The following is a 230,686-nucleotide window of genomic DNA, read 5'->3' on the forward strand; positions in this document are numbered from 1 at the left end:
ATAAGGGGGGAAGCTATTGTGCGTATGAAGGAATTAAACATGACTATTGACGTGATTCTAAAGGTTGATACAATGGAATTACCTGAGAATTGTATAATAATTTTGTCACAAAGAAAAGCAAAGGTTGCTGAGCGTCCTGCGTTTGCTGAAACGAAGATTGTGACACATCAAGGATAGGTAAAACGTGTGAAGTGGGATGAGGGTGAGGAATTTTGAGTTTAGATGAAAAAATAGAGTATTTTTGTTTTTGTAAGCATCATTTTTACAAGAGTTTAATAGTTAATTTTATTATTATGATAACAATGCTATATGTGATTTATCGTTTAAATATTAGTATATTAGGATATTTGGTAATCAATACAGTTCAGCTATTTTATTTATTTAAATATTATTATTATGTTCCCTACTTAAGAAAAATTATAATTGAAAAATTTATTGCACTTTTTATTTGTGTTTATATAGCTGCTTTATTCATGAAAGTAAATATTTTAATCGTAATTTCCGGATTTATTTTATTGGTTTTGATTACAATGTACTTTAAATTTTCAGCTAAAAAATGGTGGATGTTTGCTTTGTTTTATTTGTTTTCGATAATGATTAATGCTTTTATTCTGCTATTTGCTATGTTTCCGTTAATCGAAGAACAAGTGATTTCAGAAAAAACGTTCGGTATAGTGATTATTGTAGTCACAATAGTAGCAATTATATTAGTTGTATTTACTGAGAAAAGAAAACATATTTTAAGAGAAATTAAAGTGGGGACGTATTTTTCAATAGCAGTGATTGCAACAATTACTGCAAGTTTATTTTTTATCGAAGAAAAGTCAGCTACGAATTTCTCGGAATTCGTAGCTGAAGATTTAAAAATAGCATTAGAATCAATTAACGATGTGCCTGATGAGTATAAAATAATGATTATCAAAAAAATGATTAATGATTATGAAGAATTAAATGGGAAAATGTTTAATAGTGATTTTATAAATATAATTGATGATCCAAACATTTTAATGTATTTATTTACTGAAAATGCAGCTAATCATGCGAAGGATATAATAAGTTTATTATTTAGTATAATTTTATTTCCTTATCTTGTAATGGGGGTTTGGTGTACATTTTTAATTGAATTTAGGGAGAAAAAAATAGATGAAGAAGATTTAGAAAAAACGCAAAAGTAAAAAATAGTTCTACCAGCTATATAGAGGACAATGAAAGATAACAGCAACATGCTGCCGTCTTTTGTTGTTCTCTCTTTACTCAAAAGTCGAGAATGTTGCCATTGGAAATTTTGAACATTATCAAGAGGTAGAGAAGTTTTTCAAAAAACAACTGTACGTTATACAAATTGACCAAAAAGAACGGTAGTTTATTGTGAAGGCATTTCTTGAGAAAGAGCCTAAAAAGGAGTCCACGAAGATATATGTGGAATTAAAGACAATACATCTTAAAAATTAACATTGCTTTTAGGCGGTCTTGTAAGTGCAATATTGGCTTTTATTATTAAAGGAGGACCGATGAAATATGGAAATTAATTAGGAATTCGATCTACAACATAAACAATTTGGTGTGCCAAAAATAACATTATTACTAGGGCTCGCTAATTAAATAGCGGGCATTTTTAATGTCTATATTACTATTTACAATGACCAAATTACAGCCATTTCCGAAACGATAAGTATTTTAGGATTGCTTGGTATTATTATTGACCCAATCACAAAAATGTGCTTCAGGCAGTGAGCAAGCATTGAATTATAACAAACCAAATAGAGATGTAAAATGACAAGTATTACTACAACATCTCGTGATATATCCAAGCTATTGCCAGTTGTGCAAACAGCCTGTCATTTATTGTTACAGGAGTGTTTTAAAGCAGGTATAAAAACCATTTTCATCACCGAAATATATCGCTCACAGGAACGGCAAAATTACCTTTATGTACAAGGCAGAACTCGATCAGGGCAGATTGTCACTTGGACACTGGCCATTAACCATAAGTCACGATTAGTATGGGGTATTGGTAATTTTCCTCCACAGTCTTTATATATTGTAACAACACTAGTTGAGTATGTGCTATTGCACGAAAGCTTGCAATACGGGCGGAGATTGGATAGCAAACATTGAACCAAATTAAGGGTTACAAATTTGAAGGGAAAGTGATTTTCTGACTAATAGTAAATCCCAGTTGCAATTAATTGTGAAAGGCAATACAAAGCTATTTTAGGCGAGCTGAACTTAATACATAATCAAAAGTGACAATTCTGTGAAAAATATTGTTGAATTTAAGAACGAAACTAAATGACAATGTCAAGTCTTTTAGTTTGAATTTCACTAAAAATGTTGCTTTTATTATATAAAAAAATAAAAAATGCGCCAAATAATGACGGTATAAGTGGCGTGATTTGGCGTACTTTCTAAATAATTAATTTAACACCGCCAAAAAATGGCGTTGTAGGCGTCAGATAGTGGCGTAAACATAATGTTGAATTACTATTTTGAGAAATGGTAGGATGAGTTTAAATCGAGGATTACTAAATTGCTATAGCAACTAGATTAACTATAAGGAAAAGGAGATTTATACAATGAAAAAAACAATTTCATACTTGCTAATAAGTTGTTTATTTTTTGCATTTAATCTAACTCCGGCTTTTGCTAGTAGTAATGAAGATCACACAATTGAAAACATTGTTTTTCAAGAAAGTTCTAGTGTTAATGAAAGGGTAATTAATACCTTAGATGAAAATGGAATAGAATATACTATAGAAGAAAATAATATTATCCTCAAAAATCCTTCTCCTGAATTGGTGGAAGAAGCAAACGGTTTAGTAGAAAAAAGCTTTTTAAATGAAGTAAACTCACAAGAAAATACCATTAATCAAATTTCTCCATTTGCTGCTACGTATCCAACAAATTGGGTACATAATCCACTTTACGACACATATGGTAGTACTACAATTGAAAAAGCTGGTAAAGTAACTGTCGCCGCAGCAGTATCGTATTATTTAATTAACGTTACAAGTATCTACAATAAATTTGTAAGATCTGTAGTAGCAGCAGTTGGAACTTTCTTCTTTGTAAATGGTGGGACAACGGATAAAGTATACTATACTTCAACACATGCTTGGAGAGAGTTAGGCCCTGGTTCATTCAGTCCAACTAATGGGCAATTCTTAGGTGACTATGAAATAATGAGATATGAAAAAATAACAAATGCTGCAGGGGATATTGTCGATAGAAATACACGTTATGCGAAATCGACTGTTATTGAACCGATTTTTTAATAATATTAATAAAGCATAAAAATTAAGTGTTTACTTACTAGTTTTAGAGCTTGGATAAAGGAGGAACAGATGTATAGAGCTTTATTAAGATATATCGCTGCTATTTTTGTTTTGTTAATAAGTTCTTACTTTATTTTTGATGAATCATTTATGAAGGCACTTAAATTTACAATTCTTATGGGTATAATTTTCGTAGTATTTGAATTTCTTGATAAAAACAGAGATAAAAAGAAGGACTAAACATGAATCATTTCCAAAGCCCAGGTACTCAATTAATTTTGAGCCAGGGCTTTTTTATGTTTTTATTTACTGTCTCTCTTACTTTTTACATAAAATTAGAAAATCTTTTAGTGACCAAATGAAGAAAAGTAATGGTAAAACAGTGATGAATAAAAACCCTAAAATGAATGAAATCATAGTGATTTCTTCGCTATCAGTTGCCATAACACCAATTTCACTTCTGGAAATTTCCCCTTAGAATGTTAGACCTATAAAATCTTAACAATGTATTGCTCTATTTCATATATGTAATATTTCCATAAACTAATACTTGATAAAATGCAAAACCTCTATCCGTTACACAAAAAAGTCACCAAAATCACGAAAAAGTCACATTCCCCCCAAAAACCCAAGAAATCAGGCGAAAAGCATGTCTTTGTACATTCACACAAAACCTTGCTATAATAAGGTTTGCGAATACATAGGAAAGAGGGTAAAAGCATGAACGCTTATGATGAATATATGAAGCAGGTTGTGAAGCCGATGCGTGAGGAGCTTGTGGAGGCTGGTTTTACGGAGCTAACGACTGCGGATGCGGTGAATGAATTTATGGCGGAGACGAAGGGAACATCGTTAGTGGTGATTAACTCGGTTTGTGGTTGTGCGGCAGGGCTTGCTCGTCCAGCGGCGCGTGAGGCAATTGCAGCGGTGAAGCCAGATCATCTTGTGACGGTGTTTGCGGGGCAGGATCCAGAGGCGACTGCGGCGATGCGTGGTTATTTTGAGGATGTGCCACCTAGCTCACCATCTATGGCGATTTTAAAGGATGGGGAGTTGGCTTACTTTATCCCACGTGAACAAATTGAGGGATTCCCTGTGGAGCAGATTGTCTCTCATTTAACTGGCGTGTTAGAGCAAACATGCGAGAACTAAAAACGATTGTGACGACAGCGGGCAGACCAGACGATGTATCGATGGCGCTCGCTGCTTTTGCGTGTCAAGAATTAGGTGCTGCGTTTGAGCCACGGAACAAGCGCTCTGTTCGCAAAATTTCGCAGGAGTTGCAGGCACATGTGATGGTCGCTGGGAAGAATCGCTTCGAGTATTATGCCTATGGGGCGCAGGAGCCGTTTTTCTTTCACCCCAATTCTGCGGCGTTTCGATTAAAGCGTGTGGCCCGTGGTGAGGCAGAGCCTTTTTTGGAAGCGGCACAGCTTCAAGTGGGGGATTCGGTGTTGGATTGTACGTTAGGTTTAGCGTCAGATGCCATGTTAGCGGCTTATACAGTGGGTGAAGCAGGTCGTGTTGTGGGACTGGAAGCAAATCCAAATGTAGCGTTTATTGTTAGACAGGGGATGCAAGCCTATGATACATCCGAGCTACCGTTAACTGCCTGTATGCGACACATCGAGGTAATACAGTCTGAGGCTGTTCGCTATTTAAAAACCCTACCAGACAACGCATTTGATGTGGTTTATATGGACCCAATGTTTGAGAAGGTTATAGAAGAGGCCAATAATTTTCAGGCATTACGGCTAGCAGGGGAGCATGTCACATTAACCGATGAATGGGTTTATGAAGCCAAGCGTGTAGCGAAAAAGCGTGTGGTGTTAAAGGCACATTTTCGCTCAGAGTGGTTTGCGACCTATGACTTTCAGCAGCATGAACGGATAACTGCAAAATTTCATTATGGTGTGTTAGAGGTATAGAGGCTTGTTCTTGAGACAAGCCTTTTTTTAGTATATGGTAATAAAAGAGGAGGGTGGAATAATATGGTGAACAATGATAAACGAACTCCCTTTGAGCTAGACTTGCTGGCGAATGCACAGTCGTTGATCTGCACGAAACCTCCTATTCCATGGGCGTATGAAACGAGCATTGCTGCCAATGGTGTTTTGGCTTGCGGTTGGGATCATGAGGAAAACATCGTGCTAATTAGTGGCTCTGGCTATAGTGTCACTGAGCCTATAACAGGTCGTCGTCTTCATCGAGAACGAGACGTGGATGAAACCTACGACAGAATGAGTGATGACCGTTTAACATTTCAATTGCCTCAGGGGACAATATCTATTTTCGGCTTTGAAGCTGGGGATGGGATTCATATGACAGCAGATGGCTGGCAGGTTGAAGTTATTTATCCTTGGTGGCCACGTGCCACAGTAGTACTAGATTATCTTTATACAACTAATTATACTTATTTAAAAAATGCGACAGCTATTGATTTACAGCGATTGGATGGCATGATTAAATGCGGATTTTCGCCATCAGGCAAGCATTTAATAATAATGGGCTCGGGCGGTGCATTGATTTATTCGAGAAAGGGATGAGGTCATGGATGATGAACAGAATGGCTATGTTTCCATATGGGCTGGTAATTTTACAAGCGAAGAACAGTTACATACATATCTTGCCACTGTCTATCAGGGAGAAGATGAAACGGATGAAGCCTTTTCACAAAAGTTAGCAAAGCTTTTTTTACCAGAAAATCAGCACCGTACTTGTGAGGAAGAGTTTAAAGCACTTTATGATGAGTTCTACAATCAATTTGAATACGATTTCGGCTTAACCTTCGACGAGGATTTTTGTGAAGCGTTATTTTACGAAGCAGCTTCAAACCAACTTAAGCAACTGCTTTGTGATGAATTTTCCTATTCGCAGCAATTTAAACATCAAGTGCTAGCCAAAATGAGGAATGAACTACAGAAAGCTTATAATGCAATAATTTTACTATATGACATGAAATATGAGGGTCACATTCAATCTGTAAGCCATGAAGCGTTTCATATCGATTTTGTATGCTCTATTAAATTACAGGAAAGGTGATGAAAGGAGGTTTTGATGATGTTACCAGCAAAAATTCCTCGTTAAGCCCGTGGTCCACCTTGGTTCAATAACAACGATCTTACTTATAAAAGGAGCGATGTAAATGATTGGACCAAGAAAAAAGACAAGTGATGAACGCATGCAGATTGCCCATTCGATTGCGCAACAAGTTCTCGCAAAATATGGAGGAAATGTTCGAGCAATTGGTATTTATGGCTCGTTGGCTAGAAAATCAGATGGTCCGTTTTCTGACATTGAGCTTAAGTGTGTCTGTCATCAATTAGAGCACAGCTATAGCTATGAATGGACAGCAGGAGATTGGAAGGCAGAGGTTAATTTCGATCAAGCAGAAGTGATTATCGAAGAGGCAATAACGGTTCAGGAAGATTGGCCATTAACAAATGGGAAGTTTTTCGATTTACAGCCACTTTATGATCCTTCGGGCTTTTTTTTAGAACTCAAAGACAAAGCGGCCACTGTGGAGAATGCCCGATTTAAGGAAGCAATTTGCAAAACCATTATAGAAGAAATGTATGAATACATGGGGAAATTAAGGAACATAGCGGTTCAGGGTCCCACTACATTTTTGCCGATACTGGCGATGAAAATAGCGATGACAGGTGCCATGATAGTAGGATTACACCATAGGCAGTGCTATACAACATCTGCACAAGTATTACCTGAGGCTTTAGCGATAGATGATCAGCCACATGGGTTAAAAGCATTAGCTGAAATGGTCATGACAGGCAATCTAACGAATCCTCAGCAAATCATAGCTGCCTGTGAAAACTTTTGGCAAACACTTCTCCAATGGACAGCTGAAAAGGGCTATCAGATTAAATGCTCTAAGGAGATTCCTTGGTAATTTTTTATAGACCTTTACATTTGTAGTATAAGGTGCTATAATAGAACACGTGCTATTTTAGGTAGCATATTTCCGTAATCTGGCATTCTGCTTTTTGTTTTTGTAGATACTTATTCACACTGGCGCATGCTTTGGGGCTGCAAGGACGCAAAAGATGGTAGGGTTTGCGTTGCTTAAGTTAGAAGGCACACAGTGGAATTTTACCGCGGTGATGAAACGAATCTGGTTTCAAGATAATATTCCCCAGACGATTGGGTTGAGACTTTTACAATTTACGAGAATGTTACCTATAAATACTAAAGGGGTAGTTTCGCAACAGCGAGGCTGCCCCTTGTCTAATTTTAAGGCCAGTCATGTCCAACCATGACAGGCCTTTTTGGTATACATTACCGTTTACTCTCTTCCATAAATAAGTGATAATAAAAGCATGAATTTTAGTAAAAATCTAAATTCTGCATAAAAAAATCAGAAAAATCAAAAAGGTGAGGGATGTCAATGGGAAATATCGACACACTATCGACGAATGTCGTGACACAATTAGAAGAAATGGCTATACGGCAAGACAATATGGATCAGCTAGTATCACGCTATTGCCAAGAAAGACTGCTTTATCGTCTATCCATATCCTCCTATGAAGATCAATTTTATCTAGATGGGGATCTATTATTATTTGCTTTAACAAATGGATTGGTGAAGCCTTCCAAAGAAGTCACGCTGACTGCGCAAGCAAGCGTTCATCAACATGATATAGTGAAACAGGCCTTTAAAGAAATTTGCTCACTAGCGGATGGCATTGAATGGGATGCACAGCGGATCGAATCGTCTGTATCGAATGACAATATTCAACTAAGCATACCAGCTACATTGGGCAAAATGACTGTATACATAGAAGTTAGGATTACCTTTAAAGAAAACATGCGAATAACACCAAAGACCATTAATTTTCCAAGCTTGCTAGACAATAAGGCTGCGGTGGTTTATACATATCCAACAGAATTCGTACTGGCACAAAAATTTATCGAAATTTACCAGTACCCAGCATTAGAAAAGACTGAAAAAACAATAAATGAAGTACAACAATTGCTACAAACGCAAACTATTGAAGGACGAAGATTGCAGGCGTATATTGTGGACTTATTTGATCGTCATCATTTTACAATCGAGCTAACTTCTACACTCGAGATGACAGGGATTCTGAAACAATTCTTTATCCCTGTTTATGAAGCGATTTTGGCTGAGGACGAATTTTTCAAGCAATGGAACAATCGAGCTTGGCAATGAAGAGAGGGACCCGCAAATCATCTACGGTTTGCGGGTTTTTGCATGGCTATTATTCAGTAATTTATTAGGGGGATACATTTGTATGTCTCATGAATGGTTTCTTCTTTTTATTAAAATGTAGCTAAAGTGTATCTGTTGCACGAATAGATATAGTTGAATCGTATTATGTCATGAAGGAGGTTAGGCGAAAAATATGATAAAGTTTGCTGGCTTAAGTGTGCAAGAAATTGTCCAAACATATAGTGACACCCTCATACGAATTGCTGTGCAACAGACCAAAAATATGGCTGAGGCGGAGGACATTGTGCAGGAGGTTTATATGACACTGATGAGGCAGAACAAGCCCTTTGCTCATGAAGCACATTTAAAGGCTTGGCTCATAAAGGTGACATTTAATAAGTGCAAGGATTATTTTAAATCCTCACGTGTGAAGAAGACGGTACCCATTACAGACGAAATGGCCTTTATTGCAAAAGAGGAGCAGATGGTTCTTACTGAAATTTTTGAGCTTCCTTCAGAAGAGAGAGTCATTGTTTATTTACATTATTACGAGGGCTATACAACGGCAGAAATTGCTGAGTTATTAGAGATCAACGTAAATACAGTAGGCTCAAAGCTCAGAAGGGCACGAATGAAGCTGAAAACGATTCTAGAAGAGGGGAGCAAAGTATGATGAATGCTTATAAGAATGTGATGAAGCAGATTCATGCTTCTGAGGAATTTAAGCGTAAGATGCAGGAAGAGATGATGAAATATGAAAAGAGGTCCTTTATGAAAAAAGTAAGAATTAGTGTTGGAAGCTTAGTAGCCTGTGCAGTGATTGCTGTCCTTGCTATGGTAAATATAAATCATGATACACCAATTGATTTGACGGAGAGAATTGTTGCGGACCATTCAGCTCCTGCGGCAAGTGCGCTAGTAAATATCGAAGGGACCATTACAGAAGTCGGAGAAGATGGGCTGAGCTTTACATTGGATAACGGTATGGAAGTAGTCGTGACAGATAAAACCAAAATAGGAATAGATGGACCGACAGCACCACCTAAGGAGGAACAGCTATTTGAGCCTACTTTTAGAGTAGGTAATTTAATTGGTGGCTATACAGAAGATACCTCATCACACCCAGTTCAGGCTGCTGCCATTTATACAAATTGGAATTTTGAACATCCAATACGATAAAGATTAGATGTTCAAAAATAGAATTTCCTAAGGGAGATTCTTTTTTTTGTATAGCTTCTGGTTAACTATTTATTCCTTTTTATCCTAAAAACGAGATTGAATAATACTATTTATAAAGAAATGATTATTTTTATACAAAAAAGTATTGTCTAAAGAGAATATTGTCACTATAATTTACGTAATAGTCTTACATTTCCGAATTGCGAAAAATAATACGCATTATGGAAAAAATATCATACTAGGGGGATGGGCTATGAAAAGAAATTTAATGGTGTTGCTTACAATTATGGCAGCTTTCACGCTAGTTTTAGCGGGTTGCGGCTCGAAAGACAATACATCATCAGGTGATGGAGATAGTAAAAAAGTTTATAAGGTAGGTACTGAAGCTACATTTGCACCTATCGTATCTCTTGATGATAAAGGGAATATTGTAGGGATTGATGTGGATGTGCTACAAGCAATCGCGGATGAAATGGATTTTGAAGTGAAGTGGGAAAGTATTGGTTGGGAGCCTGTATTCCAAACAATTAAAAATGGTGAAACAGATATTGGTGGTGCAGGGATTACAATTACGGACGAGCGTAAGGAAACATTTGATTTTACTGAGCCGTACTACGAATCTCAATTATTAATCGTGGTGAAAGAAGAATCAAAGATCCAATCATTGGATGAATTAAAAGATAAAAAGATTTCTGTACAAATTAATGCTACTGGTCATATGGCTGCCAAGAAGCTACAGGGTGAATCTAGTCCCAACATTCTTGCTTTCGAAAATCAACCAATTGCTATTCAAGAGATGCTGAATGGCAACGTAGAAGCGGCGATTGGAGATAATTCAGTTGTTTATGAATATATCAAGGCACATCCAAATGACAAAATCAAAGTAATTAAAGATGATTCCTTCGAAAAAGAATACTATGGTTTCATGGTTCAAAAGGGGAACAAAGAGCTTTTAGATAAGTTAAATGAAGGCCTTAAAAAGATTAAAGAAAACGGTAAGTTAAAAGAAATTACAGGTTCAGACTTTTAGTAATAAATAAACCGTAGAAGCTCACCTCAAGGGGAGTTCTACGGTTTATTTTTTAGGTGCTAGTCTTGCGCTTCAGCAACTGTTTTGACCCGTTCTAAAAATTGTACGACTACTTTGTCCGATGCAAACAATAAAAATAATTTGACGAACCATTTTAACGCATTATTTGTTACGGAATAAGTAAAGGAAGTCTCTGTTTCATTTATTTTATTTAATTCATAGTAAGCCGTAATTTCAAACAAATTAGCGAGTACAAAGCCTACTTTCAATATTTTTTTATCAGGTGTATTCGAATATTCCAATGTTTCTACATCATACGTTTCGATACGTTTTCCTTCTTTATATTTTTGGCGATAAATACTGCCAACCCCTTCTTCTGTTACTTTTACAGGCTTGTTTTCAATTACCTGTGGCATAATCTTCTGCATGTCAGCTAAAGAGCCATCAAGTAATTTCCAAACGTTTTCGATGGGGGCATTTATGTTTATAGTCTTTGTCCATGTTTTCATCCAAACACCTCTACTTTCAAAATTACTTATCTATGCTGTAAATTAAACTAATTAATAAATGTAAGTATACTAAATTTTAAATGTAGCGACATGATTATTAACATTTGAAGAGATGAGGGAGAGAAAAACAAAAAAGATTGAAGCCAATGTAGCTCCAATCCTTCTTATTTACATATTCATCCTATTAATGGAAGAGCTATGCGTTAGTTTTCATCTTTTATTTTCCAATCGTTATAAACGATATCTTGAAGTACATTTTTCAGTTGTACAAATTGCTGCTCTGAGATATTAGATTGCTTCATCACTTGGCGGGACACTTCAGGTAGTTTCCTTCTTACATCTACGCCTTCCTTGGTTAAATATATTTTCATTAATCGTTCGTCTTCCTTAGAACGTTCACGACAAATGTAATTCTTTGCCTCTAATTTTTTTAACAACGGTGTTAATGTTCCTGAATCTAAAAATAAACGTTGGCCCAATTCTTTCACCGTTATCTGTTCGTTTTCCTCTAAAGCTAATAAAGTGATATAGCCTGTATAAGTAAGATCGTAAGGCTTCAATAATAATGTATATTGCCGAGTGATTTCTTTTGATGTTGCATACAAAAGAAAGCACAGCTGATTATCTAAATGATTAGGCATAAAAATCCCCTCTTAAAGTCTTCTACTACTATTTATATTAAAAATAAAGTTCCTACTTGTCAAACGCAATTAAATTGTGTACAATTCAATTTGTAAAAATTAGATTGTGCACAATTTAATTAATAACAAAAGATAAGGGGTTTTCAGTTATGAAAGAATTATACGCAACAACAATGATTAATGAAGGTGGCCGTAGTGGCACATCCTATGCAGAAGATCAATCTTTATCGTTAAAAATTGCACCACCAGGCTCCAAATTAGCGGATGTTACAAACCCAGAACAATTATTTGCGGCTGGCTATAGTGCTTGCTTTAATAGTGCATTAGATTTAATCAAACGCCAAAAGAAACTAAAAAATGCATCAACCATTAAAGTAACAGTGAAATTAATGGAGCAAGCTTCTTTTGACTATGTGCTTGCAGTGGAAATCGAAGGGCATATTGAAGGACTAGCAGTGGAGGAAGCACAGGAATTATTAGAGGTCACACATACGGTATGCCCATATTCAAAAGCAACAATGGGCAATATTAATGTAACAATAAAAGCAATTTAAATTGTGAAAAGAGGGAAACTACATGTTATCAACTACACCATTAAAACAAATTATGCAAATGCGTAAATCTGTTCGTAAATACAATTCAGATACTAAAATTCCGCGTGAAACAATCATGCAGCTGTTGCAGGATGCTACTTCAGCACCTTCTTCAAGTAATATGCAGCCATGGCGCTTTCTTGTGATTGATGATAAGGAAATTCAGAAGAATATCAACTTCTTTTCATTTAATCAAGAGCAAATCGAAACAGCCTCTGCCATTATTGCTGTCATTGGTGATATAGAGATGTATGTAAATGCTGAGGAAATCTATGCAAAAAACGTGGAGCTGGGCTATATGCCAGAACCAATTGCCAATAAGCTTGCACAAGATGCGCTGACAATGTATGGTTCAGCACCAACAAAAACATTAGAAAATATCGTACACTTTGATGCTGGCTTAGTATCGATGCAAATCATGCTATTAGCGAAGGAAATGGGCTATGATACCGTTCCGATGGGTGGGTTTGATAAAGCAAAATTCGCGGAATACATGGAATTACCAGCAAATGAAATTCCTATTTTATTATTAGCCATTGGTGAAGCGGCAGCCCCAGCATATGGTTCTTCACGCCTACCAATAGACCGCATTGTTCGTTTTAATAAATAGTTTCAAGCAATGTCCTTGATACACTTGAGGACATTGCTTTTTTAAAGATTTTTTAGGAGGGAATAGGATGTCTTCATTAACTTTTATTTTAAGCTTAGTCGTAGCAGCTGAGCATTTGTATATTATGTATTTAGAAACGTTTGCAACTACTTCTAAAAGAACAGCAAAAACATTTAATCTGTCTGAAGAAGCGTTAGAAAATGCAAATGTTCAAGTTCTTTTCAAAAATCAAGGGGTTTATAATGGTCTGATTGCGATCGCCTTATTGTATGGATTATTTTTGTCACATCAGCAAACTGAAATTGTTACCATTTTTTTAATCTTTGTAATCATTGTCGCTTTGTATGGTAGCTTAACAAGCTCTAAATCGATTCTATTAAAACAAGGTGGACCTGCTATTTTAGCACTTATTAGTTTATTTTTCTAAAGGAATCTCTACAATAATAAAAAGATTGAAGTTAATGTAAACTCAACAACAGACATTATACATTATCTCTGTTCTAATGGAAGTATAGTGGAAGACTTATATAATTGTGAGCAAAGATTTCTTTTTAAGGAAGGGAGATAATTAGCTTACGTCTAATATCCAGATTGTCCAAAACTTTATTAACAGTCAAAAAGATTTATATTGTGTTGATTGTCTCTCTGAAAAATTGGATATTAAACCAAGACAACAAATCAATCAAATTTGTAATAAGTTAAAAAAACAGGTCTTTTATAAAGAGAGGTTAAACAATGTTCTTCTTGCGCCAAAGATAGAATTTAGGTAGAGTTTTTCATAACATCCTAACTTTTTAATAAAGGGGTAAAATAGATGATGCTTAAAAATAGAAAAGTAATAGTAACAGGTGCAGCTTCTGGTATAGGAAAAGAAATTGTTAAACAATGTTTAGATGAAGGTGCTTCGGTACTTGCTTGTGATATTAATGAAGACGCCTTAAGGGAATTAAAACAATCAATGAATGTCCCCTCAGATTTGTATACATATCAACTAGATGTAAGTATTTATGAAGAAGTAGTCAATTTTTTTGGAAATTTGGAAAGAGAACATTGTGATGTAGATAGTTTAGTTAATAATGCAGGGATTTATTTGGGTAAGAATATACTGGATTATCAAACCGAGGAAATTGATAAAGTCATAGATATAAACTTAAAGGGATGTATTTATTTTTCTCAAATGTTCGGGAAATATCTACTTCAGAGCGAACGTAAAGGAGTCATCGTGAATATGTCTTCTGTATCAGGTATGGAAGGCAGTTCAGATGCAATATATGGACTCTCAAAAGCTGCTATATTGGGATTAACTAAAAGCTGTGCAGTGAATTTCTCACCATACATCAGAGTTAATGCCATTGCCCCTACAATGGTAAACACTCCTATGATGGATGCAATACCTATTTGGAAAAAAGAGGAATATTTAAATCATCAGCTCATCGATACACCTGTAATGCCTGAAGATGTGGCTGATACTGTTATTTTCCTCTTGTCAGATAGATCAAAGCATTACACAGGTGCGACATTTGATATTAATAATGGTGGATATCTAAGGTAGTTCAAGAACTTATTCAACTGTTTTGCCAAACTAATTATTTGCTCAGAAATTTGGCGCTTTTCTCAAATAAGGAAAGCGTCTTGCCTCATGGAAATAAAACAAACGGGATGTTGAGTTGTTCATTAGAAGTTGTTCAATGAAAGGAATCGTTACATAATGATTTTTGATTAAGGAGGGGTTAGTTCTGTTGATCAAAATGTAGTTCGCCAGTCGAAGAGGCTTGGTGCTCAAATATTAATGCCATTTTGAAGAATCACTTTCAGAAGTAATTCATATAAATATGTACCCCTAGGTCAATGAAAAAGGTACTTTTGCAATGCAGAGACAAAAGTACCTGAAAACTTCTATATTAGGGTTTTAAAACCACTTTAATGCAACCTTCTTGCTTTGTATCGAATATTTCATAAGCATGTTTTGCTTTTTCAAGGGGGAGGACATGTGTAATGATATCACCGACATTCACTTTTCCTTCAGCCATTAAGTTATAGACATGGGGCATGATATGAACAACTGGAGCTTGTCCAGTACGAATCGCTACATTGCGTTGGAATATATCTCCAAGTGGGAAGGCGTTGTATCGACCGCCGTATACACCGGTAATTTGGATTGTTCCTCCTTTACGTACAGCTTGACTGGCTGTGACAAGGGCTCCCATAGCACCACCTTGAAGTTTTACCCCACTTGCAAGAAATTCTAGAGGCGTCATTTTTCCGCTCATCCCTACGCAATCAATGACAACGTCTGCACCGCCCTTGGTAATCTCTTTCAAGTATTCACCACAATTTTCATGGTCTTCAAAATTAACGATTTCCACTTTATTTGTCTTCTTTGCATGTTTAAGACGATACCCGATGTAGTCAACTGCGATTACTCTTTCTGCTCCTTTCAGCCAAGCAAATTTTTGTGCTAGCAGTCCAACAGGTCCGCAACCAAGAATAATAACAGTATCTCCTTTCTTCACACCAGCATTATCTACACTCCAAAAAGCAGTAGAGGCGGCATCGGCAAGGAGAACAAGACTTTCATCAGGAACTTCTGATTTCTCTGGAATTTTGAAAGGAATAAAATTGCCATAGGGCACTCGCATAAACTCTGCTTGTCCTCCCGGAAAACCGCCCGTTGTGTCTGAATAACCAAAGTAGGCACCCATTTCGCCATTATCGTTTGCATTATCACATTGACTTTCCAGATCATGATTGCAGTACCAGCATTCCCCGCATGCAATATTAAAAGGAATGACAATCCTGTCACCCTTTTTAACCTTCGTCACATCTTTTCCAACTTCTTCTACAATACCCATTGGTTCGTGACCAATGACATAATCTTGTCCAAGATTCGGAATCATACCATGAAGCAAATGCAAGTCTGAGCCGCAAATGGCAGTAGTGGTTAAACGAACAATAATATCATCGGCTTTTTTTATTTTAGGATCTTGTACTTCTTTAACCTCAACATTTTTTACACCTTGAAAAGTGACAGCTTTCATTAAAAAAATCCCTCATTTTCGTTTATTTTTTCGGTGGGGTAGGGAACATTCCTTTTCGATTCATATCTTTAGGGAATAAATCCAACTGGGCAATATTAATCGCATTTTCTGCTGATTTAATATCCAGTTCCTTTTGACCTGCAAGATCATAAGGTTTCAGCCATTCTTTTTTTACCATCAGTTCAGAAATTTCGAAATATAAATCGACCATGACATCCAGCTGAGTTCTCAAGATTTTTTGAAGAGCAGGAGAAGCTGTTTCTGTTAGGGCAATTGAAAGATTACGAATACCCGTTTTGGTTGTAAGTAAAAACTCAAGAGCAATCCCCGAATCAGTTAGTTCAGGCATTCCAACTGAATTTATAGGATCTAAATAGTCTTTCATACAATTGTCCTCCTAATATTCCAATTCCGATTTTGAGTAGAGCTTAACCATAGCAGTGAGTGCTGGGGTAGATAATTTTACATTTTTGTCCAATAACGCTCTTAAATCATCATCAAAGACCACACCTTGACTCAGCTTCGATTTAAGTAAACTAGTTGTCATAAAGTTAATGACCTCATGAAATTCCATGGTTTCATGAAGTGCTAATTTTTTCTCAAACACGTAATTCGCACCTCCATAATTTTCTTTAAAAAGTCTTCCCTGTAGCAAGTCTATTTATGCAAATTCGCATTGGATTAAATCTAAGACTATATTGATAGCTAGAATCTGATTTAAAGTTGAATTTCCTCCATTCTTTTCACTCAACACATTTATTACATTACCTATGTGAAAATCGTAATACCAAAATTCAAGACAAATGTGGGGTGTCAATTGCAAATCATAGGTTAATTTTTTACACAAAAAACGCTTGAAACCTTATGAAAATTGGTTTTAGGCGTTTTTCTCTTTGTCTAAAGAAAATGCGGAAATGCATTGAATAACGTATAAAATTATGTATGAAAAAATATTAATGTTTCCCATATATATATAAAAACCTAAAAGCTGCTATAACAGGCTTTTAGGGCTTTGTAGGGTACATATTACAAAATATAAAAATTAGTCTGTGAAACATTAAATAAATGACAAAAACATTGATTTATCAACGTTTACACGGACTATTACATTAATTAGCCCCACTGCTAGCCCCAGTTCCGCAATTTAAACTTCTACTGAAAACCTCCACTGATTGTTCTTCTAACTCTTTCATTACGTGGCCGTAAATTTCATAAATCATTGCTGGAGTATTTCCTAAGCGCTGAGCAATTGCTTTTACGTTCTGTCCGCTATTTAATAAAATTGTTGCATGGGTATGACGTAAACCATGAAAAGTAATTTTTGGTTCTCCGTCATTGTTTAATATACCAGCTTTTAAAATCGTATCTCTAAACATTTTATGAATGGCAGCACCATGCAATAGGTTATTGAAAGTATTAATAAATACAAATAACTGATTATCTAATTGTTTGCCATGTTTTAATAAAATTTGTTTACACCATACTTGGTATTTTTTTGATTGATCAATGACAAGATCATCCACCAAAATTCTTCGATAACTATTTTTAGTTTTAGGGGTACGCGTACCAATATCATCACGTGTTCGTTCAATTGTAATTATATTATTTTTGAAATCTATATTTTGCCACTGTAAACCACAAATTTCACCTTTGCGCATACCTGTATAGACGGCTATCAACAAAAAAGTATAACCCGTAATATCTTCATACTTTTTTGCTGTGTGGAGAAATATATTTAATTCTTCGATTGTTAAATAGTTGTAGGTTTCTTTTGTTAATTTAAATTTTATAACAACTTTTGTAAAACGATTGCGAATAAGTAATTCTTCTTCGACAGCTGCATTAATAGCAATTTTTAAAATTGAATGAAATAAATAAACTGTACCAGGTTTAAAGATATGCAGTATGCTTGCTAGCAAGAAATCATTACGCCAATGTATTATGCGGTGGAAGCAAATGAAAACGCAATGTCTACGGTGAAAGCTGTCATGGCAGACATCTTTAGCGCAAGTGTGCGAGAGCTTGAACGTCAAACTGGTAATATTCAAGTTCTAGGGGCGTACTTCCGCAAGACCCTACGGCTTCAGACAAAACGTATTTTCCAAGAGGAGCAGCCGTTACGCTATCTCATCGCCAGCTCGTACAAAGATGCAAATTGGGATGTACCCGAGCAGTTTCAATAAGAGCCTTTTCTGAAAAAAGTATTTAGAAAGGGCTATTTTTCATGCAGGCAACCATGTATCTTTACCATGTATATCTTTAAAAAATAGAAGAAAAGAAAATTTGTTGGTAGGACCAGGAGAATATCCAGGAGCCTACCTTTTTTGATGGCATTTCAATCCAATTCGAGCTGTGGAATAGTCGACTTTTGAAAATTAAATTCATTTAGTTATGTGGATGACTTATCTTGAAGATTGCTCATTTCGTGGATAATTGAAGTGATTGTGTGAATAAACCATTCCTTTTCGTCATTTTTAGAGGATAAACCATTTCCAAAAATTAATAAGTCGTCAAGGCCTTGCTATCATTGGCTTTGCGAGCTTAGTGATTGCTCTCTATTAATATATGTATACTATATTGATTACTATGCGCTGTTTTTTCTTTATTATTTTTTCTATTATACTTCCCTCATCGTTGACGATTATGTTGAAGTTGGTTATGTTTTTTTTCTATCAAGGAAAGAATGAAAACCTTTAAGTTATAAATAATGACCACCATTTCTTTTATGAAATTCAAAAATCCTAAACAAAAAAATATAGTTCCACCACGATAGAACAAAGCATAAGATTACTCTGGAAATAAATTTACATGGAAAATGTTTTACATTTAATATAATTGTATGTTAGTATAAAAAATGAAATAAAATACAATATAAGTAAAAAGGAGTAATAAAATGAAAAAAAACTAATTTTTGGATTGTCATCAGTGCTAGCACTAGGATCATTAAGTGGAGTTATGGCACCTACTGCACATGCAAGTGAAAATAGTTCATACGAAGCTACAAAATCGTTCACGTCAGTTGAATTAACAAAAGTTTCTCCAGAAGAATCTTCGACATTTATCTCTGAAGTAACACCGTATGTTCATAAAAATGATCAAGGGTTTTTATATGTTGATAGCAGCATTCCAAATGATACATATATTAAGTATGATGTAGCGCAATTGGAAAAATCTTTTGAAGAAATTAACGCTAAAGTAGAAAATGGAATCGTTACAGTTAACGATGATTTATCTATAACTCCTACTTTCCAAACTTTTGCTAAGAAAAATTTCACTAGTGAGTATTTTTGGTGGGGTGAAAGAGGTATATACACTAACCAACAAGCTGTAGATGCTACTAAAGCAGTAAATAAAGCAGCAATAGATGTGGGATTCATTGGAGCACTAACTGCATGGATTCCTGGTTTTGCTGGTGTTACTGGTTTAACATCTGCATATCTTTTTAAACTTGGGAATGACATGGAGAGCAAAAATAAGGGTAAAGGTCTTATAATAGACGTAACTTGGGCTTTAACATATACTATAGAGTCTAGATAAGACACATTAAAGAGAGGTAAAAATGTATAAATTACTTGATTGGTATCCATTATTTTTTGTTATTTTGTCTGTGGTGTATATCTATGCATGGGAATCTGACAAAATCAAATTTAAAAGAAGTTATATAATTATATATCTTATTTTCACATTACTTTTAATATGGTTAATTAATGTGAAATCCAGTAGAATTTAATAATGAGTTACAATCGCAAAAGTAATGTAACCCCATAATCTAAACGTTATGGGGTTTTTTCTCTTTTATTATCGTTTTAAGTGCTTAAACTTATAATATGGATAATGAACTGGTTCTACATAGTCACAGTGACATTCAAGAACTTATTCATACCACTTTTTACGCTAAAGAGAGTAGGGATGTTTATGTATAAAAAACTTTCTTCAGAGGAAAGAGAGCAACAGCTATCAGCATTAACTATAGAACAACGGAATTTTCTTCAACACGAAATGAAACGTAATAGACGGACAGTATTTGAAAACGTTATGAGAGAGGAAAAAATCACAGCACTCAAGTCCATAGATATAACGCTTCAAGAAGATGAGATGAATGTCGTAGATTGGTTGATATCCGATTACAATGATTTTGGTCCAGGTAATCTAGATGGACGATGCGCCTGTGGTCGACGACTACGATATATGTTTACCGTTGAACATCAAGTAACTCGGACAAAAATTCAATATGGGAAGGATCATTTGAGTGCATTTTTAAATATTGAAGTGAATGAAATAGAAGGCGTTATAAATGAGTTAGATAAAATTGATTATGAACTAGATGAACTTTTATGGAAATTAAATAATAATGTGTACTACCACGAATACTACAATAGAATCCCTGATAAAACAGTAGTTTCTGGAAGTATTAAAAAGCATTTTGAAATGAATATTCCATTTTTAGATAGACAAATCAATAGATTAAATAAATATTTTGAAAAACAAATGGAAGTATTAGAGGAAGAACAACGTAAAATTCAGTGTGAAGTTGACCTTGAAGAGCGCCAGAAAGAAAGAAGACGAATTGAAGAATTACTTCAGGAAAAGAAAAAAATTGAGGCCACTTTAGAGGCTGGAAGAAAGGCTCAACGCGAAATTGAAATCAAAAGACAGCAGCAGGAAAACGAACGTATAGAAAAATTGTCACAAGAAAAAAAGATGATAAAAGACAAACTAATTGATTCAGTAAAAGCACAGCTCGGCTATAATGCTACTTTCGATGAAGTAGCATATTCACTTGTATTGAACGGTCAACATAGCGCGCTAGCAATTAGTCATATTATGGCTAATGATTTTGGCTTTAATAAGCATTTTTCTGTAGGCATCATGCATCGCCCATTCATATATTTTGACGTTTTATTGGTTTTGAAGAAACAAGTGGATAAAGGAAACCTTATTATGGATGAATCATCAAATATAGTGGACTGTATTTTCTATGTGAATCCTTACCGTGAGGAAGATAGAAGTGATGAATCTGAGGAGTTGCAACAACAGACATTGTCTCTGTTTTAATGGAAATGTAGTGGAGGGCTTATATACTTGTGAGCAAAGTTCTCTTTTTAAGGAAGGAAGATATTTAACTTATGTCTAATATACAGATGGTCCAAAACTTTATTAACAGTGAAAATAAATTATTTTGTGATGATTGTCTCTCTGAAAAGTTGGATATTAAACCAAGACAACAAGTCAATCAAATTTGTAATATGTTAAAAAAACAAGGGATTTTAAAAAGAGAGGTTAAACAATGTTCTTCTTGCTCCAAAGATAAACTTATCAACAAACTGGAGGGGTTTTAAATGAATGATCAATTCTCTTTGTATTTGGAAAAACTCCCTCTCTCTAAAAGAGTAGTAAAAGATTATATTTCTAGTTGTAGAAAAGTTGAAAAGTATGAAGGAGATTTGGATATACATTTCAAACATGATAAAGGGCAAAGCTTAATTCGCAAGTTAACCTATACAAAAGATGATGAACAGAAATGTCGTGAACCACTACATTCAATACCATTTGAAGGTACAAAGGGTTACAAAACTATTTATGATGGAACGTCCAGTTTACGAAGTGCTGTTAAAACTTACTTTGAATTTAAAATGAGGTAGATGGAACATTTAAAACAAAGATTGAGCATTTATAATAAAGTTTGATAAAAAATCCTACATAGCAACACAGGATTTTACTTAAAACTATTTATTAGCGTCATGACTTTATTTCTCTAATTGCCTTTTAATTGAGTAAATAGTATTTTTAGAAAGACCTGTTTCTCTGTGAATATTCACTACTGATTCATTTTGTTTTAATACACAACGTTATAAATAAGACGGTCCTGTTAACAACGTAAAAATTACATTTTACCTCAACATTTATGCTGAAAAAGAGCAGCTTCCATTCGTATGCACAATAGATGAACTAATGAACTAGAAAGTTGAATTAGCCGTCATCTTAAAGAGTGGATTATAATAACAAAAGAGGGGACTTGAATGAGAAAGATTTCTATAGCAAAGATACTTTTTTTCCCGATAATAGTAGCATTAGTTACCACATTAAGTATCGTGTTTATCGAGAGCGTATTCCAATCGGATATAATGCCTCCTTCGACGGCTGAGAAAATACTGCTTTCTGTACTGCTCTATTTAGGAATCTATTTATTTACTATTATCTTTGTAGTCCCTATTGAAATTTATTTAACTAATAGAATGAAAAACAAAATACTTTCTTTTGTTCTAATAAATATTATCGGTTTAATTTTGGTGGGTTGCATTGATATTTGGTTCTTTACTCTTGGTGGTTTCATGTCTATATATTTGATTTTCCCATTGTTCTCAATTTTAACGTTAATATGATTCAATTCTGATGCGAAATAAAATATATAGAGAAAGATGACTGAAGGTTGGTTATCATTTCAATCAATATTCAACACTCGGGCGCAATTTTGTAACAAAGATTCAGCGCTCTTTGCCATTAAAGAGCCAGATAGTTGAATAACATTCTTTTATGAAATGTCCCCAAATGCAAGCATGTAAACATTTTAACCAGCGACAAGCAGTATTAAATTAGTGTTTTTTGCTGTTTTATTAGAAAATAATGCTCTGGAAAATTGTTTTAAAGAGGATTGTTCGATTCACTTGTTCTGAATGGCAGTAACATATAATTAGAATCTCAATAAAATAGGACGCTTTGGGGGACTTTTATTTTTCATTAACTGGATAATTAAAAAAATATTTAATGAAAAAGTTACATGTAGTAACCTTAAAGGGAAAAAGGTTTGTTGTATTAAGTAACAGTAAAATTGTATAATATACAATAAATTCCTTTGAAAAATAATAAAACACCAGTCAAAAGTGATGCTTCTTTAAAGAGGATTTTTAAGGATGACACCTAAAGATTGAATAAAAAATTTAGGAGGAGTAGAAATATGCAAAAGGTTGTTGCGGGAATTAATTATTGGATAAAAAGATTACCAGAAGAGTACAACTCTATGTCTGAAAAAGAAATTTCTAATCGTTCATTATCTAATAAGTGGTCTAAAAAAGAGATTCTAGGACATCTTTGTGACTCTGCGATAAATAATATTGAAAGATTTATTAAAATTCAATATGAAGAACCAGTGTATGTTATTCAATCGTATGATCAAAACCATTGGGTAATGATTCATAATTATCAAGATCGACCACTTGATGAAATAGTAAATCTTTTTCAAACATTAAATAAGCAAGTTGTTAATATTGTTAAGAATATTCCTTGCGAAAAGCTTTCCAACCTTTGCGACATAGGAAATAATCAGCATAAGACACTAGAATGGCTTATACAAGATTATCTTGAACATATGGAGCACCATATTCACAAACAAATCTTAGAAAAATAGATCATATGGGCAGAATTAAACATCTTTATTGTAACTAATCATTTAGGGAAGAAGTATACATAAATAAACTTAATAACATTCCCAAATGAAAGTTTGGAAACGGACTTCAAGGCCAAGAATGTTGTTAAATCAACGTTCTTGGCTTTTGGTATGAACATTATTTATGCGTTGTTTTATGCACTTTTGGTTAAAGTTAGTCATGGCAAAGGTCTTGAAGTATTTGAAGTAATGTTGCACCATCTTCTTTGATGAATATAATAGAGTATAAAATTGAAGTCTTATCGTTTGTAGATCCGCATAAATCTGACTAGCCTTCTTATTGTACTAACGGAGTGCTAGATAACAATCTTCAACAATCGGGCGCTTTTCTTGAAGATCATTGAGTTGCTTAGGCAGCTCTTTTTTTCTTTACTCAAATAACGGAGCAGTTTAGTTCAACAATTGAGGCAGATTGTTATAAAGATTAGCATAAAAACCCCTTATTTTATGAATAATAACTATTCGAGGGGTGATGAATCATGAATTATTTAAGAGTTATTATTTACTTGTGTTTTTTAGGAATATTGATACACTCTCAAATATCATTTGCTGAAACAGATGAGGAAGTACCCTTTTTAATTAACAATGGTAAATGTCCGAACTCGCAAAGCTTGAGACATATCAGTTCAGATAAAGGTCTTATAAATGCATTAAATACAATTATTCCTGAGGTTTATAAAGAAGATAATTATAAAGGTTGGAAAATAGAAACCATAGCACATCTTTCAAAAGCACCACATCCGGAAGCTTATTATGCAATGGCGAAACATTATTGCGGGGAGGAAATAACTAACAATTCTTGGTTTGTGGAAGTGCTGTTTCCGAAGTATTTACCGGCATATGACGCATCACACAGACAAATTTTTGTGACCAAAAATAAACAAGGCCAATGGTTTGCTTGGTTTAGATTTCATTAACCTTTTCACAAACGGACGCAAATGTTGAATAAACTTCACTTTTCTTCTTCAACAAAACCAGCTAATAGAAGGTTAATCGTTATTCAATTAAAGGGCGCTTTTCTGAAATAGGAAAGCGTCTTTCTATGGCCATTTAATTGAATAACACTTCTAAATTAAAAATAAGATTTTATGTTAAGCTTGATGTGAGTTGTGAAACAATGTACTTAAGCTAACGGAGCAGTTTAGTTGAAGAAGTGGAAGATTATTTTAAGCAGGTATACCAAAGTGGAATTTTAAATTTCATCTCTATATTGAATGAATTTTTGATAAAAAATGTGCAGTAAAGATATTTCCTAGAAACTCAGTCATTGAAAAATCCCCAGTTTTATACTGGGGAACTAATTATTTGACGGTTTAATCAGGCTTAATAAATACTTATTATTTTTTCTGGATGATCTACATGTAATGGCGGGGGTACTAGGCGCCAAGCTGTTGCGGATTAAATTGAAGAAAAGCTGCAGCTGTCAACTAGCGCCGCAGCTAAGTGCGTGCGATACACTCAATATTAATATGTGCAATTTAAGGTTATCTATACATAAAAAAGCCGCAGCGAGGGAAGTAGCTGAAGCATAGATATTAACTGAACAATATGAGGGAATTAATAAATATGGTAATCCTCTACCTATTACGAATAACCAAGAATTTGTGAAGAATCATACTTTAACTAACGGAGAGCGATTGCCCGATAAATAGTGGTTGATGATCTCTACGAAATAGTGTTAAGAATCCCCAACACTCATCTTTGTAATTCTTAATTAGTATAGGTTTCGGGAAAGTTATGCAGTTAATCAATAACATGAAGAAAACGGCAACCAGCTCAAAAGAGTTTGGTTTTTTGTCTAAACCTATATAGCCTTTCTCACATTTTTATTTCCGTATAATTTCTGTTGCTTTATAAATTAAATATAGTATTTTCCGTCTTTTCCCGTATTCACATGAAATGAAACTTAATCAGTGGGGCATTCTTCATCACCCATTGATTATTTAAGGAACTTTGGTGCGCGGGATAAAAAGACACTTTACTTAAATTTATGAGTTACCATTTTTTCGAGCATCCGCTTCATCTAAAATCTCTTCTCGAAAACCACTCATACTTTCTTCCCTACGTGCATTTTTTTGCTTAAGTGCCTTTCGCTCGTTTTCATCAACGTAAGCCATCATTTCTTCTGCAGCTTCCATATTTTCCTTAGTATTTTTCATCATATCTTGAAGCTTTTCAACATTATCTGATCGATCATCTGGCTTTGGGGTATTTTTCTCCATTTTACTTCCTCCTTCTTTTTAATAAAGTCACAAGATTTATCGTCCCCGATTTAACTAAAAATATTCAGTGCAATAAGTGGAATTTTCTTCAAAAACAAATCTTTGTAAGTAATAGGTCCTCACGTTAAGTTGTAAAGAATATAATTCACGATAAATGGATATAATCAGCATGAATAAACGGAAAAAAATTATGACTAGATAAAAAGAAAATGAGGCGGTAGTGACATGTCTATGGAATGGTTTAACAGAGTAACTGGTGAGCTTCAAGATCATTTGAAATCGATTTGCGAAGAATATGACCAAATCGGTCATATGAATATCAATCGAGGTTCAAAACATCCCCGAATTGAATTTTTTATCTCGACAGAAGATGACGACAGGGTTTACTTTTGCACCCTCCTCTTTGATCCGTATAATGAAGAATTTTACTTAGAAAGCTTTGATATGACGCTTCAACAACCTACAAGAATTATTTTGGATGATATTACTGATGTGATTGAAGCTGTTCATGAAAGTTTTCATGAATTTATTGACGAAGATAGTGAAGTCTTTTATGTAGATGATGAAGAAGAATATGAAGTTCTAGATGATGAAATTACTCTTGAAGAAATTGATGTGGAATGGGAAACTCCGGAAGTCCCGGCTTATCAAATTGAAGATAATCTTGAAGTAACCTATCAGTTTGGGGTAGATAGAGCTAATGGAGATGGCGTTCTGCGAAGAGTCAATCGGATCTGGACAGAAGACGGGGAACTCTTCGAAGATGAAAGTACCTTGTCATTTAAAAAAGAAGAGGCAAGTACCATTATCGCCATGATTGCGAGCCATATGGATACTATGACTGGGTATGAAGAAATTATAAACGAATAGGAATAACTGGGCAAAAAGTTGCCCGGTCCTTTTTTGTCTATTTGACTTCAGAGCTTCATCGTTTAAAGACTTAAGGAAAATAGGTCAACAAGGGAAATTGGACAGCTCTTGGACAAGACAATAATATATATCTTTACTCACCGAATGAAGAAGTAAATAATTTTGAAACTACACATTTTATCACTTATCTGAAGTTGAGATAGTTATTGGAAACATAGACATGAAAGAACGTAATGATCTTTCATTTTCTGTGGTGTAGTGTTGATTTTACGCGACATGTGGTGCTTTCCTGGAATAAGGAAAGTGCTTTTTTCATTAAAGGGCCATTTAGTTGTATAAGAGTATTTGACATATATTATGGAGCTTATGCATATTGAATGGTTGATATACTCGAGTCCTATTCCATCATGGTACTATGATGGAATGGCTTTGGTAATTAATGTTTGATTTGATCGATAATGTCGAATAAAGCTTCGTTGAATAGCTCCTTCTGATCAAGCATCGTCGCATGTCCAGCATTTGGTATAGAGTAAAATTGTTTCATTGCGCCTTGAGTTGATCAAAGTATGTGTGAGCGAGAGAATAAGGAGTTTGCCAGTCATCCTCGCCATGGATATAGAATACTGGAACTTGATAGTCTGAAGTTACCATGTTCAGATCATAGTACTTAAACAAAAATTCCAAAATAGAACGCTGTTTTATTTCTAGTACATCGCTCATTAACATGTATTTAATATCTTTGAACGAATAATTTATTTCGCATTATAATTCTAAAGAAGATTGCCCTAATGGTCTTTTTTTATTTTTCCACACTCCTGAAGATAGTCCTGTTTCAGTTAAAGACATTATTTTATCTGGCAGAATTCAATATAATCATCCTGAAGGTATTACTGATGAATATACAAAGAAAGTATTCGATAATCTAGCTTATAATTTTGATAGTGATGTAGATGATGAAACTGAAAAAATGTTCAAATTAGAAGAGGGGAATTCTTGCCTATAATATTATAAAATTACTTAATTGGACAACTTATAAGGGACAGTTTGAAAAGGACATGATTTTACTATTTGATCCAAATTATGAATCAATTAAAAGAACAATCCTTGATGATAGAACATATGAATTAAGCGAACGTAAACGTCTTTTGTCATATTTAAGGTCATTTTCAGCTTTAAAAAATAATATGAAAATTGAAAGTACGCAAGAGGTAATAGAAAAACATGATTCTATCGGAGTAAAAGCTGAAATGGCAATAAAGGAAATTAAAGGTATATTAGTAAATGGAAATAATAAATCTAGTAAAGAACTATTGTATATTTGTGAAGCAAATGATGTGAAAATATATAATTATAATTAATCTTTTAATTCTCAATTATCGGGCGCGGTTGTTGAACAACATAGGAAGAAAAAAATAATCAATCTTTTTTATAAAAATCAATCTTAGTATTACATAATAAGACTCCATTTTGAACAATCTTTTTTCAAAATGGAGCCTCTTTTATTTATAGAAAAATGGTGAGATCAATGAATACCCAGATTATAAGGAACAATTCGTAAAAGGAATCTGCGAGAAAAGGAAATAAAATCCTTATTAAGGATAACGGTATGCTTTACTTTAACCAATAGACAAATCACGTCTTGTTATTCAGCATCTGGCACAATTCTTGTACAAAGAAATTTTTATTGTTTAGTTATTATAATCAAAAGTGGTTCGATTACTTGAAACAAATTGTGCAATAAAAAAATTACCCTTCAACACCTTAAGAGTATTTATTTATATTTAGTAAGCCAGTCAATTAATTGATCATAGTTACTTGAGAACATAACATTGTCTTTGGTATTAGATTGTTTAAGGTGAATTAGAATATCTCCTTCTTCTAATAAAAAAGCGACTGCAATTGTGTTCTCTAATATTTTATTAGTGAAAAATTTGTCTTTCCACAATTTTTGTACAGAAAAATGTTCTGGAGTATAACCTTTACGATTAACTAACAACTTATACTTTTTTTCTTGCCTAATAAATGAATAGCATGTTTTCTCAAATGAATTAAACCAGTTGTTTACATCAGCAAGGTTTATGAAACCAGTCAAATTCGTAATAATAATATCTTCAGAAATGGATGTACTTATATTTTTAACTGTCAATTAAACAACAACTCCTCTTACAATTATTATAAGATAAATAATGGAAATTGGTATTAATTTTAATGTTGCACAGTTGGAATAATGTATTCCAATCGGGCACTGTTCTGAAACAAGGAGAGCGACGTTATTCATGAAGAGGGCCATATTCATGAATAACTAATTAGATTATATACCAAAGATATTGTGAACAAATGTACTTAAACCAACGAGGCAGGATAGTAGTATTCATTATAAAAACAAAAAAGCCCACTATTTGAAGTGGGCTGAATTAAGATCCAACAATAAAGCTTAATAGACTACTCAAGGTGTTAATCGATTGATGTCTCGTGGAAAAGCACTTGCCTCCCGAACGTTTGTTAATCCAAGGAGTTTGGCTGTTAAACGTTCTAGTCCAATAGCAAAACCTCCATGCGGTGGAACACCATATTTAAATGTGTTTAAATAATTTTGGAAGTTTTCCTCGTTAAGTCCTTTTTCTCTGAATGATGCTACAAGCATTTCATATTCATGAATTCGTTGGCCTCCAGATGTGATTTCTAGACCTTTAAATAAGAGGTCAAATGACTTGGTTAATCCGTTTTCCGCAGGCATTGTATACATGGGTCTATTTTCTTTCGGGTACTCTGTAATAAAGACAAACTCACTCCCCGTCGTATCTTTTATATATTTTGCAATCAGTTTTTCTCCTTCGGTATTTAGGTCACCATCTGGCATTTCTTTTTTAAAACGATTCTTTAAAATTTCTCTTGCTTCATGTAATTTTAGTTTTGGAATATCAGTAATAGTTGGAATCTCAATATTCAAAAGCTTTAACTCGTTTTCATTTTTTTCTTTTACTTTCTCAAACATAAATTTTATAATTTGAGTTTCTAGCTCCATTAATTCCTCATACTCTTCAATAAAAGCCATTTCAAGATCCAGAGAGATATATTCATTTAAATGTCTTGATGAGTTGTGCTCTTCTGCACGGAAAACAGGTCCAATTTCAAATACATACTCAAGACCTGAAGCTACCATCATTTGTTTATAAAATTGAGGAGATTGTGCAAGGAATGCGTCTTTCCCAAAATAATTTAAATTAAAAACATTGGCGCCGCCCTCCGCACCTTGAGAAACAATTTTTGGTGTAAAAATTCTGATAAAATCCATATTTATTAGATATTCACGAAATGCTTCTTCAAGAGTTGCTTTTATTTTAAAAATTGAAGCGATTTTTTCATGACGGAGTGATAATACTCGATGATTTAAAAGGTTCTCAAGTCCTGTGTTTACTTCTTTTTTATTTACCTCAAAAGGTAGTAAATCATTTTTGTTTATCACTTTCACTGATTTTATTAGCAGTTCAACGCCAAGTACTGTGTTATTTGTTGAAACGACTTCTCCGATAGCTTCGATAACACTTTCTGTTTCTATAATGACGCCAGCAAGTTTTCCTTCTAAAACACATTGCAGTTCACCAGTTCGCTCTCTTAGTACTATAAAACTGATATTTCCAAGATGTCTTATTTTTTTTACCCAACCTTGGACTTTTACCATTTCTCCCACTTTATTAATACACTCTTTGGTAAGTGTACGTTTTAGATTTGTATCCATGATTTTTCCTCCTATATTTTTTAACTTTTTTCTTTTATCATCATCGTCATCATCCACGGACACTCACCTCCTTTAAATATAAAAAGCTCCCGCCCCTGACAATTTGTCAGGGACGAGAGCCTATCTCGCGGTACCACCCTAATTGCTGCATTCACAGCCAACTCAAAGCTTTTTAACGGTTGCAAACCGTCTATCCTTACTTTTTTCAGGATAACACTCACAGGTGTCTTTCAATCATTATTTAACACAATCTTTTCAGCTACCGATTGCTCTCTTTCGTTAAAGGGAATGACATACTTTGTCTGTTCTTCGTTTTTTTAATAATTAAAAGTCATTATACCCTTACTTTTTTTCATTTTCAATAAAATTGTTAAATTTTACTACTAGTTTTTATGTTTTTGAATTTAAAAGATTTTGCAATAGAATTTGTTTTAGTAAACGTATTCCAGCTTCTCGAAAGAGGTCTAAAGATGGACATTATACAAAATTCGATTACTAAATTTGAAATTTTGCTTACAATATTAGCTCCAACAAGCCCCAACATAGTCCCAAAACGAGCCCCAACTGTGTGCATTATTTTGCGTTACTATGCAATGTAAAGGAAAAATGAAAAACCCCAAAAGACTGCATATAACAGGCTTTTAGGGCTTTGTAGGGTACATATTAAAAAATAAAAAAATTAGTCCGTGAAACATAAAGATGATAAGTAACCTAACATTAATAAAAGACCAATACCCATTGCGATGCTCATGCTTTGTACCTCCTTTAAAAAAACGACACATTATTCATAAATATTGTACAATGAATTATAGAAATATGAAACCTTTTAATGGCGAGAACGTATATAATAATAGGAGAATTACCAATTTGTACATAAAGAGTAGGTGACAATAAATGAAAACGTGGGTTAAGAAAAGTATAGTCATCATGGTTGCGTTTTTAACATTTGGTTTAATAACGCCTACACATGAGATTTGGGAAGCATTTGATCAAAATCCTTCGAACCGTGCATCCATCGGCCCTTCATCAGGGACAAGCACTGCTTTAGCTGCTGAAAATGATGATAGCAGTGACGAGCAGCTACAGATACAAGAGGAAGCGATTGATTATAATGCCTTACTTGTGGATGCGGCTAGAGAACAATCGTACATAAAATTTGGCACAAAAATTGGTCCAAAAATTAGCAATGAATTCGACAGCATCATCTTCCCGAAAATGGAGGAAGCCATCGCAATGACAGTGGCTAATCTTGATGATCAAACTGCTGCATCTTTAACCATCTCTGAAAGACCAAGTGGTAATTACGGTGAGAAAATTTTCAATGTCATCAATAATGAAACAGGCACAGATTTAATTCGTTTCCATGTGCGTACAGAAAAAAGACCGCAGGAAGGCTACTACTACAACTTCCATTATCACAGTGTCGAGGACAACTTCATGGCTCACAACAACCTTGGCGATATCTATTGGGAAAAAAACACACCACCTAAGTGGTTGTCATAATAAGTACGAAACACTCGTTTACATGACGAGTGTTTTTTTGTGAATATCTCAGCGTTTGTAAAATGTCATTGAGTTATAACTTTTAATTTTTCAGAGTGGGGGAGGTAGGGGAAAGCATGTACCCCAAATTCTTCATTTTTTGATTCCCTTAGATTTATCAAATGAATTTAAGGTGATGATTTCATCCATGAGATTAGATGCGTGTACCTCATCTTTTTCAAATGAATGTGCATAAACTTTATAAATTGTCTCGGGAGTATCACGAACTAAAGTAGCAACTGTGATGATAGGACGTATGTGCAAGTGCGCGAGATTGCTGAATTGCTAGGACTTAAGCTCATTTATAACAACGAGAGCAAAACTACAAAATTATATGAAGTAAAATAACAAAAATAAAGACCCACACAGCTTAATTTGCTGTATGGGTCTTTGCTGTTTATTTTTGTTATAAATTGCATTTTTACATTTTCGTTTAAAATTTGACCATCTTTAGAAATAATATCTTTTATATATATAGCGTATAATACAATACCGAACTCAATCCTTACAAGCCTTTAAAATAAAAATAAAGTGTCAAACTATTGATTTAAAGTTTTGTCACCAACAGTCTTTACCAAACTTATTGGCGAAATTAAAGCCTTCAAAATTCAATTCGGGGTTGTGGGTTATTGCTAGTAAGATGAGCATCAAACATATCAATTATTTCTAGGAACCTGTCAGCTTCCCTAAAAACATGATCTGCTAAAAGTGGATGAATGATACTCTTTATTTTACATTGTTCAATTAAATCACGTGCTGTCTTCTTAAAGTCTCTAAGAGATGAAACTGATACACGATTTTGATCCAGAAATTGATCTAAAAGGGGGACTGTTTGTGATTGTGGTCTCATTGATTCTAAATCCCGAGCTTGATACAATAATTGATCAAAATCATTACTAAAATTACGTGCTATATCAACCAACTTTCTTTCGGATGGATCCAGCAAATGACCAATAAATTTAGCGTGGTCTGCCATAATCCTTAAGAAAAATACATTTTCTTTAATAATAGCGTCTGGAAGTGCGTTCAATCGACCTTCATTTAATTCAAGTAATCGTTTTCTAAAATAATTAGCTTCCCTACTTACATGATCAACTAACAGAGGAAAATTATTTGCTCCTGGCATTTTACAAGTCAAAATTAGACCTAGGACTTTTCGTTTAAACATATAGATACTGGTTGCAGCTAGTTGAACTTCTGAATTAAAATTTCTAATTTGTTCTGGATCAGTTTGAGTGGTGTATAGATGTGCAGTTTGTTCAATTTGTTCGAATAATTTATAAAATTGATTAGCTTCTTGAATTAGTTGAGTATCTTCTGCTCTAAATCCTAATCTTAGAAATAGCGAATGTTCTTTCATAATTCGAGACCAAAAAAGAATTTCATTTAACGATCGCTCAACAAACATTTGAGATGTAACACCAGTATCAGCATGTAAAAAGGATTCATCTCCCCTTATTTCAATAACCCCCCTGTAAATAATACATTCATTTTATTCTTATTATCTATGCCATTTAAATATACATGGAATAAATTTCATTGATTTTATGATAAACGTATCAATATTGGTAGGTGATATCAGTAATAAATAGAAACAATGTGAGGTACCCCAAAAGAATAATTAAAAATATACATTAATATCAAAGCATGAAATACTGTGAATACTTGATACTAAAGCAATCGAACAATTAAAAACTATACGATTCAAACCCATTTGAACTCGGGAAAAAAACACACCACCTAAGTGGTTGTCATAAAAGACTTGAAACACTCGTTTACATGGCGAGTGTTTTTTTGTGAATATCTCAGCGTTTGTAAAATGTCATTGAGTTATAACTTTTAATTTTTCAGAGTGGGGGAGGTAGGGGAAAGCATGTACCCTAAAAAGTACCCCAAATTTTTAATTTTTTGATTTTCTTAGATTTATCAATTGAATTGGAGCGATAGCTGATATCAATAGCTACATTGAGCACTCTCGATTGAAGGTGCTTTCCTTCAATTTGAACAGGACTTGTGTTTATGATTGATTACCCGATATGCAAGTCCCTTTGTTATGCTTTCACAGCCTCTCCCGTAACTCCACATAGGGCTTTATAGCACATTTAGAGAACCATATAAAAGAAAGGTGACTTTTAAAGTCACCTTTTCACTTATAGATAGCAATTTATTTATTGAATATTTGCTCATAACGGTGGAAGAATGCCACTGCGTGCGCTCTTGTTAGTGAATCATTCGGTTTAAACTCTGCATCCGTTTTAGTAGTTGTTAAATCGAAGTCACGTAGAAACTGGATGGCCTCTTTCTGAGATACTGTTTTTCCATAATGCATAGATGCTAGGATACGAGCAAAATTACCACGTGTGATGTCTTTGACTGCATATACCTGTTTAGACGCTGATATACCACCAAGCGTTGGTAGAGCGTACTTACTTGCTAGTTGATAGTTTACATCTGCACTCCATGAAGAACTAGGTTTTGTTGAAGCTAATTCATCAGACTTAAAGTAACGGAAAAGTACAGATAACATCTGATTTTCTGTTAAATTCGTGTTTGGTTTCAGTAAGTTTTCGTATTTCTTTGTTGCAGGGTTGTATACGTTTGGATAACCGCTGATAAGTCCTTTGTTTACTGCCCATTGAAAATCCTCTGCCCAGTACTGGTCTGCCTTGTAATCAGCGAACTTTGATACATCTATACTACCTACTGGAGTTGTAGGTGTTGAAGCTGAGTAGTTTAAATAACTTGATGCTACATATCCCTCTGTCCCGTCATTTCTTTTCACAGGATACCAAACAAAATGGTTTTTCTTCGTTGATACTGCTTCATATTCAAAAGGGCCCGTAATAGTAACAATTTCGCCTTTACGTAAAGTACCCATAGAAGGACTATCCGTAGTAGGTTTTGTCCTAACTGTTACATTAGTTGTTGCATTAACTTTTTGATTTGTTTTAAAAAAGTACTTTGATTTTGTTAATGGTAAATCAAAATCATAGTTCATCACTGAAAATTTAATATTTTCCCTGCTGTTAGAGTCATATTGAAAATGTTCGCGTGTAAAAGGCAGCTCTGTTAAGTCTATTAATTCTAATCTCTCAATAATTCGGAGAATTTTTTCTTGATAGGCATTTGCATTTCTTTCCCCAGTTGCTTGGACAAATGGACTATTTACTGGCTTAGTACCGTTATAAGCCATGATAGCGAAGTACCAATGTTCCAATATATCTCTTTTCCCACCGTTGATGCTAGGCAAATCCTTCCGCTTAAACATATCATCTAGAGTCTCCACACCAGCTCGAATATTATAGACAATATCGTTTTTTAGTCTATCTTGATTGTAGCCTGCTTGATTGGTAATTTGCATAATGCCAATTCCATTATCAGCTGTCACAATCGCTTTACCATTCATATCGAAATGACGCCAATTTCCACTTTCACCTTCCGCTATTGCCTTCACAATTTCAGGAGGAACATTATAACTCAGTGCTGTTTCGGTTAACAAACAGTTCATTGTGGAATAATCAGGGTTGACCTTCGATGCCGAATCATACTTACATGTATTTGCAATATCATTAGCTAATACATTTTTATCTATATTTATAGTTAGAGAGAGGGCACCAATGACAATACCACTAATCAATGGTTTCAATATCTTTTTCATATCTGGTTATTACACTTCCTTTCATATTTTCCAAAGTTAAAAGATTCAGATATATGTTATCATAAACCCAATATTTGGGATAGGGGTAATATTCAATGTTTCTTTCATTTAACAGGGTAGAGTGATAAATGATAGCCCTAACATATATTGATTTGGTGAAAGGGTTGTGAGTTCATTGAAACAAGCCCAAGCCAAATCTATATCTACGCCGCATCTGCGGAAGATGTATTTGCTCTGAGAACCGACCTGAGAGCAGTCCATGTAACCAAGTAGTACGTCTATCTAATACTCGATTCGTCTGAGGGCTGTTCTGAGAAGGTAGACAAGAGAACAAGCACACCAACTAATGATGTGCTTCCTCATTCTCATCATAACTTTTTTATAAGCTTACACTTCTCTACACCAACATTTGTAAACATGTTACACTATAGCGAACAACGGATTGTTCAGTTATTTAACTAACAGATGCTTTAGTAAATGAAGAAAAGGTTCTACATATTAGTCATATCTAATGTGTAGAACCCTTTAACTTTCTATCTTTATTGAAATTAGGTCTTGATAAATCGAATTATTGGATAAATATAAGCACTTTAAAATCACAGATGCAGTTATCTTAGGTTAAAAGAAAACCCGTTTACTATGCTGGTGGGCAAACAATTAAGTAACGATAAGTATCAACCACTCGCAAATGTAGAATTTGGATTCAAGCCAGAGGAAAAAACTGCATTCAGGGAAATAAAATGAATTTAAGTTAAGTTCCCCAAAGGAATATTAAAAAATATACAAAAATATTATAATCTAAAAAGCACGATAAGCTATGAATACTTGATATTAAAGTAATCTAATAAATAAAAACTAAAAGATACCAACCCACTTAGACTCTGGGAAAAAAACACACCACCTAAGTGGTTGTCATAATAAGTATGAAACACTCGTTTACATGATGAGTGTTTTTTTCGAAAATAAAATACATACTGAGAGAGACAAGGGAAAGTATGTACTCCGAATAACTTAGATATCTAGGATTGCATTGTCATTGAAGGTATTTAAAATCAACCTACTTAACAGGAAATAATTATAGCCCCATCCTAAAATGCCTTCTGCCAGTATTTCAAAAGGCAAGGAAAATGAAGAAATCAGTCGCTTGATGGAGGAATGTGGGGTTGAATTTGTCTTTTCTTGCGCTTACCCGGGAAATTTTTTTATTTCCTAAACTTACATTTGAACATTTTGTTAAAGGGAAATAGGGGGAATTAACATATGAAAGTACGACTCAAATTGATATCAAACTACTATAAGAAAAATAGCTACCTGTTAAGGCAGCCATTTATTATTCCGCAACATTGCCCATAGCAATAGAAATTCGATTCCAACTGTTAATTTGATTAATCAAGATAACCAAATCGACATAAGCCTTTTCATCAAAATGCTTGCGAACACGCTCATATAATTCATTAGGAACGCGTTTTTCTGGAATAAGCGTAATATGTTCCGTTAATTCTAATGCTACTTTTTCAGCATCTGAATAAAAAGTACATTCTCTCCAAGCGCTAATGCAGTATAAACGCTGTTCAGTCTCTCCCATTTTCTTCGCATCAGCAGTGTGCATGTTGATGCAATAGGCACAGCCATTAATTTGAGAAGCTCTAATTTTAATGAGCTCACGAAGCTTTCTCTCAATACTACTTTTTTTAGTGTATTTTTCCATTTCCGTCATTATCTTCATAGCATCTGGTGCAATTTCATAATAATTCATACGTTGTCTCATTGTGAATCCCTCCATTATTTATAAGCTAATTCAACTGATAATTGATCCGCTTGATAAAGTGCATTTTGCAAGACATCATCTGTATTCAATAAGGCTGTTCCTTGGACACGAAGAATATTAACATCTTCTATTCCAAGAAAGGCAAACATTGATTTAAGGTATTTGTAAGAATACTCCACTTCGGTATACCAATCGCCATTTGTATAAATTGAACCACTTGCCTGTATGATGATCATGCTCCTTCCATCATTTAATAAGCCCACGGAACCATTTTCCGTATATTTGAATGTTTCTCGCGCAATTAGAATGTTATCCATATAATCCTTTAGCTTTGAAGGAATATTAAAATTATGCAAAGGCATTACAATTAGATATTTATTAGCACTTTTAAATTGAACTAAAATTTCATTCATGCGTTCCAAAACTTCATTTTCTTCGTGTGTTAAAGGATCTCCATTTCGTGAATGTTCCCAGCCACTTAAAACAATTTTATCTATCATCGGAACAACGTCTTCATATAGATTAATTTGCTCAATTACTTCATCATCCTGTTTATTTTCTTTGTATGTCCCTAGAAAATGATCTAATACTTGAAGGCTCAAAGATGTCTTTGATTCCACTTCAGGGTGTGCATTTATCACAAGTAGTTTACGCATAAAAATCCTCCAGTTAAATAAAGGTGTTGCTAATCGTCGATTGATTTAATCGTTGATTAATTTTGTCTACAATATACGCTTTTCATTTTCGTTTGTCAAACTGATTCATTTATGTATAGCTAAAATGTGTTACTATCATGGTAAGCAAAATGTTTTAAGAGGGTGGAATAATGAAATATAGTGTGATGGTTGAATATGCCCTACACAGTCTTGTTTATTTAATTGATGTACCAAAAAATGAAAGTATAGGAATAAAGGATTTATCAGAATTTCAAGGATTATCGGAGACCTATCTTTCAAAAGTTTTAGGGAAATTGTCCAAGGAAGGCATTGTTAGCTCGGTATCTGGTGTAAAAGGGGGTTATCGACTCAATAGAAAACCTGAAGATATTACATTTTGGGATGTTGTACGAGCTGTTGAAGGTGAAGATCCGATATTTCAGTGTAAGAATATTAAAGCGAATTTTGCTTATCAAAATAAAAAACAAAAGTGTGAGTCTTGTTCAAGTCAATCGAACTGTACGATCAATAGTGTCATGCTAGAAGCGGAAGAACACATGCGAAATTATTTAAGAAGCAAAACGATAGCGTGGTTAGAAGAAGAATTACTGCGGACTCTACCAAAGGAGCAAATAGAAGAAGCAAAAAATTTTTTTGAAAAAACAAATTGATAACTTGAATCGAATCATTTTGGATGTATGTAAATTCGGTTTACCTGAATGAAAATCTAAAGCGAGAATTTTATGCTGAAGGAATTAACCAAAATTGTGAGAAACAAAAAACCGGCAAGGATGCCGGCTGCGGATGTTGAATGAAAGCTAATTTGAATTATTTTCGTTAGCAAATTTACCAGAAGCAAATTTTTTGTTTGCTTCAGCTTGTTGAATTTGTTGTCTGATTTGGTTAACATCAGTTTCATTCCCAAATTCAACGTTCGTTGACTTCATTGCGTTCATAGAACCAGAAGCCTGTTGCTTTTTAGCTTCAGCTTGTTGAATTTGTTGTCTGATTTGATTAACATCAGTCTCGTTCCCGAATTCAACATTCATTGAATTCATTGCGTTTGGAGCTGCATTAGGAATTTTTGAGTTGAAATTTTGGTTGTTGTTATTATTCGCCATTAAATATCACCTCCTGAAAAGTAGTGTGTGCAGAAGGTTTTTTACTATCCATACATTTTAGAAAAAACTAACCGATTTGGACTGGCACTACCGAGTGAGGACCTCTAGTATCAAATTTGCATAGTTTAAGAAATCTAGTTTTCCTAGTATAATTGTTGTAAGTTCGTTATTGTGTTTAGAGATTGGAGAAATGTATGAAAGATCGTAAACAAATCGTTATCGAATCAACATTACAATTATTTACTGAAAAGGGATATCAGCATACATCGGTTCAGGATATTTTAGATAAGGCAAATATTTCGAAAGGTACATTTTATAATTATTTTTCATCTAAAAACGAATGCCTGAAAGCCGTATTAGAGCAAAATCGTCAAGAGCGAAATGTTTTAAAAGAGGAAATTTTAGTTGGTAAGAAAAAAGATGATGTAGACGTTTTAATTGAACAATTAATCGCCACATTAAAAATTAAAGAAAAATATAATTTAATGCCTTTATTTCGAGAAATCTCCTTTTTGCATGATGAAGAGCTGCAAGAAATTCTTGCGGAACATCGCTTTCATGAAATCACCTGGTTAAAAAACAGATTCTATGATATTTATGGAGAAGAAGGAAAGCACTATTATTATGAGTGTGCGGTCGTCTTTTTTGGCACCTTCCAATATTTATCTTTTTATTGGAATTTGGCTACTAATATGACTATAGATCTAAAAAAAGTGGTTACTCGGTCATTGAAATATGTAGAAAGTTTTCTGCCAGAAATGATTAAGAGTGGAGAAATTCTATTAGAGCCACAGGAAATGTTTTTATTAGAAAAGGATTTAGCCTATAAGTCCATTACTAGTAAAGAAATACAGGAGAAATTAGAGAAATTTTGTAAAAAAATCTCGACAATCGAACTTCCACAAAAATCACTCGAACTCTCTAGCTTGCTTTTGGATGAAATGAAGAGAGAAACACCCCGCATGAGTGTTTTAGAGATCATGCTACAGCCGTTTCGTGCTTCTTTCGCTGAAACGATTTATAAATATGAAGCTGAAGAAATTGCCAACCTTTTCTGGCTCTTTATGAAGATGCAAAACAGCAAGGCATAAATGAATGATTGAATAACTAGACCAGCTTTTTAGCATAAAGTTGGTTTTTTCTTTTTTAGTGAGGGCATTAAGTTTTTTCATTCTTCTGTCAGTGAATATTTGATACTTGGTGGAATCGTGTCATTTTTCATAAAGCGGAAATAATAAAAGTATACATTTTCCACCAATTAAAATTTGATCTATAATTCCTGCTTCTGCTTGATTCATGGTGAAACCCGTATTAAGAAACAACAAGTAAGCTCACCATAGACGACTATACATTCTCGGTTTAAGTGAATTACTAATTCAGGAAGTGTTATAATAATTTTACAGATCGTGGAGGTGGAGAGAGCTTGTGAAGGAAATAAGAGAACTATGGATGATTACATTTAAAATATTTTTAGAATTAATAAGAATTATTATCCTTTTTTCCATTATTGGATGCGTGATGTGGGGAGGCGCCAGGCTTATGTATACCTCTTTTGATATAAATGTTGATGGTTCTTACGCTGGGTGGCTGGGGGGAATCGCCATATATAGTTTATTGTTTGTCCTCTATCGTAATAAACTGCAGTTTTCGGGATTTTATAATGGTCCATATCGCCAAAAATTATCCCCTACAACCACTACCATTTTTATTACGATTTCCGTTTTTTTATTAATACTGCCACTTTTTTTGCGTCCTCATTTTTAATATAGTTTCATTTGATACATCAAAAAGAATGAAAAGAGGTTTACTACTGTGAAAGAATGGAAGGATAGGGCAGAAGTATCTTTTGTCACGGATATTTCCCGATTCGATTACCTGAACCAGCAAATTCAAGAAGTGGCTGAAAAATTCAGTTTCAATCATCAGCAACTTGCGAAAATATTTGATTTACCAATGACTGAGCTGGATGGTTTATTGAATAACAAGGCCAGTATCACGACTGAGCAGCTAGATAAGATCGAACGAAAAATAGCTATGTTATGTGCTGGCTTTGAAGGCCTTGATGCAAGGGAAAGAGCCGCATTGCTTTTGAATGACCTCATTAAGGATTACATGTTTTCAACGGCTAGTGTCGCGAAAATGATTCATGTAGAGGAAAAGGACTTAATCGATTTTAGACAAGAGATATCGATCGATAAGAACGTAGAATTGAAAATTTGCGTGAATCGTATCATGCTTCATTTTGTATTACATGACTAATGACAAGCCCTGGTATTTTGGACTAAATCATTCACGAAGGATGAATAAAAATTCTTCTCTTCTTCGCTGACATTCTTCATCACTTCCACGATTTCCTTCATACATAGTAATGATGAGAACCACACACATTAACCTCAAAAAGTATGGGGGTTCCAAAATGAAAAGTGCCAATAAAGTGTATGTGCTTTTATTTATCGTAGTTTTCTCATTTTCTTCAACCGTATATGCAGAAGAACATAAGGAAGGTATTCTTGTATACCATGTGAAATATGATTATGAAGCTATAAGTAAATTTTTGGGCATGACAGTGCAGGAATACGACCAAGAGTGGAGGAAAGGTCTTTCGATTGCAGAGATGGCGGAGAAAAAAGGAACTGCTAGAAGAGATGTAGAAGGCTATTTTTATCAATTTCATTATGAAGAAATGCAAAAATGGCGAAAAAAGGGTGTCATGTCGGAGAAACACTATTTCCATCTTGTGTACGGATTAGCCGATGAAATAGAGGAATTTATTGATCGTAATCCCAACCGATAACATTTCTCTATACCCTAAGAGTTGTTCTTTTAAAGTTTAAAGGCAGAAATGTTGTTTGCACAACATTTCTGCCTTCGTTCATTTATTTTTGTGTAATACGCTCGAAAAACTCCAGTGTTCTGTTCATATCCGTAACATGTTCATTGCATGTTTGACTATCTGCACAAATGTAATTACTGTGGTTGGTAAACGTGCCAACCACCTGTCCTTTAATGGACGTAGTAAATAAGCCTACATCTGAATGGCGATTACAGATTGCGCAAATGCCGCGAACCGTGTTATTGGCAAATATCCCTTTGATCCCTTTTAGCTGCCCATTTTGCTCAAGGACAACATACTTTCGATGTGTGCCAGCATCATCCCAAGCAAGATAACAAATTTGCTGAAAATCGAGTGCTTCTAGATTTGGTAGCTTGAGCTTCTTTTCCTTTTTAAATAAGGCTTTAAGCGTACTAGCGGTCACCGGCTTGAACGGGATGACATATGGTTTTAATTGCTCTAAAAATGCATCCCCTTGTGCACGATCTGTGACAGCAAAAAGCTGGTCAATCAGCTCTGTTTCTGCTGCTGATAATGCTAATTTTGTCGTTACCTCCGTATCAACAAGGCCACGTACTGCTAGGATAACGTTTTTATCCTTTGTTGTTGTCAGTGCATGTAAAATTTTATTTAATTGCTGTTCTAATAAATGATAGTTGGCAACCGTTAAAAACGGCTGAATTGTTTGTTGTTCCATTTGAAATCTCTCCTGTTTATTAGGCTATTTGATTACTTTTTGGCCTAAAGAGATCATTCAATTTCTGTTAGTTTATAACTTAATCTTGACCTCTTTGACCTAAAGAAGTCGTTCTAGAGCATGCATTACAAGTGAATGCGATCATTTAGATCCCTCCTTTAAAGCAAACGTTGATTTATATGGGTTTACATGAGGTTTTATAATAGGTTGAATTAAATAGGCAACCAATTTACATTAATTTGTTATAAATTATAAGTGTCTATAGATATAGTAACATGTGATTGCCCTAATTGCTCTTGAATTGTTTTGAAATTACTCCCTTTACATTGGCATAAGAGGCAAAGGTTCATGCAAATTTATTAGACGAAATTGTTTGTCTATAATCAACATTTCCATCTTCATTATATGTAGGACACTATTTATTTTTCTTTTGTTAGGCTAATTTTTGTAATTTTGATGTATAAGAATTAGGATTGTTTAATTAATTTTAATGAACTAATTATATTTCTACCATAAAAAAGAATAAAGTAAATTAGTGTAACATTTATAAAGAAATAAAGTATATTAAAATTAATTTGAGTAATGCCATTTTTAGTAAATAGAGCAATTGCGGATGATAACTCATTCTCACCGATGTAACTTATAAAGGGGAATGGGGCTCCAAATTTGTTAGAACCAAAAGATGCAAAGAAAATGGACATTAAGCTCATTATAATGCTAATCCATAACAACGCCTTTTTGTTTGTACCTTGCATTAAGTCATCTCCTTTTATATTTTAACTACCCAATATTATTATACCGTAAAAAGTTGAATATGGTAATATTTTGGGGATTTATAATAAAATATTATCCAGAATGTTTATTGTAGTTTTTTAACATATTGATTATAACAGCTTATGAAAATTTGAAAATTGATAAAGCACTGTTTATTTTCTGAATTGTTGGAAAGGTAATAAATTGGTATAATGGACTGAATTGGTTAATGAAGGGGGATTTATGATGAAACAGATGACTGAACGTAAATTAATGAATGCTTGGAGAATTTATACATTGTAGGAGGCACTATGCTATTAAATAAAGAAGGTTTTGATTTATGGGCCGATGGATACGACCAAACGGTACAACACAGTGAGGAAAAGTATCAATACCCATTTGCAGGCTATAAAGAGATTTTAAATAAAATTTTCAATGAAGTGATGGCTGTTCCGGCTTCCACTGTTTTAGATATTGGCTTTGGAACAGGGGTATTAACGGCAAAGCTTTATGAACAGGGGCATTCGATTTATGGCTTTGATTTTTCTGCGAACATGATTGCCATTGCCAAGGAAAAAATGCCAGAGGCTCACTTAATGGAGTGGGATTTAATGAATGGCTTGCCACAGGAGCTATTACAGCAGCCCTATGATGCGATTATTAGTACGTATGCGCTCCATCATTTTACAGATGAGCAAAAGGCTTTGTATATCACACAATTATTACAGCACCTATCACCAACAGGGAAAATTTTAATTGGCGATGTAGCTTTCCAGACAAGAGAGCAGCTGGAGCAATGTCGTCAAGATAGCGAGGGATACTGGGATGAGGATGAATTTTACTTTGTCCATGAGGAGCTAAAGGTTGCCTTACAGGAAATTTGTGAGTTAACATTTTACCCACTATCGCATTGTGGTGGAGTCTTTGTGATTAGTCGGAAGAATATAAATGCTGATTAGTGACCCCTTATATGGGGAGTTCGAGATAGATGGTTTGTTAGAGGAATTGATTGTAAGTAAGCCAGTTCAACGCTTAAAGGAAATTCATCAGGCTGGGGCAGGCTTTCTAGTAAATAGCAGGTGGACTATTTCAAGATTTGAGCATTCTGTAGGTGTCATGCTGCTTATTAGACAGCTTGGCGGTTCATTGCAGGAGCAGGTGGCAGGCTTATTACATGATGTGTCCCATACCGCTTTTTCCCATGTGGTGGATGTGGTCCTTGAAAATGAGGCGGAAGATTATCATGAAGCAATATTCATGGATGTTATCAAACAGTCTTCGATACCTGCAATTCTTGAAAAATATGGCTACGAAGTAGAGAACATACTAGATACATCCAGATGGTCGTTACTTGAACAACCTGCTCCAGCATTGTGTGCAGATCGTATCGATTATACATTAAGAGATATGTATTTTTATGGAAATTTAGCACTGGAAGATATCCGAAAATTTTTACAGGACTTATTCGTTTGTCAGGGGAAACTGTGTGTTAAAACGATTGAGCGTGCAGAATGGTTTGTAAAAATTTATTATCAGGAAGTGTTAGATTTTTTCTTGCACCCTTTAAATATCTATGCGACAAGTTCGTTAGCGAATGTATTAAAGCTGTCACTAGCAAAACAAATTCTAACGCTTGAAGATTTCCTAAAGACTGATCATGAGGTAATGCAGCAGATGAAGACTTCACATGATCAAGACGTTCTTGCTCTTTTACAACAATTACATGAAAATGTAGAGGTAAGAGAAGAACAAGAGAATTATGATATTCATTTTCGCAATAAAGTGCGACTCATCGATCCAGCTATCTATCATCAACAGCAACTATGGAAGGCGAGCGAGGTATCTAACCATGTCAAAGCAATGAATGTCTCTGCTTTGGAAAGGTTTGAGCAGGGTGTTTATGTGAAAATAATCAATGAGGAGCTGTCATAGGGCAGCTCCTTTTCTTTAGGCAAACATGGATAAAATATATTTGCCAGAAAGCATAAATAGGGCATAGACAGCGAGCGCGCTCATAACAGAGATGCTTGGTTTAAACCAGCTTGTTAGGAGAAACGTAAGCACAGTAAATAATAGCATGCCTCCAAATACCGTGTTTTGAAGAACAGTATGAAATGTATCTTCTTTCATATTTTTCATTTGCATGCCCATATTAATGAGCGTCAATATCGGTAAGGCCGTAATAATACCTGATAAAAATAAATACTTAGATTGGCTAAGTAGTAGCGCTAGCACCATGATTGTGCCACCTACTAAAAAATAGAGAAAGTATAACATGGGATGCCCTCAATTAAATTCAGAATAGAGTAATAATACTGTAGAACGTAAGTGTTCACAAGTACCCATTGATACTATTTAGCAAGAAGCGCAGAAAGATAGATGTTTATGAAAAATAGATAGAATTTTTGGGAGGGGGTGAGTAGTAATGTCCATTCTATCCTTTATGCTTTTATATGTAGTAGGCATACCAATCTCTACGCTGCTGCATGAAATTGGGCATGCATTGGGTGTTATAGTATGTTCAAAGGAACGAGCCCATGTTTATTTAGGTGCAAAAAATCTTCCTGAAAACTTGCGTATAGGTCGTATACATTTCCATATTCGATGGGGATTGTTTGGCTTCTGTACCCCACAAAAAGGGAGTAGCTTAACGCGCAAGCAGTCGCTAGGATTTATAGCGGGTGGTCCTATCATGACTTTAGCAGTATTACTTTTTGCCAGCTATCTAGCCTGTTATTTTGCTGCTCCTTTTTTATTTAAATACTTTTCAATTTCTTGCAACAGCAGTCCCGCTAATTTATCCAAAATGGTATAAGCCCTATGCAGGTTTACCCTCAGATGGCTATCAGATGCTAAGCTTACTGAAGAAAAATATCTGAAAATAAAAACTTTAACGAGGTCGCTTTTAATATATCGTTGTATACGATATAATCGTTTTGGACGATATATTAAAGGAGTTATTACAATGATTAAAGATATAAATGATTATTTTACAACGATATTCTATCATCTACATACAACCCATGAAGATGTTATTTCCCATCAAAGTGTGCGTATTTTGCAAATGATACAAAAGGAAGAGGAAGTGACGGTGCGTGATATAGCAGGGTTACTAAATATTTCTCCTAATACGGCATCAGAGCATGTGAAAAAGCTAGAGCGCCATAGCTGGGTGATGAAGGAGCGAGCAAGTGACGATCAGCGTAAGGTCATGTTGCATTTAACAGAAGAGGGGCAACAAGTGCTGAAGAAAAACTCGGAGCTAGATGATGATAAGCTACAGCATGCCCTTAATCAGCTAACTGAGCAGGAGCAGCAAGCCATTCTACAGGCGTTTCGACGTCTAAGTGAGGTGGCAAAATAATGTATACATTCTTTAAAATTTTGAGTTCAGCAGCTATCATTGGAGTTGTGACGGAGGTTGCACGACGATTTCCTACCTATGGAGGAATTATTGCTGCGTTGCCATTGGTGAGTATTTTAAGCATTATTTGGCTGACAGTGCAAAGTGAGTCGAGTGAGCATATTCAACGCTTTACGGTAGGCGTTATCGTTGGCTTGCCTGCAACGATGTGCATGCTATTTGTGATTTACATGGCGATGAAATCCTCCGTACATATTGTACTAGCTATTGGACTTGGTGTGCTATCCTGGGCTGTATTTTTAGGCATACAAAAAGCGATTGCAGGGGTTTTTCATATTTCCATTTAAGAAGGAGTTTATAAAATGACGATTATTGCCATACATCAACTACCAAAACGAACTGTAAGCGAATTTTTTCAGGAACATTGGGGTACGACAGAGATGGTCATTTCCAGTGGCATTTATGATTGTAGTGAATTAGCGGGCTTTGCTTTTATGAATGAGCAACAAATGATGATCGGTTTAATCACCTATATCGTGCGGGAAGAGGACTGTGAAATCATTTCGTTAGATAGTACGGTTGAGGGGAAAGGTATTGGTTCTGCTCTTGTGAAAGCGGTAGAACAAGCAGCAATGGAGCAGGGCTGTACAAGCATATCACTTATTACAACAAACGATAATTTATATGCATTGAAATTCTATCAAAAACGAGGCTATTGTTTAATAGAAATACTGCGTAATGCAGTGGAAAAAGCAAGAGCCTATAAGCCTTCTATCCCACTCATTGGTAATGATGGTATTCCAATACGAGATGAAATACGTTTACAAAAACAACTTGACTGTCAATAAGTCAGGTTGTTTTTGTTATACTAGTTGGGAGGAAAGAGAGGGAAAGTATGAAAAAAATACTATTTATTTTAGTACTGAGTGTGCTTGTGGTCGGAGCAATCTTTATGATTTATCTCAAGAGCAATCCACCACTTGTTATTCAAAGCTATAGCAGCAAACAAGGCAATGAAGCAATCAAAATCATCGCACTTGAAAATACAGGGCTGCGTGAAATTAAGCTAAAGCAAATACTGGTGAATGATCTGCGTCCTGATAACGCGAAGCTAGTAATAAGTAAGTCAGAACCTTTTGAGGCGGAAACAAAGCTAGAGGGAAATGATCAACTATCTTTTCATAAATTAGCACAGCGAACGATCGTACCTCAAAGATACATAAATCAACAAGCTATTGGCGAGCAGCCACAGCATTATGCAGTACAAGTTCTAGCATCTAACAACCAGAAAGTAACGATACACTATGAATACTTAAAAATACCTTTTACGCTTACAGTTGAGCTTCAAGCCAACAAATAATCACTTTTTGTCTTATCCTTTATGCCTGTGTCAATTTCTAAGATTGTTTGGTGAAAAGCTCCTATCCCTCCTAGAACATGGTAATATTGTATTAACAGCAATTGTGATACTAGGAGGGACCTAATGGCATTTATCATCTTGGGTATAGTACTATTTATCTGTGTTATCACTGTGGCATTAGTGTTTATGAAAAAGCTTTTAAAAAATGATATTATGCTTGAAGTGACAGCCACTTGTGAAGGAAAAAATGAAGACAATCAAGCGATTATGAAGATATATTTTAGGTATTCCATTGGACGTCTTGCCAGAAGGAAACGAGAAATGATAGGCAGTATTGAATGGTCTGAAGGTTGGATGCCTGTCAGCTATAATTTAAAAGAACATGGCGTGTATGATGAAGAACGACTTCTGTATGCAACGAATGAGCAAACGTATTCCACCTTTGAAATCAACGCGACAAATGCGCTTGACGAGCAAGGACGTGGAGAGGGCTACGTGGTCCTTGTATTAGAAAAGCCAAATACCTCTCATATGTCCCGAGCGGGTGTTATTCTCGCTGTGACAGCCAATATGGTTACATATCAATTATCAGACTCGACTAGCTGGCACAATGATATGCTAGCGAACTAGCTATCCAATGTATTGGATAGCTTTTTTGGTATTTACAAGTAAAAATAGGCTGTTTATGGAACCAATTGCGGAAAATAACGTATAGAAAGAAGAAGGACTTGCAGGAGGAAGGAGGATATAGATGTCCGAACAACATAGCAAATACAATGATTCAAGGCTTGTCACAATAGATGAGCAAATATGTGCACTTTTGCAGCAACGAAAAGAGCAAGCTGCTCTTACTCCAGGCTTGCCTTCGGATGATGCCATTTCGAAATGGGCACAGCAATATGGTTTCGATGATACTTTTTTAGCGTTGTTCTTCCAGTTGATTAAATCAGAAAAATACTATACTTCAAAGGTAGAACCTTCAGGCTTCCGTCACTATATCCCTGTATTGAAAACGGTAGCAAAGGGAGAGCGTTTGTATACGGTTTCTTATGTTCGTCAATATGACAATGCAAGTGTAGTGCAATTATTAATCGATTGGGATGAGCAGCAAGAACCTCAGCTAACGATTCAGCAAAAATTAGAACGAAAACATTTTGGTCTATACATTGATGCGTCCTATGAATGCCGAAGTAAAGGTACAGGTGGCTCAAATGGACATGAAAGCAGTACGTATGTGGTGACACCACCCTTGCCAGATGATTTAAGTGGACTTCATTTTGTTTTTACAGAATACGAGGATGCCTTTGAAGAAAAGCCGACAGGGTGGGCTATCACCATACAAGGTTAGGGGGATATTTAATGAAAAAATGGATGTTTCCACTTGCCCTCATCATCCTATTGACAGCTTGTCAAAGTCCCAAGCAGGAGATACATTATATCGCCAAAAGTGAGCATTGGAAAGCCATCTATCATAGTAATGGTGAGGTGGGCTTACGCTTATTTTATCTGGGAGATGATGATGATTTGGGGCCTTTAGAAATTACAATTGAGGGGACAAAAGAATCCCAAAATTTAAGTGATGTTCAGTTAAATAAAGATGGCTATTATTCCTTCACAAAAAAAGAAAGTGAGAAAATCTTTAAACGAGAAACAAAGCCAATGATCCATGTAGAATGGCAATCTGAAGATGAGACCTTAGAAGTGAAAAATCATTAGGGGTTAATAATAAAATGCGAATTGAACAGCGCGAAGATATAGTGATTATTGATGGGCTAGAAATCAGCGGTACGATTCAAAAAAATCAACAATGCCCGAGTTGTCAAAATTCCATCATCTATGATGACACGTTTGATAGTTATTTTTGTGCGATGTGTAATGAGTGGCAAGAGGAGGCATGTGATGACCCGCATTGTCACTATTGTGTTCAACGTCCAGAACGCCCATTGCAAGTCCATCGCTAAATTTTTTTCTTTTTTAGTGTTTGACAAAGAATTCACTATTCGTTATAGTAATTAACAATTTCATACAAAATGAAATGGGCAATGATAAGGACAAGAGATGCGATTAACCATTTATAGAGAGGGGGGCCTTGGCTGCAAGCTTCCTAATGTCGTATTCCCATCTTACTACCTTGGAGCCGTGCTTGGAAACTTGCACCGTTTTTTTTGCGGCGTTACAGCAAAATCAATGAGCCACTAGCCTATAAACTAGTGGGAATTTGGGTGGAACCACGGGTAATCAACACATACTCGTCCCTTCTTAGGGGCGGATATGTGTTTTTTTTATCTACACAATTATGCCAAGGTGTAATTGATTTTATTACTAAAAGGAGTAGAGAAACATGTCAAATCAACGTATTCACATTCAATTTCCAGATGGTCAACAACAAGCATTTACTAAAGGTGTGACACTAACCGATATTGCACAAGCGATTCGTCCAGAGCTTCGTAAAAAGGCAGTCGCAGGGAGTGTTAACGGAACCATCATTGATTTGACGCGCCCGATTATGGAAGATGCACAAATTACATTGTACGATGCAAGCTCAAAGGAAGGGATCGAGGTCATTCGCCATTCTACGGCCCATTTATTAGCGCAGGCAATTAAACGACTTTATCCACATGCACAATTTGGAGTAGGACCAGTCATTGAAAATGGCTTTTATTATGATATAGATATTGCTGATACACTGACACCGAGTGATTTACAGCAAATTGAAAAGAAAATGAAACAAATTGTACAGGAAAATATCCCGATTCATAGACGCGAGGTTTCACGTGAAGAAGCAAAGCAATTATTCGCCCATGATGCGTTAAAGCTAGAGCTGTTGGAGGCAATTCCTGTAGATGAGCTAGTTACGATTTATGAGCAGGGAGATTTTTATGATTTATGTCGTGGTCCACATGTCCCGTCTACAGGCAAATTACAGCATTTTAAATTAATGCATGTGTCAGGCGCTTACTGGCGAGGCGATAGTAAGAATCAAATGCTTCAGCGTATTTATGGCGTTGCCTTTGCTACAAAAGAGGAACTGCGCGATCATTTTATCTTCTTGGAGGAAGCAGAAAAGCGAAATCATCGCAAGCTAGGTAAAGAGCTATCGTTATTTATGTTTTCAGAGGAAGCACCTGGTATGCCCTTCTATTTAGCCAATGGTCAAATTTTACGCAATGAACTGGAATCGTATTTGCGACATTTACAAGCAAAATATGACTATAGGGAAGTACGAACACCGCTGATGATGAACCAACGCTTATGGGAGCAGTCAGGTCACTGGGATCATTATAAGGACAATATGTATTTCACACAGGTGGATGACCAAAGCTTTGCCTTAAAGCCGATGAACTGTCCTGGGCATATGCTGATTTTCAAAAATGCCTTACATTCCTATCGGGATTTACCTATACGTATGGCAGAATTTGGGCAAGTGCACCGACATGAATTTAGTGGCGCCTTGAATGGTCTGTTACGTGTACGAACTTTTTGTCAGGATGATGCCCATATTTTTGCAACACCACAGCAAATTGAGGATGAAATTGCACTGGCCTTAAAGATTATAGATGAAGTGTACAACGTCTTTGGATTTGCGTATACGATTGAATTATCGACACGACCAGATGATTATATGGGTGATTTGGCACTGTGGGATCAAGCAGAAGCAGCACTTGAAAATGTCCTAAACAATTTAGGTATTGCCTATACAATTAATGCAGGGGACGGGGCTTTCTATGGACCGAAAATTGACATCCATATTAAAGATGCGATTCAGCGCAGTCATCAATGTGCAACGGTTCAACTTGATTTCCAGCTACCAGAGAAATTTGATTTAACGTATATTAATGAGCACAATGAAAGGGTGAGACCTGTTGTCATCCATCGTGCAGTGTTTGGCTCAATTGATCGCTTCTTAGGTATTTTAATCGAGCATTTTGGCGGAGCATTCCCAACTTGGCTGGCACCACAGCAAGTCCAAGTGATTGGAGTAGCTGAGGCACATCAAGGCTATGCCAAGCAAGTTGTTGAAGCTTTACAACAGGCAGACATCCGTGTGCAATTAGATGACCGTCAAGAAAAGCTCGGCAAAAAGATACGAGAAGCCCAATTGCAAAAAATACCATATATTGTGGTTATCGGTGATCGTGAGGTTGCCAACCGAACTGTAGCTGTTCGCAGACATGGTCAGCAAAATTCCACTGATAAGTCACTACAGCAATTAATAGAAGAAGTCACAACAGCCATTCAACAAAAAAGTTTAGCTTAATTTAAGTAAAGAAAGCTTGCGATGAATGTTCGTCATTCATCGCAAGCTTTTTAATTGTTAAGAAATTTTTACTTCTATTTTTTTGAAATGACTACTAGAATCTACATGGTGTGCATACAATGAATTAAAGGTGCTTGGAACTTTCTTGAAAAAGCGAATGTCCCAGTATTACTTCTTGTGTTTCAGCGTCGATGACAAGAAATTTGCGATAGGATTCATCGGTATTGTGCTGAAAGGATGCTAAAAAATAAACTTGTCGATTGGGATGAATAAAAGTATGTTGAGAGAGGTCTATTGTTTCCTGTTTACCATCTGTTTGTAAATAAAAACGTTTTGTCGCATTTGCTACATCTTTAAAAGCCATCTTTTGACGAATATTCAATGAAGCATTGGTATATTCCTCATAAATCGCACGATTAAGCTGCTGATAAAATGTGTCCTCATCACGAAACGATTGAAATTGGTTGTTTGGGTATTGATATAGTGTATTTATTTCAGTTGGTGTGCAAAGTGTGGGTGATGTATGGTCTACTGAATGTTGAGGTGGCAATAATATTTTGGAAACAACCATAAAAGTTAAGATGAATACGTGCATCATTCAACCTCCAAATGTTTTCTTATCAAAAACATCGCCTACTTTTTCATTCTCTATACATTCTGAGAAATGGCTAGGTGAATGCATGTATCATCCCCGATAAAACCAGCCAATAAAACATGGCCTGGCTTTATCATATCTATACTTTCTTCTATTATATGCCTCGTTATGATTAGGAAGCTTGTGCTTGTTTTAAATATCTATTAAGTAAGACATCCAATTCTTGACTGTAATCTACTACAATAGGGTGGGTGAAACCAAGATCCTTTGCTTTTTTATACATAATTCTTCGTTTGATCTCAATTTCCGCCTTCAAGAATTGTTTAAGTAATAAGTTAACCAAGATATTTTCCTCCTAATTTTTTATCCATATTCTTGAAATAAATTTTTATGACCTCGATTCAACTTTTTCATTGTATATCACTTATATTAAAAAAAATGTCACATTGTGTATCGTTTCTTAAATTCGTAATTTAGTCATAGATAGGGTACTTCATCCTATTTAGCTCGATTGAAAATTTTTATGTATTATAGATAAATAATACTGTTAATTTCCCTTTTTATATAATTTAATACATGACTTAAAACCCTATTCATGTGCTGGATAGGGTTATTCACGTTCTTTGTTTTAGAAAATATTAAAGGGAAAATAGAGAAGTCTTAAGTCTTTTATACTAAGAAAAAAGTTGTGATTAGAGATTGAATTTTCCGATAATTAAGCGTGGAATTCATATCTTGTCACATTTTAGCAAATTCCCTTTTTTGTTGTTTAGAAATGGGGACATTTCATTGTCTATGGTGAAATGTTGAGAATTTTTGAAATTAATGGAATAATGGATGGTAGATGAGGTGATGCAGCGCATGATGAAAAAACTGGTTTCCATCATTGCTTTTTTAAGTTTACTAACGGCATGTGAAAGGGAGAAGCCCTTCCAGGAACCGACCATTGTGTATGACATGGATACGACATCGACATCCACATCCACTGAATTTAGCTATGTAGCTGATTTATCTTTGGAAAAAAGAGAGGCCTATCAAGCATTTTTAAACGATGGAGAAATTCGTCATTTGCAGACCTTTTCGCCAGAGGAAATGCTGCTAATTATGTTTGATTTAGTGGAGGAACCTCGTATGGATGCATTGTATGCGATTACTTACAGCAATGATGCATTCCCCACAAAAGAATTGTTTGAGCAATACTATACCGATTCACTTGCAGGTGATTTGCTTGTTACCTATTTCATGTATAGATTTTATGATCGAATAGTGATTAATGAATCGAGCAGCCCTGATTTACAGGTCGTTCAACTGGAAATTTCCGTTGGGAGTCAGCGCTACATAAAAACATACGCTCTGCAACAGCAAGAGGGGATTTGGAAGGTTCATTTAGCTAAAGATCAAAGAGGAGAAACAGATGACTGAAATTTATTTTGTTAGACACGCACATGCTCATTATTCAGAGGATGAATATCATCGTCCACTATCTGCTCAGGGACAAAGGGATGCAGAGTGTGTCACAAATCTTTTGAAGCATCATCGAATCGATGCAGTTTATGCTAGTCCTTATCGTAGAGCCATTCAAACAGTGGAGGGGATTGCACAGGCTCGTCTTTTACCCGTTCAAACGATAGATGCTTTAAAAGAAAGACAACTTGCTACTGGGAAGCTGGAGGATTTTCATGCAGCAGTTCAACGGGTGTGGCAGGAGCCAAGCTTTGCATGGGCAGGTGGGGAGTCCAATCAACAGGCAATGGCTCGCGCTATTCCAAGTTTGCGAAACATCCTTCTCACGCATCCACAGGAGTCTTTCGTTATCGGTACACATGGCAATATCATGGCATTGATGATGCAATATTTTGATGCCCAGTACGATTATGCATTTTGGCAAACGTTAAGTATGCCAGATATCTATCGATTAGCCTTTCAAGGGCTATCCTTACAGGAAGTAACACGCGTGTGGCAAGAGGACTGAACAAAAAAAGAGATACTACAGCAATCATAGTATCTCTCTTGTGCTATTCTGTTAATTCCTCTCCCAATCGGAGCGTAAGAGGCCAAATAAAACTACGTCATGGAATGTACCGAAGCGGAAAATTTCTTGGCGTAAAATACCTTCTTTTGTGAAGCCACATTTTTCATAGGAGCGAATAGCTGCTGGATTAAAGCTAAAAACCTGAAGCTTGATTTTCTGAACAGCTATATATTGGAAGATAAAATCAATAAGCGTTTTCATTGCATCCGTGCCATAGCCCTTGCCGTGCCACTCTTTCCCAATTGAAATGCCCACTGAGCAAGTGCTATTTTGCCAATTCACTGCATAAACGCCACAGGAGCCTATTAACTGTTGTGACGCTTTTTCATAGATACCGAAAAAGTATTCCTCCTTCTTTCCGCTGATACTGTTAAAGAAAGCGGTGTGATCCTCTACAGTTTGTGGAAAGGGAATCTCATCATTAGCAAGTAGCAAAGAGGTGATTTCGCTTTCGATTGCTATAAAAGCCTCTAGGTCAGCAGTAGTCATTTGTTGTAAAGTGATCGATTGACCTGTTAAAAATGTTTTCAAATAATGTTCCATTATTGTATTCTCCCTTATATAAGGGCTGCAAGTAGCGTTACAACCCTACGATTGTTGGTAATATTTTCACGTCTACTGCATCTTTCACACTCATAAATCCACCCCTTTTTTTGTGCATACTTCCATAGTAGCATGAGGGACTAAGAGAATGGAAGAAATTATGTTAAAATATGTCATAGTTAAAGAGAGAGAGGGATTAAGATGCGCACAACATATTTTGCGAATTTATTACAATACTTACCACAAGAAGAGCAGCAACAATTACAACAGGCTTTTGGTGCTTCAGAGACACAAATTCAGGCCTTGTTAGAAGTATTTCCGAACTGCCCACAAGCTTTGGTGGAGCTATTACAGGATGTCAATGGTACATATTATTGTCAGCATGGGCAAGAAACGATCTGTGTTTTAGTGCTAGGCTCTGATTTAGGGGATTATCCGTATTATTTAAAATCGGTGGAGCAAATCGTGAAAGATTATCATGACAAGCGTGAAACAATTTATGAGCGCTATCAGGAATTTTTAGCGTATGTGGAAGTAGATGAAAAGATTAATATGCATGTCCCGTTAAATGAACGGCTCTGCTTTGCAGATTGTATGAATAATGGGGGCACATCAAGCCTATATATTGATTTTACGCCAAATGAAGCGGGACAAGTTGGCCAGGTGGTTCGTTATGTCCATGATCCTGATAGCTTTGAGGTGATTGCAGCTTCGTTTGAGGATTATTTACAGCAACTTATAGAGGGAGACTATGAATTCACCGCTATTTACGAGGAGGAATTCGAGTGACTATGCAGCTCATGTTCTATGAGGACAAAGCAAAAAATTTAGTAGAACAATATACCCTAACAGAAGAGCAGCTACGCTATACAAAGTCTCCAAAAGAAAGCATTGCACTTGCTAAGCAGGATAATAGTCGGCATGCCATTTTAGCAATGGACGGTAACAAGCTAGTCACGTTCTTTGTCTTACATGAAAAAGAGGGGGTGACGCCTTACTCCTCCAACGAACAGGCGCTATTAATCCGTTCCTTTTCCACTGATTTTTATGAGCAGGGCAAAGGCTATGCCAAGACAGCACTCCAATTATTGCCTGACTTTGTTCGCAAGCATTTCCCATCCATCAATGAGCTGGTGCTCGGGGTCAATGTACCAAATAGAGCTGCTCAAGAACTTTATAAGCGATGTGGCTTTGTCGATGAAGGCAGACAGGCGATGGGACTTCGAAATGAGCTAAAGGTGATGAGCTACTATATGAAGGAGGTTGAAAATTGAGCCATCATATAATTGAAGCAAGAATGGAGCATTTACAAGCACTTTGTACAATCGATCAAGAAGTAATTGGAGATTCATCCAGAGCGGAAGAAATTCAGCAAGCTATCAAAGAGAAACGCTGTTTGCTATACCAATCCGCCGATACCATTGGGGGGTTTTTGCTATTTAGCAATGACTTTTTTGGCTATAGCTTTATTTCCTTAGTCATTGTCAAGCCGTCCGAGCGCAGAAAGGGGATCGCATCTGCCTTAATGACCGCTTATATCCAAATGGCTAAAACAGCAAAGGTTTTCTCCTCTACAAATCAGTCCAATAGGCGTATGCACCAGCTTTTTCATAACCTAGGCTTTGTCAAAAGCGGTTTTATCGACAACTTGGATGAGGGAGACCCGGAAATTATTTATATGAAACAAGCCTCACCACAAACATAGGGTGAGGCTTTCGTTTATTTTTTTGCTTTGATGAATAAAAAGGATGGTCTGCGTAGCTCCTTTTCAATAGAAGGAAGCTGTTGAATGGCTGCTGTGCTTGGAATTGGTTCTACGATTTTATCAATGGTTAACCCATGGGTAATCAATGTATTGACCAGTGTCGCTATAGTGCGATGATATTTGACAACACCATCCACCAACCATGTTTGCTTACGCAAGCCTTCTTCCTGGTAATGATCCACAGCATAGTGCAGACGTTGATGATTGTCATCATATACCCAATTATCATCTGTTGTATGACGAGCTGTAGCAATAGGATGCTCTACAGAGAAAATAAATACACCGTTAGGACGTAGCATGTGAGCAATTTGACCAATGACCGCATCGAAATCTTTGACATAATGAAGAGATAGGGAGCTGGTTATACAATCAAAGCTAGCCGAAGGAGCTTCATAATCCTCTATTGCCTGTAGCTGATAGTCAATTTGTGAGTGGGCATGCTCCTGTTTAGCGACGGACAGCATATTGCTCGAAACATCTAATGCGGTTACGTGCTTGGCTTGATGGTCGATACAATACTTGGCGAAATCCCCCATACCACAGCCAATATCGAGTACCTGTAAATTTGTCAACGGTGGAAGTAAAGCCTTCATCGTGGGCTGCTCCAAAAGACGGTTATAATTAGATGCTTTTTGTCTCAATGTCTTGTATTGATGAAAAAATATCGGATTATCATAAATATTTTGTTTCATTAAAGCCTCCAGTTTATGAAACATAACGTTATGTTATTTGTGCGCATCATTATTGTCCCATGTAGATAGAAAAAGAAATAGACTTTTATTACAATTTTTTGTAAGATGTAGATAGAGGCATACCATTTTTTGATACAGTTATCTTCCATTTAATGGGATATTTTATCGTTCCCTCTACATAATGATTGATCCTACCAAGCACATCCCCATTTCCATGTCATAAAAATGTAACAATTTGAAAAAATAAAAATATTTAAAGGGAAAACATGGCACTTCTTACACGCTATAACGTTCTTACTATTTGGAAGCATATTCCGAAAAAGAGACGTTGGAGGGATTCTATTGAATCAAGAAAGTTTATTATCCATTAGTAGCAATGCCTTATTTATTGCCTTTATTCTACTACTCATTGCTATTGTGCCATTAGGGCTAGCAGTCAAATCAAAGAGAAAAACATTCGGTAAGCTAGGACTATTGCTCACTTATATAGCCTTTGCCCTACAGCTCGTGTACTTTGTTGTAAGATGGGTGGCGGTTGACCATGCACCTGTCAGTAATATGTATGAATTTATGACGTTCTTTGGCATCATGCTTACAGGAAGTTACTTAATTATCCATTTCTTATATAAGCAAATCGTGGTTGGCTTATTCACGATTCCTGTATCCTTAATCATCCTTGGTTATGGAAGCGTTTTCGCGAAGGAAGTATCGCCGCTTGTTCCATCATTACAAAGTCACTGGTTAACAATTCATGTCATGACTGTGGCCTTTTCTAGTGCCATTTTATCTGTATCCTTTGCTACAGGTTTAATTTACTTATTAAGAACGCTGGATGTTTCCAAAAAAACTATCAGTACATACGGGCTTGAGTTTGTGTTGTATTGTTTGGTGGTTGTCATTGGCTTTATTGGCGTATCGACGTTTTTCAGCCTTGCCACAGAAGAGGTGCAGGTACAATTCGATAATGCACAGGGACAGCAAGAAAAAGCCACTTACTCCATGATGCCCCTGATTGTCAGTAAAGGAGCCGTCACCGAGAAGGGTGAAGCAATCGGTGGTGTCGAAATCACAAATAAAATAGATGCCAAGAAATTAAACTCGATTGTCTGGGCATTTATCGTGGGTACTATTTTATATGGTGTCATTCGATTCATCACAAGAAAATCAGTGAGTGCCTTATTAAAGCCATGGACAAGCCGCGTACAGCCACAATTAATGGATGAGATTTCCTATCGCGCAGTTGTTATCGGCTTCCCATTATTTGCATTAGGTGGCCTGCTATTCGCCATGATTTGGGCGCAAATTGCCTGGAGTCGCTATTGGGGCTGGGACCCGAAAGAGGTGTGGGCATTAATTACCTTTTTATTCTACGCAGCCTTCCTCCATTTTCGCTTATCCAAAGGCTGGGAAGGAGAAAAAACAGCCTGGTTGGCCATCATCGGCTTCGGCATTATTGTGTTCAACCAAGTATTTGTCAATCTAGTCATTGCCGGCTTACATTCTTATGCCTAGTTAGAGGTAGGGGGTCTTGACTCCTAAGTAATCCTGACTGAGTGAGGAGGAGCCCGCTCTAAAGTGAGGAGAGAGCGCTCAAGCTAGTCAGGTAATCGCTCCAAAGTGAAAAGAAAGCGCTCAAACTAGTTAGGTAACTGCTCCAACTAGTGAGAGAACCTCTTAGCTTTGGCCATCCTTTTCTTCTTATTAAAATATTCAACCGAAAAAAGCATTACGAAATGCATGTAGCACTTCGTAATGCTTTTTATTAATTATTTTTTGCGAAGTAGTCTAGCGTTGCTTGACCTAAAACGTTGGCGGCAATTCGTAATGAGCGCTCGTCGATATCGAATTTCGGATGATGGTGTGGATAGACTTCCTCCCAATCAGGGTTTTTTGCCCCTGTGAAGAAAAACGCACCGGGGATTTCCTCTAAGAAATAGGCAAAGTCCTCACCGCCCATATTGGGATCAACTATTTCAACAGTCTCAACATCTGCAATTTTCTCTGCGGACGCCATTATATGCTCAGTCTCTGCATCATGGTTCACAACTGGCGGATAGCCTCGCACATATTCATACTTGTAATCGGCTTTTGTTAAATAACAAGTTGCCTTTAAAAGCTCTTCGATTTCATGCTCTAACAAACTACGCTCCTCCTCGTGGAAAGTGCGCACCGTACCCTTCATGTACACTTGATCAGCAATGACGTTGAATGGATTTAATGCCTCAATATGGCCAATTGATACTACTGCTGGACGTAATGGGTTGATGCGACGTGCCACAAGCTGCTGTAAATTTGTAATAAACTGAGCTGCAAGGACAATGGAGTCCTTGGTGTCACTTGGGTTTGAACCATGGCCGCCCTTGCCTTTTATCGTTATATAAATACCATCTGCTGCAGCCATTAATGGTCCTTTAGCTGTTTGCACTTTGCCAAGATCAGTGGGTGCCCATAAATGTGTCCCAAAAATAACATCTACACCTTCTAAGCAGCCATCTCTAATCATCGAAATAGCTCCACCTGGCGCAAGTTCCTCAGCATGCTGATGAATAAAGACGATTGTTCCTTCTAAATCATCCTTCATTTGATTAAACGCCTTCGCTAAGATTAAGAGGGAAGCTGTGTGTCCATCATGGCCACAAGCATGCATACGCCCTTTAATTTTCGATTGGAAAGGTAAGCCGGTTTCTTCCGTAATGGCTAAAGCATCAAAGTCTGCTCGTAACGCTACTGTTTTCCCTGGTTTTCCACCAACTAGCTTTGCCACAACTCCATTGCCACCTACACCTTCACGAACCTCATGACCTAATGCACGATGAAAGGCAGCAATGGTTTTTGGCGTTTCAACTTCCTCAAAGGAAAGCTCAGGATTTTCATGGAAATGACGACGAAGCTGTATTGTCTCTTCTTCATAATGTTTTAATAAATCTGCTAACTGTTGTTGTAATGTTGTCATTCTCTAACACTCCTTATTTTAAGTAAATATAATCTCCAGGGCCAAGCGGTAAACCTAGTAGGAACCAAATGGCGAAGAGGATAATCCAACCGATTGCGAAAAACACCGAGAACGGCAATAAAGAAGAGATAAGCGTGCCTATACCGATATTTTTATCATAGCGCTTTGCAAATGATAGTAAAATCGCGAAATACGGTAACATAGGGGTAATTGGATTTGTAATCGAATCCCCTACACGATAGGCCATCTGGGTAACCGCTGGGGAATAGCCTAAGTATAAGAACATTGGTACGAAAATTGGTGCAAGTAAAGCCCATTTTGCAGAAGCACTGGCGATTAATAGGTTGACAAAGGCACAAATTAAAACAAATCCTATCATCATTGGTAAACCTGTAAAATTCAATGCTTGTAAAAGCTCTGCACCTTTAATGGCTAAAATAGAACCAATATTGCTCCAGTTGAAAAAGGCAATCATTTGTGAAGCGGCAAATGCTAATACAATAAATGGTGCCATATCTGCAATGGATTTAAAAATTTTCTCTGCAACTTCCTTATCGTTTTTAACCTCCTTCGCTGCTATCCCATAGGCAAGCCCAGGTAATAGGAAGAAGAATAACATGATAGGTACAATGCCTGCCATGAAAGGTGAGTTTAAAAAGCCACCTGTGGCAGGATCTCGTAAAAGACCGTTCGACGGTATGACTGTAAAAGCAATGACTAAAATATAAACTAGCGTTACGATTCCAGCCCACTTTAATCCTCTCTTCTCTAAAGCTGTCAATGGCTCTAGCTTTTCAATTTCACCGTGAAAAGAACCAAAGCGAGGCTCTGTAAACTTCTTTGCAACCCATGTACCAATAATGACTAATAAAAACGTCGAAGCAATTAAGAAATAGTAGTTCATCGTTGCACGACCAGTGTACGCGGGGTCTGCTATTTGTGCTGCTGATTCTGTAATCCCTAATAATAATACATCTAGAGAGCTAATTAATATGTTCGCACTGAAGCCTCCAGCTACAGCTGCATATGTAATAATTAAGCCTGCTAATGGATTTCGACCAATACTCATAAAAATCATGGCTGCAATTGGTGGTAAAATGATAAATGCCGCGTCAGCCGCTAAGTTACCAACTAAACCTGTAAAAATGATAAAAGGTACAATTAATTTTGTAGGTGCTGACATCACAATTTTCTTCATGACAGCTGAAATTAAGCCTGTTTGCTCAGCTAAACCAATACCAATCATTGTCACGATTACTAGCCCTAATGGAGCGAAGCCTGTAAATGTTGAAACCATCTGCGTTAAAATTAAGATAAGTCCTTCTTGACTTAGCAGATTTTTTACTTGAATGACATCTTCGGTCCCAGGTTGAACTGCTGAAATACCGAGCATGGATAAAACCCATGATAAAACTAGTACTACACCTGCTAGAATAATAAATAACGTGATAGGGTCCGGTAGCTTATTACCTGCACGCTCGATTTTATCTAACATATTGTCAATCCAAGATTTTTTCTTAATTGTTTGTGAATTCCCTTGCATAAATTTCATCTCCTTTTATACTTTATTAGACTTAACCTTTAAGAATCCAATGTCTCTATTTTAAGACATTGAAAATCTATGTCCTTTATACAAAGAAACCATATTTTCTGACTATTTTCAATATTTATTTTTTATTAAGGAGCTATATGTATGTATAAAATTAATGTTTTTACCGCAAAACGCTCACTTTCATGGGTTCAACAGCTTGAAAAAATTAAACCCTCTTTTTGTGAATTTCATTACTATGCTTATACTGATTTTGAACATTTGAATGAGCTTTTAGAAAAGTATTTGGAAGGGGGAGATGGAGCGCTTTTTAGCGGACAAATTCCATATTTTTATGCTCAAACGCATTTTCAAGAAGCAACGGTACCCATGCATTATTTTGATATTTCAGAGCGTGATTTTTACCGTACCGTTACGGAGCTTTTTTATGAGAAAAAGATTGCTATGAATCGCATTGCCATCGACTTTTGCTATGAGGAAAACGGCTATTTGGGCATTCATGAATGGTCGATAGGAAAAAAACCTTATCTTTTTAGCCAAACGATGAGCGAGTACGCAAGTAGCGATATTGTCGATAAAGCTGCTGAATGGCATCTACAATTGCATAAGGAAAACAAGGTTGATTTGAGCTTTACCCGCATTGCAGAAATACGGGAGCGCTTAGCTGATCAAAATATACCATTTATCGCTTTTTACCCGTCTCAATATGCCATGCAATTAACATTAGATCATTTTCTCAATCAACTGCGAATTCGACAGCTTAACCAAAATAAAGTAGTGGTAGTGCATATTTTAATTCCGATCGATAAATCGAATATAGAAGACCTAGAATATCGGCAAATTGCCTTATATAAAACTATATTAGATTTCAAACAACTGTATGCTAGCTCATTTATCGTACATCGTGAGGCATCGTTTATTGCAATTATCACGACGTATAAGCAATTTTTAAGTACAACGAATCGTTATTCACATTGTCATTTAGTTGATTTTTTAAATGAGAAGCTATCGTTTCCTGTCAGAATAGGGTGGGGAATTGGTGACTCTCTAATTGAAAGTCAGGAGTTTGCTAAAAAAGCCGCAACCCTCTGCTCTTCAAAGGAAACACAGGGATACATTATTGAAAATTCAAGAGAAATCGGGCCTTTACTATATGGAACGATGCTACAGTTTGACGATGAAAAACAACAGCATCTAAAAAATTTAAGTACGACATATGATATTCCCTTATTACAATTACAAAAAATAGAAGCGATGCTGGAAAAACTAACGACAACGATCGTCAGTGGAGAACTGCTCAGTACACATCTTGGCATTACGGTACGCTCTGCAAACCGTATTTTAAAGCAGCTCCATGAGAAAAATTTAGCACACGAATTACCAAGCAACACGTCCACCACGCGTGGACGCCCAAAAAAGTATTATCAAATTCATTTATATTAGTCAGGATGGAATGGTTCATACGGTGGGGCTACCTGTGCAAGTTGATAGGATGAATAAATCCTGACACAGGAAAAAGAGACATCCATTTACGAATGTCTCTTTTTATATGCACGTCTATGTTAAGTGAAGATTATAGTTTCACTACATTCGTTGCTTGAGGTCCACGGCTGCCTTCTTCTACGCCGAATTCAACTTTTTGGCCCTCTTCTAAAGTTTTGAAGCCATCAGATTGGATAGCTGAGAAATGTACGAATACATCATTGCCACCTTCAACTGCGATGAAGCCAAAACCTTTTTCTGCGTTAAACCATTTTACTGTACCTTGTGTCATGTAAACACCCTCCCAAAAAAATTCAACAATCAATTGCTTCTATCACATATAAAAAACGTATTCAAAAGCTCGTATTACTTTTGAATACGTGTTTTTAATCATAGCAATGAAGTAATGTAATTATTACCCTTATTATAGTACAGAATTGTTTGTATATCCAGTAAATTCCGTTTTTAGTAAGGAAAAATTTACATTTGTAATCTAATAGTAAAGAAACGCTATTTCCTCATTATTTAATCCATGCTTTTTCCTTCGCAACAATGACAGCCTCTGCCCGCGATTCTACATTCAGCTTGACGAATAGCTTCGATAAATAGTTCTCCACCGTGCGCTGGGTGACACCAATTGCAGAGGCGATGGCTTTATTTGTACAACCTTGGGCAACGAGCTGTAGTATTTCCTGTTCCTTATCGCTCAGTAGAACCTCCTGCTGCACATTCGGCAGGTTGGTGCGTTGCTGTACAAAGTCTAAGAAATCGGCTGCCAGTAAAATCTCACCTCTTATGGCTGCTTGAATGGTTTGGATCACTTGCTCCTTTGTCGCTAGCTTTGATAATAGACCGTCAATTTTTTTCTCAATCAATAGCTCATAATAATCGGAAAGTTCGTAGCCTGTGTAAAGAATAATCAATGCATCTGCTTGTTTTTTCTTAATCATCTCTGATAGTTGAATGCCGTTGATTGGCTTCATATTGATATCAATGAGAAACAACTGAAAGGTAGCTGTATCCATTCTTGATAAAACGGCTGCGCAATCCTGTTCTGTTTCGATTTGAACATTGGCTAAATCCTGCAACAATGTTTTCGTACCATCTAAAACGACAGGATGGTCATCTATAATAAGTATGTTCATCATATGAATCCCCGTCCTCTTGTATTTGTATATAAATATGCATGCCCTCGTTAAGGCTCGATTGAATGGTAATGTCACCATTAAAAGCACGGACACGTTCGCGAATGCCATTAATGCCCATTGATGCAGAGGACTGTATTAAATCGTCAATGTCGCAGCCTATACCATTATCATCGTATCGAAGGATAAAGCCTTGAGGGATTGCTTGTAATTGAAGCGAAACCTCTGTTGCTTCGGCATGCTTGATTGCATTATTTAACAGCTCCTGAACAAGACGATAGACTACGAGATGCAGGGTGACATCCTGAAATTCTACACGATCAATTTGGGCGCTTAATAAAAAATCAGCCCTTATTTTTACCTTTTGAATGAGTTTTTTTAATGCCATTTGTAAACCAAAGGTATCCAATAGTGGGGGACTTAAGTTCTCGCAATATTCTCGTAAGTCCTTCGTTGCATTCAATAGCTGCTCGCGTATAGCTAGCACGGTCTCCTTCTGAATAGTAGGGGAGCCAGCTAGGACATCAAGCTCTCTGGCTAAATGAAGCTGCTCCTGCAAAATGGTATCATGTAATTCCTGTGCTAAAATACTCTTTTCCTTCTCAATAATATTCCATAGCAATTTATCGAGCCAAGGAAGCGGTGTATCACTGGTATTTTTTATATGCTGAATTTCACGCACTAAATCCTCAATTTGCTGTAAGTTATTGATAAACATGGACACATACAGTGCAAGCAATTCTAACCAAAGTAGCTCTTCCTTTTGCAGAGCATGGCGTATTTCTAACATAATCTTTTCCTCACCAGCATCATGTAACAGTAATTGCGGATAGTAGCTTACATGCTGTGGAGAATCGTCTGTTATTGTCCGAATATGAAACGCTGTGGTTCCAAGCTTCTCGGTGATTTCATATTTAAAACGATCCAATAATTCTTGTTGGTTTTTTGCTTTGCCCATACGCTGAACGGCTGCATATAAATTATGTACATAATTTCCAGTAGAAGAGAAGATAATTTTTCGATACTTAAAATCAATGCGTTCTTTTATATAAAAGCTTGCAATGATCACCATAAAGACAAGTAAAAAAATACTTGTGACATGGACGATGGATAGCTCCCCCATAAATAACAGGGCAATCCCTGCTGTCAACAGAAGCGCACTGAAAAAGGCTAGCGTTGAATAATAGCGTAATCGTGATAATTGGTATTCAATATCAAATAATCGTTCGTTCACCTGAATGAACAGAAAAGAGAACGGAATAAATAATAAAAACAATGCGGCGATTTCAGCGTGTAATATCGGCTTATGTCCTAATATTTCAGGTGTAACGAAGAATAATAAAAAGGGTAAAAACGGCACGATAAAGGCAAGCGCAATTAAACGAATTTTGGCCAATTTAGTACGTAAATAACTCGTTACTAAAATAAAAATTGCATAGACTACCAGGACAGCAAATAAACTTAGGTTCAATATAGGTGTGAACTCACGTAATGATGGCTCAATTTCCTCCATTAGATAAAAGCCAGGGATGAACAGTATTACTAAGTACAGCCATTTGCTGTGAGGGTAGGTCCACTTAATTTGTAGGTATTTGAAAAAGTGTTGTAAAAAGTGAATAAAGAGAACCATGCATAAAATAATACAGCTACTAATGACAAACATCCCAATCATATTTCCTCTAGCTGATGCGCCAGTACTGATATAGGCGGTCGAACAAGTTAATAAAAATAGGATCAATAAAAACGTTGAAAGATTATTTTGATTGCGTCGCCAAACATAAAGTGCGACACCAAAAGCTAGGAAAAAATAAAAGATAGGGAACAAAATTTGCAAATATAATTCTTCTGGCATGTCTCGATGTTTGACAGCAATGGTTTGAATACTCTTATCAGCCTTTTGGATCGTTAATGCATTGGCGCTTCTAACGATCATTTGCTGTTGAACGTAGCGATTCTCCATGGCTGGCTGCCCATCGATAGCCACAATAATATCCCCTTTTTCAATATTTTTTTGCTCTGCCCATAGAGGGTAATAGCTATCCACAAAAACAGGCTGACCTTTTGTCGTATCGAGAGTGAGACTCACAAAGGGTGTTTTGATGGTAATACCTAACACATAAATACCGAGTATTAAGTATGTAAGAAAAATACAATAAGTACATTTTTTCATTGTTAAACCTCTAATTTGCTTATGATCATAATCTCCTATATATTATCGCTAATTATTGATAAATTTGGAATACCGAAATAACGAGTTTCGGAAAACCACTATTGTTTTTTCGGAATAACGAAATAGTGTTTTCGGACATGGCTATGATAGGGTAAATTTAATCATTAGTGACGAATAGGGGGACTTCTGCGTGAAAAAAGGCAATTTAACACTTTTACTTTTTTTTCTCATCGCTATGATCACCATTCCATTGACCACGAAGGCCAAAACGGTGAATCAGGATAAAGTCGAGGTAGAAATTGGTCTCATAGGTAGTGATCATCATTTTGTCTATAAGATTCCGAAGCATTTACATAAGGATATGCCCTATACAGAAATGAAAAATGGCATTCAAGCTTCCTTAGCTAATCATTGGAAAATTGGTGAGACTCGTTATGAGGCCAATAAATCCGATGTTGCCTATACCTTTTATATTCAGGATTTATTTCAAGAAAAGCAGGATGGTCAGCTAAAAGTAGCCATTCCCTATCGTCATCTAGTAGGGATGTTTGGCGAGCAAGATCCTATTCAATTGCGTATTTTAGCAAGTAAATTATCCAAGTGGACTGTCAATACAAAGGATTGGACAGCGCTTGGCTTTATGGAGCCCTTTACTTTTTTAAGTGAACGTGAATATGTCTATGAGGGAGCAGTCCAAGAGTTATTAAACCAAAGAGTGGGCCATTTTGATGGCACCATTCAAAAAAGTCAGTTGCTGTTATACAGTGTCATTTATTTTTGCTTTATGGCTATCCAACTGCTTGCTTGTCTTATTTTATCCAGACGGTTAAAAAGGAAAATCATTAAAAACCCAGACAATATGCATCAGTTCCGTAAACTCAATTACCTGTATCAATTGGTGCCGATTTTGATCATTGTCGCACAAATCGTGTTCCTTGTATTATCGGGTCTGATTACAGCATTTGGATTATACTTTAGTCCTGGCATTGATTTATTAGTGATTGTTGGACCTGTTTTATTAAATATCATCCTGCTGCCCACTTTTTTCGTCACAACAGAGAGTGAAATTTCAAGGGAGCTCAACAATAATTCGTTGTGAAATGGTATAATGATCAACAGCAAACTTGAAGGAGCTGTTGAAGAAAAATGACGCATCCAGAATTCGCGTACTTAAATTTACTACAACATATATTAGAAAATGGCACAAAGAAAGAAGATCGAACGGGGACAGGTACATACAGTGTCTTTGGGTATCAAATGCGTTTTGATTTAAGCAAAGGTTTTCCTCTTCTAACGACAAAGCGTGTGCCCTTTAAGCTTGTAGCAAGTGAATTATTATGGTTCATTAAAGGAGATACCAATATCCGTTACCTATTGCAGCATAATAACCACATCTGGGATGAATGGGCATTTAAAAAATGGGTGGAATCTGATGAGTATAAAGGTCCTGATATGACAGATTTTGGTCGACGCTGTTTAGTAGACGAGTCATTTAACACATTGTATCAAAAAGAACTTGCCTCATTTTGTGAACGTGTCTTAACAGATGATGACTTTGCACAGCAATATGGAGATCTCGGAAATGTCTATGGCAAACAATGGCGCCATTGGACAACCTCTGATGGCGATAGCCTTGATCAGCTACAGGATGTCATTCATCAGATTAAGCATCAACCTGATTCACGCCGTATCATTGTCAATGCATGGAATCCTGAGGATGTCATTAATGCGGGCGCAAAGGGCAGTAAAGCTGCATTACCACCGTGCCATGTGATGTTCCAATTTTATGTAGCAAATGGTAAATTAAGCTGCCAGTTAATGCAAAGAAGCCTTGATACATTATTAGGCTGTCCATTCAATATTGCGTCTTACGCCTTATTAACACATTTGATTGCACATGAGTGTGGCCTAGAGGTTGGCGAATTTATTCATAGCATTGGGGATGCACATATTTATGCAAACCATGTGGAGCAAGTGAAAGAGCAGCTATCACGTGAGCCAAGAAACCTACCAACATTGCACATCAATCCAAATAAAGCATCCATCTTTGATATAGAGCTTGAGGATTTATCGATTGAAGGATATGATCCACATCCTGCGATTAAAGCACCAATTGCCGTATAATGCTAACAGCAGCCATTTGGGTTGCTGTTTTTTTCAAACTAAGATCTAGGTCTAACTATTTGTTTTACGAAATAGGCAAGTAGTTGGATGACTGGATGAAAAGAAATTAATTATAGTTATTATGGTATAATTAGCATTATTTGGTATAATGGGAATAGTCCATTATATTGTAGGGGTGATAGTTGTGAAAAATACAATGGTACTTCTAGTAGATGAATATGATCGACAGCAAAGCGAGCCAGAACAAAGCATGGGTTCTGTGCAACATGCATATTCTTGTAACAAGATCGAATTGTCGCAGCAGCAAATTCAAGAAATGATGCAAATCATCGAAGAGATTCGTTTGAAAGGTTATAAAGATACACTATAAATGTAAGCGCCTCCTAAGCTATAATGGCTATGGAGGTGTTTTTTTATGAACGTTATTTTTATCGATTCTTATTCTGGGGAAGAGCTGCTACATATGGTGTCACAAGATGTAGCAGGCATTTTGGCAGCAGCGCAAGGAGAAAGTGTGACATTTCCTGTAGGTCACTTTAAATATGAATTTCATAATTTAGATTTTTATGAGGACAACGGTCAAATACGACAGGAATTAGTCATTTACGTAAAAAAAATATAAGCGATACATTAGCAACAGCATAACGGGGAACAATATATACAGGTGACAGGGCTTGACTTTTTTCTGCACCTGTAACTATAATAGTTACAACAGGTGGTGATACATATGGTGAACAGTCGATTTTCGGTGGCGATCCATATTCTTTCGCTCATTGCTACAACCTCTGATAAAAGTCTCCTTACGTCCGATTTTATAGCTGGAAGTGTGAATACCAATCCAGTAGTCGTAAGAAGAATGATTGGTGTGCTAAAAAAAGCAGGCTTACTTTCTTCTCATTCTGGCATGGCTGGCTATGAGCTATTAGTAGAGCCAAAGGATTTAACACTGCTAGCGATTTATCAGGCAATTGATGGGCCAGAGCAGCTATTTGCCATTCATGATGAGCCCAATCCAGCGTGTGCAGTAGGTCAAAAAATCAAGCATACATTAGAGGGTGTCTATACATCTGTGTGGCTGGCAATGGAAGAGCAATTACAAGCACAGACGCTACAGGATGTGCTAGATCAGCTTCGTACTTAGACGGAGATGGTCTTCTTGTATCTAACCTGTAACTAAAATGGTTACAACTAAACCTTAGGAGGAATAAATCATGAAAATTGCCGTAATTGGTGCAACAGGAAAAGCTGGACAAAAAATAGTAGAGGAAGCGGTACAACGTGGTCATGAGGTCACAGCCATCGTTCGTTCAGCAGCAAAAATGACAGCTGCTATTCCAGTAATTGAAAAAGATGTGTTTGATGTGACGCAAGATGATGTAAAAGGCTTCGATGTCGTTGTCAATGCATTCGGTGCTCCAGCTGGACAAGAAGATTTACATGTCAAAGCGGGTCGTCATTTGATCTCGATTTTCCAAGGTATTCCTACAAAATTAGTGGTTGTAGGGGGAGCGGGCAGCCTATTTGTGGACCCAGAGAAAAAAGTGCGTGTGATGGATACACCAGATTTCCCAGCCATGTATTTAGCAACAGCGCAAAATCAAGGACAAAACCTACAGGATTTACAACAATCATCCATTACTTGGACATTTATTAGTCCATCTGCATTTTTCGATCCAGAAGGACCACGTACAGGTCACTATACCGCAGGAGTCGACCACTTATTAGTAAATGACGCGGGGGAAAGCTATGTCAGCTATGCCGATTACGCAGTGGCTGTCGTCGATGAATTAGAAAACCCACAGCACGTTAATAGCCGTTTCACAGTAACGTCAAATAAATAATAAAATGCAACCGAGCGTAGGAAATGCGCTCGGTTTTTTGTGATTTTTTTGCTTTTTTGAAGGATTTTTTTCGTTTACAGAAAAATGACTGTTTACAATACGACTTTTATTAGCTACTATCAAGTGTGAGTATTACATAAAAGGAGACGACAATAATGTCAACACAACGAATAGAAAAAGATTTTTTAGGTGAGCGCGTATTACCAGCAGAGGCGTATTACGGAATTCAAACACTACGTGCTACGGAAAACTTCCCAATTACAGGCTACACAATTCACTCATCACTTATTAAAGCAATGGGGATTGTGAAGAAGGCAGCTGCATTAAGTAATATGGAAGTACACCTATTATCAAAAGAAATTGGTGAGGCAATTGTCGAAGCAGCGCAAGAAGTGATTGATGGCAAATGGGATGCTGAATTTATTGTAGACCCAATTCAAGGTGGTGCAGGTACATCCATCAATATGAATGCCAATGAGGTCATCGCTAACCGTGCCCTAGAAATTTTAGGGAAAGAAAAAGGTGACTATCACACAGTAAGCCCAAACAGTCATGTCAATATGTCACAATCAACAAATGATGCTTTCCCAACAGCTATTCATATCGCTGTGTTAAATTTAATAGATGAATTATTAGTAACGATGGATTATATGCAATCCGTTTTCCATCAAAAAGCAGAGCAATTTGCTCATGTCATTAAAATGGGACGTACGCATTTACAGGATGCCGTGCCAATCCGCTTAGGACAAGAGTTTGAAGCTTATTGCCGCGTGATCAACCGTGACATCGTACGCATTCGTCAAACTCGTCCGAATTTATATGATGTGAACATGGGTGCAACGGCTGTTGGAACAGGCTTAAATGCCTTCCCAGACTACATTAAATCTGTTGATGAGCATCTTGCTGAAATTTCTGGTTTACCATTAAAAGGTGCAACGCATTTAGTGGATGCAACACAAAATACAGATGCCTACACAGAAGTATCAGGCGCTTTAAAAATCTGTATGATTAATATGTCTAAAATTGCTAATGACTTGCGTTTAATGGCTTCTGGTCCTCGCGCAGGCTTAGGAGAAATCCTGTTACCAGCTCGTCAACCAGGTTCTTCAATTATGCCAGGTAAAGTTAACCCAGTTATGCCTGAGGTGCTGAATCAAGTAGCCTTCCAAGTAATTGGGAATGACCATACAATTTCTCTAGCATCGGAAGCTGGTCAATTAGAATTAAACGTAATGGAGCCTGTATTAGTGTTCAACCTAATCCAATCGATTAGCATTATGAATAATGTATTCCGTGCGTTTACAGAAAACTGCTTAAAAGATATTGAAGCAAATGAAGAGCGCATGAAAGAATATGTAGAAAAAAGTGTAGGCGTGCTAACAGCAGTTAACCCTCACATCGGTTATGAAGTAGCTGCTCGTCTAGCACGTGAAGCTATTTTAACAGGTCGTTCAATTCGTGAGCTTTGCATTGAAGAAGGCGTCCTCACAAAAGAACAATTAGACTTGATTTTAGATCCATATGAAATGACACACCCAGGTATTGCGGGTTCTAGTATCATGAAATTAAAATAAAACGAGCAATGATGGACTGTAGACATGCCCTAAAAGGCTGTCTATAGTCTTTTTTTGTAGACCTTTTCTCATATAAAATAGAGCGTATCCTTATGTATTTTAGGATTATTCAACTATAATAATGGTATGGAAGACATATTTTAGTTGGGGGAATTTGTAATGAGTTTACGAAAAAAGAGTTTACTTGGCTTTTCCGTTTTAAATGTTTTAATGATCGTTATTTTATTTATCGATTTAGCCAATGTAACGACATTAGATTGGTTTTCTACCGTGTTAACGATTGTAGGCATCGCTATTACACTATCTTACACAGTGTATGTCCACTACAAAGTGATACAGCCTATCAAACAAATCACAGAGGCTGCACAAGGAATTACGGCAGGTCAATTAGATACCGTTGTCATTGAGGTTCGTGATAATGGTGAAATTTCTCAACTAGCACAATCCTTTTTAGAGATGCAGGAACAATTACGAACAATGACACAAAAAATTGCGCACAGCTCTACAGATTTATCGGCAAGCATCGAGGAATTATCTGCGAGTACGAATGAAATTACGCTTGCTGTGGAAGAAGTAGATCAACAAATGGAGAAGACGTCAGAGGGCTTGAAGCAAGCAGCACAATCGGCTAATGATAGTGCTAAATCTATGCAAGAAACCGTTGATGGCATTGAGCGAATTACAGTAGCCACACAAGATGTGTTTGTGCATGCGAAAGATGCTAGCGAGATAGCAGGAAATGGTGCAAATATTTTACATGTGGCAAAAGAGCAAATGCAATTTATTTCCTCTTCAACAGAAAAAACAAGTGGATTGATGCAGCAATTATCCCTTAAAATGTCAGATATTAAATCAATGACAGATATGATTACTACCATTACAGATCAAACAAATCTACTAGCATTAAATGCGGCCATAGAAGCAGCACGCGCTGGGGAGCATGGTAAAGGCTTCGCCGTTGTAGCTGAAGAAGTGCGTCAATTAGCAGAACAATCAAAGCACTCTGCTACGCAAATTGTGGATTTAGTTGTAGGAATAGAAAGTGATACAAAACAAGTAGCCTCATCAGTAGAAGATGATTTGAAAAATGTTCAACAAGGAGTGTATGTCATTGACGAAGCGACAAAATCATTTGGCACAATTTCACAGCATGTTAGTCAGATGACAAGTCAGCTAGAGGATATTTCGACGACAGCTGAGCAGCTTTCAAGTAGCGCCAATGAAGTGGCATCCACTGTGACAACCATCGCAGCTGGCATGGGCAAGCTATCGAATTATACAGAAGCTGTTTTACATTCAATGGATGAGCAAACAGCCTCAATGCAAGCAGTTAATCATGTCACACAGGATTTAAGTGTCCAAGCGGATAACTTACAAAAGTTAACTAACCAGTTTCAGGTTTAGGCAATGAAAAGGTATGTTGCTAGGTTTTTAAGCCCTAAATAAGCCTTTTCATCAATACTACGAAAAGCCGCACAATGGCACTAATTGACCATAAAAACACTTTCCTAGAATACATGGAAAGTGTTTTTATGGTCGAACCAGCGCAATTAGTTTCCCAGTGAACTCCTCAGATAGTGTGTAGATCGTATGCGTATCCTAGACATGCATCAAACTACTGTTTTGACCTTTATCACCTAACCAAAGATGCTAGCCATATTTGTTTCCTGCCTTGTCCACTATTTGTACATTATGTTCTGGTGAAGCCATATTGACGGTACCCTCGTTTTTGACAGCTGTTGCAATGGCTTGTTGGAATAGTGTAAGTAATTCTTCATCCTGATATTTTTTACTAAAATCACGGTTTATCTTGCCAAATTCAGCACGATTAGAAATGCTGACCTTAGCTAAATCATCATCTGGTTTTTCATTACATCCTAGTAAAACAACGGCTAGTAGAGACACTAAAGCAACTATCATTATTCGCAACCACTCACCCCCTCAATAGGCAAAATAATACCACCATTTCCTGTCGTAGCCCTCACTTCTTTGTAATACATTAAATAAACGAGAGTGAAAGGGGACAGATAGTGGGCTTATTTGATGGATTGATCGGCAATGCAAGCGAGGTGAATTTAGAAAAACTCCAGGAGGAGGTCCATAATTTATTAATTCCAAACGAGACAGTCAAGAACGCCTATAAAATTATTAGAGACACGTTTATTTTTACCAATAAACGATTGATCCTCATTGATAAGCAAGGAGTGACTGGCAAGAAAACAGAGTATCATTCCATTCCCTATAAAAATATCGTTCATTTTTCAGTCGAAACAGCTGGAACATTTGATTTAGATGCAGAGCTTAAAATATGGGTGTCTGGCAGTCCATTACCAATTCAAAAAAACTTCAATAAGGCGACAAATATTTATAAGGTGCAAAGCGTCTTAGCACAGTATGTTTTGGGGACGTAATGAATGTGCTAATAGTACATGTGCACAACCAAAAGCCCGCAGATTTGCGAGGCTTTTCTGTCGTGCCAGGAAGGGGTCGGTGTAACGGATTTTAAATCAGCTTCATGATTACGGTAAGCTCGAAAATACTGTCAAGTGTAAATAAGATTGGCGAAGTCTTATTCAAATACAATCATTTCTCCGACTTCTTTAAACCCGAAGCGTTTATAAATATTTTTTCCATCCTCTGCTGCCTGTAAGACTACGGGCTTTTGCTTATCGATTGTTTGACTGAGTAGGAATTGAAACATCTCACTGCCATAACCCTTGCCCCTATACGCATCTTTTGTCATCACATCATAAATCCCATAGCTATGTTTACTGTCGATTAATAATCCCGTAGCGATAGGTACTTCCTTTATACAACCAATAAACATGCGAGCATTTGATGCTAGTTTTTCCTGTGAGAATTGATGAAAGTAAATTTCTAATGCATCTCTTTCTGCTGTTTCTCCAAATAAACTTAGAAAAACTTCCTTATATTGTAGAAGCTTTTCCTTGTTACTTACTTCTGTGATGGTAAGATAATTGGAAATTCGTGGACCTGTGTGAAGTGTATGGTCAAGCTTCATCATCATATTTCGTTCAGCTTCCTGTAAATTGCAGTCTTTTATCAGCTGTAGCCAATCATCGCTTAGATAGTTGGCATCCACCCACGTGCTGAAGGGAAGTTTATTCACAATGAAATGATTAATCCTTTGTTTAAGATGATTTTCCTTATGAATTATAGGCGATTTCGCTACTAACAAATTAAATGTATCAGTTGGAATATTCGTATTGGCTATGACAAAATGAGCTTCCTCTATAATTTGTCCAGAAACGGCTCGAGTAAATAGTTTCATTTTTTCCTCTAAATTACTCGTTACTACTTGTTGACTTGTTTTCATATTTTTCATCCTTCCCCTATTAGAAGTTCACTATCTTTCATTATAAAGTCAATGAAAGATAAAAAATACGCAGTTCACCTTTTTTACATCCCGCTATAACTTTATTAGTAGTTTGGAAAATATTGTGATATTTGACTTTAGAAAAACACTACTTTACAATTGATTTTAGTAATCTAATAGGAATGTGCTTATACTCATTCCTATGACAACTGAATAGCGTGTAGTAATAGGTGTAAATTGCGTGCAATTTGCTTAAAAGGGAAGTCGGTGCGAATCCGACACTGTCCCGCAACTGTAAATGTGAGCGACTTTTCAGTATCCACTGTCTTTGGACGGGAAGGAGAAAAGAAGCGATGATCATGAGTCAGGATACCTGCCTGTTACGAGTACACACCATAAACCTACGAGGAATAGGAGGTGGCATGTTGACAAAACAGAATGCTCTGTTCGTCACAGTACGTCAAACGCCCATAGTAAATGAAAGGGTTCACAATCGAACTCGTTCACACATACTTAGGGTTTGTTTGGCATTGTGTGATGAAAGAAGATAAAATGAAGGATTTCCTCAAAAGTAGGGAGTCCTTTTTGTTTTGAAAATATGTACGCAAAGGGGATGCACGTATGACAAATATTCATGTAACGACAATGTTGGAAACGCCTTATGAAGATCTGAACATTTGTAAGCAACCACGCACAGAAGTTGCCAAGAAAGCGAAAACAAGAATGGTGGTCGAGTCTCTGATCGATCAATTATTAGCAACGAAGCTGATTCGTAATGATCGCTTCTTTGAGCAAATCTTATATAATAAAGAAATTATTTGGATACAAAATGGGGATGTGGACGGTCATCTTTTAGCGAAAGCAGCCATAGCAGATGAACTAAAAACAAAGACGAATAGTTTTATGATGTACATGCCGACCAATCCGATTGTCTATGAGGTCAACGGAGAAGCGTATCACTTAATTACGCGCATTGATTCTACACGCGCAAAGCCCAACCTCGACCGTCTATCATTGGAGCCAAAGCCTGTTTTAAGTGCCGCTCGTGTCAATGACTTATTATGCTCGATTGTCATGCGCTTTTACGAAACATATTTATATGATTTAGCATCTCATCATGACAAACTCATTGCATTTGTGCAGCAGGAATATGCCCAATTTATTGAAGCGGTGCAAGCGTTAAATGATTATCATTTCAACTGGCATCCACGTGGCAACGGTCACAAGCTTTTACTGCAATTAATTGATCATCTACAACTATTAAAAAGTCAACCTGGTAAGGTACTAATTGATTTTACGAACAAGCATGACTATGTAATAGTTGAACCCGCATATTTGTTGGACAATCCAACAAAGAAAGCTGTCGGTGCACTATAAAAACAAGCCCTCCATTTTTTGGAGGGCTTGTAATATCTTGTGGCAGGGTAGAGATATATTGATGCCCAAGCAAGAAATACCCGCGCTAGAGCGATGGATACCCGTGGAAGCCGAGGAAATACCCGAAGCGAGCAGTCTCATCATCCTACAGGCAATGCATGGCTGCCTGTGCTTCTTGCCATGGAACCGAATATCCTTTGCCCTTTGCACAAAAGATACTAGAGGAACTATACTCAGGATCGGCATTTTTATCGTAGCCAATCTGTGCAATCACATCCTCTGTATTATGGCACACATCATAGCCATCAAATTGGAGTGTGAGTGCACCTTTCCCATTTGTATAGGCGGCAAAGGTTGTGCTGTAGCTCATTAAAGTGGCAACAGGTGCACGACCTGTTATGATAACATCCGTTTCGGATAAAATCGGGTCATCGAACGTGCCAGCTGCTTGCTGAATATCAGTCATCATACGACCGATAAAGTCGTTTGAAGCTTTCATTTTAAAGCGATAATAGGGTTCAAGTAGAACATTTTGTGCCTGCTCCAGCCCCTGACGCAGGGCACGGAAACTGGCTTCACGGAAATCTCCCCCCGATGTATGTTCATTGTGCCCGCGACCTGTTAGAAGTGTAAAATGAATATCTGTTACAGGGAAGCCTGTTAGTAGCCCATGATGGTCACGCTCAAACAGATGCTTTTCAACAAGGCGCTGATTGCCTACAGATAAATGATCGGCATGACAGGCATTGGTGAAGGTATTACCTGTTCCACGTGGATTTGGCTCCATTAATAAATGAACTTCTGCATAATGCTTGAGGGGCTCGAAATGACCATAGCCCGTTACGGTCGTCGCAATGGTTTCCATGTATAAAATTTGCGGCTCACCAAAGGAGACAGCTAATGAAAAACGCGTCATTAATACCTCTGTCAGGACCTCCAATTGAATGGCACCCATAATATGCACATGGATTTCCTGAAATTTTTCCTGCCAGACCACACGCAAGGACGGTTCTTCTGCTTCGAGTAAACGGAAAATCTGTAGCACTTCCTTGATATGCTGATCACCCTCATATTGAACCTTTGCCTGTAAGGTTGGGACAAGCTCATAGGGCTGTGATAGCATCGTTGTACCGATTCGATCCCCAATGTTTGCCTGGCTCAGTCCTTTGACAGCGAAAATTTCTCCTGCCTCTACCTGTTGAACGGTCTCAAAGCGACTGCCGTTATAAAGGCGAATTTCGGTCACTTTTTCTGTTACTTCGTCAAATGAAAATTCATCTCGTACATGCAACGAGCCCTTGGTTGCCTTCATAAAGGTTAAACGCTGGTGCCCATCATGACGAATCTTAAAAACCTCGCCCTCAAACGGGGCATCCTTGTCAAAATGGGAAGCCGTTAACAGCGGGAGCTGGTCAAGAAATTCCTGAATGCCCTCATCCTTTAAGGCCGAGCCAGCAAAGCAAGGGAAGGCACCTTCATTTTTAATCATTTCCTTTAATTGAGCAAGACACTGTTCATGCTCCAATGACTCATTTAGAAAGGCATCAAGCAATTTTTCGTCGCGCTCCGCCAGCCATTCCATAATATTATTTGATACATAGTCTGCTCGCAGTGGCTCATCGATGAATAATACATACTGAGAGCAATCTTTGCGAAGCTGGCTGATGACAGCCTCCATATTGGCACCCTCACGATCCATTTTATTGATAAAGAAGAAGGTAGGGACATGGTATTGACGTAAAAGTTGCCACACTGTTTCTGTATGGCCCTGTATCCCTTCGACAGCGCTAATGATAATAATGGCATAATCCATCACACGAATAGCACGCTCCATCTCAGGGGAGAAATCGACATGCCCTGGCGTATCAATCAATGTGTATGTATCATCGCCAATATTCATGCGCCCTTGCTCGGCAAATATCGTAATGCCTCGTCTGCGCTCTAGCTCATGATGATCAAGAAAGGTATCCTGATGATCAACACGCCCCCGTGCTTGAATACAATTTGTATGAAAAAGCACTTGCTCAGAGAAGGTCGTTTTTCCTGCATCCACGTGCGCAAGTACACCGATCGTTTTGTACATAAGAAATCCTCGTTTCTATAGAATGCTATCTTTTTATTGTAACAGAATACTAGCTTCTATATTTCTTGTAAAATAGTTCGTCTTTATGTCAAAATAGTGCTAATATAATGATGATTATACTTTTAGTGTCATACTACTGATTGCGCGATAAATTTTCTTCTGCTAGTCTATCAATAGTATTGACCATTATAGAACGTATTGGTGCAAATGGCATTTGTCATTTGCTTAAAAGGGAAATCGGTGCAATTCCGATGCTGTCCCGCAACTGTAAATGGGGAGTCTATACAGCATGCCACTGTAGTGAAACTATGGGAAGGCGTATAGATGATGAACCTAAGCCAGGATACCTGCCAGTATGTATTTTTTGACTAAGAACCACGAGGATGGGGATAGTGATGAAGGTAATGATACCGTTATTTCACTATGCTACTCTCTTGGCGACAAGAGGGTTTTTTTATGCCCTTCCAACTACCTTAGTAGTAAAGAAGTCTCTGATTTCTTTCTATATTTTAACAGCAAAGGAGAAAAGGACATGAAGAAATGGAAAAGTATATGGCTGATGATGATCATTGCCTTGGTCGCTGTTTTAGGGGCTTGTAACGCAAAGGACAAAACGGAATCAGTTGCACAAGGTGAAAAGGTTGAGCCATCTGAGGCGGCAGCAGAAGTAACCATTAAAAATAATGACACAACTCAAACATATACGGAAGCACCAACAAAAGCGATTAGCTTAAATCAACATGTGACAGAAATTATGTTAGCACTTGGTTTAGAGGATTCTATGGTAGGGACAGCTTACTTAGATGATAAAATCTATGAACCACTGCAAGAGGCATACGATAAGGTCCCTGTTCTTTCCGATCAATACCCAACGAAGGAGCAAGTCATCGATGCCGAGGCAGATTTCCTATATGCTGGCTGGAAAAGTGGCTTTGGCGAAAAGGGTGTAGGCACACAAGAAGAGCTTGAAGAATTAGGCATCCATACGTATTTACATACGGCTTCCAACATGACAAAGCCAACAATAGAGGATATTTTCACTGATATTCGCAATATCGCGAAGATTTTCCGTATTGAGGATCGTGGCGAAGCTTTAATTGAGCAAATGACGAAAGATGTAGAGGCAGTACAAGCTAAATTACCAAAAGATAGCGAAAAATTACGTGTTCTTGTGTTTGATAGCGGTGAAAAGGATGTATTTACAGCTGGTCAAAACTTTATGAATGAACTTGTGACAATCGCGGGTGGACAAAATATCTTTGGTGATGTGGAATCAGGCTGGACAACTGTGTCGAAGGAAGATGCAGTAGACCGCAACCCAGAGGTAGTTGTCGTGATTGATTACGGTGAAACAACGGCAGACCAAAAGATCCAATTCTTAAAAAATGATCCAGCCTTAAAGGAGATGGAAGCGGTCAAAAATGAGCGCTTTGTCATCCTGCCACTTTCAGCAGCGTCTGAAGGGGTTCGTGCGGCAGAGGCCATTGAAATTTTAGCAAAGGGCTTCTATCCTGAAAACTTTTAATCCATTCGAGCTAGCGTTTTTGCTAGCTCCTTTTTTATAAGGAGCGATAAAAATGAACGCATTTCAAAAAAATGTACCAGATCAAACATTTGAAACACTGAACCGTCATGGTGAGTTTACCCGTCTAGCCGTTAGCCCTGGCATTATTAATAAGCATTATACTCCTGCACAATTCCAAAAAATAGCCGAAATTGCTGGCGAAAAGGGGGCGATAAAATATTCTGCTTCCTATAGTATACTCGTATCCATACCAACGTGCGATGCCACGGAAGCGGTGCAAGCCTTACAGGAAGCAGGTCTTTATGTTGCTCCCTCTGGTTCAATCATAGCCATGAAGGCCTGCGATTTTTGTGATGGGGAGAAAATGGAGGCTGCTCCGATAACCGAACAGCTCTATCATGCCATAGAGGGGATGAAGGTACCTGCAAGAGTGCGTGTCAATATTAATGGCTGTGCATCAGCTTGCTACAATGCAGTCTATGATGATATTGGACTCGTTTACCAACAAGAAAGCTTTGATGTCTATTTAGGGGCAATACCAATGGGAGCAAAGGCACAGGCTGGCACGTTATTCGCTAAGAGGGTAGACGTCACACAAATTGAAGATTTTTTACTGCACCTGATAAACCTTTATAAGGAGCATGCTCGCCCAAATGAGCCCTTTTATAAATTTTATCGCAGAACAAAGTCAGCAGAATATTGGGAACTAGTAAAAAATTCAATTAAATAGAGGAATATTACTTAGGGTGTCGAAGTATTGTAGTAAGGCACAGAAAATTACAATACAAAGGAGCAAGAACATGACATCGAAACAAGGGATTCAACCAGAAGATCTTTATCACTTAAAATCAGTAGCAGATCCACAGCTTTCACCAGATGGGACAGAGGTAGTTTATGTAGAGACTCGTATGGACGAGAAGAAAAATGACTATATATCGAATTTGTTTTACATAAACTTGAAGAACAAAACACCACAGCAATGGACATTTGGTGAAGATAGAACGAGTTCCCCTGTTTGGTCACCAGATGGCAGTCAAATTGCATTTTTGTCAACGAGAACAGGTAAGTCGCAAATTTATGTTCTTTCGAAAGCAGGTGGAGAGGCAAAACAGGTGACACATTGTAAAAATGGAGCGACCTCCCCTGTCTGGTCACCATGTGGCAAGAAAATTGCTTTTTCAGTCGTGCTAGGGAAAGATGAAACCATCCTAGATAAAGCGGAGGATGAGAAGAAAAAGGATAAAGAACTAAAGCCACTAGAAATCGAGAAAATGAAACACAAATCGGATGCTGGTGGATTTATTGATATGGAGCAGTTTACCCATATTGCCATTGTCAATGTGGCATCAGGAGAGCTAGAACAAGTGACAGAAGGCAAAGAGTACTGCCATCTGGGTACTTGGTCGCCAGATGGCAAATACCTTATGTACTTAGCAGATAAAGCGGAGGATTTAGATTTCTCATTTAATGTGGATATCTATTTATTGGAGTTAGAATCTAAGCAGAGTCACAAGCTAACAGAAGGTTCGGGTGCTTATTACCAAACAGCTTGGTCTCCGAATAGTCGCTATCTTTCTTTTGTAGGTGGAGAACGTGAATTTGAAAATGCCACACAAGCAAAGCTTTGGATTTATGACATGGAGCAAAAACTACTAAACTGTGTAACAAGTGAATTTGATGCGCCTGTTGGTGATTATGTCATCGGTGATTTCCTGCAAGGTGTAGCATCACCACGTGTGCAATGGATGAATGATAATCATAGCTTCTACTTCCAAGTCACAGATCACGGCAATGCGGCGATTTATTACGGAAATGTAGATGGCGAAATTTACCCAGCTATCCATGATGATCAATATGTCTATGGCTTCTCACTTGATGCGCAAAATGATCAGGCTATTGCGGCTATTAGCACAACGACCAATCCAGGCGATCTGTTTTATGTGAACCTAAAAACAGGTGACAAAGAACAGTTGACGTCCATTAATGAAGATTTTTTAAAAACCAAAACATTAGCTGTTCCCGAGAGTATCGAATTTGAAGGTGCAGAAGGCTGGAAGGTCAATGGCTGGATTATGAGGCCAGTTGGCTATGAAGCAGGGAAGAAATATCCTCTCATTCTTGAAATCCATGGTGGTCCGCATGCAATGTATGGTAATACCTACTTTAATGAATTCCAAATCCTTGCTGCACAAGGCTTTGCAGTGCTTTATACTAATCCGCGTGGTAGTCATGGCTATGGCCAAAAATTTGTGGATGCAGTACGGGGCGATTATGGTGGTAATGATTATGCGGACTTAATGGCAGCGGTAGACTACGCTCTGGAGCACTATGATTTTATTGATCAAGATCGTCTAGGTGTAACTGGTGGAAGCTACGGTGGTTTTATGACCAACTGGATTGTGGGCCATACAAATCGCTTTAAAGCAGCTGTGACGCAGCGCTCCATTTCGAACTGGATTAGCTTTGCTGGTGTCAGTGATATCGGCTATTACTTTACAGACTGGCAAATTCAAGCAGGACTCGATGATATAGAGAAGCTATGGCATCATTCGCCACTGAAGTATGTAGACAAAGTGGAGACACCATTATTGATTTTACATGGTGAAAAAGACTATCGTTGTCCAATTGAGCAGGCAGAGCAATTGTTTATCGCCTTAAAATATCGTAAAAAACAAACAAAATTCGTGCGTTTCCCTGAGGCGAATCATGAACTTTCAAGAAGTGGAAAGCCTACATTACGAATTAATCGACTTGAATATATCCGTGATTGGTTTGTGAAATATCTATAATCGGGTGGCCTAAGAAGATGTTCTCTTCTTAGGCTACTTTTAATAGAAGGGCTCTGTTTGATTGTTTATAACGTTTCAATCTATTGGAATCTTTATTGTAGAGATACCGAACCTCCTTAGGTAGAATCAACTTTTCCTTACATAAAAAGAATCACACCTTGGTGTGATTCTCAATTGGTTAGTCGATTTTCTGGATGAACACGACCTTCAGATAATTAAATTCAGGGTATTCACGTGGTACACGGAAATCCTTCGGTAAACCGTATTCCTCGACAATTTTATAGCGTGTACGAGTCTCTTTAAATGCTTGGTCAATAAAGCCTTTGAACTTTTTCATGCCAAAGCTGGCATTATTTGTGGAAGCCACAATGATGCCGTTTTTAGCGGTAATGGCAATCGTGTCCTTTAGTAATTTAGGGTAGTCCTTTGCCGTTGAAAAGGTCATTTGCTTCGTACGTGCAAAGCTAGGTGGGTCTAATACGACAAGGTCAAACTGTAAAGCATGGCGTTGTGCATATTTAAAATAATGGAAGACATCCATGACTTTTATATCCTGTGCCTCATAATCAATATGATTGACACTAAATTGCTCAATCGTTTTGGCTAGACTGCGCTTTGCCACATCTACACTCGTTGTCTTGATGGCTCCTCCTAGAGCGGCAGCCACAGAAAATGCTCCTGTATAGGAAAACGTATTCAGCATGTCTGTGTTGTTGGCATAACGCTCTCGAATAGCCAATCGTACCTCACGTTGATCGAGGAAAATCCCTGTCATGGCGCCATCGTTTAAATGCACCGCATAGGTCATACCATTTTCCTTCACCATGATAGGAAATTCTCCTGGCGTGCCCATTACAAAATCATCTTGCTCGATATATTGTCCTTTGCTATCAAAGCGTTTTTTTTCATAAATCGCTTGGTAGTCTACTGTCTCAGCAAGCGCATCATACACGACTTCTTTAAATGAATAAATGCCCTCACTATACCAGCTTACCATGTAGTAGCTGTTAAAAAAATCAATCGTAAGACCGCCGATGCCATCTCCTTCACCATTAAACACACGAAAGGCTGTTGTGTTTTCATTGCTAAAAAATGCAGCACGATTGTCGATGGCTTTTTTGAATTTTTTTATAAAAAAAGCTTTATCAATTGTTTCATTCGTATCGGTCGTTAGCACCCAGCCAATCCCTTTGTTTTGGATGCCGTAGTAACCTGTTCCAATAAAACGGTTATGATGATCAATGAGCCTGAGGAGTGTTCCTTGCTCAGTAGGTAAACGTCGTGCATCAACCGCATCCTTTGAAATAAGTGGGAAGCCTTTTTTTAATTGATCAGAAAAGGGCTGTTGTATTTGTAGAGCTATTGTTTGTGTCATAGTGTCATCCTTTAAAAAACGTTTTGCTCTATTATCGCACTGTTTGCGCGGGATAGCCAAACTTATTTCAGGAATTGCGCAATTTTTGTAACGGTTTCAATCGTTGCTTCTTCAAAATAATTCATTTTACTGAAATAACTATGGATTAAACCTGGCATTGTAATATGTTCCACTACCACACCAGCAGCCTTTAACTTTTGTGCATAGCTTAGACCCTCATCAAAGAGAACATCTGCCTCTGCAGCTATAATGAATGTTTTCGGCATGTTACGGACTTCCTCTAGCTGAAGAGGGGACACAAGTGGATTTGTGAAGTTTGCTTCCTCTGTATAGTGATGAGAGAACCACTGCATGGCTTGTGTATCTAAGCCGTAATCTTCACCATATGCCAGATAAGATACTGTTGAAAAATCGACATTTGTGACAGGATAGATGAGTGTTTGAGCGTGTAACGATGGTCCCTCTAGTGCAGTAGCTAAGTATGCAACCACAGTAGCCAAATTTCCGCCAGCACTGTCCCCAGCAACTGATAATCGACTTGCATCGCCACCTAAGGCTTCCATATGATTGTGCACCCATACTAAGCTATCGTAGGCATCATGTAAGGGTGTTGGGAAAGGATATTCAGGTGCTAAGCGGTAATCCACTGATACCACAATCGCCTGTGCCTGGTCTGCTAATAACTGGCAGCCTGCATCGACAGATTCTAGATTGCCATAGACCCAGCCTCCACCATGATAATAAACAATAACAGGTAATGTTTTACCGAGAACAGGCGTATAAAGCCGAACTGTAATTTGTTCGCCATCTCGCACTGTAATTTTGTGATCCTCAATGGATGCTAGCTTCGGTTTGTGTGCAGATTGCCATTGTGTAACCGTACGCATGGCTCTCGCTTCCTGCGGTGAAACTTTGTAATAAGGTGTACCAGTACGCTGAGCTTCTAGATATTGAACAGCTTCTTTTCTTAAAGTTATCATCTTCATCATTCCTTTATTGAGAGGTTTGTTATTCCTATTATAAACTATTCATATAATTTTACTAGGATTTAGGTGTAACAAATGTTTATTTATTTAAAAATAGGTGAAATAAGCGCATTATGTTTATAATAAAAGGGACGAAAGTATTTGGAGGGACAGTATGATTTCTTTAATTGTGGCACATGATGACAATCACGTCATCGGATATAACAATGGGATGCCTTGGCATTTACCTGGGGATCTGCAGTATTTTAAACAAAAAACAATGGGCAAGCCTATGATTATGGGACGTAAAACATTTGAATCCATCGGTCGACCACTTCCAGGGCGACGCAACATCGTCATTACACGTGACGAAAACTATCAGGCAGAAGGCATTGAAATTGTGACTAGCTTGGAAGGTGCTTTAGCGCTAGCTGGAGATGTACCTGAGGTGATGATTATTGGCGGCGAGCAAATTTTCCGTTTAGTGATGGAGATGGCTGATCGCTTGTATATCACAAAAATTAATCATGCCTTTCAGGGAGACACCTATTTCCCGAGCTATGAGCATGATTTTGTTCAAGTCTCTTCAGAGGAGCCTGAAACAGCACCAGAAGGTTATACATTCCAATATCAAATTTTTGAACGTAAATAAACGAAAAAGCAATCGCTCCCTTTACAATGAGCGATTGCTTTTATTATAGATAAAAATAAACACACGCATACATGGAGGCACAGCCAGCTAGCACAAAGAGATGCCAGATTGCATGGTTAAAGGGCAGAGAGCGCCATGCATAAAAGATGGCTCCAATCGTATAGAATAGCCCACCTGCTAGCAGTAAAGCAAAGCCATGTAAACCTAAATACAGATAAACGGGCTTAATGGCAAATATAATTAACCAGCCCATGCCAATATAAAAAATTAATGAAAGTACTTCAAAGCGATTAATAAAGAAACATTTAAACAATACACCAAGCACAGCCAATGACCAAATAATACATAGTAGCGTCAATCCAAGGGAACCACCAACGGCAATTAATAAAAACGGCGTATAGGTGCCGGCAATTAAAATATAAATGGACGAATGGTCCAAAATAGCGAAAAAGTGTTTATATTTTTCTGGCATACTGTGTAGTAATGTAGACATTAAAAACAGAATGATGACAGACGCACCGAAAATGCTGAAGGTTGTAATATGTAGGGCATTTCCTGTTTGTACGGCTGCTAACAGTAGAACAACCAGTGCTGGAATACTAGCAATGAAACCAATACCGTGTGTTATGGCATTCCACAGCTCTTCCCTCCATGATTTATAGTCAAATGAATCAACCATTTGAAACACTCCTTTCGTTCATACATTTACTATACCCCAATAATTTATAGATGAACATTTACATTTGTCATATAGTTCATATCAAAAATGTCATAAGCCTGTCATATTCTTTGAGGGGCATTGATAGACAAGAGGTAGGTGAAAACGCTATAGTATCCAAGGTAGCGTTTACATGCTAGCTAGGACAGAGCTTTGCCTAATGACAAATGTCATGTTTACATAATGATTCATTAGTCTATATAATAAATTTTAATGAAGTAAAAGGATGTGTCGAAGTGAGACGAATTCATATAGTAACGGACTCAACTTGTGATTTAACAAAAGAAGAAGTAGCACAACATGGCATACATATCGTGCCTTTAACGATTCAAATTGATGGTCAAACATATACAGATGGAGTGGACTTAGAGCCACAATCTTTTTTAGGCTTAATGAAAAATGCAAAAAATTTACCGAAAAGTTCACAACCAGCACCAGGTAAATTTAAGGAATTATATGATGAGCTCGGTAAAGATGGCGATCAAATTATCTCCATCCATATGACTGGTGGTATGAGTGGAACAGTAGAATCAGCTCGTCAAGCAGCTCAAATGACAGATGCCGATGTGACAGTCATTGACTCACGCTTTATCGCGATTGGTTTAGCTATCCAACTACGAGAGGCCATCCGCATGCGAGATGAAGGCGCCACTGTGGAGGACATCGTGACACGTTTAGAAAAGGTACGAGACAATACACATTTATACGTTATTGTAGACACGCTCGAAAACTTAATCAAAGGCGGTAGAATTGGTAAAGGCACAGGCTTTATCGGTTCCCTCCTAAACATCAAAGTCATTGCCAACCTTGAAGGTGGCGTATACAATCCTGTGTCAAAGGTACGTAGTCATAAACAAGTAGTCAATTTTTTATTTAAACAATTCCAAGCAGATACAGCTGGAAAAACAGTTAAGGCAGTCGGCATTTCCCATGCAGATGGCCTCGTAACGATGGGCAACCCATTAAAAGCGCTAATCGAAGAAACTGGCTTTAACGATGTTGAAATTGCCTTTACATCTCCAATCATCTCGACACACACAGGTCCAGGAGCAATTGGTTTTATTTATTTTGCAGAATAACAGGAAGGAGCTACTACATAAGTAAATGTAGTGGCTTTTTTATTATACGTGGATCTCCTAGCAGGATGAGCGGATTATTCAAAGATGAGCAGTTTTTGTTTAGCTGTGATCAGTTTTCAACTAACTATGAGCTTGAGCGGCTTCAATTAAATAGTAATCGTGTTGAACAGTAGCTTCAATCAAACAGTGATGACGTTGCCACCAAAAATAAATCAGACATCCTACTAATTATCATCCCTTCTGCATAAAGGCACACTGTATAAACACACATTTTTCCATACATACACCTGAGGAAATTTGGCAAGCACACAAAATTATGGAGAACTAAGGGGAAGTCACTTTTCATTGCGGCATGAACTATTCTATAATAGAAGTAATAGAAAGGGATGGAAGGTGGTCAAATGGACATTTGGCGATTTATGTTGTCATGTTTGACCGTCTTTGTACTAAGTGGTTGTGCAATATCAATCGATGAACCGAATCCGCAAGCAGAACCTGAAGGTGAGCAAGCAGGAACGGAGCAAGATATACCGCAGGATGAGCAACAAACAGAAGATGAGGAAAAAACATCTAAGAATATGTTGACGCAAATTTTTGAACATTTTTTTGAGCCATCAGCAGAGGATTTATCGCAAATTGATGAAGAACAAGCAAAGCAACTACATTACTTGGCACTGGGAGATTCGTTGACAGATGGTGTCGGTGATGAGTATAGTCAAGACGGTTATGTTGGAAGATTAGCAGATTCATTGCTCGCATGGCCTTCGATTTCGGATGTAGAGGTTGATAATCGGGGCAAACGTGGCAGACGCAGCGATCAGCTACTAAAATTAGTGAAAAAAGGGCATTATGATGAGGAGCTGCAAGAAGCACAGCTAATTTCCTTAACAATGGGTGGCAATGATGTCATGAAGGTCGTCAGGCAGGATTTATTTAACCTGAAACGTGATGCTTTTGATAAGGAATTACTGGCATACAAGGAACGTTACAGCAAAATCGTAGAAGGCATTCGTGCTAAAAATCCGACAGTGCCCTTATTACTCATTGGTTTTTACAATCCGTTTTCGATTGTAACCAATGAGGCGAATGAATTTGATACGATTATCACAGAATGGAATAATGTGATAGAGGAAGTAGCCAGCAAGGATTCCAATGCTTGTTACGTATCAGTAGAAGATTTGTTTGATTCAAATGAAGAGCTCGTCTATCATACAGACTTTTTCCACCCGAATGCAAAGGGGTATGAAAAAATGACAGAGCGTATACTAGCAGCAATGGAGCAGTGTGGTATGGAAAAAAAGATTAACAAGGCAATAGGCTTCGAGGAGTGACAAAATGAATAAATGGAAAGTCGCGTTTTTCGCCTTAGCGGGCACAGTGCTTTTTGCAATCCTCCTCGTCGTTTTTTTAGCAACTAGACCAGTGGATGGCGTCCATGTTGCGAAGAGTTCAGCAGGTGAAAGTGAAAGCAAAGGAAATGTACTCGTGGTGCAAACCACAACAAAGGAATTAGAATCGATCTCAAAAAAATACCTAAAGGATGCAGCGAAAGGCTCACCTTTACCACTTGATTTCACAATTGGGGATGATATTCAACTACGTAGCACACTGACGGTATTCTATACGGAAATCCCCATTTCCATGAATTTTGATCCTATTGTGGATGACAAGGGGAATATTATTTTAAAACAGACAGGCATGAATGTAGGGTTATTAAACATTCCACCAGAAACGACAATGAAAATCATGCGCGATTCGGTGGAATTTCCCTCATGGATTACCGTGAATCCGAATAAAGCAGAAATATATATTGATTTATCGCGCATTAACATTGCCTCTGGTTCACGTGTACGTGCTAAAGAGTTGGACTTACCAAAGGATAAAATCTTATTGGAAATTATTGTTCCTGGTGAATAAGGAGTGAAATAAATGACAAAGCAATATGCAACATTTGCGGGAGGCTGTTTTTGGTGTATGGTCAAGCCCTTTGACGAAACACCTGGGATTGATTCCGTAATCTCAGGCTATACAGGTGGACATGTTGTAAATCCTACCTATGAACAGGTTTGCTCGGAAACAACAGGGCATGTGGAAGCTGTACAAATCACATTTGATGATGAGTTATATAGCTACGAGCAGCTACTTGCGATTTATTGGACTTTAATTGACCCAACAGATGCAGGGGGTCAATTTTACGACCGTGGAGAATCCTACACAACGGCCATTTTTTATCATAACGAAGAACAGCGTGAGCTAGCTGAACGTTCAAAGTCAGATTTACAAGCGTCTGGCAAGTTTGATAAACCAATTATGGTAAAAATTTTACCAGCCACTACGTTTTATCCGGCTGAGGATTATCATCAACAGTATTATAAGAAAAATCCAATGCACTATGAGCGCTATTCGATTGGATCAGGTCGTCGAGCGTTTCAGGAGCAACACTGGGGGAACAAACATGAATAAGGAACAACGTTTAAAAGAACTAACAGAGATGCAATACTATGTCACACAGGAAAATGGCACAGAGCCACCATTCCGTAATGAGTTTGATGACCATTTTGCAGAAGGTATCTACGTAGACATTGTGTCTGGCAAGCCTTTATTCAGCTCACTCGATAAATACAACTCAGGCTGTGGCTGGCCAGCCTTCACAAAGCCGATTGAAAAAGAACAGGTAACCGAGCATTTCGATACATCTCACGGTATGCGTCGTGTGGAGGTACGCAGCAAAGAAGCGGATTCGCATCTAGGACATGTCTTCCCAGACGGCCCAAGTGAGCAAGGTGGCTTACGCTACTGCATTAACTCAGCAGCGCTTCGATTTATCGCAAAAGAAGATTTAGAAAAAGAAGGCTATGGCGAATACCTAGCACTATTTAAATAGTAAAAACCTAGCAAGGTAGCTCCTTGCTAGGTTTTTTTATGGTCATGAGAAACAGCAGATTAGAAGGATAGAAATCTAAAAGTGGAGGATAAACCTGAAAAAGTAGCGGATAGATTGCTGAAAGTGAGGGATAGCCCAGCAAATTAGGGGGATAGCCTTCAAATAATTGGATAGAAATCTAAAAGTGGAGGATAAACCTGAAAAAGTAGCGGATAGCATGCTCAAAGTGAGGGATAGCCCTGCAAATTAGAAGGATAGCCCCGCAAAGTTAAGGGAGAACCAATAAAAAATTGATTCTCCCTCTCTCTTTCAGTTCGCTTAAACTTTAAACTCGCTCACGAGGTTGCGTAGGCTATCTGCTTGTTGGGCAAGCTCAGTGGCTGCGGCGTTGATTTCCTGCATAGAGGCGGAGCCTTGTGTGGCTGCTGCCGCAGATGTCACGGTATTGGCCGCGGATTGTTCTGCGTAGGCATTGACATGAATGAAGTCACTTGCCACCGCATTACTATTTTCAAGCGTTGTCGCAATTTTATCCACCATGGCCGCGATGATTGACGTTGTTTCTTCGGTATGCGATAAAATGTTGGCTAAGGATTGATTTGTTTCGTTTGTTACTTCAACGCCTCGGATGACCGTTGTCACACCCTCGTGATTTTGAGCAATGATGGATGTGACCTCATCTTGGATAGATGTGACAATCGATGTCACCTCTTTCGCTGCACTTTGGGATTGCTCTGCCAGTTTGCGAACCTCATCTGCTACGACAGCAAAGCCTCGTCCATGCTCACCAGCCCTTGCCGCTTCAATCGCCGCATTTAAAGCGAGGAGATTCGTTTGCTCAGAAATGGCCGTGATCGTACCAATAATAGAGGTAATATCCGCAGATTTACGACCTAACGCCTCCACAGTAGATGTTGTAGAAGCCATTGTTTCTTCAATGGATTGCATGACGAGTGATGATTGCTCCACAGAGCGGCTACCTTCATCGGCTGCTTGCTGCATGGCGATAGAGGCACGATGGACAGCACTCGCTTGCTCATTTAATTGATGCATTGAATGCTCTAAGTCGCTCATTTTTTGCTGCGCACTATTCATACTGGAAATCGTATTGTCACTATCACTCGCAATATCTGCTGTCGCATCCGCAATATCCTGAATTGTACGCGCATTTTCATCTGCTAAGGACATTAGCTCCTGACTGCTGCTTGATACATGATCCGCCAACTCACTTACGCGTCGAATTAAGTTAGAAATCGACTCAATTAACGTATTTGTCGAGGCTGCAATAATCGAAAATTCATCACGATTACGCACATTTACACGTCTTGTCAAATCGCCTCCTGCTTGCGCAATATCAAGGATAGAGTCATTAATCGCCTGTGTATTACGTTTTAATGATTTAAATAGCATAAAGCCAAAAATTACAATCGCTAAAAAGCCAACGATTGAAACGAGAAAGAATGTAGTGATAGAAATATTTACCTGCTGGTTAAGCTTGTCTAATTTTGTTTTATTGGAATCGTCCATGACAGTATTAATGGTCTCAATGTTTTGATCGATATGTGTTTTCATTGTTTCCCCAGTAGCACCCATCATCAGTTTACGAGCCTGCTCAAGACCGAGCTCATCACGCATTGTCATGACTTTATCTGAATAATCAAGGTAATTTTTATAATATTGCTCGATTGCCTGCATATGACCGAGTTCCACTTGGCGATCTTGAAATTGATCTTTCAAAGCGGCTAGCTTTTTATTAATGGTATCTATTTTTAAATGATAAGAAGTAGAATAAATGCCGTTACCCGTAATTAAATAAGATTGCTCTAAATTGGTCAGTCTAGCAATCTCATAGGCAAGTTGATTCACCGTTAGTTGCTCCTGCACATTTTTCTTTGTGAAATCTTCCATTTGGTGCTGCAAGTTTTGTATATTGACATAGGACAATATACCCATAATACCGTTAATTACAATAAGAAGTGCAAACATAATAAGCACTTTACCCCGAATTAAATGGTAAAAACGTTGTCGTTTTTCTTTAATAGGAGGGGGATTTTTCCCAGTTTCCCCTTGTGTAGAAGCTTTCCTCTTCTTAAAAAAGCTAAAAGTAAAGAGAGACGGGCGTTTTTTCGCTGTACCATGGGTTTTTTTAGTCTTTTTCATCGCCATCACCTTCCTATTTTTTAGATAATCGATTTCAATTTTATCTTATTTTGCTAGATTTTTCTATCTTTATTTCTAAAAATTAAAATTTTTCAGATAAAATAACTATGACAAAAGTCAGGATCGACCATGAAAATAGTTCTAAAATCATAAGTGGGTAAAATATAGTAGTAGTGGAATTTATGACGAATGCTATTTTTTTTGATACACTAGCGAAAAGCCAATGCATAAAAAGGGGAATTTGTTCGATGAAGAAAAGTTTTTATTTATATGTCCTAACCTATCGAGGTGGCGATTGGTCTGACCCTAAAGTACGCTTTGCAGAGGAAGTGTTTCATGAGCATAATTTTCCAAAGCAGAGCACAGACTTTAATGAGTTGTCCGACTATATAGAAACCTATGCAACGGAAAACCTAACAATCCAGACCTTTGATACTTTGTGGACACTTTATGAGGAACAAGCATAATTGTACGAAAACTATAAATAATTTTGTAGTTGCTAGACGTCTAGCATTGCGTAAATGACAGAAACACAGTATTATTTATAGTGATAACTGACAGAAAAGAGGGATTGCAGTATGAGTATTCATATTAATGCAAAAAAAGGTGAAATCGCTGACACAATTTTACTTCCAGGAGATCCATTACGTGCAAAATACATTGCGGAAACATTTTTAGAAGATGTAATTTGCTACAACGAAGTACGTAATATGTTCGGATACACTGGTACGTATAAAGGGAAACGTATTTCTGTACAAGGAACTGGTATGGGTGTGCCATCTATTTCAATCTACGCAACAGAATTAATGCAAGAATATGATGTTCAAAAATTAATCCGTGTAGGTACTTGTGGTGCAATTCAAAAAGATGTAAAAGTACGTGACGTGATTTTAGCACAAGGAGCAACATCTGATACACGTATGAACCAAATTATCTGGGGCGGTGCTATCGATTTCGCACCAATCGCTGACTTTGATCTTTTATTAAAAGCATACAATGCAGGTAAAGATGCAGGTCTTAACTTACAAGTAGGGAATATCTTCACAGCAGATTTATTCTACTCAGATGAGCACCAAAACGAAAAATTAGCTCAATACGGCGTACTAGCGGTAGAAATGGAATCAGCAGCTCTTTACACATTAGCGGCAAAATTCGGCCGTAAAGCACTTGCTGTTCTAACAGTAAGTGACCATATCATCACTGGTGAAGTAACGACAGCTGAAGAACGTCAAACAACATTCAATGACATGATCGTGGTCGCTTTAGACGCAGCAATTCAAGACTAAGCTAACTGTAGCCATAATTAACTTTATAAAGAATGCAGGCAACCGACAAAAAACAGCCCATTTTCTAAGATGGGGTGGAAGTAGTCGGTTGCTTTTTTTGGTGTAATTATAGACAGATTGTTCCAGTTTTGATACCAGTCGGCCCGTTAAATCCTGGGATTGTGGCAATTACCATGTTTGTTGCTATGTCGATGACAGACACCGTATTGTCTATTTGATTTGTTACATAGGCAAAAGTACCATCTGGCAAGATGGTTACTTGGTCTGGAGATGCACCTACAGGAATAGTTGCAATCACCGTATTGGTGGCTGTATTGATGACAGATACGGTATTATTGCCTTTATTCACAATGTAAACAAGCGTTCCATCAGGGGTAATCGCTGTTCCTACAGGTCCTGTACCAACAGGAATGGTAGCCACTACTGTATTGGTAGTGGTATTAATAACCGATACCGAATTGCTATTTTCATTTGTCACATAAGCAAATTGCCCGCTTGGAGTCAAAACAATGGATCTAGGACGAATTCCCACAGGGATTGTAGCAATCACCGTATTGGTTGCAGTATTAATAACAGATACTGAATTGGAATTCTCGTTGGCAACATAAGCAAACGCACTATTTGGCGTAAAGGCAATACCTTGAGGTTGTAGCCCTACTGGAATAGTGCTGTTACGGTATTGGTGGCTGTATTAATGACCGATATAGTGTTCGATCCGTGATTGGACACGTAAGCAAGTGTTCCATTTGGTGAAATGGCGACACCAAGGGGGTCAATGCCTACAGGAATGGTAGCGATTGGCAAGTTTGTGGCAGTGCTAAAAACCGTTACATTATCCGAGAAGAACGCTGGAACATAGCCAAAAGCGCCATTAGGTGTAATCGCTACTTCTAGCGGAGCAGATCCTACTGGAATGGTAGCGACGATTGTGTTTGTTGCGGTATCGATCACAGAAACTCTATTATCAGGCGTTGCGAGCTGCCCAGCATCTGTCACATAGACGAGATAATGACAACTTGGTGGTATGGGTAAAAATGGCGGCTTACATTTACAACGACAACAAGGACAACAACAGCGACAATGACAATTTGGATTTGACGTAAACTTAAATTTTTTCAAATATTTATGTTCTTTCCCCACACAGGACATCCTTTCAGTCATATATGGCTACTTTATGCGTAAAGAGCTAGGCTTGTTGTACTTTTACCATTTTTACTTGTTATTGGAACAGTTCTAAACTTCTGAGTACGATTCTTCTAAAAAATGCAGTATGTTGAAACTAAAAAGCATAGGAGACACATGAAGATGTTTAGCTTGATTAAAAATGATATAAGATTCATTGAAATTGAATATGATCTTCGAAAACATTTCCTGATTTGACGATAAAAATCAATTTTATTACATTAGCTTTTCAATAGCTTCTTCGTTATCTTTTCATTCGTACACTAACTCTTTTAACCTTTTCCACCAATTGTAATTTCTAAGCTTTGCCCCATAATGTTCATAAAAATAACGTGTTTTATTCTATAGCTAAGACTTCGACAAATATAGTTTGGTAGTTCTTTTGATGAAAGCAATGAAAGATTTCCTTCAGCAATTGTTTTCCTATCCCTTTTCTGTGATAGTTTTCTAAAAGATAGAGCGTTTCTACATACTTGGAATGGGGAAGGGTTTGAGTCTCTTTTACTTGCAGATGTGAAGCCAATAATGTCGTCTAATTCATTTTCAGCTACTAGTACATACTTCGTTTTGTCGGCAATTTCTTGTGTCCATAATTGCGTTTTTGTTCGTAGGATAATTTACTTAAATATTTTGCTGGCACAATATGCTTATAGGTTGTTCACCAACTATTAACATGTACTTTTCCAATACCTTTCGCATCTTTATAGTTGCCTTTCTAATGATCAAATTTATCACCTTCTATTAAATCTTTATAAACAGAATGATAACATGTTCTATAGTTTATTTACTTAATAAGGTAAAATATGAAATGTATAGGTTTCTAGAGGGGGATGTTTTTGAAAAATAAGTATATGTGTACGATAAAAATTAATTTAGAGGGTGGTGATATTCAATTTGATGTGTCAAATGATGAACAACTATTTAGTTTTAGATCTGGTTTAGCCTTTATAGCCATCCCACAATTTTTCTCTACGCTCACCAGTTTTTATCAAGGTAATACAAATGAAGTAAAAATAGATTGTCACGGAAACTATGATTACTATATTTTTTCCAGCGATGGTGAATACATATTAATTGAACATAAAAGTCATTATCCTATCGAAAGAATATTTAATGATCAATTTTCTCTTAAGGGGTATATGGAGGCTATAGATCAAGGCTTCAAGAAATATTTGGAGCAGTTAGAGAATGAAGGCATCTTCCCATTGGAAAATCATGCATTTGCTGATCCTTTAGGAGAAGATGTTTTAAATGCTTTCTATAACTTTTCTTCATTATTAAAAGCTTGAATAGCAATGAAAAAAATAAAGTATGACCGCTTCAAAATAGAAGCTCTCTTTTACAGATAGATTTCAGCAGCCGATTCTTAACAAGACAAGGAGGAGGGTGAACCTTGAAAAAAATAGGTTTACTAATAGTAGCTCTTTTCGTAGTAAGTGGGGTCTTTATTGATAGCAATAAATTATTATATCCTCCTTTGCCAATCGATTCCCTTACACCAAAGGAAGCTATACAAAAATTAAATGCATCCCCCTTTGATTTAGTGGCGCTCTCCAATGATAAGAAGGCAACTTGGTACCTCGCAGCCATTTCAGCTAGGGGCATACAGAAGGTGGACGAGGACATTCAGCAAATGATGGCTAATGAAGGATGGGCATTTCTTGAAAAAGAGGGGAGCGGGTTATTTTTCGAAAAAAATGGGGAACGTTCTATTGTGACAACAGAAATGTGGACGAAGCAGTATGTGCTTGTTCAAATTCAGAAATGAGGTGCTCTATGGAAGTCTGGGATCTCTATGATAAAAATCGCCAAAAAACAAATAAGCGTCATGTACGTGGGACAGCATTAGCAGCTGAAGATTACCATATCGTTGTGCACATATGGATTCGCAATAACAAGGGAGAATTCCTTTTAACAAAAAGACATCCCAATAAACATTACCCTCATTTATGGGAATGTCCAGGAGGCTCTATAGTAACGGGTGAAAGCAGTTTGGACGGGGCTATTCGTGAGGTGGAAGAGGAAATAGGGATATCATTATTGAAGACTAATGGACAATTAGTAAAGAGTGAACGACGTGATTGTTTCAATGATTTTTATGACGTTTGGTTATTTGAGCAAAGCTTTGAAATTAGTGATACCAAACTTCAGGAGGAGGAAGTGACAGCAGTTCAATGGGTCACAAAGCTAGAGCTTGAAAAGATGCTTCACGCGAATAACGTAGTACCGACACTTCGCTACTTTACGTCCATTTTTAACGATAAGACTACGCCTTGTTAGTGTTATGTCAGCATAATTCTGATTCTGTAGGTTAACCTATACCTAAATAGGTTAGAGGAGCGGTAAAATGTGACTAAGCGTATTCTTATTGGACTAGCTTTATTTACGTATGTTTCCACTTTTAATTTGGTTTTTGCAATGGACAGTGATTTGCCACAACCTCTTGAAGAATTTCTTCCTGAAATCGGCTATAAAACAGTAGAAATAGCCGTAAAAGAGTTCGAACACCACTATAATAAAGAGCTGAAGCTACCCCTACGAGTACCGCCAATCAGCTTTACGCATCACTTTGGAAGGTTTAGTGATTTAGAAGGAGAAATGAATGATCAGCTGGAGGTGGTAATGATCAGTGATCAATTGCCACAAAATCATTTCAAAATCAAGGTTCGACCAGTTCAGCATAAAATGTCATTTGAAAAATATAAAACAGATGTATTTAAGTTGAAAAATGGCAGTGAGGCAGCCTATATTGAAAATCCACGAATTGGTTTTCATTTACTTGTATTTGAAAGAGACAATTGGCAATATGTCTTTAGTATTGATCGAGATGTGGCAGATCAAGTAACGGCTGAAGTCCTGATTGATATTGCTAATTCAATTGATTATCCAAAGCAAAAGTATTAGCCCCTCTAATTTTTATTCTTACCTTTCAGCTCTTCTCGTAATTTCTTTAGTTCCTCCGTTTGCTCCAAAATAGAATTGTTAACTCGTCTAATCGAATCATATAAAGCAAAAATCCCGGCAAAAATAAGAATGATAACTAATAATTCCATTGTGCACCTACTTTCTATTTATACAATGATTGTAACAGGAATTTCCAAATGTTCGAAGAATTAGTTAGGTGGAGGTGCTTGTCATGCAGAGATATGTTTATCATGTGGTTCCAAGGGAAATGGTGGGTCTTGAGCTTATGCCATTAAATAGGTTAGGGGCATTATTTCCACATTTATATGAACGATATTCGAAAAAATATTTTGATCATCCAGAGAGATCGAAATTATTCATGAAAGAAATTCCTCACTTAAATTGCTTGTGGAATGATGTTGTTCATTTCCTACCAATCCATCCTAGTCATCTATATAAGGCTTTAACAGAGCTTGGTATTGCAACGAGAGAAAGCCTAATGTTTTATCAAATTCCAATCCAAAAACTAGCGGCTAATCGTAATGCGATGTACCTGTATTCCAAGGAACACTATAAAGGGCCAGCAGGGGCAATTGCTGCAGAGGATATAAAACTACTGTCGTTACCTGATTATAGAGAACTAGAACAGCTACCTTCAGCAACAGTAGACTATTTCCAAACGGAGAAAGAAAAAGGGAAGAACTTTGGGCTTTTTGCGTATATTCCGCATCTCTTCAGCTTAGGCAATGTCTCCCTCTTTAATAAGAACCGTGGGAAGAAAAAAAGGATTAGACTGTACACTTATATCTGCTCGTGTTGGTGTTTGGTAGGGTGTATGCAAAAAACTAGAGATCGATCCGTCTGGTTCCCATAAAGCGAGTGCTACATTTTGAACTTCTTCAATTTTTTCTTTTCTTAACTCTGATAAAAGTAAATCAACAGATATTCTAGCCTTTTGTAAGTTGGCGCTAATAATTTGCCCATTTTTAATCAGGGGAATCGGCGGGGAGTCTATCAAATGACGAAAGGCAACCCATTTTAGGCTCAAAAAAACACCGATGAGGTAGAGCGCAACTAAAACGGCCATGGTAATCATGGAACCCTTCATTCCTAAACCTTCATCAGATAAGGGATGTGCGATAATATTCCCAAGTGTGATAGCCATTGCAAAATCCAGCATTCTTAACTGAGAAATAGAGCGCTGTCCCATAATTTTTGTTGCGAAAAGTAGGAAGAAAAAAGCGACAATGGCTCGGAGAATCCATTGAATAGCATTAAGTGATTCTTGACTATGAAAAAATTCCACAGCGACACATCCTCTTTTTTCTTATTGTTTCCTTCCGTTACATGATTATGCGGATCTTCAGGAGTGAAACGAAATAGACTTGTAAAAATATGTTCAAAACGTTATTGTTAAAATAAAAAAGCTATTATTTAGTAATTTTAAGAAAATCAGGAGAATATCTATGCAAACAAAATTACAAAATATTCTTATCGACATACAAGAGAAGGTTAATTTTTCAGGAACGGTGCTAGTGGAAAATCAGGAGAAGGTTGCCTTAGTCAGCCAAAGTTTTGGCTATGCGAATCGCTCAGAACAAATCGACAATCATGCCAAAACTCGTTTTGGCATTGCCTCTGGCTGTAAAATTTTTACTGCAGTCGCTATTTGTCAGCTTATTGAAAAAGGGAAGCTAGCATTTGATACGAAATTATGCGATTGTCTGCCTCAACTATTTAAGCACTTCGATGAGCAAGTAACCATCGCTCATCTGCTAACACATACGTCAGGAATACCCGATTATTTTGATGAGGAAGAAATGGAGAATTTTGAAGCGTTATGGGTTGAAAATCCGATGTACCAGCTTCGAACATTGCGAGATTTCTTACCATTATTTCAGAATCGTCCAATGAAGTATAAAGTTGGTGAGCGATTTCACTATAATAATGCAGGATATATTGTATTAGGGTTAATTGTAGAGCATGCAACTGGTATGGATTTTTCCGCTTACATTCAACAACATCTTTTCGATCGGGTGAATATGACGGAATCAGGCTATTTTTCGTTAGATTCTTTGCCAGCTAATACAGCATTAGGGTACATAGACAACCCAGATGGAACTTGGAAAACAAATATCTATTCTTTACCTGTAAAAGGGGGTTCTGATGGGGGAGCATTCGTAACAGGGAAGGATATGGCAAAGTTCTGGAGTGCACTTATGAATTTCGAACTTTTAAATGAAGAGTTAACGAATCAACTGTTAATGCCTCATGTCGAACTGAATGAAAATGATTGTTATGGCTATGGTGTATGGATTAAGAAGAATAGTGAACAAGCAATACTGAAATACCATGTGATGGGGTATGATCCTGGCGTGTGCTTCCATTCAGCCTATTATCCTGCTTCTTCCATCAAAGTTGTCGTATGTTCCAATAAATCTAAGGGCGCTCTTGATATGATGAAAGGAATAGAGGCTATCCTATAAAAGAATAAGGCTTGTCTGTGAAAAAGATTACAGGCAAGCCTATTGCTAGTTATTAAGTAATGCCACCATGTATATTACAATAATACTCAATCTCAATAATATGAGGTGAGGATACTCCATTATATGAATAGTAGCCACCGATTGCAATATTGTAAGCACTGCCTTGATCTTTAATGGAAGGGTCATACCCCGTTTGCGTCCAGTAGCCTTTACCCTGTTCAATTTTAGAAGACAAGGAATGCATAACCGAAAATAACTGTCTTCCACCAGGAATGTCCATGCTTAGTTGGGTGTCAAATGAACCATCCACTCGAATCATTGTTCGATGTGCCCCCATATGTAATTCAACGAATTTCGGTACTTTAACTGGAGAAAAAACTTCCTTATTATCGACCACGACATAAGAAGTGTCTATTCTACCTTTTAACATGTCTTCAAAATCTTTCAATTCAAGCCAATAATTTGCTGAGAATGATGTGATGGGATCTAGCTTAAAGCCTGTCCCATACTCTTCATTTAGTTTATTGACAATTGCCGAATATTCTTTATAGTAGTATTCTTTCTGCGCTAGCGTTAAAACTAATGGAACAGGTACCCTGACAGATTCCGTTGTGATTATTTGTTCATCTACTGATGTAGATAGTGTTGAGGCTGCTTTGTCATTCTTTTCACAGCCTGTCAGGAAGATGGCTCCTACTAAAATGCTTGTCACCAAATATCTTTTCAACACCTTCACCTCCCAAAAATGAATAAAATCTATTATACCATACATAAATGTGAATAATTTCATTTATTTGGTAAAATAATAGTTTCGTAGTATATTGTAGAGAGAACGACGATTAAGCAAGTGTAAGGGGCGGTATAGTGGCAATTTTAAAAGATGATTCGAGTCAGCCGAGTTGTGAGGTAGAGTTAGATATTTTAATGGTGAATGAGGAAAGTGTAAAGTTTCGTATTGAATTTCGCTTTGGGCCAGCTTTCCCAGCGATAAATACTGAGATTTCCTGTTTAAAAAGAGATTTCCTTCAATTATTAGAAGACATAACACAATTGGAGCTTGCTTATTTAAGTATGCTGGAGCCGCATGATCCTGGCCTATGCATCTATCATATCCCTCATTATGGCGAATATTTTTTTCCTGGATACGGTCTCTTTCAAATTCCTGAAGAGGAGAGGGAGGAAGCAGAGCAACGTTATAAATTAATGTTTGTACTAGATGCTTATGAAAAGAATCATTATGGTGCAAGAGAATGTGGGCCTGCATTATGTATTATTGTGACGATGGAACAAATTCGCGTGTTCATTACCACTTTGCGAGAACAAGTAAAGATATTCTAAAGGAAAAGGTGATACAACGGTCATTTATCCTCTTCTAAAACGATGCTAGAGGATACGTTGAGACGATCACATACATATCAATTTGTTTTTTTGTTTCATCGCTAGGTAATTGCTCATTCATCCCTAATTGTTCAAATGAAAATGTTTCCTGAATTTGAGTTGTTTCTTTTTCTAGTTCAAGAGTGATTGCTGCCGTCATATTTAGTATATCTAATTGGCTTGCAGGGCGCTTGAATTTTTTCTGTCTAGATCAAATAGCATCGATTTCTTTAGGTGTAAGATCTCGTTCAGAAATATTTTTTCCTCCTCTCCAATTCATTGTTTGTCAAAATGTAATGTAACAAGTATGAAATTTATAAAGTATTTTTGTTGAAATTTAGTATAAGCTTTTGTACATGTAGGTGTAATAGTCACCATTAAGGAGCAGTATACTTCTGTTTTCTTCTCTTCTTTTGCTTATAGGTAAGATAAGAAGTTTTTAAGGAGGCATAACTTCCAATTGCTGCATAGCCATAAAACCAGCCCATGAATAGTCCTGCAAGAAGATTATGTCGGTGGCTGATGAAAATAGAAATGAATAAGCCGACAACTAGTGCAATGGTTGGAACCCAAAAAGGCTTTATATGACACATTTTCTTAATGAGTTGGGTAATCATCATAACTACAGGGACTGCAACGACGGCATCCCAAAAATTTGTATGTATGAGTGGAAAGTGTTCCATTCAAGTTCACCTCTCATTGACTATTTTGAACTTATTGTGAACATATAGGGAAGTTTTATACAGTAGTGTAGTGTGCAATCATTGGGGATTTGTAGAGAGAGTGTATAGATAGCTCTGGTAGACTTACTCTGTCGGGATGCACAAGCAAACTAACACGCACAAAAAGGGCAGGGCAACTAGCCTTGTCCTTTTAACAAAGTGGCATCAAATGGAAATAGAGATTGCAATAGCTAGTTGACAAATGTAAAATTTGATTAATAAATCTACAATAAAAGAGGTATATGATGTTTCCAATTTTACATACTGAACGATTAGTGTTAAGGGAATTGACGAGTTCTGATGGACAAGCTCTTCTTGCGTGCTTTTCGAATCCTGAAGTTTTGCGCCATTATGGACAACAACCTTTAACCAGCTTAGTTCAAGTGCAGCAAATCATTCACAATTTTGCCAACAATTTTGCCGAAAAACGTGGTATTAAATGGGGCATTGCATTAAAGGAACAAGAAGGAATTATTGGTACAATCGGCTTTCAAGAGTGGTCAATAGAGCATCGAAGAGCGGAAATCAGCTATGCCCTTTTTCCTGAATATTGGGGAAATGGCTATGCTCAGGAAGCTGTTAAACGAGCTATTTTCTATGGTTTTGAAGAAATGGATTTAGTTCGTATTGGAGCCATTGTATTTAAAGAAAATGAAGCTTCCAATCTACTATTGCAAAAAATAGGCTTCGAACAAGAAGGATTATTAAAAAAATATATGCATCAACATAATGTACCCCATGATACTTATATATACTCACTTATAAAATAATCGGGAGACCAGATTCCTATGAGGACATCTGGTCATTTTTTTATTGTTTCTGTAAAAGTTTTTCGACCTGGATTGATTTTGGCTACATCCACATCAATTTTACTAATTGAATCCTCTGATAATGGAATTTTTCCATCTTTCTCAAGCTTTTTCCAAGCCTTGACGTTATCGCGGTAGAGATATTCTGACAATCGATAGATATCCACATCTAATTTTAGACCTTCTTTATAGGTTTCCTGGATTTCCTTTTTCACTTCTTTTACAATAAGCTCTTTCAGCTCCTGTTCGGTTACTTTTCCTTTAAAACCATTAATGGTCGCATTGATTCTCAATTTGACTTCAAATGTAACAGCCTCTTGTTTGACAAGTGGTTCCACATTGACATGTATTTTCTCAATACTGACCGTTAGTTCTTCCTGGTCACTTGTGTTTAATTGAAAGGTAATCTCCCCACGATTTGTATAGTTATGCATCCATTGACTTCCGCGAGCCGCAGTGTCTTGCACGAACCCCTTAAAGCCATCTTTCGATAGGACACCAACCCCTGAAAAATAGGTTTCCTCAACTTGCTCCTCATCTGTTTCCCAATCGTCTTTAATGGACACATAAGGAATTGTTACTTCATAACTTGGCTCATTTAAGCCAATGACAACATCTCTTAAGTCTTTTGGTTCGATAAATGTTTCTTGTTCTGTTGGGTTGATTGGGTTACTTAATTTTGATGAGGATAACGAATTTCTTAAGATAGGTGTGACAAGCAGTATGTCTTCAACTGGGTTTTTTGTACAATACACCCAGATTTGATACCTAGTATCACGAAAGCGTATGAATGTATCGATGACAGGAATAATGTGTTCATTTTCCATAGCCTGCTCTGAAAAAATCATATATCGCATATGCCCCCAAAAAATTTCTTGATCCGAGGAGCGATATAATTTGTAAATTGCCTCTTCTATTGTTTTACCAGTGGCACGTCCTACTTCTGCAGGCGCCACCGTTGCGCTAGGTTGTATAGATTTCGCGACATCAGCGAAATTAATCACTTGTAAATAGACAATATACTCGTCGTTTTCGTAGTCTACACCTACTGCATTTATATAGTACATTCTTTGCGGCTCCGTAATATCCCAGCATCCTGCGAGTAATGTCGTCAATCCGATGATCAATAAAAATTTGAAATAAGTTTTCATGGTTTCTCCACTCGAATTGCTCTTCAGTTGTATTTTATAGTGTTAGCTTAGACAAAAGATGGCTTTTTTATAAAGTGCTAGCTGAGGAAATAAGATTTGGAAAATTATATCCAATGAAACAATTTTCAGGTATGATGAGGCAAGGAGGGGAGAACGGTGACTAGTATTTCATATTGGCTAATTAATACATTTACGAATGAGCTATATAAAGGGAATCCTGCAGCAATATGTCTATTAGATGAAGAAGTTTCTGAGGAGACCATGCAAAAAATTGCACAGGAGATACCTGTCCCGACAACAGCCTTTATTGAAAAAAAACAGGTTGAATTTACACTGAAATGGTTTACGCCAAATAGGCAAATACCCATTTGTGGTCACGGCACCCTTGCTAGTGCCTTTGTCCTTTGGCAGCAAGGAATTGTGCCAAAGGAGCACACAATTACATTTCATACAGCAAGTGGTCCTTTACATGCCAAGTGGCAACATGAACGAGTGGAAATCGCCATCAAAACGTATCCAATTGCTGAAATGGAATGTCCTTCAGCATTGGAGGACTGGTTAGGATGTAAGCCCATCTTTGTAGGGAGGACCGAATTGGATTATATCGTAGAAGTAGGCAATGAAGACCTAATTGTACAGTTTGAACCTGACTTTTCTGCGATGAAGCAGTTTCCTGTTCGAGGTATATGTCTAACTAGTCAATCGAAGGAAGAAGACATCGATATCGTATCTCGCTTTTTTTCTCCAGCACAAGGCATTGATGAGGATCAGGTAAATGGATCAAGTCATGGCGCACTAGGCCCTTATTGGTGTGAGAAATTATCGAAACAACAGCTTGTCAGCAAGCAGCTTTCTAAACGTGGAGGTGTAATCTATGTGACCCCTCATCACAACAAGGTATTGATCGCAGGCGCAGCAGTTACAGTATTGCAAGGAGAATTAAACATCTAGATACGGTTTAGAAGGAGATTTGTATTCAAAGTATACAGTTCGTTTTCTATATTTCGCCTTATTTTGGTAACTGCTAAAAAGCGAGAAAAAAATTTGAAATTTGTTGTAACCTTTTTCAATGTTAAACGACTACTCTATTAGTAGAATACAAAAGAACTAAAGCAAGTAGTAACATTCACTTTTCACAAAATGACCAGGGCTCAATTTTGAGTGCCTGGTTATTTTGTTGCCATAACAAAAAGAGGGCACGCACATATGGCATGCCCTCTTCGATTTTATTCGCTCAGCATAGCTTTTAATGTTCGTTTTTGCCAGCCGAGCTTGAAGTATGCATATTGCATAATGAAGTGGACGCAGAAGGTGATTGGATAGGCTAACCAAACGCCATTTAGTTCTAGTGACGTATGGTGAGATAATAGGAACGCTAATGGTACCTGCACAACCCAAATCGTAATGACTAAGAAGATAGTTGGCCATAATACGACACCAGTGGCACGCATTGTAGCAGAAACAGTTTGTGTGTGTCCAAAAATTAAATAGCTCCAAAAGGCGATATATAAATAATTCTTGGCAATAAGTACAGTCTCATGTGAATCGATAAAGAAAGCCAAAATAGGCTCTGCAAACAGATACATAATGAGTATGATCGCGCCACCTAGAAGATAATTAATGCGCACACCCATTTGTCGGATTTTTTTAATCATCTCTGTAGAATTAGCCCCTAACGCCTGTGCTACAAAGACAGATGTTGCAATGGCAATACTCATTGCTGGGACTTGTGCATAGCTAGCTACCTGATTGACAACGCCATAAGCGGCAGTAGCATCCGAACCATAGCCATTCACAAAGCCAATAACGGCAATTTCAGCTACTGAAATGGCAACCATGCTAATACTGGATGGAATGGCTAGCTTTAATAAGGACGTTAAAATATCTTTCTTTAATTTAAAATGCTGTAAGATTGTTTTATCAAAACGTAGTAAATGCTTTGTTTTATGCAAATAGGCTAACAACAGCATCATTGTCACCAGGTTTGATAACACGGAAGCATAGGCAGCCCCATTTAAGCCGAACGCAGGCAACCCCAACCATCCGAATACTAAAGGGGGGAGGAAGGCGATATTTAACACAACACTAATTACTAAAAATAGAAATGGTGTTTTGGAATCACCGACTCCTCGCATAAAGGTTGTATACACCAAATACCAGAACATAATCGGTAACGTGAAGAAAAGTATTTTGGCATAACTAATACTCATGTCTAAAATATTCGCAGGTGTCTGCATAAAACGTAAAATCCATTCGATGAAAAAGCCACCAAAAATCGCGACAGCAATGGATAAAATAGTTGTAAAGGCGAGTGTTACACCAACAACCTCTTTCATTTTGGCATGATTACCAGCCCCAAATGTTTGCCCGACTAAAATAGAGCTTCCTGAACCAATGCCAATTGCAAAGGCCATTAAAAAGAAGAAAAATGGAAAAAATGCCGAAATGGCTGCTAGGGCATCGACCCCTAAATTGCGTCCGACGATAAACATAGCAAAAACTTGGCCAACAGATTGCAGCACATTCGCTAGCATCACGGGAATTAAGAAATTTAAAAAAGCTTTGCGTAGCTGTTGATCATCCTGTAACATTTGTTCGTTCATCATTAAGTTCCTCTTGAGTTTTAATAACCCATTTCTTTTAAGATTCTTGAAAGTGTGCGTAGGCGTTCACCAATTAGCTCACCATCATTATTAAGTGCTTGCTGAAAAAGCTGAATATCCTCTTTAATCTGTTCATTTTCTGTGCAAACTTCCACTGTCATGGCATCTCCCTGTAAGCCTACACGATTAATTACAGGGTTTTCTTCATCATATAAATGCTCATGACGATAAGCCTCCTTAAAATAAAGTTCCGTTTCACATACTAAAATAGCGAGATCAAGCACGCGGTGTAGGGGAAGTTCTTCTGATTGGCGAGACCACTTGCCACCTGTATGCCGCCAAACCTTCGCAGAAATATCAACCTTTCCTCGATCATTCCATTGTGCCAGACCAAGGGAAAGCCCTTGTGCATCTGTTTGATAAGCAGTGCGCCCATCAATATTGGCATAATTTTCTGCCACGATGACAGGTTTATGTTTTAAATGTGTTGGAATTTTCATGTATCTGTACTCCCTATCATTTCGAATTTAGTAATTTAGTAAATTACTGCTTTAGTAAATTTAGCATTAAACGCTTCTATAAGTCAATCGAAAAGAGCAAAGTTAGAACCCTTTCTTTTAAGACCAGCTAAGAGGGGCTTAAAAGAAAGGGATTCATTACAATAAACGTTCAAAATCTGCCGTGGTTTTTACAAAATAGTAAGTTATAATTTATAGAAGTATGATTGATTGGAGAGAAATAGGATGGAAACAGCTAAATATCACCGAATGGTTTATACACGTATATGTGAAAATTTACAAAAATGGGATAATAGTGACTTTGTTAGAGAAGACGAGCTCTATTCATTTTTACATACGTTAAAAGGCACCGCTGGATCAATCGGTTTACATGAATTAACGTCGATTGCTCGTGAAAAGCTAGAGCTTTTGAATGAAGACAGTAACAAGCAATGGACCCAATCAGAATGGAAAAAGTTTCTTGCTCCATTTATTGAAAGCGTCCATTTTTATAAAGAAAATGATTCAATGACACAACATATGGAACATCCTACAACCATCATTAAAAATCCAGCAAAACAAGATTTTATTCTGATAATAGATGATGATGTTGTATTTATTTCCTATTTAAAAAATGTTTTAGAGAAAAAGGGCTACTCTGTCATTGCAGCTCATAATGGTAAACGAGGATTAGCGTTAATTTATGAATTGCAACCATCCATCGTATTTCTAGATATCATGCTTCCAGATTCTAATGGCTTTTCTATTTTAGACAATATTAAAAAGACGAAAAAAGAGCTCATGTTTGTGACAGTGATTAGTAGTAATGATTGTAAAGAAAATCGTATTCGCACATTGGAGATGGGTGCTATGGATTTTATGGCAAAGCCCATTGATGAAGAGCTATTAATCGCTTATGTTTCCAATCGCTTAGCCTATAAAAGAGAATTAGAACAGGCTATCGTCATTGACGAATTAACCCAAATTTATAATCGTAAATTTATGGAATCGCAAATGAAGCTTTTCATTAAACACCATCAGCAACACAAAGAACATTTTTCAATTGCGATGATCGATTTAGATTATTTTAAAAAAGTAAATGATACATATGGTCACCTAGTGGGGGATGAGGTGCTTAAGGGTTTCGCTTCATTGGTGAAGGAGCTAAAAGGAGCTGAAGAAATTGCTTGTCGCTATGGTGGAGAAGAATTTGTAATTTTAATGCCTCGTACAACTAAAAAAGAGGCATTTATTTTTATTGAAAAACTTCGTACCTCCATGGAGAAAAAAACATTTACTGCAAATGGAACTAGCTTCCATGTTACATTTTCGAGTGGAATTGCGGTAGCCACTTCTACCAATTTACATCCTAAAAAGATGCTAGAAGAGGCAGATCAAGCACTTTATACGGCCAAGCAATTAGGGAGAAATCAAACGATCATCTTTGATAACGTAGCTGCTGTGGAGAAAAGAAAGGTGAAAATTAAGATCGTTGTCATTGATGATGTGTATATTATTCGTGATCTGATTACCAATCATTTTAAGCATTTGGAGGAAAATGACGATTATAGGATTGAAACATTATCATTTCCTGATGGCATTAGTTTTCTGGAATCCAATTGGTATGACCCTGCATGCAAATACATTATCTTATTAGATTGGATATTGCCGCAAATGGACGGCATCGAGGTGCTGAGTAAGATAAGAGAGCAACATGCATCAAGTAATGTAATCGTCTCCATGCTAACTTCACGTGTGGGGGAAGAATACGTCATGAAGGCTTTCATTAATGGGGCGGATGATTATATTGTGAAGCCGTTTAATGTGGCTGAAGTATCGGAACGTATTGTTCGTTTAATTCATCAAATGTTTCTTTAATGGGAAAGGGAGAAAAAGACAGGATGGCTAGAATTTTAGTAGTAGATGATGAAGAAATATTACGCATGTTAATACGTGAAACATTAGAAGATTTAGAATTTGATATTGATGAGGCAGAGGATGGCGAAGAAGCCCTAAAAAAAATGATGGAAAGCTCCTATGATTTAATGATACTCGACTATATGATGCCGAATTTAACAGGAATTGAGGTGATCGAGCTTCTCCCACAAGAGATTAAAATGTCGATGCCTATTCTCATGCTGACAGCAAAATCACAGGAAAGTGATCGTCAAAAGGTATTTGATTTAGGGGCAGATTACTTTATGTCCAAACCGTTTAGTCCCATTAAGCTAATGAACCTGGTGGAGGACATCTTAAATGATTAAGTCAACACCCTTGCTGAATAAAAGTATACGCAACCAATTCTTTAAAATGCTGCTTTTTCTAGTTGTTAGCTTTTTAATCATCATTGCTGCTTTTCTTGTCGTAGTCAATGCAAGTCAAAATGCCTTACAGCAGAAGAGAGAGCAAATGTATGAAAAATCAATGCTTGTGGATGAATTGGAAGAAAATTTTAATGGCATATTTTTTCGAGCAAGGGGCTACTATGCCTTTCAAAATGAGCAGGAATTAAAGTTATTGTATGAAAATTTGGAGAATTTCGAAGTTCTATTACAGCAGTTTTCGCAACTGGATTTAACAGAAGAAGAACGAGGGCTCTATAATGAGCTAGTTGATTTTCATTATAATTATAAAACAGTTACTCTCCCAAAAGGGTTAAGCTTTGCGAAGATGGGGGATTATGAGGCTTTGCGAGAGCTTTCGAATAGTGGCGCAAATGACCTTGTCAATAAATTTATTGCCTATACAAAATCCTATAAGAAAAAAACAGACCACTCCTTAAACCAAATTTTTAGCAAGACAGTGGAGCAGGGGCAATTATTTACTTTTATTTCGCTCATGATTAGCGGTCTCATTTTACTATTTGTTGGGGTCATTTTACGAAGAGTGCTGAATAATATGATTCGACCAATTGAACAATTAACACTTGCGACAAACGCTTTGGCGTCAGGGAAATCCATTGATTTAGGTAATCTTGTACAAAAGGAGGATGAGTTAGGCATTCTAGCGAACTCATTTCTTAAAATGATACTCTCCATTCAGGATAAGGAAGAGGTACTGACCACTCAAAATGAGGAGCTTTTAGCGCAGCAGGACGAGCTTCAAGAAAATCAACTACAATTACAAAATTCATTAAATTATTTAGAAAAGTATAATCAATTAAATCATGTACTAACCTTTACGTTAAATAAACAGAAACTAATCGATAATCTCCATAATTATTTAAACGACATTTATCAATATGATACGAGTGTGCTGTATTGGATGGAGGGCAATGTTTATGCGACAAAAGGTTTATCACACCAATCTGCTGCAGCCCTAGTTGAAAATTTTGACATGGATAAACAAGCACGATTAAAGCAGGAAAAATCCTTTGTTATTACACGTCAATTGACAGCAAATGAAAAAGGAATTGCACAAGAGTCTTATTATGCCTATGACTTGTATTCTTCCGTGTTTAATTCTAAACGAGAGCTAGTCGCTATTTTAATGGCGACACGAGAGGGGCATCCCCATAATGATCGGGATATAGATAGTTTAAACGGACTATTAAATCGTGTGTCCATCGCATTTGAACGTATTCTTATGTATGAAGAGGTAGAAAAATCGAGGACGTTAAATCAAACGATTATTGATAATGTCAACGAAGGAATCCAATTAGTTTCTGCTACAGGCAATACCGTTCTTATCAATAGAGCGCTGTGTGGTATTGTCAACCTCCTTAACTTGACAACAGAAACAAGTATCCCTAAAAAGGATTGGCTACAGCATTTTCAAAAATGTAGTGCCCAACCTGATGAATTAATTGAATTTTTAGAGGCATCTATTATGGAGAGCTTTGAGGAGACACGAAAATGCCGCTATTGTATGACGGCTGAACATGAAATCTTTGTCGAGGTGTATGCAACTTGTCTTTTTGATGGACAGGAAAAAGTAGGCACAATTTTTGTGCATCGTGATATTACAAGAGAATATGAAGTAGATCAAATGAAATCCGAATTAGTGAGTACGGTAAGTCATGAACTGCGAACGCCTTTATCGAGCGTACTTGGCTTTACAGAGCTTCTGTTAACGAAAAATATAAAACCCGAACGACAAAATAAATATATCGATACAATTCATAGAGAGGCGGTACGACTAACCAATCTTATAAATGACTTCTTAGATTTACAGCGAATGGAGTCAGGCAAGCAGCAATATAACATGGAGACACTACAATTAAATGAAATAGCCTTTGAAATTGTCAATCGCTTCCGACATGAGCAAAAGCATAATGTCCATCTAATTGATAAGGCAAGAGAGGTCTATGTTAATGCAGATCAAGATAGACTCGTCCAATTATTTATTAATTTAATAGGAAATGCGATTAAATTTTCTCCACAAGGTGGGGATGTGGAGATTTTGTTAGAAAACAAAAATAATAGCATCCAAGTGAGTATAAAAGATGAGGGCATTGGCATATCTAAACAGGATATTGCTCAGTTGTTCCAAAAATTCAAACGAATCGATAATAGTTTAAGACGTAAAATAGGAGGAACTGGACTGGGTCTTTCCATTTGTAGAGAAATCATCTTAAAGCATGAGGGAGAAATATGGATAGAGTCAGAAGAGGGACAAGGTACTACTGTGTACTTTACTTTACCACTTGCAAATAACACTATCACCTTCGATGAAGAGGATGTAATGGGGGATAGCAATGGCTTAAACATTATGCTTGTTGAGGATGACTTAAGCTTAGCTCTACTGTTGTCTGAAGAGCTAAAAAGCAATGGCTTTACCGTGATTCATCATCATGACCCAAAAAAAGCTTTTGAAGATACACTCAATACGCCTTTACTTGGTATTGTGATTGACATAATGCTGGGCGAAGAAATGAGCGGCTGGGATTTAGTCCGTGCACTAAGAGAAAGAGAGCATACAAAAGAGATACCGATTATTATATCCTCAGCATTAGATGAGGTAAAAGAAATGGTGGACCAATTTCAAATTAAAAAATACTTAACCAAACCATATCCGCCTGAAGAAATATCAAAACTGTTTGTGAAATAATAGGATAGCTTGATTCATTGTCCGTAGCATTATATTGTAAGGAAAATGTGAGCAGTAGCTTAAATTCATAAAAACTTTAATAGGTGAAGCCAAAGTGTTTGTCGCAAGTTGCTCCTTACAAGCAGGCATTAAAGGCGAACAACTTAAAACAAGAAAAATAAGTTTCGTGAATTTTTCTTCAAAAATGTGTAACCTTTGCCAAGCTGGCACGACTACTGTACTAGTAGAATACAAAACACTAAAGCAAACTAGTAGGTTTCACTTTTCACAAAAAGACCAGGGCTCAAATTTTTTGAGAACACCTGGTCTTTTTGCGTGCTGGCAACAAAGTGGAAGTAATGCTAAAATAAGATAAATACTTTAGAATTTTCATGAAATTTAATCAAAATCACGCATAGAAATTTGAAAAAAATGAAATCCCCCATCGTTTTTTCAACTAGGCGTAAAAAGGAGTTCAGACATGCAGGTTCGTCCAATTTAAAAATCTCCCAAGAAAAAATAAAATCTTAATTTTGGGGGATAAAACGTGTTTAAAAACCGATCTTTTTCACTTTTATTGACAGGTCAATCTTTAGCGGATATTGGTGACTATATAGTAAGCGTGATTAGTATAATTTATCGTTTCACCAACTCGGCGATTGCTACTTCCTTCGTACCGTTTATTATTACTACTTGTATGTTGATTTCCAGTTTGCTAACACCTCTTATTACGACAAAAGTGTCGTTGAATCAATTGCTAACTATTTCTCAAGGCTTTAAAACCGCTGTCATTTTGGGCCTTGCCTTGTATGTACAATGGGTAGGCGACCAGCCGATGATTGGCTTTGTGTTTTTATTGATTGCGATGGTTGCGTTTTTGGATGGTTGTGCCAATCCTATTCGTCAATCCTTGCTGCCTCATTATGTGGAAGAAAAGGATTTATTGCGAGCAAATAGTATTGCAGAAACGGTTATCCAATCCATTCAGGTGGGTTCTTGGTTTGTTGGCAGTTCCTTGCTGCTTCTCTTTACACCATCACAGCTTATATGGGGCGTTGTCGTCCTTTTTTTCATGGCAACATTGCTTTTAAAGCTTTTACCAGATGTGGCACGTATGGAACGTCTAGAAAAAAAGAAATTGGTGTTATTTATGCAAGGGTGGCAATCCATCCATCAAACACCTGTACTAAAGGTAGCTGCACGAATGGATTTACTGGAATCAATGGCAGGTGCAGTGTGGGTCGCAGCGATTTTACTTGTTTTTGTAGAAGAAGCATTGCAGGCTTCTTCTCAATGGTGGGGTTATCTCAACGGCATTTTTTTTATTGGCATGATTATAGGGAGTATGATTTGTTTAAAATGGACCAAATTTATTGAGCGTAAGAAAGCTATGTTCATAAGTGGAGGTGCGCTGTTGTCCGCTATTTTTACATTATTCTTTGCGGTTAGTATCACACCATTGATGGCTTTACTCTGTTCTTTGCTGATTGGCTTATGTGGGCAATTAAAAAACATTCCACAGCAAACCATCATTCAAACAAGTGTCTCAAAGGAGAAATTACCAACGGTGTATACATCGTTGAATGTCATTGTGACAGGGGTATTCGGCCTTTCATCTTTAATGATGGGCATGTTGTCAGAATGGTATGGGATACGAGTTGTTTTTTTCCTTTCAGCTAGTATGCTACTTCTCGTAAGTGTGATTGCCTATAAAAATAAAACATCTTTCACGTAAGAAAGAGTAGCCCTTACTTTTAGAGTAGGGGCTATTTTTTATAAAAAGTTCATATTCTGTTAGTTGATAGTATGGTAAAATATACAAATATTTGTATATTTTAAAAGGAGAGTTAGTATGAATCGTAAAAAAACAAGTTTCATTATCTCTGCACTTATCATAGCAATCTTTATTGGTGTGGCATTAAAAAATGTTTTTTTCCAAGCATCTCTTACACCATCAATGACTGTTTTGGAGGATGGCACCAAACAAATTAATTATGAAACTGCTTTAACAAAGCTAGATCAATCCTCCACAACGTTTGAAGCATATAAGGGCAAAATAGTAGTAGTGAATTTTTGGGCGTCCTGGTGTGGACCTTGTCAACAGGAAGCACCTGAACTAGAGGCATTCTATCAACAAAAATCAAAGGATGTCGAGCTGCTAGCCATCAATGCCACAGCCTATGATAGCTATAAGAAGGCGGCAGCATTTAAGGATACCTATGATTTATCATTTCCTATCTTCCTAGACGAAGAGGGAGTACTACAGAAAACGTTTGAAGTGGTGAATTATCCTAGTACCTTTATCTTTGATAAAGAAGGAAAATTACAGCACAGCGTGAAAGGCGAACTCACTCAACAACAATTAATACAATTGATTGATGATCTCTAAGAACAGAATAAGTCTTATAGACAATATATTTAGAAAAATGAAACTTTTTCTAAAAAGATGCGTAGAAGTAGCTAAAGAAAAAGGAAGGGGCTCCTTTAATGCCACGGAAACACATGATTATTATCATCATTGCATGGATTGTAGAAATATCGTTGACGTACTGGGTTGCTACAATATTCTCTGTGAGATTTATCGAAGTGATGTTTTTCACGGGCATTGCCTTTACCTTAGGAACGTTTTACTTTTCGAGTAGCGGTGGAGCGATGTCAAGGCTTTATACATCCCAAGTGAGTGCACAAACAGGGATTATTCATGAGCGAGAACGGTTCAAGGTTAAACTTGGACCCGTATTTATAGCGTCACTGATATTTTTCCTTATTGGATTGGTATTCTTTATTTTACTTGTAACAGGCATTATTCCACCACAAAAGGTGTGAAAGTTATTGGCTTCCACCTGCAAAAAATCAAGATGGCTAGGTGCTCATTTTGATTTTTTTGCGTTGTATAGAATTTGTAGAGTGCTATATTATAAAATAGGCTTCGATAATTGTATTTTTACAATTATAAAGGGAATAAAAAGGTAACTATTATACTATAATTACCCTTTGTTATTAGTAATTTGTCATGCAAAATATGTATATCTATGGAGGTATACAATATGTTAAAGGAGCTATCAAACCGCAGTGCCCCAAAATCGAAACCAACAAAATAGAGAGAAGAGTAGACCCCAAGAACCTGACGTTCAGTATAATGCTATGCTAGAAATTCAAACAATGGAAAGTAGCATAAAAAGATACATAACAGTGCATGGTGATCACTTGAATGCAGCTGAATATCATTCTTTACTGCAAATGATTAAGAGTTTAGAGGAATTGAAAACAGCGATTAAAGGGGTCTCATTAGATTAGGCACATTCTTTATTGGATAATCTGACAATCCGGTTTGTCAGATCATCCTAGGAATTAATCCACCGGTAATAAGTAAAAGTGAGGTTTTGACCATTCATTTCAAATGATTCTCCGCTTCTATCCAATGGTTTAAAACCGTTTTTTTCTAATACTTTTTGAGAGGCTATATTGTTCGTTGTTGTTTGTGCCTCAATGATGAGCATGCCTTGCTGGCGCATAAGGTCTAATACTAATTCTAAGGCTGTATGGGCAACCCCTTTCCCACTAAATTCTTTTCCTACTCTATAACCGATATGGCCTAATCGTTGATCCTTATCAATATCGATTACATTGATTCTTCCTATAATTTCTTCAAGTTCATTTTTTATTAGATAGAAATAGGATAGCTGTTGAGCTTGTTCCTCTAAAAGCATGTCATTTTTTCTTATGAAATTTGGTAATTCGTAATAGTCATCCCCTCGACTTGGGACTGTTTTTTCAAAATAGGCCCTATTTTTAACCTCAAATGCATATAAGTTTTCAAAATCACCCTGTGTTAATGTTTCTAATCGAATTTTCATGGCATCTCCAATCAATTTTGGTTTTTCTTTCATTATACCTGTAGTCTAGGGTTAATCTCACCCAGTTTATGGATTGTTCAGATGATTTTGTAGATGTGTGGATAGACATGAGTACTGGTTTGCTTTTTCAGCCATCCACTAAAAAAGGACCGTCATTAAAAAGACCCACTTCCTGTCGGGTTTAGTGAATTAAATAGTGAGCGGACAAGTAAATTAGTAGAGGCATTGAGATTTTTTAAGAGAGTCCTGTAATTTTCAAAATGTGGAAGCACTTGTTCCACTAGAAAATGAACTTAGGTTGGTTCAAGTCTACCTCTATATACAGTAGGAGCGTTTTGGCAAGCGTATTCAGGTTGTATGGCAACTAGAGTCGGAGACAACTGTCCTCATCCCATCACTGACTAACCAGCCATTAATTGAAAATCCATTAAAGCATGGAATTTTAAAGCTTCATCCAGCAGTAATCAATATCCATATAAGATTGCAACACCATTATGGGCAAGGTTTACGTATGACAAGCAATCTTCACGAAGGAACGGTGTTTCATTTGTGGTAGTAACAAAAAAACATCTACTTCATTAGATGCATTGCCTCTCGATGAGTTTTAAGAGGGGGAATGCATCTTTTATTATTTGCAAGTTTGAAAAATAGAAATTTAGAGCACAGCCTGAGGCGTCTTCGTTTTAAAATGTGTGAATAAGTAGCATCCCAAAATCACGATGATTCCCCCAATGCCTTGCAGCCAGCTTAGCTGTTCACCGATAAATAAAAAGGCGAGCAATGCTGTAAAAATAGGATTAAAGTTTAGAAAAATACCAGAGGTTGTGGCACCTAATTGTTGAACGCCAATATTCCAAAATACCATACAAACTACTGTAGAGATGACCCCTGTATAAAGTAGCGAAAGGATGAAAGAGGAGTCGATTTCGGAGAAGGTAAAATCCGTAATCGTGAATGGGACTAGGATGAGCACCCCAAACAAACCTGCATACAATGTCGCCATTAACGGAGAGGTTGTTTGCATAGCCCACTTACTACATACAGAATAAAGTCCCCATACGCAAACGGCTGCCACCATCCATAAATCTCCTGTATTCAATTGGAAGTGCCATAACAGCTGCCAATCTCCTTTCGAAAGGACAAGAAAAACACCAATTAAAGAGAGTACCATCGCCAGAAGTTGCAAGCCATTTATTTTTTCTTTCAGAAAGGCGAAAGAAAAAAGGGCGATGGACATGGTATTCATTGTAGAAATAAGGCCAGCATTCGTGGATGTTGTTCGTTCCAACGCTAAAAATTGAAATATATTAAACAAGGCAACACCTGTAATGCCCATCAGGCATAATGGCACAAGAGCGGCTTTAGCAGGAACCAATCTCTTTTCTTTCCACCAAACTAACGGTAGCAGGACCATCACTGCGATCAGCCATCTGACCAACGTTAAGGTCATTGGAGAGGCATGAGCCACTAGCGTCTTAGCCACAACAAAATTGCCTCCCCATAGTAAGCTCGTGACAAGCATTAAGCCCATATAAAATTTAACCACAGTATAGGTACACTCCTTTTGCTTTTATGTATAATAAGAATCATAGCACTATTAGTGATTTATCAGTATAATATTTTGTATAATTGAATAAAATCAAAATAATCGAAAGTTATTTAATGAATATCAAAATAATATTTTGAAATCGCGCTAAAAACTTCCTTGTCTATAAATAATCAAAAGAGGAGAAAACAATGGAGGATATAAAAAATAAAGGATTAGATAATGTCGATCTGCAAATCTTAGCGATTTTGCAGCGAGAGGTTCACATTAGCAATGCGGAATTAGCTAGACGGGTGAATCTGTCCCCACCAGCAACCCATACAAGGGTGAAACGTCTAGAAAATGAAGGCTATATTGATCAACAAGTCGCAATTTTAAATCAGGAGAAACTAGGGTTTGATTTATTGTGCTATATATTTATGAGCACAAATATTCATCAGGAGAAGGAAATAGAGGAGTTAGAAAACAGCTTGAAAACAATGACCGAAATTTTGGAATGTCATTGCTTAACAGGTGCCTATGATTATTTGTTAAAGGTCGTAATTCGAGACCGCCAAGACTTAAATCAATTTATTCGAAAATTAAATAAGCTTGGCGTTTCTAGAATTCAAACGAATTTATCCTTACGAGAAATTAAATATTCTACAGTGTTACCGATCGAAGAAAAACAGCAAGTCTGAGTAAGCTAACTCAGGCTTGCTGTTTTTTTACTCATGATAGGTAAGCAGCCGCTTTAAACGAGTAGAAAGTCATCCTAAAAAGTTAGTTACCACTCTAAATGAGTAAAGCCCCGCTCCTAAAGATTCACCCTGTTCAAATAAGGAGACCACACGTACAAAAATCATACAACCCACAAGTTGCTTATAGTTGACATGCAACCATAGAGTTGCCTATAATCAAGCTATGAATTGGGATAAAGACGCTGTTTTTAAAGCACTAGGGGACTCGACTCGGAGACTTATATTAGATGAACTGGCTGAGTGTGATGAGATGACGTTGTATGAATTGACGGTGCGTCTTCTAATGAAACATGAACTTTCCATTTCGAGGCAGGGGATTGCTAAGCATCTGTCTGTCTTGGAGAGTGCTGGACTCGTCCTATCACAGCGGAAGGGAAAATATCGAGTCATTCTTTTCAATAAGGAACCACTTAAAGATTTACTGAAAGGATGGGTAGAGTAAAGTTTACGTGTGAAGGATGCTTCTTAAACGACTTAAAAGGAGGAAAAGCAATTGAATATTATTGTCAACAGTATCTTTGTACAAGATCAGGAAAAGGCACTGGCATTTTATACGGAAAAGCTAGGGTTTGTAAAAAAGGAGGATGTCCCAGTAGGAAAACATAGATGGCTAACGCTTGTGTCGCCTGATGATTTAGAGGGCACTGAGCTATTACTTGAGCCAGATGAGCATCCTGCAGCAAAGGACTATCAAAGGAGGATTTTCGCTGAAGGCATTCCAGCAACAATGTTTGGAGTTACTGATTTAGAAAAGGAGTATAGCCGTTTACTGGAGAAAGGCGTTGAATTTACACTTAAGCCGACAAAAGCGGGAGAAGTCACAATAGCAGTTTTTAATGATACATGTGGCAACCTTATTCAGATTATACAAAAATAGTGTAGAAAAGCGTGTTTGATAAAAAATATCAAAACACGCTTTTCTCATTACTCAGCCATTACCCAACCTTTATCATCGTTCAAAACGTTTAGATTTTCTTTTGGCTGCGCATTTACGGTCTGTTCTTTGGCTTCTGCTTCCTCGCTGGGCGGAGCTTCTTCCGACGAACAAGCAGATAAAAGGAATAGTAGCGCTATACTTAATGATAGGAATTTCTGCATGAGGCAAACCTCCATCAATCAATCGTTGATATGAATATTTTGCACATCTTTTTACAGAATATGTTGTGTATAGCTGCCATTAAAAATTTTTTTAAGCGACTGTATTACTAATTATTTTGCTAAAGCCATTATTATATGCACTATTAATCAGCTGCTGTATTGACTTCACTGCTTGCTCAGAGAAAATATACCAGTTATCGCCATCGAAATCATGGAGTAAATACTCAGGATAGCCTTGTAATAATTCCTCTGGGAAAGGTTGATTTAATGTATAGATATCATATTGTCGAACACTGTTTTGATCATGGCTCATAAAATCAAATTGACCAAGCTTGTAATAAGACCCAGGAGTTTCTAGATTGAGGTGCCAATAATAATCTTTCGGAGCCTCTACTTTGTCGCCTTTCTTTTCTTGGAAAATTTTGAAAAGTGCTTGGTGATAGGCATTGCCTTTGATGTCCTGAATGACACCACCCATTGTCATATGGTATTCATAGCGTAGTACCTTGATTTTTTCATCTTCAATTAGCAATGGTTCAGTCGTAATATTCACTGTGCCATCATTATAATGCACTTGGCTGCCGAATGTTTCAGCAATAAAGCGAATTGGTACATAGGTGCGATTGTTTTTCATGTATGGTTGTACATCCAATTGCTCTTTTTGACCATTTTTAATGACTGTTCGGTTATTAAGATTCAATTTAATGGTTGTTTGATCCATTGAAAGGGTGATTTGTGAATCCTGCCAATGAACTTGCGCACCAAGATTTTCACTGATCACTCGTAATGGCACCATTGTTCGATTGTTTTTTTGCTCGGGTGCTGTATCAGATTTTACCACAACATCGTCGATTTTGATTTGTGTCGTTGCGGCATCAGCAGGTGTTGCTACAAATAATGTAGATGTTAAAAATAGCCCTGTAAAAAATTTTTTCATGGTATATAACCTCCTTATACTTTAACACTTACCACCATCGGAAATTTTACCATAATATTCTTATGTATATAATAAAAACTTTACTATTTTTTCTTTTGGCTGGAAAAGGTTGTGTATCATCATCAATATTTTGGACTTGATTTCGCAGTGTGTCATTTAGATTAAAACCATCGTGTTGCTAGATATCAAAGTAAAGAAGTTGAAATAAAATAACACAAAATCACCACCGCTATTAGCAACTTTTTGACAGTGTATAATCTGTATTTGTTCTCGAATACTAATGCTGAAAGGAGGTTTTTTAAATGAAGTTTTTGACATGGGGCATTGTTGGTGCAGCATTATTTGCTGTGATGAAAGGCTACGGAAAATCGAATCAAGGACAAAAGGATAGCTTTCAACAAACAACGACGCCTGTACAATTAGTCGCCAATGCAAATCCGCTGACAGCCAATACACCGAAACAATAAAACAAAAGCTTATAGATTATAGGGATCTATAAGCTTGCTATATTTTTATATAAATAACTATTATTGGCATATAGATGGTGAGAAGAACTCTATTTTACAAACGATCACGACGATGGCTTGGAAGAAATTTTGTAATTATTTTTACGGACTGTACATAGGTATTCACAGGCCAAATTGTAGGCTTGTCCACCGTTAGCAATGCAACCATTTAAAGTAGCGGCTTTGGCAACAGTCTTTAAGAAATAATAAGACCTATGTCGCAAGGGAGCCTCATCGAATTGACAAATTTGGATCAGCCTTCATGTCATATAAGGATTTTCAGGGACAAGGGAATAGAAGCAGACGCAAAAAAGCTTGGTCTAACACATATTTACACGGATGCTAGTCTTACAGCGGGACCATTTTTTGAACGGAAAGGATACCAAAAAACAAATGCATATCGTTAACGAACGTGATGAAAAGGACGGGTGAAAAGCATGAGTTATGTAAAGATTTTTGTTCTATTAAAACAAGAACAACAGACCCAGTATCAAACTAGGTCTGTTGCTTCGTTTAGGCATCGATAAATGGTTAAAATCGCTTGTAAATGCATACCTTCATGAAAGATGGTGCGTAACAGTACTTGTTCAATGGTTTGCATACCCATATCAATAGGAGGGAATTCCTCTGACAATCGATGACCGTACTGTTCCTTTAATTGTTCAGGCTGCTGAGCTAAATACTTCTTTAATTCCTCAAAGGATGGCGTTTCGTCGTCAAAATGCTTTGGCGATGTACCAAAGCCAAACCATTTCTTGAGAGCTTCTAAATCTGCATCCTTTTCTTTTGTTAATGCCTCTATCCATAAATATTGATCGAGATAAACATGACCCATATTCCAGCGAATATTATTATGAAATCCAGCTGGGATGATGTTCGCTTTTTCTTCTGATACATGCTCGAGTAAGTGAAGCAGCTCGCCACGATAATTGGCTAGCTGCTGAAATAAATTTTCTTGACGTTGATTCAAATGTAACCCTCCTTTTTAATATTATTGGCTATTAAAACTCCATTTTCCTGCAAAAAAAGAAGAACACTTTTTGTGTTCTCCAATTTATCTACTTTGTGTCTGTAATGCTAAACGGACACCGAGACCGATATAAACGAAGCCAACTGTCTTTTCGAGCCAGCGTGAGCTACCGCTTGTTTTTGTAAAGATTTTTTCGCCAATGAAGCTTGTAATTACTGCGAGTAGGATTGTATATAAAGCACTCATCACGACAAATGTTATACCGAGTGTTAGCAATTGGGTTGTGACAGATTGCTCGTTATGCTGAACAAATTGCGGTAGGAAGGCTAGGAAAAACAGTGCCGTCTTTGGATTGAGGATTTCTGCTAAAAAGCCTTGACGGAATGAAGTACTAGCAGGACTTTGTTCGACAGTCGGTTGCTCAATTTTCTTTGGCTTTGTGAGGAGCATCTGAATGCCTAAGTAAACAAGGTATGCCACACCAATATATTTCACCACTTCAAAGGCAGTGGCTGATTTCATTAAAATAGCAGAGAGACCTAAAACAGCCGCTAATGTATGAACCAAGTCACCAAGACCGATACCTAAAGCTGTATAAATACCATTCTTTTTTCCGCTTTTTAATGTTTGTGTAATGGTAATAATTACTGCAGGACCTGGAATTAAAAATAATAAAAGAACTATTGCGATAAAAGATAACATGCGAAACCATCCTATTCTAATAAACTAATCATTCTAGGGTGAATGCATGGAATATTATATTCTAGCTATTGTGTGGCTGTCGATAAAGAAATATTGAAAAAATAATGAAAAATAATTCAGAAAACTAATGAATAATACTTATTAAATTTTATTACCTAGTACTAATATTTAGTGTTAGAATAAGATTATAAAAAATACGTTGGAGGAATTCATATGTTAACAAGTCAACAATTACAAGCTATTTTGCCACACCGATATCCATTTCTTTTGGTAGACCGTATTGTGGAGTTAGAAGAGGGCAAGCGCGCAATGGGGTTGAAAAATGTAACGATTAATGAAGAGTTTTTTAAAGGTCATTTTCCACAGTATCCTGTGATGCCAGGTGTGCTAATTGTTGAAGCATTAGCACAGGTTAGTGCAGTGATTATGCTGACAAAGGCTGGGAATGAGGGAAGATTAGGTTTATTGGCAGGAATCGATCATTGTCGCTTTAAAAAGCAAGTAAAGCCTGGTGATCAGCTACATCTAGAAGTGGAGATTACGCGTGTGAAGGGCGCTGTTGGGAAAGGCAGAGGGATTGCAATGGTAGATGGAGAAATAGTTTGCGAGACGGATCTTGTTTTCGCTTTTGGATCTTAGAAAATGGAGGCTCTCGGTTGAATTACACATTTATGCTTTATATCGCCGTTTGTATCATGCAAATAGCGCTATTAGCGAATATTACGATTGCTAAAGGCGCTTGGAATGGGGTGACAATGTGGCTTTGTACGGTAGTTTTTGTTTTCGCAACAGCTATATTTGGATTAAGTAGAAAGCGGCAAAAAGACACTCAAAAATAAACGACTTTGCTTCAATTCGTACTACACGGCTCTCTTTCCTTCATATAGTAAATGGAGTGAAAGTTTTAATATGAGAGGGTGAGGAGGTTTGAGGGTCGCTTTTATAGAACATAAAGAAGAACAGCTACAGCCAGAGCAAGCGTTGGCGCACGATTTCTGTGATCAATTTGTGCAAAAGATGCATAAAAATATATTGCATAAAAAGCTTGATGAGGATGTGTATCAGTCCTATTTTGTTATCCTTCAGCAACAATATACAAGGCAAGAGCTGCGGTTTATTGTCCATCTGTTAAAGGTACAGGCAAATGAGATAATACGCATGAAGCCCATGTTTATTACCATGAGTGGTGTTATTTTATCCATGTTTACATTGCTTGCTACAACCATGAATAGCAAGCTCATGATCGGCATGTCGCTTGTCCAAATCGTTGCATTAGCCGTCTTGAGTTTTAATGTCGCCATTATATGGATTTCCTTTAAAATTGAAATCGAACATAAGCGGGTGCAGGCAGTGATTGCATTATTAGATTATTACGTAACAATTGTTTCAGAAGGGAGTGACCTTCGTGCAAAAGACAGTTGAACAATTACATTATTGGCTTATAAAAGTACCAGAAGTATTTCGTGTGATGACAGAAGCGGAAATAACACAACGACCTGCTCCAAAAAAATGGTCCAAAAAAGAAGTAATCGGTCATTTATGTGATTCGGCTATTGTCAATCTTGAACGATTTCTTCAAATTCAGAATGAAGCTTCACCCTATGTAGTGACTACATACGACCAAGTACAATGGGTCGCGTTACAGGGCTATCAGGAATTACCAATAGAAGATATTTTAATGTTGTGGACAAGCATCAACAAAAAAATCATGTATGTACTGGACCACCTTGATGAAGAGACATTAGCCCAGCCATGTGTGATGAATCAACAACAAAGGACATTGGGATGGTTGATAGAGGAGTATATGCAACATCTGGCACATCATATCCACCATCAAATTTTAATGAATGAATGCGAAACATAAGCATTTTTTTAGGAAATCCTCAAATAATAAAGTACGAAAATAATTATTTGGGGACGTGAAAATGTGAAAAAGTTTTTATTGCTTTTACTACCACTTAGTCTAATCACGGTGTCGCTTTTTTATGTAAAAGTGAGTTCTTCTGAAAATAAAGGAAGAAAGTATTATGAGGAAGCAGGTCAAATTCTTTGGGAAATTCAGACAGATGAAAAAATCATTGCCTTAACATTTGATGATGGGCCACATCGCAAATATACAGCGAATATCCTTGATGTATTGGAAAAATATAATGCAAAAGCAACCTTTTTTATTGTCGGTCAAAATGCAGAAAAAAATCCTGAGCTGATTACAAGAATGTACGAAGAAGGACATGAATTGGCCAATCATACCTATACACACCCTTTAAGAACAAATGTTACCAATTTAATGAAAGAGATACAGCAAACAGATGAAGTGATTGCAGGGATTACAGGCTATCAGCCAACATTATTTAGACCAGTTGAAGGACAATATACCGATGCGATGATTGATGCAATTTCAAAAAAAGGCTATAAGGTTGTTATGTGGTCTTGGCATTTAGATACGCTTGACTGGAAAAGCCCAGGTGTTCATCGCATCGTGAATACCGTTTTAAAAGGTGTGAAAGCAGGCAATATTGTCCTATTTCATGACGGTGGGGGAAATCGAGCACAAACGGTTCAGGCAATGGAACAAATCATACCTGAGCTTGAAAAACAGGGCTATCAGTTTGTGACGGTTTCTGAATTATTGGAAATCCAAAGGACACATAAGAAAATGGAAAAAAAACAGTAGTGTTGAAGCTGAAACGTTCTTCAACACTTTTCTTTATGTAAAGGTTATTTAAACATTTTTTTGATGTGTTTAAGCTCAGCAATTAAATAATCAATTTGTTTCTGCATATTATCTATTTTAACTGTTTGATGCCCATTTCCATTGCCATTATTCGTTTGAGAAGAATCATTGTTCGCGTTTTGGAGCGCTTCTAATGCGAGTCCCGCTGCAATGGTTTGTAAACCATCCCCTAATGTTGAAATGGCTGTGCCAATATAGGATAGCTTAGCCGCATAAATTTCTATGGATTCATTGCCTTGGCTCGGTTTATTATTTCTCCCCATTGTTTTTCCTCCTTACATTTGTCATTACTTGCATCATATGCGACAACAAGTGAAAAGGCGATTCCGATGATCGTTGAATGATTCACTAAAGATGGTAAAATTAGTACAATCAACGGATGGGGGGACTAGCATTGACACAACATATAGAGCTGATTGAAATGAATAGTGAGCTGTTAGAGGGGAAGGGCAGCTTTTGTTTACGAAGCAAGAAAAAAACAGAGGGCTATCAGAACAAAAACAAATGGCTTAATCAACAATTTGAAAAGGGCTTACATTACATACAAGTACTTGAAAATCAAAAACAAGTAGGTTTTATAGAATATACAGACGCGGAATACTCTTCAAGAGTTGTACATGCAGATGGCTATGTGGTGATTCATTGTTTATGGGTAAGTGCAGTGGGTAAGGGCTATGGTACACAATTACTGAAGAGGTGCTTAAAGGATGCCAAGGAACGTGGGAAAAAGGGAGTGGTGGTCATTACAAATGACCAAACTTCCTGGACGCCAAGCAAGGATTTATTTTTACAGCACCAGTTTCAGCATATGGCAACAGCACTCAATGATTTTGAATTATGGGTCTTTCCATTTCATGAAAGCGTTGAACGGCCATACTTTCCTGATAATTGGCAGGAACGATTAACGAGATTTCCTCATTTAACGATTTTACGTTCCTTTCAATGTCCATATGTAGACGTCGCCACGGAAAATATTCAATTAGCTGCCGAAAAATTAGGATTGCAGCCAGTGCTGGTGGATCTTCAAACGAGAGAAGAGCTGATGGAGAAATCACCGACACCATATGGTATTTTTTCAGTGGTTTATAAAGGACAATTGATTGCCTTTCATCGATTAACCGTGCATTCCGTATATAAAAAACTGCAAAAACTCATGAATAATTCCTGATAGGATGCAACTTTTTTGGACACTGGCACGTTATATTCTTATAGCATTTCTATGATTCTTTGAGTTTTTTGTTGACTGCTACTAGGAAATGAGTAAAATTAAAAGGCAGTACCATAATATGCCTAAACTTAGTAGTATGATGGCTGAATAGGTGCTGGAATGCTAGTTAGAATGAAGCATGATCGGACAAGGTCTGTCATGAAATTTTGACAGTCTTTTTCTTTTCGTCTTCTGGATAACCTGTTAAGATGGTAGTAGTGTGACAACAAGTTAGTGTAAATGAGAGTGGTGACAATCAAGATGGATGAACAGAAAAAAGAAAGTACAGAACAGCAGCAGGAGCCGACTCCAGCTGAAATAAAGCCGGCAGGACAATTTATACAACTGAAACCGTTTAAATTTATCATGCTAATGTTCTTTACAATTCTTATTACGGCAGGTTTAACAATATTTGCGTTAACCTTTGGTGATAAGAAAGTAGTAGAAGTGAAAGTTCCGATTGAACGAGAGGAATTTACAAAATTATATGAAGCATTTGATTTACTGAAAAATAACTATTACCAAGATATTGACGATGAAAAAGTGGTCGATGGTGCGATCAATGGTATGTTTGATGCATTAGGCGATCCTTATTCCGATTTCATGGTAAAGGAAGAAGCGGATCAATTTAATTCTGGCTTATCTTCAAGCTTCCAAGGAATTGGTGCAGAAATCCAAGAACGTAATGGTTATATTACAGTTGTGTCACCTATCAAAAATTCTCCTGCTGAAAAGGCAGGCTTATTACCAAAAGATATTATCTTAACAGTTGATGGGAAAAGTATTCAGGGCTTAAGTGCAACAGAGGCAGTTGCACTGATTCGTGGCGAAAAAGGAACACCCGTAAAATTAACGGTAAAACGTGGCGAAAATACGGAACCTATTCAAATGACGATTGTTCGTGATGACATCCCAGTCGAAACCGTTTATGGTGAAATGCTGGATGGCAATATTGCCCATATTCAAGTTACATCATTTAGTGAACAAACTGCCCAAGAGCTTGAAAAAATCCTTACTGAGTATGAAGGCAAAGGAATGAAGGGCATTGTATTAGATTTACGTCAAAATCCTGGTGGCTACCTAAAGGCTGCAGTCGATATCTCTAATTTCTTTGTACCAGAAGGAAAGGCGATTGTGCAGGTACAAGAAAAAGATGCGGAGCCTCAAATTACAAATGCCATTGCAGGTAAAAAATATAACCTACCGATTACGGTACTAGTTGATAGTGGCAGTGCTTCAGCCTCTGAGATTTTGGCAGGAGCATTAAAAGAGTCAGTTGGTGCTAAAGTTGTTGGTGAAACATCATTCGGTAAAGGAACTGTCCAAAATGTTACACCATTAAAAGACGGCTCTAATTTGAAATTTACGACAGGTAAATGGTTAACACCGAATGGCAACTGGATTAATGAAAAAGGAATTGAGCCTGATGTCAAAGTTGCGTATCCATCCTATGCCTCTTTACCATACTTGAATGCCTCTTTAGAAATGAAGACAGGCCTACAATCTGACTCTGTGAAAGCAGCAGAGGAGATGCTTCAGGTGCTAGGGTATGAGCCTGGTGAAGTAGATGGGATCTTTGATGACAATACCGCACAGGCAGTAGAAAAACTACAAGCAGCGAACAACCTTGAAGAAACAGGCATTCTAACAGGTAATACAACGTATGCTTTAATGGATGCGTTACGTGCAAAAATGAAAGCCGATGATCCTCAGTTACTAAAAGCGAAAGAGCTTCTTGTAGGAACAGCCGAAAAAACAGAGGAAACAACAAACTAACAATGTAGCTGTCGCAACAGTTGTCTTTCACGGCATCTGCGACAGCTTTTTTTATGGGAGGAACTAATATGAAAGATGTGTACCTATTTAGTGGCTTTTTAGGGAGTGGCAAAACATCCATGCTGACAGATGTCATTCGCCAGCTAAAAGAAAAGAAATTAAAGCCTGCTGTTATTATGAATGAGCTCGGGAAGCTGCCATTTGACTCGCAGGCAGTGGAAAAGGATATCCCGCTAAAGGAGATGCTAGAGGGCTGTATTTGCTGTTCGGGTGCTGAAAAAACAGAGGCACAAATTCAATCTCTTCTATTAGATAGTGATTTTGATGTGCTCATTATCGAGACAACAGGTGCAGCACATCCTGTAGAAGCTTTGGATGCCGTTTTTTCACCGCTTTTTGCAGATCAGCTCAATGTGAAAGGCATTATCACGGTGGCAGATTCTAAGCTCTGGCTACACCGTGATACATTAACACCACAAGTGCGCTCTTTATTTCTGGAGCAAATTCGCCATGCACATCTATTGTTAGCAAATAAAACAGACTTATTAACAGAGGCAGAGCAAGGTCAGGTCGTCTATGAACTGCAGGGCTTGAACCCTCATGCCTTTATATTGCAAACGACAAATGGACGCGTACCACTCAGCTTATTAGAGGGGCTGAAGGCAACAACACAGGTCGATAAAGCAGATATAGTTAAAGCGCCAATAGCCTCAATGCAGCTGGGCTCTCGCTTAGTAGATTTTACAGATCAGGAATTTACACAGGAGCAGTTTGAAGATTGGGTGCGTGCATTACCTGAAACGATTTATCGTATGAAAGGCTATGTACCAATTAAGGGCATCAAAAACCCAATGTTGTTCCAATATGCTTATGGAATGGTGCAATGGCTCCCAGAATATCTGAAAATGCCAGCAAAACTTGTTATTATTGGAGAGAATGTTAGTGCTTTACCTGTTATTGGGATTAATTGAAGAATAAAGCAACCAGTGAATTTCTGCACGTGAACAACCTGTGTAGCTTTACACAGGTTGTTTTATTTTTATGTAAATGAAATGTAACGCTCTTGTAACACAATTGTAATATTAGGCTAACATGAGGCTACGACACTAGCCATCTCTAGGGTGATGCAAAGAAAGTAATGAAGAAAGGCGATTAAAAAATGAGTGTATAAAACATACATTTTTTATTCATATCAGCTGTTTATTTTCTAAAATATTTACGAGTTTAGGAGGGGTGTCAACCCTCTTTCAAACGTAAGTATTTCATAGATTGGTGAAACCTGCTAAAAAATAACGCGAAAAAAACGTGATTTTTCGCGCATTTTCTTCTTCGTTGGCGTAGTTAGCAGATGTTGGTAAGATTTTAATGAAAATCATCCCTTACGATTAGTGGCAGAGAAGGAGGAATTGCAAACATGAAAAAAACACTAACTGCAATTTGTGCAACATTTCTTTTAGCAGCTCCAATTCAAATAGCTTCTGCTGCTGCAAATACAACAGAGGGGAATTCCGTACAGCAATCAACAAACTGTAATGTTTATTATTATAAATGGTCAAACAATAATCATAAGTGGTCGATTAAACTTCCACAGGCATCTACACCATCTAATGAGACGCCAACAACAAATAATACAACACCAACAAAGCCAAATAATAATCAATCATCACAAAATGAAAAGCCAGCAACACCACCAACTACTTCAACACCATCAACAACAACTTCAGATGTGGACGCATTTGAACAAGAAGTAGTAAAATTAACAAACGCTGAGCGTACAAAAGCTGGTTTATCACCACTTCAAACAGATGCGAAATTAATGGCTGCAGCTCGTGAAAAATCACAAGATATGCAAACAAATAAATATTTCTCACATACGAGCCCAACATTTGGTTCACCATTTGATCGTATGAAAGCTTTAGGTATCGCTTATAAAGCTGCAGGTGAAAATATTGCCCAAGGTCAACGTTCACCACAAGAAGTAGTACAAGCGTGGATGGACTCACCAGGACACCGTGCGAACATTTTAAACGGTAAATTTACACACATCGGTGTAGGTTATGTGAAATCAGGTAACTACTGGACACAACAATTTATCCAAAAATAATCATTTATTAATAGAAAGATGCTCTATAAGTCTATAAAGGCTTAGAGAGCATCTTTTTTTATTGAATTAATGGTAAAATTTGATGAGAAAGGGAGGATAGAATTGAAACAATATAGCATAGCAATGGCGATTTTCTCATTAGCCGTGTCGTTTTTAATAGGAAGCTGGCTCATCGCCACTAGTTTAAAAGAGCAGCCAAAGGAATCCGTGCAACACCAGCTATTGTCACAGCAAGAGGCAGCTGATTATTTAGGAATCAGTGTAGTGGAAGTGCTAAAATTAACAGAAGTGCCAGACGGATCTAATAGTTACATAAGCGAAATCCCTCATGTAAAGGTAGGGGACAAAGTCTATTATCCAAAGCAAGCCATTGATCGCTGGCTATTGGATATGGAATTAATCGTAGTACCTTAAGAAAAACATATGAACTATTTCTTTGGATAGGGGCATCACCTAATAAAAAAGAGCGCTTCTCCAGCGAAAAACGGTCGATGAAACTTTTCTTTCTCTTTTATAAATAGAAGTTTTTAAACTGTATTTTGGGGGAATTGATAAATAAGTAGTGGGTAAAAAGTAGGGAGAGGTGAGATGGATGAAAAAGCCGAATCTATTAAAGCAGTTTTTTACAAAAGAAGAAAGACCGCATACGGTTGCGCTGACAACAGCTCAAGACCATCGTTTATTTTCATATGCCATGTCCTTTGCCAAGTATCACCCCGATATGATGATTGTGTTTTCGGCAGATGGCGAAATTATTTACGTCAATCAAGAAGCACTCTATGAGCTATTACAATATCGACCTAGTCATGCAGAAGATTTCAAGAAAATTCTGACTGATGTAGATTATAAACGATTAAAAAGAGCGTTCAATCGAACATTACGAGGAAAGTCGGTCAAGATTGATATTGAAAGACTACAGCATCAAGGACAAAACCTAAGCCTCGTACTGACGTTTATACCAATCAAAAATGACGACAATCAGGCGGAGGGGCTCTATTTAATCATTGAAGATATGTCCACGTATTCAGCCATGAAGCATCAGTTAATGCTACATGAGAAGCATTTAAATTACGCCCAGCATATTGCGGCAGTTGGGAGCTGGGAGTACTTTATTCAGCATGACAAACTGTTTTGCTCAGATAACTTTTATCATATTTTTGGCTTTGCACGTTCAGATAACGATGGTATTGATCACGTTTTCCAGTTCATTCATCCAGATGATTATGAAAGGACATATGATGCATTTAATCATGCTCGAAAAGGGACTAATTTTGACAGTGATTTCCGAATTTATCACGGTAAAACCAATGAACTGCGTTTTCTACAGGCAGCCGCCGAAGTCATATGGAAGGATGACAAGCCCTTTAAGATGATTGGGGTTGTCAAAGACGAAACGGCTTTCAAACTACTTGAGAAAACACTAAATGATACATTAGCCAACTATCATTCTATCTTTGACAATTTAGATGCAGGGATTTGGATGCGAGATTCCATTCGAGGCAATATGCTGTTCGCCTCTAAAGGGTTGGAAGGAATTCTTGGTATTCCATTAGCTAAGCTTTATGATGACTCAGAAGTATGGATTAATATGATTCATCCTGCACATCGTGAGGAGGTATTAGCGTATACTGATCATCTCGCTTCAGGCAAAAGCTATCAAGTGATTTATCGTATCCGAACGGGGGAGAATCAGACAAAGTGGTTGCTGGAGCAAATTGTGCCGAGACTAGATCAGCAAGGGGAGGTCAACCATATTTTCGGCTTAGTAACTGATATTACAAAGGAGATTGAACGAGAAAAGAAGCTTAATTATTTAGTGTATTATGATGAATTGACAGGTTTACCAAATCGCTTGAGCTTACATGATAAAGTTGATACCTTATGCTTAGCTGGCGAACCCTTCGCACTATTATATATTTCGATTAACCGCTTTCATATCTTAAATAATGCGCTAGGTACGAAAATCGGTGATGAGCTTCTGCGCACGGTGACCAACTACTTTTCAACACTAACAGATGATCACAGTTACATGGCACGTTTAGACAATCAGCATTTTATCATTGTCATTAAAAAATATGTGAGCAAGCAACATATTTACGCGCTGGCTAGCCGTGTACTGAAAACCTTTGATACACCTTTTTCGATAAAAGACTATCACTTGCACCTATCTGCTAGCATTGGTATTGCTTTTTATCCAGAGGAGGGCTTAACGAGAAACATTTTATTAGAAAATGCATATTCAGCTTTATGCTATGCGAAACAGCAGGGAAGGAATCGTTTTCATATTTATGCCTTTACAGAGGATATTACTTCCTATAAGCAGTATGTGTTAGACCGAGATATGCGACAAGCCATGTTAAATGAGGAATTCGAATTATATTTCCAACCAATGGTGGAGCCGCAAAAGGGGGTTATCAACGGTGCAGAAGCGTTAATTCGTTGGCATCATAAAGAATGGGGCCTTGTGTCACCTGGTGAATTTATTCCATTAGCGGAAGAAAACCATATGATTCATATCATTACAGATTGGGTGATTAAAAAAGCATGTGCGTTGTTACAGCACTGGAAGCAGCAAGGGCATGTGCTGCGAACAATTAGTATTAAGATATCGCCAATCCGTCTGATGAAAAAGGGCTTTATTCAGTTTGTCCAAGAGCAATTACAGGTAAATTCGATTGACGCGCATTATATACAGTTCGAGATTAGCGAAAGTACCATCTTAAAAAATAGTACAAGTGTGATGACCGTTCTCAAAGAATTACAAGACATCGGTGTTAAAATTGCTATTGGTGATTTTGGAACAGGCTACTCTTCCTTAGAATCATTGCGAACATTCCAACCAACGACACTCCATATCTATGAAGCGTTTATCCATGAAATTCGTCATGATCGTCCGATTGAAAATGGACTCATTTCAGCAACGATTTATTTAGCCAAAATGCTTGGTATTCAGGTTGTGGCAAAAGGAGTTGAAAGTTACGAGCAATTTATCTTTTTAAAGCAGCAAGAATGTGATTATTTGCAAGGTAGTATTTATACGAAGGCTGTTCCCGCGAAAGCCTTTGAAAAAATGCTGGCACAAGGCATTTTAACACCACAAAAAGCCATTGTTCATAAAAAACCTGTGGTGGAACGACGCAAATATTATCGTTTTCAATTCCCGGCCTATGTGAAGGGCTTCATGACAATTATCGAAATGAATGAGCAAAAAATTAATATCGGTCATACCCCGATCATCATTGAAAATATTAGCTTAGGCGGCATGAAGATTCGCTCTTCTTTGAAGCTACCCGTTAATCAAACGATGAAATTTAAATTTAGCTTTATTTTAATGAATCAATCATTTAACCTAGAGGGTACTTTTAGATGGACCTTAGAAGAAAAATACCAAATCTATTCTTATGGTGTTGCCTTTAATTTGACGCAGGAGGATGAAGGAAAATTAGCCCCGATCATCAATCGAATGACCGCCTTGCATAATCACCATGAAAAAATAGAGGGAACGCCCTTTATGTATGAGGATATTGAAGCTTATTTTAAAAAATAGCTGATCATGAAGATGCCCAAATGTTCTAGAGGGCATCTTTTTTTCATGGCGTGGAATCACACGAACTAAGCGTTTGAAATACACGAAAAATGCTTATACTCTCCAGTAGAGGAGGCGTTTTATGGATAAAGTGGAGTATATGATGAAAAGCCTACAAAAAGCATTCTACCATTCCTCGGATTTGACCGTCAGACAAATAGATTGGCATGAAGGGGACACGGCTATTTTATGCTTTTACGCTTCTCTTGTTGATGCGAAGGAAGTCCAAAAAATACTGGATACCATTTATGCACGTTTAGATACAGAAAAACCTTTTTGGAGTGAAACCCTACTTACAACACTCGATAATTTTGCGCTACCGCAAGCGATTGAACGGGTTTGCCAAGGTGAAACGCTCGTGATTTTGCCTGATACGGGAAAAATGCTGACGTTAGCGATTACCAATGAAGTTCGTCGTAACCTTGAGGAGCCAAACAATGAACATATTCTGCGAGGCTCCCATGAGGGTCTTGTGGAGCGGGCGGATACCAATTTAACATTGATACGAAAGCGAGTGAATAATCCCGCTCTTGTGGTCAAATCTTTTACAATTGGACAACAAACTAACACTAAAGCTTATTATCTCTATATGGATGGGGTTATACAGCCTGAAACCTTACAAGAGATGGAAAAGCGGATTGCAGACATTAAAATCGACTATTTTTATAGTATTGGCCAGTTAAGTGATGCACTAGAGGATTCCGTGTTATCGCCATTTCCACAATTGTTAAATACAGAGCATCCAGATCGTGTGGTAGCCCACTTAGTGGAGGGTAAAGTTGTGGTCATGACCAATATTTCGCCGTCTGCCTTGATTGGCCCTGTAACATTTTTCTCTTTCTATCAAACACCTGATGACTATAATAGTCGGGTAGTGGTTGGCTCTTTTTATAAAATAGTGCGTTTACTGTCGTTTGTAACGGCGGTTTTTTTACCAGCATTTTATATTGCTGTGATTAGCTTTCACTTTAAGGTATTACCCTTAGAATTAAGTAATCAAGTAAAAAATGATGTTAATGATATACCTTATCGACCGTTAATTGAAGCACTGATACTTGAGATTATTATGGAGCTCATTCGAGAATCAAGTATTCGTTTACCACAATCAGTAGGGCAAACGATTGGGATCGTAGGGGGGTTAGTGATAGGAGATGCTATTGTAAGTGCGGGACTCGTGTCGAACTTAATGGTCATTGTTGTCGCCTTAACGGCCATTTCAAGCTATGTTGTCCCGTCCGTTGAATTGAATAGCACGATTCGCATGATCCGTTTTCCGTTTATGCTACTTGCCTCATTATTTGGGTTTTTAGGCATTGTGGTAGGAGTTGTCATCCTATTAATTCATTTAATTAGTTTAACGTCATTGAAACAGCCGTATTTTTCACCTATCGTACCATTTCAACCGAAAGCTGTTTATAAAATTTTTTTACGCTGGCCATTTATTAGACCGACAGTCCAAGTTACTTCCTTTCAACCACCGAAGGATGAAAAGGGAAAAAATGAGGATACACCATGAATTTTTCTCTATCAAAGGCACAATTTTTTTTACTACTCTTTATCATTCAGACAGGTGTTGTCTACATTGCCTTTCAAACACCGTTAATCATATACAGTCAACATAGTGCATGGTATGTCTTCTTCCTTGCTAGCATCTTCCATTACGGCTTGCTGTTATTTTTTGAACGTTATTATCAATTTTTCTTTTTAAATGGGTTCTTTCGCTGGGTCTATCTGATCTATTGGTTATTAATAACAGCTGTATTAATTGCCTATATGGGGTATGTTCTAGCCTCATGGGTCTTGCCCCGAACACCTGAATGGATTGTTGTCATGATGATTGTAGGGCTATCTTTGTATGCCAATTTAGTTAGACCAGAAACCATCATCAATATTGGTGTCATGCTAATTCCTATTATTTTCCTCTTTGTTATTTTTTTAATGCTGGCTATTCCAGATTTAACGTGGAGTAATCTTTTTCCCGTTGAGTGGAACAATACTAGGCAAATCATGGCGGGCATGATTCATAGCATGTATGCCTTTTTTGGGATTGAAATGTACCTCCTTTATCGTCCATTTCTCAAACAGGATTTACAGGTGAAGGGAAAGCCCTTATTGATTTATCAACTCGTCATTTTTATCTTTTATTTTATTTCGGTTGTCTTTACACAAATGTTCTTTGCTTTGGAGGAGGTTCAACTAATACCAGAGCCTATTATGTATATTTTAAAATCACAGGAAGTGAATTTTGTAAAACGGCTGGATATTTTTTTCATCTATATTTGGCTTTCTTGGTCCATTGTTACGGTCATGATCTACGGTTTGTCCTTTCGTGTGCTTTATTTGTCAAAAAAACGGAAGCATCCGAAACGAAGTATTGTTTTTTTTCATCTTCTCTTAGCCATCCTGCCGCTATTTGTCATGCAATTTCAGCGCATTGAGTTTATCAAAAATTCTATACACTACGTACTCATTGTGTTTACGATTCTACTACCAATGATGATAATTTGTTGGAATAAATGGAGGGGAAAACGTGTATCGTAAAGGGATTATGCTCCTCTTGTCTATGTTACTTTTAGCTGGCTGTTGGGATGAACGACTTTATAAAAACGCTTCCGTTGTGACGCTCGTTGGGGTGGACGGATATATAGGGGCATACAAGGGATATTATGCCTATCCGAATACAGCAGCTCAGCAAAATGAAGTAATTGAAGCGGACGGCATTTCACCAAGAGATGTACGGAATCAAGCCAATTTAAAAGTAGAACAAACACTTGATTTATCTGAACTATCGACCATCCTTGTATCGGACCAAACGGTAAGAGAGCCTCTTTATGATATTTTGGATATTTATTTTCGTGATCCCCAAAACCCGATTTCGATAAAAATTGCTGTAACAGAAGGGGATGTCAAGCCGTTTATAGAGCTAACAAAGGATTTAGCAGGGGGGGCAGGAGGCTATTATGAACGTTTTATGGAAAGCACAGAGGAAAATACAATTTTTCCGAAATTAGATTTACAGACGGTTGGCTCCATGCTATTTGAACAGACAATTGATATAGCACTACCGTATATTCAGTTAAGTGAGGATAAAAAGCATGCTGTTGCGGCAGGTGTCGCTTTGTTCTCAGGTCAAACGTTTACGGGTACAATATTAACACCAAAACAATCTCTCACGATGCTTCTCTTAATGAATCAACCTAGCAAACAAGCGCGGATGAGCTATATGTGGAAGCATGATGGAAAATCGATGCCAATCACGGCTGATGTTATTCATATCAAGCGTCAATGGACGGTGAATGAGGAATTAAAAAGAATAGACATGGATTATCTCATAGAGGTAGAAATTGAGGAATTTGCACATGACCATTTATATAAAGACCCCGTTTTCAAGGAGGTTCAGCAGTTGATTCAAGATCATGTGCAGGGAGAGTTTGAGGAGGTTTTGCGGATTCTTCAAGGTCAGCAATCGGATACGTTGGGGATTGGTCGATATATTCGTGCTTATCACCCCAAAATGTTTCAGAAGGATTGGCCTGCTGTCTATGCATCCTTACAGCTAGTGCCGTCTGTTCAAGTGAAAATCATTCGTACAGGTGTTTTACGCTAAAAAAATCGCCTTTCTCAAGTTAGAGAAAAGCGATTTTTTGTTGTTAAACAGTGACTCTTTTTTGAACAACCAATAGACGGATTAAAAGAGTAATTGCGCCCATTGTTAAACCTGCCACAAGGCCAATCCAATAGCCAAATGGGCCGAAATCCGTATGTGTGGCAAGGGTATACCCAACTGGCAAGCCAATCACCCAATAAGATATAATGGCCATGATAAACGTGATCATAACATCTTTATAGCCTCTCAATGCGCCTTGTACTGGTGCTTGTATCGCATCAGATAGCTGGAAAATGGCTGCGTAGACTAAAAATTGTACAGCATACTCAAGTACCATCTGATCTGTCGTATACATATGTGCTACAGGTTCACGTAAAATAAACAAGATGCAAGCTGATATAAAGCTAAATAAAATGGCTGTGCCGACACATAAATAACTATACATACGAGCATCTCGCATGCGACCAGCGCCGATCTCAAAACCTACTAATATTGTGACACCCATAGAAATACTGAGCGGAACCATGTATAACAGAGAAGTGAAATTGATGGCAATCTGATGGGCTGCGATGATTTCTGTGCTAAAATTACTCATCATCATGGTCACAGCAGAAAAAATACTTGTTTCTGCAAATAGGGAAATACCGATCGGTACCCCAATCAATAAAATTTCCTTCCATCGAAGCCATTCAAGCTTAGGCCAATCATGAAACAGACGGAATCGTTCGAACGGTACTCGTTTAGCGATGATCCATACTGTAATCATGAATATTAGCCAGTACGTTATTGCTGTCGCTACACCAGCTCCGACGCCGCCAAGCTCAGGCGCACCAAATTTGCCGAAAATAAAGATATAGTTCAGCACAATATTAATGGGTGTTGTCATTAAGGTAATGATCATCGTGACCCGTGTCTGACCAAGGGCGTCAATAAAGCAACGCATAACAAAAAATAAGAAAAGTGGCAAAAGACCCGCACACATCGCATAGATGTAGCCTTTTGCAATGCTATGTACAGCAGACTCTAAGTTCATCTTACTAAGTATCCAATCAATGCCAAAGAAGAGTCCTGTAAAAATAAGGATCGCCAGCAATATGGCGACATAAATGCCTTGCTGGACTGCCTTTTTTGCATCCATCTCTTTTTTCGCTCCCACAAGCTGTGAGACAATTGGCGTAATAGCTAGGAGTATACCTGAAAGTCCAGTATAAATCGGCATCCATATAGAGGAACCAATCGAAACACCTGCTAAATCAACCGTCCCGTAACGACTGGACATTAAAATATCAAAAAATGAAATAAGATAAATAGCTACCTGTGTCACTAAAATAGGGACAATCATTTTTAAGAGTAGCACGTATTTTTCCTTAATTGTGGATGTTTGATACATATTTTCTACTTCCTTCATGAACATAATGAACAAGTATAGCATATGTAAAGAGAGAAAAGCTGAAATTTTCATGCTTCATCTATATCTTTTCGTCAGCATATAGTAAAATAGAACACTGTAAACAAAAAGTAGTGCTAACTACAATGGTTTTTAAGGAATAGGAGAATTTGTGTGAAACAACAAACAATCATTTTAACCGGTGGTGGGACAGCTGGCCATGTATCGTTAAATCAGGCGATACTCCCGTCTTTACTAGAACTTGGTTATGATGTCCACTATATTGGCTCAGAGCAAGGTATTGAAAAAGAATTAATTGGCGAGGCGTTCCCCGATGTTCCGTTTTATGGCATTGCGAGTGGTAAATTGCGTCGTTATTTCTCCATGAAAAATTTTACAGATCCATTTAAAGTGCTTGCTGGAATGATGCAGGCTTTTCGTATTATTAAAAAAGTGAAGCCACAGGTTGTCTTTTCAAAGGGAGGGTTTGTCTCTGTACCCGTTGTGATGGCAGCGAAATTAGCAGGTGTGCCAGTCGTCATCCATGAATCTGATGTAACACCTGGTCTTGCCAATAAAATTGCCTTACCTTTTGCTTCACATGTATTCACAATTTTTGAAGAAACTCTGAAGCATTTACCTCAAGAGAAGGCTACTTGCACAGGCTCCATTATTCGTCCTGAGTTATTTGAGGGAGAAAGAGCAAGGGGGCTAGCTTTCTGCGGCTTTTCTACTTTAAAGCCTGTTTTACTTGTTATGGGAGGGAGTTTAGGCTCTGTTGTCTTAAATGAGGCACTACGTAAAAACTTACCAGAGCTCCTCAAGCAATTTCACATCATTCATTTATGTGGGAAGGGGAATTATGATGAAGCACTGGAGGCAATGCCAGGCTACAAGCAATTTGAGTATGTGACAACAGAGTTACCTGATTTATTGCATGCTGCAGACTTTATTGTGTCACGAGCAGGCTCTAACTCCATTTTTGAATTTTTAGCGCTTCACAAGCCGATGCTATTAGTACCTCTCTCAGCGCAAAAAAGCCGTGGAGATCAAATTTTAAATGCCAACTTGTTTAAAAAACAAGGTTACGCAGAAGTGTTACAGGAAGACGAGTTGACAAAGGAATCTTTTATGAAGTCTGTTCATACACTAACAGAGCGTAAAGTGGAAATGGTGGAGACAATGGCAAAAACGCAAAAACCAAAAACACCAGATGAAATGGCGTCATTAATTTTACGGTACAAGAAATAAGTGCTATTTGAAAAAAGAAAAGAAGCTATGAGGTAGGTCGAAATGACAAAACCTTATAGCTTCTCTTTTATATATTTACACACTACATTGCTTGCTCTTCGCCTTCTTGCATTTGATGTGCCGTTGTTAGGTAGAATAAATCTTTTGGAATTTTAAATAAATTAAATTGTGCCTCACCGCTATTAACCTGCGCTAATAATGTTGGATGACTTTCATTGGCACTCACCACATAGGGAAGCTTTAAAGCAGCACGCTGTGATTTTAAATTTTCAACACGTATACGGAGAAAGACCGTATGAAAATTATAGTCAAAAAATAACTCGTTCAAAAATAACATTTTTGCTTTTTGATTATAACCTTTACCTTGGTAAGGGAGTCCAATCCACGTTCCTAGAAAGCCTGCACCGTCCTCCACATCGTGAATACTAATGGTGCCGATTGGTTGACCCCAATCATCAGTTATGGTCCTCGAGATAGCGAGTCCTCTCGCTTCCTCTTCAATCAGTTGTTTTGTCATAAACCAATATTCATCAGCGGATGTGGCTTTTTGACGGACAAAAGGGAATACAGAAGGGTGTGATAATAGCTCATAAAGCTCTGTACATTCATGCAGGTCTCGATGTTTAAGCATACGAAACGCCTCCTTTACTAGGGTAGTTAAAACAATTCCGTTGAAGCATAAAGAAGAAAACTAAAATTCGTACTGGAATTAAAACCCAAAGAACTAGACGTTATAACTATGATATTCCATAATCTCCCGCTGTCTTACTGATTTCGACCATACCGAAAAAAGGCTAGTTTTTTAAATATAATATAACATATAAACTGCTTGATGCAATCATTTTGCTCGTAAAAAAACAAAATTTGAGTTTAATAGTCAGTAAATTCTGATAAATGAAATGTGATTATCCATAATATTGTTGTTTTTTAGCATTAAGACTATCCTATCAATTTTAACTAATATTAATCATATATCTACATCTTTAGTAGGATTGTTGGCTTGTTATAATAGGTAATATATCAAATATTATCCTTAAAAGGATATAATTTTTACGATTCTAGAAAGGTAATTTTTTATTTTTATGTTATAATAGTAGTATTATTTTTAATCTAACAACACATACATACGAACATTTCTATCATGATGGCAATGGCTTTTCTGGAGGTGACAGCATGGAGTATATTTTAAGCGAAGATTTCTTTAACTCATTATTTATTGGCAAGGATTTTGTTTTTCTCGTGAAAAAAGTAGGGGACGATTATCAATATATTCGCTTAAATCAAGCAGCTCAGGATCTGTTATCGAATGAGGCGATTGGCAAAATGATTTCGACCGTTACCTCAAAGCGTAATTTTTTGATCATTCAGAAAAATTACCATGAGGCCATTAGAGAACATAAACAGGTTGACTATGTAGATTATGCATATGTTCAGTCGGAGGTTCGTAAATATGAAACATCCGTCAGACCGTTGAAATATGAGAACGAAGACTATATTTTAGCCATCACGAAGGAAATACTTTATGACCGCAGTATTGAAGATAAATTTTTATTTATGCGGTCCATGTTTGACCATGCCTTTTTCTCAACAGTCATTTTATCGGCTGAAGGAATGATATACGAAGTGAATTCAAGCTTTATGGAAGATTTTCAATTAGATAATGAAACCGTCAAACAGAAAATGTTTGTGGATTTACCGATTATTCCAAAGGAAGAAGTTGAACAAATAAAAATTTGTTTGCAGAAAGCTGCAAGAGGGGAAAACGTTGGCGAGAAGTTTATTAAATTGCATACATTGGACCAGCAGGAACGCATGTATTTACTGTCACTATCACCAGTGATGCAGGATGATAACTCCTTTGCCATATTTCTTATCATGCAAGATTTTACACAATTTACTTTACAAAAAGCAGAATTACGCTCGAAGTCTCACGGGCTAGAAGTATTTAAATCTGCATTAAATTCAGCTACAGCCATTGCTGTATTAGATCATAATTGTAACATTACCGAAGTGAGTGAGATGTTTTTACAGGCTTCTGGCTACACGGCGGAGGAGTTAATCGGTCAGCCCTACGCATTGATCGAACCACGATTCCGTGGGCAAGACCTTTTTCAAATAATTGAAGATAAGCTGGACACGATGGGAATGTGGCGTGGAGAACTTTGCTATCGAACGAAATATCATGCCGATTACTGGGTAGAAACTACCATCGTTCCATTAAAAGATGAGTTTGGTCAAATCGAACAAATTTTAACCATTAACTATGATATTACGGATAAGAAAAGAATGTTCACAGAATTAAAAAATATTGAACGTACTTTCAGACTCATTACAGAAAATACAAATGATTTAATTGTGATTACAAATGAGGATGGCATCATTATTTATGCTTCCCCGTCCTATGGTATTTATTTAGGTTATGAAAATGTAGAGCTACAAGGACAGTTTTACAGTGACATTATTGATCGAGAAAGTAAAGGCGAATGGCAAACATTCTTGAATAATTATACAGGGCAAACAGATTCACAGTTTGAGCTTTTACTGAAGGCGAAAGATGGAACACCGATATGGACAGAAGGAAATGTCACGGTTGTGCACGACCCTGAACGTGAAAAAGTTTCTCAAATTATGATGGTGTCTCGTGAAATTACACATCGCAAAGAAAGGGAAAATGATTTGCTGTATTTAGCCTATCACGACGCTTTAACACAGCTACCTAATCGGCGTTTTTTAGAAAAGGAGTTTCCTAAAATCCTAGCAGAAGCAAATGAAAATCAAACCTGTGTGGCGATGCTCTATATAGATGGTGATGATTTTAAAGAAGTAAATGATCGTTTTGGCCATGAGACGGGCGATGCGTTTATTCAGCGATTTGGCAGTTCCTTGAACAAAACAGTTCGAAGCCATGATATGGTTATTCGAATAGGTGGCGATGAATTTATTGTCATCTTAACTGGCTTAACAAGAGATCAGGAAAAAAGACATCATCAAATTATGCATATTATTCGACGTATTCGCGATGAATTAGCAGAAGGCTGGATGATAGAGGATCATCTTTTTACACCAACTGCTTCAATTGGCATTGCCTATTACCCAGACCATGCTCGAACATTGGATGAGCTAATGGATTTAGCTGACCAAGCATTATATAAATCAAAAGAGTCGGGGAAAAACAACCTCTCCATTTCAGATATACACTAAAAAGTCTGTCCACAAGGTTTTCCTTGTGAGACAGGCTTTTTATTTGATGTTATGCTATAACAGTATAGGGATAAAAATCCTACATCGTTATTTTGGAATAGAAGGTGATATGATGCCTAAGAAGATATTGTTGGTAGAAGATGAAAAGCATATCGCTCGCTTTGTCGAACTTGAATTACAACACGAAGGCTATGAAGTAAAAACTGCCTTTGATGGTCGAGAAGGTTTGGCTTTGGCAACATCGGAAAATTTTGATGTACTTTTACTGGATGTGATGTTACCAAGTATTAATGGGATTGAGATTTGCCGTCGTATCCGGACACAATCACAAGTACCGATCATTTTATTAACGGCACGAGATGCTGTGATGGATCGTGTAGCAGGACTCGATGCAGGGGCTGATGACTATATCGTCAAACCTTTTGCGATAGAAGAGCTGCTGGCTAGGATACGGACGATTTTACGTCGTGTCACGCCAGAGCAGACAAGCAGTGAATCTTTATGCCTACGGGATATTGAAATAGATGTAGCTGCCTATGAAGTTTTCGTTCAGGGGAATAAACTTGATCTAACAAAGACAGAATATGACTTATTGAAACTATTAATTGAGCACAAAAATAGAGTATGTACACGAGAGCATATTTTAACATCCGTTTGGGGCTATGATACGGATATCGAGACCAACGTGGTAGATGTTTATATCAGACATTTACGTACAAAACTCCCTGGGGCGATGAATGATTATATTGAAACCGTTCGCGGTGTTGGGTATGTGATGCGAGAATGAATAAGTTAAGAAATTATTTACGTCAGCAGTCCCTGCAAAAAAAATGGATGCTGACCTCAAGCAGTGTCATCTTTATTAGCTTTACGATAATTTGTGTAGTCGTCTATCTTTCTCTGCATACATGGTTATTAAATGATGAGGAGAGTAAGGTCAATCGGACAAGTAAGGATATCATCTCATTTTTAGAGTCCCAAGGTCCTACAATTACCATTCAGCAAATTCAGCAAAATACAGGCTTGCTCAAATCGATTGCGGATCGTGATGAGACGGTCCGAATATTTAATGCTGATGGGGTGGATATTTTACGAATCAATGATACCTCTGCTGCTGCACCACTTAATTCGTTGCAAGAAATTTTTGAGATGACCATTGATAAGCAGGATGTGCTGGTCATTAATGAACCGATTCGGATGGGCTTTTTCCAAGGCTATATTCAGGTGATTCATCCGTTAACTAGTTTTCAATCTCTCATGCATTATCTTTTGACAGCCATGCTGATTGCAGGGTTAGGAGCCTTAGTGTTATCTGGCTCTATTGGCTATTATCTAGCGAACTATTTAATGAAGCCACTACACGAATTGCGTGCATCCATGAAAACTGTGATGGATCAAGGATTTAAGGAGCCTATACAGCTAACCTATACATCACATGACGAAATTGGTGATTTACTGAAGATGTATAATGCCATGATGAACGAGCTGCAAATCTCATTTACCCAGCAGCAGCAATTTGTCGCCGATGCTTCTCATGAGCTGCGTACACCGATTCAAGCAATTGAAGGGCATCTTTCTCTTTTAAAAAGATGGGGCAAACATGATCCTGCCATATTAGAGGAATCCATTGATACCTCCTTAACAGAAATTGCTCGTATGCGCAAAATGATTGAGGAATTATTAGAACTTGCACGGCGTGAGGAAAAAGATGAAACAAGTGAGGCTAATGCATTAGTGGTCATCGAAGCAGTGATGGATGAGGTAAAGCTTGTTCATCCACAAGCGCGAATATCGCTGTCGAAACATGGTGAAATTGGTCCGTTATTTATCACCGAAAATGCACTAAGTCAAATCGTTCGTAATATAATAGAGAATGCCATTCGTTATTGTGAAAAAATTCCTGAGATACAAATTTCTATTTCTGTTGCTGGAAATTATGCATGTTTAGAAATTACTGATAATGGTATAGGAATAGCACAAGACAATATTCCGTTTATCTTTGATCGTTTTTATCGAGTGGATGAAGCAAGAAATCGCCAAATTGGTGGAACAGGCTTAGGGCTTAGTATTTCGAAGATGTTACTTGAAAAATACAATGCCACAGTAGAAGTCAAGAGTGAGGTTAATATTGGAACCGTTTTCTCGCTGAAAATCCCGCTAAAATATTAAGAAAAATACACGCTTTATTTCATTATTCTATCCTTTGCGAAAAAAATTGCTTAATTTGCTAAAAAGAGTTGTATTTTTTGTGAAGAGTAGTAAGATTGAGATGGAAAAAACGTTCTTTAAAATATGGAAAAGTAGTGAGAAACATTCTTTTAAAGAACGGCTAAATATTATATAATTAATTGCAATTTAATTAATGGAACTGCCGAAAGGCAAAATTTGGAGGTCATTTTTCATGTCGAACAACGTTACAACTGTAAGTTCTCCATGGTCAGCTTTCTCTGGTCCTAACCTAGGATATGTGATGGAGCAATACGACTTATTCTTACAGTCTCCTGAAGAAGTAGAACCGGAGTTAGTTTCTTTATTCCAACAATTTGGTGCACCAGTAGTAGTAGAAGGTGAAGTAGCTGTAGCTAGTCATACAGCAGCGGCTCCTGCTGGCGATTACAAAAAAGTGTTAGCCGCTGTAAAACTAGCAGATGCAATTCGTTCACGCGGTCATTTAGCAGCAGATATCTATCCTCTGAAAAACCGTGAACTACAAACAGCTCAAATTGAAGAAAGCGCGTTCAACTTAAGCGCTGCAGATTTAGCTGAAATTCCTGCAGCAATCTTCTTCAAAGATGTGCCAGCAAACGTGAAAAATGGTAAGGATGCAATCGACTATTTAAAAGCTATTTATACAGATAAAGTAGCATTTGAATATGGTCACGTAGTAGCTACTGAAGAACGTGATTGGATTCAAGCGCAAATCGAATCAGGCTCATTCAAACAAGCATTATCTGCGGATGAGAAGAAAGCCTTGTTAGATCGTTTAACTCGCGTTGAAAATTTCGAGAAATTTATTCATAAAACTTTTGTAGGACAAAAGCGTTTCTCTGGTGAGGGCTTAGATACGCAAATCGTTCTATTTGATGAAATTATTAAAACGGCAGAAGCAAAAAATGTGGAAAACGTACGTATTGGTATGGCACACCGTGGTCGCTTAAACGTTTTAACACACATTTTAAATAAACCTTATGACATGATGTTCTCTGATTTTGCACATGTTTCCAATGATTTATTTATGCCAGAGCATGGCCGCCTTGAAATTACAAAAGGTTGGACAGGTGATGTGAAATACCACATGGGTGCTTCTTACAACCGTGAATCCGGTATGAATGTGAAATTGGCTTACAACCCATCTCACTTAGAAGTGGGCAATCCAGTAGTACTTGGTGCTACTCGTGCAACACAAGATGATACATCTAAACCAGGGCAACCTATTTTTGACCGTACAAAGGGCTTAGGCATTCTTGTACACGGTGATGCTGCATTCCCAGGTCAAGGGATTGTAACAGAAGTGTTAAACTTCGCTAAAACAGAAGGCTTTACAACAGGTGGAACAATCCATATTATCGCAAACAATATGATTGGATTCACAACAGAACATTATGATTCTCGTTCTTCTGTGTATTCTTCTGACCCTGCAAAAGGCTATGAAGTACCAGTAATCCATGTTAACGCAGATAGCCCAGAGGCAGTAGTGCAAGTTGGACGTTTTGCGGCAAACTACCGTCAAACATTTGGCAAAGACATTATTGTGGACTTAGTAGGTTACCGTCGCCATGGTCATAATGAAACAGATGACCCAACAGTGACAAACCCAGAAACATACAAATTAGTGTCTAAACATGAAACAGTGCGTGCATTATATGGTGCACAATTAGTGGCAGAAGGTCTTGTAACTGCTGATGATGTAGCTGCACTAGATACAGCTATCTATGCAGAAATGCAAGCAGCCTATGACCACGTCAAAGAAATGGCAGAAAAAGATGATCATCATCATTTAGAAATGCCAGAAGAATTAAAAGTAGAGTTCCCACAAATTGATACAGCAGTAGGTGCGGAACGTTTAGAAAAAATCAATGAAGAACTTTTAGTGTTTGAAGAAAACTTCGAACCACAGAAAAAGCTTGGTAAAATCTTAGAAAAACGCCGTGATGCTTATGCGTCTGCAAAAGTTGACTGGGGTCATGCTGAAACTTTAGCGTATGCAACGATTATTCAAGATGGCACACCAGTACGCTTTACAGGTCAAGATGCACAACGTGGTACATTCTCTCAACGTCACTTAGTACTGCATGATAAAAACAATGGCAATGTCTTCACACCACTACACCATATTTCTGGTGCGAACGCATCCTTTACAGTACACAACTCTCCGCTGACTGAAGCTGGGGTGGTAGGCTTTGAGTATGGTTACAACCTAGAAAATAGCCATGTACTAACAGTATGGGAAGCACAATTCGGTGACTTTGCGAATATGGCACAAGTGATGTTTGATAACTTTATTTCAGGGGCACGCTCAAAATGGGGTCAAAAATCTGGTCTAGTTATCCTTTTACCTCATGGTTATGAAGGTCAAGGTCCAGAGCACTCTTCAAGCCGTATGGAACGCTATTTACAAATGTCAGCTGAAAATAACTGGTTTGTAGCGAACTGTTCAAATGCAGGAAACTACTACCACTTATTACGCCGTCAAGCAGCATTATTAGGTACAGAAGGGGTACGTCCACTTGTAGTCGTATCACCAAAATCATTATTACGTCACCCATTAGCTGCGGCGAATGCTGAGCAATTAGCAAATGGTTCATTCCAAGAAGTGATTGAACAACCAGGCTTAGGGGCTAAACCAGAAGCTGTAGAGCGTATCGTTTTAGGTACAGGTAAAGTGATGATTGACTTAGCAGAGCGCGTGAAAGACGGCGAAGGCTTCGATCACCTACACATTATTCGTGTAGAACAACTTTACCCATTCCCAAAAGAGCAAGTAGCTGGTATCATTGCTAAGTATCCTAATGCAAAAGAGATTGTTTGGGTACAAGAAGAACCTAAAAACCAAGGCTCATGGAATTATGCATTAGAAACATTATATGAACTTTCAGAAGGTAAAAAACTTCGCTATGTAGGCCGTCCTGCAATGAGCTCAACTTCTGAAGGGGATGCAGATTCTCATAAAGCAGCACAAGCAGCTCTTATTGAAGATGCGGTTGCTGAGCCAGTAAAGGTTAAATAACATATATCAATTTTTGAAACCGGGCTACTTGCCCTTAAGCAGTAGCCCTTCTATGTGCGTCATGCACGTTAATCAAAGGAGGAAATGAAAGTGGCTGAAATTAAAGTCCCTGAATTAGCAGAATCGATTACAGAAGGTAGTATCGCACAGTGGGTAAAAAAAGTGGGCGATCGCGTTGAAAAAGGTGAATTCATCGTTGAACTTGAAACAGATAAAGTAAACGCTGAGATCATTTCTGAAGAAGCAGGTGTATTAACACAAATTTTAGCTGAAGAAGGCGATACTGTACTAGTTGGTCAAGTTATCGCAGTAGTAGAAGCAGGCGAAGGCGCAGCAGCAGCTCCAGCAGCGGCAGCACCAACTGAGGCAGCACCTGCACCAGCAGCGCCACAAGCAGCACCTGCACCAGTTGCAGCAGCTCCAGTAGTAGAAGAAACTTCTGGTGAGCGTGTAGTTGCATCTCCAGCAGCACGTCGTCTTGCACGTGAAAAAGGTATTGACCTTGCAGCGGTATCTCCAGTAGATCCACAAGGACGTGTACGTGTACAAGATGTAGCAGCTCATGGTACAGCACCAGCTGTAGCACCAGCAGCAGCACCTACATCCGTAGCAACTTCAGGTGGCCCAGTAGTATTCACACCAGCAGCTAATTCTGACCGTGTAACAATTGAAAAAATGAGCCGTCGTCGCCAAACAATTGCAAAACGTTTATTAGAAGTTAAACAATCAACAGCAATGTTAACAACATTCAACGAAATTGACATGACAAACATCATGGCACTTCGTAAACGTAAACAAGAAGAGTTTGTAAAAGCAAACGACATCAAACTTGGTTTCATGTCATTCTTCACTAAAGCTGTTGTTGCAGCACTGAAAAAATACCCATACGTAAACGCTCAAATCTCTGGCGATGAAATTCATTTAAATAACTTCTTTGATATCGGTATTGCTGTATCGACTGAAGAAGGTTTAGTCGTACCAGTTGTACGCGATGCAAATAGCAAAAACTTTGCAGAAATCGAAAAAGATATTGCTAACTTAGCGACAAAAGCTCGTGATAAAAAATTAGGCTTAAATGACATGGCTGGTGGATCATTCACAATCACAAATGGTGGTGTATTCGGTTCATTAATGTCAACACCAATTATGAACGGTACGCAAGCTGGTATTTTAGGTATGCACTCAATTGTAAACCGTCCAGTTGCAGTAAATGGTGAAGTTCAAATCCGTCCAATGATGTATGTAGCACTTTCATACGATCACCGTATCATCGATGGTAAAGATTCTGTAGGATTCTTAAAAACAGTTAAAGAATTAATCGAAAATCCTGAAGATTTATTATTAAATTCATAATCCCATTAAACCCTGCGAACAATGTTCAGCAGGGTTTTTTGTATGACGAAAGGTACTGACCGATTCTATGCTTGAAAGAGTGCGAATGTTACATCGTTTAGAGGAGCAAAGAAAGAAAAAACGAAACTTTTCTCACATATAGAACATACTCTATAATAAATTTTTGTTGTAATTTTCAGAAATATCAACAAAAGTTCAACGATTTAAAGTGGAAGCAGAACGCACAATATCCTAATATTGTCATTAGTCAGAAAAATGTTAAAATCGTCTTGACGAACATATTAGTTTTATAGTAGTATCTAAATATCAATTAAATAAACAAACCTCACGAATTGTTACCAGTGAGGTAGAGGCGCGGTATTTATTAGTTCATTGTTGAGTAAAAGCAAGCGAAGACGCAATGAAGAAGGAAATATCGCCGAAGTATAAAAGGAGCTCGTACTTTTATACTGGGTCTGCAGTGAATAAGTGCAGGACTGTCCTAGTAAATGGATTTCCAGATTTACTAGGTTGTGCTATCTCGGAAACATGGAAATTATAGTGAGGATTTGGGCAACTGTCATAAAAGGTAAGACCTAAGTTCAGTAAACTTAGGTCTTTTTTAGTACAGTTGTCTTATTTTTTTACAGAAAAGGGGAGTTTTTCATGAAAAGAAAATGGTTGTTAGTAATGATCTCTATCATGACGGCAATTGTGCTAGCTGCATGTGGCACAAGTGACAAAAAAGAGGGCGGTTCAAGTGATGCTGGAACTGACAAAGAAGAAGGCGGCGGTGAATTCCGAATTGGAATGGAGGCTGGCTACCCACCGTTCAACTGGACACAGCAAGACGATGCAAATGGCGCAGTGAAAATTGCGGATAATGCAGAGTACGCTGGTGGCTATGATGTACAAATGGCAAAGAAAATTGCCGAAGGTCTAGGCAAAGAGTTAGTCATTGTTAAAATGGAGTGGGACGGTTTAGTTCCAGCGCTACAATCAAACAAAATTGATGCAATTATTGCAGGTATGTCACCAACAGAAGAACGTAAGAAAACAATTGATTTTACAGAAAACTATTATACTTCGGATTTTGTTATGGTTATTAAAAAAGGTAGCAAATATGAAGGCGCAAAATCGATTCAAGACTTCTCAGGTGCTAAAATTACATCACAATTAAATACATCAAACTACACAGTTATCGATCAAATTAAAGGCGTAGAAAAGCAAACAGCAATGGAGAGCTTCCCAGCAATGCGTGTGGCGTTAGAAGCAGGTAAAATTGATGGCTATGTAGCTGAACGTCCAGAGGGCATTTCCGCTTCTGCTGCCAACGATAAATTCACATATGTAGCATTTGAAGAAGGCTTTGATACAGACCTATCAAATACTTCAATTGCTGTAGGCTTACGTAAAGATGATGCAAATCGTGAAAAAATCAATGAAATCCTAAAAGGCATTTCAGAAGATGATCGTCAAGCGATTATGGAAGAAGCTATTTCTCAACAACCCGCAGCACAATAATGACATGGCACGGACTAGCAATTAGTCCGTGCATGATCATTTCATCATTATCAAAATGAGAACCTCTCTACATAATGATAATGTCCTAGCGTGACAAATCATAGAATGGTAGAAAGAGCTAGGACACAAAAGAAATAAGCGAGCAAGATGACATTGTTAGGAGGAACATCATGAGTCTTGAATGGATACTTTCAATTATTGAAAACAACTGGCAAATGTTTTTACGAGGTGCGTATTATACGTTACTGATTTCGAGTATTAGTACAATTATTGGTGCATTTATCGGATTTTTCATCGGAATTATGCATACGATTCCAGTTCGTAAAAAAGGTGTGAAATTTTATAGCTTAAAGCTCATTAATTTTATACTAACATGCTATGTTGAATTTTTCCGTGGTACACCAATGATTGTACAAGCTATGGTTGTCTACTACGGATTAGATATCGCATTCGGTATCGATATGCACTTTATTACAGCAGGTATTTTAGTCGTTTCCCTCAATACTGGGGCATATATGGCAGAAATTGTTCGTGGCGGTATTGTATCCATTGATAATGGTCAATACGAGGCAGCATCAGCAATTGGCATGAATCACTTCCAAATTATGCTTCATGTTGTCTTACCACAAGTAGCGCGTAATGTTTTACCAGCGACAGGTAACCAATTAATCATGAATATTAAAGATACAGCCGTATTAAATGTCATTGGAGTAACGGAATTATTCTTCCAAACAAAATCAATTTCGGGTAACAACTTCCGTTATTTCGAATCATTCTTCGTTGCATGTGTTCTTTATTTCATCATGACATTTACCGCATCTCGCATCCTTCTGTATGTTGAAAAACGTCTAGATGGTCCTGATGCCTATCAAAAAGAACAAAAAGAAGCCGTATAGGGGGACGCACAAATGGCAGTCATTAAAATCGAGCATTTAAGTAAATCATTTGGACGTAACCAAGTGTTAAAAGATGTGAATTTCCAAGTGGAAAAAGGGGAGGTAGTTTGTTTAATTGGCTCCTCTGGCTCTGGTAAATCCACATTGCTTCGTTGCATAAATTTATTAGAAACGCCAAGTGGCGGTCAAATTATTTATAAAGGGGAAGACATCCTAGATGAAAAGCACAATATTCAAGAATATCGCACACATTTAGGCATGGTGTTCCAGCAGTTCAATTTATTTAACAACCACAATGTCATAAGTAATTGCACAGTGGGCCAAATCAAAGTGTTAAAACGTTCGAAAAAAGAAGCAGAAGAAACGGCGCTTAAATACTTGAAAATCGTTGGCATGGATCAATATGTGAATGCCAAGCCCCGTCAACTCTCAGGCGGACAAAAGCAGCGTGTGGCCATCGCTCGTGCCTTATCAATGAATCCTGATGTAATGCTATTCGATGAGCCAACATCCGCATTAGACCCAGAAATGGTGGGTGAGGTATTAAAGGTAATGCGTCAGCTAGCAAACGAGGGCAATACGATGCTCATCGTGACACATGAGATGGAATTTGCCAAAGAAGTAGCAGATCGTGTTGTCTTTATGGATAAAGGTGTAATTGTGGAAGAAGGCCCTCCAGCACAAGTATTAGTCAATCCACAACATGAACGTACGAAGGAATTTTTAAAGCGTACATTAAAATAAGCACAAAAAAGTGAGTCCAACCTGTTGGACTCACTTATTTTCTAGAATTCCATTCTGCATAAAGTACAAAGCAGATTGCGAATGCTACAGCAATGATAAAAAACCATTGCGGTACACCACCAAAACTCATCATAACACCTCAAATATTCATTTTTTTTGGATAGAATAGGTATAGTATTTCTTTTTTCTCCACAAAAGACCAAAAATATTATAAAATAAGCAATAGACATTAGCTTTTGCTAGTAAAGAGAGGTAGAGAGAATATGTTACATTTAAAATGGAAAGATGCGCCAACATTACGAACGGTTACTTGCAAACATACAAATGCATCGAAATACTTAGTATCAAACGTATTAACAGTAGGAAAAGAGTATGAAGTGAAAAATGAAACAGAAGAGTTCGTTTTTATCATCGACAACACAGGTAATGTCGGTGGCTACTATAAAGATTATTTTGAATAAAAACAAACAGGGTGGTTCAGAACATTTGCTGAGCCACCCATTTTTTTGTTAATCTCGCTGATAGCTGCTAGCACCCGCCACATCCTGTAGCTGTTGTTTCTCTTGTTCAGTTGCGGTATGCAGGGCAAAGACATCTTTAATTGCTGTTTGCAGCTCTTGCTGTGTTTCTTTAAACTTCGAAACTTGCTGTTCAAACGTGGGACTTGAGAAGCGATCATGAGCCCTTGATAATCGCTCCTCTAAACGTGCATAATGATGATCCATATGCATCGATAGCATCATCGCCAGTTGGTTTTTCCAGAGCGGAATCAAGGTAACGATAGAAAACTCAATTTTTTCAGCTAATGTTTGATTGGCCTGCTGAATCATACGAATTTGAGGAGCTGTTTGCAGAGCGACTTGCTGTGATACTTGTAAATCATAAATACGTTGATCGAGTCTTTCGATTTGAGCAGCAAAGTCATTTAATTGCTGGATCGCAAGTGGCTGTTTGGTAGCTTGGACACTCGTTATTTGTGCAGGTAGCTCTACCTCAATGGCTTGCTGCTTTTTCATTTGTCCTGCGGCAATCGCCGTTGCCAATTCCTCAAAAAATCCTCGATTATGGGCATAAAGCGCCTCTAAGTTTTCAACATCTTTTATCAGCTGAAGCTGTGCACGTTCTAGCTGAACGCCAATGCGCTCCACCTGTATACTAATACGTTCAAATTCTGTGAGTGTTTGCTTCACATTAGGCTCGGTTTTGCCAAAGATTTTTTTGAAAAAGGTTTGCTTTTTTGGTTCCAAAGCAGTCGGATCTACTCGATCTAACGTCTGCATTAAAGAATCCAGCATTTGACCAATTTTAGTGACATCCTTTTGCTTTACTTGAGCAAGCATGCGGTCGGCAAATTGAGACAGAGCTCGCTGTGAATCTTGCCCAAGGGACAGCAATGATTCAAAATCAGTCAAATCGATTTGACTGGCATACAGTAATGCACGACTTTGTGCAAGAGGCGATAGCGTTTCATAAGTCGCCATCGCCTCGTTTTGCGGAGTTGTTTCTAAATAGGATTGGACTAGTGGAGAAAGCCCTGGTATGGTATTTAGTTGAAATGCGTGTTCGTTTGCTGTCATTTATCATCGCCTCGCCAGTCCAATTGTTCTCTACGTCTAAGATTGGAACGATTTGCGAATTCAATCTCCATTTGCAGATGATCGATATCATTTGCAAGCGCATCCTTCAAATCAATTTGAATTGTGTCATTCAAATCAGTTAGGGTTTCACGTGTTTTGGATAAAGTTAATTGAATTTCCTTATCCTTCACTGGCTGCTTGGAAAGCATTGTATATTTATCCGTTAATTCTACAGCAGAAGGTAAGTGTGCATAGAAAAATGGTTCCACATTATAAAATTTACGTGGGTCTGTCTTGACGATTTTGACGATATTTTTGGAGATACGCGTCATTTCAAGTAGTTGTTTAAACGCTGAAACAGAACGTACACGTAAATAGTTTTGACTCAATGTTTGAATATGCTTATTAGCTGTTAATACTTGTGTTTCAATGTGTTTGAATTCTTCTTTTGTGATGCCTGCTATTTGCATGACTTTCTTTTTTTGTCTATGTTTCAGCAACGCTGTACTCGTCGCATAGGAACCCGCAAACAGTAAACCACCAAGGAAGAATCCAGGATTTGCCGCAATTGCTGCGATAGAAACAGTTGTGAGCGAAATAAGAAAGCTGGCACTATGTCTAGAGAAAAACTGTCCGACACTAAGCATTGTTTCATCCTCCTTGCTTTTCAATATGTCTATCTTCTTATACGAAATAATCGACATAAAGTTTCATTGAAAATTAATCCCTTACATAAATTTTACTGCTATTTGTGAACTTTCTCAATGATAATACATAGAATAAGTGAGTTGTTTCGATGAATAAGTCGGTTTTGTTATCCTAAGGAGCCATTCTGACATCGAAATGAGCGATTTTTTGCATCTCGATTACTGAATAGAGGAGCGTAATTTGATTCAAGAGCGGCTTCTGCCTCAAAGCGAGCTGTTAAGTGAGATCCATGAGCGGCTCCAACTCGAAAAGGAGCGGTTTATTCTCTAAGAAGAGCATCTTCATCCAAAATGAATGAGTCTTGTATGAAACTTTTTCCAAATGAATTCGTAACTGATACAAAGGGGGATATAGGATGACGAAAATTTTTCTGGTGTCTATTACAAAAAATATGGATGAACCAGTAAGTGAACAGAAAGTGAAAGAAAAAGTCTTTGAGAAAAAATCAAAATTAAAAGCCTATTTAAACAAAGAAGGCTATATGAAGGAATCTAAAAATCAATATGTGAAAATCACTGATGAATCGATATTAGTTGCTGCCATTCAAAAAATAAAAATCAAAAAATGATGATAGGTCATGTTCTTAAGAGCATGACTTTTTTGATTTCAATAACTAGGAGAGGAGGCATCATTCAAAGAACCCATAGCCCAGTGTCAGCTCTCTAGAAAAACGGCTTCCAATTTGAATCTTTTTCGTCTTTTTCGTTTGGTTTTCTTACAAACGCAATACATCGTTCTTCGCATGCACCCAATCTAATATACAAATTGCACATATCTGGTAAGTATTTAGTAGTTTTTCATGCATTATATCCGCAATAAGGACAAGTAAATTGTATTACTTCCTATGTGACAATAAAACGCCGTGTTAGTTTAAAATTTGTTGAACCCAACAACACTACAAAAAAGCCAGACATTAAACAATGTCTGACTCCATACGTATATAGCCTTTTAAATCATCGTATAATTCTAAAGAAAATGAATTGGAATTGGCTTGGGGACTAACGCCTTTTTGGACAAAGAGGAGAAATTCATTGAGTGCCTTTTCTGAGCCCTCCACTTCCACTTCAATTTGCTCTGCGTCATTCAATCGACAGTATCCTTTTAACCCTAATTCAATAGCTTTTTGCTTGATGAAGAATCGGTAGCCTGTGCCATAGACATCACCAAAAAATTTTATACTTGCTCGTTTGTTCAAGGGAATACCTCCTACTTAATAGAGGAGAGGGGCGAACCTCTCCTTTTATTGCATGACACGTTCTTTTTCTAAATAGGCAATTAAGTTATTAATGTGATAAAGTACATGCTTAGATGCCTCATCGACTTCTTTTAGATGAATATCAGCTTGTTCGATATGACCCGCTTTATGGGCTTCAGCCGCAAGCTTCGCTGATTCATGGACGCGTAAATGATAGCCATCTAATTCATGATAGTCCTGTAAATGACCGAAACGTTCGACTGTACGAGGCGCAGTGTACCATTTGCCAAGTCGACAGTCTCTATGAGAAGAAACATCGCTTGGATCAACGTTTTCTAGGCCAAGGAACATGTTATAAATGCGCCATTTCCATAAAATATGATCCGCCTTCGATAATTGTAGTAGGGCAATAGATGAAAGCTGTACATTATTGTTAGCAATAAGATCATTACGGAAACGGTTAATTTCTTTCCCTAATAAATGAATATCGCTGGATGTATTATGACTATAATCACGAATATCTTCCTGCAAGCTTGAAATTTCGATCATTCTTGCTGAAACTTCATCAATCGCGGCTGCTTGTTCCTGGGAAATGGCAGCCGTATTTGTCACATCTAAATTAATACCCTCAATCGCTTGAACAATGGCATTTAATAATGGTAACGAATCTTTTGCTTCAACGGTTGCTTCTTTAATAATAGCTGTCGTATCTGTAATCGAGTTAGAAACATCATTCGAATAACTCTTTAAATGATGAACATTTGCGGATACTTCACTTAGCGCAGCTACCGTGTTTTCAGCAAGCTTTCGTACTTCCTGTGCAACGACCGCAAAGCCTTTCCCATGTTCACCTGCACGCGCTGCTTCAATGGAGGCATTAAGTGCGAGTAGATTCGTTTGATCGGCGATTTGATTGATTAATGTGACAACCTGTTCAATATCATTTACCCTTTTTTGTAATTCTGAAAATGAGTCAACAATGGATGTAAAGGTCTCCTCTGTTTTAAAAATCTCCGATAGGGCATGCTCAATAGCGTTTTTACCTTTTGTAGCATGGTCAACAGATTCAGTTGTTTTCTCTGATATATGAGAAGACATGCGTGCAACCTCATTGATAGAAGCTGCAATCTGTTCTGTGGCAGCAGTAGAGGATTGAATCTCTTCATTTTGCTTATCTAGGCTAAAAACTAAATCTTTCATGTACATAATTTTGGCATTGACATCCATTAAAGAAGATACTTCTCCTACCACATTTTCAATAATGCGTTCTGTTAACACTTCCACTAATAATTCTTGATCGACATTGACAGCGGATTGGAATGATTTCATATATTGAAATGCTTTATTTGGCTTGATACCAAAATTGTATAAAATATATGTAGTAATATAGAAGGCAAATTGGTTGAAGACAACAATTAATTTACCAGGCTCGTATTGATGCTTGCGGAATAGATTGAAAAATTTGACAGTTTCATCTACATAATGATCATCACGAGTTGCTAAGAAAAACTGTGTTAAGTATTGATTAATATTTTCTTCACTAATGATTAATTGAGAGGTAGGGGATATCTCGCTTAAATAATGATGAAAAATGGCATTCATGGAAGGGGTAATGTCTTTGAGCTTTTGATAGAGTGCCTTTAAGTGCTCCTCATCTTGTGAAGTGAAATGATTGAATGCCAGTGTTTGGTAAAATCGGCCTGTTGCATGTAAATCTGTACCACGTTTGAGTAGTTCTTCTAGCTCTGCTTTAGGTCGAATACTTGAAAACATAAAAATACCTCCAAAAAGTATGTATAATAAGGTAATAATAGCATAATTCAGGTGGTTTTAATAGACATTTCAGTTGTGTTTGCTAAAATGAAACTATCTTATGACAGCAAGGAATGGGCAAATATGTATACAATTATTTACATGAAAGCGGACTATGAGCCTTGGTGGAAATTTGAAGGCTGGGAAGCTTATATTCAAACTGAAGATACATTTGACACGAAGGAGCTCTTTGAACGTGCATTACAACAAAAATTAGCGCAATTTCGTTCCTCTTACGATAATGAGGCAACGAAAGAGGAGCAGTATTGGGCTTTTTGGTCTGAGGATGAGAGCTTTTACTGTGAGGCTTGCGATGATGATGCACAAGTATATCATGGAATAATTGCGTGTAAAATAGAAGAGAAGTAAAAAAATTTTGAAAAAAAGTAAAAAAGATTTTTTCTTTATTTGACAAAATTATGGATGGCAGTTATACTTAACTTAACAATTTAATTGCTTCACCGGAAACATGAATTCACATATTACAAAAAGTGATCGCGTTAGTTCGGTACTCTTTGTAATATGTGAATTTTTTTCAATCGCTGAAGAAATTACATATTGTTCACTTTTATTTTTTGGAGGTTTTCTTAAATGAAACAAGGTACAGTAAAATGGTTTAACTCAGAAAAAGGTTTTGGATTCATCGAAGTTGAAGGTGAAAACGACGTATTCGTACACTTCTCAGCTATCCAAGGCGAAGGTTTTAAAACTCTTGACGAAGGTCAAAAAGTGGAATTCGAAGTTGTAGATGGCAACCGCGGACCACAAGCTGCTAACGTAACTAAACTTTAATTCTCAGTAATTAAAATTACTTCGTTAAACCCAAGACATCCTATGCAAATAGGATGTCTTTTTTGTATCATTTGCAAGTTTAAGGATTACAAATCCTATTTTAGGTTAAATATATAGTAGTGGCGGATAGCCATGCAAAAGTAAAGGATAGCGCTATAAAAGTAGCGGATAGCTATGTGAAACTGAAGGATAGCTGCACAAAAGTAGCGGATAACCCCATAAAATGGAGGGTAGCCCCGCCAAAATAGCGCATCGCTGTAAAGAAGGAGGCAGATGAATGTGAATAATGAAGAAAAATTGCCTGAAGAACAGGAGCAACAGGATTTTTATCAGAAACTACGTACAAAATTAGTAGCTTTCCTTGGGTCGAAAAAGGGAAAAAGTAACAAGTTTACTCCGTATTTAATGTTTGTGCCTGATTTATTTCATTTGTTAATTAAAACAGTAACCGATGCGGGTGTAGATAAAAAGAGTCGTGCATTAATTGGGGCATCCATTGCGTATTTTGTATTACCAATGGATTTAATGCCAGAAGGACTGTTAGGCTTTGGTGGCTATTTAGATGATGTTGTACTAGCAACTTTTGTGGTAAATACCATTATTAATAAGTTGGGTCCAGATGTAGTGGAAAAGCATTGGACAGGGGATGACAAGCTTTTACATGTGCTACAAAAGGTTGCAGAAGTGAGTGATGAGTTTGTCAGTAAAATTCCTGTAAAATCGCCAATTGCTCAGTTCGTCAAGCAAGAAAGTAAAGATAAATAATAATATTATGTAAACCTAAGACACCTTATAAAAAATGAACCTGCTTATTACAGGTTCATTTTTTATTGCTCAACTAATAAATTTCGGAGTTGTTGTACAGGTACAAATAGGCCAACATTTCCAATGGGCTCATATTTCATCGTGGCAAAGATAACCCCAATGACCTCACCATGTTGATCGATTACAGGGCTACCACTATTGCCCCGATAAACAGGAGCTTTTAGCATCCTAACTGGCTCCTGCCAATCTTCTAATTGAATGGCTTCTAGCAATGTTCCTTCATTAGCGATGCCGGTGAAAGCAAGTGGATTTCCAATAAAATAGACATGTTCATTAACAGTGTAAGGTGGATCTTCTGCAAGAGGTAGATAGGGAAGTTGCTCAGCTTGCACCTGTACAAAGGCTAAATCTACGGCTGGATAGCTCTCGATTAATGTTGCTTCCATCAGTCCCTCATCAGGAAAGACAACTGATAATGTTGTGGCATGTTCGACAACATGGGCGTTGGTGACAATCAGACCATCTGGTGAGATGGCAAAACCAGTGCCTTTACTGGAGCCTGTTGAAATTTCAACGACTGCCTTTTTATAGGTTTGTATATCTTCTTGTGCAGAGAGCCGCGTTGAAACCTTGATAAATTCAAGCGCAGGTATGGAGTAGATTTGAAAAATGAGGGCAAATGTATTGAAAAACAGCACTAGTGCCATACCCCACACGATCCAGCGTACAAGAGGCTTTTGTTTTTTTGGCTTTTTTCCATAAATGCGTTCTTCTCGCGCCTGTGCTAATGCTTTTTGCTGTTCCTCGAGTACAAGTTCAATAAATTCTTCTTCCGTTAATTCATCTTGCTTTGGTGTTGCATTATGTATATCACTCATTGATTGGCCTCCTTTGCTAAAAAACAGACGCCCAAGCAGGACGCCTGTTTTCTTTCAATTATTCTATTTTTTGCAAGGTTGATGTCACAACAAATGGCTCATCTTGCTCTGTTTCCATCGTATCCTCTTTGCGAATTAGACCAATGTCCTTTGCAAAATATTTGGTTGTGGTCATTTGATCTTCAGAGCGACTTAGCTGGATGACATCTTGATAGACCGTTGTACCAGTATCAACAGTAGCGGTCGTTGATTCAATGGTCCAACCTTGAAAGCTTGTCCCGACTTGTAAAGGCTTTTGAAGTACGGTTTCCAGTACAGGATAAGATGCTGCCTCAGCTGCACTTGGCATGCTTGGATTACTGTCAACAGGTTCTCGATAGACAAGATCAATACTTGTATCCGTTATGCGGTAGATTTTTAATAGTGTCACACCACCATTATCCTCTATTTGTACGATATGCTGTGTATCGAGGTAGGTAGTTTTTAGTGTGAAGCTAGCAAATTCATTTCCTTCCCCTTGAAAAGAAGCAACAGATCCATCAGGTGGAAAATAGGAGAGAAGTGACGTTTGATCTTGTTCCACTGCTTGCTTGTCTTCCATAGATAGTGTTGGAGCTGGCACAGGCTCTTCCTGAACTTCTTCACGACAGCCAGCCAGTAAAAATACTACAGAAAGTACTAGAACAGGGTATCTCATGGGCACACTCCTTCGCTATTTTCTTTCATTATACGTGAACGAGGAGTGTTATACGAATAATATGAGATTATATAAATAATATTATTATGTAAACTATTAAATGAAAACTTGTAACAGCATGGAAAATTATCTATGATAGAAATGAAGTGAAAAAATGGGGGGCAAAGACATGTATAGACATGTAGATGATTTCTTACAAGAATGGTCAAATGCATCAAACGGGACACTACAGGTATTACAGGCTTTAACAGATGACAAGCTTCAGCAAAGCATTGTAGAGGGTCACAGTACACTTGGTTGGTTAGGCTGGCATTTAGTTGGAGCAGCAGGATATTTTAGCTATCTAGCAGGGTTAAAAGTACCAATGATTCGTCAAGAAGATCCTGTGCCAACGACTGCGGCTGAGATCGTGACAGCCTATGAAAGCGTAGCAAATGGTATTAAAGAGGAAGTGGCTAAGCTTTCGAATGAAGAGTTACTAGAGGTAGTAACAGGCTTTAAAGCGCCGATGCCAAAAGGGGCTTTATTACGTGTATTAATTGACCATCAAACACATCATCGTGGACAAATGACGGTCCTACTACGTCAAGCAGGTTTACCAGTACCTGGCGTGATGGGACCAACAAAGGAAATGCAATAATTACGCGAGCAGCAGATAAATCGTTTATCTGCTGCATTTTTTAGATTGACACTTACCTACTAGTAAGTTAGTATAAAGCCATGACAAATAGAAAAATGCAAATTATAGAATTAACATTGAAGAATATTCAGGAAAAAGGATTCACATCATTTAGTTATGAGCATTTAGCAAAGGAGCTTGGCGTCACGAAAGCTAGTATTCACTATCATTTCGAGAAGAAGGGAGACTTAGGGATTGCTGTTTGCGAAAGAATTCAACAAGGATTAGAGAGAACTTTTACATTGATGAAGGAGTCCACTTTGCCAGCTGAGGAAAAGCCATTTGCCTTTATTATGCAGCGAATAAAATTTCTAGAGCAAGACGGCATTTGCCCTATATCAGCTTTACAGGCGGATTATCAAGAATTACCGCAACCAATGCAAGAAAAGCTTCAGCAGCTTAGTCAAATGGAAATCGATGTCTTTGTTGAGCTATTGAAAGATGCTAAACAACAGGGCGCACTCCAAGCTACTAATGATTTGGAGGCTCTAGCTGTATTACTTATTTCAAGTACGAAAGGGGCATTACAATATAAACGTGTTGTAGGAGAAGCGTTCTTTCAAAAGATGCTGGAGCAATTAAAGGAACTGTTAAAGTAAGACATGAAACGAGAAGGAGCGATGTGCATGGTACGAAGAGTCGTTGTTACTGGATATGGTGTTGTTTCCCCGTTAGGTAATTCGGTATCAGCCTTATGGGAGAATATTAAGGCAGGAGAATCAGGGATTCAAAAAATTCAAGGGGAGGCATTTAGCGGCATTAATACGCAAATTGCTGGGACGAGTACGGATTTCGATGCAACGCTGTATATGGATAAAAAAGAAATCAGTAAATATGATCTATTTGTGCAATATGCTGTTGCCGCTGCCCAGCAAGCTCTGACACAAGCCAATTTAAATATGGAACAGGTAGATAAGGAGCGTTTAGGCGTTTACATTGGCTCTGGCATTGGGGGCATTGAAACGATTTTAGAAAATCATCAAGCGATGCTCAATCAAGGGCCTAGGAAGGTGTCACCATTTATGGTGCCGATGATGATTAGCAATATGGCTGCAGGAATACTAGCAATCAAAACGGGCTTTAAAGGACCAAGCTTTTCACCTGTTTCTGCCTGTGCGACAGGAAACCAGGCGATTGGAGAAGCTTTCTTAGCGATTCGACATGGCTATGCGGATGGCATTTTAGCAGGCGGAGCGGAGGCACCGATCAATCCACTTAGCTTTGCAGGATTCTCCCGCATGAAAGCCATGTCCACTAGGAATGAAGAGCCAACAAAGGCCAGTCGACCATTCGATAGCAAGCGGGATGGCTTTGTCATGTCTGAAGGAGCTGGCATCGTATTCCTAGAGGAGTATGAACACGCCAAACAAAGGGGTGCTACGATTCTGGGTGAGATTGTTGGCTATGGTGTGACAACAGATGCTTATCATATTACAGCTCCTGATTTTACGGGTGCTGCCAATGCCATGAAGCTGGCATTAAAAATGGGTGCTATCGATGGGGCAGCTATCGATTATATCAACGCACACGGCACAAGTACTCCAGAGGGAGATAAATCTGAAACAAAGGCTATTAAACACGTTTTTGGTGACCATGCCTATCAACTAAAGGTTAGCTCCACAAAATCGATGACAGGACATCTATTTGGCGCGGCCGGTGGAATTGAAGCCATTATTACATTGAAAAGTATAATGGAGGGCATTATTCCACCAACCATCAATTATGAAACACCAGATCCCGAATGTGATTTAAACTATGTTCCTAATGAGGCACTTCATCAAGACGTTAACTTTGCGCTATCGAATGGGTTTGGCTTTGGTGGTCATAATGCTGTGCTAGCATTTAAAAAATTTGAGGAATAAGGCATTAGCTTAGCTAAAAAGAGTGGTATGAATTTAATTGTTCATACCATTTTTTATGTTTGTTTTATCAACTTGAAAAGAGAAGAGGGAACTTAAGCTATTGCAAGTCAATAAGTTTTCCTTATGAGAAATAGCTAGAAATTCGTATTATAACTTATAGTTAGAGTATGGTAAATTCAAAGGAAAAGGGGGATAAATGATGCGAATCTTTGATGCACACTTTCATATCATTGACTTTAATTTTCCGATTATCGAAAATCAAGGTTATACGCCACCAAGCTATGTAGTAGAGGATTATCAAAAGGACACAGTGAGTCTCCAGATAGCGGGAGGCGCCATTGTATCAGGATCTTTTCAAGGATTTGACCAAGCCTATCTTTTAAAAGCATTGAAACAACTTGGTCCCACGTTTTGTGGGGTAACGCAATTACCTAATACGGTCACGGATGATGAAATTGTACATTTACATAACAATGGGGTACGGGCATTACGCTTTAATAGTAGACGAGGTGGCTCAGAGGATTTATCACAGCTAGAAACCTTTGCACGACGGGTTTATGATTTGGTGGGCTGGCATAGTGAATTATATATCGATGCGAAGGAAATACCGGAGATAGCCTCGACAATTGAAGCATTACCAGCCATCTCCATCGATCATTTAGGGTTGTCGGAAGAAGGGCTGCCACATTTATTAAAGCTTGTTGATAAGGGAGTACGTGTCAAGGCGACTGGCTTTGGTCGTGTGGAGCTGGATGTGAAGCATGCTTTACAAGCGATTTATAATGCTAATCCAGATGCCCTCATGTTTGGAACAGATTGCCCGTCTACAAGAGCTAAACGACCTTTTAATTATGGGGATGTGGAATTGATTCAACAGCTATTTGATCAACAGGCTGCTGATAAAATCCTCTACAAGAATGCGCTGCAATGGTATTTTCAGCGTTGAATATAAAAAAGAATCCATGTTGGCATGAAAATGGATTCTTTTTTAATTATGACGGTACTAAGCATTTCGATAGTTGGCAAACATTATTTCATTATAATACTGATCTAATTGAGGCATACCCAGCTCTTTTGCGATCATTAGCTCAGCCTCTCGGTCATATGCTACTCTAATAAATTGGATGGCATTGTTTGACTGTGTTCCATCTAGAATGGCATAGGAAGCAGAAGTTAGGTCAAGTGAATTACCAACACTCCCTACATTACAAAGAATTCCTTGTTTATATGTATGTAAAAAAGTTGTATGGATATCGCCATAGAACACAATATCAGGATGTTTCTTGTAATGGCTTGAATTGGTTACTGCCGTATTCTCAAACATAGATAAACGCTTTTCAAGTGGATGATTTGGTAGGATACGTTCAAATTCACTTCTTGGAGACGCATGGAAAAATCTTATGAGCTGTTCATTTAATTCAAGATCAATATGGAAGGGTAATGACCCGAGATATTGATAGTCTTTTGCTGTTAATCGATCTTTAAACTATTGGAGAAAATCATTGTCAGTAGGGGATTGAATAAATACGTCCCAATTGCCTCGTACGACTTGTTCACAATTCTGTTGGATAAGTTCTATACAGGCAGATCCTTGAGGGCCCTTGCCGATTAAATCACCTAAACAAAAAATTCTGTCAATCTTTCTTAAGCGAATGTCTTTTAATACGGCCTCTAATGCCGTTTTATTCCCATGAATATCTGATATAATTGCAATTTTCTTCACGAAGATTACCCCCTCATTAATGCTATACTATATAGTTCAATAAAAATCCTTTTAATCCTTTAAAAACCATATAAACACAAAAGACAAAAAAATCCTCTACCCACTATGGGTAGAGGATTTTTGTAAAGCTTAGCTTAAGCCTTGGCTATCTTTCCACTCTAGGAATTCATCATATGTTAACTGCTTATCTAAAATAGAGCCGTCTTCACGGATTTCGATGACACGGTTAGCAATTGTTTGGATGAACTGATGGTCATGTGATGTGAAAATCATTGCGCCTTTGAAACGAATTAAGCCTTCGTTCAATGCTTGAATTGATTCAAGGTCAAGGTGGTTCGTAGGTTCATCTAATAAAATAACATTTGCTGTCGCAAGCATCATTTTCGATAGCATACAACGTACCTTTTCGCCCCCAGAAAGAACAGCAGGGGATTTCTTCACTTCTTCACCAGAGAACAGCATACGTCCTAGGAAACCACGAAGGAAGCTTTCTGTTTCATCGTCTGGAGAATATTGACGTAACCATTCTACTAATGTTTTTTCAGAACCTTCGAAGTACTTGTCATGATCGTTTTCGAAGTAGCTTTGAGATGTCGTTACACCCCATTTAAATGTGCCAGCATCCGCTTCTTTTTCTTCCATTAAAATATCAAGAAGTGCTGTTTTCGCCATTGGGCTACCAAGTAAAACAATTTTATCTTCTTTGTTCATCGAGAAGCGCATGTCCTTGAATAGCGTTTCGCCTTCATGACTTGCTGTTAGACCGTCTACTGTTAGGACATCGTTACCAATTTCACGCCCGATTTGGAAGTTGATGAATGGATATTTACGGCTTGATGGCTTAATATCATCAAGCTCAATTTTATCAAGCATTTTTTTACGAGATGTTGCTTGCTTCGATTTAGAAGCATTGGCAGAGAAACGTGCGATAAACGCTTGTAATTCTTTAATTTTCTCTTCTTTTTTCGCATTTTGGTCTTGTGCCATTTTTTGCGCTAATTGAGAAGATTCATACCAGAAATCATAGTTCCCTACATATAATTGGATTTTAGAGAAGTCCAAATCCGCAATATGTGTACATACTTTATTTAAGAAGTGACGGTCATGGGATACAACAATAACTGTATTCTCAAAGTTAATCAGGAACTCTTCCAGCCACTGAATTGCCTTTAAGTCAAGGTGGTTGGTAGGCTCATCGAGTAATAGTACATCAGGCTGACCAAACAGTGCCTGTGCCAGTAATACTTTAACTTTGTCAGAACCTTCAAGATCGCCCATTAGCATGTAATGAAGATCATCGGAGATACCTAAACCGTTTAATAGTGTAGCCGCTTCTGAATCAGCTTCCCAACCGTTTAGCTCTGCAAATTCACCTTCTAACTCTGCAGCACGCATGCCATCCTCATCTGAGAAATCTTCCTTTGCATAGATAGCGTCTTTTTCTGTTTTCACGTCATATAGGCGTTTATTCCCCATAATAACTGTGTCGAGCACTGTATGCTCATCGTATTCGAAGTGGTTTTGTTTCAGGACAGATAAACGTTCGTCCTTACCCATCGATACATTTCCTTCCTGCGCTTCAATTTCACCAGAAAGGATTTTTAAAAATGTTGATTTACCAGCACCATTTGCCCCAATTAAACCGTAGCAATTGCCTGGTGTGAATTTTATATTTACGTCTTCAAATAGTTTACGATCGCCATAGCGAAGACCTACATTACTAACTTGAATCATGCAAGTTCCTCCTTTTTTCACAATGGCTCTAGTATAGCATGAAATATGTTCCATAGTCTATAAACATTATTAAATCAAGGTTTGGCGTTCTTTCCACATTTTTTGTTAAACATAAACTGAATAAAGATACAATAAAAAATTTAAATTTGGTGTAACTTTCTTTGAGAGTGAGGCGTCTATTGTAGTGTGATTAACTATTTTTGAAAAAGAATAGAAAAATGACATCATTTACCACGGGGATTTTAGTTGCTTATTCACAAAGGTTTCGTCTAAAATGATTCTGACTGTTTATATATCAAGTAAATCATCACTGGTGCCCACAAGCCCATCCCCGTTTTGAATGCCAGCTATTCGTGGCTCTTTCATTTATACTAGATAGATGTTGCTAAAGTTAGACTAAAAACATCACAATCCTCATAAATGATTTCATTCATTTATCTTGATGATAATTTCATATAAGAATGCTGTAAGCTAAAGAATTATTCGTTTGTGGTAATGATATGCTATGCCTGCGTTCAACTAGGACATTCAGCCCTTGTGGCGGGAATGATGATTAAATAAACACATCGATGGAAATTTTAACAATTGGAGGTATATTATGGGTAAGGGCTTATTATGGACAGCCACTTGTGTAATAGTAGTTTTAGTTGGGTTTGGTAGCTACTATTTTATTAAAGAAATAACAAACTCTATGGCATACAATAAATTAGTAGATGAGTATAAAAAGCCAGAACCAATTGAACATATAGAGGAAGAATATGATGTTATTGTCATCGGTGGTGAGCCAGAGGGAGTGGCTGCGGCTGTGGCTGCTGCTCGAAATGGTGCGAAAACATTGCTGGTCGAAAAACGACAAGAGTTAGGTGGATTATTTACATATGGTATGCTGAATTTCCTCGACATTCCTCGTGATGGCCATAACAACTCGATTAGTGAGGGAATATTTAAGGAATGGCATGAGCTTGTTAGAGGGAATGACGCTTTTGGCATTGTAGGTGCTAAGGCAGCCTTTAAAAAGCTAATCGATGAAGAGCCCAACTTAACGTTATCCGTGCAAACCGAGGTTGTGAAAGCAAATGTCAAACAACAACAATTAACGTCTGTGGAATTAAAAAATGAGTACGGTACATATGTTGTGACGGGGAAATCATTCATAGATGCTACACAGGATGCTGATTTTGCAGCCTTGTCGGGCGTTCCTTTCTTTGTGGGCGGAGAAGATATTGGCATAAAGGATAAGCGTATGGCTGTGACTTTAATGCTACATTTAAAAAATGTCAATTGGGATGAAGTCAAAAAAGCGGCTAATTCCGGTGTATTTGGCGGTGCTAATTTAAATCATACGGTGATGTGGGGCTTTACAAAGCTACATGATGAATACAAGCCATTACAAGAGGGTACAAGATTACGAGGGTTAAACTTAGCTCGTGTAGATGATGAATATTTCATCAATGCCTTACAGATTTTTGGTATTGATGGTTTGAATGAATCCTCAAAACAAGCGGCGATTGTCGCTGGGAAGAAAGAAACGTTACACATTCTAAAATATTTACAAACAAACTTCCCAGGGTTTGAAAAAGCTGAAATTGTCAGCTATCCAGAAGAGCTCTATGTCCGAGAAACGAGACATATTTGGGCAGAGTATCAATTACCAATGGCAGACCTGTGGAAAAATAGTGATCAGTGGGATAGTATTGGCATTGCCTCTTATCCAGTCGATGTGCAAGCGCAAACGCCTCATGATTACGGCTATGTGATCGCTTCACCCAAGCAATATGCTATTCCTTTCCGGTCGTTAGTACCGAAGGATATTGATGGCTTATTGGTTGTCGGACGCTCTGCTGGTTATTCCTCACTTGCAGCTGGTAGTGCACGTATTGTTCCAACAGGGATGGTGACAGGTGAAGCGGCTGGGACTGCGGCTGCTCTTGCACAGAAGCACGATGTAACCTTTAGAGACATGAGTAAGGATAAACCATTAATCGCTACATTACGAAAGCAATTGGCTAAGCAAGGTGCCTATGTTGATTCATTTTCAATTGAGTATCCATATCAAGGAGAATGGTATGATGAAGCCATTCAAACCCTCATTAATTATGGCCTTGTTGTGGGCGGCTATGATAATGACCTAAAAGTAGACAGTAAGGCGACGAAAATAAAGTTTGCTAAAATGTTAAAAGAGAGCATGCTACGTGCTGGTGGAGAAAGTGCAGCAGGAGTGAAGGACCAGCTCGAAATTGTCATCAATAAAGTTTATAATCAAGGCGATGAAGCTATTGAGCGAGATGAGTTAGCTCAATATTTGGCTGACGTCCTCATCGGTGAATCCAATGCGACTAGCTGGGATACATTAGTAGAAAAAGGAATTGTCACGGAGAAAGTAGCGAAGAAAGTCTCTGATAATAAGAAATTAAAATTAAAAGAGATGTATGCGATTATGGCTGATGTGATTCATTATGTAGAAAAAAAACGTTCCTCCTTGTGAGGAGCGTTTTTTGCTGAAACGGCAACGTAAAAAAGGGTTGACGACAATTAGAAAGTCCTGTAATATATGTCAAAATCATAAAAAAATTCGATGAAAAAGAGAGTAATTGATGGAATGACTGGCTAGCGAGTTAGGGATGGTGGGAGCCTAATGCAGGAACCATGAATGAAGCGCACTTTGGAGAAGATTCTCGAACAAATAGTAGAGAATAGCGGGGCGTCACCTCGTTAACAACGGAAAGTGGTCATGTGACATGGCAACTAGAGTGGTACCACGGGATTATCATGCTCTCGTCTCTAATTATAGAGGCGAGGGCTTTTTTATTTGAACAGGAGGAGGAGCAAAATGAATCAACAAATCGCCGACAGTATAGCAGTCACATTAAAGCAGCAAATAATAGGAGAGGACATATTGTCATTATTAGAAAAACCCAAAAGCTTGGAGCTAGGGGACGTAGCCTTTCCATGCTTTACTCTAGCAAAAGTGTGGAAAAAATCACCGCAGAGTATCGCGGCACATATAGCAAGTCAATTAAATCATGACAGTATCGAGCGTGTGCAAGCTGTTGGTGGCTATGTCAATATTTTTCTTGATCAACAAAAGGTGACGCAACAGGTGTTACACAAGATTCTGCGCGACAAGCAACAATATGGTACTACGCCAACAAAGATGGGAACGGTCGTCTTGGATTTTTCCTCTCCTAATATCGCCAAGCCTTTCTCGATGGGACATTTACGTTCAACGGTCATCGGCAATGCCTTAGCAAATATTGCAGAAAAAAATGGCTATCAAGCCATTCGTATCAATCATTTAGGGGACTGGGGTACACAATTTGGCAAGCTTATTGTTGCTTATCAGCTTTGGGGTGATAAACAAGCTATTTCAGCGTCACCAATAGAGGAGTTATTAAAGATTTATGTGAAGTTTCATGAAGAGGCCGAGCAAGACCCAACGCTCAATGAACAGGCTCGTGCCGCCTTTAAAGCATTGGAGGACGGTAATGAAGAGGCACAGGCATTATGGCAATGGTTCCGAGATGTGTCATTCATAGAATTTCAAACAATATATGAGCTATTAGGCATTCATTTTGATGCCTTTATAGGTGAAGCCTTTTACAATGACAAAATGCCGTCCGTTGTAACAGAATTAAAAGAAAAAGGGCTCCTTGTGGAATCAGAAGGTGCGTATGTTGTGGAGATGGAGGAGATGCCTCCATGTTTAATAACGAAAACGGATGGAGCCACGCTTTATGCGACGCGTGATTTAGCAGCAGCCCTGTATCGCCAACAGCACTACCAGCCCCAAAAGATGTTCTACGTTGTTGGCAATGAGCAGTCCCTCCACTTTAAACAATTTTTTCAGGTCATCGAAAAAATGGGCTATCCTTGGGCAAAGAATCTGCAACATGTGTCATTCGGCATGATGCTGAAGGATGGCAAAAAAATGTCGACTCGTAAAGGTAAAGTGGTGTTATTAGCTGATGTACTAGCAGAAGCTATAACGACGGCACAGCGTAATATGGAGCAGAAAAACCCTTCTCTACCTAACAAAGAGCAAGTCGCAAAGCAAGTGGGGGTTGGAGCGGTAATTTTTAATGATTTAAAATCCCATCGTCTCAACGATATTGAATTTTCAATCGAGCAAATGATGAATTTTGAAGGCGAAACAGGGCCATATGTACAGTATACATATGCACGTATTTGCTCTATTTTAGATAAAAAGAAAGCTCCGACTCAAGATATGCTCTTCAAATCTTTAGGAGAGCAGGCTTGGCCGATTATTTTATTACTAGAACAGTTTCCTAAAACGGTAGCTATGGCTTTTGAGCAGGCTGATCCGTCCCAAATAGCGAAATATGCCTTACAACTGGCATGTTTATTTAATAAATATTATGCACAGTACAAAATATTAGTAGAAGATGAACAGCAAGCATCCCGTCTTGCATTATGTCAGAGTGTTGCTATTGTTTTAAAAGAGTCATTAGCCTTATTAGGTATTGAATCACCTGAAAATATGTAAGAAGCCTTAGCCATGTAAAGGTAAACTGTCCAATCATTGACCAACCATCGAAAACATGATAAAAGGATAGAGGAATCCATGCAAGCTTTTCATAAATGAAGGCTGCGTAATAACAGAGGGGATCAAACAATTGGTTAAAAAACATTGGACATTATCACTCACCTTCGTGGTCATTAGTATATTTTTTGTCGCTCTTAATATGAGGCCAGCTGTCACGGGAATAGGACCGCTTTTTAATGTCCTCATGACATCCTTACATGTCTCGAATACAAGCATGAGCTTTCTCACAGCTATCCCCGTTTTTTGTATGGGATTATTCGCACCTTTGGCTGTCCCGCTTCAGCGAAAAATGGGCACGAAATCAGCTATCACCCTTTTAGTGGCCATCCTTGTCGTCGCGAATGGGCTACGCTTTTTCCAAGCAAGCTATCTCTTGCTCATCGTGACAAGCTTTGCGGCAGGCTTAGCGATTGCAATGATTGGTCCTATCCTAAATGCTTATATTAAGAAAAAGTTTCCAGAACGTTTTACGACAGTAGTCGGTATCTATTCATTCGGTATAGGCGTAGGGGCTACTTTAAGTGCAGCCTTAACCGTGACTTTTTATCAGAGTTTCAGTAATAGCTGGACAATCGCCCTTGGTATGTGGTCAATCCTTGCTATAGTTGCTCTCGTTATCTGGCTAGCGGCAATTCCATCCGAACACAACGAGCAGCTCCAACAAGTAACTACGTCAGAAGAAGTCCGTAATCCGTGGACATCTAGACGTGCCTGGGTAATTTTACTGTACTTTGGTTTACAAACATCACTCTTTTTCTCAATCATGTCATGGCTTACGCCGCTATTGCAGGATAAAGGCCTGTCATTAGAGGCATCCAGTGCTATGCTAACAATTATGTCTATTGTACAAATGATAGGGAATATGGCGGTACCAATTCTCATGGAAAAATGGCCAAGTCGAATGGCCTGGCTACTAGTGTTTAGCTTTGTCGGCGTGATTGGATTTATGCTACTCTGGCTGACAGCGGGTATTTACCTATGGCTGGCTGTTTTATTAATTGGCATTGTGCTAAGCGGGCTATTTCCAATCGGACTATTGCTGCCTCTTGATGAAGCCAAAAATGATCAGGAGGCCACCAGTTGGTCATCTATGGTGCTGGCAGGTGGCTTTATGGTAAGTGCCATTATCCCCATTCTAATAGGCATTTGCTATGACCTAACGGGCAACCATACATGGACGTATCTGATCTTTGTATTATTAATGCTCGGCATTCTAGTAACGACTGGACTATTAAGAAAAAAATGATTGTAAGAGACATGTGTCAGGTTGCACATGTCTTTTTATGTGAAAATTATTTTGAGGGTATAATATCCTTCCATCCTCACAGCAAATTTTGTCTTCCATCAATATTAATGGGTAGAAAGAAATGACTTTAGGGAAGTTGCTGCATTTTTCTAATATTGATTATCCAATAATAATATTATGTAAACTTGAAACATTACTAGTCCTTGATTATGATAGAGAAGAGAGAATGTAGAATAGAAAGTTTTGGTGAAGGTATGTATAAAAAAGTGCTCATTTTAGGAGCGGCAGCTATTCTTGTAGCAGGCTGTGACAGTCAAATAGGGACAGGATGGTTTCAAAATAAAAAGGCAGAGGTGGAAACAGAGGGAGCTGTGACGAAGCAACAGGAAAAAATTGTCCCAGAGGTCAAAGTGATTGGAGAGTATGGTGTTGGAGCAGGCATTATTATCAGGCAGCAGGATGATCAACTGTATATTTTAACGAATGGCGCACTAGTGGCTTCCAAACCAACTGCCCTTGTTCAATTTGGTCAGGACAAGCTGGTAGCAGCGACTATTCATGTCATGTCAACAGCCTATAATATGGCCCTGCTACGAGTAACCTATCAAGCGGATGTGCAAGTGCCTAATTTATATGAAGGTGAGCTAAATCAACTGGCTGTTTATGTGAATGGCTTACCCTATACAATTCAAAAATACCAAGATAAAGTAGCGGCTTATTATATAAAAGCGGAACAATCGATACCACTAGGAAGCCCTGTCATGGAGGCTGAAAACGGAGCCATTGTCGGGTTATATTTTAATCGACAACAGCAAGGAGCGTCGCAGCCATACATATTGCCTATAAAGGAATTCCAAGCATCCATCGATGAATGGATTGAGGAGGGCATGACAGCCAGTGTACGACTTTCCCAATCGAAAAACTTATACCCCTATATTGAACAAGGGGATAAAGAAGCTGTACAGCAAGCAATCGAACAATATGGAGAAAATATATTTGCGTATAATACCGATGAAATTATGCTATTTTTAGATACGTTTCACAAGTATTTAAAGGGGGCTGTGACAACCCAGGATGCAAGTGTTTTGAAACCGATTGTCGGGACAGAGGCTATACAGGAAACCTTGGCTAGTATGGTTGCCTATTATGCTTCCAAGCAAGCCAAAATTCATTTCTCAGACACGGATATTCAGGCAATTCGTGTAGAGGGACAGCGTCTTATCGTACAGGCTAAAACGGAATATATCCTGACGAATGCTGCTGGACAGGAGGCACTTGCCTACTCCGACATGTTGTATGAGTTAGAAAAAAATGAACAGGGCGAGTACAAGCTACTTGGTCTCACAAACAAGGAGTGAATTTTGCATGGAGCAAGCTAGACAAATGCTACAGCATCATTTTGGCTATGATACCTTTCGGCAAGGACAAGCCCAGATTATTGAACAAACATTACGAGGGCAGTCAAGTCTTTGTGTCATGCCAACAGGTGGAGGGAAATCCATTTGCTATCAAATTCCAGCGCTAATGCTTGAGGGGTTAACCATCGTGATTTCACCACTGATTTCACTGATGCAAGATCAGGTGGAGGCTTTACGTACAGCAAATATTCCAGCAGCCTATATTAATAGTACGCTGACGGCACAGGAAGTGGATGAAACCATGCAGCTTGCTAGTGCGGGTTATTTAAAGCTCCTCTATATTGCACCTGAACGACTGGAAAGTACTACGTTTCTTCAAGCATTGTCGTATTTATCTGTCCCATTACTTGCGATTGACGAGGCTCATTGTATATCGCAATGGGGGCATGATTTTAGACCAAGCTATCGTTCGATCCACAAGCTTTTTACGCTATGGCCCCAAAAGCCCACTGTTTTAGCGCTGACAGCTACTGCAACGCCAACGGTTTGTGATGATATTCGTCAATTGTTAGCGATTGATGAGCAGGCAACGGTCATGACAGGCTTTTCACGTGAGAATTTGGCACTTTCGGTGTTAATTGGTGAAAATAAAGAACGCTATGTAAAAAATTATGTTCAACAAAATAAACAGGAAGTGGGCATCATTTATGCAGCTACTCGAAAAGCTGTGGATGCCATTTATGATGTGCTGAGTCGCTCTGGTGAAGACGTTGCGAAATATCATGCAGGTCTATCAGAGAATTTAAGAATGGCTGAGCAGGAGCGGTTTTTAAAAGATGAGGCACGTATCATGGTGGCAACGAATGCTTTTGGTATGGGTATTGATAAAAGTAATGTGCGCTTTGTGTTGCATTATCAAATGCCTCGTAATATCGAGAGCTATTACCAGGAAGCGGGCCGTGCTGGTCGAGATGGTCTGCCAAGTGCTTGTATTTTATTGTATGCTTCAGGGGACGTTCAAACACAGCGTTTTCTTATCGAACAGTCACAGGATGAGGCTCGTATTACACAGGAGCTAGCTAAACTACAAACAATGGTCGATTATTGCCATACTGAGGGCTGCCTACAGAATGCGATTTTAGCGTATTTTGGAGAAGTTGAGGAGGAGCCATGTGGGCGTTGTAGTAACTGTATTGACGGGCGAGCAGTGACAGATGTGACAGAGGATGCGCAAAAGGTGCTGGCCTGTGTTGTGCGTATGGGACAAAAATTCGGGAAGACCATGGTGGCACAGGTGCTAATTGGCTCTAAAAATCAAAAGATCGCTGAATTTGGCTTTGCCCGTTTATCGACCTATGGCATTTTAAAAGGACAATATACCTCAAAGGATGTCTCCAACTTTATCGAATTTTTAATTGCAGAGGGCTTGCTGGCCGTGAAGCACGGTACATTCCCTACAATTTATGTATCTGCTGAAGGCAAGGAAGTGCTGCTTGGCAATCGACAGGTCATGCGTAAGGAAGCTGTTACAGTGAAGAAGCTGGTGGATAATGATCCATTATTTGAACACTTACGGGTATTACGCAAAGAGATTGCCGACGAGGAAAAGGTCCCACCATTTGTTGTATTTTCTGATAAAACGTTACGTGAATTATGTGATAAGAGACCAACTGTATTGGAGGATTTACGACAGGTGAGTGGTATAGGCGAAGTAAAATTTGAGAAGTATGGTCAACGCTTCTTTGACGCACTACAATCGTTTTTAGAAGCCTCTGTTTAATAAAATTGTTGCTATTGTATAAAAGAGAGGTGTCCCACAAGCTGGAGACACCTCTTTTATATTATTTTTCCCAATGCTTTGCAATGAACGTATCACGCCCAGAAATGGCACGGTCTTGCTGATAGTGTGCTGTCTCTTTTTTATAATAATCCTGGTGATAATCCTCTGCTGGATAAAAGCGTTCAGCATCGCGAATTTTGGTTACAATAGGTTTATCAAAGCGTCCGCTATTGGCAAGCTTTTCTTTCGATGCCTCTGCGATTTGCTTTTGCTCATCTGTATAGGTAAAGATTGCTGTAGTATAGGATTCACCACGGTCATGGAACTGTCCATACGCATCCGTCGGGTCAATTTGCATCCAATAAATATCAAGGAGCTGCTCATAACTAAAAATAGTAGGGTCGAATTCGATTTCGACTACTTCTAAATGACCTGACGTTCCTTTTTTGACATCTTCATAGGTTGGGTTTTCTAAGTGGCCACCCATATAGCCTGAAGTGACTTTATGTATACCGTCCCACTCGACAAATGGCTTGACCATACACCAAAAACAGCCGCCAGCAAATGTCGCTTTTTCTATCATTTGAATCATCCTTTCTTTTGTGAAAATATTATAGCATTGTTTTACGCCAAACTGTGCAAATGGGTGTAAAATAACGTTTAGATAGAAAAACATGGAATAGATCCTTTTTATAATGAAACTTTCTAGCTAATCAATCGTTACATTAACTATATCAAAATAGAGGAGTTAGTTGTTATGGAAGAGCAAGATTATACGAGACGCTCCCAACGTCCTAAAAAGCGTCGATTACGTAAAGGGAGAGCATTTTTTACACTATTACTATTGTGTATTATTGTGATTGTGGGCTATTCTGTCATGCAATATCGCAGCGGACTTGAATTAGCCAACGACACCAAAGTTGCACAGGAGGATTTTACGGGTGATAGCATCAAAGGGGATATCGAAAACTATTTGATTTTAGGGGTCGATACACGTGGAGAGGAAAAATCACGGACTGATACAATGATGGTATTATCCTGGAATAAAGCAAACAACGACATTAAACTCGTATCCTTTATGCGCGATATTTACGCGGATATTCCAGGCTATCAATCCTATAAGCTTAATACAGCTTACTACCTAGACGGTGTTCAGCTATTAAAGGATACATTAACAAATATGTTTGGCCTACCGATTCATCATTATGCACTAATTGATTTTAAAAACTTTGAATCCTTAGTGGATATTTTAGCGCCAAATGGTGTGGAAATGGATGTTGAAAAGGACATGTCTGAAAATATTGGGGTAGAGTTAAAGCAAGGTGTTCATCGTTTAAATGGACAGGAGTTACTAGGTTATGCGCGTTTCCGTCATGATGCAGAAGGAGATTTTGGGCGTGTTGCACGTCAGCAAAAAGTGATTGAGGCATTAAAAACAGAGTTATTAACGCCTACGAATATGTTGCATTTACCAAAATTTGTTGGTGCTGCACAGGGCTATATCACAACAGATTATTCATCTACTGAGGAAATGCAGCAAGTACTTAAATTGCTATCAAAGGGCAAGGTAAACATTGAGAAAGCAACCATCCCTATCGAGGGTAGCTATCAATTCCAAAACTTTAGCCATGCGGGCGATTCTATTGTCATCGATGTGGAGCAAAACAAAGCCTTTTTAAGTGATTTTTTAGGTATTTCACTAGAGTGATGTTTCGCAAAAACCAGCATTATCCTGTAATATAAAGGGAGAGCATTTGGATTGGGGTGGATATATGGAAAAAGAGAGACCAAAAGAGCGTTCAAGCCTGTTAGCAACCAAGTTTATTCGTTTTTTAGGTGGTAGAAACCTATTATTTACACTGGTAATTTTATTACTGGTGGCATGTGTTATTTTTATGTTTAATCAAGTTTCCTTTATCTTTACCCCGCTACAAGTTTTATTTGAAGTAGTCATTTTACCAGGGGTACTAGCCGTCATTGGTTACTATTTATTACGCCCATTGCTGGCGATTCTAGTACGATGGCGCATTCCAAGAATATGGGGTATTTTAATCCTCTATATTGCGGTCATTGGTGTCATTACGTTACTTGTGGTGCTAGTCTATCCGTTTTTACGCGATCAGTTCACGAATTTAGCACAGGAATTCCCAGAGTACTTCATGGCATTTACACAAAACATTGTAGAATTCCTAAATCATTCACGTTTTAATGAGTACTTAGATAAAATTAGTTTTAATTTTGATGAAGTTTTGAATAACTTCACAACGGATATGGTAAAAACAGTGAAGGATATGGCGACCAATGTAGCACAGGGTGTGGCATCTGGTATTACCGGCTTCCTTTCAACGTTAACAGGTATTGTGCTATCACTTGTAACGGTGCCATTCATCCTGTTTTATTTACTAAAAGAGGGCGAAAAATTACCGAAATTTATGCTGAAAGTGTGCCCACCACGTATGCGTAAAGAGGTAACTGACATTTTCCATGACATGGACAAGCAAATTAGTTCGTACATACAGGGACAGATTTTAGTATCCATGTGTATTGGGGCAATGGTAACGATTGGCTTCTTAATTATTGGCATGAAGTATGCTTTATTGCTCGGCTTCCTTGCCATGATTACAAGTGTGGTGCCCTATTTAGGACCCGTTATTGCGATCACACCAGCAGTCATTATCGCTCTTGTTACATCACCATTGATGCTGATTAAGCTGGCAATTGTATGGACAATCGTTCAGTTAATCGAAGGAAAGTTCATTTCACCGCAAATTATGGGGAAATCACTCAGTATTCACCCGATTACGATTATCTTTGTACTATTAACGGCAGGCTCGTTATTTGGTGTCCCAGGCGTTATTTTAGGGATTCCGGGCTATGCAATCTTTAAGGTACTTGTCACGCATTTATTCAAGCTCTTTAAGCAGCGCTATAATCGCTACGAAGATGACGTTCATCAAAAATATGATATCTAATAAACGACCAGCTACTGCTAGCAACGCAGTAGCTGGTTTTTGCTGTAGAAAACGGCATTATGCTATTCTAGTAGTAGAGTCAAAGCAAGGGGGAAAAGGAAATGGCATACATACCGATTAATTTTCAAGAGAAACTGGCTAAATTTCAAGAGCATTGGTCTCCAAAGGTCATTGCTGAAATGAATGATTATCAATTCAAACTCGTCAAAGTTCAGGGGGATTTTGTTTGGCATAAGCATGAGGATACGGATGAGGTATTTATCGTCCTTGAGGGGCAATTAATCATCGAATTCCGAGATGGCCAGGTAAGCTTGCGTGCAGGAGAGATGTTTGTTGTCCCACGCAATGTGGAACATAAACCCTTTGCAGCTTCGGAGTGTAAAATTCTCCTTGTAGAGCCAATGGGTGTCGTGAATACAGGTGAGGAGCAATCAGAGCTTACCGCTGAAAATGATGTGTGGATTTAACCATCATAGAAAAACCCTTCCAACAAAATGTTAGAAGGGTTTTTACATTGACTAATTATTGCTTTGCTAATAATTGTACTTTTGCTAAGCGATCCACGGCTTCTTGCAGAAGTTCCTTTGGTTGAACTAATGCTAAACGTAAATAGCCTTGTCCAGCTGTACCAAATACGGTTCCTGGAACTGTGACAACGCCTACTTGTTCAATCAATTGAAAGGCTAATTCTGTGCAATCGATAGCATAGGGATATTTAGCCCATACGAACATTCCACCATCAGAGGGAGCTGCTTCCCAGCCTAAAGCTTGTAAGCCATTCATCAGCGTTTTATGGCGCTCTGAGAAAGTGGCACGTAAGCTTTCCGTAATTTCCTCAGCGTTATCCAATGCTACGACAGCCGCATCCTGAATAGGCTCGAAAATACCGAAATCTAAATTTGATTTTAATTGCTTAATAACAGCGATCATTTCTGCATTTCCTGCGATATAGGCAATACGTGTTCCAGCAAGGCTAAAGCTTTTAGAGAGGGAGTTAATCTCCATACCGACCTCTTTTGCTCCTGGTGCAGCTAGGAAGCTAATAGGGCCATCTCCCGTAAAATAGAACTCTGAATAGGCAGCATCATGGAGGACGATGATATTATACTTTTTAGCAAAGGCGATGACTTTTTCAAAGTATGCTAATGACGGCATCGCTGGTACAGGATTTCCTGGTAAGTTTAAAATCAATAACTTTGCTTTCTGTGCAATTTCTTCTGGTACAGCGTCTAAATCAGGTAAATAATCGTTGTCGGCTGTTTGAGGCATGTAATAAGGTGTTGCGCCAGCTAAGTGAATCCCTGCGTCATACGCTACATAAGCTGGGTTTGTGGATAAGACGATGTCTCCTGGATCACAAAAGGCAATTGGTAAATGCACTAAGCCTTCTTGCGAACCAATTGTTTGAATAATTTCTGTCGCGGGATCTAGATCAACATTACTACGACGCTTATAGTAGCGACTCACCGCGTCATAAAAACGCTGTGTGCCAGTCAGTGTATAGCCATAAGACTCGGCTAAACCTGCACGATAGGAAAGATGCTCACGTATTTTGGCATGTGGAGGAAGATCAGGGCTGCCTAAGCTTAAGTCAATTAAGGTCATGCCCTTTGCTTGCTGCTCTCGTGCAAAATTTTTCAAATCTCCGAAAATTGCTGGTGTAAATAATGACATTTTTTTAGATGGTACGATTTTCAAAACTAGTACACTCCTTGTAGTTGTATAACAGAATAGTAGTTCACATTTTATCATACTGAAGCGCAGAAAGGGACAGATATTCTGAAAAAAGAAAATATTTATATAATGGAGAGGATGTGTGCATAGACTAGCGAAAAAAGATTTTCTACCTTTGGGAGAAGCTACTATAAATTCCTTCAAAGAGGAAAGTGTATTATACTGAGTATAAAGCTTTTCAGGTGGGGTGAGTCTTATGAGAACAGAGCAAGAAATGTATGATTTAATCCTAGCCACTGCACAACAGGACACTAGAATTCGTGCTGTTTACCTAAATGGCTCAAGAGCAAATCCGAAAGTACCAAGGGATATGTTTCAGGATTTTGATGTTGTGTATGTCGTAACAGATATAGCCTCTTTCTTACAAGATGATAAATGGATTCAAGTATTTGGTGAGCAGCTGATGGTGCAGGAGCCTGATCGATTGGATAAGGGGCTTGGCTTGGACAAAGACTTTTCTTATAGCTATACATATTTAATGTTATTAAAGGATGGGCATCGCATTGACCTTCGCTTATTATCGACACAAGCTATGCTGGATGAATATGGACAAGACAAGCTGACAGTCCCTTTACTCGATAAGGATCAGCTTTTGCCATCTATCTCTCCATCTTCAGATTGTGGCTATCATATTAGTCCACCGACTGTGGGGCAATTTGCCAGCTGTACCAATGATTTTTGGTGGTGCTTACAAAATATAGCCAAGGGCATTTGGCGAGACGAACTCCCATATGCCAAGCAAATGTTTGAGGAAACGACAAGGCAGTCCTTACATCAAATGCTTAATTGGTGGATTGGTCAGCATCATCATTTTCAGATATCTACAGGCAAAATGGGAAAGTATTTAAAAAACTATGTGCCAGCTAATTATTGGGCATTGTACGTAAAAACCTATGCCGACGCTGATTATGCTAACATGTGGAATGCCCTGTTTGCGGCATGTACACTCTTTCGAAGCATCGCAAAGGAGGTTGCCCATCACTTCCAGTTCTCGTACCCTCACGAGGATGATGCTCGTATGTCAGCCTATTTGAAGCATGTACGTACATTACCACCAGATGCGAAAACGATTTTGTAAGGGGGAAGAGGGCATTGAAGGTTTATTCATTAAGTGGACCAAGCGGCACAGGCAAAAGTACAAGTGCGCTGGCCTTTGCCCATAAATTAGGGGTGGAGGCCATTGTTGATGATGGATTACTCATTGTGAATGGCGTCAGAGTGGCAGGTCTTTCTGCTAAATTCGAAAAGAATACAATTACTGCTGTACGACGTGCCATTTTTACAGATCCAGCTCATCGTGAGGCTGTCCAAAAGGCGCTAGCTCATCATCAGGTACAATCTATTTTACTGATAGGTACATCGACTAAAATGACGAATAGTATTGCCAAGCAGCTAGAGCTGGGTCCGATTGAACACTATTATAATGTAGAAGATGTCCGTTCATTGAAAGAAATTCAAAAAGCACGCTTTATCCGTCAAACACAGGGCAAGCATGTTATGCCGATTCCATATAGACAAGTGGAGCAAAATTTCTTTAAACGATTGGTGCAAAAGGGCATGGAGATTTTTTCTTCGAAACGAGAAAAAATCGGGGAAACGACGATTGTACGTCCTGATTTTCAGCGGGAATATATAGAAATCAGCAAGCATGTTTATGTACAGCTACTGACATACTGCTGTAGCCAACAGGCAATTGTACAAAAGGTCGAGCAAGCACAATTTGTGCTAGGGGATCAGGTTCAAGCTATCCTCACTATTCAAGTAAAGCTGCCGATCGATTATCCATTAGCAGCGCGTTTAGTGGAATTACAACAAGCTGTGCAACAAGATTTTTATCTACATTTTGGCTATGAATTAGATGCTATTCATGTACATGTAAAAACGGCTTTGCAAAAGAAAAAAGCGTAAAAAACAGGTACTCCGCTCGCACGTTGGCGTTAAGAGTACCTGTTTTTTATTTAGGCTGGCGAGTGAACTGTGGCTGGCGTTTTTCCACAAAGGCACGACAACCCTCTGCGAAATCACTGCCTACAAATGGTGAAGAGCCTTGCCATAAGGTCGGCGCACTATCGAGACATTCTTGAACAGATTGCTTCACGGCAAGTAAGGATTCAGGCGACATTCCTGCAACCAGCTTACCCATTCGAATCATGTATTTATTTAAATCTTTTTCAGCTACTAGGTAGTTAAGCATTCCAAGCTTGAAGGCTTCCTCTGCTTTAAACATTCGTCCTGTAAAGACTAAATCCTTGGTTGTGGCAGGGCCAACAAGCTGAACTAAACGCTGTGCAAATTTGTTATTTAAGGTGATTCCTAATTTACCGACAGGAATGCCGAGCTTGGCCTTTTCAGAGCCAATGCGGATATCGCAGGCTAAGGCTAATTCCAAGCCAGCGCCCATCGCAGGCCCATTGATGACGCCAATCGTTGGAATCAGGAGGCGCTCAATGGTAGAAATGGTTTTTTCCATATGTACAAAGGCTTCTTCAGCTTGTTCAAGAGAAATGGCATTGAACTCTTTAATATCGGAGCCCGCTGTAAAGTTTTGGCCAGAGCCTCGTAAAATTAGTACTTTATTTTTCGGATTATCTAATACTTGTAGGGCAATTTTGGCTAATTGATCCCACATGTTTGCGGTTAATGCATTTTTTGCTTGTGGTCGATGAATCGTAATAATCGCTAGTCCAGCTGTTTCTTGATAAATAATTTTTGCATCTTCTGCTTCCAGTCGAGTCGTTTTTACTTGCATATCGGAAAGCCTCCTACATGTTAGTGTCTATCTTTATTATATAACACAATTAACCATAAACACGAAATGATACGAATTTTCACATAAAATTGCATTGTTATACAAGAATGTAGGGAATAGTAAGCAATTATTGTACTACAACAGGGGAGCGGAATTTACTATTGTAAGAAAGCAAAAATTATGAGAAACTACTTTAGGAACATATGTTTCTTTATTACGTAAAGGGCATTTGAATGGTAGAAGCGGGTTCCTGTTATAGAAATACAGATTATCCGACATTACAATATGATAAAATGCAGTTGAACCTACGCACCCAAAATATAGTAAAATATAAATAACTCACGCAAAGTAGACAAGGAGGGACGATTTGATTACACTCAGGGACGCATGGAATAGCTACTATTTATTGCTACAATCTTTGAAAAAAAGTCCTGCCACAAAAAAACAATACAATATGGATGGACAGCAATTTTTAACTTTCGCCCATAAGCAAAACTACTTGTATGTAGATCATCAATTGAAAAATTTATTACAGCTCTACTGCGACTATTTAAAGGAAACCTACAGTAATATCAATACTTTTAACCATAAAATAGCGACATTACGAGGCTTTGTAGACTTTATTTTTTTACGAGAATGGGTGGAGCCTTTTGATTATCAGCATCTTTTACAGCCGAAAAAAAGACAAAAAGAGACACTGCAAGCACTGACAAATAAGCAGATCATGCAAATTGCAAACGTATGGCCCACCTATTTTCAATATGCTAAAACAAAGGAGCATGCATGGCTGGCAAGACGCAATGGCTGTATCGTTCAAGTGTTGATGGAAACAGGTTGTAAGCCTGCCGAGCTCGTTCGCATGAAATGGACACACTTTAATGAAGAAAAAGCGACTCTTTTTATAGCCAACCGAAATGGACGTCGAGAAATAAAGTGTTCACCGATCCTCATGGACATGCTCGCACAGTATAAAAAAGAGACGACCAATTTACATGAGCAAGAGGTAGGGGAATGGGTTTGGGTAAGCGAGGCAAGTTTAGCGAAGCCGATTACTACGAAAACAGTTGAACGCATTTTTCAAACGATGTCACAAGATATAGGGAAGAATGTAAGAGCCACTGACTTGCGTTATACTGTGATGCAACGGGCGTTTCAACAGGAAAAAACGCTGGAGCACATTCAACAAGAAATGGGCTATGTACGGAAATGGGTGCTAACAGAAAGACAGCAGCGCCTAGAATAAAAGCGTGCAGTAATCGCGATTTATCACCATTACTGCACGCCTTTTATAAATGATTCAATGCTTTGACATTTACTTTGACTGTTAAATCATGCTTGCCTCCTGTATATACCCCTTCCACAGGGCTAATGTCACTATAATCGCGTCCAATACATAAAATAATATGGTTTTCTAATACTTCCACATTATTTGTGGGATCAAGACCGATCCAGCCAATACCTGGAATCATGACTTCTACCCAGGCATGTGTAGCGATATCTCCGATGAGGGCTGAGTTTTCATCGACATATAGATAGCCACTGACATAGCGAGCTGGTATTCCTTTCGCCCGTAAAACAGCAAGCATGACATGGGTGAAATCCTGACAAACACCCCGTTTTAATGCAAATGCCTCACTTGCTATTGTAGTTACATCGGTCGCTGTCGGGTCATACTCAAAGCTAGAATATAAATACTGCATTAAATTAAGCGAAAAGAGCACAGGATTTTCAGCATGACCGATCGCATGATAAACTTCCTCTAGCTGCTGCTCTGTCATAAATGTAAAATGTGTTGCTTTTAAATACGGTAAATAATGCTCATAGAATAGCTGTGAGTGAAAGATGGTCTGCATTTCGGGCGAATATTGAATACGATGAATAAATGGTGCACGCTGAATACTTACAATTGAAGATGTATGAATTTCTAGTATTTGATGTTGCTCTGGTATATAAAAGGAACCAACAGTATTGCCCCAAATATCCGTATGCTCACGGGTTAGGGAGGATGGCGTTATGGCAATTCGATAAGATAATAATCGCTGACGCTCATCGCTACGCGGCTTTAAACGAATAGTATTCAAGCTTTGATCGACTTCAGACTCATATTGAAAAATATTTGTATGCTGAATTTCAAATTTCATCGTGTCCGCTTCCTTCTGCTTACTGACTTGCCTGTTGAAAGGGAGCTGTGGTGAATTCCTTTCAAGGTTGTACGCTGGGTTCATATAAATGATAGATTGTCGAAAAGGCATCACTAAAAGCTATACATTGAGACAATCTTTCCTCCATCATTTTTAGGGTTTCCTCAATAGTCATTTGCCAAAAATCGATATGATCGATTGCAAGAACAAGGTTACTAATATCCGACTGAAGCGTTAAAAATCGTGGGGATAAAGAATCAAGTTCAATAGCCGTTATGGCTTCTTCTATTTTCTTTACACAGAACATCACAGAACATGGGAAATGCGCATCTTGGACTAAATACCGAATGATCGTTAGTAAATTGGTCTGGCGATGCTTCCGCATGAAAGATTCTCTTGCTGCGGAAAGATCCAATAAAAAGGTACCATCATCCTCTAACAGTGACGTACCTGTTCGCTTCTGTTGTTCTACGATTATCACGATCATCCGAATGGTTTTTTCTGCTCGTTCAAGCCATTTGCCGACCTGCATAAAATAGAAGGGAAGATCGCGATCCATCGAGCCCTCAATTAACCCTGTCTCCATCCATAAAGTCTTTCGTACATCCTGTAAAAAATCTTGAAGGGCAATGAGTGGAATCGGTCGTTCTCTTTTTAGTATGGACTGTTGCTTTGTTAAATAAAAGGAATTTTGAATTTCCCAAAGTTCCGTTGGCATACTATCACGTGTAACTCGTGCATTTTCCCGAATAGCACGCAATGTGGCATGAAGGGCATTGCCATTTTTCTCAGAAAACAGAAGATAATCAATCAAAGGGTTAACACGAATCGTTGTGTAATTTGCTAAATACTCCTCCTTAGAGGCACAAATATTTAAAACAGCCTCCCAATGATCAATATAATCATGTTCTTGCCCAGATTGCTCCAACATATTCAACAGCTGTACCTGTAATATATGTGCATTTGTTTGTGTACGTTCACTATAACGTGCCATCCAGTACAACGCGTCGGCTACTCGACTTAGCATGCTGCAATTCCTCCTTTAAAATCCACGTATCCTTTGCACCGCCCCCTTGAGAGGAATTCACCACAAGAGACCCTTCTTGTAGTGCCACTCTGGATAAACCACCAGGCAACACATAGCATTCCTCACCTTTCATGACATAGACACGTAAATCAACATGGCAAGGATAAAATCGCCCATTCTGGAAGGCAGGTGCTCTGGACAATTTAATCGTTGGTTGGGCAATGTATTGATAGGGCTGTTCAACAATTTTTTGCTTAAATAAAGCAATCTCTTCCTTACTCGCATGTGGACCAATTAACATGTCATAGCCACCAGAGGCTCCTACATTTTTAATAACGAGCTCGTGTATATGCTCTAGCACCCATTCACGCTGACTGTCATCTCCTAGATGATAGGTTTTCACATTCGGTAGAATAGGTTCTTCCTGTAAATAATAGCGAATCATCTCAGGCACATAGGCATACATTGCTTTATCATCTGCCACTCCATTCCCAACGGCATTCAAGATGGATACATGACCTGCTTGATAAGCAGTCATCAAATGTGGAACACCTAATAAAGAATCCTCACGAAAGACAGTAGGATCTAGAAAGTCATCATCAATCCGCCGATAAATAATATCGATTTGCTGTAGGCCATAAATGGTTTTCATATAGACCTTCAAATCTTGTACAACTAAATCACGGCCCTCGACGAGCTGGATGTTTAAATGCTGGGCTAAAAAAACATGATCGTAATACGCAGAATTGTACATGCCTGCTGTCAGAAGTACTGCTTTAGGCTCTCTTTCTGCTTGCATGGAAGGTGGACGATGAGCAAGAAGTGCTTTTTTCATATAAGCCATTTGTTTATCAAGAGGTCGAATCGTATGCTTGGAGAAAAATTCAGGGTATACTTCCTTCATCACATCCCGATTTTCAAAGACATAGGAAATGCCGGAAGGGTTGCGTAAATTATCTTCGAGTACATGATAATCACCTTTTTCATCCCGAATTAAATCAATCCCTGCTAAAAATATATGATTCGCAATTGGTACTTGAAGTCCTCTCATGGTTGGTTTGAAATAAGGATTATTTTCAACAAGCTGCCTCGGAATAAGACCGTCCTGAAAGATCTTTTGCTGTCCATAAACATCCTGTAAAAATTTGTTGAGTGCCTCCACGCGCTGCTTGACACCTGCTTCAATCATGGCCCATTTGGTTTGAGGAATAATAATTGGGACACAATCAAAAGGCATGGTACGTTCTGTTCCATCTTGTGCACCATATACCGTAAAAGTAATTCCTTGTCTGAGAAAGCTCGCCTGCGCTTGTCGGTATTTTTCTTCAAGTTGCTCCCGCGAAAAAAAGGTTAGCTTATGATGAAAAGATCGATAATGAGGCTTTGGCTTATTGCCATCAAACATTTCATCGAAAAACAGACTAGAATCATATAAATTCATCATATGGAACGCCTCCGAATTCAAGTAGTAGTGAAAACATGTTACACTGTGAATAAATACATAAAAGGAGCTAACAACCATGACCATCATTAATTTAATGCAAGCATATGAATTAGATAAACTATCCAAATTAAATTTATCAGACGAGGAAATTTTACGAGCTTTGCGTTCGGGGGATGTATCAGCTTGGCAAGAACAAGTGCCAAACTATGAATTTAGCGAGACAATGGCTCTATATCAGGAAGGGGAACAACAGTTCTTAAATGCATACCATGGCCATTATCGAATCAAGTATGTAACATTACCAGGCATCCAACGTTTATTGCAGCTACGCTTTCAATTAGAAGAAGGGAAGGATTACCAACTATTAGAAACGGGTATCCAGCATTTAACGTGTGATGAGGAAACAGTCACAAGACTTCAGCAAATGTTATCGACAAACTGGTCACTAACAAAACAAGAGAATGGGAATTATTCAGTTTTTGTAAAATAATTCCATGCGTGTTGTGAGACGAATCGACATGGACAGTTACCCATCTATTGTTTTTTCGAAGCGTCTCACACAGCAAATAAAGTCTACTAGATTTTAATATTCATTTACCGAGAACTTTATGCCTAAAATCCTATAACTGTCACAAAATAGTTGTAACAAAAATCCTCTTTTTAAAAAGGGTTTTTTTATTACCTTCGAACAGAACATTTGTTCTAACGTGCGAAAAAGGGCATTTTTTTTCAATAAAGTTCCCAAATTTATATTTGGGAACGTTTTTTCATGGTAAAATAGAGCAAATAGAGGTGATGAGCATGCAAAAAACAAAACAACCAAAATTTATGAAGGATTTTCTTGTCTATTTAACAACCATCAAAGGAAAGTCTCAGCGCACAAGAAAAGAATATGAATATGACCTGACCTTATTTTTCCGCTTCCACAAAGCTGTCCAGGAGGATTTGGATATAGAGAATTTATCCGCCATTGATATTGGCACTATTACAATAGAAGAAATACGCGAAATGACATTAGAGGATCTTTATTTATTCATGGAATATTGCGAAGTACAGCGAGGCAATTCAGCTGCTGCACGAGCACGAAAAGTGGCCACATTAAAATCCTTTTTTAAATATTTAAAAGGCAAACGTCGACTTATCGAGGAAAATCCTGCAGATGAATTAGAGACACCAAAGATAGGCAGAAAACGACCCATTTATATGAACCTACAAGAAGCTACACAATTTATAGATGGGATTAAAAGCAATCAGGCATCCCCGAGAAATTATTGCATGATGATGTTTTTCTTAAATTTAGGAATACGTGTCACCGAGCTATGTCAGCTTAATAAGACATCCATTCAAGGACGTTATTTAACCGTAATTGGGAAGGGCAACAAAGAGCGCACAGTCTATTTAAATGATAGCTGTATGCAGGCACTTGCTGACTATGAAAACAGTGGGAAGACACCCTATAAAGGCGAAGGCGAGGAGCCCCTATTTGTGTCTCAGAAGGGAACACGCTTTACACGTCAAACCGTTGCCAAAATCGTTAAACGCATTAATCAGCAGTCAGGTCTTCAAAAAGAACGACTTACACCACACAAGCTACGCCATACATCCGCAACGATGATGTATAAAGCAGGGGCAGATATCCGTAGTTTGCAGCACATTTTAGGGCATTCTAGCGTCGCAACCACGCAAATTTATACACATATTGAAGATGAGCAGCTACAGCATGTGTTAGAGAATAATCCATTTAATATTGTTCGTGAAAGATGATTTTCCCCTCTCCATATCGAATATATAGTAGAAGACCTAATGAAAGGGGAGCCAAGGATGTCAAACGTCAAAGAACATCTCGATACCACAAGAACACAATTGCTTCAGGAAATTCACTTATTGGACGATACAACCTTTAATAAGAAACCAGATGCACAAAGCTGGAGTGTGGCACAAATCTGTCATCATCTCGTATTAGTAGAGGAAGCAACAAAGAAAGCCATTACATGGGGATTAAAGGCAGAGGAACAGTCAACACCCGCTCGAAAAAATGTTCAGCTCATCTTAGATCGATCAAGAAAGTTCCAAGCACCGCCTATAGTAGAGCCAGCAGAAGAGCCTTTCACTGTTCAAGCGATGCTGGATTTACTAGCTACAACAAGAAAGAACCTCCTCGCCTTTTTGCAAACAATCGAGGAACCTGAAGCATTAGCTAAGCGCGCTGTGAAGCACCCAGCCTTAGGAGAATTACCACTCGACCAATGGATTGAAATCGTCTATATGCACGAGCAGCGTCATATCAAGCAATTACAAGAAATCGTTAGAGAATAACATGAATGAAAGGAATTTGGCCACAGGAGAGGAGCTAAATTCCTTTTATTGTTATTCAATTTTTCTGTTATAATCTCTTGACGTGCTACACAATCTGTTATATATTAAATAAAAATAATAACAACTGTTATAAAACAGATTTAGTTAGAGGAGGAAATTTAAATGTCAAAGTATCGTGATGGTTATGAATTTTATTGTGAAATGTGTGAGCGCTATGGATTGGAGCCAATTTCTTTCCGTTACTATGTATTACAATTATCACAGCAACAACTTTCGGCTTACAATATGCAAGCAAAACAATTAGGAATTTAAAAGGAGTGATTATGACGGAAGCCGCCGTGAATATTTTATGAAAAGCCCAGCCATACTAAATAAAATGGTCTGGGCTTTCGTGATTTCAGCAAGAAATTTCAGATAATTCATTGACAACTACAGTAGACTGTTATATATTTTTAAACAAATAATACTTCTGTTATATAACAAAAAAATAGACGTAAAATAGGGAATGTGAAAGGAAGTTATGAGGATGACAGATTATCGAGAAGGCTATGAATTTTATCGTCAAGTATGTGAGGAGCATGGGCTAGAGCCTATTAATTTTCACTATTACATTTCAAGTTTATCCCAAGAGCAATTAGATGCCTACAACATGCAGGCGAAATCAATAGGGGGTTCAATAGAATATGAGGTCTCTTAACATATAAAATGCCTTACTTCCTATGTGGGACAGTAAGGCATTTTACTTTAACAAAAATTTTACAAGACACTCAAACATATTATATAAAACTTTTATATTTTGTATTAAAAAGATAAATAGCCTAAATAAACTATTTAATATAGTTCAAAAGTATTGAATAACTATATATTTAGACAATTACAAGGAGGTTATATCCACTAATTTTTGTCTATTTTATTAAAAACTATCAAATGTAGCTTTGAATGTTTTTGAGATTTGGGTTGAATTAACTGCTTTTCTAAGACTATAATATAATTACATAAAAAAGGGCGATATACCACAACTTTATACCTCGCTGTAAGATAAAGCAAAAGTACCAAACCCTTCATATTTTAATGAATGGAGAATGAAAATGATGAATATCACGCCTAGTAGTGTTAATCAAATGAACTACAGTCTAAAAGAATTACAAGATATCTTTTCCGCCATGAATAGTTCCATCATTGTAGCGATTACAGATCGTACCGGAAAAATTACTTTTGTTAATGATCATTTTTGTAAAATTTCGAAGTATACGCGTGAAGAATTAGTTGGTCAAGATCACCGTTTACTAAATTCAGGCTTTCATCCCAAATCTTTCTTTAGAGAGATGTGGAAAACAATCGGTAATGGCGATATGTGGAATGGCGAGGTGTGCAATCGTGCAAAGGATGGCAGTTTATATTGGGTGAAAACAACGATTTTTCCGTTCCTAGATGAACGAGGAAAGCCTTATCAATATATTGCCATTCGCGTAGATATTACAGCGCAAAAGGACATTAAAAAAATTACTCATATTGCCTATCACGATGAACTAACAGGGCTACCAAATCGTCGCAAATTAGAACAGCGTTTAGAAAATGAATTTCATCAATCTCGACGTACAGGAGAGAAGTTTGCGTTATTTTTCATTGATGTGAATCGTTTCAAACACATTAACGACGGACTTGGTCATATTATTGGCGATATGTTTTTAGTGGAAATGTCCAATCGTCTGCGCAATATTGATCATACTTCGAATTCTTTTTATCGCCACAATAGCGATGAATTTGTCATGATTCTAAATGATGTCAATCGCATTGATGAAATGGCTAAGGAAATTATTGGCGTCTTCAATGAAAGCTTTATTGTCGATACCTATGAATTTTATGCGAGTATTAGTATCGGCATCAGTGTATTCCCAGATCATGCAAACTCTGTGGAAGAATTATTGAAAAATGCGGATATTGCTATGTATGCTGCAAAATCTACACGAGGTAATCAATATCGACTATATCGTGATAATATGGACGAGGCCAATGATAAATGGCTTTTGCTGGAAACGAAATTACATCAAGCATTAAAGCAAGATCGTCTAGAATTACATTATCAGCCTAAGATCGACTTAAAAACGGATTCTGTTATTGGTATGGAGGCATTGCTACGCTGGTATGACCCTGAATTAGGTCATATTCCGCCAGATCGTTTTATTCCATTTGCAGAGGATTGTGGATTGATTAATGATATTGGTGTATGGGTTTTACGTAAAGCCTGTGCTCAAGCTCGTCAGTGGAATGAATTACATGATTTATCATTGCGGGTAGCTGTAAATATTTCACCAATTCATATTAGTACAGGTGGCTTTGTAGATATGGTGCGTAGTGTCATTGCAGAAACAGGCATTGACCCTAATTTATTAGAAATTGAAATTACCGAGATGAGTATGCTTGATTATACGGAAGATTTAATTGATACTATCAAGCAATTACGAGAACTAGGTATAACTATTTCATTAGATGATTTCGGGACAGGCTATTCATCGTTAAATTATTTAAAAAAATTCCCAGTGGATGTACTTAAAATTGATCGTGCCTTTGTCCGTGATATCGTACCTGAGAAGTCTGGAATCGCTATGATTTCAGCCATGATTTCATTAGCACATGCCTTAAATCTCCAAGTAGTAGCTGAAGGTGTAGAGGAGGAAGCTGAATTAAATGTTCTGCGTGAGCATGGATGTGAGTATGTGCAGGGCTATTATTTTAGTAAGCCTTTATCTGTAGAAGATTTTACGAATCTCATTGTTAATACTGTCACAAATAAATCCAGTTATTAATTGCTATTCCTGAATGATTTTGCTAAAGTGGGATAAAGTAAAACTGTTAACATGATAAACCATTTGATGATGTGGCCAAGTAAGTAAGAATTGTGAAACAGAAAATATAGCACCTGCTGAGAGCTATATCACCGCTTCTTGACTGAACACCTACCACGGAGATGTTATGCAAACATAACCGAGTCGTTTTCGTTACCAAACGTGAGAGGGCTTTATATTCAACATAAAGCTAAATCAAGGTGGTACCACGTCATTCCAGCACAAAGACGTCCTTATTCAGAGGACAGCTTTGTGCTTTTTTCTTGCTTCAGCTAAATCTTCATACGGGTTGAACAAGTATTCATTTAACAAAATTGGAGGAGAACACATGTCAAGACAACTAGAAGATTTTTCGAAATGGTATATCGAGACCATCCAAAAAGCCGATTTAATGGATTATACACCTGTTCGAGGCTGTATCGCCTTTAAGCCAGACGGCTATGAAATTTGGGAGCATATTCAGGAGGAAATGGATCGTCGCTTTAAAGAGACAGGACATCGTAATGCCTATTTCCCAATGCTTATCCCTGAATCCTTCTTTCAAAAGGAAAAGGATCATATCGAAGGATTCTCACCTGAGCTTCCTTGGGTAACCGAGGCAGCAGGGGAACAATTAGAAGAACGGCTAGCCCTTCGTCCAACATCTGAGACGATGATTGGTCATCTTTACTCTAATTGGATTAAAAGCTACCGTGACCTACCAGTGCTAATCAACCAATGGGCAAATGTCTTCCGTTGGGAAAAGAAAACACTACCTTTTATCCGGACATCAGAATTTTTATGGCAAGAAGGGCATACAGCGCACGTGGATGAAGCAGATGCTCGGCAGGAAACAATGCAAATGCTAGACATTTATAAAGAAGTAGTAGAACAGGTGCTAGCAATTCCTGTCTATGATGGACAAAAAACACCTTCTGAACGTTTCGCAGGGGCTGTCGATACGTACTCTATTGAGGCAATGATGAAAAATGGCAAGGCTGTGCAAGCAGGAACATCCCATTATTTAGGAACAAAATTTGCTGAAGCCTTTAATATCAAGTATTTAAATAAAGCGAACCAGCACGAATACGTACACACAACATCTTGGGGTACATCTACACGCTTAATTGGTTCAGTTATTATGGTGCATGGTGATGAACAGGGACTTGTTTTACCTCCACGCATCGCACCAACGCAAGTTGTTTTAATTCCAGTAGGACCATGGAAAAAGAACCCTCAAATCATGGAGCATTTAGATGAGATTTTTGCAGCCTTAAAAGCGAAGGGTATTCGAGTACGTTTGGATGATTCAGACCAATCGCCAGGCTATAAGTTCAATGAATGGGAGCTAAAGGGCGTGCCTGTGCGTGTTGAATTAGGGCCACGTGACCTAGAAAACAAGCAAGCTTTACTGAAAGCGCGTGATGAAGAAGAAAAACGAACTGTTGATTTAGCTACAATCATCACAGCTATTGAAGAAGAATTAACAACCATGCAAACGCGCTTATTAGAAAAAGCTCGTCAATTCCGTGAAGCAAATGCTCACACAACAATTGACACACTTCCACAATTACAACAGCACATTGACACAGCAAAAGACAATGGCACAATCCCAGGCTGGGTGCTTGCTGGCTGGTGTGGCGAGGATGCATGTGAGGAAAAAGTGAAGGAAGAAACAAAATACACATCTCGCAATATTCCATTCAATCCACCAACAACGAAAACCACATGTATTGGCTGTGGAAATGAAGCAAAACATACAGTTTGGTTTGCACAAGCTTATTAATTAACAAAGCATGAACAGAACGCCCGAACAATTATGAAGCACACTAGGTTGTTTTATAATTTAGTTCGGGCTTTTGATGTTCTGCTAAAAAGACTTTATTTCCATTTAGATAGTCAAAATTCTCACTCTTGTTTCTCCATGGCTCCTCCAGATAACCTCCAAATAGGCATTGATCCAACGAGCTGTCTTAATCACTCATAATGGTGTTCCACCTTAGCATCTATCGCCAAGTTCTCATCATGATTGTGATAAAATGAAGGGACGTTCTGAAAAATCCTAAAGAAATGGGGATATGAATGACAGTATTACAAGAAGTATTTGATCACTACCTAAATATCAAGTTTAATCGGGGATTACCAGCTCTTCAAATGAAGGACTTCGAATATGTTTTATTAGAAGATACTAGCGCAGAGCTCTTTTTTATTGATCACGAACAGGGGACATTTTTAGAATGGGCAGAGGCATTTCAACCACAAAATCCACATTATGTTCAAAAGCCAGACTGGCAGCCTATGCTTACATCTTGTTTCAAGCAGCTAGATGTTTATGATGAGCAAGTTTGCTATTATTTGCTCTACACAATAAATGCAACGACTAGAATAATTCCACGGAACCCGTATAACAAAATGAATGATTTTATGAAAAACTATTGCTTCTTTCAACTTGCTCAATTAGAGCATGTCACGATACTCAACAAAGAGCAGAAACAACAGTTAAAGGACTTTTTATTCTTTTTCTATCTGTATAGCCATCCAGTGAACGAGGAAACACTTTATGCTTTTTCGTTCAAAGAAGGAACTTTAATTCATGTTAAAACGAATATTAATATGGAGCAATATTTTTCTCATTATCATGATTATATTTGTCAGCATAAGCATGACAGAACATTATTAACAACCCATGAGATAAATGCTTGCAAGAAGCTGACAATCGAACTTTTGAGAAGCATCGAAGGAAAATCAAAAAGACTCGTTATGCCTTTTGAAGATGGCATAGAGTACCTACATCTAATTAATAATGTAGATGATTTTTTACATATGTTTAATCAAAATAATAAGGCATTCTATCAATTGCTTCATAGCTTTTTATTCGATCATCAATCGAATCCTTATCGTGAGCATTGCTTTAGTATCCTATTACAGAATTATGTCACTTATATTTTGACTTTTCACTTTGATGACCTTATTCAGTTAATAGCGTATTTCCATGACTTACCATCAATAGGTAGGATGATTATCAATAAAATTTTTGTCGATACCATCTTTATGCAAAAGATATTGAAAGAGGCCAATATTAACATTAATAATTATCCAACGATCATAGAGTTTTTTGACGAGGATGCTAGAAGCATATATCTTGATGCACAGTAAAAGGAGACAAGGAAATGACCAACACAACAGGCTGGAAACAGAATGCACAAAATCGCACATTTATTGCTTCATTTAGTGGTGGCAAGGATAGTGTTTTAGCTTTATATAAAGCATCACAGGTGGGCCAAGCAATCGGGCTCATAGTGATGCTAGAGGAAGAAGGGAAACGTTCAAGGTCCCACGGGATGCCACCTGCGCTTATCCAGGCACAAGCTGACTCTATTGGGCTGCCAGTCTATACTGCTGCAGCAAGCTGGGCGGATTATGAAGAAGTATTTGTAGGTTTATTAGTAAAGGCAAAGCAGCAGGGAGCTGAAGTATTAGTAACAGGAGACTTAGATATGCCTGCACATGGCTGCTGGCACGATAAAGTCACTAAAAAGGTAGGTTTAAAGCTAGGCATGCCATTGTGGGAGATGAACCATCGTGAGGCTGTCGATGAATTTATTCACTTAGGATTTATTACAATGATTGTCACGGTCAACCTATCCTTGGGCATGACGGAGGACGATTTAGGGCGAGTGCTTACCCCTGAATATGTAAAGGAGCTTGAAGCCCGTAGCATTGACCCATGCGGAGAAGGCGGCGAATTCCATACGACCGTCATTGATGGCCCTCTATTCAAGCAGTCAATTGTGGTGCGTAAAGGTTCCGTTATAAGAGATGGAGACTACGCCTTTTTACCCTTAGAGCTAGCATAAATTCACATCAGAAAACCTTTATATTGTTATATGTCTCCATAACAACTGAAGTTAACAAATGAATAATTACCCGAAAGTACATAGGCTCCTCCTCTGTACTTTTTTGTATTTCAGCTAGTTTTTCCTTGTAGGTATAGAACTCCTGTCAATTTGACCAAAATAGTATTTGACTGGACACTATTTGGTGTCATATAATTAAGACACCAATCAGTGTCCTATTAGAAAGGGTGGTGGTTTTGAATAACAATCATCAAGAGCGTGACGTTTATGTAGCCATTGCTGACCCAACAAGACGAAAGTTGATCCGTTTATTGGCAGAGGTAGATGAGTTACCGCTTCACGAATTAACCGCTCAATTTGATATGGGGCGTACTGCTGTCTCGAAACATTTAGCCATTCTAAAAGATGCAGGCCTTGTTCTTGCACGCAAGGAAGGTAGAGAGACGAGATATCGATTGAATGCAGCTCCATTGAAGGAAATACAAGATTGGGTATCGTTTTATGAAGGTTTTTGGAAAGAAAGAATCGCGAAATTACATCTATTATTGGAGGAAAAAAAATGAAACCAGATGTATCATTAGATTTTAAATTTACAAGTTCCATCGAACAAGTATGGCATGCTTTAACAGACTCAGATACACTAGCAAAATGGATCTGGAACAATGACTTCCAACCAATTGTAGGACATAAATTCCAATTCCGTGCTGAACCAAATGAATGGTGGGACGGTATTGTAGACTGTGAGGTACTGGAAGTGGAAGAGCCTCATAAATTATCTTATACTTGGACAAGTGCTGGTGAAACAACAACAGTTACATGGACATTAACACAGGTAGCAGATGGTACGACTCAGCTTCATCTTGATCAAGGTGGCTTCAGCGAAGAAACAAAGGCACGTCAAGGTGCAATCGAGGGAGCAAAATATGCTTGGACAAATATGAGTGCACAGCTTGAAAAAGTATTAGCGTAGAATAAATTAAATAACAGCAAGAAGAGCGCAATTCCGTAGCAAGAATTGTGTTCTTTCATGTTCAGTCTCATCTTTTAATTTTCTTAAATGGAAGGATAACTAAATGAAAATTAATGAACTTATTGCCAATAATATTAACCGTCTAGATGTCGTTTTATCCGACGATCAATCTTTAGCCATAGCAGGTTTGTCTGGCTCAGGGAAGACGACATTTTGTCAAACGATTGGAGAAGAATCCAAAAAACGTCTTGTTTCTTTATTGCCAAAGGCTGAATATCAATATTTGTTTCCAAACATTATGGAAACAAACTTCAGTGCCATCAAAATGGAGGACATGCCCCTTGTACTTTTTCTAGGAAAATCCTCAATCTCTAGCAATCCACGTTCCACAATTGGTACACATACAGGTGTTTTTAAAGAAATTCGTAATCGATTGGCAGATGAGTTTCAGCTATCGCCAGAGATGTTTTCCTTTAACAATGCGTTAGGTTGGTGTCCTGCATGTAAGGGGCGAGGCACGACAAAAAATGTAGAATGTAAAAAATGTTTGGGTAAGCGCTATAGTCCAGAAGTGGAGCAGTATAAAATCACTTTATGGAATGAACTCTATAGTATTTCTGATATTCATCATTTAAGTATAGAGGCCATCTATTCCTTATCAAAGGAATTAAATATCAGTGAAGAAAAACAGCATATTCTGCATAATATTATGCAAATGAATATTGGCTACTTAACCTTAAATCGTATTATGGGGACTTTATCAGGTGGAGAATTAACAAGGCTGTACTTAGCAGAATTCATGGCAAAAAGCGAAAACACCGTGATTATTGTTGATGAAATTTCTGTGGGTCTGGACCATAACACCTTACTAAAAATTTTAGAGCAAATACAACAGTTAGGCGCTAAAAACCAAATTTGGTTGATTGATCATTCTGATACTGTGTTAGACACGGCAGACGAGCATCTATTCTTTGGACCAGGAAGTGGAAAATACGGAGGAAAAATCGTTGAAGAATCTCCACGACCAAAGCCTATCTATTGGGAACGAAATCCAGCAGCACCAACATCCTATTATCAATTCCGCGATTTATATTGCCGTAATATCCAAATGGATGCAATAGACATTCCACAAAATCGACTTGTTACCTTTACAGGAGAGTCTGGTTGTGGGAAATCAACGCTTGTTAATGAGTGTATTGCTAAAGATTTTATCAAACGCTATCCCAAGGACAAACTTGTGATGGTTGGGCAAGATCGTAACCAATCCATTACGAGTCGTTCCACTGTCGCGACATTCCTTGACATTAAAAAGAAACTAACAAAATATAGTGAGGACATTGATGATATTTTCCAGCGCTCGATTGAAGATATAATCAACGAACTACCTAATGAGGATATCGCACATAAACGCTTAAGCTTATTGATTAAGCTTGGACTAGGCTACTTAACGCTTGAGAGAAAAACGCAATCTCTATCGACTGGTGAATTCCAATGTGTGCATCTAGTTTCAGAGTTATTTGCCAACGCTCGTAATCCCCATACATTATTTATTTTTGATGAGCCTTCTAAAGGGCTATCTCAGAACATTTTAAACCAATTCATCGATAGTGTCAGGGACATCCTAGAGGATGAATCTATCTCCATCATCATGATTGAGCATAATGCCTATATGCTGGAAAGCTCTGATTTTGTTGTTGACTTTGGCAAAAGACAGCAGGAGCCTGTAACACATCTAAATGTAGTTAGCCATGAAGATTATTTTAATCAGGATAATCATTCAAGGGGTTCGTCTCCATTACAAATCACATCTACGCTCGCATTAAGGAATGGCATTCAATACTTAGAAGACAATCATATTAGCTATTTCAAAAATGCGGAAAATATATATAAGGGTGGTATCTTAAAAAGCTTATCTTCCATGGCTCGTCTGATTTACGGTGAATATGAATCAAACAAAATTGCCCCAGTTGTTGCCATTGATTTGGAAAGACATTTATATAGCCAATATAGCTTCCTGTATGAAATAGGTGGTCTAATCAATCATATTGTGGCCGCTCATCCAACAAATAAGGATACGAGAAGCTTCGATTTTTATAGCCAAGAAAATCATTGTCCTAGCTGCTCTGGTCGATTGGAAATTGAAAAATTCGATTTTGATCTTGTGGTACAAGACAAAAACGTGCCATTTTGGGACGGCCTACTACATCCCGATATAATGGAGGTTTTAAAATACTATCAACATTCTAAATTAGAATTTCTCTTTGAGCAGATTAAAATAGAGCTGGGTCAGGACATTAGTAAAAGCTATCATGATATGACTGAGGAAGAAAAGCATACATTTTTATATGGTTATTGGGACAAATCCTTTTATGATAAGGCAACGAAATCCTCGAAGAAGTGGGAGGGCTTTAATTTTATCATTGGTCGTTATATCGTGATTTCAAAATCCATTATTAAAGAGCAAATGAAGGAAACAAGAGAAATGGTGCCATGCCCAATTTGCCATGGGACTGTGCTCAACCACCAAAAGAAATTACGATTTGGGGACACAGATATTCGTGACGTAATTCGCCAGCCGCTTGATGAAGTCATCAACATTGTAGGCAACTTACCACAACTAGAAAAAATCAAAGCCATCGTGGGCGGAGACATGTCACTGCTACAGGATGTTTCCTTATTGCCAAGGGAAACACAGGTATCCCTAAAAATGCTGGAATTAGAGCTAGCAAGCTTTGTCGGCTATGAAATCGTACTACAAAATGCTTTTCCTTTTTGGGCCAAAATCAAAGATAATCTAGAGCGCATCAGCCATAAAAATCAAGTGACCATCTGTGATTTTGCCAATATACAGGAGACAAGAGAAACCATCATCGATCAATATTTTACGAATGGTAAATATAAAAAACTAACATATGTATATGAAGCATTTGGCTACAAGAAAATCGTAACCCAAATCAATAAAGTCAAAGCCAGTCATTCCTGTCCATTCTGTAAAGGGAAAAAGGTGCTCTCTGAAGATGGACTGCATGATGGAGTCCATAAATTAACCGTGCCCTGTGTAAGCTGTGGCGCAAGTGGCATTAATGAGGAGGGACGCCAGCAAATCGTTGATGGCATTGATGTGGAAACATGGCTAACTGGTACTGTAAGCGATGTTGTTACAGAGGGCTCCCATCTTGAGGCCGTTGCCAATATTCCTATTTTTAATCGTATACGCGAATTGAATAAGCAGGAAATGATGGCAGTCTATCAGTTCCTCCAATCAAATCACTAAATCATCAAACCCATGTGCTTCGGCATATGGGTTTCTTTCGTTGGACTAGAATTACTCTCTAATTTTTCCACAAAAATTCATAATTCGTGTCATCTTTGATTACTATAAAGATAACAGTAATGGTAGTAAAAGGGAGGACATGGTTTGGTAAAAAAAGTGCTGTTATTCGGGGATATTGGCATTGATGATACGGTGGCATTGATCTATGCACGGCTTAATCAAGAAATAGAAATTGTGGGACTCGTTGCAGATTATGGCAATGTATCGCGAGAGGATGCGGTATCCAATATTTATTATGTCATGAAATTGTTCGACTTCCCTCAAGGTATTCCTGTGATCTTAGGAGCAGAAGTACCCTTAACAGGAGAGCAGCCGACCTATTACCCAGAAATTCATGGTGAACGAGGTCTTGGACCCATCATCCCAAATGATGATCACGAATTAAAAATTGAGAACTTTTTTGAAATCGTCAACATTATTGAAAGGTATAAGCATGATGAGCTAATTATTGTTAATATTGGGCGATTAACCTCACTAGCCACGATGCTTATCCTTTATAAAGAGCTTATGAAAAATATCAAGGAATTTTATATTATGGGTGGAGCATTTTGGGTGCCAGGTAATGTAACGACAGTGGCTGAAGCGAATTTCCATGGTGATCCCTTTGCCGTTAATATTGTGCTTACCTATGCAACGAATGTGACAATCATCCCTTTAAATGCGACACAAAAGGCCATTGTCACACCTGGGATGGTGGACTATATTGACTCCTTTGGCAAAACAAAAATTCTAAAGCCCTTAATGGAATACTATACACGTTTTTATAAAGAACGGGACCCCTCACTTCTAGGAAGTCCCGTGCATGATGCGTTAACACTAATGGCAGTCATTTATCCTGACATGTTTATTTATGAGTCCTATCCTGTAACCGTTGTCGACAAGTTAGAAGGACCTGCAAGGGGGCAAAGTATTGCCGAGACAAGACCTTATGAAAATAATAATGGCGAAAAAAAGCATCGTATTGCTTTTGATATTCATTATGAACATTTTTTCCAAAACTTTTTATCGGTTATGACAGGGCAACCATTTCACTAGTTATTCAAAAACACCATCTCGGAGGATCACAAATTTAACATTGACATTCACTTTCATATCTTTATACATTTTATGCCATTTTTCTTTTGTCAGCTTTGAATGTCTCACAGAACTTCTATATTTCTCACCAAAGCCAAAAATGTCTGATTCGACTTCCTGACTATGCGCGATCACTCTTTTAATTTCCTTTGTTAGTTTCTTCTCGATTGCGCCCTGGAGTATTTCTACATTCTTCGGGTCGCCTAAATTGATATCGGGATAAACCTCTAAAACTCTTGACCGAATGTTGATGTTTAGATCAAACTCTGGTGTATCGGCATTCACTAACTTCATCTTTCTATTTGAATGGATGGCATCAAAGGCCACGGTTATTTTTTCAGCAGATTTTTGAAGTACATTAGATGGAATATCCTCTTTGTCCAAGATCGTTTCAAACAATCCAACTTTAAAGGTGTCTCGAACAATTTTTACGTAAAAACTATCGTTTGCTGGCAGGGAACCCACCATTTTGCTCCCTTTAAAAAGAGCTACACCACTTAATTCAACAAACTCACCATCTCTTTTTATAATCGGCATGGCTATATCTTTTCCAAATGAATAGTAATCATGTGCGATTTGATGAAGCGTAGCCGAAATCATATATTCCTGTCTTACATTTTGTTCGATTAAACGAAATATATGTTGACCAATATCCTCGATATCTTGATACTCGTAGCTCAATAATGAGGATGTTTTACCCTCTACAACAGCCATATAGATACTATTACTAACACTAGCGTTTTCTAAGTTTGTATCTATATAATAATGCAAACTTTCTTTCGCTAAATCGTCACCAAACAAAACAACCCTCATTTGACCGACCATAACTTTTTTCGAAAGTCTACGATTCGCTTCCATACGATTACCTTTACTTGTTTCATTTTCGGTCGTTAGAACTTCTACATTACTTTGAAATTCTGGATTTACTTCACGAATAACTGCTGTCGTTGCAATTTTTTCTTCAGTTCCTTTATCGTAACCGACCAATGTGGTTAATCCTACTTTATCTAAAATATTTGTCTGCGCACATCCATATAAAAAAATAAATGATACAAAAACAATAAAATAGCATTTAAGTTTGTTCATCTTTTTTCACCTTCTTTGACGTGAAGTTCTTTTTCAGCACGGCAAGCATCCATAGCAAAATAGGGTAAACAAAGATTACGTAAAATGCCACATGCCCAAAAATCGTATTAATCGTATTAATCTGAGTACGTGTTTGTACGACTAATGTTCCGATAAATACAAAGAAAGAAAATAACCAAACAAACTTTGATCCGGTTATATTGACTAAACGAATAGCCCCTCGGTAAGCAGCCCATAAATAAAGACACATATTTGGCAAAATGATTAGCATCCAATAACAAACGGCGATAAATTCAAAGCGCTCAATAAAAGGAAAGCTAATAAAACTAAATAATGTTAATGTGGCCCATATCGTTTTTAATAATTTACCTTCACTATAATAGGTAATTGACACCAGCATGACGGATATATAGATAAAGGTTGTAAACAGCAAACCTAAATGAACATATTTTTGAACTTTTTGCTTTTCTTTTACAAAGGGATAAATAACGTTTAAGATTTCAAAACCAATAATAGTGAAAGTCATTGAAAAGGTACCTTTTAAAATCGAACGAAAATCATTTTCCATAATCGGTAATAAACTTTCTGCTACTGAAAACTTCAAAGGAAAGGCCAACATAGGAAAAATCCATAAGGAAAGTATAATACTAAAAAAAGCCAGACCTACAATAACGCGGAGCCCTCCAGTAAAGGTATAAATAACGACTATGAGTAAAGTTGCTGACAGAAACCATGTCCCTATTCCAGGAAACAACCACACTTGGATTACTTCAATATAATTTCGTAAAACTGAAAAGAATGCTACAAAGCAATACAATACATACATGGCATTAAATAAATTGCCTATCCATTTTCCAAAGATATCCTGTTGGATGCCATAAAGATCATTGGAGCTATAGATCTCTAATGTTTTAATCATAAAAAATGTGACGATATGAGAGGCAATCCCTGCTAATAAAACTGAAATCCAGGCGTCTTGTCTTGCATCTTGATAAACAATTCGTTGAAATCCCTGTATACCAACCCCAACTTGTGCGCCGTGTATGACAAAAAACAGTAAATAAGCGCTGATCATATCTTTAGGGCTAAGTTGTATAGGTTTTGTCATTTACTTCACCTTCATTTCAACTTTTTTCCGGTTTTACAGGTTGAGGTTCAAATTTATTTTCGTCTTTTGGTCTAGTTAAAGCAGGTCTTTTCGCTGTTAAAGGTACAGGCATTCTGATGATGCTATCTCGGATTTCTTTCATTCTAGGTGGATAGAATGGAGACATATAAGGAGCACCCAAACTTGTCTGACGTATAAGATGGATAAGAATAAAACAGAACGCCAACATGATTCCATAAAAACCCCAGAATCCTGCTAGTATAATAATTGGGAAGCGAATAAGTCGAATAACGTTCCCCATCATATAACTAGGTGACGTGAAAGAAGCCAGAGCACTTAAAGCAATAATGATCAGCAATATATTACTTGTAATACCTGCTTGTACGGCTGCAGTACCAATTACAATACCGCCAACGATACCAATTGTTTGGCCGATTTTCGTTGGCAATCTTGCTCCTGCTTCTCTTAGCAACTCAATAATAAATTCAAGCAGCAATGCCTCAAATATCGGTGGGAAAGGTACTAACGCCCTTGATTCACTTAAAGGTACTAAAAAGGCTTGTGGTATGACTTCATAATGAAAGGTTACAGCTGCTACATAAAATGGTGTTAAATAGACGGATATAAAGAACGCTGCTAGACGTAATAACCTAAGAAAAGTGGCAATTTGCCATCTTAAGTTTTGATCTTCCTGACTTTGGAAAAACTCTGTAAACGCTTGAGGGCAAACTATAGCCATGGAGCTGCCATCCACAAGAACACCCACTTTGCCATCTAAAAGAGCATCACATAATCTATCAGGCCTTTCAGTCATAAGCATTTGAGGGAAGACTGACAAAGAGTTATCATCAATCATTTCAGCCAAAACTGCGCTATCTAGTAATTGATCAACATCAAGATCTGATAATCGTTGACGCAATGTATTAACCATTTGATCGGAGGCAATACCACTCATATATAAAATGGAAACTGACGTATTCGTCCGCCTGCCAATTTTGAGCTTTTCATTACAAAGTTCTGGACTCACTATGTAGCGACGAATTAAGGAAATATTCGTTGAAAGACTCTCGTTAAAACCAACTTGTGTACCAATAACTTGTGATTCATTTTCAGGCGCTGATAATGCTCTAGATTCTCTTGTTGCAATATCGACTAAAAGAACTTTAGTGTAGCCATCTACATGAATCACAACAGATCCATTTACCATTGATTCTACTGTTTCCCTCAGTAGACTGGACTCATTGACTTCTGGTACAGAAAGGGAAATTTCAATATCTTCGGGTGTTTCTTTTGGATTATTTTGTAAATTAGCGATAATATCATGATTTAATGTTTGATCATCGACTAAATTATCAATATAAATAACAGTAAGGTTTGGTGGAAGAGATTTAATGATTAAATCGGCTGGATGATTCGTTGCATTTTTAATCGATTGAATAAAATGATCTGTGGCATGTGCAACTCTCACAAGATTTTCTTTAGGCGCCTCTTGAATTGGTTGTTGTTGTTTTTGTTGTTTGTTGAAAGGTAGTTTAAATTTCATAGTAAATGGTAGGCTCCCTTCATTGCTAACTTCGTTTATAGAATAGGCTTTAAAGGGGTATTCTATACTTATTTCATTTATTTTCATCATGTAGACATATCTAACAAATAACGGTAATATAATAGTAATCTTAAAAACAGAAGGGAGATTAGCTTTTTTATGCTAAAACTAATTATCGCAAATTAAATTCAATGAATTTAATAAAGGGGTTATTCTATAATTTTTTTAAAAATTATAGGGTCTATTTAGTAATGCCCTTTTGCGATAAAAGAGAAGCATAATGATGTCTAATCCACAGTTATATTTTATATAACAAAGGACTCTATGAGCTTGTTCTCATAGGGTCTTTTTCTGTTTTTAGGAGGTGATGATTCCCACAAAAATTAGCGATTGAAACATAAAATAGGAGGGAATAGACGTGGAAAAATATGAATTAGTTAGTGATTATCGTCACAATGAAAAATTAAAGGCAAGTTTTAATGATTTAGCAATGAAAACATTTGGTTTGGATTTTCGAGCTTGGTATAACAAAGGCTATTGGAATGACCAATATATTCCTTACTCATTTGTACAAGCAGGAAAAGTGATTGCTAATGCTTCTATTTATAAGATGTCGATTCGCGTAAATGGTGAGCGATTAAAGGGAATTCAGATTGGTACAGTGATGACGGATGAACATTATCGTCATCAAGGCTTGGCAAAGCAGTTGATGCTGCATCTCATGAAAGAGTACGAAGGTGCCTGTGATTTCATGTATCTCTTTGCCAATGAAACAGTACTAGATTTTTATCCGAAGTTTGGCTTTACGCGAATCCATGAAAGTGAATACAGCTTAGATCTTACCACAAGACCTATTCAACCAAAGCAGACCAGCTTCCAACAGCTGACAATTGAGCAGGATCTAGCACTTCTTGAAGAGTATGCAAAAAATCGTTATATCCATTCTAGTATGATTGCTGTTGAGGAAAATGAAAGTTTATTAATGTTTTATTTTACGTTAGTTTTCCCTCATGCTATTTACTATTTAGAAGAATTTGACACAATAGTATTAATGGAGGAGGAAGAAGGGGTATTAAATATTTATGATATCATCTCTTTACAGGCAACCAATGCAGAGACTGTATTAGCAAGCATTATTAAGAATACAACAAAAAAAGTAGTATTCTATTTTACACCTGACTTTACAATCGAAGGCTTGATAGCCACCATCACCACAAATGATGACGATGCCTTATTTATTCTCTCGCAAAAGCCCTTCTGTCAAGGGCACTTTATGTTTCCTTTAACATCCCATTGCTAGGTTGGGTTTCCGAAGGCTGTCTCGGAGCGTTGTGAATTAAAGAATGAGCGCGCTTTTGGATAAAATATGTGCGACTTCAGTCACCTTGTCCTTTACCAAAACAGACTTTTTTAATTGACACTATAAATATTGGGCAATTCTCTATAGAATGGTATATATAAAGTAATTTTACTAGGAGGAAATAATGTATACAGTTGGAGTCATTGGCCCTAATTCATCTGTAGAGCGCATCATTCAATTAGGCAAAGAATACGAAATGACTATGAATTTCGTAGCATTTCCCTATCATGATTTTCATGAAACCGTAAATATCGTAAAGGATAATCATCACGCTGTTGATGCATGGTTTTTTTCTGGCCAAATTTCATATATGGTTGCGAAAAATACGTTACAATCAGGTGAAAACTTAGTTTATATTCAACATACTGAATCCGGCATTTATAAATGTCTATTGCATATGGGCTTTTATCAGGGAGAATTTCTGAACAAGGTAAGCATTGATGAAATCACGACTTCACACTTGGAGCAAGCCGTCAAACAGCTAGATTTTGCGCCTAAAGAAATCTATGTGAAAACCTTTGATGTAAATACCAGTACAAAAGAATTAATGGATTTTCATATCGACTTATGGAATCAACAAAAAACAGCAGGTGCTTTGACTTGCTTTGAAGCTGTTTATCGCGGGCTGAAAGAGGCAGGTGTCCCTGCTTATCACATTTCCACTACAGATATGGAAATTCGCCAAACATTACGAATACTGGAAGAAAAACTTAGAGCCTTCTATTTTAAGGATACACAGATTGGTGTGCAAATTATCGAAATCGAACATTTTGATAAAATCTCTGAAAAAGCGAAGAGCTCCTATCACTTACAGTATTTGGAATTAAAATTAAAGGAAACGTTATTGCGATTTTGTGAGCAACTAGATGGCTCCTTGTTAGAAAAAGGAAATGGTCGCTATATCATTTTTAGTTCGAGAGGAGCCATTGAACGTAAAATCAAGGATTTACAGGATACCATCTATCAGCTATCACATGAATCCCATACAACAGTCACTGTCGGAATTGGCTATGGGGTAACCGTTCATTCTGCGGAAATCAATGCACAGCGAGCCATCCAGCTCTCCAAGGAGAAATCGGAGCAACCAATCGTGATTGTCCAAGAAAATGGAACGATTACTGAATCGGCTGGTGAAGAAGATGAAGTGAGCTTTTCATACCGTATTAATGATGACATTTTATTAGAGAAATTAAAAAAAGCAAAAATTAGTTTAAAAAATTACAGTAAATTATACACGCTTATTAAAAAAATGAATTGGCAGGAATTCACCATTAAAGATTTAGCAGCACATCTCTATTGGGATGAAAGTAATGCTAGACGCATTTTAGCCAGTTTATGTGAGGTTGATCTCGTCGAATACACAGGGAAAGACGCACAAATATCCAGAGGACGACCAAGTAAAATTTATCGTTTGAAATAACCATCTAAGTGAGATGGTTATTTTTTTTTGTAAAAAAGTGTTGAAAAATTCAAACGATTAAAATAAAATCATTTTAAGGTAAACACCTTTTAATAACCTTTAATTAATGGTACATGAAAAATGTGTGCAATGTTTCATCATCTAGAAAGGAGCACAATCTATATTAGTCACTTACACTACATTGCACTGCAGAGTAAAATATGTAAATTTTTTCTGTCAAAACGTCATTTTATTGAAGCGTCCAAATTAAAAGGGTCATACCAATATTCTCTTTTCAGAGAGGGGAACATTCATGAGTCAAGAACAATATTTGAAAAAGAAAATGGGGTTTTGGTCACTTACAACATTATCTCTAGGGGGAATAATAGGATCTAGTTGGCTCTTTGGACCATGGGTAGCTGCTAAATTAGCAGGCCCGGCAGCCATACTTTCTTGGATTATTGGTGCGTTTGTTATCACACTCATAGCGCTTGTTTATGCTGAATTAGGAAGAGTAAAACCTGAAACAGGAGGCCTAGCAAGATATCCGCTTTATTCTCACGGAAAAATGCTTGCTACCGTTACTAGTTATTCAATCTGGTTTGGCTATTGTGCTACAGCTCCCGTAGAATCATCAGGTGTTATTCAATATGCCAATCAGTTTTGGCCAGGGTTATATGATGTAGGAAAAGAACAACTGACAACATCAGGTATTCTTGCAGCGATGGTTTTAATGATATTCTTTGTTGTTTTCAATTATTTTGGGGTGAAATTATTCGCAGTCACGAACAATATCATTACAACAATTAAGTTTATAGTCCCTGTACTAACAATCATTGCATTTTTTATGACAGGCTTTCATCCAGAGAATTTTTCAAGCCAAGGATTTGCACCAAATGGCTATAGCGCTGGTTTAAGTGCCATTTTAACAACCGGAATATTTTTTGCTTATACTGGGTTTGGCAACGTCATCATGATGAGTGGGGAAGTCGTCAACCCTAGAAGAAATATTCCACTTGCCCTCATTACATCATTAGGTGTTGCGGCAGTATTATATGTGTTACTTCAAATTACATTTATCGGCGCAGTTCCAACAGAAATGTTAGCGAATGGTTGGAGTGGCATTAAATTTGATTCACCATTTGCTAATTTAGCAATGATGGCTAATATGGTTTGGCTATCTTGGATTATTACAGCTGATGCGATGGTTTCGCCAACAGGTTCAGCTCTTACTTATACAGCTGGTACGTCAAGACATGTATTTGGTATGGCGAAAAGTGGATTCCTACCATCTTATTTTGGAACAATTAATAAAAAATTCGGTGTTCCAACACGTGCACTTGCACTCAATTTCCTAGTAGGATTATTATTTTTATTCCCACTGAAAAGCTGGACAGCTATCGTTGCGATTGTAGGAGCTATCGGTATTTTTAAATATGCTTCAGCATGTGTAACGGTTATGGTTTTCCGTAGAGTAGGTCTGACAAAAAATAATGGGCTACCTGGTATGCAATTCATTGCACCAATGGCATTCGTTTTTGCCACACTGCTTATTTATTGGACAAATTGGAGTAAGGTACAGCTAGCCATTACTGGATTAATAATAGGTATTGTTTGTTATTTAGTAATTTTCTTTATTCAAAAACACCAATCAGTTGAATTTTTTGGTGGTATCTACATTATTATTTATATTTTAATGCTTGTATTGATGTCTTTCTTAGGGAATTTCGGTGGGAAAGGTATCATTCCTGACCCTTATATGTCCGTAATTGTCGCTATATTTGGCTTAGCCTTTTACTATTTTGCTGTTTACAATGGTGTCTGGTATATGCGTAAAAGAGGAAATATTGAGGAATTACAGGAAAGCATTTCTGAAATATCATAACGTTTAATAGATTGATTGAAGGAGAATGAATGATGAAGCTTTGGGGCGGTCGCTTTAGAAAAGAAGAAAACAAATTAATGGAAGATTTCAATAGTTCATTAAAGGTGGATCAAAGACTTTACAAAGAAGATATTAAAGGCAGTATTGCCCATGTCCATATGCTAGTACAATGCAATTTATTGACTGAGAGGGAAGGACAAGATATTGAGAATGCACTTCTTTCCATTTTAGAGGATATTGATAATGGCACATTACAAATTGAAGGAAATTATGAAGATATTCATAGTTTCGTAGAGTCGAATTTGACTCAACGGATCGGTGACACAGGGAAAAAACTTCATACAGCGAGAAGTCGTAATGACCAAGTAGCAACAGATATTAGACTTTATGCAAAAAACAAGGCGTTTGAGGTGATTGCCTCAATTGAAGCGTTACAACAGAGCTTAGAACAAAAAGCAAAAGACAATAACGTTATGATGCCAGGATACACACATCTTCAACGTGCGCAGGTTGTAACGTTTCAACATCATTTGATGGCTTATTATCATATGTTAAACCGCGATAAAAAAAGAATTGTGAAAGCGATAGAAATTATGAACGAAAGCCCGCTTGGATGTGGAGCATTAGCAGGAACTACTCATGCGATTAACCGTGAGATGACAGCTATTGAGCTAGGCTTCTCTAAGCCTGTAGATAATTTCTTAGATGGAGTAAGTGATCGCGACTATTTATTAGAGTTAATGTCAGATTTTTCAATCATTATGATGCATTTAAGTAGATTAAGTGAAGAGCTCATTTTGTGGAGTAGTCAAGAGTTTAGATTTATTACGATTGATGATGCCTATTCTACTGGCAGCAGTATTATGCCACAGAAGAAAAACCCTGATGCCGCTGAGCTGATACGAGGCAAAACAGGACGAGTATATGGTTCACTGACTTCACTCTTAACAACAATGAAGGGCTTACCACTTGCTTACAATAAAGATATGCAAGAAGATAAGGAGCCATTTTTCGATGCATTGGACACCGTATTATCTTGTCTACAAATTATGTCAAAAATGATTGCTACGATGAAGGTGAACAGTGAAAACATGAAAAAAGCAGTCAAAGGAGGTTTTCTGAATGCAACAGAGGTCGCTGATTATTTAGTGAGCAAAGGCGTTGCGTTCAGAGATGCACACAGCATCGTGGGTTCCATCGTTATTTATTGTGAAGATCATGACAAAGCCATTGAAGATTTAACAATGGATGAATTGAAAGAATTAAGTTCGTTCATCGATGACGATATCTATGACTATATTGACTATCAAAATATTTTAAATAAGGGGATTAAAGTAGGTTTATTATTATAATGAAGCAGGGAAAACGACTTTGTTGAAATGCATGACGGGCTTCTAGGGTGGAAAAAAGGTAAGGCATTCATTGAGGATGTGCCACTTAAGCAATGGAAACGAATCGGTTATGTCCCACAAGCTCATAAAAGGTAGCAGAAATTGAAGACAAACACATTGTTCAATTATAAAAATGTGTTTGTCTTTTTATCTATTTTTCTATTTTTAAATTAAAATTCAAAAAATCTACAGTCTGAGGTTGAGAAATTAACTGTTCACACCATATCTTCTACATTTAAATATTTTGTTTCACAGTAATAGCCTTTGCCGCCAACATAAACTTTTTCTATTTCATTCTTGCTATTGGTTGCTAATTTCACTAATATTTCGGAAGGAGAGTGTAAAGAATAACCTTGTTCAAATACATAGACTTCTTTTTGCAAGTGGTGCTGTTCATAAAGGTAGCAAGCTAATGCACCGTTAGAAGTTCCAGTTGCTGCTTCTTCATTAATATCGTATAGTGGAGCAAAATTTCTACATATTATTCGATTGTCATTATACGTATACAGATGCGTCCCGACAACATGATAATACTCGCTGATTTCTTTTATTTTTTCAAAATTAGGTTGCAGTGCATGTAATTGTGTTTCGCTTGTTATCGGAATTAAAATATCTTTTAAGCCCGTGGAAACAATTTGAATTGGGTATTTATTATCTATATCTTTAATGTCAAAACAGTCGATAAACTCGTTTGGAGATATAACATCATAGAATATCGGTTTGTTTTGTTCCATGAAAATGATGTCATCTTTTATCGTAATAGTAAGAACACCGCTGTTTGTTTCAATCGTATAGCGATCTTTGAAAAGTTTATTTAAATGCATCAGTATCGTGAAAGCGCCAATTGTGGCATGTCCACATAAATCTACTTCTTCCTTAGGTGTAAAATACTCAAATTTATAATCAGCCATTTCAGATGCTGATATAAATGCGGTTTCCGCATAGCCCAATTCTTTGGCTATTGCCATTTTTTGAGTAGTGGTCAATGTATTCTCATTAAATACCACTCCTGCTTTATTCCCACCTTGATGATCCTTGCTAAATGCACTTGCAACATAAACAGATATTTTCATAAAACATCTTCCTTCCTCATTTATAGTGAATTGTAGCATAAAAAGAACTACGCAAAAATGTTGTTGGGTAAATTTGCTAAAAAGCAAGAGACAAACTATTTTAGCATCTGACATCTTCAAAAATAGAATGTCTACTGTTTGAAACACGGTTTAAAGACGCCTTACTTCATCTACTAGGAAGAACGCGAATAGTAGCTGATTCCGTCTTTGTTTTAACCTTTAACGTCAGACCCATGATAATGATGATGATAAATAATAAAGTGAAAAGGGCAACGTCAAATGTATTCGTCATATCTTTGATGACACCAACAAGCATAGGAATGATACCACTAATGATATAGCCACCGAATTGAATCATCGCTGTCCATTCACTTGCCTCTTTTGGTGTAGTCGTAGCATCTAAAGGTAAAATCATTGCTAACGGGAATAAACCACCAGCACCGATCCCTGTCAACGTCGCACAGAAAATTGGCGAGATGCCGCCCATAATTAACATCAAAATGCCAATAAAGGAGCTTGAAGCGCAAAGTAGCATCCAAGGCTTTCTCTTGAAACTATTATTTATTAAGATGGGGATGATAAAGCTACAAATCATTTGCATGACAGAAAAAATAGTGACCGTTGTTGCGGCGTAGGCGTCACTATATCCCATATCCTGTACTTTTGGAGCGAGCCATGTCGCGAGGGAATAATAAACGCCAGATTGTAAACCGAACATGACCATAAGGAGCCAAACATATCGGTTTCCCCAAGGTAGTCGACTTTTTTGACCTGTAGATTTCTCTGATGACTCTTGAGAATGCTTGGATTTTTTGATAATTGGAATCCAAACAATAATACCCATAAAAGCAAATACCGACCATATTGCTAAAGCTGCGTTCCATGATTGATGAAAAGCATGCATAGCAGGCACAACTAACCCAGCACTTAATGACGCTCCAATTCCCATACCCGCAGAATATACACCGATCATCGTAGAAGAATATTTAGGAAATTCCTTTTTGATATAGCCTGAAATCAGTGGACCTGTAATAGCAATACCTATCCCACTAAGAATAGCTGTTACTAATAAAAATAAAGGAAAAGTTGCCACTAACCGTAAAGCTGTTGATACACCAATTAATAAAACGGATAGCCCAATCGTCCATTCGATACCCCATCGTTCACTTAGCTTGCCAGCCAATGGTGCAAAAATCCCCATACAAAATACGGGAAGTGCTGTTAATAAACTTACAACAACACTTGTCATCTGCAAATCCATTTGAATATTTTTCAATACCGGCGAGATAGATGTGATCGAAGCTCGTAAATTCATAGATAGTATAAACAAAGAAAAAACGCTCCAAATAATCGGAAAGTTTTTTGATTTCGCCATTACTGAAAACACCTCTTTTAGTTATTATTTGATATACTATAGTTAACTTTTAAATTTAAAAATAAACTATAATTAATCGACTTGTATACTATAATATACTATTTATACAAAGTCAATGGGTGGGGTGCGCAGAATGCAGGAGGAAAATATCGACTTATCTGGACAAGTTGGAGGAAATTTACGGGAAATTCGAAAAAGCAAAAGGATGAGTTTAGAGGAGCTGGCGAATGTCAGCAATGTTAGTAAATTGACGTTAGGGAAAATTGAACGAGGGGAAACGAATCCGACTGTCAATATTCTTTGGAAAATTTGTAGAGGGCTTAATATTCCGCTTGTCGCTTTACTATCTTTTGAAGAAAATATAGAGGTTCATCGTTTTGGCTCAGACTACCAATTCGCAGGTCATAATAACGACTGGTTTGTCGATCCATTATTCAAAACAAATGGGACTGAGTGGTTTAGAGGTCGTCTTGAACCGAATAGTGAATACAGCGAGTGTCACCTAGCAGGTTCCGAGGAAATTGTGCTTGTATTAAATGGGCAATTGGAGCTAAAGGTCGGAGAGAAAACCCATCAGCTAAACCAATGGGATGTCATTAAATTCAAGGGTGAAGAACTTCACACGTATATCAATCACTCGGATGAAAAAGTACATTTAATGCTGTCATTAACATATACAACCCCATGATTGTTCAACAATAATCAAGCAGAAGATGATCCTATTTTGGGGAGCAAAAAAATAATTCTGATTATCGATTTCATCATTGTTTATTATTTTCATGAATATCAATAAAAGCTTGTAAAGGATGTGCTACACGCCAATCATTTAAACGAGGAAATCGATAAAATTGGCGTTATAAAAATAAACATTGATAAAGGCAATCCTATATTTATCCCATTCAATCAATCTCAACTATGATTACTTGATATCATAATGAATGAAAGTGTGGACTCTTACTTTGATGGTGAAAATTTCAAAGAATTGTTGTTTATCCTCATTGTCTTTTGACTATATATCATGCGTTTCCATACAAAAATCGTCCTTACTAAGTTAAGTAAGGACGATTTTTTTCTATTTAGATATAACCCCAAATCATACATAATAATGTTCCGAAAATGGTCACGAGCGCAATAATTAAGCCATAATAAATATTGGTATAGATGGCTGGTTTATCATTTGTTTCACCAGCATGCATAAAGACAACTAACTGCAAGCCTGCCTGAATAAATGCTGTGACTAATAAAATAGTCATGGTAATCGGAAAAGATAGATTGAAAAAATATACACATGCCGCAATGATCGTAAGGATTATGGACACACCAAACCCCATGACTTGTTTCATCGGGAATAAATCACTCATGTTACACCATTCCTTTCAAGTAAATGAAGCTGAAAATAAAAATCCAGACCACATCTAAAAAGTGCCAGTATAAAGAGAAGATAAACGATTTATTGGCTGTTTCTGGTGTTAAACCACGTTGGATGAGCTGATAGACGATGAACATTCCCCAAAATACCCCAAAGGTAACGTGTGCACCATGTGTTCCTAATGTTGTTAAAAGGGCAGCCGTAAAGGCACTCGTCTGTAAGCTCGCACCAACATGAATATAGTGCATAAACTCGTAAACTTCAAAACCAATAAATACGACACCGAGTACTAATGTCAAAACATAAAACCATATCATTGCTTTCGTATAGCCCTTACGCATAGCATGTATACCTAAGCCAATGGTAAAGCTACTTGTTAAAAGAATAAACGTTTCAAATAAAACAGGTGTAATTTCAAAAATCTCCGCTCCTGTTGGACCATTCCCAGTACGGTCTACTAAAACAAAATAACCTGCGAATAATGTGCCGAAAAGCATAATTTCAGCACCAATAAACACCCAGAAGCCTAATATATTCAATTGATTTTGCTGAGTACTATATTCTAAAGGAAGTGATTGATCGATTTTCATAATTGACTACCTCGCAATTTCGATTCCGTTGCTTTCACTTTTTCGACAGGTACATAGTGTCCTGGATCTTTTTCCAATGAACGGTGAGCCATGCAGATAAAAATACCAATGGTTGTGAGAATTGTTGGTATCCACATACCAAAAACAAAGGAGAAGCCCCATGCAAAGAAAATACAGCCTAATAAGAAAGGTACACCGCTATTATTCGGCATATGAATCTTTTCATATGGCTCTGGGAACAGTTCATGCTGATGATATTTTGCATCCCATAACGCTTCTGTTGAAATCACGTGTGGAACCTTGGCAAAGTTATAATAAGGCACAGGGCTTGGTGTAGCCCACTCTAATGTGCGAGCGTCCCATGGATCCGACCCAACATTCCTTGGTGAATAACGAATACTGTAAATAACATTGTAAACAATTAAGATAAAACCAATTGTTAAGCCAATTGCACCGATAAACGAAATCATATTCCACAGCCCAAAACCAGTAGAGGCAGAATAAGTGTACATACGGCGTGCTTGTCCATCTAAGCCAGAGACAAACATTGGCATAAAGGCTAGCAGCGTACTGACGGCAATAATCCAAGCCGTCCACTTGCCGATTTTTTCATTCAACATAAAGCCAAACATTTTTGGCCAATAGTAATGTAAGCCAGCTAGCATAGCAAAGACAACACCAGGAATAATCACCATATGGAAGTGGGCAACCAAGAACATTGTGTTATGGTATTGATAGTCAGCGGCTGACATGCCAAGCATTACACCCGTTACGCCACCTATTGTAAAGGTAGGAATAAATAACATGGAGTAAAGCATTGGCGTTGTAAAAACAATTTTTCCTTTCCAAAGGGTGAATAACCAGTTAAAAATTTTAACCCCAGTTGGGACGGCAATAGCCATCGTTGTAATCGAGAAAATACTATTTGTTAAAGCACCTTGTCCCATCGTAAAGAAATGATGTGTCCATACTAAAAACGAAAGGAAGGAAATGATTACCATGGAGCCGACCATTGATTTATAGCCATAGAGATTGCGTCCTGAAAAAGTAGAAATAATCTCACTGTAGATCCCAAACGCAGGTAAAATCAGGATATAAACCTCAGGATGCCCCCAGACCCAGAAAAAGTTTGCCCACAGCATATCCATACCACCATCGGATGTTGTGAAAAAATTAGTAGCAAATAGTCGGTCAAAAGTTCCCATCGTTAAAGCTACCGTTAAAACTGGAAAAGCAAAAACGATAATCACGTTTGCTACTAATGAAGACCACGTAAACATCGGCATTTTCATAAGTGTCATGCCTGGTGCTCTCATTTTAAGTATCGTCACAATCATATTAATACCAGTAATTAATGTGCCAAGACCTGAAATCTGTAAGGCGAATAAATAATAGTTTGTTCCTACAGATTGACTAAATTCATTATTTGCTAGAGGGAAATAATTCGTCCAGCCAGCATCAGGGGAGCCACCTATAACAAAGGATATATTTAGTAGCATGGCCCCCATGAAAAATAACCAAAAGCTTAGTGCATTCAATCGCGGGAAAGCAACGTCTCTTGCACCGATTTGTAAGGGCACAATATAATTCATAAAGGCCATAATAAAAGGCATGGCCATAAAAATAATCATGACTGTTCCATGTGTTGTGAAGATTTCATTATAATGCTGCGCATCAAGTAATGTATTGTCAGGTACAGCCATTTGGGCGCGCATCATAATCGCATCTGCTCCACCACGAAAAAGCATCAGAAGGGCAGAAATTAAATACATAATACCAATACGTTTATGATCAACGGTTGTTAACCATTCACGCCAAAGGTAGCCCCATTTTTTAAAGTAGGTTAAGCCAACTATAATTGCTATCACCGTCAGTCCAATCGCAACCATCGATGCATAGATAGCTGGGCTTGGATGGGGTATTGCAAATCGTTCGAAGTACTCCATATGACTATGTCTCCTTTTAATTAATGATCGTTTTGTTGAGAAGCATGATCTTTAATGTGTGATGTGCCATGCTGATGTCCACCATTCTCACCCTCAGGGGCTGGCAGGAATGTTAAATGTGTACCAGTGTAGGTTGATTGGCCAACGTGTCCTGGTTCTAGCAACGTATTAAATTTTTCTTCTGTTAATGGTTCAGCTGTTGCTTTTACTTCCTTCACCCAATCATCAAACTCATCCTGAGTCACTGCTGTTACGTTAAACGTATTTTCAGCGAACCCTTTACCATTAAAGTTTGCATTTCTCCCCATATACTCCCCAGGTAGATCCGCAGCCAGATGCAATGTATTCACCATATCGGCCATTGCATATTTTTGACCACCCAGTTGAGGAATCCAGAAACTTGTAATTGGTCCGTAAGAATAAAGTTTAAATTCGATAGGACGCTCTGCAGGAATATACAAATAATTCACCGTTTCAATATCTTCCTCTGGATAGCTAAAATGCCATTTCCAGTTCGATGTTGAAGCATAAATGATTAACGGCTCTTCCTGTTTGTATTTCTCTGGTGTAGATTCCACCTTATAGTTACTTTCAACAGAAATAAAGGATAGGTACGCTACAATTAAAACGGGTATACCTACACAAATGATTTCCACCTTTGTACTCCCTTTAATGTGGGGAGGCTTATAGTCAGGGCTTTGCTTAGATGCACGAAATTTCACTAACATATAAGCTAACAACACAAAAACAATGAGTACGATAAAGGACATAATCCCTATCGAAAGCATAATATCTTTGGCTTGCACTTGAGCTTGAGGTCCTTTTGGATCTAATACTAACAATGGGTCACAGCCTGTTAGCATAGTGACAATAGTGGAAAGACCAATTAATCTGAGCCAACTTTTTTTCATAAACAAACCCCTTTAACTGTTTCATTGAAGTGCTATAGGCTACTACGGGTTTGTATGGAATTCGATTCACAATTGATTTTTATAATAGGGGGACTTCTTTTGAAAGACAAGGCGTTTTCCAAGATAACACAGAATGTTCTCAAACAAGAAAAATAATTTCAGTATAATTTTATAGAGGGAAATGCGCATCAAATAAGGGCTTTTATCAATTAAAATGGATTGAAATTGAAAGTGGATGGTGAAAGTAATAAGGAAATGGATGGTTAGTTTCAAATATTGTTATAGTATGATTGTCTTTTTAGCTTATTTACTAGAGCTAAGAAAGGATAAGGCATAACTGAGGTGAGTAAACATGGATTGGAAACCTGATCGAACAGTAAAAAAAGCGATTTATAAGCAGCTCGCAGAATACATTGAAAAGGGGATTGCAGATGGGACATTCCCGCCCGATAAGCCCTTACCATCTGAGCGCTATTTAGCAAACGCTTTGAGTGTAAACAGAAGTACGGTAGTTAATGCATACGATGAATTGGAAGCAATGGGGCTGATTGAACGAAATCGTGGAAGTGGCACAACCATTAGCAAAGACATCTGGGGCATTACGAGGAAACGAATTCCTAGCTGGAATCGCTATATTGAGGCAGGTTCCTTTTTACCGAACCTTCCTGTTACCCAAAAAATTAGAAAAGAGGCTATTGAACATAAATTAATTAATCTAGCTACTGGCGAATTATCAGAGGATCTTTTTCCCAAAAGCGCCTTGAGAGAAATTACCGCAACGCGTTCATTTATCGGTAGCCTTGGGTATGACCATCCTTTAGGGAGTGACATATTACGGACAACACTTTCACGGCATATTAAAAAAAGCAGAGGAATTGAGACAAAGCCTTCCTCCATACTGATTACTTCAGGAGCACAGCAAGCCCTACATTTGATTGTCCAATGCCTGTTAAAGCCTGGAGATGCAGTCGCCATAGAAGATCCTTCTTACAACTTTAATCTGCCTATATTTAAAACAGCAGGCTTACAAATCCATTATCTTCCTGTCAATAAGGATGGCATTAACCCGGATGATTTGCAAGTATTATATAAAAAACATCGAATTAAAATGATTTTTCTAAATCCTGATTTTCATAATCCTACGGGATCTTCCTTAGATTTAAAGAAAAGAGAAGCTATTCTAGACATATCCTCTAAACTAGGTATACCAGTAGTAGAAGATGACCCCTATAGCCTAACAGCTTTTTCGGGGGATAAAATGCCTACGCTTAAATCGCTCGATAAGAACGGGAATGTTTTATATATTAGCTCTTTGTCCAAAATTGTAGCCTCAGGCTTACGAATAGGATGGATTGTTGGTCCTACATCTGTAATCGAACGACTATCCGATGCCAAGCAACAAATTGACTTTGGGCATTCTAGTTTCACGCAATGGATTGCCAATGATTTTTTAGAATCCCCTAATTTTAATTTGCATATTAAGCATTTAGTGAAGGAATTAGAAACACGACGAGATACCATTGTACAGAGCCTCGATATGTATTTAAAGGACGAAGTGACGTTTTCCATTCCTCAAGGTGGGATACATTTATGGTGTCATGTTCTCAAGGAATATAACGAAACGCAATTACTTGAGGAATCCATTAAGCGAGGCGTCATTTATGTTCCTGGATCTACGATGGGCTCCCAAAAGGGTTTTGTACGCTTCACTTATGCGAGGGAGGATGTTCATTCAATCAATGAGGGGATTAAAAGGTTTGCACAAGCTCTAAATAGCTTCTAGTAATTTTGTAAATTATAGCCAAGTGGATGGCTGAGAAAGTGCTTAAGTGGATGGTTTAAATTCGCTAGAAAGTATTTAAGATAGAGTCATGGATAACAACTATCCATCAAGGCTAACTACTATCATGGCAGTGTGGATGGATTCACAATTATTCACACAAGTAATGAAATTTTTTATGATCTGGAAGGTGATAGGACAAACCTGTTAGTAGCAAGAGAAAGATATCAGTGAAGAGGTAGTTCACTTGATTCGCTATAAAAATAGGCAAACACTTTAATCAAGAGATTTAAAAAATTCACAACAAGTATCGTTGGTTTTCTCAGTTTTACCTGTTCAAACAGTCTCAATCGTTAGCTTTAGGCTGCTGATGAGAAAACATCAAGGCAGTCACACCTTATTATATTTTAATTCCCACAAAGGTATAGTGGGGAAATAGGCACCCCTTCTATACGGACACTTAAATCTTAGTTAAAAAAACACCATCCAGCCACTTAGTCTCGATATTCAATCGATGCTAGGTGGCTGCTTTTTTTCATTAAAAGTAGTTGAGTAGTGCAAGAAGACAATTTGGTGGAGCTATCATTAGTGTTTTGCATAATCGCCGCTACACTTACAAGAAGTCGCCACTACATTATGAATTAACACTAGGGAAGGATTATTTAAAAAATAACGCCAACAAAAAAAGTCGCATTCCTGTAGTTCAGGGATCGACTTTTTGGGAAAAAATTTATGAGAAATACATTGAAATATGTATAGTCTTATGATAAATTTATAGAGATAGACACTGTATAATTATTATACCGCAAATTATCCCTATTTTAATTATACAATACAATCTATTGTGTCGTCAACAATTTTAATTTTAATTTTTTTGAGGGGTGGTTGTGATGAAATCAGCAGGGGCAAAACAGCAGATTGGGGGAACAAACACACGAAGAAGCTCCATTGTTTGAGACAATCAAATGGCTTCCTAAACATGTGAATGAAATTGAAAAAGATAAAGAAAGTAGGACTGATACTATATGTCAGAGAAAACCATTTCAGTTGAGACAAAAGCGCCTTATGGCATGATTGCCATTTTATTTATCGGGGCCTTTGTTGCTATTTTAAATGAGACCTTACTCAACATTGCACTACCAGCCATTATGGACGAATTCGATGTGAAAGCCACTGCAGTACAATGGCTTTCAACAGGCTATATGCTAATTAACGGTATTTTAATTCCTGCCAGCGCATTCTTCATTCAACGATTTACAGATAAAAAATTATTTATTACAGCGATGGCTCTGTTTACATTAGGTACATTTCTAGCTAGTATTGCACCTGCATTTGGTGTGTTATTAGCAGCACGTATGATCCAAGCTGCAGGCTCAGCAATCATGATGCCTTTATTAATGAATGTGATGCTAACTGCATTTCCAGTTGAAAAGCGAGGAGCTGCAATGGGGATGTTCGGTCTTGTCATGATTACAGCTCCAGCGATCGGGCCGACGCTTTCTGGTTGGATAATCGAGCATTATAGCTGGAGAATGTTATTTGATCTTGTGCTACCAATTGCCATTTTAACTTTAATCTTTGCAGCCTTTAAATTAAAGGATGTGACGCCACAACGTGCCATTAAGCTCGATGTGATTTCTCTTATTCTATCAAGCATTGGATTTGGCGGCTTGCTTTATGGCTTTAGTTCCGCAGGTGAAAAAGGATGGGATCATATCCTTGTATATGGAACAATTATTATTGGGACAATTGCTTTAATTACGTTTACCCTTCGTCAGCTACGAATGGATGAGCCCATGCTTGAGTTTCGGATTTTCAAATATCCAATGTTTGCCTTATCCTCAGCCATCTCCATCGTTATTTCGGTGGCGATGTTCTCGGCTATGATTTTAATGCCTATTTACGTACAAACCATTCGTGGTATTTCCCCAATGGATTCAGGTCTACTCATGCTGCCTGGTGCCATAGTGATGGGAATTATGTCTCCGATTACAGGGAAGCTCTTTGATAAATACGGGGCAAGAAGCTTGGCTGTATTTGGCTTGATCATTACCATTGTTACGACATATTACTTCAGTAAAATTAGCATGGATACAGCTTATTCTACATTGGTGCTGCTGTATACATTACGTATGTTTGGGATGTCTATGGTAATGATGCCCGTGATGACAAATGGTTTAAATCAGCTACCAGCACACAATAATCCACACGGTACAGCTATGAACAACACATTACAACAGGTTTCTGGTGCGATTGGTTCTGCGGTGCTGATTACGATTATGAACAATAAAACAACTGCCAAGGCAGAGGAATTGGCTGCAGGTGCGATGAACAATATGAGTGCCAATGCAGCACAGGCTACGACACAGTCTGCCAGCGAAGTAAAACAGCAAATCTTAAACGAAGCCATGCTGCATGGCATCAATTATACGTTCTTCCTTTCCACATTGATTGCGGCCATCGCACTCATACTGGCCTTCTTTATAAAGCGAGTTAAGCCTAACTATGATAATCACACAGGTGGGGAAGTTGCTGGAAAACAGGTAGAGGAATAATAGTAGACGGGTGTTGCTTCAGTTTAGCAACGCCCGTTTTTTCTTAAGAAATTTTATATAGAGGTGGGGAAACCTAGTAAGAATAAAAAAAGGCATTCCATCCATAGATGAAATACCTTTTCTAGTAGTTATTGAGCTAATCGTTGGATAAAGGCTTCTAATTGGACCAATGTGACATTGTCGTTCACTCCGAATGTGCCGTCACCTTTACCTACGGTTACTTTATTCGAAGCAAGGATCCCTACATAATTATTTGCCCAATGTGAGCTTGGAACATCAATAAATTGTTCAGCTGTCCCTTGCTGTGTTAAATGAAATGCTTCCACTAAGACTTTAGATAGTTGTCCACGTGTCATTGGAGAACCAGGATTGAACTTTCCATTATCATCACCCGTAAAAACGCCAATTTTTTTAAGTGCCTCTGCAGCACCTGCATATTTAGACGATGGCTTAATATCTGGGAAACTTGAATTCGTATTACTCGTATCTAAATGTAATTTATTAGCTAATCGAAGAGCTACCTCTCCACGCGATGCATATATGCTAAAGTCAATTTCCGCATCTTTTACTTCTCCATAATCTGAGAAGTTGGCAATACGTTTTGCCCCTACATAACGTGAACCCCAATAGTATGGGTCATTCACTGTATCTACCTTAACCCCAGAACTTGTAGTAGCTGAGATAAAATTATTGTCACCTATGTATATACCAACGTGTGAAACACCGCTTCCAGATGTATTAAAAAATACGAGATCACCCGTTTTTAAATTGTCTTTTGCGATCGAAGTACCTTGTTGGTATTGAGCTTTAGATGTACGCTCTAATGAAATGCCTAGCTTAGAAAAAACTAACTGTGTATATGCTGAGCAATCCACACCTGTCTTAATATCCGTTCCTCCATATTTATAAGGAGCTCCTATATATGCTTTGGCTGTATTTGTTATATCTGCTATTGTTGCCGCTTTCGCATCATGAATACCCATACCTGTAAAAAACATAAACGATGCGAAAATGGGTAGTAACCATTTTTTCTTCAAATCAATCTTACTCCTCTCAAAAAGCTTTCGCCTTTGAACTAAAGTAAGAATAGCATGAAATAGGGCAGAGTTATTTTTCAATAATATTACCAATTACCCCTAATCACCAAAATTGAAACCTTAATTTTAATTGTGTAAAACTTTTGCAATAATAATGGGCAATTTTACTAAAAATATATGAAATTAATGGATTTATAGGGACATAAGGGTTAATTTAAACGTTTTATCCAATCGAAAAATCGTTATTGTAATAGTGGCTTTCCAACATAACGGTTATTTAAACATTATTATTTATGTGTGATACTCACGTTATGACAATAAGGATAGTGGTAGAAAATTCTGCTTTTATGTAGTTCCCGTAACTGCAAAGTCGTATTTTGTTAGATAGAAAAAGTTAGCCTTAATTTATGTTTTTGAGCAATGGATACGTTAAACTATAATAAAATAAGTAGGTTCAACATGAAGAAATACAGCTGAGAGCTAATGAAATAATAAGGAAACATAAATCGAATGAATACTAAAGGAGAAGGAGGCACTCCATTGCAGCAAATTTTTAATGAATTAATAAAACAGGACATCAAGCCATTTCTAATCAAGCTAGGCTTTAAAAAGAAAGGATTGAATTTCTATCGAACAACCGAAAACCTTATCTATCTGATCAATTTCCAAAAATCTTCTGGTAATACAGCCAACACTATGATGTTTTATGTGAACTGTGGGATATATGCAGCAGAGATAGCACAGCTACAATCAAGAGAAATGGTGACAGCACCCAAAGAAGCAGAATGTCACTTCCGAGCAAGGATTAACTCCATTGTCGAAAATGCACCTGATCGATTTTCCATCACAGCCACTACAAATTTGGACGAACTAACAAAAATATTGCTGCTGGGGTTAGAGGAGGTTCATAATTTCTATGAAACGATGACTTCTGCAAGATCCATTGTTGATTATTATATAGCAGGGCCATTTTTGCACTTGGGCGAAGAAAGTTTTCATTTGTTATTACAAGCCAATGATGTAACAACAGCAAAGCTCTATTATAATGCATTGCAGAAGAAGCATGGAACCGAGCAGAGGTGGTCCATTTTTCAAAATAAATACCAAGCCATTTTCAATCAATACGGTGTGGAATTTGGGGAAAATTAGTCATCAAAACCAGAGCTCATTCTTGAACGAGAATCTGGTTTTATATTTTAGGAGTTGTTCAGTATATTATCTAGTATTCTTCCAGTTATCGGCATAAAAAAATGGAGGATATAGCCACCTAAGCAAACTGTTAATAATGTACCGACACCGATAGGGCCATTAAAAATGATAGCTAACATTAAAAATAAAATATAAATAAGGGTTCTTGAGAAGAAAACCGTTTTTCTTGTTAATTCTTTGATGATCAAAGTAAGTCGATCTACAGGAATTGGTGCAAAATTTGTTTGTAAATAAGTTGCCGTTCCTAAACCAACCACAACTAATCCAATGGTAAAACAGACAGCTTGGCTAAACCAAAGATCTGGGGATACTATATCATGTAATAAAAATAACCACATATCAATCCCTATGCCAGTGATCAATGCAGTAACCAAACCTAAAATTTCAGGTCTTTGTCTAGCTAATAGGGAATTACTACCTATTAATAGGAGAGCTAAGATGATTTCCCAACTACCTACAGTTAGCCCCACATTTTTAGATAATCCTACTAGAAGCGCATCGAAAGGTGATGTGCCGAGTTTAGATTGAATCGTGAGCGAAATACCTAGCGTTAAAATTAAAATGCCCACTACATAAAAGACATATTTCAACTAAAAGACCTCCTCCTACTATTTTTATTGCAAATACAACAAAATTGCGTTAAATTGACTATATACTCTTTTTATTGCATTTGCAATATAAAATCCAGAAAGAGTTTACAACAAAGGAGTGGAATCAATGTCAGTTAAATTAGAGAAGTGTGAGCACGCAGATTTAAAACAGCTTCAAGCAATAAGTATTGAAACATTTAATGATACATTTAAAGACCAGAACTCCCCTGAAAATATGAAGGCTTATTTAGAGCGTGCCTTTCATAAGCAACAGCTAGAGAAGGAATTGGCCAATTTGGATTCAGCATTCTATTTTATCTATTATGAGGAAGAAATAGCTGGTTATTTAAAAGTAAATGTCAACGAAGCACAATCCGAACTAATGGGGGATGAGTCATTAGAGGTGGAGAGAATTTATGTTCGACATCAATATCAAGGAAAAGGGCTTGGCAAATACCTTATGAATAAAGCAATAGAGGAGGCTGTGGCTCAAAACAAAAAAAGCATTTGGCTAGGGGTTTGGGAGAAAAATGACAGTGCCATCGGTTTCTATCAGAAAATAGGCTTTGTCCAAACAGGCGCCCATTCATTTTATATGGGTGATGAAGAACAAATTGATCTTATCATGACGAAAACACTTGCCTAAATTTTATGGCAGAAACGTTGATTCACAACATTTCTGCCTGCTATTTTAATGGCTTCTATTTTTCTTCATCGCCTCAGCTAACGCCTCAGCATGTGGATTTTCCTCTTTATAAAGTTCCTTTATTATGTTGGCGTAATCACTAGCATTTCGATTTTGACTTAATTTATAGGCTGCCTGCACTTCTTCCACCTTTATTTTAAACCCTTTTATTCCTTTCATTTCTTGCTGCAAAAGCTCAGGAGATAGTTTATCCCACAACACAGGATTTTCACGGAATGACTCATATTTTTCAAGTAAGCTAGTCAAATCTTGTTCTAAAGCTATTCCTTCAATCAGACTTGCCTTTCCATATACATGGACAGCTTGATAATTCCAGGTTGGTACATTTTCATGCTCATACCACGAAGAAGAGATATAGGCATGTGGACCATTAAATATCACGAGAATGTCTTGTACTTCCTCAAAGGTCTTCCATAAAGGGTTACCATAGGCTAAGTGACCTGTCAGATAATAGTCATCCTCCATTTTTTTCAGCAACACGGGTATATGGGCTGCAAAAGGCTTACCTTTTCGAATTGAAACGATTGTTGCAAAGGAATTATGTTGAATAAATTCTTTGATTTCTTCTAAATCCGATACTTTGTAATACTTAGGAACATACATGGAAACCTCTCCTTATACATAAATTCATCGTGAGTTTTTCGAATAAACAAATAATTGCGTAGGCACGTCTTTACATTTTCTACTCAACAATGTAGATTTTATTATAATCAATCACTGGCACCTCATAAAAGTGCCAACAACGCTATTTCTAAAGGAGCCAAGAATCATGCTCGAAATGACACCAAACCTGAATAATGAGGAACCACTTTACCTTCAATTATATAACTATATAAAAGCAGAAATTCAAAATGGAAAGATAAGGGCTCAAAGCAAATTGCCGTCTCAGCGTAGTCTAGCTAAACATTTACAGATTAGTCGCAACACTGTAGATGCAGCTTATCAGCAGCTCCTTGCAGAGGGCTATGTGATAAGTAAAGAGCGAGATGGACTATATGTGGTTGATCTTGAAAAAGGTTATTTTCAAGGAGGCCCTCATCATTTTGAACCACAATTAGCGACTCAGCAGAAACAAGAACGACCAGCAATTAAGTACGATTTTAATTATGGAGATATTAATTTAAAAGATTTTCCCTTTAAAATATGGCGTAAATTATCAATGCAGAGCCTTGATGAAGAACAGGCTCAGCTCCTTTTATATGGAGATCCACAGGGAGAGCTGGAAT

General features: G+C 37.6%; 233 protein-coding genes, 2 pseudogenes, 3 riboswitches and 2 other annotated features (1 of these 240 cut by a window edge). Of the genes and pseudogenes, 157 read left to right on the forward strand and 78 right to left on the reverse strand.

Going from position 1 to position 230,686, the window contains the following annotated elements; translation table 11 throughout:
• Nucleotides 1–24 precede the first annotated feature (24 nt).
• The 13 genes from MKY76_RS10605 (at nt 25) to MKY76_RS10665 (ending at nt 10,672) form a co-directional block, all read left to right on the forward strand.
• Complete coding sequence (locus tag MKY76_RS10605; RefSeq protein WP_342557900.1) at nt 25–177, forward strand: XtrA/YqaO family protein; 153 nt, start codon at nt 25–27, stop codon at nt 175–177.
• 35 nt (nt 178–212) lie between these two features.
• Nucleotides 213–1,175, forward strand: coding sequence for a hypothetical protein (locus MKY76_RS10610; protein WP_342557801.1), 963 nt, complete (start codon nt 213–215; stop codon nt 1,173–1,175).
• A gap of 598 nt (nt 1,176–1,773) precedes the next feature.
• Nucleotides 1,774–2,118, forward strand: coding sequence for a hypothetical protein (locus MKY76_RS10615; RefSeq protein ID WP_342557802.1), 345 nt, complete (start codon nt 1,774–1,776; stop codon nt 2,116–2,118).
• Nucleotides 2,119–2,576: 458 nt separating this feature from the next.
• Nucleotides 2,577–3,275 carry a hypothetical protein gene (locus MKY76_RS10620; protein ID WP_237900622.1) on the forward strand — a complete coding sequence of 233 codons (699 nt, stop codon included), beginning with the start codon at nt 2,577–2,579 and terminating at the stop codon, nt 3,273–3,275.
• Between the two features lie 720 nt (nt 3,276–3,995).
• On the forward strand, nt 3,996–4,427 hold the full coding sequence (locus MKY76_RS10625) for a BrxA/BrxB family bacilliredoxin (protein ID WP_004228455.1): 432 nt from the start codon (nt 3,996–3,998) through the stop codon (nt 4,425–4,427).
• On the forward strand, nt 4,415–5,203 hold the full coding sequence (locus MKY76_RS10630; protein ID WP_342557803.1) for a class I SAM-dependent methyltransferase: 789 nt from the start codon (nt 4,415–4,417) through the stop codon (nt 5,201–5,203). The genes MKY76_RS10625 and MKY76_RS10630 overlap by 13 nt, the downstream gene beginning before the upstream one ends.
• 63 nt (nt 5,204–5,266) lie before the next feature.
• Entirely contained in the window at nt 5,267–5,821 is a 555-nt protein-coding gene (locus tag MKY76_RS10635) for a hypothetical protein (RefSeq protein ID WP_342557804.1), read from the forward strand.
• A gap of 4 nt (nt 5,822–5,825) precedes the next feature.
• A complete protein-coding gene (locus tag MKY76_RS10640; RefSeq protein ID WP_342557805.1) occupies nt 5,826–6,317 on the forward strand; it encodes an immunity 22 family protein in 492 nt (163 codons plus the stop codon).
• A gap of 103 nt (nt 6,318–6,420) precedes the next feature.
• Nucleotides 6,421–7,182 (forward strand): ANT(4')-I family aminoglycoside nucleotidyltransferase, encoded by a 762-nt coding sequence (locus MKY76_RS10645; protein WP_279494800.1) that lies wholly within the window; start codon nt 6,421–6,423, stop codon nt 7,180–7,182.
• 495 nt (nt 7,183–7,677) lie between these two features.
• Entirely contained in the window at nt 7,678–8,463 is a 786-nt protein-coding gene (locus MKY76_RS10650) for a nucleotidyl transferase AbiEii/AbiGii toxin family protein (protein ID WP_342557806.1), read from the forward strand.
• 193 nt (nt 8,464–8,656) lie between these two features.
• Complete coding sequence (locus MKY76_RS10655) at nt 8,657–9,136, forward strand: RNA polymerase sigma factor (RefSeq protein ID WP_048394585.1); 480 nt, start codon at nt 8,657–8,659, stop codon at nt 9,134–9,136.
• Nucleotides 9,133–9,642 carry a hypothetical protein gene (locus MKY76_RS10660; protein WP_281216522.1) on the forward strand — a complete coding sequence of 170 codons (510 nt, stop codon included), beginning with the start codon at nt 9,133–9,135 and terminating at the stop codon, nt 9,640–9,642. Before MKY76_RS10655 ends, MKY76_RS10660 begins: the two co-directional genes overlap by 4 nt.
• A 253-nt stretch (nt 9,643–9,895) precedes the next feature.
• Nucleotides 9,896–10,672, forward strand: a complete 777-nt coding sequence (locus MKY76_RS10665) for a basic amino acid ABC transporter substrate-binding protein (protein WP_342557807.1) — start codon at nt 9,896–9,898, stop codon at nt 10,670–10,672.
• Nucleotides 10,673–10,731: 59 nt separating this feature from the next.
• On the opposite strand, the gene MKY76_RS10670 is transcribed toward MKY76_RS10665, so the two are convergent.
• Together MKY76_RS10670 and MKY76_RS10675 are read right to left on the reverse strand one after the other, a co-directional pair.
• Entirely contained in the window at nt 10,732–11,181 is a 450-nt protein-coding gene (locus MKY76_RS10670; RefSeq protein ID WP_048394580.1) for an SRPBCC family protein, read from the reverse strand.
• Nucleotides 11,182–11,384: 203 nt separating this feature from the next.
• Nucleotides 11,385–11,828: a MarR family transcriptional regulator gene (locus tag MKY76_RS10675; RefSeq protein ID WP_227744892.1), complete on the reverse strand. Its 444-nt coding sequence runs from the start codon at nt 11,826–11,828 to the stop codon at nt 11,385–11,387.
• A gap of 143 nt (nt 11,829–11,971) precedes the next feature.
• On the opposite strand from MKY76_RS10675, the gene MKY76_RS10680 reads away from it, so the two are divergent.
• The 4 genes from MKY76_RS10680 to MKY76_RS10695 all read left to right on the forward strand — a co-directional run bounded on the left by MKY76_RS10680 (nt 11,972) and on the right by MKY76_RS10695 (nt 14,577).
• Nucleotides 11,972–12,376 (forward strand): Ohr family peroxiredoxin, encoded by a 405-nt coding sequence (locus MKY76_RS10680; RefSeq protein ID WP_319840306.1) that lies wholly within the window; start codon nt 11,972–11,974, stop codon nt 12,374–12,376.
• Between the two features lie 22 nt (nt 12,377–12,398).
• Nucleotides 12,399–13,025, forward strand: coding sequence for a nitroreductase family protein (locus MKY76_RS10685; RefSeq protein WP_342557808.1), 627 nt, complete (start codon nt 12,399–12,401; stop codon nt 13,023–13,025).
• A 67-nt stretch (nt 13,026–13,092) separates the two neighbouring features.
• The gene (locus tag MKY76_RS10690; protein ID WP_342557809.1) at nt 13,093–13,452 is read left to right on the forward strand and encodes a DUF1304 domain-containing protein; all 360 of its coding nucleotides are present in this window, start codon (nt 13,093–13,095) and stop codon (nt 13,450–13,452) included.
• Between the two features lie 390 nt (nt 13,453–13,842).
• Complete coding sequence (locus MKY76_RS10695; protein WP_342557901.1) at nt 13,843–14,577, forward strand: SDR family oxidoreductase; 735 nt, start codon at nt 13,843–13,845, stop codon at nt 14,575–14,577.
• A gap of 349 nt (nt 14,578–14,926) precedes the next feature.
• Here MKY76_RS10695 and MKY76_RS10700 read toward each other — a convergent pair whose 3' ends face one another.
• From MKY76_RS10700 to MKY76_RS10715, 4 genes are all read right to left on the reverse strand, one after another.
• Nucleotides 14,927–16,063 (reverse strand): zinc-dependent alcohol dehydrogenase, encoded by a 1,137-nt coding sequence (locus MKY76_RS10700; RefSeq protein WP_305193917.1) that lies wholly within the window; start codon nt 16,061–16,063, stop codon nt 14,927–14,929.
• A gap of 22 nt (nt 16,064–16,085) precedes the next feature.
• Nucleotides 16,086–16,448, reverse strand: a complete 363-nt coding sequence (locus tag MKY76_RS10705; protein WP_342557810.1) for a spore coat protein — start codon at nt 16,446–16,448, stop codon at nt 16,086–16,088.
• A gap of 12 nt (nt 16,449–16,460) precedes the next feature.
• Complete coding sequence (locus MKY76_RS10710) at nt 16,461–16,670, reverse strand: hypothetical protein (RefSeq protein WP_016993944.1); 210 nt, start codon at nt 16,668–16,670, stop codon at nt 16,461–16,463.
• A gap of 502 nt (nt 16,671–17,172) precedes the next feature.
• Nucleotides 17,173–17,982, reverse strand: a complete 810-nt coding sequence (locus MKY76_RS10715; RefSeq protein ID WP_342557811.1) for a site-specific integrase — start codon at nt 17,980–17,982, stop codon at nt 17,173–17,175.
• Between the two features lie 15 nt (nt 17,983–17,997).
• Here MKY76_RS10715 and MKY76_RS10720 point away from each other — a divergent pair, with 15 nt between their 5' ends.
• The 7 genes from MKY76_RS10720 (at nt 17,998) to MKY76_RS10750 (ending at nt 24,424) form a co-directional block, all read left to right on the forward strand.
• Nucleotides 17,998–18,246 carry a hypothetical protein gene (locus MKY76_RS10720; protein ID WP_054549297.1) on the forward strand — a complete coding sequence of 83 codons (249 nt, stop codon included), beginning with the start codon at nt 17,998–18,000 and terminating at the stop codon, nt 18,244–18,246.
• Between the two features lie 772 nt (nt 18,247–19,018).
• Entirely contained in the window at nt 19,019–19,600 is a 582-nt protein-coding gene (locus tag MKY76_RS10725; protein WP_342557812.1) for a hypothetical protein, read from the forward strand.
• Between the two features lie 378 nt (nt 19,601–19,978).
• The gene (locus MKY76_RS10730; protein ID WP_342557813.1) at nt 19,979–21,118 is read left to right on the forward strand and encodes a hypothetical protein; all 1,140 of its coding nucleotides are present in this window, start codon (nt 19,979–19,981) and stop codon (nt 21,116–21,118) included.
• A 71-nt stretch (nt 21,119–21,189) separates the two neighbouring features.
• On the forward strand, nt 21,190–21,402 hold the full coding sequence (locus MKY76_RS10735; RefSeq protein WP_054549294.1) for a hypothetical protein: 213 nt from the start codon (nt 21,190–21,192) through the stop codon (nt 21,400–21,402).
• Complete coding sequence (locus MKY76_RS10740) at nt 21,403–21,705, forward strand: hypothetical protein (RefSeq protein ID WP_342557814.1); 303 nt, start codon at nt 21,403–21,405, stop codon at nt 21,703–21,705.
• Nucleotides 21,706–23,018: 1,313 nt separating this feature from the next.
• Nucleotides 23,019–23,468 (forward strand): DinB family protein, encoded by a 450-nt coding sequence (locus tag MKY76_RS10745; RefSeq protein ID WP_328011608.1) that lies wholly within the window; start codon nt 23,019–23,021, stop codon nt 23,466–23,468.
• Nucleotides 23,469–23,986: 518 nt separating this feature from the next.
• Complete coding sequence (locus MKY76_RS10750; RefSeq protein WP_342557815.1) at nt 23,987–24,424, forward strand: hypothetical protein; 438 nt, start codon at nt 23,987–23,989, stop codon at nt 24,422–24,424.
• Between the two features lie 1,071 nt (nt 24,425–25,495).
• On the opposite strand, the gene tlp is transcribed toward MKY76_RS10750, so the two are convergent.
• On the reverse strand, nt 25,496–25,729 hold the full coding sequence (gene tlp / locus MKY76_RS10755) for a small acid-soluble spore protein Tlp (RefSeq protein WP_342557816.1): 234 nt from the start codon (nt 25,727–25,729) through the stop codon (nt 25,496–25,498).
• A gap of 225 nt (nt 25,730–25,954) precedes the next feature.
• Here tlp and MKY76_RS10760 point away from each other — a divergent pair, with 225 nt between their 5' ends.
• Nucleotides 25,955–26,599, forward strand: a complete 645-nt coding sequence (locus tag MKY76_RS10760) for a hypothetical protein (RefSeq protein WP_048394563.1) — start codon at nt 25,955–25,957, stop codon at nt 26,597–26,599.
• Nucleotides 26,600–27,035: 436 nt separating this feature from the next.
• On the opposite strand, the gene MKY76_RS10765 is transcribed toward MKY76_RS10760, so the two are convergent.
• A complete protein-coding gene (locus tag MKY76_RS10765; protein ID WP_196333035.1) occupies nt 27,036–27,143 on the reverse strand; it encodes an alpha/beta hydrolase in 108 nt (35 codons plus the stop codon).
• 511 nt (nt 27,144–27,654) lie between these two features.
• Here MKY76_RS10765 and MKY76_RS10770 point away from each other — a divergent pair.
• Complete coding sequence (locus MKY76_RS10770) at nt 27,655–27,957, forward strand: hypothetical protein (protein ID WP_342557817.1); 303 nt, start codon at nt 27,655–27,657, stop codon at nt 27,955–27,957.
• 413 nt (nt 27,958–28,370) lie between these two features.
• On the opposite strand, the gene MKY76_RS10775 is transcribed toward MKY76_RS10770, so the two are convergent.
• The gene (locus tag MKY76_RS10775; protein WP_342557818.1) at nt 28,371–28,745 is read right to left on the reverse strand and encodes an STAS/SEC14 domain-containing protein; all 375 of its coding nucleotides are present in this window, start codon (nt 28,743–28,745) and stop codon (nt 28,371–28,373) included.
• 300 nt (nt 28,746–29,045) lie between these two features.
• On the reverse strand, nt 29,046–30,338 hold the full coding sequence (gene aspS, locus MKY76_RS10780) for an aspartate--tRNA(Asn) ligase (protein WP_342557902.1): 1,293 nt from the start codon (nt 30,336–30,338) through the stop codon (nt 29,046–29,048).
• A gap of 105 nt (nt 30,339–30,443) precedes the next feature.
• Nucleotides 30,444–30,657, reverse strand: a binding site (T-box leader).
• Between the two features lie 575 nt (nt 30,658–31,232).
• On the opposite strand from aspS, the gene MKY76_RS10785 reads away from it, so the two are divergent.
• The gene (locus tag MKY76_RS10785) at nt 31,233–31,841 is read left to right on the forward strand and encodes a YpjP family protein (RefSeq protein ID WP_342557819.1); all 609 of its coding nucleotides are present in this window, start codon (nt 31,233–31,235) and stop codon (nt 31,839–31,841) included.
• A gap of 640 nt (nt 31,842–32,481) precedes the next feature.
• Here MKY76_RS10785 and MKY76_RS10790 read toward each other — a convergent pair.
• The 4 genes from MKY76_RS10790 to MKY76_RS10805 form a co-directional block, all read right to left on the reverse strand.
• Nucleotides 32,482–33,339 (reverse strand): DUF2935 domain-containing protein, encoded by an 858-nt coding sequence (locus MKY76_RS10790; RefSeq protein WP_328016960.1) that lies wholly within the window; start codon nt 33,337–33,339, stop codon nt 32,482–32,484.
• Between the two features lie 705 nt (nt 33,340–34,044).
• The gene (locus MKY76_RS10795; RefSeq protein ID WP_342557820.1) at nt 34,045–35,538 is read right to left on the reverse strand and encodes an SH3 domain-containing protein; all 1,494 of its coding nucleotides are present in this window, start codon (nt 35,536–35,538) and stop codon (nt 34,045–34,047) included.
• 1,330 nt (nt 35,539–36,868) lie between these two features.
• Nucleotides 36,869–37,306, reverse strand: a complete 438-nt coding sequence (locus MKY76_RS10800; RefSeq protein ID WP_342557821.1) for a carboxymuconolactone decarboxylase family protein — start codon at nt 37,304–37,306, stop codon at nt 36,869–36,871.
• 14 nt (nt 37,307–37,320) lie between these two features.
• Nucleotides 37,321–37,962 (reverse strand): NAD(P)H-dependent oxidoreductase, encoded by a 642-nt coding sequence (locus tag MKY76_RS10805; protein ID WP_342557822.1) that lies wholly within the window; start codon nt 37,960–37,962, stop codon nt 37,321–37,323.
• Nucleotides 37,963–38,132: 170 nt separating this feature from the next.
• Between MKY76_RS10805 and MKY76_RS10810 the strand changes: the two genes are divergently transcribed.
• Entirely contained in the window at nt 38,133–38,633 is a 501-nt protein-coding gene (locus MKY76_RS10810; RefSeq protein ID WP_342557823.1) for an Rrf2 family transcriptional regulator, read from the forward strand.
• 147 nt (nt 38,634–38,780) lie between these two features.
• On the opposite strand, the gene MKY76_RS10815 is transcribed toward MKY76_RS10810, so the two are convergent.
• Nucleotides 38,781–39,083: a gamma-type small acid-soluble spore protein gene (locus MKY76_RS10815; RefSeq protein WP_342557824.1), complete on the reverse strand. Its 303-nt coding sequence runs from the start codon at nt 39,081–39,083 to the stop codon at nt 38,781–38,783.
• A gap of 194 nt (nt 39,084–39,277) precedes the next feature.
• Between MKY76_RS10815 and MKY76_RS10820 the strand changes: the two genes are divergently transcribed.
• The 4 genes from MKY76_RS10820 to MKY76_RS10835 all read left to right on the forward strand — a co-directional run bounded on the left by MKY76_RS10820 (nt 39,278) and on the right by MKY76_RS10835 (nt 41,877).
• Complete coding sequence (locus MKY76_RS10820) at nt 39,278–40,174, forward strand: TetR/AcrR family transcriptional regulator (protein WP_342557825.1); 897 nt, start codon at nt 39,278–39,280, stop codon at nt 40,172–40,174.
• Between the two features lie 334 nt (nt 40,175–40,508).
• Nucleotides 40,509–40,847: a hypothetical protein gene (locus tag MKY76_RS10825; RefSeq protein WP_342557826.1), complete on the forward strand. Its 339-nt coding sequence runs from the start codon at nt 40,509–40,511 to the stop codon at nt 40,845–40,847.
• A 48-nt stretch (nt 40,848–40,895) separates the two neighbouring features.
• Entirely contained in the window at nt 40,896–41,342 is a 447-nt protein-coding gene (locus tag MKY76_RS10830) for an HTH domain-containing protein (protein WP_342557827.1), read from the forward strand.
• 157 nt (nt 41,343–41,499) lie between these two features.
• On the forward strand, nt 41,500–41,877 hold the full coding sequence (locus tag MKY76_RS10835; protein ID WP_342557828.1) for a hypothetical protein: 378 nt from the start codon (nt 41,500–41,502) through the stop codon (nt 41,875–41,877).
• An 82-nt stretch (nt 41,878–41,959) separates the two neighbouring features.
• On the opposite strand, the gene MKY76_RS10840 is transcribed toward MKY76_RS10835, so the two are convergent.
• A complete protein-coding gene (locus MKY76_RS10840) occupies nt 41,960–42,613 on the reverse strand; it encodes a FusB/FusC family EF-G-binding protein (protein ID WP_103118033.1) in 654 nt (217 codons plus the stop codon).
• A gap of 1,064 nt (nt 42,614–43,677) precedes the next feature.
• Here MKY76_RS10840 and MKY76_RS10845 point away from each other — a divergent pair.
• Together MKY76_RS10845 and MKY76_RS10850 are read left to right on the forward strand one after the other, a co-directional pair.
• Entirely contained in the window at nt 43,678–44,325 is a 648-nt protein-coding gene (locus tag MKY76_RS10845) for a class I SAM-dependent methyltransferase (protein ID WP_103118038.1), read from the forward strand.
• Nucleotides 44,315–45,298, forward strand: a complete 984-nt coding sequence (locus MKY76_RS10850; RefSeq protein ID WP_342557829.1) for an HD domain-containing protein — start codon at nt 44,315–44,317, stop codon at nt 45,296–45,298. The genes MKY76_RS10845 and MKY76_RS10850 overlap by 11 nt, the downstream gene beginning before the upstream one ends.
• A gap of 15 nt (nt 45,299–45,313) precedes the next feature.
• Here the strand turns inward: MKY76_RS10850 and MKY76_RS10855 are convergent, their stop codons facing one another.
• The gene (locus MKY76_RS10855; RefSeq protein WP_342557830.1) at nt 45,314–45,643 is read right to left on the reverse strand and encodes a hypothetical protein; all 330 of its coding nucleotides are present in this window, start codon (nt 45,641–45,643) and stop codon (nt 45,314–45,316) included.
• Nucleotides 45,644–45,791: 148 nt separating this feature from the next.
• Here MKY76_RS10855 and MKY76_RS10860 point away from each other — a divergent pair, with 148 nt between their 5' ends.
• The 10 genes from MKY76_RS10860 to thrS all read left to right on the forward strand — a co-directional run bounded on the left by MKY76_RS10860 (nt 45,792) and on the right by thrS (nt 52,348).
• Nucleotides 45,792–46,181, forward strand: coding sequence for a hypothetical protein (locus tag MKY76_RS10860; protein WP_257961070.1), 390 nt, complete (start codon nt 45,792–45,794; stop codon nt 46,179–46,181).
• A gap of 150 nt (nt 46,182–46,331) precedes the next feature.
• On the forward strand, nt 46,332–46,730 hold the full coding sequence (locus tag MKY76_RS10865; protein ID WP_257961069.1) for a MarR family transcriptional regulator: 399 nt from the start codon (nt 46,332–46,334) through the stop codon (nt 46,728–46,730).
• On the forward strand, nt 46,730–47,077 hold the full coding sequence (locus MKY76_RS10870; protein WP_016993931.1) for a DUF3147 family protein: 348 nt from the start codon (nt 46,730–46,732) through the stop codon (nt 47,075–47,077). The genes MKY76_RS10865 and MKY76_RS10870 overlap by 1 nt, the downstream gene beginning before the upstream one ends.
• A 15-nt stretch (nt 47,078–47,092) precedes the next feature.
• Nucleotides 47,093–47,578 carry a GNAT family N-acetyltransferase gene (locus MKY76_RS10875; protein WP_257961068.1) on the forward strand — a complete coding sequence of 162 codons (486 nt, stop codon included), beginning with the start codon at nt 47,093–47,095 and terminating at the stop codon, nt 47,576–47,578.
• 47 nt (nt 47,579–47,625) lie between these two features.
• A complete protein-coding gene (locus tag MKY76_RS10880; protein WP_257961067.1) occupies nt 47,626–48,090 on the forward strand; it encodes a hypothetical protein in 465 nt (154 codons plus the stop codon).
• 123 nt (nt 48,091–48,213) lie between these two features.
• Entirely contained in the window at nt 48,214–48,720 is a 507-nt protein-coding gene (locus MKY76_RS10885; RefSeq protein ID WP_112118757.1) for a hypothetical protein, read from the forward strand.
• A 121-nt stretch (nt 48,721–48,841) separates the two neighbouring features.
• Nucleotides 48,842–49,438, forward strand: coding sequence for a hypothetical protein (locus MKY76_RS10890; protein WP_342557831.1), 597 nt, complete (start codon nt 48,842–48,844; stop codon nt 49,436–49,438).
• A gap of 11 nt (nt 49,439–49,449) precedes the next feature.
• Entirely contained in the window at nt 49,450–49,806 is a 357-nt protein-coding gene (locus MKY76_RS10895) for a hypothetical protein (protein ID WP_054549268.1), read from the forward strand.
• Between the two features lie 14 nt (nt 49,807–49,820).
• Nucleotides 49,821–50,051: a hypothetical protein gene (locus MKY76_RS10900; protein WP_259418902.1), complete on the forward strand. Its 231-nt coding sequence runs from the start codon at nt 49,821–49,823 to the stop codon at nt 50,049–50,051.
• Between the two features lie 380 nt (nt 50,052–50,431).
• Nucleotides 50,432–52,348 (forward strand): threonine--tRNA ligase, encoded by a 1,917-nt coding sequence (thrS, locus tag MKY76_RS10905; protein WP_342557832.1) that lies wholly within the window; start codon nt 50,432–50,434, stop codon nt 52,346–52,348.
• Between the two features lie 124 nt (nt 52,349–52,472).
• Here the strand turns inward: thrS and MKY76_RS10910 are convergent, their stop codons facing one another.
• Together MKY76_RS10910 and MKY76_RS10915 are read right to left on the reverse strand one after the other, a co-directional pair.
• Nucleotides 52,473–52,946: a hypothetical protein gene (locus tag MKY76_RS10910; protein WP_313872187.1), complete on the reverse strand. Its 474-nt coding sequence runs from the start codon at nt 52,944–52,946 to the stop codon at nt 52,473–52,475.
• 169 nt (nt 52,947–53,115) lie between these two features.
• A complete protein-coding gene (locus MKY76_RS10915; RefSeq protein WP_004230265.1) occupies nt 53,116–53,286 on the reverse strand; it encodes an aspartyl-phosphate phosphatase Spo0E family protein in 171 nt (56 codons plus the stop codon).
• A 518-nt stretch (nt 53,287–53,804) separates the two neighbouring features.
• Here MKY76_RS10915 and MKY76_RS10920 point away from each other — a divergent pair.
• Together MKY76_RS10920 and MKY76_RS10925 are read left to right on the forward strand one after the other, a co-directional pair.
• Nucleotides 53,805–54,365: a hypothetical protein gene (locus MKY76_RS10920; protein ID WP_342557833.1), complete on the forward strand. Its 561-nt coding sequence runs from the start codon at nt 53,805–53,807 to the stop codon at nt 54,363–54,365.
• On the forward strand, nt 54,358–54,915 hold the full coding sequence (locus tag MKY76_RS10925; protein ID WP_342557834.1) for a histidine phosphatase family protein: 558 nt from the start codon (nt 54,358–54,360) through the stop codon (nt 54,913–54,915). The genes MKY76_RS10920 and MKY76_RS10925 overlap by 8 nt, the downstream gene beginning before the upstream one ends.
• Before the next feature lie 51 nt (nt 54,916–54,966).
• Here the strand turns inward: MKY76_RS10925 and MKY76_RS10930 are convergent, their stop codons facing one another.
• A complete protein-coding gene (locus MKY76_RS10930) occupies nt 54,967–55,518 on the reverse strand; it encodes a GNAT family protein (RefSeq protein WP_048394516.1) in 552 nt (183 codons plus the stop codon).
• Between the two features lie 201 nt (nt 55,519–55,719).
• On the opposite strand from MKY76_RS10930, the gene MKY76_RS10935 reads away from it, so the two are divergent.
• Genes MKY76_RS10935 through MKY76_RS10945 form a run of 3 tightly spaced genes read left to right on the forward strand, consistent with a single transcriptional unit; the run spans nt 55,720 to nt 57,223 of the window.
• Entirely contained in the window at nt 55,720–56,307 is a 588-nt protein-coding gene (locus MKY76_RS10935) for an SMI1/KNR4 family protein (protein ID WP_048394514.1), read from the forward strand.
• A complete protein-coding gene (locus MKY76_RS10940; protein ID WP_328024716.1) occupies nt 56,304–56,792 on the forward strand; it encodes a GNAT family protein in 489 nt (162 codons plus the stop codon). Before MKY76_RS10935 ends, MKY76_RS10940 begins: the two co-directional genes overlap by 4 nt.
• Complete coding sequence (locus MKY76_RS10945; protein WP_054549263.1) at nt 56,789–57,223, forward strand: GNAT family N-acetyltransferase; 435 nt, start codon at nt 56,789–56,791, stop codon at nt 57,221–57,223. Before MKY76_RS10940 ends, MKY76_RS10945 begins: the two co-directional genes overlap by 4 nt.
• Before the next feature lie 14 nt (nt 57,224–57,237).
• Here the strand turns inward: MKY76_RS10945 and MKY76_RS10950 are convergent, their stop codons facing one another.
• Entirely contained in the window at nt 57,238–57,975 is a 738-nt protein-coding gene (locus MKY76_RS10950; RefSeq protein ID WP_342557835.1) for a class I SAM-dependent methyltransferase, read from the reverse strand.
• Between the two features lie 342 nt (nt 57,976–58,317).
• On the opposite strand from MKY76_RS10950, the gene ccsB reads away from it, so the two are divergent.
• Nucleotides 58,318–59,487, forward strand: coding sequence for a c-type cytochrome biogenesis protein CcsB (ccsB, locus tag MKY76_RS10955; protein ID WP_131520323.1), 1,170 nt, complete (start codon nt 58,318–58,320; stop codon nt 59,485–59,487).
• A 250-nt stretch (nt 59,488–59,737) separates the two neighbouring features.
• On the opposite strand, the gene MKY76_RS10960 is transcribed toward ccsB, so the two are convergent.
• Complete coding sequence (locus MKY76_RS10960) at nt 59,738–60,928, reverse strand: amidohydrolase (RefSeq protein WP_342557836.1); 1,191 nt, start codon at nt 60,926–60,928, stop codon at nt 59,738–59,740.
• Nucleotides 60,929–60,941: 13 nt separating this feature from the next.
• On the reverse strand, nt 60,942–62,471 hold the full coding sequence (locus tag MKY76_RS10965) for an AbgT family transporter (RefSeq protein WP_016993914.1): 1,530 nt from the start codon (nt 62,469–62,471) through the stop codon (nt 60,942–60,944).
• 150 nt (nt 62,472–62,621) lie between these two features.
• On the opposite strand from MKY76_RS10965, the gene MKY76_RS10970 reads away from it, so the two are divergent.
• Nucleotides 62,622–63,920, forward strand: coding sequence for a hypothetical protein (locus MKY76_RS10970; protein WP_048394501.1), 1,299 nt, complete (start codon nt 62,622–62,624; stop codon nt 63,918–63,920).
• Between the two features lie 130 nt (nt 63,921–64,050).
• Here the strand turns inward: MKY76_RS10970 and MKY76_RS10975 are convergent, their stop codons facing one another.
• The 3 genes from MKY76_RS10975 to MKY76_RS10985 form a co-directional block, all read right to left on the reverse strand.
• Nucleotides 64,051–64,251 carry a cold-shock protein gene (locus MKY76_RS10975; protein WP_004230248.1) on the reverse strand — a complete coding sequence of 67 codons (201 nt, stop codon included), beginning with the start codon at nt 64,249–64,251 and terminating at the stop codon, nt 64,051–64,053.
• Nucleotides 64,252–64,480: 229 nt separating this feature from the next.
• Nucleotides 64,481–65,107, reverse strand: coding sequence for a response regulator transcription factor (locus tag MKY76_RS10980; RefSeq protein ID WP_048394499.1), 627 nt, complete (start codon nt 65,105–65,107; stop codon nt 64,481–64,483).
• Nucleotides 65,082–67,274, reverse strand: coding sequence for an ATP-binding protein (locus MKY76_RS10985; RefSeq protein ID WP_342557837.1), 2,193 nt, complete (start codon nt 67,272–67,274; stop codon nt 65,082–65,084). Before MKY76_RS10985 ends, MKY76_RS10980 begins: the two co-directional genes overlap by 26 nt.
• Nucleotides 67,275–67,464: 190 nt before the next feature.
• Between MKY76_RS10985 and MKY76_RS10990 the strand changes: the two genes are divergently transcribed.
• The 8 genes from MKY76_RS10990 to MKY76_RS11025 all read left to right on the forward strand — a co-directional run bounded on the left by MKY76_RS10990 (nt 67,465) and on the right by MKY76_RS11025 (nt 74,217).
• The gene (locus MKY76_RS10990) at nt 67,465–68,373 is read left to right on the forward strand and encodes a hypothetical protein (protein WP_342557838.1); all 909 of its coding nucleotides are present in this window, start codon (nt 67,465–67,467) and stop codon (nt 68,371–68,373) included.
• A 47-nt stretch (nt 68,374–68,420) separates the two neighbouring features.
• Nucleotides 68,421–69,398: a thymidylate synthase gene (locus MKY76_RS10995; RefSeq protein ID WP_342557839.1), complete on the forward strand. Its 978-nt coding sequence runs from the start codon at nt 68,421–68,423 to the stop codon at nt 69,396–69,398.
• Between the two features lie 184 nt (nt 69,399–69,582).
• The gene (locus MKY76_RS11000; RefSeq protein WP_048394492.1) at nt 69,583–69,768 is read left to right on the forward strand and encodes a hypothetical protein; all 186 of its coding nucleotides are present in this window, start codon (nt 69,583–69,585) and stop codon (nt 69,766–69,768) included.
• Between the two features lie 45 nt (nt 69,769–69,813).
• Nucleotides 69,814–70,020 carry a hypothetical protein gene (locus MKY76_RS11005; RefSeq protein WP_036080672.1) on the forward strand — a complete coding sequence of 69 codons (207 nt, stop codon included), beginning with the start codon at nt 69,814–69,816 and terminating at the stop codon, nt 70,018–70,020.
• Between the two features lie 105 nt (nt 70,021–70,125).
• Nucleotides 70,126–70,539 carry an Rrf2 family transcriptional regulator gene (locus MKY76_RS11010; protein ID WP_048394490.1) on the forward strand — a complete coding sequence of 138 codons (414 nt, stop codon included), beginning with the start codon at nt 70,126–70,128 and terminating at the stop codon, nt 70,537–70,539.
• 70 nt (nt 70,540–70,609) lie between these two features.
• A complete protein-coding gene (locus MKY76_RS11015; protein WP_319840389.1) occupies nt 70,610–71,239 on the forward strand; it encodes an NAD(P)-dependent oxidoreductase in 630 nt (209 codons plus the stop codon).
• A 155-nt stretch (nt 71,240–71,394) separates the two neighbouring features.
• A complete protein-coding gene (gene aspA, locus MKY76_RS11020) occupies nt 71,395–72,813 on the forward strand; it encodes an aspartate ammonia-lyase (protein ID WP_004230240.1) in 1,419 nt (472 codons plus the stop codon).
• A 159-nt stretch (nt 72,814–72,972) separates the two neighbouring features.
• Nucleotides 72,973–74,217: a methyl-accepting chemotaxis protein gene (locus MKY76_RS11025; protein ID WP_259950678.1), complete on the forward strand. Its 1,245-nt coding sequence runs from the start codon at nt 72,973–72,975 to the stop codon at nt 74,215–74,217.
• 246 nt (nt 74,218–74,463) lie between these two features.
• On the opposite strand, the gene MKY76_RS11030 is transcribed toward MKY76_RS11025, so the two are convergent.
• Complete coding sequence (locus MKY76_RS11030) at nt 74,464–74,742, reverse strand: hypothetical protein (protein WP_255601633.1); 279 nt, start codon at nt 74,740–74,742, stop codon at nt 74,464–74,466.
• A gap of 101 nt (nt 74,743–74,843) precedes the next feature.
• Here MKY76_RS11030 and MKY76_RS11035 point away from each other — a divergent pair, with 101 nt between their 5' ends.
• Entirely contained in the window at nt 74,844–75,224 is a 381-nt protein-coding gene (locus tag MKY76_RS11035) for a PH domain-containing protein (protein ID WP_048395723.1), read from the forward strand.
• 158 nt (nt 75,225–75,382) lie between these two features.
• Here MKY76_RS11035 and MKY76_RS11040 read toward each other — a convergent pair whose 3' ends face one another.
• Nucleotides 75,383–76,150 (reverse strand): GNAT family N-acetyltransferase, encoded by a 768-nt coding sequence (locus MKY76_RS11040; protein WP_342557840.1) that lies wholly within the window; start codon nt 76,148–76,150, stop codon nt 75,383–75,385.
• 211 nt (nt 76,151–76,361) lie between these two features.
• Nucleotides 76,362–76,546: riboswitch (cobalamin riboswitch) on the forward strand.
• Nucleotides 76,547–76,771: 225 nt separating this feature from the next.
• Between MKY76_RS11040 and MKY76_RS11045 the strand changes: the two genes are divergently transcribed.
• Nucleotides 76,772–77,527: a hypothetical protein gene (locus MKY76_RS11045; protein WP_342557841.1), complete on the forward strand. Its 756-nt coding sequence runs from the start codon at nt 76,772–76,774 to the stop codon at nt 77,525–77,527.
• Nucleotides 77,528–77,672: 145 nt separating this feature from the next.
• Here MKY76_RS11045 and MKY76_RS11050 read toward each other — a convergent pair whose 3' ends face one another.
• Nucleotides 77,673–79,610 (reverse strand): translation factor GTPase family protein, encoded by a 1,938-nt coding sequence (locus tag MKY76_RS11050; RefSeq protein ID WP_342557842.1) that lies wholly within the window; start codon nt 79,608–79,610, stop codon nt 77,673–77,675.
• Between the two features lie 182 nt (nt 79,611–79,792).
• A riboswitch (cobalamin riboswitch) is annotated at nt 79,793–79,980 on the forward strand.
• A 162-nt stretch (nt 79,981–80,142) separates the two neighbouring features.
• Here MKY76_RS11050 and MKY76_RS11055 point away from each other — a divergent pair.
• The 3 genes from MKY76_RS11055 to MKY76_RS11065 all read left to right on the forward strand — a co-directional run bounded on the left by MKY76_RS11055 (nt 80,143) and on the right by MKY76_RS11065 (nt 83,924).
• Nucleotides 80,143–81,135, forward strand: coding sequence for an ABC transporter substrate-binding protein (locus MKY76_RS11055; RefSeq protein ID WP_342557843.1), 993 nt, complete (start codon nt 80,143–80,145; stop codon nt 81,133–81,135).
• A gap of 52 nt (nt 81,136–81,187) precedes the next feature.
• Nucleotides 81,188–81,865 (forward strand): precorrin-3B methylase, encoded by a 678-nt coding sequence (locus MKY76_RS11060; RefSeq protein ID WP_115674427.1) that lies wholly within the window; start codon nt 81,188–81,190, stop codon nt 81,863–81,865.
• A 70-nt stretch (nt 81,866–81,935) separates the two neighbouring features.
• Nucleotides 81,936–83,924 (forward strand): S9 family peptidase, encoded by a 1,989-nt coding sequence (locus MKY76_RS11065; protein ID WP_342557844.1) that lies wholly within the window; start codon nt 81,936–81,938, stop codon nt 83,922–83,924.
• A gap of 178 nt (nt 83,925–84,102) precedes the next feature.
• On the opposite strand, the gene MKY76_RS11070 is transcribed toward MKY76_RS11065, so the two are convergent.
• Both MKY76_RS11070 and MKY76_RS11075 read right to left on the reverse strand, forming a co-directional pair.
• Nucleotides 84,103–85,299, reverse strand: coding sequence for a class I SAM-dependent rRNA methyltransferase (locus tag MKY76_RS11070; RefSeq protein WP_342557845.1), 1,197 nt, complete (start codon nt 85,297–85,299; stop codon nt 84,103–84,105).
• Between the two features lie 62 nt (nt 85,300–85,361).
• Nucleotides 85,362–86,279: an alpha/beta hydrolase gene (locus MKY76_RS11075; RefSeq protein WP_281216489.1), complete on the reverse strand. Its 918-nt coding sequence runs from the start codon at nt 86,277–86,279 to the stop codon at nt 85,362–85,364.
• Nucleotides 86,280–86,439: 160 nt separating this feature from the next.
• On the opposite strand from MKY76_RS11075, the gene MKY76_RS11080 reads away from it, so the two are divergent.
• The gene (locus MKY76_RS11080; protein ID WP_048395701.1) at nt 86,440–86,916 is read left to right on the forward strand and encodes a dihydrofolate reductase; all 477 of its coding nucleotides are present in this window, start codon (nt 86,440–86,442) and stop codon (nt 86,914–86,916) included.
• A 43-nt stretch (nt 86,917–86,959) separates the two neighbouring features.
• Here the strand turns inward: MKY76_RS11080 and MKY76_RS11085 are convergent, their stop codons facing one another.
• Nucleotides 86,960–87,595 (reverse strand): hemolysin III family protein, encoded by a 636-nt coding sequence (locus MKY76_RS11085; protein ID WP_048395699.1) that lies wholly within the window; start codon nt 87,593–87,595, stop codon nt 86,960–86,962.
• A 275-nt stretch (nt 87,596–87,870) separates the two neighbouring features.
• Here MKY76_RS11085 and MKY76_RS11090 point away from each other — a divergent pair, with 275 nt between their 5' ends.
• The 5 genes from MKY76_RS11090 to msrB all read left to right on the forward strand — a co-directional run bounded on the left by MKY76_RS11090 (nt 87,871) and on the right by msrB (nt 91,597).
• Nucleotides 87,871–88,713: a DegV family protein gene (locus tag MKY76_RS11090; protein ID WP_066036831.1), complete on the forward strand. Its 843-nt coding sequence runs from the start codon at nt 87,871–87,873 to the stop codon at nt 88,711–88,713.
• Nucleotides 88,714–89,114: 401 nt separating this feature from the next.
• A complete protein-coding gene (locus MKY76_RS11095; protein WP_227744879.1) occupies nt 89,115–90,044 on the forward strand; it encodes a GDSL-type esterase/lipase family protein in 930 nt (309 codons plus the stop codon).
• 4 nt (nt 90,045–90,048) lie between these two features.
• The gene (locus MKY76_RS11100) at nt 90,049–90,630 is read left to right on the forward strand and encodes a YpmS family protein (RefSeq protein WP_048395694.1); all 582 of its coding nucleotides are present in this window, start codon (nt 90,049–90,051) and stop codon (nt 90,628–90,630) included.
• A 12-nt stretch (nt 90,631–90,642) separates the two neighbouring features.
• Nucleotides 90,643–91,176, forward strand: coding sequence for a peptide-methionine (S)-S-oxide reductase MsrA (gene msrA / locus MKY76_RS11105; protein ID WP_048395693.1), 534 nt, complete (start codon nt 90,643–90,645; stop codon nt 91,174–91,176).
• Nucleotides 91,169–91,597: a peptide-methionine (R)-S-oxide reductase MsrB gene (gene msrB / locus MKY76_RS11110; protein ID WP_048395692.1), complete on the forward strand. Its 429-nt coding sequence runs from the start codon at nt 91,169–91,171 to the stop codon at nt 91,595–91,597. Before msrA (MKY76_RS11105) ends, msrB begins: the two co-directional genes overlap by 8 nt.
• Nucleotides 91,598–91,915: 318 nt before the next feature.
• Here msrB and MKY76_RS11115 read toward each other — a convergent pair whose 3' ends face one another.
• Nucleotides 91,916–93,757, reverse strand: coding sequence for a methyl-accepting chemotaxis protein (locus MKY76_RS11115; RefSeq protein ID WP_103118074.1), 1,842 nt, complete (start codon nt 93,755–93,757; stop codon nt 91,916–91,918).
• A gap of 248 nt (nt 93,758–94,005) precedes the next feature.
• Here MKY76_RS11115 and MKY76_RS11120 point away from each other — a divergent pair, with 248 nt between their 5' ends.
• Nucleotides 94,006–94,224: a YozE family protein gene (locus tag MKY76_RS11120; RefSeq protein ID WP_048395688.1), complete on the forward strand. Its 219-nt coding sequence runs from the start codon at nt 94,006–94,008 to the stop codon at nt 94,222–94,224.
• A gap of 111 nt (nt 94,225–94,335) precedes the next feature.
• Nucleotides 94,336–95,043, forward strand: a complete 708-nt coding sequence (gene deoD, locus MKY76_RS11125; RefSeq protein WP_048395686.1) for a purine-nucleoside phosphorylase — start codon at nt 94,336–94,338, stop codon at nt 95,041–95,043.
• A gap of 106 nt (nt 95,044–95,149) precedes the next feature.
• On the opposite strand, the pseudogene MKY76_RS11130 reads toward deoD, so the two are convergent.
• Together MKY76_RS11130 and MKY76_RS11135 are read right to left on the reverse strand one after the other, a co-directional pair.
• Nucleotides 95,150–96,063 (reverse strand): annotated as a pseudogene (locus tag MKY76_RS11130) (beta-propeller fold lactonase family protein); the annotation flags it as partial.
• Between the two features lie 499 nt (nt 96,064–96,562).
• Nucleotides 96,563–96,748 carry a GNAT family N-acetyltransferase gene (locus MKY76_RS11135; protein ID WP_233436405.1) on the reverse strand — a complete coding sequence of 62 codons (186 nt, stop codon included), beginning with the start codon at nt 96,746–96,748 and terminating at the stop codon, nt 96,563–96,565.
• Between the two features lie 307 nt (nt 96,749–97,055).
• On the opposite strand from MKY76_RS11135, the gene MKY76_RS11140 reads away from it, so the two are divergent.
• The 4 genes from MKY76_RS11140 (at nt 97,056) to MKY76_RS11155 (ending at nt 99,129) form a co-directional block, all read left to right on the forward strand.
• Nucleotides 97,056–97,514 (forward strand): hypothetical protein, encoded by a 459-nt coding sequence (locus MKY76_RS11140; RefSeq protein WP_342557846.1) that lies wholly within the window; start codon nt 97,056–97,058, stop codon nt 97,512–97,514.
• 104 nt (nt 97,515–97,618) lie between these two features.
• Nucleotides 97,619–97,993 (forward strand): hypothetical protein, encoded by a 375-nt coding sequence (locus tag MKY76_RS11145; protein WP_054549232.1) that lies wholly within the window; start codon nt 97,619–97,621, stop codon nt 97,991–97,993.
• 8 nt (nt 97,994–98,001) lie between these two features.
• Nucleotides 98,002–98,505, forward strand: coding sequence for an NUDIX domain-containing protein (locus MKY76_RS11150; protein ID WP_342557847.1), 504 nt, complete (start codon nt 98,002–98,004; stop codon nt 98,503–98,505).
• 69 nt (nt 98,506–98,574) lie between these two features.
• Entirely contained in the window at nt 98,575–99,129 is a 555-nt protein-coding gene (locus MKY76_RS11155; protein ID WP_342557848.1) for a hypothetical protein, read from the forward strand.
• A gap of 5 nt (nt 99,130–99,134) precedes the next feature.
• On the opposite strand, the gene MKY76_RS11160 is transcribed toward MKY76_RS11155, so the two are convergent.
• Together MKY76_RS11160 and MKY76_RS11165 are read right to left on the reverse strand one after the other, a co-directional pair.
• The gene (locus tag MKY76_RS11160) at nt 99,135–99,278 is read right to left on the reverse strand and encodes a hypothetical protein (protein ID WP_342557849.1); all 144 of its coding nucleotides are present in this window, start codon (nt 99,276–99,278) and stop codon (nt 99,135–99,137) included.
• Nucleotides 99,279–99,868: 590 nt separating this feature from the next.
• On the reverse strand, nt 99,869–100,435 hold the full coding sequence (locus MKY76_RS11165; RefSeq protein WP_342557850.1) for a YetF domain-containing protein: 567 nt from the start codon (nt 100,433–100,435) through the stop codon (nt 99,869–99,871).
• 160 nt (nt 100,436–100,595) lie between these two features.
• On the opposite strand from MKY76_RS11165, the gene MKY76_RS11170 reads away from it, so the two are divergent.
• Entirely contained in the window at nt 100,596–101,615 is a 1,020-nt protein-coding gene (locus tag MKY76_RS11170; protein WP_054548637.1) for a serine hydrolase, read from the forward strand.
• A 52-nt stretch (nt 101,616–101,667) separates the two neighbouring features.
• Here the strand turns inward: MKY76_RS11170 and MKY76_RS11175 are convergent, their stop codons facing one another.
• Nucleotides 101,668–102,345 (reverse strand): hypothetical protein, encoded by a 678-nt coding sequence (locus MKY76_RS11175; RefSeq protein ID WP_342557851.1) that lies wholly within the window; start codon nt 102,343–102,345, stop codon nt 101,668–101,670.
• Between the two features lie 134 nt (nt 102,346–102,479).
• On the opposite strand from MKY76_RS11175, the gene MKY76_RS11180 reads away from it, so the two are divergent.
• Nucleotides 102,480–102,953 (forward strand): hypothetical protein, encoded by a 474-nt coding sequence (locus MKY76_RS11180; RefSeq protein ID WP_004230199.1) that lies wholly within the window; start codon nt 102,480–102,482, stop codon nt 102,951–102,953.
• A gap of 34 nt (nt 102,954–102,987) precedes the next feature.
• On the opposite strand, the gene MKY76_RS11185 is transcribed toward MKY76_RS11180, so the two are convergent.
• Both MKY76_RS11185 and MKY76_RS11190 read right to left on the reverse strand, forming a co-directional pair.
• A complete protein-coding gene (locus tag MKY76_RS11185) occupies nt 102,988–103,152 on the reverse strand; it encodes a hypothetical protein (RefSeq protein WP_342557852.1) in 165 nt (54 codons plus the stop codon).
• A gap of 217 nt (nt 103,153–103,369) precedes the next feature.
• Nucleotides 103,370–103,675 carry a hypothetical protein gene (locus MKY76_RS11190; protein ID WP_048392961.1) on the reverse strand — a complete coding sequence of 102 codons (306 nt, stop codon included), beginning with the start codon at nt 103,673–103,675 and terminating at the stop codon, nt 103,370–103,372.
• Nucleotides 103,676–103,959: 284 nt separating this feature from the next.
• Here MKY76_RS11190 and MKY76_RS11195 point away from each other — a divergent pair, with 284 nt between their 5' ends.
• Nucleotides 103,960–104,484: a GNAT family N-acetyltransferase gene (locus MKY76_RS11195; RefSeq protein WP_342557903.1), complete on the forward strand. Its 525-nt coding sequence runs from the start codon at nt 103,960–103,962 to the stop codon at nt 104,482–104,484.
• Between the two features lie 32 nt (nt 104,485–104,516).
• Here MKY76_RS11195 and MKY76_RS11200 read toward each other — a convergent pair whose 3' ends face one another.
• The gene (locus MKY76_RS11200; RefSeq protein ID WP_066036817.1) at nt 104,517–105,674 is read right to left on the reverse strand and encodes a Ger(x)C family spore germination protein; all 1,158 of its coding nucleotides are present in this window, start codon (nt 105,672–105,674) and stop codon (nt 104,517–104,519) included.
• 156 nt (nt 105,675–105,830) lie between these two features.
• Between MKY76_RS11200 and MKY76_RS11205 the strand changes: the two genes are divergently transcribed.
• Nucleotides 105,831–106,625: a PhzF family phenazine biosynthesis protein gene (locus MKY76_RS11205; RefSeq protein ID WP_112118716.1), complete on the forward strand. Its 795-nt coding sequence runs from the start codon at nt 105,831–105,833 to the stop codon at nt 106,623–106,625.
• 275 nt (nt 106,626–106,900) lie between these two features.
• Here MKY76_RS11205 and MKY76_RS11210 read toward each other — a convergent pair whose 3' ends face one another.
• On the reverse strand, nt 106,901–108,280 hold the full coding sequence (locus tag MKY76_RS11210; RefSeq protein ID WP_048392954.1) for an MATE family efflux transporter: 1,380 nt from the start codon (nt 108,278–108,280) through the stop codon (nt 106,901–106,903).
• Nucleotides 108,281–108,297: 17 nt separating this feature from the next.
• Entirely contained in the window at nt 108,298–108,777 is a 480-nt protein-coding gene (locus MKY76_RS11215) for a DUF6530 family protein (protein ID WP_016994140.1), read from the reverse strand.
• Between the two features lie 243 nt (nt 108,778–109,020).
• On the opposite strand from MKY76_RS11215, the gene MKY76_RS11220 reads away from it, so the two are divergent.
• From MKY76_RS11220 to MKY76_RS11250, 7 genes are all read left to right on the forward strand, one after another.
• Complete coding sequence (locus MKY76_RS11220) at nt 109,021–110,652, forward strand: diguanylate cyclase (protein WP_342557853.1); 1,632 nt, start codon at nt 109,021–109,023, stop codon at nt 110,650–110,652.
• Between the two features lie 23 nt (nt 110,653–110,675).
• Nucleotides 110,676–111,038 (forward strand): response regulator, encoded by a 363-nt coding sequence (locus MKY76_RS11225; protein WP_048392951.1) that lies wholly within the window; start codon nt 110,676–110,678, stop codon nt 111,036–111,038.
• Complete coding sequence (locus tag MKY76_RS11230) at nt 111,031–113,823, forward strand: ATP-binding protein (protein ID WP_342557854.1); 2,793 nt, start codon at nt 111,031–111,033, stop codon at nt 113,821–113,823. The genes MKY76_RS11225 and MKY76_RS11230 overlap by 8 nt, the downstream gene beginning before the upstream one ends.
• 526 nt (nt 113,824–114,349) lie before the next feature.
• Nucleotides 114,350–115,537, forward strand: coding sequence for an MFS transporter (locus MKY76_RS11235; RefSeq protein ID WP_342557855.1), 1,188 nt, complete (start codon nt 114,350–114,352; stop codon nt 115,535–115,537).
• A gap of 117 nt (nt 115,538–115,654) precedes the next feature.
• Nucleotides 115,655–116,191, forward strand: coding sequence for a TlpA disulfide reductase family protein (locus tag MKY76_RS11240; protein ID WP_269898504.1), 537 nt, complete (start codon nt 115,655–115,657; stop codon nt 116,189–116,191).
• A 98-nt stretch (nt 116,192–116,289) separates the two neighbouring features.
• A complete protein-coding gene (locus MKY76_RS11245) occupies nt 116,290–116,628 on the forward strand; it encodes a hypothetical protein (protein WP_048392945.1) in 339 nt (112 codons plus the stop codon).
• A gap of 246 nt (nt 116,629–116,874) precedes the next feature.
• Nucleotides 116,875–117,099, forward strand: coding sequence for a hypothetical protein (locus MKY76_RS11250; protein ID WP_066036899.1), 225 nt, complete (start codon nt 116,875–116,877; stop codon nt 117,097–117,099).
• A gap of 47 nt (nt 117,100–117,146) precedes the next feature.
• Here MKY76_RS11250 and MKY76_RS11255 read toward each other — a convergent pair whose 3' ends face one another.
• Together MKY76_RS11255 and MKY76_RS11260 are read right to left on the reverse strand one after the other, a co-directional pair.
• Nucleotides 117,147–117,659 (reverse strand): GNAT family N-acetyltransferase, encoded by a 513-nt coding sequence (locus MKY76_RS11255; RefSeq protein ID WP_342557904.1) that lies wholly within the window; start codon nt 117,657–117,659, stop codon nt 117,147–117,149.
• Between the two features lie 655 nt (nt 117,660–118,314).
• The gene (locus MKY76_RS11260; protein ID WP_342557905.1) at nt 118,315–119,190 is read right to left on the reverse strand and encodes a DMT family transporter; all 876 of its coding nucleotides are present in this window, start codon (nt 119,188–119,190) and stop codon (nt 118,315–118,317) included.
• 206 nt (nt 119,191–119,396) lie between these two features.
• On the opposite strand from MKY76_RS11260, the gene MKY76_RS11265 reads away from it, so the two are divergent.
• The 3 genes from MKY76_RS11265 to MKY76_RS11275 all read left to right on the forward strand — a co-directional run bounded on the left by MKY76_RS11265 (nt 119,397) and on the right by MKY76_RS11275 (nt 120,822).
• Nucleotides 119,397–119,885: an Lrp/AsnC family transcriptional regulator gene (locus MKY76_RS11265; protein WP_342557856.1), complete on the forward strand. Its 489-nt coding sequence runs from the start codon at nt 119,397–119,399 to the stop codon at nt 119,883–119,885.
• A 223-nt stretch (nt 119,886–120,108) separates the two neighbouring features.
• Complete coding sequence (locus MKY76_RS11270) at nt 120,109–120,387, forward strand: metalloregulator ArsR/SmtB family transcription factor (RefSeq protein WP_054548639.1); 279 nt, start codon at nt 120,109–120,111, stop codon at nt 120,385–120,387.
• A gap of 51 nt (nt 120,388–120,438) precedes the next feature.
• Complete coding sequence (locus tag MKY76_RS11275) at nt 120,439–120,822, forward strand: VOC family protein (RefSeq protein ID WP_112118708.1); 384 nt, start codon at nt 120,439–120,441, stop codon at nt 120,820–120,822.
• A gap of 47 nt (nt 120,823–120,869) precedes the next feature.
• On the opposite strand, the gene MKY76_RS11280 is transcribed toward MKY76_RS11275, so the two are convergent.
• Nucleotides 120,870–121,043 (reverse strand): hypothetical protein, encoded by a 174-nt coding sequence (locus tag MKY76_RS11280; protein WP_175400719.1) that lies wholly within the window; start codon nt 121,041–121,043, stop codon nt 120,870–120,872.
• A gap of 91 nt (nt 121,044–121,134) precedes the next feature.
• Nucleotides 121,135–121,980: a copper amine oxidase N-terminal domain-containing protein gene (locus tag MKY76_RS11285; protein ID WP_048392936.1), complete on the reverse strand. Its 846-nt coding sequence runs from the start codon at nt 121,978–121,980 to the stop codon at nt 121,135–121,137.
• A 302-nt stretch (nt 121,981–122,282) separates the two neighbouring features.
• Between MKY76_RS11285 and MKY76_RS11290 the strand changes: the two genes are divergently transcribed.
• Nucleotides 122,283–122,447, forward strand: a complete 165-nt coding sequence (locus MKY76_RS11290) for a hypothetical protein (RefSeq protein ID WP_004230164.1) — start codon at nt 122,283–122,285, stop codon at nt 122,445–122,447.
• A gap of 529 nt (nt 122,448–122,976) precedes the next feature.
• On the opposite strand, the gene MKY76_RS11295 is transcribed toward MKY76_RS11290, so the two are convergent.
• Together MKY76_RS11295 and MKY76_RS11300 are read right to left on the reverse strand one after the other, a co-directional pair.
• Complete coding sequence (locus MKY76_RS11295; protein ID WP_257961017.1) at nt 122,977–123,456, reverse strand: DinB family protein; 480 nt, start codon at nt 123,454–123,456, stop codon at nt 122,977–122,979.
• Between the two features lie 84 nt (nt 123,457–123,540).
• Nucleotides 123,541–124,158, reverse strand: coding sequence for a LysE family translocator (locus MKY76_RS11300; RefSeq protein WP_342557857.1), 618 nt, complete (start codon nt 124,156–124,158; stop codon nt 123,541–123,543).
• A gap of 213 nt (nt 124,159–124,371) precedes the next feature.
• On the opposite strand from MKY76_RS11300, the gene fabZ reads away from it, so the two are divergent.
• The 5 genes from fabZ to MKY76_RS11325 all read left to right on the forward strand — a co-directional run bounded on the left by fabZ (nt 124,372) and on the right by MKY76_RS11325 (nt 126,832).
• The gene (fabZ, locus tag MKY76_RS11305) at nt 124,372–124,797 is read left to right on the forward strand and encodes a 3-hydroxyacyl-ACP dehydratase FabZ (protein ID WP_004230156.1); all 426 of its coding nucleotides are present in this window, start codon (nt 124,372–124,374) and stop codon (nt 124,795–124,797) included.
• 17 nt (nt 124,798–124,814) lie between these two features.
• A complete protein-coding gene (locus MKY76_RS11310) occupies nt 124,815–124,997 on the forward strand; it encodes a hypothetical protein (protein WP_342557858.1) in 183 nt (60 codons plus the stop codon).
• 88 nt (nt 124,998–125,085) lie between these two features.
• Nucleotides 125,086–125,580 carry a hypothetical protein gene (locus MKY76_RS11315; protein WP_048392926.1) on the forward strand — a complete coding sequence of 165 codons (495 nt, stop codon included), beginning with the start codon at nt 125,086–125,088 and terminating at the stop codon, nt 125,578–125,580.
• The gene (locus tag MKY76_RS11320) at nt 125,564–126,022 is read left to right on the forward strand and encodes a DinB family protein (protein ID WP_048392925.1); all 459 of its coding nucleotides are present in this window, start codon (nt 125,564–125,566) and stop codon (nt 126,020–126,022) included. Before MKY76_RS11315 ends, MKY76_RS11320 begins: the two co-directional genes overlap by 17 nt.
• A gap of 63 nt (nt 126,023–126,085) precedes the next feature.
• Nucleotides 126,086–126,832, forward strand: a complete 747-nt coding sequence (locus MKY76_RS11325; RefSeq protein WP_048392923.1) for a polysaccharide deacetylase family protein — start codon at nt 126,086–126,088, stop codon at nt 126,830–126,832.
• 44 nt (nt 126,833–126,876) lie between these two features.
• Here the strand turns inward: MKY76_RS11325 and MKY76_RS11330 are convergent, their stop codons facing one another.
• Complete coding sequence (locus MKY76_RS11330; RefSeq protein WP_048392921.1) at nt 126,877–127,155, reverse strand: hypothetical protein; 279 nt, start codon at nt 127,153–127,155, stop codon at nt 126,877–126,879.
• Between the two features lie 131 nt (nt 127,156–127,286).
• Between MKY76_RS11330 and MKY76_RS11335 the strand changes: the two genes are divergently transcribed.
• From MKY76_RS11335 to MKY76_RS11375, 9 genes are all read left to right on the forward strand, one after another.
• Nucleotides 127,287–128,060 carry a GNAT family N-acetyltransferase gene (locus MKY76_RS11335; protein WP_342557859.1) on the forward strand — a complete coding sequence of 258 codons (774 nt, stop codon included), beginning with the start codon at nt 127,287–127,289 and terminating at the stop codon, nt 128,058–128,060.
• 300 nt (nt 128,061–128,360) lie between these two features.
• On the forward strand, nt 128,361–129,875 hold the full coding sequence (locus tag MKY76_RS11340) for a S41 family peptidase (protein WP_342557860.1): 1,515 nt from the start codon (nt 128,361–128,363) through the stop codon (nt 129,873–129,875).
• 68 nt (nt 129,876–129,943) lie between these two features.
• The gene (locus tag MKY76_RS11345; RefSeq protein WP_259950727.1) at nt 129,944–130,846 is read left to right on the forward strand and encodes a CobW family GTP-binding protein; all 903 of its coding nucleotides are present in this window, start codon (nt 129,944–129,946) and stop codon (nt 130,844–130,846) included.
• A 443-nt stretch (nt 130,847–131,289) separates the two neighbouring features.
• Nucleotides 131,290–131,979, forward strand: coding sequence for a CAP domain-containing protein (locus MKY76_RS11350; protein WP_257961011.1), 690 nt, complete (start codon nt 131,290–131,292; stop codon nt 131,977–131,979).
• Nucleotides 131,980–132,081: 102 nt separating this feature from the next.
• Nucleotides 132,082–132,393 (forward strand): helix-turn-helix domain-containing protein, encoded by a 312-nt coding sequence (locus MKY76_RS11355; protein WP_054548614.1) that lies wholly within the window; start codon nt 132,082–132,084, stop codon nt 132,391–132,393.
• Between the two features lie 178 nt (nt 132,394–132,571).
• A complete protein-coding gene (locus MKY76_RS11360) occupies nt 132,572–135,526 on the forward strand; it encodes an EAL domain-containing protein (RefSeq protein WP_342557861.1) in 2,955 nt (984 codons plus the stop codon).
• A gap of 121 nt (nt 135,527–135,647) precedes the next feature.
• Nucleotides 135,648–137,081, forward strand: a complete 1,434-nt coding sequence (locus MKY76_RS11365; protein ID WP_342557862.1) for a spore germination protein — start codon at nt 135,648–135,650, stop codon at nt 137,079–137,081.
• Nucleotides 137,078–138,106, forward strand: coding sequence for a GerAB/ArcD/ProY family transporter (locus tag MKY76_RS11370; protein WP_048392904.1), 1,029 nt, complete (start codon nt 137,078–137,080; stop codon nt 138,104–138,106). Before MKY76_RS11365 ends, MKY76_RS11370 begins: the two co-directional genes overlap by 4 nt.
• A complete protein-coding gene (locus tag MKY76_RS11375) occupies nt 138,096–139,172 on the forward strand; it encodes a Ger(x)C family spore germination protein (protein ID WP_342557863.1) in 1,077 nt (358 codons plus the stop codon). Before MKY76_RS11370 ends, MKY76_RS11375 begins: the two co-directional genes overlap by 11 nt.
• A 43-nt stretch (nt 139,173–139,215) precedes the next feature.
• On the opposite strand, the gene MKY76_RS11380 is transcribed toward MKY76_RS11375, so the two are convergent.
• Complete coding sequence (locus MKY76_RS11380) at nt 139,216–140,562, reverse strand: MATE family efflux transporter (protein WP_048392901.1); 1,347 nt, start codon at nt 140,560–140,562, stop codon at nt 139,216–139,218.
• 171 nt (nt 140,563–140,733) lie between these two features.
• On the opposite strand from MKY76_RS11380, the gene MKY76_RS11385 reads away from it, so the two are divergent.
• Nucleotides 140,734–141,810 (forward strand): undecaprenyldiphospho-muramoylpentapeptide beta-N-acetylglucosaminyltransferase, encoded by a 1,077-nt coding sequence (locus MKY76_RS11385; RefSeq protein WP_048392899.1) that lies wholly within the window; start codon nt 140,734–140,736, stop codon nt 141,808–141,810.
• Between the two features lie 82 nt (nt 141,811–141,892).
• Here MKY76_RS11385 and MKY76_RS11390 read toward each other — a convergent pair whose 3' ends face one another.
• A complete protein-coding gene (locus MKY76_RS11390) occupies nt 141,893–142,441 on the reverse strand; it encodes a GNAT family protein (RefSeq protein ID WP_004230128.1) in 549 nt (182 codons plus the stop codon).
• A 542-nt stretch (nt 142,442–142,983) separates the two neighbouring features.
• On the opposite strand from MKY76_RS11390, the gene MKY76_RS11395 reads away from it, so the two are divergent.
• The 9 genes from MKY76_RS11395 to MKY76_RS11435 all read left to right on the forward strand — a co-directional run bounded on the left by MKY76_RS11395 (nt 142,984) and on the right by MKY76_RS11435 (nt 155,195).
• Nucleotides 142,984–145,011: a diguanylate cyclase gene (locus MKY76_RS11395; protein ID WP_342557864.1), complete on the forward strand. Its 2,028-nt coding sequence runs from the start codon at nt 142,984–142,986 to the stop codon at nt 145,009–145,011.
• Between the two features lie 112 nt (nt 145,012–145,123).
• Nucleotides 145,124–145,798 carry a response regulator transcription factor gene (locus tag MKY76_RS11400; RefSeq protein WP_048392894.1) on the forward strand — a complete coding sequence of 225 codons (675 nt, stop codon included), beginning with the start codon at nt 145,124–145,126 and terminating at the stop codon, nt 145,796–145,798.
• Nucleotides 145,795–147,180 carry a HAMP domain-containing histidine kinase gene (locus tag MKY76_RS11405; protein ID WP_054548609.1) on the forward strand — a complete coding sequence of 462 codons (1,386 nt, stop codon included), beginning with the start codon at nt 145,795–145,797 and terminating at the stop codon, nt 147,178–147,180. The genes MKY76_RS11400 and MKY76_RS11405 overlap by 4 nt, the downstream gene beginning before the upstream one ends.
• Nucleotides 147,181–147,412: 232 nt before the next feature.
• Nucleotides 147,413–150,238: a 2-oxoglutarate dehydrogenase E1 component gene (locus MKY76_RS11410; protein WP_342557865.1), complete on the forward strand. Its 2,826-nt coding sequence runs from the start codon at nt 147,413–147,415 to the stop codon at nt 150,236–150,238.
• Nucleotides 150,239–150,328: 90 nt separating this feature from the next.
• Nucleotides 150,329–151,591 (forward strand): 2-oxoglutarate dehydrogenase complex dihydrolipoyllysine-residue succinyltransferase, encoded by a 1,263-nt coding sequence (gene odhB / locus MKY76_RS11415; RefSeq protein WP_048392889.1) that lies wholly within the window; start codon nt 150,329–150,331, stop codon nt 151,589–151,591.
• A 339-nt stretch (nt 151,592–151,930) separates the two neighbouring features.
• A riboswitch (Lysine riboswitch) is annotated at nt 151,931–152,117 on the forward strand.
• A gap of 119 nt (nt 152,118–152,236) precedes the next feature.
• Nucleotides 152,237–153,094, forward strand: coding sequence for a transporter substrate-binding domain-containing protein (locus tag MKY76_RS11420; protein ID WP_004230114.1), 858 nt, complete (start codon nt 152,237–152,239; stop codon nt 153,092–153,094).
• 170 nt (nt 153,095–153,264) lie between these two features.
• Nucleotides 153,265–153,990 carry an amino acid ABC transporter permease gene (locus MKY76_RS11425; protein WP_004230111.1) on the forward strand — a complete coding sequence of 242 codons (726 nt, stop codon included), beginning with the start codon at nt 153,265–153,267 and terminating at the stop codon, nt 153,988–153,990.
• 12 nt (nt 153,991–154,002) lie between these two features.
• Entirely contained in the window at nt 154,003–154,734 is a 732-nt protein-coding gene (locus tag MKY76_RS11430) for an amino acid ABC transporter ATP-binding protein (protein ID WP_004230107.1), read from the forward strand.
• Between the two features lie 263 nt (nt 154,735–154,997).
• Nucleotides 154,998–155,195 (forward strand): DUF6501 family protein, encoded by a 198-nt coding sequence (locus tag MKY76_RS11435; protein ID WP_048392887.1) that lies wholly within the window; start codon nt 154,998–155,000, stop codon nt 155,193–155,195.
• 48 nt (nt 155,196–155,243) lie between these two features.
• On the opposite strand, the gene MKY76_RS11440 is transcribed toward MKY76_RS11435, so the two are convergent.
• Nucleotides 155,244–156,311, reverse strand: coding sequence for a toxic anion resistance protein (locus MKY76_RS11440; protein WP_009371332.1), 1,068 nt, complete (start codon nt 156,309–156,311; stop codon nt 155,244–155,246).
• Nucleotides 156,308–156,958 carry a 5-bromo-4-chloroindolyl phosphate hydrolysis family protein gene (locus MKY76_RS11445; RefSeq protein ID WP_004230101.1) on the reverse strand — a complete coding sequence of 217 codons (651 nt, stop codon included), beginning with the start codon at nt 156,956–156,958 and terminating at the stop codon, nt 156,308–156,310. Before MKY76_RS11445 ends, MKY76_RS11440 begins: the two co-directional genes overlap by 4 nt.
• Before the next feature lie 416 nt (nt 156,959–157,374).
• Between MKY76_RS11445 and MKY76_RS11450 the strand changes: the two genes are divergently transcribed.
• The gene (locus tag MKY76_RS11450; RefSeq protein WP_048392884.1) at nt 157,375–157,587 is read left to right on the forward strand and encodes a hypothetical protein; all 213 of its coding nucleotides are present in this window, start codon (nt 157,375–157,377) and stop codon (nt 157,585–157,587) included.
• A 345-nt stretch (nt 157,588–157,932) separates the two neighbouring features.
• On the opposite strand, the gene MKY76_RS11455 is transcribed toward MKY76_RS11450, so the two are convergent.
• Both MKY76_RS11455 and MKY76_RS11460 read right to left on the reverse strand, forming a co-directional pair.
• A complete protein-coding gene (locus tag MKY76_RS11455) occupies nt 157,933–158,214 on the reverse strand; it encodes an acylphosphatase (RefSeq protein ID WP_048392882.1) in 282 nt (93 codons plus the stop codon).
• A 45-nt stretch (nt 158,215–158,259) separates the two neighbouring features.
• Nucleotides 158,260–159,987: a globin-coupled sensor protein gene (locus MKY76_RS11460; protein WP_066036792.1), complete on the reverse strand. Its 1,728-nt coding sequence runs from the start codon at nt 159,985–159,987 to the stop codon at nt 158,260–158,262.
• 123 nt (nt 159,988–160,110) lie between these two features.
• On the opposite strand from MKY76_RS11460, the gene MKY76_RS11465 reads away from it, so the two are divergent.
• The 3 genes from MKY76_RS11465 to MKY76_RS11475 all read left to right on the forward strand — a co-directional run bounded on the left by MKY76_RS11465 (nt 160,111) and on the right by MKY76_RS11475 (nt 161,583).
• Entirely contained in the window at nt 160,111–160,395 is a 285-nt protein-coding gene (locus MKY76_RS11465) for a DUF1033 family protein (RefSeq protein WP_202949257.1), read from the forward strand.
• A gap of 222 nt (nt 160,396–160,617) precedes the next feature.
• Nucleotides 160,618–160,818 (forward strand): cold-shock protein, encoded by a 201-nt coding sequence (locus MKY76_RS11470; RefSeq protein WP_004230088.1) that lies wholly within the window; start codon nt 160,618–160,620, stop codon nt 160,816–160,818.
• 273 nt (nt 160,819–161,091) lie between these two features.
• The gene (locus tag MKY76_RS11475; RefSeq protein ID WP_342557866.1) at nt 161,092–161,583 is read left to right on the forward strand and encodes a DUF1232 domain-containing protein; all 492 of its coding nucleotides are present in this window, start codon (nt 161,092–161,094) and stop codon (nt 161,581–161,583) included.
• A gap of 62 nt (nt 161,584–161,645) precedes the next feature.
• On the opposite strand, the gene MKY76_RS11480 is transcribed toward MKY76_RS11475, so the two are convergent.
• The gene (locus MKY76_RS11480) at nt 161,646–162,461 is read right to left on the reverse strand and encodes a serine protease (RefSeq protein WP_342557867.1); all 816 of its coding nucleotides are present in this window, start codon (nt 162,459–162,461) and stop codon (nt 161,646–161,648) included.
• A 58-nt stretch (nt 162,462–162,519) separates the two neighbouring features.
• Entirely contained in the window at nt 162,520–163,158 is a 639-nt protein-coding gene (locus MKY76_RS11485; protein WP_342557868.1) for a hypothetical protein, read from the reverse strand.
• A 169-nt stretch (nt 163,159–163,327) separates the two neighbouring features.
• Between MKY76_RS11485 and MKY76_RS11490 the strand changes: the two genes are divergently transcribed.
• The 4 genes from MKY76_RS11490 to MKY76_RS11505 all read left to right on the forward strand — a co-directional run bounded on the left by MKY76_RS11490 (nt 163,328) and on the right by MKY76_RS11505 (nt 166,645).
• Nucleotides 163,328–163,798 (forward strand): DinB family protein, encoded by a 471-nt coding sequence (locus MKY76_RS11490; RefSeq protein ID WP_016993631.1) that lies wholly within the window; start codon nt 163,328–163,330, stop codon nt 163,796–163,798.
• Nucleotides 163,799–163,878: 80 nt separating this feature from the next.
• Nucleotides 163,879–164,436: a TetR/AcrR family transcriptional regulator gene (locus MKY76_RS11495; protein WP_016993630.1), complete on the forward strand. Its 558-nt coding sequence runs from the start codon at nt 163,879–163,881 to the stop codon at nt 164,434–164,436.
• 27 nt (nt 164,437–164,463) lie between these two features.
• A complete protein-coding gene (gene fabF / locus MKY76_RS11500) occupies nt 164,464–165,699 on the forward strand; it encodes a beta-ketoacyl-ACP synthase II (RefSeq protein WP_342557869.1) in 1,236 nt (411 codons plus the stop codon).
• A 199-nt stretch (nt 165,700–165,898) separates the two neighbouring features.
• Nucleotides 165,899–166,645, forward strand: a complete 747-nt coding sequence (locus MKY76_RS11505) for an amidohydrolase family protein (RefSeq protein WP_103118112.1) — start codon at nt 165,899–165,901, stop codon at nt 166,643–166,645.
• 57 nt (nt 166,646–166,702) lie between these two features.
• Here MKY76_RS11505 and MKY76_RS11510 read toward each other — a convergent pair.
• Nucleotides 166,703–167,422, reverse strand: a pseudogene (locus MKY76_RS11510) (metallophosphoesterase family protein).
• Between the two features lie 129 nt (nt 167,423–167,551).
• Nucleotides 167,552–169,156, reverse strand: coding sequence for an ATP-binding cassette domain-containing protein (locus tag MKY76_RS11515; protein WP_004230062.1), 1,605 nt, complete (start codon nt 169,154–169,156; stop codon nt 167,552–167,554).
• 598 nt (nt 169,157–169,754) lie between these two features.
• Between MKY76_RS11515 and MKY76_RS11520 the strand changes: the two genes are divergently transcribed.
• The 5 genes from MKY76_RS11520 (at nt 169,755) to recQ (ending at nt 178,104) form a co-directional block, all read left to right on the forward strand.
• Nucleotides 169,755–171,641 (forward strand): FAD-dependent oxidoreductase, encoded by a 1,887-nt coding sequence (locus MKY76_RS11520; protein ID WP_328011475.1) that lies wholly within the window; start codon nt 169,755–169,757, stop codon nt 171,639–171,641.
• An 81-nt stretch (nt 171,642–171,722) separates the two neighbouring features.
• Nucleotides 171,723–171,942, forward strand: a binding site (T-box leader).
• Between the two features lie 44 nt (nt 171,943–171,986).
• The gene (gene argS / locus MKY76_RS11525) at nt 171,987–173,660 is read left to right on the forward strand and encodes an arginine--tRNA ligase (protein ID WP_342557870.1); all 1,674 of its coding nucleotides are present in this window, start codon (nt 171,987–171,989) and stop codon (nt 173,658–173,660) included.
• A 130-nt stretch (nt 173,661–173,790) separates the two neighbouring features.
• Nucleotides 173,791–174,966: an MFS transporter gene (locus MKY76_RS11530; RefSeq protein WP_342557871.1), complete on the forward strand. Its 1,176-nt coding sequence runs from the start codon at nt 173,791–173,793 to the stop codon at nt 174,964–174,966.
• A 254-nt stretch (nt 174,967–175,220) separates the two neighbouring features.
• Nucleotides 175,221–176,324 carry a hypothetical protein gene (locus MKY76_RS11535; RefSeq protein ID WP_342557872.1) on the forward strand — a complete coding sequence of 368 codons (1,104 nt, stop codon included), beginning with the start codon at nt 175,221–175,223 and terminating at the stop codon, nt 176,322–176,324.
• Between the two features lie 7 nt (nt 176,325–176,331).
• Nucleotides 176,332–178,104 (forward strand): DNA helicase RecQ, encoded by a 1,773-nt coding sequence (gene recQ, locus MKY76_RS11540; RefSeq protein WP_342557873.1) that lies wholly within the window; start codon nt 176,332–176,334, stop codon nt 178,102–178,104.
• A 61-nt stretch (nt 178,105–178,165) separates the two neighbouring features.
• On the opposite strand, the gene msrA (MKY76_RS11545) is transcribed toward recQ, so the two are convergent.
• A complete protein-coding gene (gene msrA / locus MKY76_RS11545) occupies nt 178,166–178,687 on the reverse strand; it encodes a peptide-methionine (S)-S-oxide reductase MsrA (RefSeq protein ID WP_319840434.1) in 522 nt (173 codons plus the stop codon).
• A 174-nt stretch (nt 178,688–178,861) separates the two neighbouring features.
• Here msrA (MKY76_RS11545) and MKY76_RS11550 point away from each other — a divergent pair, with 174 nt between their 5' ends.
• From MKY76_RS11550 to MKY76_RS11560, 3 genes are all read left to right on the forward strand, one after another.
• Complete coding sequence (locus MKY76_RS11550; RefSeq protein WP_048392859.1) at nt 178,862–179,812, forward strand: LCP family protein; 951 nt, start codon at nt 178,862–178,864, stop codon at nt 179,810–179,812.
• 64 nt (nt 179,813–179,876) lie between these two features.
• A complete protein-coding gene (locus tag MKY76_RS11555) occupies nt 179,877–181,076 on the forward strand; it encodes an AI-2E family transporter (protein ID WP_048392857.1) in 1,200 nt (399 codons plus the stop codon).
• A gap of 101 nt (nt 181,077–181,177) precedes the next feature.
• Nucleotides 181,178–181,543: a cupin domain-containing protein gene (locus tag MKY76_RS11560; RefSeq protein WP_048392856.1), complete on the forward strand. Its 366-nt coding sequence runs from the start codon at nt 181,178–181,180 to the stop codon at nt 181,541–181,543.
• A 55-nt stretch (nt 181,544–181,598) separates the two neighbouring features.
• On the opposite strand, the gene MKY76_RS11565 is transcribed toward MKY76_RS11560, so the two are convergent.
• Nucleotides 181,599–182,774: an aminotransferase class I/II-fold pyridoxal phosphate-dependent enzyme gene (locus tag MKY76_RS11565; RefSeq protein ID WP_016992684.1), complete on the reverse strand. Its 1,176-nt coding sequence runs from the start codon at nt 182,772–182,774 to the stop codon at nt 181,599–181,601.
• Between the two features lie 232 nt (nt 182,775–183,006).
• Here MKY76_RS11565 and MKY76_RS11570 point away from each other — a divergent pair, with 232 nt between their 5' ends.
• Both MKY76_RS11570 and MKY76_RS11575 read left to right on the forward strand, forming a co-directional pair.
• Nucleotides 183,007–183,888 carry an aminoglycoside 6-adenylyltransferase gene (locus MKY76_RS11570; RefSeq protein WP_279495008.1) on the forward strand — a complete coding sequence of 294 codons (882 nt, stop codon included), beginning with the start codon at nt 183,007–183,009 and terminating at the stop codon, nt 183,886–183,888.
• A 14-nt stretch (nt 183,889–183,902) separates the two neighbouring features.
• A complete protein-coding gene (locus MKY76_RS11575; RefSeq protein ID WP_103118118.1) occupies nt 183,903–184,718 on the forward strand; it encodes an ATP-binding protein in 816 nt (271 codons plus the stop codon).
• A 46-nt stretch (nt 184,719–184,764) separates the two neighbouring features.
• On the opposite strand, the gene MKY76_RS11580 is transcribed toward MKY76_RS11575, so the two are convergent.
• Nucleotides 184,765–185,559 carry an enoyl-CoA hydratase/isomerase family protein gene (locus MKY76_RS11580; protein WP_342557874.1) on the reverse strand — a complete coding sequence of 265 codons (795 nt, stop codon included), beginning with the start codon at nt 185,557–185,559 and terminating at the stop codon, nt 184,765–184,767.
• A 367-nt stretch (nt 185,560–185,926) separates the two neighbouring features.
• On the opposite strand from MKY76_RS11580, the gene MKY76_RS11585 reads away from it, so the two are divergent.
• Nucleotides 185,927–186,802 carry a site-specific integrase gene (locus MKY76_RS11585; RefSeq protein ID WP_048392844.1) on the forward strand — a complete coding sequence of 292 codons (876 nt, stop codon included), beginning with the start codon at nt 185,927–185,929 and terminating at the stop codon, nt 186,800–186,802.
• Between the two features lie 43 nt (nt 186,803–186,845).
• Here the strand turns inward: MKY76_RS11585 and MKY76_RS11590 are convergent, their stop codons facing one another.
• The 3 genes from MKY76_RS11590 to MKY76_RS11600 all read right to left on the reverse strand — a co-directional run bounded on the left by MKY76_RS11590 (nt 186,846) and on the right by MKY76_RS11600 (nt 190,171).
• Nucleotides 186,846–187,700 carry a transglutaminase family protein gene (locus MKY76_RS11590; protein ID WP_112118676.1) on the reverse strand — a complete coding sequence of 285 codons (855 nt, stop codon included), beginning with the start codon at nt 187,698–187,700 and terminating at the stop codon, nt 186,846–186,848.
• 61 nt (nt 187,701–187,761) lie between these two features.
• The gene (locus MKY76_RS11595; RefSeq protein WP_342557875.1) at nt 187,762–188,727 is read right to left on the reverse strand and encodes an alpha-E domain-containing protein; all 966 of its coding nucleotides are present in this window, start codon (nt 188,725–188,727) and stop codon (nt 187,762–187,764) included.
• Nucleotides 188,681–190,171 carry a circularly permuted type 2 ATP-grasp protein gene (locus MKY76_RS11600; RefSeq protein ID WP_342557876.1) on the reverse strand — a complete coding sequence of 497 codons (1,491 nt, stop codon included), beginning with the start codon at nt 190,169–190,171 and terminating at the stop codon, nt 188,681–188,683. The genes MKY76_RS11595 and MKY76_RS11600 overlap by 47 nt, the downstream gene beginning before the upstream one ends.
• Before the next feature lie 76 nt (nt 190,172–190,247).
• On the opposite strand from MKY76_RS11600, the gene MKY76_RS11605 reads away from it, so the two are divergent.
• From MKY76_RS11605 to MKY76_RS11665, 13 genes are all read left to right on the forward strand, one after another.
• Entirely contained in the window at nt 190,248–190,661 is a 414-nt protein-coding gene (locus MKY76_RS11605; protein ID WP_342557877.1) for a hypothetical protein, read from the forward strand.
• Between the two features lie 311 nt (nt 190,662–190,972).
• Nucleotides 190,973–191,935 (forward strand): tyrosine recombinase XerC, encoded by a 963-nt coding sequence (locus MKY76_RS11610; protein WP_054550128.1) that lies wholly within the window; start codon nt 190,973–190,975, stop codon nt 191,933–191,935.
• Nucleotides 191,936–191,992: 57 nt separating this feature from the next.
• Nucleotides 191,993–192,487, forward strand: coding sequence for a DinB family protein (locus MKY76_RS11615; protein ID WP_342557878.1), 495 nt, complete (start codon nt 191,993–191,995; stop codon nt 192,485–192,487).
• Between the two features lie 162 nt (nt 192,488–192,649).
• Nucleotides 192,650–192,799, forward strand: coding sequence for a hypothetical protein (locus tag MKY76_RS11620; protein WP_004230023.1), 150 nt, complete (start codon nt 192,650–192,652; stop codon nt 192,797–192,799).
• A 214-nt stretch (nt 192,800–193,013) separates the two neighbouring features.
• Complete coding sequence (locus tag MKY76_RS11625) at nt 193,014–193,184, forward strand: hypothetical protein (RefSeq protein WP_048392829.1); 171 nt, start codon at nt 193,014–193,016, stop codon at nt 193,182–193,184.
• A 391-nt stretch (nt 193,185–193,575) separates the two neighbouring features.
• Nucleotides 193,576–195,294, forward strand: coding sequence for a GGDEF domain-containing phosphodiesterase (locus MKY76_RS11630; protein WP_112118672.1), 1,719 nt, complete (start codon nt 193,576–193,578; stop codon nt 195,292–195,294).
• Nucleotides 195,295–195,661: 367 nt separating this feature from the next.
• Entirely contained in the window at nt 195,662–197,098 is a 1,437-nt protein-coding gene (gene proS, locus MKY76_RS11635) for a proline--tRNA ligase (RefSeq protein ID WP_112118671.1), read from the forward strand.
• A 296-nt stretch (nt 197,099–197,394) separates the two neighbouring features.
• Nucleotides 197,395–198,468 carry a hypothetical protein gene (locus MKY76_RS11640; RefSeq protein ID WP_342557879.1) on the forward strand — a complete coding sequence of 358 codons (1,074 nt, stop codon included), beginning with the start codon at nt 197,395–197,397 and terminating at the stop codon, nt 198,466–198,468.
• A gap of 14 nt (nt 198,469–198,482) precedes the next feature.
• Entirely contained in the window at nt 198,483–199,169 is a 687-nt protein-coding gene (locus MKY76_RS11645) for a diphthine--ammonia ligase (protein WP_342557880.1), read from the forward strand.
• Nucleotides 199,170–199,405: 236 nt separating this feature from the next.
• Complete coding sequence (locus tag MKY76_RS11650) at nt 199,406–199,732, forward strand: metalloregulator ArsR/SmtB family transcription factor (RefSeq protein WP_048392816.1); 327 nt, start codon at nt 199,406–199,408, stop codon at nt 199,730–199,732.
• On the forward strand, nt 199,729–200,139 hold the full coding sequence (locus MKY76_RS11655; protein WP_048392814.1) for an SRPBCC domain-containing protein: 411 nt from the start codon (nt 199,729–199,731) through the stop codon (nt 200,137–200,139). The genes MKY76_RS11650 and MKY76_RS11655 overlap by 4 nt, the downstream gene beginning before the upstream one ends.
• Before the next feature lie 103 nt (nt 200,140–200,242).
• Nucleotides 200,243–203,413, forward strand: a complete 3,171-nt coding sequence (locus tag MKY76_RS11660; protein ID WP_342557881.1) for an ATP-binding cassette domain-containing protein — start codon at nt 200,243–200,245, stop codon at nt 203,411–203,413.
• 144 nt (nt 203,414–203,557) lie between these two features.
• Complete coding sequence (locus MKY76_RS11665) at nt 203,558–204,508, forward strand: nucleoside hydrolase (protein WP_313150168.1); 951 nt, start codon at nt 203,558–203,560, stop codon at nt 204,506–204,508.
• Here the strand turns inward: MKY76_RS11665 and MKY76_RS11670 are convergent, their stop codons facing one another.
• From MKY76_RS11670 to MKY76_RS11680, 3 genes are read right to left on the reverse strand one after another with little or no spacing between them, the layout of a single operon-like run.
• Nucleotides 204,509–205,633, reverse strand: a complete 1,125-nt coding sequence (locus MKY76_RS11670) for a Ger(x)C family spore germination protein (RefSeq protein ID WP_328011446.1) — start codon at nt 205,631–205,633, stop codon at nt 204,509–204,511.
• Nucleotides 205,620–206,741: a GerAB/ArcD/ProY family transporter gene (locus tag MKY76_RS11675; protein WP_342556569.1), complete on the reverse strand. Its 1,122-nt coding sequence runs from the start codon at nt 206,739–206,741 to the stop codon at nt 205,620–205,622. Before MKY76_RS11675 ends, MKY76_RS11670 begins: the two co-directional genes overlap by 14 nt.
• Nucleotides 206,742–206,757: 16 nt before the next feature.
• Nucleotides 206,758–208,284 (reverse strand): spore germination protein, encoded by a 1,527-nt coding sequence (locus tag MKY76_RS11680; RefSeq protein WP_342556570.1) that lies wholly within the window; start codon nt 208,282–208,284, stop codon nt 206,758–206,760.
• Between the two features lie 418 nt (nt 208,285–208,702).
• Here MKY76_RS11680 and MKY76_RS11685 point away from each other — a divergent pair, with 418 nt between their 5' ends.
• From MKY76_RS11685 to argH, 4 genes are all read left to right on the forward strand, one after another.
• The gene (locus tag MKY76_RS11685; protein ID WP_342556571.1) at nt 208,703–209,584 is read left to right on the forward strand and encodes a GNAT family N-acetyltransferase; all 882 of its coding nucleotides are present in this window, start codon (nt 208,703–208,705) and stop codon (nt 209,582–209,584) included.
• Between the two features lie 184 nt (nt 209,585–209,768).
• Nucleotides 209,769–211,064, forward strand: a complete 1,296-nt coding sequence (locus tag MKY76_RS11690; protein ID WP_048392800.1) for a hypothetical protein — start codon at nt 209,769–209,771, stop codon at nt 211,062–211,064.
• A gap of 292 nt (nt 211,065–211,356) precedes the next feature.
• Nucleotides 211,357–212,928 carry an APC family permease gene (locus MKY76_RS11695; protein ID WP_048392799.1) on the forward strand — a complete coding sequence of 524 codons (1,572 nt, stop codon included), beginning with the start codon at nt 211,357–211,359 and terminating at the stop codon, nt 212,926–212,928.
• 29 nt (nt 212,929–212,957) lie between these two features.
• The gene (gene argH, locus MKY76_RS11700) at nt 212,958–214,280 is read left to right on the forward strand and encodes an argininosuccinate lyase (RefSeq protein WP_199768317.1); all 1,323 of its coding nucleotides are present in this window, start codon (nt 212,958–212,960) and stop codon (nt 214,278–214,280) included.
• A 254-nt stretch (nt 214,281–214,534) separates the two neighbouring features.
• Here the strand turns inward: argH and MKY76_RS11705 are convergent, their stop codons facing one another.
• Both MKY76_RS11705 and MKY76_RS11710 read right to left on the reverse strand, forming a co-directional pair.
• Nucleotides 214,535–215,392, reverse strand: a complete 858-nt coding sequence (locus MKY76_RS11705) for a PhzF family phenazine biosynthesis protein (protein ID WP_342556572.1) — start codon at nt 215,390–215,392, stop codon at nt 214,535–214,537.
• 166 nt (nt 215,393–215,558) lie between these two features.
• Nucleotides 215,559–216,767, reverse strand: a complete 1,209-nt coding sequence (locus MKY76_RS11710; RefSeq protein ID WP_342556573.1) for an MFS transporter — start codon at nt 216,765–216,767, stop codon at nt 215,559–215,561.
• A 133-nt stretch (nt 216,768–216,900) separates the two neighbouring features.
• Between MKY76_RS11710 and MKY76_RS11715 the strand changes: the two genes are divergently transcribed.
• Nucleotides 216,901–217,455 carry an XRE family transcriptional regulator gene (locus tag MKY76_RS11715; RefSeq protein ID WP_131520223.1) on the forward strand — a complete coding sequence of 185 codons (555 nt, stop codon included), beginning with the start codon at nt 216,901–216,903 and terminating at the stop codon, nt 217,453–217,455.
• Nucleotides 217,456–217,843: 388 nt separating this feature from the next.
• Here the strand turns inward: MKY76_RS11715 and qoxD are convergent, their stop codons facing one another.
• The 4 genes from qoxD to qoxA are packed head-to-tail and all read right to left on the reverse strand — an operon-like array spanning nt 217,844 to nt 221,583.
• Nucleotides 217,844–218,128, reverse strand: a complete 285-nt coding sequence (gene qoxD, locus MKY76_RS11720) for a cytochrome aa3 quinol oxidase subunit IV (protein ID WP_036079092.1) — start codon at nt 218,126–218,128, stop codon at nt 217,844–217,846.
• 1 nt (nt 218,129) lies between these two features.
• Complete coding sequence (qoxC, locus tag MKY76_RS11725) at nt 218,130–218,726, reverse strand: cytochrome aa3 quinol oxidase subunit III (protein ID WP_048392792.1); 597 nt, start codon at nt 218,724–218,726, stop codon at nt 218,130–218,132.
• Nucleotides 218,723–220,672: a cytochrome aa3 quinol oxidase subunit I gene (gene qoxB, locus MKY76_RS11730; RefSeq protein ID WP_257960977.1), complete on the reverse strand. Its 1,950-nt coding sequence runs from the start codon at nt 220,670–220,672 to the stop codon at nt 218,723–218,725. Before qoxB ends, qoxC begins: the two co-directional genes overlap by 4 nt.
• Nucleotides 220,673–220,692: 20 nt before the next feature.
• Nucleotides 220,693–221,583, reverse strand: a complete 891-nt coding sequence (gene qoxA, locus MKY76_RS11735) for a cytochrome aa3 quinol oxidase subunit II (RefSeq protein WP_054550145.1) — start codon at nt 221,581–221,583, stop codon at nt 220,693–220,695.
• A gap of 352 nt (nt 221,584–221,935) precedes the next feature.
• Here qoxA and MKY76_RS11740 point away from each other — a divergent pair, with 352 nt between their 5' ends.
• Both MKY76_RS11740 and MKY76_RS11745 read left to right on the forward strand, forming a co-directional pair.
• Nucleotides 221,936–223,366: a PLP-dependent aminotransferase family protein gene (locus MKY76_RS11740; protein WP_342556574.1), complete on the forward strand. Its 1,431-nt coding sequence runs from the start codon at nt 221,936–221,938 to the stop codon at nt 223,364–223,366.
• 1,022 nt (nt 223,367–224,388) lie between these two features.
• Nucleotides 224,389–225,918 carry a DHA2 family efflux MFS transporter permease subunit gene (locus MKY76_RS11745; protein ID WP_237900835.1) on the forward strand — a complete coding sequence of 510 codons (1,530 nt, stop codon included), beginning with the start codon at nt 224,389–224,391 and terminating at the stop codon, nt 225,916–225,918.
• A 128-nt stretch (nt 225,919–226,046) separates the two neighbouring features.
• On the opposite strand, the gene MKY76_RS11750 is transcribed toward MKY76_RS11745, so the two are convergent.
• Nucleotides 226,047–226,955: a C40 family peptidase gene (locus MKY76_RS11750; protein WP_342556575.1), complete on the reverse strand. Its 909-nt coding sequence runs from the start codon at nt 226,953–226,955 to the stop codon at nt 226,047–226,049.
• 540 nt (nt 226,956–227,495) lie between these two features.
• Here MKY76_RS11750 and MKY76_RS11755 point away from each other — a divergent pair.
• Nucleotides 227,496–228,104 (forward strand): DUF4304 domain-containing protein, encoded by a 609-nt coding sequence (locus MKY76_RS11755; RefSeq protein ID WP_342556576.1) that lies wholly within the window; start codon nt 227,496–227,498, stop codon nt 228,102–228,104.
• Nucleotides 228,105–228,151: 47 nt separating this feature from the next.
• On the opposite strand, the gene MKY76_RS11760 is transcribed toward MKY76_RS11755, so the two are convergent.
• Nucleotides 228,152–228,754 (reverse strand): YitT family protein, encoded by a 603-nt coding sequence (locus tag MKY76_RS11760; RefSeq protein WP_054550150.1) that lies wholly within the window; start codon nt 228,752–228,754, stop codon nt 228,152–228,154.
• 127 nt (nt 228,755–228,881) lie between these two features.
• Between MKY76_RS11760 and MKY76_RS11765 the strand changes: the two genes are divergently transcribed.
• Nucleotides 228,882–229,400 carry a GNAT family N-acetyltransferase gene (locus MKY76_RS11765; protein ID WP_054550151.1) on the forward strand — a complete coding sequence of 173 codons (519 nt, stop codon included), beginning with the start codon at nt 228,882–228,884 and terminating at the stop codon, nt 229,398–229,400.
• Between the two features lie 45 nt (nt 229,401–229,445).
• On the opposite strand, the gene MKY76_RS11770 is transcribed toward MKY76_RS11765, so the two are convergent.
• The gene (locus MKY76_RS11770) at nt 229,446–230,063 is read right to left on the reverse strand and encodes an FMN-binding negative transcriptional regulator (protein ID WP_342556577.1); all 618 of its coding nucleotides are present in this window, start codon (nt 230,061–230,063) and stop codon (nt 229,446–229,448) included.
• Between the two features lie 166 nt (nt 230,064–230,229).
• Between MKY76_RS11770 and MKY76_RS11775 the strand changes: the two genes are divergently transcribed.
• Nucleotides 230,230–230,686, forward strand: partial view of a PLP-dependent aminotransferase family protein gene (locus MKY76_RS11775; RefSeq protein WP_131520216.1) — the 5' end (the start) only. The gene runs 959 nt beyond the window's last position; the window shows 457 of its 1,416 coding nt (coding positions 1–457); its start codon is at nt 230,230–230,232; its stop codon lies off the right edge, out of view.

This window comes from Lysinibacillus sp. FSL P4-0201 (assembly GCF_038593425.1).
Classification (GTDB): domain Bacteria; phylum Bacillota; class Bacilli; order Bacillales_A; family Planococcaceae; genus Lysinibacillus; species Lysinibacillus capsici.

Coding starts and splice junctions, on each gene's coding strand:
- MKY76_RS10605 (WP_342557900.1), top strand. CDS start 25: ATGAAGGAATTAAACATGACTATTGACGTGATTCTAAAGGTTGATACA.
- MKY76_RS10615 (WP_342557802.1), top strand. CDS start 1,774: ATGACAAGTATTACTACAACATCTCGTGATATATCCAAGCTATTGCCA.
- MKY76_RS10620 (WP_237900622.1), top strand. CDS start 2,577: ATGAAAAAAACAATTTCATACTTGCTAATAAGTTGTTTATTTTTTGCA.
- MKY76_RS10625 (WP_004228455.1), top strand. CDS start 3,996: ATGAACGCTTATGATGAATATATGAAGCAGGTTGTGAAGCCGATGCGT.
- MKY76_RS10630 (WP_342557803.1), top strand. CDS start 4,415: ATGCGAGAACTAAAAACGATTGTGACGACAGCGGGCAGACCAGACGAT.
- MKY76_RS10635 (WP_342557804.1), top strand. CDS start 5,267: ATGGTGAACAATGATAAACGAACTCCCTTTGAGCTAGACTTGCTGGCG.
- MKY76_RS10640 (WP_342557805.1), top strand. CDS start 5,826: ATGGATGATGAACAGAATGGCTATGTTTCCATATGGGCTGGTAATTTT.
- MKY76_RS10645 (WP_279494800.1), top strand. CDS start 6,421: ATGATTGGACCAAGAAAAAAGACAAGTGATGAACGCATGCAGATTGCC.
- MKY76_RS10650 (WP_342557806.1), top strand. CDS start 7,678: ATGGGAAATATCGACACACTATCGACGAATGTCGTGACACAATTAGAA.
- MKY76_RS10655 (WP_048394585.1), top strand. CDS start 8,657: ATGATAAAGTTTGCTGGCTTAAGTGTGCAAGAAATTGTCCAAACATAT.
- MKY76_RS10660 (WP_281216522.1), top strand. CDS start 9,133: ATGATGAATGCTTATAAGAATGTGATGAAGCAGATTCATGCTTCTGAG.
- MKY76_RS10665 (WP_342557807.1), top strand. CDS start 9,896: ATGAAAAGAAATTTAATGGTGTTGCTTACAATTATGGCAGCTTTCACG.
- MKY76_RS10670 (WP_048394580.1), bottom strand. CDS start 11,181: ATGAAAACATGGACAAAGACTATAAACATAAATGCCCCCATCGAAAAC.
- MKY76_RS10680 (WP_319840306.1), top strand. CDS start 11,972: ATGAAAGAATTATACGCAACAACAATGATTAATGAAGGTGGCCGTAGT.
- MKY76_RS10685 (WP_342557808.1), top strand. CDS start 12,399: ATGTTATCAACTACACCATTAAAACAAATTATGCAAATGCGTAAATCT.
- MKY76_RS10690 (WP_342557809.1), top strand. CDS start 13,093: ATGTCTTCATTAACTTTTATTTTAAGCTTAGTCGTAGCAGCTGAGCAT.
- MKY76_RS10695 (WP_342557901.1), top strand. CDS start 13,843: ATGCTTAAAAATAGAAAAGTAATAGTAACAGGTGCAGCTTCTGGTATA.
- MKY76_RS10700 (WP_305193917.1), bottom strand. CDS start 16,063: ATGAAAGCTGTCACTTTTCAAGGTGTAAAAAATGTTGAGGTTAAAGAA.
- MKY76_RS10705 (WP_342557810.1), bottom strand. CDS start 16,448: ATGAAAGACTATTTAGATCCTATAAATTCAGTTGGAATGCCTGAACTA.
- MKY76_RS10720 (WP_054549297.1), top strand. CDS start 17,998: ATGTATTATGCGGTGGAAGCAAATGAAAACGCAATGTCTACGGTGAAA.
- MKY76_RS10725 (WP_342557812.1), top strand. CDS start 19,019: ATGGCACCTACTGCACATGCAAGTGAAAATAGTTCATACGAAGCTACA.
- MKY76_RS10730 (WP_342557813.1), top strand. CDS start 19,979: ATGTATAAAAAACTTTCTTCAGAGGAAAGAGAGCAACAGCTATCAGCA.
- MKY76_RS10735 (WP_054549294.1), top strand. CDS start 21,190: ATGTCTAATATACAGATGGTCCAAAACTTTATTAACAGTGAAAATAAA.
- MKY76_RS10740 (WP_342557814.1), top strand. CDS start 21,403: ATGAATGATCAATTCTCTTTGTATTTGGAAAAACTCCCTCTCTCTAAA.
- MKY76_RS10745 (WP_328011608.1), top strand. CDS start 23,019: ATGCAAAAGGTTGTTGCGGGAATTAATTATTGGATAAAAAGATTACCA.
- MKY76_RS10750 (WP_342557815.1), top strand. CDS start 23,987: ATGAATTATTTAAGAGTTATTATTTACTTGTGTTTTTTAGGAATATTG.
- tlp (WP_342557816.1), bottom strand. CDS start 25,729: ATGGAGAAAAATACCCCAAAGCCAGATGATCGATCAGATAATGTTGAA.
- MKY76_RS10760 (WP_048394563.1), top strand. CDS start 25,955: ATGTCTATGGAATGGTTTAACAGAGTAACTGGTGAGCTTCAAGATCAT.
- MKY76_RS10765 (WP_196333035.1), bottom strand. CDS start 27,143: ATGAAACAATTTTACTCTATACCAAATGCTGGACATGCGACGATGCTT.
- MKY76_RS10770 (WP_342557817.1), top strand. CDS start 27,655: ATGATTTTACTATTTGATCCAAATTATGAATCAATTAAAAGAACAATC.
- aspS (WP_342557902.1), bottom strand. CDS start 30,338: ATGGATACAAATCTAAAACGTACACTTACCAAAGAGTGTATTAATAAA.
- MKY76_RS10785 (WP_342557819.1), top strand. CDS start 31,233: ATGAAAACGTGGGTTAAGAAAAGTATAGTCATCATGGTTGCGTTTTTA.
- MKY76_RS10795 (WP_342557820.1), bottom strand. CDS start 35,538: ATGAAAAAGATATTGAAACCATTGATTAGTGGTATTGTCATTGGTGCC.
- MKY76_RS10800 (WP_342557821.1), bottom strand. CDS start 37,306: ATGAGACAACGTATGAATTATTATGAAATTGCACCAGATGCTATGAAG.
- MKY76_RS10805 (WP_342557822.1), bottom strand. CDS start 37,962: ATGCGTAAACTACTTGTGATAAATGCACACCCTGAAGTGGAATCAAAG.
- MKY76_RS10810 (WP_342557823.1), top strand. CDS start 38,133: ATGAAATATAGTGTGATGGTTGAATATGCCCTACACAGTCTTGTTTAT.
- MKY76_RS10815 (WP_342557824.1), bottom strand. CDS start 39,083: ATGGCGAATAATAACAACAACCAAAATTTCAACTCAAAAATTCCTAAT.
- MKY76_RS10820 (WP_342557825.1), top strand. CDS start 39,278: ATGAAAGATCGTAAACAAATCGTTATCGAATCAACATTACAATTATTT.
- MKY76_RS10835 (WP_342557828.1), top strand. CDS start 41,500: ATGAAAAGTGCCAATAAAGTGTATGTGCTTTTATTTATCGTAGTTTTC.
- MKY76_RS10840 (WP_103118033.1), bottom strand. CDS start 42,613: ATGGAACAACAAACAATTCAGCCGTTTTTAACGGTTGCCAACTATCAT.
- MKY76_RS10845 (WP_103118038.1), top strand. CDS start 43,678: ATGCTATTAAATAAAGAAGGTTTTGATTTATGGGCCGATGGATACGAC.
- MKY76_RS10850 (WP_342557829.1), top strand. CDS start 44,315: ATGCTGATTAGTGACCCCTTATATGGGGAGTTCGAGATAGATGGTTTG.
- MKY76_RS10855 (WP_342557830.1), bottom strand. CDS start 45,643: ATGTTATACTTTCTCTATTTTTTAGTAGGTGGCACAATCATGGTGCTA.
- MKY76_RS10860 (WP_257961070.1), top strand. CDS start 45,792: ATGTCCATTCTATCCTTTATGCTTTTATATGTAGTAGGCATACCAATC.
- MKY76_RS10865 (WP_257961069.1), top strand. CDS start 46,332: ATGATTAAAGATATAAATGATTATTTTACAACGATATTCTATCATCTA.
- MKY76_RS10870 (WP_016993931.1), top strand. CDS start 46,730: ATGTATACATTCTTTAAAATTTTGAGTTCAGCAGCTATCATTGGAGTT.
- MKY76_RS10875 (WP_257961068.1), top strand. CDS start 47,093: ATGACGATTATTGCCATACATCAACTACCAAAACGAACTGTAAGCGAA.
- MKY76_RS10880 (WP_257961067.1), top strand. CDS start 47,626: ATGAAAAAAATACTATTTATTTTAGTACTGAGTGTGCTTGTGGTCGGA.
- MKY76_RS10885 (WP_112118757.1), top strand. CDS start 48,214: ATGGCATTTATCATCTTGGGTATAGTACTATTTATCTGTGTTATCACT.
- MKY76_RS10890 (WP_342557831.1), top strand. CDS start 48,842: ATGTCCGAACAACATAGCAAATACAATGATTCAAGGCTTGTCACAATA.
- MKY76_RS10895 (WP_054549268.1), top strand. CDS start 49,450: ATGAAAAAATGGATGTTTCCACTTGCCCTCATCATCCTATTGACAGCT.
- MKY76_RS10900 (WP_259418902.1), top strand. CDS start 49,821: ATGCGAATTGAACAGCGCGAAGATATAGTGATTATTGATGGGCTAGAA.
- thrS (WP_342557832.1), top strand. CDS start 50,432: ATGTCAAATCAACGTATTCACATTCAATTTCCAGATGGTCAACAACAA.
- MKY76_RS10910 (WP_313872187.1), bottom strand. CDS start 52,946: ATGATGCACGTATTCATCTTAACTTTTATGGTTGTTTCCAAAATATTA.
- MKY76_RS10920 (WP_342557833.1), top strand. CDS start 53,805: ATGATGAAAAAACTGGTTTCCATCATTGCTTTTTTAAGTTTACTAACG.
- MKY76_RS10925 (WP_342557834.1), top strand. CDS start 54,358: ATGACTGAAATTTATTTTGTTAGACACGCACATGCTCATTATTCAGAG.
- MKY76_RS10930 (WP_048394516.1), bottom strand. CDS start 55,518: ATGGAACATTATTTGAAAACATTTTTAACAGGTCAATCGATCACTTTA.
- MKY76_RS10935 (WP_048394514.1), top strand. CDS start 55,720: ATGCGCACAACATATTTTGCGAATTTATTACAATACTTACCACAAGAA.
- MKY76_RS10950 (WP_342557835.1), bottom strand. CDS start 57,975: ATGAAACAAAATATTTATGATAATCCGATATTTTTTCATCAATACAAG.
- MKY76_RS10960 (WP_342557836.1), bottom strand. CDS start 60,928: ATGACAACATTACAACAACAGTTAGCAGATTTATTAAAACATTATGAA.
- MKY76_RS10965 (WP_016993914.1), bottom strand. CDS start 62,471: ATGCAAGGGAATTCACAAACAATTAAGAAAAAATCTTGGATTGACAAT.
- MKY76_RS10970 (WP_048394501.1), top strand. CDS start 62,622: ATGTATAAAATTAATGTTTTTACCGCAAAACGCTCACTTTCATGGGTT.
- MKY76_RS10975 (WP_004230248.1), bottom strand. CDS start 64,251: ATGACACAAGGTACAGTAAAATGGTTTAACGCAGAAAAAGGTTTTGGC.
- MKY76_RS10980 (WP_048394499.1), bottom strand. CDS start 65,107: ATGATGAACATACTTATTATAGATGACCATCCTGTCGTTTTAGATGGT.
- MKY76_RS10985 (WP_342557837.1), bottom strand. CDS start 67,274: ATGAAAAAATGTACTTATTGTATTTTTCTTACATACTTAATACTCGGT.
- MKY76_RS10995 (WP_342557839.1), top strand. CDS start 68,421: ATGACGCATCCAGAATTCGCGTACTTAAATTTACTACAACATATATTA.
- MKY76_RS11005 (WP_036080672.1), top strand. CDS start 69,814: ATGAACGTTATTTTTATCGATTCTTATTCTGGGGAAGAGCTGCTACAT.
- MKY76_RS11010 (WP_048394490.1), top strand. CDS start 70,126: ATGGTGAACAGTCGATTTTCGGTGGCGATCCATATTCTTTCGCTCATT.
- MKY76_RS11015 (WP_319840389.1), top strand. CDS start 70,610: ATGAAAATTGCCGTAATTGGTGCAACAGGAAAAGCTGGACAAAAAATA.
- aspA (WP_004230240.1), top strand. CDS start 71,395: ATGTCAACACAACGAATAGAAAAAGATTTTTTAGGTGAGCGCGTATTA.
- MKY76_RS11025 (WP_259950678.1), top strand. CDS start 72,973: ATGAGTTTACGAAAAAAGAGTTTACTTGGCTTTTCCGTTTTAAATGTT.
- MKY76_RS11040 (WP_342557840.1), bottom strand. CDS start 76,150: ATGAAAACAAGTCAACAAGTAGTAACGAGTAATTTAGAGGAAAAAATG.
- MKY76_RS11045 (WP_342557841.1), top strand. CDS start 76,772: ATGACAAATATTCATGTAACGACAATGTTGGAAACGCCTTATGAAGAT.
- MKY76_RS11050 (WP_342557842.1), bottom strand. CDS start 79,610: ATGTACAAAACGATCGGTGTACTTGCGCACGTGGATGCAGGAAAAACG.
- MKY76_RS11055 (WP_342557843.1), top strand. CDS start 80,143: ATGAAGAAATGGAAAAGTATATGGCTGATGATGATCATTGCCTTGGTC.
- MKY76_RS11060 (WP_115674427.1), top strand. CDS start 81,188: ATGAACGCATTTCAAAAAAATGTACCAGATCAAACATTTGAAACACTG.
- MKY76_RS11065 (WP_342557844.1), top strand. CDS start 81,936: ATGACATCGAAACAAGGGATTCAACCAGAAGATCTTTATCACTTAAAA.
- MKY76_RS11070 (WP_342557845.1), bottom strand. CDS start 85,299: ATGACACAAACAATAGCTCTACAAATACAACAGCCCTTTTCTGATCAA.
- MKY76_RS11075 (WP_281216489.1), bottom strand. CDS start 86,279: ATGATAACTTTAAGAAAAGAAGCTGTTCAATATCTAGAAGCTCAGCGT.
- MKY76_RS11080 (WP_048395701.1), top strand. CDS start 86,440: ATGATTTCTTTAATTGTGGCACATGATGACAATCACGTCATCGGATAT.
- MKY76_RS11085 (WP_048395699.1), bottom strand. CDS start 87,595: ATGGTTGATTCATTTGACTATAAATCATGGAGGGAAGAGCTGTGGAAT.
- MKY76_RS11095 (WP_227744879.1), top strand. CDS start 89,115: ATGGACATTTGGCGATTTATGTTGTCATGTTTGACCGTCTTTGTACTA.
- MKY76_RS11100 (WP_048395694.1), top strand. CDS start 90,049: ATGAATAAATGGAAAGTCGCGTTTTTCGCCTTAGCGGGCACAGTGCTT.
- msrA (WP_048395693.1), top strand. CDS start 90,643: ATGACAAAGCAATATGCAACATTTGCGGGAGGCTGTTTTTGGTGTATG.
- msrB (WP_048395692.1), top strand. CDS start 91,169: ATGAATAAGGAACAACGTTTAAAAGAACTAACAGAGATGCAATACTAT.
- MKY76_RS11115 (WP_103118074.1), bottom strand. CDS start 93,757: ATGAAAAAGACTAAAAAAACCCATGGTACAGCGAAAAAACGCCCGTCT.
- MKY76_RS11120 (WP_048395688.1), top strand. CDS start 94,006: ATGAAGAAAAGTTTTTATTTATATGTCCTAACCTATCGAGGTGGCGAT.
- deoD (WP_048395686.1), top strand. CDS start 94,336: ATGAGTATTCATATTAATGCAAAAAAAGGTGAAATCGCTGACACAATT.
- MKY76_RS11140 (WP_342557846.1), top strand. CDS start 97,056: ATGTTTTTGAAAAATAAGTATATGTGTACGATAAAAATTAATTTAGAG.
- MKY76_RS11150 (WP_342557847.1), top strand. CDS start 98,002: ATGGAAGTCTGGGATCTCTATGATAAAAATCGCCAAAAAACAAATAAG.
- MKY76_RS11160 (WP_342557849.1), bottom strand. CDS start 99,278: ATGGAATTATTAGTTATCATTCTTATTTTTGCCGGGATTTTTGCTTTA.
- MKY76_RS11170 (WP_054548637.1), top strand. CDS start 100,596: ATGCAAACAAAATTACAAAATATTCTTATCGACATACAAGAGAAGGTT.
- MKY76_RS11185 (WP_342557852.1), bottom strand. CDS start 103,152: ATGACGGCAGCAATCACTCTTGAACTAGAAAAAGAAACAACTCAAATT.
- MKY76_RS11190 (WP_048392961.1), bottom strand. CDS start 103,675: ATGGAACACTTTCCACTCATACATACAAATTTTTGGGATGCCGTCGTT.
- MKY76_RS11195 (WP_342557903.1), top strand. CDS start 103,960: ATGTTTCCAATTTTACATACTGAACGATTAGTGTTAAGGGAATTGACG.
- MKY76_RS11200 (WP_066036817.1), bottom strand. CDS start 105,674: ATGAAAACTTATTTCAAATTTTTATTGATCATCGGATTGACGACATTA.
- MKY76_RS11210 (WP_048392954.1), bottom strand. CDS start 108,280: ATGATGAACGAACAAATGTTACAGGATGATCAACAGCTACGCAAAGCT.
- MKY76_RS11215 (WP_016994140.1), bottom strand. CDS start 108,777: ATGAAAATTCCAACACATTTAAAACATAAACCTGTCATCGTGGCAGAA.
- MKY76_RS11220 (WP_342557853.1), top strand. CDS start 109,021: ATGGAAACAGCTAAATATCACCGAATGGTTTATACACGTATATGTGAA.
- MKY76_RS11225 (WP_048392951.1), top strand. CDS start 110,676: ATGGCTAGAATTTTAGTAGTAGATGATGAAGAAATATTACGCATGTTA.
- MKY76_RS11230 (WP_342557854.1), top strand. CDS start 111,031: ATGATTAAGTCAACACCCTTGCTGAATAAAAGTATACGCAACCAATTC.
- MKY76_RS11240 (WP_269898504.1), top strand. CDS start 115,655: ATGAATCGTAAAAAAACAAGTTTCATTATCTCTGCACTTATCATAGCA.
- MKY76_RS11245 (WP_048392945.1), top strand. CDS start 116,290: ATGCCACGGAAACACATGATTATTATCATCATTGCATGGATTGTAGAA.
- MKY76_RS11255 (WP_342557904.1), bottom strand. CDS start 117,659: ATGAAAATTCGATTAGAAACATTAACACAGGGTGATTTTGAAAACTTA.
- MKY76_RS11260 (WP_342557905.1), bottom strand. CDS start 119,190: ATGGGCTTAATGCTTGTCACGAGCTTACTATGGGGAGGCAATTTTGTT.
- MKY76_RS11265 (WP_342557856.1), top strand. CDS start 119,397: ATGGAGGATATAAAAAATAAAGGATTAGATAATGTCGATCTGCAAATC.
- MKY76_RS11270 (WP_054548639.1), top strand. CDS start 120,109: ATGAATTGGGATAAAGACGCTGTTTTTAAAGCACTAGGGGACTCGACT.
- MKY76_RS11280 (WP_175400719.1), bottom strand. CDS start 121,043: ATGCAGAAATTCCTATCATTAAGTATAGCGCTACTATTCCTTTTATCT.
- MKY76_RS11285 (WP_048392936.1), bottom strand. CDS start 121,980: ATGAAAAAATTTTTTACAGGGCTATTTTTAACATCTACATTATTTGTA.
- MKY76_RS11290 (WP_004230164.1), top strand. CDS start 122,283: ATGAAGTTTTTGACATGGGGCATTGTTGGTGCAGCATTATTTGCTGTG.
- MKY76_RS11300 (WP_342557857.1), bottom strand. CDS start 124,158: ATGTTATCTTTTATCGCAATAGTTCTTTTATTATTTTTAATTCCAGGT.
- fabZ (WP_004230156.1), top strand. CDS start 124,372: ATGTTAACAAGTCAACAATTACAAGCTATTTTGCCACACCGATATCCA.
- MKY76_RS11330 (WP_048392921.1), bottom strand. CDS start 127,155: ATGGGGAGAAATAATAAACCGAGCCAAGGCAATGAATCCATAGAAATT.
- MKY76_RS11340 (WP_342557860.1), top strand. CDS start 128,361: ATGGATGAACAGAAAAAAGAAAGTACAGAACAGCAGCAGGAGCCGACT.
- MKY76_RS11345 (WP_259950727.1), top strand. CDS start 129,944: ATGAAAGATGTGTACCTATTTAGTGGCTTTTTAGGGAGTGGCAAAACA.
- MKY76_RS11350 (WP_257961011.1), top strand. CDS start 131,290: ATGAAAAAAACACTAACTGCAATTTGTGCAACATTTCTTTTAGCAGCT.
- MKY76_RS11360 (WP_342557861.1), top strand. CDS start 132,572: ATGAAAAAGCCGAATCTATTAAAGCAGTTTTTTACAAAAGAAGAAAGA.
- MKY76_RS11365 (WP_342557862.1), top strand. CDS start 135,648: ATGGATAAAGTGGAGTATATGATGAAAAGCCTACAAAAAGCATTCTAC.
- MKY76_RS11370 (WP_048392904.1), top strand. CDS start 137,078: ATGAATTTTTCTCTATCAAAGGCACAATTTTTTTTACTACTCTTTATC.
- MKY76_RS11380 (WP_048392901.1), bottom strand. CDS start 140,562: ATGTATCAAACATCCACAATTAAGGAAAAATACGTGCTACTCTTAAAA.
- MKY76_RS11390 (WP_004230128.1), bottom strand. CDS start 142,441: ATGCTTAAACATCGAGACCTGCATGAATGTACAGAGCTTTATGAGCTA.
- MKY76_RS11395 (WP_342557864.1), top strand. CDS start 142,984: ATGGAGTATATTTTAAGCGAAGATTTCTTTAACTCATTATTTATTGGC.
- MKY76_RS11400 (WP_048392894.1), top strand. CDS start 145,124: ATGCCTAAGAAGATATTGTTGGTAGAAGATGAAAAGCATATCGCTCGC.
- MKY76_RS11405 (WP_054548609.1), top strand. CDS start 145,795: ATGAATAAGTTAAGAAATTATTTACGTCAGCAGTCCCTGCAAAAAAAA.
- MKY76_RS11410 (WP_342557865.1), top strand. CDS start 147,413: ATGTCGAACAACGTTACAACTGTAAGTTCTCCATGGTCAGCTTTCTCT.
- MKY76_RS11420 (WP_004230114.1), top strand. CDS start 152,237: ATGAAAAGAAAATGGTTGTTAGTAATGATCTCTATCATGACGGCAATT.
- MKY76_RS11425 (WP_004230111.1), top strand. CDS start 153,265: ATGAGTCTTGAATGGATACTTTCAATTATTGAAAACAACTGGCAAATG.
- MKY76_RS11430 (WP_004230107.1), top strand. CDS start 154,003: ATGGCAGTCATTAAAATCGAGCATTTAAGTAAATCATTTGGACGTAAC.
- MKY76_RS11435 (WP_048392887.1), top strand. CDS start 154,998: ATGTTACATTTAAAATGGAAAGATGCGCCAACATTACGAACGGTTACT.
- MKY76_RS11440 (WP_009371332.1), bottom strand. CDS start 156,311: ATGACAGCAAACGAACACGCATTTCAACTAAATACCATACCAGGGCTT.
- MKY76_RS11445 (WP_004230101.1), bottom strand. CDS start 156,958: ATGCTTAGTGTCGGACAGTTTTTCTCTAGACATAGTGCCAGCTTTCTT.
- MKY76_RS11450 (WP_048392884.1), top strand. CDS start 157,375: ATGACGAAAATTTTTCTGGTGTCTATTACAAAAAATATGGATGAACCA.
- MKY76_RS11460 (WP_066036792.1), bottom strand. CDS start 159,987: ATGTTTTCAAGTATTCGACCTAAAGCAGAGCTAGAAGAACTACTCAAA.
- MKY76_RS11465 (WP_202949257.1), top strand. CDS start 160,111: ATGTATACAATTATTTACATGAAAGCGGACTATGAGCCTTGGTGGAAA.
- MKY76_RS11470 (WP_004230088.1), top strand. CDS start 160,618: ATGAAACAAGGTACAGTAAAATGGTTTAACTCAGAAAAAGGTTTTGGA.
- MKY76_RS11475 (WP_342557866.1), top strand. CDS start 161,092: ATGAATGTGAATAATGAAGAAAAATTGCCTGAAGAACAGGAGCAACAG.
- MKY76_RS11480 (WP_342557867.1), bottom strand. CDS start 162,461: ATGAGTGATATACATAATGCAACACCAAAGCAAGATGAATTAACGGAA.
- MKY76_RS11485 (WP_342557868.1), bottom strand. CDS start 163,158: ATGAGATACCCTGTTCTAGTACTTTCTGTAGTATTTTTACTGGCTGGC.
- MKY76_RS11490 (WP_016993631.1), top strand. CDS start 163,328: ATGTATAGACATGTAGATGATTTCTTACAAGAATGGTCAAATGCATCA.
- MKY76_RS11495 (WP_016993630.1), top strand. CDS start 163,879: ATGACAAATAGAAAAATGCAAATTATAGAATTAACATTGAAGAATATT.
- fabF (WP_342557869.1), top strand. CDS start 164,464: ATGGTACGAAGAGTCGTTGTTACTGGATATGGTGTTGTTTCCCCGTTA.
- MKY76_RS11505 (WP_103118112.1), top strand. CDS start 165,899: ATGCGAATCTTTGATGCACACTTTCATATCATTGACTTTAATTTTCCG.
- MKY76_RS11515 (WP_004230062.1), bottom strand. CDS start 169,156: ATGATTCAAGTTAGTAATGTAGGTCTTCGCTATGGCGATCGTAAACTA.
- MKY76_RS11520 (WP_328011475.1), top strand. CDS start 169,755: ATGGGTAAGGGCTTATTATGGACAGCCACTTGTGTAATAGTAGTTTTA.
- argS (WP_342557870.1), top strand. CDS start 171,987: ATGAATCAACAAATCGCCGACAGTATAGCAGTCACATTAAAGCAGCAA.
- MKY76_RS11535 (WP_342557872.1), top strand. CDS start 175,221: ATGTATAAAAAAGTGCTCATTTTAGGAGCGGCAGCTATTCTTGTAGCA.
- recQ (WP_342557873.1), top strand. CDS start 176,332: ATGGAGCAAGCTAGACAAATGCTACAGCATCATTTTGGCTATGATACC.
- msrA (WP_319840434.1), bottom strand. CDS start 178,687: ATGATAGAAAAAGCGACATTTGCTGGCGGCTGTTTTTGGTGTATGGTC.
- MKY76_RS11550 (WP_048392859.1), top strand. CDS start 178,862: ATGGAAGAGCAAGATTATACGAGACGCTCCCAACGTCCTAAAAAGCGT.
- MKY76_RS11555 (WP_048392857.1), top strand. CDS start 179,877: ATGGAAAAAGAGAGACCAAAAGAGCGTTCAAGCCTGTTAGCAACCAAG.
- MKY76_RS11560 (WP_048392856.1), top strand. CDS start 181,178: ATGGCATACATACCGATTAATTTTCAAGAGAAACTGGCTAAATTTCAA.
- MKY76_RS11570 (WP_279495008.1), top strand. CDS start 183,007: ATGAGAACAGAGCAAGAAATGTATGATTTAATCCTAGCCACTGCACAA.
- MKY76_RS11580 (WP_342557874.1), bottom strand. CDS start 185,559: ATGCAAGTAAAAACGACTCGACTGGAAGCAGAAGATGCAAAAATTATT.
- MKY76_RS11590 (WP_112118676.1), bottom strand. CDS start 187,700: ATGAAATTTGAAATTCAGCATACAAATATTTTTCAATATGAGTCTGAA.
- MKY76_RS11595 (WP_342557875.1), bottom strand. CDS start 188,727: ATGCTAAGTCGAGTAGCCGACGCGTTGTACTGGATGGCACGTTATAGT.
- MKY76_RS11600 (WP_342557876.1), bottom strand. CDS start 190,171: ATGATGAATTTATATGATTCTAGTCTGTTTTTCGATGAAATGTTTGAT.
- MKY76_RS11605 (WP_342557877.1), top strand. CDS start 190,248: ATGACCATCATTAATTTAATGCAAGCATATGAATTAGATAAACTATCC.
- MKY76_RS11610 (WP_054550128.1), top strand. CDS start 190,973: ATGCAAAAAACAAAACAACCAAAATTTATGAAGGATTTTCTTGTCTAT.
- MKY76_RS11615 (WP_342557878.1), top strand. CDS start 191,993: ATGTCAAACGTCAAAGAACATCTCGATACCACAAGAACACAATTGCTT.
- MKY76_RS11620 (WP_004230023.1), top strand. CDS start 192,650: ATGTCAAAGTATCGTGATGGTTATGAATTTTATTGTGAAATGTGTGAG.
- MKY76_RS11625 (WP_048392829.1), top strand. CDS start 193,014: ATGACAGATTATCGAGAAGGCTATGAATTTTATCGTCAAGTATGTGAG.
- MKY76_RS11630 (WP_112118672.1), top strand. CDS start 193,576: ATGATGAATATCACGCCTAGTAGTGTTAATCAAATGAACTACAGTCTA.
- proS (WP_112118671.1), top strand. CDS start 195,662: ATGTCAAGACAACTAGAAGATTTTTCGAAATGGTATATCGAGACCATC.
- MKY76_RS11640 (WP_342557879.1), top strand. CDS start 197,395: ATGACAGTATTACAAGAAGTATTTGATCACTACCTAAATATCAAGTTT.
- MKY76_RS11645 (WP_342557880.1), top strand. CDS start 198,483: ATGACCAACACAACAGGCTGGAAACAGAATGCACAAAATCGCACATTT.
- MKY76_RS11655 (WP_048392814.1), top strand. CDS start 199,729: ATGAAACCAGATGTATCATTAGATTTTAAATTTACAAGTTCCATCGAA.
- MKY76_RS11660 (WP_342557881.1), top strand. CDS start 200,243: ATGAAAATTAATGAACTTATTGCCAATAATATTAACCGTCTAGATGTC.
- MKY76_RS11670 (WP_328011446.1), bottom strand. CDS start 205,633: ATGAACAAACTTAAATGCTATTTTATTGTTTTTGTATCATTTATTTTT.
- MKY76_RS11675 (WP_342556569.1), bottom strand. CDS start 206,741: ATGACAAAACCTATACAACTTAGCCCTAAAGATATGATCAGCGCTTAT.
- MKY76_RS11680 (WP_342556570.1), bottom strand. CDS start 208,284: ATGAAATTTAAACTACCTTTCAACAAACAACAAAAACAACAACAACCA.
- MKY76_RS11690 (WP_048392800.1), top strand. CDS start 209,769: ATGTATACAGTTGGAGTCATTGGCCCTAATTCATCTGTAGAGCGCATC.
- MKY76_RS11695 (WP_048392799.1), top strand. CDS start 211,357: ATGAGTCAAGAACAATATTTGAAAAAGAAAATGGGGTTTTGGTCACTT.
- argH (WP_199768317.1), top strand. CDS start 212,958: ATGATGAAGCTTTGGGGCGGTCGCTTTAGAAAAGAAGAAAACAAATTA.
- MKY76_RS11705 (WP_342556572.1), bottom strand. CDS start 215,392: ATGAAAATATCTGTTTATGTTGCAAGTGCATTTAGCAAGGATCATCAA.
- MKY76_RS11710 (WP_342556573.1), bottom strand. CDS start 216,767: ATGGCGAAATCAAAAAACTTTCCGATTATTTGGAGCGTTTTTTCTTTG.
- MKY76_RS11715 (WP_131520223.1), top strand. CDS start 216,901: ATGCAGGAGGAAAATATCGACTTATCTGGACAAGTTGGAGGAAATTTA.
- qoxD (WP_036079092.1), bottom strand. CDS start 218,128: ATGAGTGATTTATTCCCGATGAAACAAGTCATGGGGTTTGGTGTGTCC.
- qoxC (WP_048392792.1), bottom strand. CDS start 218,726: ATGAAAATCGATCAATCACTTCCTTTAGAATATAGTACTCAGCAAAAT.
- qoxB (WP_257960977.1), bottom strand. CDS start 220,672: ATGGAGTACTTCGAACGATTTGCAATACCCCATCCAAGCCCAGCTATC.
- qoxA (WP_054550145.1), bottom strand. CDS start 221,583: ATGAAAAAAAGTTGGCTCAGATTAATTGGTCTTTCCACTATTGTCACT.
- MKY76_RS11740 (WP_342556574.1), top strand. CDS start 221,936: ATGGATTGGAAACCTGATCGAACAGTAAAAAAAGCGATTTATAAGCAG.
- MKY76_RS11745 (WP_237900835.1), top strand. CDS start 224,389: ATGTCAGAGAAAACCATTTCAGTTGAGACAAAAGCGCCTTATGGCATG.
- MKY76_RS11765 (WP_054550151.1), top strand. CDS start 228,882: ATGTCAGTTAAATTAGAGAAGTGTGAGCACGCAGATTTAAAACAGCTT.
- MKY76_RS11770 (WP_342556577.1), bottom strand. CDS start 230,063: ATGTATGTTCCTAAGTATTACAAAGTATCGGATTTAGAAGAAATCAAA.